This window comes from Sphingomonas sp. Leaf257, assembly GCF_001422185.1.
Lineage (GTDB): Bacteria > Pseudomonadota > Alphaproteobacteria > Sphingomonadales > Sphingomonadaceae > Sphingomonas > Sphingomonas yabuuchiae.
Window position 1 is genome coordinate 56,462 of the sequence record NZ_LMMH01000034.1, and the last position, 224,647, is coordinate 281,108.

Sequence of the window (224,647 nt, forward strand, 5' to 3'; positions counted from 1 at the left end):
CCTTGACCGACTGCGCGCCGCGAGGCCCGAAGACTTCATCCTGTCGGAGGAGTCGGTGGACGACCGCGCCCGCTGTGCCGCCAGCCGGGTGTGGATCGTCGACCCGCTCGACGGCACGCGCGAATATGCCAGCGGGTCGAGCGAATGGGCGGTGCATATCGGCCTGGCCATTGACGGCCGTCCGGCCCTCGGCGCGGTATCGGTGCCCGACCGCGATCAGGTCTTCGCGACCGACGACCTGCCTCCCAAGCATCCCCCCTGCCCGGCGGGTCTGCGCGTCGTCGTCAGCCGCAGCCGCGCGCCCGATATCGCGCGTTGTGTCGGCGACCGGCTGGGCGCGATCATGATCCCCATGGGTTCGGCGGGCGCCAAGGCAATGGCCGTGGTCGAGGGCCGCGCCGATGTCTATCTGCATGACGGCGGGCAATATGAATGGGACAATTGCGCCCCCGCCGCCGTCGCGCTGGCGGCTGGATTTCATGCGTCGCGCATCGACGGCAGCCCGCTGGTCTATAATTGCCAGAACCCCCTGTTGCCCGATCTGCTGATCTGTCGGCAGGAAGTGGCGGCCACCGTGCTGGAGGCCATCGCGCGGGGTTGAGGCGGATCGATGCAGGTTGCATAAATGTGACCTTGTAACGTCTCATGGCTTGGTTCATGGGTCGACGATGCCGCACCCATTTTCCGTCGCTCTTGTCGTGCGGACGCTTCCATGACCCTTGTCCCCCTCGCCTTCGGCTTTGCCGCGATGCTCGCCACGCTGGCGGGCGGGCTGCTCGCTTTGCGGCTGCGCAATCGTATCGGGCTGGTGTTGGGCGTGACCGCCGGGATCGTGGTCGGCGTGGCCTTGTTCGATCTGGTGCCCGAGGCGCTGGAGCTGGCGGGGGACCGTTGGACGATCCGCGCGATGATGGCGTTCAGCGCGATGGGGCTGGGCGGCTATATGCTGCTCGACCGGGTGCTTGCCCGGATACCACGCGCCGCGGCCGCGTCATGGCGGGGCGATCTGGGCCCGGCCATGCTCTGCCTGCACAGCCTGATGGACGGGCTGGGCATCGGCATCGCGTTTCAGATCGATACGGCGGCGGGGTGGATGATCGCGCTGGCCGTGCTGACCCATGACGTGGCTGACGGCGTCAACACCGTCAGCCTCAGCCTGGCGGCGCGATCGGAAGCGGCGGCGCGGCGCTGGCTGGTGCTGAACGGAGTCGCGCCGATGCTGGGCGTCTTGATCGGCCTGGGGCTGTCGATCCCGGCGGGCATGCTGGCGCCGCTGATGGCGCTGTTCGCCGGGATTTTCCTCTATATCGGTGCATGCGAGCTGGTGCCGCGTAGCCAGTCGCTCGATTCGCGGCTTTGGACCAGTTTCGCGACCTTGGCCGGCATCGCGCTGATGCTGGGCGTGACGCACTTCGCCCACTGAAGCCGGATTTGGGGCACCGCCGCCGGGAAGGGCGCCGACGACGATGCCCCACTCACGGCAAGACCTTCAGGCGGGCTGGGCAGCCTCCGCCGCCGCATTAGTACCGCCTTCGGCCATGCCGGTGAGCTTTTCGTCGGTCGCCTTTTCCTCGGCCAACGTCTCGTCCAGGATCGCCGCGCAGTCGCTGCGGCCCAGCTGCCGTGCCCAGGACACCAGCGTGCCGTAGCGCGCGATCTCATAATGCTCGACCGCCTGCGCCGCCGCGATCAGCGCGGCGTCGAGCACCCGCTTGTCGGCGACTTCGCCCGCGACCTCATTGGCCTCCTTGATGATGCCGTCGATCGCCGGGCATGTGACCGCCTTGGGCGTTTCGCCGTGCATCTCGAACACCTGTTCCAGCCGCCGGATCTGCCCTTCGGTTTCGCGCAGATGCTGCTCGAAACCGGCCTTGAGCTGCGGGTCCGTCGCCTTCTCGATCATCTTGGGCAGCGCCTTGGTGATCTGATGCTCGGCGTAGTAGATGTCCTGAAGCTGATGGACGAACAGGTCGTTCAGCGTCGTGATGTCCTTGGAAAACAGGCCCATGATCCGTCTCCTGATGGGATGGCTTTAGCGGTCGGCCGAGCCGGGCTCGGCGATCTTGCGGTGCGCCTCGGCCAGCACCGACTGGGGCACGACGCCCGAGCCTGCGACCTGCAACTTATTCTTCAGCCCGGTGGTGATGTGTCCCTCACCTGCCTTCATCGCGTCCCAGCCCTTTTGGGCGACCTCGGCGGGATCGTCCTTCTTGCTCTGGCCGATATTGGTGTCGAGCATGTCGGCGCGGGCGAAGAATTCGGTGTCGGTGGCCCCCGGCATCAGGGTCGTCAGGGTCACGCCCTTCTCGTCCTTCAGCTCGTTGCGCAGCGCCTCGGTAAAATTGTCGATGAACGCCTTGGTCGCGTTGTAGATGGCGTTGAACGGACCGGGGATGAAGCCGACGATCGATCCCGTCACCAGCACCTTGCCCTCGCCGCGCCGGACCATCGCCGACAATATGCGTTGCAGCAGATAGACGGTGCCGGTGACGTTGGTGTCGACCGAGCGTCGCCAGTCCCGGACCGACTGATCGAGAAACGCCCCGCCCTTGCTGTTGCCCGCATTGGCGCACAGCACGTCGACGGTCCGGCCATCGGCGGCAGCGAGCAACGTATCGACTCCCTCCAGGGTCGACAGGTCCGCCTCGACCGCCTGGACCTGCGCGCCCAAAGCGGACAGCTTGCTGGCGGCCGTGTGGATCGCGGCCTCATCCGCGACGATCAGCAGGTCATAGCCGTCACGCGCCGCACACGCCGCCAGATGATAGCCGATGCCCGTCGAGGCACCGGTCACGATTGCGAATTTCTCTGCCATGGCGTGGTTCCTTATTGACCGGGCTTCAGCACGATCTTCGTCACTTCGTTCTGCTGGTCGTGGAACATGCGATATCCCTCGGGCGCCTGTTCCAGCGGCAGGCGGTGCGAGATCAGGAACGTCGTATCGATCTTCCCCTCCATGATCGCGTCGAGCAGGCCGGGCAGATAATGCTGGACATGGGTCTGCCCGGTCTTGAGCGTCAGCCCCTTCTGCATGACCGCGCCCAGCGGAAACTTGTCGACGAAGCCGCCATAGACGGCGGGCATCGACACGCGGCCGCCCTTGCGACAGGCGATGATCGCCTGGCGAATGGCATGGATGCGATCGGTGCCGAGGAAGGTCGACGCCTTGATCTGGTCGATCGCGTTGTCGACGAACAGGCCGTGCGCCTCGAGACCGACCGAGTCGATCACCGCATCGGGGCCGATCCCGCCGGTCATCTGCATCAGCGCGTCATAGGTCGCGGTCTGCTCGTAGTTGATCGTCTCCGCACCGAACTTGCGCGCCAGTTCCAGCCGATGCGGGAAATGGTCGATCGCGATCACCCGCTCGGCGCCCATCAGGAAGGCCGACTGGACCGCGAACAGCCCGACCGGACCACAGCCCCAGACCGCGACCGTGTCACCCGGTTCGATATCCGCATTCTCCGCCGCCATCCAGCCGGTGGGCAGGATGTCGGACAGGAACAGAACCTTCTCGTCCTCCACCCCGTCCGGGATGACGATCGGGCCCGTATCGCTGAACGGTACGCGGACATATTCCGCCTGACCGCCCGCATAGCCGCCGGTCATGTGGCTATAGCCGAACAGCGCGGACATCGGGTGGCCGTACAGCTCACGCGCAATATCCTGATTGTCGGCAGGATTGCCGTTCTCGCAGCCCGAATATTGATGCTTGCCGCAATGATAGCAGGAGCCGCAGGCGATGGTGAACGGCACCACGACCTTCTGCCCCTTTTTCAGCGTCGAGCCCGATCCCGTCTCGACCACCTCGCCCATGAATTCATGGCCCAGGATGTCGCCCGACTGCATCGTCGGGATATAGCCGTCATAGAGGTGAAGGTCGGAGCCGCAGATCGCGGTTGCCGTCACCTTGATGATCGCGTCGCGGGGATTGACGATTTCCGGGTCGTCGACATTGTCGATGCGGACGTCATGCTTGCCATGCCAGGTCAGCGCCTTCATGCGGCCTGCTCCTCACGCTGTTTGGGGTTCATCGCATTGGTGGCGACCTCGCCGGTTTCCATCAGCTGCTTGAAGCGGGCGAGGTCGCGGCGGACCTGGATATTGGGTTCGCGCTGGAACAGCTTGGCGACCAGCTTGCCGATGACGCCCGCAGGCGGATCATAGAGGATGGTCGCGGTGACGACGGTGCCCCGCTTGCCCGCATCGCGGAAAGTCACGCGACCCGAATTGGCGATGTCGGCCCCTTCCGCCGAGGCCCAGGCGATCATTTCGCCCTCACGCTCCTCGGTGACGATCGCGTCCCATTCGACATGGGTGCCGCCCGGCGCCTTGACGATCCAATGCGAGCGCTTGTCGTCGAGCACTTCGACGCGCTCGATATTCTCCATCACGCTGGCAAGATTGGAAAAGTCACGCCACCAGGCATAGAGTTCGGCGGATGGGCGGTTGATCGTCACCGCCCATCCGGCAAAGCTGTTCCCGCGATCCTCGACCCCCTCGGCCGTGGCGATCCTGACGGCGGCGTCCTGGTCCTTGGACGTTGACACGGGGGCGTCATCATAGGGTCTGTCGGCGATGTCCGGCATAAGCCTCTCTCCTCATTCCATGCCCGGACAGCGTTGGGTGAGGCGTGATGTTCCTTATTTTATCATGTTTTTCCAATATCTTGATATATATCAAGCGATCGAGTGGATCAGCCTGCCGTCACCCGGATCTGGGCACGACCGACCTTGCGCGCCAGCGCCTTGGGATCGGGAATGGTCATCGATCGCGACGACCAGATCAGGTCGCCCGCCCGCCGCGCTGCCTGCAACATGCGGTTCACATGCACCGCCGTCAGGCCGAGTGCATCGGCGAGAGTCTCCTGCGTGATCGGCAGGTCGAAGCTGCGGCCATGAGTCATTTCGCTGAGTTCCAGACGCTCATGCAGTTCGAGCATCAGGTCGCCGATCCGCTCCATCGCATTCATCCGCCCCAGTCGCGCGATCTGGGCCAGCAGATAGGCCTCGTCCATCGCATGGGCGACCGCATAGGCTTCGTCGAGCGCGGGCAGCGTGCCGAGTTCGGGCGGGGCGCAGGTCGTGACCTCGGTCAGGGTGATGATGCTCGTCGGTGCCACCGGGCGCCGGTGATGATAGAGACCGACGACATCGCCCGGCAGCAGGAAGTTGAGGAACTGCCGCCGCCCATCAAGCAGGATGCGCACGCGTGCCGCCCATCCCGACAGGATCAGATGCGGGCTGGCGATATCGCGGCCCTCGACCATCAGATCTCGGCGGGGCCGGAATTGCTGGGGCCGGGCGATCGCCTCGCCAAGCGCCGTGATCGATGCATGGTCCAGGGGCGCGAGGCGGGACAAGCGATGGAGTGCCGGCGCGATCGGCCGGATGCTGCGCGTAAGCGGAATATTCATGGTTTGCCCTTCGCCGTCATCAGGGAAAACGGCCCGCCGGCGGGGCGGCCCAGGGAAAGCACAGCAAGCAGCGGGGATCGGAATAAATTCATCGCAACTCTCCTCATCCTGCCACCGACCTGGATTGGTCGTGCGGCGAGAGCGATGACGCGACGGACGCCACCGGTAATGCATAAAGGGGTTGGACGGCGACCAACCGGCGATATGCCACCGGATCGATCCGCCATCACGGTCATGACGAACCAAGCGGGGCTATCGTAACGCTTCCGTGTGCAAGGTGTACGAACAACCGTCCGCTGCGCTCCATAATGCACATCAATATCCGGCGTTTTTCGTGCGTTACGGTGAAAAACGAGGCAGAACGTGGGAAATAGGCGGCACGATACCGGTGTTTTTCACGTCCATTCAGACTCTTTTTAAGACAGAATGGAATCGCAGCGGGAGGCGGCCCCGGCACGGGTCTTCCGTCATTCCCTTTTGAGCCCGAAACCCTATGGTGCGCGCCTTTCTGTCCAAGAGGCTCTATCATGCGTTTCGCCACCCTCACCCGCCAGCCCGACGATCCCTTGCTGCGGATCATCGGCCAGCACGCCGCCGACCCGCGTACGAACAAGATCGATCTGGGCGTCGGCGTGTTTCGCGACGAGGAAGGCCGCACGCCCGTCATGACGGCAGTGAAGGCGGCCGAAGCCCGCCTGCTGACCGAACAGTCGAGTAAATCCTATCTGGGGCCGGAGGGCGATATCGGCTTCGTCCGTGCGCTGGCGACGTTGGTGCTGGGCGAGGCGGTTGTGGCCGAACGGGTCGTCGGGCTCCAAACGCCCGGCGGGACCGGGGCGCTGCGCCTTGCCGCCGAACTGCTGGCGCGGTCGGGCGTCGAACGGATCTGGATCGGCAGTCCGAGCTGGGCCAATCACGCGCCACTCTTCCGCCAGGCGGGTGTCGAACCGGCGATGATCCCCTGTTTCGACCTGAACACCCAAAGCTTCGACCTGGATGGCTTCCTGACCGGGTTGAACGAAGCGGGTGCGGGCGATGCCGTGTTGCTGCATGGCTGCTGTCACAATCCGATCGGGATCGATCCCGATGCAGCGGGCTGGCATGCCATCGCGTCACGCGTCGCCGAACGCGGCCTGCTGCCGGTCGTCGATCTTGCCTATCAGGGCTTGGGCGATGGCTTCGATGTCGACGCCCAAGGCGCGCGCACCATATTGGCGGCGGTGCCCGAGGCGCTGCTCGCCTATTCCTGCGACAAGAATTTCGGGCTGTACCGCGAGCGGACCGGCGCGCTGTTCGCCGTCACCCCCGATCGGGACAACGGCGCGACGGTGTTCTCCAACCTATTGGCACTGGCGCGGGCCAATTGGTCGATGCCGCCCGATCACGGCGCGGCCATCGTCCGTATCATCCTGGAAGACGAAGGCCTGACCGCCGAGTGGCGTGACGAGCTGGAAACGATGCGCCAGCGCCTCGAAAGCCTGCGTGCGGCCCTGGCCGCCGGGGGGCGGATCGGGACGATCGATCTGGCGGCCGTGGCGCATGGCAAGGGCATGTTCGCCACCCTGCCCCTGTCGCCCACCCAGGTGGAATGGCTGCGCGATCGTCATGCCATCTATATGGCTGGGTCGGGCCGGATCAACATCGCCGGGTTCAATATGGCGGCAGTCCAGACCTTCCATGAAGCGCTGCGGGATATGGTGGCGAACGGGGTCGCGTGATCCGGGCTATCCCGCCGTTCCTTTGGGGCGGCGGGATCTCCTTGGCCACTCGGGCAATAAAAAGGGGCGCATCCGAATGGCCGGATGCGCCCCTTTCCGAGAGGGTAAGGGCTGGAACCCCGGCCCGCCCCGCCTTACTTGCCCGAGTGGACGATGCGGTTGACGATGTTCTCGATCCGCTCCTGACGGCCCGAACGGGGCTTCGGATCGATCGCCTTCTCGACCGCGAGGTCGGCGATCCCGGCCAGGTCGAGACCACCGACCTTCTGCCCGAAATCATTATCCCAACCGGCATAACGCTCGGACTTGATCGCATCCAGACGACCGTCCTCGATCAGCGCGGCGGCGTTGAGCAGGCCCTTGGCCACCACGTCGATACCACCGACATGGCCGTGGAACAGATCGACCGCGTCCATCGACTGGCGACGCACCTTGGCGTCGAAGTTGAAGCCGCCGGTGGTGAAGCCGCCCGCCCGGATGATCTCGAGCATGGCCAGCGTCAGTTCCTCGACCGAGTTGGGGAACTGGTCGGTATCCCAGCCATTCTGGTGGTCGCCGCGATTGGCGTCGATCGAACCGAAGATGCCCAGCGCGCCCGCCGTGGCGATCTCATGCTCGAAAGTGTGGCCGGCCAGCGTGGCGTGGTTCGCCTCGATATTGACCTTCACTTCGTTCTCCAGGCCGTAAGCCTTGAGGAAGCCGTACACGGTGGCCGTGTCGAAGTCATACTGATGCTTGGTCGGCTCGTGCGGCTTCGGCTCGATCAGGATCGTGCCGGTGAAGCCGATCTTGTGCTTGTGCTCGACGACGAGGCTCAGGAAGCGGCCCAGATTGTCCAGCTCGCGCTTCATATTGGTGTTGAGCAGCGTCTCGTAACCCTCGCGACCGCCCCACAAAACGTAGTTCGCGCCGCCCAGACGGTGCGTCGCCTCCAGCGCATCGCGGACCTGCATCGCACCGAAGGCATAGACTTCGGGGTCCGGGTTGGTCGCGCCACCGGCGGCGAAGCGCGGATGGCTGAACAGGTTGGCGGTGCCCCAGAGCAGCTTGCGGCCCGACGAGGCCTGAAGCTTTTCGAGATGATCGACCGCTTCGGCAAAATAGCGGCGATGCTCGGCGACGCCCTGCGCATCGGCCATCACGTCGACGTCGTGGAAGCAGTAATAGGGTACGTCGAGCTTCGAAAAGAAGTCGAATGCCACTTCCCGCTTCTGCGCGGCGGCCGCGCTGTCGTTGGCGCCCGCATGCCAGGGGCGGTTGAACGTGCCGCCGCCGAACACGTCCGAACCCGGCCAGCAGAAGGTGTGCCAGAAGCAGGCGGCGAAGCGGAGATGCTCCTCCATCGTCTTACCCAGCACGACGCGGTTCTTATCGTAGAAGCGGTAGGCGAGCTCGTTGTCGCTGTCCGGACCTTCATAGCGGATCGTCGGGATGTCGGCGAAAAAGTCGGTAGCCATGTTACGAATTCCTCGGAGTGATGCGGGAATAGCTGTCGCGGAAGCGCGCGATCTTGGGGGCAAAACGCTCGGCGAGCGCGGCATCCGGGGCGATGGTGTGGGACACGGGCGGCGGCGCACAGACCTCTTCGGGCGAGCCGCCATCGACCGCCAGCTGGGCAAGGCGCGCCGCACCCAGCGCCGGGCCGACCTCGCCACCCTTGAGATAGACCAGCTCGACGTTCAGCGCGGCAGCCAGCGTCTGGCCCCAATAGGACGAGCGTGCGCCGCCGCCGATGACCGACAGCTGTGAAAGCTCGGTCCCGGCATCGCGGAGCACGGACAGGCCGTCAGCCAAAGCAAAGGCCACGCCCTCCAGCACCGCCTGCGCCAGCCGCTCCGGCGTGGTGTCGTGGTCGAGGCCCAGGAACGCGCCGCGCACCTCGGCATCGTTATGCGGCGTCCTCTCGCCCGACAGATAGGGCAGGAAGATTTCCGGGCCGCTCGCCGGGCCGACGCTTTCGGCGCGGGCGAACAGCTCGGCCGCGCCGGGCGTACCGGTCAGCCGTGCGACCCAGTCGATGCAGGCCGCCGCCGACAGATGCACCGACATCTGGTGCCAGACATCGGGCAGACAATGGCAGAAAGCATGGACCGCACCCGCCGGATTGGGCCGGAATTCCCTGGTCGCGGCGAAGATCACGCCCGACGTGCCCAGCGACAGCAATGCATCGCCGTCCTTGACCACGCCAACGCCCGCGGCCCCGGCGGCATTGTCGCCACCACCGCCCGCGACCGGCACCTGGTCGATGCCCCAGGCTTCGGCGACATCGGCGCGGAGCTTGCCGGTCTGTGCCGTACCCTCGACCGCCTGCGGCATCTGCTCGCGGGTCAGGCCGGTCGCGGCGAGGATATCGTCGCTCCATTCGCGGCGTTCGACGTCGAGCCAGAGCGTACCCGCCGCATCCGACACGTCCGACGCCTTCTCGCCGGTCATGCGCAGCCGGACATAATCCTTGGGCAGCAGCACGGTGCGGATCTTCGCGAAGGTTTCCGGCTCATGATGCTGGACCCATAGCAGCTTGGGGGCGGTAAAGCCCGGCATGGCGAGGTTGCCCGCGATTCGGTGGAGATCGGGGGCCTTGGCCTCCAGCTCCGCACATTCGGCATGGCTGCGCCCGTCATTCCACAGGATGCCGGGGCGCAGAACCTGATCGTCCGCGCCCAGCAAGGTGGCGCCGTGCATCTGCCCGGCCAGGCCGATGCCGCGCACCGCCCGGCGGACCGCCGGATCGATCGCCCGGACGGCCGAAATCGTCGCCTGCCACCAGGCCTCCGGGTCCTGTTCGGACCAGAGCGGGTGCGGACGCTGCACGGTCAGCGCCGCCGTCCCCTGCCCCACCACAGCGCCATGTTCGTCCAGCACGACGGCCTTCACGCCCGACGTGCCGATATCGATGCCAAGGAACATCCCGCGTCCTTACTTCACGAACGGGTCGATGGTCGGGATCGTCCCGTCCGGGTTGAACTTCAACTCGGTCATCTTGACGTTACGCAGGTGGTTCTTATCCGACAATTGCGTATCGGCGTAGAAAAGCCACCACTTGCCCTTCCACTCGACGATCGAGTGATGGGTGGTCCAGCCCTGCACCGGCTTCAGGATGTGGCCCTTGTAGGTGAACGGGCCATAGGGGCTGGTGCCGATCGCATAGTTCAGGAAATGCGTGTCGCCGGTCGAATAGGTATAATAATATTTGCCGTCGCGCTTGAAGACCCAGGACGCCTCGAAGAAGCGCTTGTCATGGTCGCCGCCCAGCACCGGCTTGCCCTTTTCGTCGAGGATCACGACGTCGCGCGGGGTTTCCGCGAAGGTCTTCATGTCCGGGTTCATCTTGGCGATCTTGCCCGAGATGGCGGGCTGGTCGTCCTGCTTCAGGTCGGTATCGCTGCCGTTCGGATCGTACTTGCCGTCCTTCCAGCGCTGAAGCTGACCGCCCCAGATGCCGCCGAAATACATATATGCCGTGCCGTCCGCATCCTGGAACACGGCGGGGTCCATCGAGAAGCTGCCGGGGATCGCCTCCGGCTCGGCCTTGAACGGTCCCATCGGGTTCTTCGAGGTCGCGACGCCGATGCGGAACGCGCCCAGGCCGTTCCGGTCCTTGGTCTTATCGCGCGCCGGGAAATAGAGATAATAGGTGCCGTCCTTATAGGCGGCGTCGGGTGCCCACATCTGCTGCGAGGCCCAGGGCACGTCCTTCACATCCAACGCGACGGGGCCGACCGTGACCTTGCCGCCCGGCTCGTCCATGCGCAGCACGCGATAGTCGCGCATCGCATATTGATTGCCCAGATCGTCGTTCGGCGTGTCGGTCGGCACGTCGTGGCTGGGGTAGACATAGAGCTTGCCGTCGCTCCAGACATGCGCGGACGGATCGGCGGTGAAGATCTCGCGCACCAGCGGCTGCGACAGGTAATGACGACCATCGGGCGAGGTCGGATTGGCATCGTTCGACGCCGTTGCCGTCGTGTTTTCGCCCACGGCATTGTCGGCCTTTTGCGCCGTCCCGCAGGCCGCCGTGCCGAGCCCCAGCACGAGGCTGGCCATCATCAAGCGCTTCATCGCTTTTCCTCTCCAAGCGCTCCATCTTTGGAGCTTTGAAAGTACGATAGCGCTATCAGGATGCGGGATGCAAGGCCGGTTCGGCGTTTTGCGATGGGACGGGGCTTTGCTTGACAACAGCCATGTCGGCATTGTTGGTAACGATATTCGGCCCCGCTCCTTCCATCGTGGGCCGCCCATTCCAAAGACCGACGCCACAGGTCGGCACGCTTTCAGGATAGAGGATGACCCGCATGGCCCTTCGCTTCTTGCCTTCACGCTGGCTGCTTGCCGCAAGCGCCGCATTGGTCCCGATCACAGCCGCACCTGCCCAGATGACGACCCAGCAACCGGCCGTCGTGCCGGGCGCCAAACCGGTCACGGTCGAGCGGATCAAGGTTCATTCCGCTGCGATCGAGGGCAATCTGGAAGGCAACAGCGCCGATCGCGACGTCATCGTCGTCCTGCCCCCCGACTATGCCAAGAACCGCACGCGCCGCTATCCGGTGGTCTATGCATTGCACGGCTATTCGATCGGCGCGGACCAGTGGACGAAGGAAATCCATGTCCCCGCCTCGGTCGAAGGGGCCTTTGCCCGCGGCGTCCCGCCGATGATCCTGGTCTTTCCCGACAGCAAGACGATGCACAACGGGTCGATGTATTCCTCGTCGCAGACGGTGGGCGATTTCGAACGGTTCATCAGCCACGATCTGATCGCCGCGATCGACGCACGTTACCGCACCATTCCGCGTCGCGAAGCGCGTGGCCTCGCCGGTCATTCGATGGGCGGATATGGCACCACGCGGATCGGGATGAAGCATGCCGACATGTACGGCGCGATCTATATGATGAGCCCCTGCTGCCTGTCGGCCCGCGCGATGGCACGGCCGGAGGGGACGGATGAAAAACTGCTGACCAGCCTCACCTCACCCAGCGAGTCCGCCAAGCTCAACTGGGGTCAGCGCGCGATGCTCGCCGCCTCGGCCGCCTGGTCGCCCAATCCGAAGAATGCGCCGCTCTATCTCGACCTGCCGATCAAGGACGGCAAGGTGCGGGACGATATCGTCGCCAAGTGGCTGGCCAACACGCCGCTGGCGTTCGTCGACCAATATGTCACGCCCTTGCGCAGCTACCGCGCGATCGCGCTCGATGTCGGATCGCAGGACGGGCTGAAGGCCGATGCGCAGGCCCTGCACGAAGCGCTCGACCGTTATGGCATTGCCCATAAGTTCGAGATTTACGATGGCGACCATGTGAACCGGATCGGGGTGCGGTTCCAGGAGCAGGTGCTGCCGTTCTTTGGACGGGCGCTGGTGACGAAGTAATCTCATTCCTCCCCTGCCATGGTGGAGGGGTGTCCCGCTATCGACAGGGCGACACCCCTCCGTCAGGCCATCGGCCTGCCACCTCCCCTTGCAGGGGAGGAATATGACGCAGCTTAATCCGCGATGGGCGTCATCGTATCGATCCGGAACGGTGCACTGCGCACCGGCACACCGGTATCCGGCTGGCCCGAGCCGACCGAGGCGCGATAGTCGCCTTTCATCACCAGCCGCTGGCCATCTCGATCCACCGCGCTCAGGTCGCGCGGGCTGAGCGTAAAGGTAAGCCCGCGCCGCTCGCCGGGGGCCAGATGCACTCGCTGGAACCCGCGCAGCGCGACACGCGGCGCGCCCTCCACCTTCGGGAAGTTGAGGTACAGCTGCGCAATTTCGTCACCCTCGCGGCGGCCGGTATTCCGCACTTCGGTCGTGACGGTCATGCTGCCGTCCGCCCCGGGCTTCACCGTCAGCGGTGCATAGGCGAAGCTGGTATAGCTGAGCCCATAGCCGAACGGGTAGACCGGCGTGCCGGTGAAGTAGCGATAGGTCCGCCCCTTCATCGCATAATCGCCGAACGGCGGCAGGTCCTCCACCGAACGATAGAAGGTCAGCGGCAGTCGCCCCGCCGGGTTGGTCTTGCCCGACAGGACATGACCGACCGCCAGTCCGCCCGCCTGGCCCGGATACCAGGCCTCGATGATGGCATCGGCATTCGCCTTGGCCCAGGCGAGGTTCACCGGGCTGCCGTTCATCAGCACGACGATCAGCGGACGTCCGGTCGCCTTGGCCTGTTCGAGCAGCGCCTGCTGGTCGGCAGGCAGGTCGAGCGTCGTCTTGTCGCCCCCCTTGAAGCCGGGGACCGAGATCGGCGCCTCCTCCGCCTCCAGATCGGAGGTCAGCCCGACGACCGCGACCAGCGCGTCGCTCGCCTTGGCGACCCTGCGCAGCTCCGCCACGGGGTCGTCGGATACCCGCTTCCAGACCAGATTGATGCCGGTCAGGATACGCGCCTCGGTCGTGACGGTGATCGGGTAGCGCCGCCCCTTTTCCAGCGTGACGGTACGCATCGTCGGAAGGCTGTTCCACGATGCCTTGGTCAGGTCGACGAACGGCTGTCCGTCCAACGTCATCGCGCCGTTGAAGCCCGCTATGCCCAGCCGGTAACGCCCGGTCTCCGGCGGCACGAGATAGCCCGTCCACACCGCCCGGTGCACGTCACGAACGGCCGACAGGTCCAGGCTGCGCGATGCGGCGTTGGCCTCGACACGGGTGACGACGGGGCGATCCTCGAACCGGGCGGTCTTGAGCCATTCGTTCAGCGCGCCGGGGGCGAAGCGATCGGGAATGCGACCGACGACATTATAATAGCGCGCGGTCAGGCCCTGCTCGCCGCTCTCGGTCTGGAGCGCGGTCGTCGGAATCGGATCGCCATCGGTATAGGTTTCCGCAAAGGGCACATAGCGTACCTGCGCGCCCGGCATGGCCTGACGCAGCCCCTCGACCACCGATACTTGCGGCCCCGACAGCGAGGAGGAATAGTTTCCACGCAGCACCCGCGTCGCATCGCCTAAAGGCCCTATCACGGCAATCCGGGCATGGGGCTTCAGCGGCAAGATGCCCTTGTTCTTGAGCAGGACGAGGCTCTTTTCCGCAACCTCCAGCGCCAGTGCGCGGTGGGCGGGCGTGTCGATGTCGCGGGGCGAACTGGTCTGGGTGGACAGCGGACGCAGGCCCGGCAGGTCGCCGGTGCGATAGCGTGCGGCAAAGAGCCGCGTCAGCGAACGGTCGATATCCGCGACCGAGATCAGCCCGCGCGACAGCGCCTCGCGATACGGATTGGTCAGCCCGTCCGTATCGGTCAGCGTCGCGTTGTTGCACTCGTTGTCGACGCCCGCCCGCATCGCCGCCGCCACCGCGCTCGCCGCATCGGGGGCATAGTGATGGTTGGCGGCAATATCCTTCACCGCATCGCAATCCGACACGACATAGCCGCGAAAGCCCCAGCGTCCGCGCAGATGATCGTTCAGCAACAGGTCGCTGGCGCAGGCGGGCTGGCCGTCGATCCGGTTATAGGCGCACATGATCGATCCGGCCCCGCCCTCGACGATCGCAGCACGAAAGGCGGGCAGATAGGTATCGACCAGATCATGCTGCGAAACATAGACATTGGCTTCGTGCCGGGTCGATTCCGGGCCACTGTGCACGGCATAGTGTTTGGGTGTGGCGACGACATCGATGCGGGTGGGATCGTCGCCCTGCATCCCGCGGACGAAGGCGACACCCATCCTGGCCGTCAGGAACGGGTCCTCGCCATAGGTCTCCTGCCCCCGCCCCCAACGCGGATCGCGGAAGATGTTGATGTTGGGCGACCAGGTATCGAGTCCGGTGCCGATCCGGCCCATCCGCCCGGTCGTCCGCGCCAGCGCGTGGAGACCGCGCACCTCGGCGCTGATCGCCTGTGCCGCACGTCCGACCAGCGCGTCATCGAAGGTCGCCGCCAGCCCCACCGGCTCGGGGAAATTGGTCGTCGGCACCGGACCCAGCGCGCCATGCAGCGATTCCGTCCACCAATTATAGGCTGGCACCTCCAGCCGTGGGATGGCGGGCGCGGTGTTGAGCAGCTGGCCGAGCTTTTCATCGGTCGTCATCCGACCAACCAGCCGCGCCGCCAGCGCCTCGGCCTGTTCGGGACCGGCCGCCTGCTGCTGATGCTGCTGATGCTGCTGATGCTGCTGATGCTGCTGCGCCAGCACCATGCCGGAGGTCGATAGCGCCAGAGCCGAAAGGAACGCCGCACGCCATGAATTCATGCCAAATCACTCCCCTGAAACCATATTTTTTGATAACGGTATCACGAAAGCGGTCGCCGTCCAGCATTCGATTTTCATACGGCTTTTCAATGGTCCGACGGTGGACAGCCCGGGTTTAGTCGGACAAGATCACCCCAAGACCATCACGGGGAGGATCATCATGCGGCCCATCATCGCCAGGGTTTTCGCGAGCGCTATCGCCATGGCCTGGGTGGCCTCCGGACCCGCCCTGGCGGCGGACAAGACCGATCCCCTGGCCCCGACGGGACGGTGGAGCGCCAATCAGGATGGGCAGGCCGCGCTGCCGCCGATGGGCTGGAACAGCTGGAACGCATTCAACAGCGATGTCGACGAGGAAAAAGTCATGGCCTCGGCCCGGCTGATCGTCGACAAGGGCCTTCGCGAGGCGGGCTATCGCTATATCAACATCGATGACGGCTGGTGGCTGCGCCGTCGCCAGCCCGATGGCCGCTTGGTCATCCGCGCCGACAAGTTCCCCTCCGCCGCCGGTCCCAACCAGCAGACCAGCTTCCGCCCGCTGACCGACCGGCTTCATGCCATGGGGTTCAAGGCGGGAATCTATTCCGACATCGGCCGCAACAGCTGCGGCCAGGTCTATACCCCGAACTTCGCCAACCAGCCCGAGGGCACCGTCGCCGAGCGCGAGGTCGGGTTGTACGGTCATATCGATCAGGATATCGCGCTGTATTTCCGCGAATGGGGCTTCGACTATATCAAGGTCGATGGCTGCGGCATTCGCGGGCTGGGCAAGGACAGCGACCATGTCCGCAAGGGCGACTATCGCGAACTGACGCCGCTGATCGACATGAACTCGCTCGCGCGTACCAACATCCCGGCGGTGCGCTCGCTTTACGATCAGGTGGCGGCCGCCCTGAAGCGCGAGAACCCCGATGGCGACTATCTCTTCTCGCTCTGCCTTTGGGGTTCGTCGGACGTGCGCAGCTGGGGCAAGCAGATCGGCAATGTCTCGCGAACCAGCGACGACATCACCGCCCATTGGTCGCGGATGCTGACCAATCTCGATACCAGTGCCAGCCGTGCGCTCTATGCCCATCCGCATACGTGGAACGACCCCGACATGCTGTTTGTCGGCTCGGGCGAGTTCGACGCCAACCACATGACCGAGGCGCGGTCGCACTTCGCGATGTGGGCGATGATGAACGCGCCGCTGCTGATCGGCTTCGACCTGCGCAAGGCCAATGCCGAGCAACTGGCCTTGCTCGGCAACCGGGCGATCATCGCACTCAATCAGGATGCGGGGGCGAATCAGGCGGTGCCCGCCTATCTGTCCAACGATGTGCAGATTTTCGTGAAGAGCCTGGCCAATGGCGACAAGGCGGTGGCGATCCTTAACCGCACCGCCGCGCCCGTGCAGCCGGTGCTGACCGCCGATCATCTGAAGCTGCGCGGCGATGTCTCTATGACCGACCTGTGGACGGGCGCGACGAGCCGCTTCTCTGGCGAAACCAAGCTGACCCTCGCGCCGCACCAGACGCTGATCTACCGCGTAACCGGCGCCCACCGTCTGGCGGATGGTCATTATCTGTCCGAGGCCCCCAGCGACGTGAACCCGGCCGAGGACGGCATCGTCACGCCGGAGGGCGATCCGACGATCCATCACGAACTCAGCCCCTGGGGCGGCAGCAAGGGGCCCGGCGATTTCCCGCAATATGCCGGTTGGGGCGGCGCGCAGGCCGATCGCACGCCCTTCGGCCGACCACTGAGGCTAAGCGGCAAGGTGTACGACACCGGCATCGGCGTGCTCGCCAATTCGCGACTGGAGGTACGCAATCGCGGCCAGGCGCGGTTCAGCGCCATGGTCGGCATCGACGACTCCGCCACCGCACGCGAACGGCGGGTGGTGTTCGAGGTTTATGGCGACGGCAAGCTCCTCACCCGCTCGCGGGCCGTCGCGCTCAACGAAGCGCCGGTCGCCGTCGAGGCGGATGTGCGCGGCCGCAAGCTGGTCGAACTGATTGCCCGTGCCGATAGCGCTCCCGAGGCGCCGCTGCCCGTCGTCTGGGCGGATGCGCGCCTGACGGGGTGACGAACATTCGCCCCGACTTTCATGGCCTTGCCGTTTGACGCAGGCCATGCAAAAGTTCGGGCAAAGGACAAGGGAGAGGGTGATGAAACCCAATTGGCAGGGGCCATCGCTGACGCGTCGTCAGCAACTGGCCGGAATCGCAGGCAGCCTCGCTATGGGAGCGCTACCTGGCTCACTATGGGCGCAAGCTGCCCCGTCGTTGCGCGATCTGGCGTCGCAGAAAGGCATCCTGTTCGGCACCGCGATCAATTCGGGCCGGGGTTCGCCGATCAACGATCCGGGTTATGGTGCCATTGTCGCGCGCGAATGCGGCGTGCTGGTCCCCGAAAATGAGATGAAGGTCTATGTGCTGGGCAACGATCCCGCGCATCTGAACTTCGCCCCCGCCGACCGGATCGCCGGATTCGCCCGTGACAACCGCATGAAGCTGCGCGGGCATACGCTGCTCTGGAATTACGAGAAGTACATCTCGCCCGCGCTGGCAGACACGGTGACGAAGACTGGCGCGGAGAAATGGCTGCGCAACTATATCACCGCCGTTGCCGGGCATTTCGGCGACCAGATTTACAGCTGGGACGTGGTGAACGAGACGATCGATCCCAAGACCGGCGAAGTCCGGGGCACGGTGTTCGACAAGGCGCTGGGCTTCGACGTGTTCAAGATCGCCTATGAGGCCGCGCGGGAACACGCCCCCAATGCCCAGCGCGTCTATAACGACTATATGTCCTGGGAAGTCGGCAACGAAACACACCGCGCGGGCGTGCTCCGCTTGCTGGAACGGTTCCGCAAGGAGAATGTCCCCGTCGACGCGCTCGGCATCCAGAGCCATCTCGGCAATGACGGCAGCCATTCGAAGGTCCAGCGTGCCGAGTGGAAGCGCTTCCTCGATGCCGTCACGGCGATGGGTTATCGCCTGCTCATCACCGAATTCGACATCAACGACCGCGAGATGCCCAAGGACATCGCCCAGCGCGATACGCAGGTCGCCTCGGTCGCCAAAAGCTATCTCGACATGATGCTGTCCTATCCGCAGCTCGACCAGCTGCTGTGCTGGGGCCTGTGGGACAAACATAGCTGGCTCAACGGCTTCGCCCCGCGCGCCGATGGCCTGCCACAACGTCCCCTGCCCTATGACGATGCGCTGAAACCCAAGCCGCTTCGCGCCGCCATCGCCGACGCGCTGCGTGCCGCCCCCGTCCGAAAGTCCATCGCATGATCCGCCGTCCCCTCGCCGCCCTCGCCCTGTCGCTCGTCATGACGGGCGCGGCGTCCGCTCAGACCGCGACGTTCGACCGCTTCACCTATCAGGGCCGCTCGATCGAGCAGGTGAAGCCAAAGGCGGGGGAGTATCTGAACCCCATCGTCTCCGGCTATTATCCCGACCCGTCGGTGACGCGGGTCGGCAAGGACTATTATCTCGTCAACTCGTCCTTCGCGCACTTTCCCGGCCTGCCGATCTTCCACTCGACCGATCTCGTGCACTGGACCCAGATCGGCAATGCGATCGACCGGCCGGGCCAGCTGGACTTCACCGGGCGTTCGGTGTCGGAGGCGGTGTTCGCGCCCGACATCAGCTATCACGACGGCACCTTCTATATCGTCAACACCTGCGTCCAGTGCCGGGGCAATTTCGTCATCACCGCCAAGAACCCGGCGGGGCCATGGTCCGACCCGATCTGGCTGCCTTTCGAGGGGATTGATCCGTCCATCACTTGGGATGGCGACCGCGCCTATATCGTCAACAACCGTGCCCCCGATGAGACGCCACGCTATGACGGCCATCGCGCCATCTGGATCCAGGAATATGACTGGCGCGCGGGTAAGATGGTCGGCGAGAGCACGCAGCTGGTCAATGGCGGCGTCGACCTGTCGAAGAAGCCGGTTTGGATCGAAGGGCCGCATATCTTCAAGAAGGACGGCTGGTATTATCTGACCGCCGCCGAAGGGGGCACCAGCGTCAACCATTCGCAGGTCGTATTGCGCTCGAAGGAGCTTCGCGGCCCCTATGTGCCGTTCGCGAACAACCCGATCCTGACCCAGCGCGATCTCGATCCAAAGCGTCCGCACCCGATCAGCGCGGCTGGCCATGCCGAGCTGGTCCAGACGCAGAATGGCGACTGGTGGGCAACCTTCCTGGCGACGCGGCCCTATGCCGATGATTTCTACAATATCGGCCGCGAGACGTTCCTGCTGCCCGTAACCTGGAAGGACGGCTGGCCGATCATCCTGGACAAGGGCAAGACGGTACCGTGGACCCACAAGGTTCCGAACCTGCCCGCATCGCCCGCCCCCAAGCTGCCGACCAGCGGCGATTTCGGCTATATCGACGAGTTCGACGGCAACCGCCTGGCGATGCAGTGGATCGGCGTGCGGACGCCGAGGACGCCATTCTATTCGGTCGCCAATGGTGCGCTCACGATGAAGGGCGGCGATGCACTGGGCGATCGACAGGGCGTACCGGGCTTTGTCGGGCGGCGGCAGCAACATGCGATCGCGGATGTCTCGACCACGCTGCGCTTCACCCCGACCAGGGACGGCGCCCGCGCCGGGCTGGTCGCGATGCAGAACGACTATGCCTATCTGTTCTTCGGCCTGACCCGCATCGACGGCCAGTCCCGCATCGCGCTCTACAAGCGGGAGGGCAAGAATACGCGTGACGAGACGGCGCCCGAGACGCTAATCGCCTCGGCCCCCTTCGCGCCCAAGGGGCCGGTGACGTTGACCCTTCATGCCAAGGGCGGGACGATGGGTTTCGACTATGAGAGCGGCGGCAAGCGCGCGACGCTGACAAGCGACCTCGATACCCGCTTCCTCAGCACCGAGCGCGCGGGCGGCTTTGTCGGGACCGTGATCGGCCCTTATGTGTACAACCCGCGATGAGGTGGCTTCCGCTCGCGCTGCTCGCAACCCTGCCTGGCTTGGCGGGCGCGCAGGCCTGGCAGTCGGATCGTGGCGACGGCAGCTACGCCAATCCGCCGCTCTATGCCGATTATCCCGATCCCGACATCATCCGGGTCGGGCCGGACTTCTACTTCATCACCACGACCTTCGCGAACGTGCCCGGCCTGACCATCATGACCTCGCGCGATCTGGTGAACTGGCGCTTCGTCGGCCATGTCATCGACCGGCTGGAGGGGCTGCCGCAATATGATCTGAAGGACGGCGGCGCATATCGAAAGGGCATTTTCGCGCCCAGCCTGCGCTACCGCGACGGCGTCTTCTATATCGCAGTGACGCCGGTGGGCGAGAAGACGCGCATCTATCGCTCCAAGAACATTCGCGGTCCGTGGGAAATGAACCGGATCAGCGAGGCCGCCTTCGACCCGGGCCTGTTCTTCGACACCGATGGCAGCGCCTATATCATGACCTCGGTCGGGTCGGACGGCACCAACACGCTGCTCAGCCTGGACCGCGACTTGCGCACCGTCACCGACAAGCGCGTCGTCTATTACAACAAAGGCGCGGAGGGCTCGAAGCTCGTCAAGCGCGGTGACTATTATTACATGTTCAACGCCATCCCCCGGCGGCTGGGCATGACCGTGTCGCGCGCGAAAAGCCTGTTCGGGCCGTGGGAGACGCACGACCAGATCGACGACAAGACCGGCGGCCACCAGGGCGCGATCGTCGATCTGCCCGACGGTAGCGACTATGGCTTCGTCATGGTCGATGCGGGCGCGGTCGGGCGGATGACCAATATCAGCCCCATGTTCTGGAAGGACGGCTGGCCGGTCTGGGGCACGCCGCAAGCCCCCGGCCGTGTTCCCGCTACCGCGACCAAGCCGATCCAGGGTCAGCCAGTCAGCATCCTTCCCGCCTCGGACGATTTTTCGGGGCGCAGGCTGGGGCCGCAATGGCAATGGAACCACAATCCCGTCGCCAGCGGCTGGTCGTTGACCGAGCGGCCGGGCTGGATGCGGCTGCGCGCGGGGCAAGCTCCCGCCTTATGGAGCGCCCGCAACACGCTGCTGCAAAAGGGGCAAGGGCCGTTCAGCCGGGGCACGGTGGCGATCGATACGACGCATATCCGCAGCGGCGATCAGTGCGGCTTCGGCACCTTCGGCAAATATAGCGGCCATATCGCAGTCGGCCGGGGCAGCGACGGACGGCTGACCCTGACCATGCGGGTGATCGAGGACGTCGCGGCCGACAAGGGTACGACGCAGAAGACCGATATGCGGGTCGATGCCAGGCGCGTGTCGGCGAAGCGGCTGTACCTGCGCACGGACATGGACTTCAAGACCGACCGGGCGAGTGTGGCCTATAGTGTGGATGGACGGGACTGGCAGGCGCTGGGCGGGGAATTTCCGCTCGCCTTCGATTGGCGGACGGGCACGTTTCAGGGGCAGCAATATGCGCTGTTCTGCTACAATCCGGGCGTGAAGGGCGGATGGATGGACGTGGACAGCTTTACGCTGTCGGGAAGGTAGTCCCGTGGCCTTCGACTTCGCTCAGGCTGAACGGAGCGCGGGGAAGGCCACACGTCCCATCACCCGTTCAGCCTGAGCGAAGTCGAAGGCCACGCCCCAACCCTCAGATCGTCGGCAGCCCCCGCTCCACGATCTTGCGGATCAGGTCGCGGTGCTTCGGCAGCCCCGCCAGCAACCGCCCGGTCTGCACGTCATTCTCCCGTCGCGCCCGCTGGGCGACAATCGTCTCGGCGATCAGGCTGCCCGGTGCGATGTCGGTGCGCTGGCCCATGCCGTACAGGACATATTGGTAGCTGGCCGAAGGGAAGACTTCCTCCACCCGGTCGAACTCGTCATGCATCCACGGCGCCTGATAGCGCCAGAGTTCCATCAGCTCCTGCAACCGATCCGGCATCGTCTCAGGCCGGCAATTGTCGCGCCAGAAGTCGCTGTCGGTCCGCTGGGTCAGCGAATAATGCAGCTTCAGGAAATCGACGATCCGGCCCCAGCGGTAGAGCGTGGTGTCGTTGAACCGCTTGGCGACCGTATCCATCACTTCGCGACAGGCGGGCATCTGCTCAGCGATCAGCTTGGCCGACAGCTCGATCAGCACGATGGCCGACGCCTCCAGCGGTTCCAGGAACCCCGCCGCCAGCCCGACACCGACGCAGTTGCGCTCCCAGAAGCGGGTGCGATGGCCCGCCCGGATCTTCAGCTCGCGAACAGGCAGGTCACGCCCCGCCTCGCCCAGATAGGCTCGCAGCTCGCGCTCGGCACCGTCACGATCGATATGGCTGCTGGAAAAGACATGCCCCACCCCGCGCCGCGTCGGCAGGCCGATGTCCCAGATCCAGCCCGAGGACTGCGCCGTCGAGATGGTGTGCGAAGCGATCGGCGCCTCGGGATCGTCATAGGGCACCTGGATGGCCAGCGCGGTGTCGCAGAACAGCACGTCGTTCAGCGGCTTGAACGGCACCCCCATCGCCTCGCCGAGCAACAGCGAGCGAAAGCCGGTGCAGTCGACGAACAGGTCGCCCGTCACCTCACCCGCTTGCGCCGTCCGCACCGCGCGAATGTCGCCGCTCTCGGTCAGCAATACCTCTTCGACATCGGCCAGCACATGCCGAACGCCCAGTTGCTCGCAGCAATGGCGGCGCAGGAAGTCGGCGAATTTCCCGGCGTCGAGGTGATAGGCGTAATTGGCGATCGCCTCATATTCCGGCGTCGCGATCGTCTTGGGCGCCAGACCCGCGTCACAGATGCGCCCCTGCGGCGTCACCGCATCGCAGAAGCTGACCGGCTCGCCTTCCGCCGTCAGCCAGTGCGGCGCCAGGTTCACCTGCGCAAAGCTCTGCGGCAGCATCAGCGGATGGTAATAGCCATCATCGGCCGCGCCCGTGGTCCAGCGATTGAACCGCGCTCCCTGTTTGAACGAAGCGTCGCATTCGCGAAAGAACGCCGTCTCCGACACACCCATCTTGCGCAGCGTGGTGCGCAGCGTCGGCCAGGTCCCCTCGCCCACTCCGATGATCGGCACATTGGGGGACTCGACCAAGGTGACGGTAAAGCCATGCGGCCGCCGCCCCTGATGCCGGGCGGCGATGACGCCGGCTGTCAGCCAACCGGCCGTACCGCCGCCGACGATCACGATATTCTGAACGGGCTGAACCATAGGTCAGTAGGTCCGAGAAGCGGCGGGGATGTCAAGCCGAAGCCCGCCATCCCCGCCACCGGCCATCATCAGAAGCGATAGCGCGCGCCGAGCGTGAAGCGGCGACCATAATCGAACACGTCGAGCAGCTGGTTCTTGAACCGGCCATGCGTGCTCTGCTTGTTCTTGTTGATGTTTAGCGCTTCACCGAAGATCGAAAAGTTCTTCGTGACGTCGTAGCTGCTGGTCAGGTCCACCTGGAAGCTCTGGTTCACGAAGGTCGGCTCTGCCCCGTACGACCCGGTATTCTGGTTCTGGCCAAAGCCCGCCAGATATTCGTCACGCCAGTTCAGCGCGGTCCGGAACTGGAAGCCGTTCTTGTCATAGAAGCCGACGAAATTCGCGGAATTCGCCAGGCCGGTCACCGCGAAGCCGCTCTGCCCGACGATCTTCGGGTCATAGGGCTTGTTGGTGTTGACGAAGGTGCCGTTGGCCTGGAAGCCGAAGCCGCTGTCACCGAACACCTGCTGCCATGCGATTTCGACACCACGGACCGTCGCGTCGGGACCATTGACCTGCGCCGTGATGGCGAAGACCGCAGGGTTGCCCGTCGTCGGATCGATCACGCCGCCCACCGTCTGGTTGGTTACGCCGCCGACGATGAAGTTGCTGACGTTCTTCAAGAAGAGGTCAACCGCGATGTACGAGTTGCGCTGGTAATACCATTCCGCCGCCACGTCGAAATTGCTGGCGAGGTAAGGCTTCAGGTTCGGGTTGCCACCGCTGCCCGACAGGGCACCGACACGCTGGCCGTTGCCGATGCCGACGACGGGGTTCAGCAGGCTGAGGCCCGGACGGGTCAGCGTGCGCGACGCGTCGAAGCGAAGCTGCAGGGTGTCGGTCACTTCCAGTCGCAGATCGACCGAAGGCAGAACATAGGTGTAGCTGCTGCGGTTCGAAATCGGCTGGACGTCGGTAAAGGCGATCGACAGCAGGGTCGGATCGGCGGCACTGCGCGTGATGACCGTGGGCGCACGACCCTGGCCGATCGACCGGAGGCGGGTGTTCTCGGTCCGCACGCCAAAGGCGGCGTGCAGCGGCATGCTGCCGATCTGACCTTCCATCTTGCCGCTGAAGAACAGCGACAGGGTCTTTTCGTTGACCGACAGGATGCTGCCCGGATCGACCGCTTCCGTAAACTGGCCGGTGAAGCCGTTCACGCCACCATTATAGTTGAAGCCAGGGACGTTCTGCGCCTGCGGGTTGCCCAAGCTGGTCAGATAGTTCTGATAGGCCTGCGGGCTGTAAACCAGGACCGATGGCGGTAGCGTGCCGCCAAAGCCCGGGATGAAGTTGTTGAGGCTGATCGATCCCTGATACAGGCTCGACGGCAATGGCGAGATGCCCGAGCCCTGGCCCGACGGTGCACCATAACCGGCATAAGCCTGCCAGAAATTGTTGGTGAAGGTACTGCGGTTCAGCAGGTTGAAGGTGTCGTCGGTGTACTGACCACCCGCCTTGAGGGTGATGTTGTCCTCTTTCCAGGTCACGACGCCGCGGAATTGCTTCAGTTCGTCGGTGTTCTTCTGGGTTTGCAGAACGGTGACGTGCGACCCGATCACCGCCGGATCGGCCCAACGGCCACCATTACCGGCGGGACCGAAGTTGCTGATCGACGGGAACGCCTTGTTGCTGTCGGCGGTGATGTTGAAGCCCAGATTGGTGCCCAGCGCGCCGCCATAGCCGATGTCGCCGTTGCTGCTGCCGATGGTGTTGCCGGGGTTCAGCCAGCTCTTGGCATAGGCGCCGTCCGCCTCGACGGTCAGCTTCTCGGTGACGTCCCACTTGACGTTCAGACCGGTCTGGTTGGTCTGAAGGATCTGCTTGTTCATCGCCGCGGTGAAGTCGGTCGGAGAACCGGCTTGGGTAAAGCTGACCGCCGTACCGTTGGCGTCCTGCTTGACGTTGCGCAGCGCATCCTGACTGAACCACACGCCGAAGCCGTAAACGTCCGTCGAGATGGTCTGGCGGGAAAAGTTGTTGTCCAGCGTGACCATCAGGTCGTTGCTGGGGTGCCATTGCAGGGCGACGCGACCGTCGACGCGCTCGTCCTGGGTCCGCTGCTGTTCGGCGCCATATTGCTGCGGGAACCAGCCGGTCAGGGTGCGACGATCGCTGGCGGCGGCGGTGGCGCTGGTGGTCGGGTTGCAGGTCGCGGCCGTGCTGCCGGTCAGCTGGCAAGGCGCGAAGTTGCCGCCCGGCCAGCCCGACACGAAGACGCGGTTGGTATCGGTATCACGGCGGGTATAAATGAAGCTCGACAGGATGCCGAGCGTATCGTCGGCAAAGGTGTCGCTGACCAGTGCGCCGAGCGTCGGCACGACATGGCCCGCGCGGTCCTGAAGCGACCCGGAGGCGCTGACGGCGGCGCGGAAGCCGGGGTGGTCGAACGGCTTGGGGAACTGGATGTCGACGGTCGCGCCGATCGAGCTGGACGCCAGCGACACGTCCGGCGTCTTCAGAACGCTGATGCCGCCGATAAAGTCCGAGCCGACGGTGCTGAAGTCGATCTGGCGACCGCCGGTCGCGGTCGAGATGCGGCGGCCGTCATACAGCGTCGTGTTGAAGTCGCCGCCAAAGCCGCGAACGGTGATGCCGGTCGGCTCGCCACGGGCACCGGACCGCTGGATCGAGACGCCCGGAAGCCGCTGGAGCGAGGCAGCGACGTTCGAATCGGGGAATTTACCGATATCTTCGGCCGAGATGGCGTCGACGACGCCGGTCGCGGTACGCTTGATGTCGAGATTGCGCTGCAAGGAGCTGCGCAGGCCGGTCACGATGATGTCGGCGGTGGTCGCCTCGCCGGCGGGAGACGGACTGTTATCGGCTTCGCTGGGGGCCGTTGCCTGGTCCTGCGGGGTTCCGGCCTGCTGGGCGGTGGTGGCGTTGGCCTGGACCGGCACGTCCGGGCGGACCGCGCCGCTGGTCTGGGCAAAGGCCGTTCCCGGCGACACCATGGCGAGGGCCATGAGCGGCGAGACGCCCGCCATCAAGGTCCGGCGCGAAACGAATGCAGCCACAAAAGCAGTGCGAGCCACCATCTTCCCCTCTCCTACGTTTATCATATTCATGCGCGATCGGCGTTCTAGCACCGTACCACCCATTCGATGACTCGATGTTAGCGTTATAATAGATGCATCACAAGCCATTTGTCAGAGCGGATGGGACCGGCTATCCCGTGGCTTGACGGCAGGCGCATGGGATGGACACAGTCTCGGCCTGACCGCCCCGCTTCGCACGTAACGCGACGGGGCCGAGGGGATGAAGGGACCGACCGGCATGGCCGAAATGGAATTGCTCGACAGCGCGCGTCATGCGGCCCTGCGCGTCTCCGCCGCCCCCGATGCGGGGCGACATTTCGTCCAGCTTGTGGCCGACGAATTTTTGCCCGCCGCGCTCCATTATCCGATCCTGATGGCCCGCCATCCCGAAACCGGCGATCTCTATCCCGGTGCGCTGATGGGACTGGTGCCGGACGAAAATCTCTGCCTCGCACCGAATGGCACGCTGGCGGATTATCGCCCCGCCGATCTGGAGCGACAGGGCTTCTACGTCTCGGGCGAGAATATCGCGATCGACGTGCATCATCCCGCACTGACCCAGATGGACGGCGCCGCCGTGTTCGACACGGACGGCGGCCCGGCCCCCGCGCTTCGCCGGGTGCAGGCGGCGCTGCGGCGGCTGCATGTCGGCCTGCCGGAGACCGAGCAGTTCCTGCGGCGGCTGGAAGACAACAGGCTGGTCGAGCCGATCGACCTGAACTTCGAATTCGACAATGGTGAAAGCCTGCGTCTCGACTCGCTCTACACCATCAGCCTGGATGCAGTGCACGCGCTTCCCGACGACGTCGCACTGGCGCTGTTCCGCTCGGGCGACCTGCAACTCATCTATGCGATCACCGGATCGGTCCGGCATATCCCGACGCTGGCGCGGCGGCGCAATGAGCGGCTGAGCGGCCTCACCCGATGACCCAGACGGCGGCCGAGATCGACCGCGCGGCGCTGGACGGGCATGACGCCTTTCGGCGGCTGGTGGTCGAGCCTTGCCGCCCGGTCGTCATTCGCGGTGCGGCGTCGGACTGGCCGCTCGCAGAGGCCGCGAAGGTCGATGGGGATGCCCTCACCGCCTATCTCGCGCGCTTCGATGCGGGTCGACAGGTCGAGGCGTTCGTCGGCGACGCGGCGATCAGTGGCCGCTACGATTACAACCACGATATGTCCGGCTTTAACTTCCGGCGACAGGCAATGCCGCTGGACGAGGCGGTGCGGCGTATCGCGGCTGGGAGCGACAGCGAGACGCTTTATATCGGGTCGTTGCCGATCGCCAACGCCCTGCCCGGTCTGGCCGAGGACAATCGCCTGCCTTTCGCGCCGCCGGGCGTGTCGCCGCTGATCTGGATCGGCCATGCGTCGACCGTCGCATGTCATTACGACATGATGGACAATATCGCGTGCGTGGTGGCCGGTCGGCGTACCTTCACCCTGTATCCCCCCGACGCGATCGGCGACCTGTATGTCGGGCCGATCGATCACACGATGGCAGGCCAGCCGGTCGCCCTCGCCGCCGGAGCCGAACCCGGCGACCCGCGCTATCCCCGGTTCGAACAGGCGCGCGACCAGGCAATCACCGTCGAGTTGGGGCCGGGCGACGCGCTCTACATGCCCAAGCTCTGGTGGCACCGGGTCGAGGCGACGGGCGCCCTCAACATCCTGGTCAATTACTGGTGGGACGCCTTTCCGGTCGGCCCCGATCAGCCGTTCCCGACCATGCTCCTGGCGATGAGCGCAATCGCGGGCCGCCCGCCCGCCGAACGGGCCGCGTGGCGGGCCTGGTTCGACCATTATGTCTTCCGCCCCGACGGCCATCCGCTCGCCCATCTGCCCGAGGAGCGCCACGGGGTGCTGAGCGACGGTCCGGACCATGCCAAGATGGTCCGGGCGCACGCGATGCGAATGCTGCGCGGGGGTTAGCGCGGGCTGAGCGTCACCCCCTGAACCACCACTTCGGGATCGACCAGCCATAGGGTGACGCGATGCTTGCCCGCCGACAAGGCAGGCAGCACGGTCGAGGCGACACGCCGGTTCTCGATCACGGAACGGCCCCACGCCTCTTCCGTCTCGCCCGCTATCAGGTTGAGCATGACGGGCGCGCCGTCATCGACCGACACCGCGATCCGGTGCCTGCCCCCGCCCCGCACGTCGAGGCCCGGTGCCGCGACAACGCCCAGCGCCACCGGCCCGGCTTTGGTCCAGTTCACGTCATAGACCAGATGCGGGCTGTCGCCGCCCGGCCGTTCGATCACGGGCGCGGTGGTCGGCGTCGCGACCATCGCCGCGCCCTCGGCGGTGAAGCCCGCAACGCGCTGCCACCGGATACCCCGCCCGTCGACCGCGCGACCGGCGTCGGCGGCGATCCGGACCTGCGGTTTCGGCGTGACCGGTGGCAGCGGCAACGGCTTTTCGACTGTCGCCAGCGCGGGCATCACATCGGCATCGGGCTGCTGCCAGCCGGTATAGCCGATATGGGTCTGGGCCATCATGCTGGTCCATTTGCCGCCCGCGGTATCCACCTCGTAGCGGCGGCGGATCACAGCATCCTGCGCGAAATAGCCCCGCGCGGCGTCCGCGAAGTGCTTGGCGTTGGCCGCATCCCCCGCCTGCGCCGCCGCGCGATTGGCGGCGACCGCCTCGTACAGCCGGTGTAGGTTGGTCATCGCCTCGACCCGGTGGAGAACCAGCTCATAATAGGCGTCGCGCAAATTGGCGGGCAGCGTCGTCCAAACCCGGCGCGCTTGCGCATCCAAGGCGTTCCACTCGCCCAGCACACGCTTCCATTCGCCGTCGGCGAAACCATAGGTCGTCGCATCGATCAGCTCGGGCTTGCGACGGCTGGCCAGCTGGCCATAGCGGGTCAGGAGCGCACCGATTTCCGTCCCGTGCGCGGCGCCGAACTGCACCGTCGCCCATTTCGCCGGATAAGCCTGCATTGTGGCCAGATCCATGCGCCTGGGGTTCCACGCCATGTCGAGGAAAAAGCCGATCGGATATTCCATCGGCTTCAGATCGCCGACATTGACGATCCACAGGCGATCCGCACCATAATCGTCCGCCATCCGCATCTGTTGCCAGACGCGCGGGATGGCGTTGGTGTCGAGCCACTTGTAGTTGCGCGGCCCGCCGACATAATCAAAGTGGTAATAGACTCCTGCCCCGCCCGCGCGGCGCTCGCCGATCGGGGGCAGGCGCCGGATATTGCCCCAATTGTCGTCGGCGAAGAGCAGGGTCACGTCGTCGGGGACGCGCATTCCCTTGTCGTAATAATCCTGCACCTCCTTGTAGAGCGCCCAGACCTGCGGCGTCTCGGCCGCCGGGCGCTTCGTCACGTCGGCGATGATCTGGCGCTGGTCGCGGACGATCCGCTCTAACAGATCGGTGGCCGTGCCCTCGGTCATCGGCTCGTCCCCGTCGCCGCGCATGCCGATGGTCACGGGGTCCTCCGCCTTGCCGCGCCGCTCGATGCCTTTCCGCCAGAAAGACCGAAGCACGGGAGCGTTCTTTGTGTAATCCCACGGCCCGGTGCCCTCACGCTTCCAGTCGGCCTGTGCCCGCTGCATCGGTTCGTGATGCGACGTGCCGAGCAGCACCCCCATCTCCTGCGCCAGCGGAGCGGAGGCGGGATCATCCTCCCACAGCGACTTGCCCCACATGGCGGGCCAGATGAAATTGGCCTTGGACCGCAGCAGCAGGTTGAACACCTTCTCATAGGCCAGGTGATTGACCCCGCCGAACTTGGTCCGCGCCCAGTTGCCGAAGCCTGGTTCCTCGTCATTGATGAAGATGCCGCGATATTTGACGGCCGGACGATCCGCGACGCGCCCCGCCGTCAGATAGAGGGTCGGGTGGCGTTGCGCGGGCACATCGGCCCACCAGGTCCAGGGGCTGACGCCCGCCTTCGCGCTGATGTCGTACAGGCCGAAGATCGTGCCGCGCCGATCCGACCCGGCGATGACGAGCGCACGCGCGACACCGGGCGCAGGATCGTCGACCACCTGCTCGACATAGCCCTCCCACTGCCCCGCCAGACCCGAAACATCCAGCTTGCCCGCCTTTACCAGCGCATCGATCACCGCACTATGGCCCAGCGTCCCCGCGATCACCGTCGCCCCGCCCGAGACGTCGTGGGCGAGCCTGACCTCGCCGCCGCCGACCGTCTTCAGATCGGCGACCAGATCGCTGGCGGTGCGCGCCACGCCGGGCTCGTCACCCGCATCGATGACGACCGTCGCCACGCGCCCCGGCACCAGCAGCGACAGCGCCCCCGGCGTCGCTCGCTCGCACGCCGCGACCGCGCCAGCGCAATCGGGCACGGCCCAGGCGGCACCGGGGATCAGCGCCGTCAGCGCGGCGTACAGGAACAAATGGCGCATCGTCTCTCTCCTCGCCCCGTCCTTGATAAGCGGGGCGTTCTTCATTGGATTTCCAGCCCGTTATCGCTACCATCCAGCAAAGCCGCAAGCGCGGATCGTTGAGAGAGAGGATGGGCATGACGCCGTTCAGCCAGTTTTACCGGGCCGCAGGGCTGTTCGCGATCGCCACGGCGATGACCGCCGCCGCGCCGATGCCGGGCGCGCGCTGGACCCCGGCCTGGGGTTCGTCGCAGATGCGGATCGACGGTGCGAACGCCGACAAACTCGCCAAGACCGGCCCCGCCACCATCCGCCAGATCGTCCATCTGACCGCGAGCGGCAAGACGCTCCGCCTGCGCCTGTCCAACATCGCAGGCACACCCCCCCTGAAGATCGGGGCGGCGACCATCGGGCTGGCGACGCCGGGCCGCTCGGACGTGTCCGCGATCCTGCCGGTGCGGTTCAACGGTGCCACGGATGTGATCGTACCGCCGGGGGCCGAACTCTACTCCGACCCCGTCACGCTGCCGGTCGAGGCGGGGCGGGACGTGGCGGTCAGCCTCTATTTCCCCGAAGCCGTGACCACCCCGACCGGCCATTCGGGTGCGCGCTCCAAGACCTTCCTGACGGCGGGCGACGCCACGGCGCGGAACGCCCTACCCGATGCGCAGGTCATCGGCGGATGGTGGGCCTTGTCGGATATCGAGGTGCGCGACGCCGTCCAGAAGCAGACGGTCGTGACGATCGGCGACTCGATCACCGATGGTTATGGCATCACCGACGACAGCAACACCCGCTGGCCCGACGATCTGGCGCGACGGCTGGCCGCCTCGCCTGCCACGCGGAGCTTTTCCGTCGTCAATGCCGGGATCGGCGGCAACCGGGTGCTGCTCGACGGGCTTGGTCCCAATCTCATGGCCCGCTTCGACCGCGACGTGATTGCGCGGCCGGGCGTGACCCATGCGATCCTGCTGGAGGGCGTCAACGACCTGGGCGTGCTGACCCGCGAACAGCCGGTCGACGCCGCCACGCATCAGGCGATGGTGAAGCGGATTACCCAAGCCTATCGCCAGCTGGCCGATCGCGCACACGCCCACGGCATCAAGCTGATCGTCGGCACGATCACGCCGTTCCAGGGCAATGACTATTACCATCCCGGCCCGGAGACCGAGGCCGATCGGCAGGCGATCAACCGCTTCATCCGCACGGCGGGCATTTTCGACGGCGTGGTCGATTTCGACCGGGTGGTACGCGATCCGGCCAAGCCCGACCGGTTGCTCCCCGCCTATGACACGGGCGATCACCTGCACCCCAGCATGGCGGGCTATCGCGCCATGGCGGACGCCATTCCGCTGTCGCTGTTCACGCGCCGCTGATCAGAACGCGGCGTCCAGCCCGATCCGAAGCGTGCGCGGCCGCAGCGGCGTCACCTGATCCCGCCCCGTCGTAAAGGGCGTGCCCAGGGCGAAGCGATTGCCGCGCACATCGGCCAGATTGGTGATACCGGCGGTCACCCCGTAGCGGCCCAGCCCCAGTCGGGCGGTCACGCCGCTGTCCAGATAGCTGCCCTGCCGCTCGCCCAGGATCGGCCCGACGCCCAGCCGCGACGATCCGACATAGCGCAACCAGCCGTCGACCCGCAGGTCCCGCCCGCCCGACAAGGTCCGGCGATAGACCGCCCCCGCCCGGCCGGTGAAGCGCGCGATATTGGGGATCTGGCTCAACCGCGCCAGGATCATCGCCCGGTCGGCGGTCTGCCCGTCCATCAATGCAAAGGCCTGCGCGCTCGACGGCTCGTCGATGCGGCTGTCATTATAGGAGATCGCGCCCTCCACCCTCAGCCCCGGGGCGATACGAAAGCCCGCCAGCGCCTCCAGGGTCCAGAGCTGGCCGTCGCCGATATTGGCGGTGCTGGGCAGGCCGGTGGCGTCGATGAAGTCGGCCTGAATGTCGCGCCAAGCCGTGTGCGCCAGGGTCAGCGATCCGTCGAAGCGGTCCCGCCCCGGCTGCCCGCTGCGCAAGCCCGCCTCGATGGTCGCGACCCGGTCGTTGCGGAAACGGCGGACCAGCGGCCCCTCGATCGTCAACCCACCGGGACGAAACCCCTGCTGATAGCGCAGGAACAGCTGTGCGCCGGGCGTCAGGTCAATCAGCGCCGAGGCGGAGGGTAGCAGGATCGTCTGCGCCCGCCGCGCGGTCACTTCCCGCAGCCTGGCCAGCGCCTGGAACGACAAGGCGAGCGGCAAATCCTCGCCCGCTCCGTCCAGCACGGACCGGGTGACGCGCAGGCCGCCGGTGGTGAGCAGGCCCGGCAACAGCCTCAGGCTCGCCTCGCCATAGAGCGTCGCCTCTTCCACCGTGTTGACGACGCCGGTGCGCGGCAGCAACTCGCCCGGCTCACCGAACAGCCGCGTCAGCCGGGTGCGGTTGTGAACATAGCTGAACCCCGCCAGCCAGCCCGATCCGTCCGGCGCGGAATGCCAGGCGCGGGTCTCGTTGGCCTGCATCCGGGTGGCATTGGCCTGGGCGAACAGCTGGACGGGACCACCCGGCGGGGTCGCGTCATACCGCTCCATCAGGTCGTGCGCCGTGACGCCGCTGCTGGAGCGGAAGCGCACCTGCCCGATCCGGCCGGACAGGATCAGCTGCGCCTGCCCGAAATCGGCGGAGAAACCCTCGGTGACGGGTGCCGAGCGGGTCAGCGGCGGGCCTTCACGATCGGCATATTGGCTGTCGGCGCCACGAATGCGCTGGCCGATGCCGACCGCCTCGATGCTCCAGCCGCCGCCCAGATCGGCCTTCACCGCCGCGCGACCGCCCGCGATGCGGGTGCGGTTGACGTCGGTACGGCCGAGCAGCGGCTTGTCGATATAGCCGCCCTCGCTCGCACTGTCCGCGACCAGTCGGATCGCCAGCCGGTCGGCGATGACGGGCACGTTCAGCACTGCCTGCGCATCCACCCCCGGCGCGCCGTTGGTGGTGGCCGAACCGCCCAGCATCGCCGAACCCCCGAACTGCGTCAGGTCAGGCGCATGGGGCACCAGCCGGATCAAACCGCCCAGCGACCCCGCGCCATACAGGGTGCCTTGCGGCCCCTCCAGCACCTCGACTGCCGCGAGATCGGCCAGCCGCAGATCAGGATCGGGCGCGTTGTAACTGAGGCGCAGGTCGCCGAAATACTGGCCCACGGTCGCCTGGGTCGGGCCGGTGAAGCTCGAATCCGCTATGCCCCGGATGAACAGCTTGTTGCGCCCGGCACCCAGATAGGTGGAGGCGATAGCGGTCATCCGGTCGGCCAGCTTCGACGTGCCGCCCGCCCCGCCCAGCTCCAGATCAGCCCCCGCCACTTGCACCACCTGCCCCGCAAAATGGTCGCGGGTCGTGTCGCGCTTGCTGGCGGTGACGACGACATCCTCGCCCTGTACGTCCACTGGCGGCAGGGGACGCGGCTTCGGCCTCGGCGCGGGCGAGCGAAGGCGCGGGGTCAATCGCCAGCTTCCGGGTCCCAACGCCTCGACCCGCGCGCCGCTGCCGCGCGCGATGGCGGCCAGCGCCTGTTCGATCGACAAGGCCCCGCGCAAGGGGGGCACCGGGCGACGCCACAGCCCGGCATCGGGAACTACGATATTGGCGCGCGCCACGCGACCCAGCGCCATCACCTGCGCCCCCACGGTTCCGGCGGGCAGGTCGAGCGAAACGCGATCGGCGGCGGTCGCGGGCATCGCCGCCGCCACCGCCACCAGACATCCGATACCGCCCCCGATGGATCTCACTCGCGCGGTTCCAGCATCCAGCCGGTCGCGGCCCGCCGCACCCTCACATCCATCAGCGGCCCCAGCACCGCCGGATCGCGCCGGACCGCTTCCAGGTCGATCGTTCCCCGGAAGGGCCGCGCGGCGATGGCGGGCGCGACCGTCACCGGCCGGGCCAGGAAGCGCGACACATCCTCCGCGACCATGCCCAGCGGCGCACCGTCAAAGGCCAGCCTGCCCTCGCGCCAGCCGCCGACCTCTTCGGGCTCCACGGCCGATCGGGTCAGTCGGTCGCCATCGACCGTCACCGCCTGCCCGGCGTCGAGGCGGAGCGCCGCCCCCTTCGGGTCGACCATCACCGCCCCCTCGGCCACGGCGACACGGGTTTGCCCGCCCATTCGTACGTCGAACACCGTGCCCAGATCGACCAGGGCCAGCCTCCCGGCCTGAACCGCAAAGGGGTGCTGCGCATCATGCCGCACCTGGAACAGCGCCTCACCGCGAGCCAGCACCGCCCGGCGCGGTTCGGCGCGATCCAACTCGACCCGGCTCAGCCCCGCCAAGGTGACGCTACTGCCATCCGACAGCGGGACGCGGCGGGTCTCCCCGGCGGCCGTCTCGACCGCATAGGGTTGGGGCCGATCCTGCCAGGCGGTCACGCCGATCGCGCCGATCAGCGCCGCCGCCATGGCCCCACCGATCCAGCGCAGCGAATGCCGCCGCACCGGCTCCGGCGCGATCGCGACGGGCGCCGGGACCTCGGGTTGCACAGACAGCGCCTCCTCGGCCTCCATCAGGATCGCGGCCGCCCGGTCGTACCGTTCGGCATGGCCGGGATCGGCCTCCAGCCACTCGGTAAAGGCGTCCCAGTCGGCGCTGACCGGATCGGCCATGCGCAGCGCCCAGTCGAGCGCGACCGTATCGACGCCGTGCGCGGGGGAAAGACGGTCTTGGCTCATTCGATCCGTTCCTTCAGCGCGGCCAGCGCATGGGCCGCCATACGGAGATCGCTCTCGACGGTGCTGATACTGACACCCAGCTCGGCCGCGACCTGACGCTGGGGGATACCGTCGACCCGAACGCGGCGAAAGACGGCGGCGGGGCGCTCCCCCAGGCCCGCCAACGTGGCGGCGACCTGTTCGGCGGTCTGGCGCGCCGCCACCGCGCGTTCGGCACCGGGGGGCGGCTCCGGGCCTTCGCCTTCCACCCAATCCTGCTCGCGCAATTCCTCCTGCCGCCGCGCCCGATAACGATCGATCATCAGCATGTCGGCGGCGCGGTAGAGATAGGCCAGCGGATTGGCGATCGGTCCGTCCATCCGGACCGCCACCTTCAGCCACAGGTCCTGCACCAGATCCTCGGCCGCATCGCCCGCCCCGCGCGCCGCCAGGAAACGGACGAGCATGTCGCGATTGGCAAGGAAAACGGCCTCAAGCCCGGTGGGCGGCATGGTGGAAATCAGCAAAATCCATTGGGAGTGCCGTCGTTTAGACGAAGCGGGCTTCCGTGAAAAGGAGCCCCACCGGGACGCAAGGCGGGGCTCCCGTCGTCCGCGCGCGCTACAGGGGGGATGCACGCGGACGAACCCTGTCAAAAGGCGAATTGCAAGGCGGCTCGCGCCGACAACGCGACATTGCCCAGCCGCTGTTCGGCATTGACCTCGCCGCTCAGGCGGATTTCGCTGGTGCCGGTGATCGCGCGCACCCGCCCGACCCAGCCGCCGTTGCGGGCCTCGGGATCGAGGATGAAGGGCGTGCCGTCGCCGAAGCTGGCGACCGTACGGCCCAAGGTCCCGGCGATCCGCTCGCGCCGACCGCCTTCGACCTCCAGCCGGCTCCATTGCGAGTAGCGATCATTACCGCCGAAGTTGATGCCCGCCGCGACGCTGGCGGTCAGCGCCAGTTCGTCGCTGGTCCGCTTGCGCACCGTCAGGTCATAGCCGGTACCACCGCCCGTCTCGCGATAAGCATCCTCGTTCAACCGATAATAGTCGACCGCCAGGATGGGGCGCACGTTGAACTGGCCGACCCAATGTTCCCACGAGACCGAGCCCGAGCCGGAATAGAGCATGCCCTTCCAGTCGCCGGTTGCACGGCGTTGCACCGCCTCGGTGCCGATCACGCCGTTAAACTGGCGTTGGGAGTCGAAGGACAGGAAGGCCGCCGAGCCGCGTGCCTGCGCCGCCAGCGCCCCCCAGCGCGCACGCCAGAAACCGGCCAGCTCATATTGGCTGTGGTTGACGCGGTTGACCGCCGTTCCCTCATTGTCGCGACCGCTCATGTAGGAGAGCGAGGCGCCGAAATTGCCCGCATCGGTCTTGTGCTCGATACCGCCGCTGATGCCCCAGCCGCGCACGTCATAGCTGCGGGTCGAGCGGGTGCCCTTGGACGCGTCCCAGCCGAGCGGGGTCAGCCAATAGCCCCATTTGCCTTCCTCGCTGAACTCGCCCGCCGGTTCGCGAAGCTGTGCCGCCGCCGCGCGCGAGGCCAGCGTCACGCCCTCGAACACGCTGCCGGTATAGTTGGGCAGCATCTGTTCGACCGCGCCCCGGAAGGCCGCGCCGTCATAGATGCCCCGGATCGAGTCGGACAGCTTGGCATCACGGCCGATCGCGGCGTCGATCGCGTCGAAGGCGCTGACTCCAGCGTTGCTCAGGCCCAGTTCGGTCTTGGCCTTGCGGCTGACCTCGACCGCGATCTCGTTGGGCTGGGCTGCGACGATCGCGCCCTTGTAGAGGAAGGGCATGGCCGAGGGGGCGAGCGTCAGATTGTTCGCGCCGGTCAACGTGCCGGAGCGCAACACGACATAGCGGCCGGTCACGTCGGTCCCGCCCGACACGCGCAAGGCAAGCTGGCTGTTCGCACCGATCGTCGTCGCGCCGCCGACCTGGATCAGGTTGGCGGTCGGGTTCGCCTTGTCGAGCGCGACGCTCAGGATCGACTGGTCGCCCAGGCTGAGCGAGGCGATGTTGGTCACGCCGTTCGCCGCAAAGGTCCCGCCGCCATTCGCGACCGTCACCGCGACGTGTGACGCGTTGGCAAGCCGGCCGGCAAACACGCCCTTGCCGGTGATCGCCAGCAGGTCCTGCCCCTGCCCCGCAAAATCCGCCACACCGTTGAAGCGCGCGGTATCGCCGATGGTCAGCGTGTCCGCCCCGGTGCCGAAGGTCGCGGTGCCTGCATAGGTGCCGGTGCCGCTCATCTCCAGCCGGTTAGTGCCGGTGCCGAAGCTGACATCCCCACTGACCGATCCCGCGCCGATCTGAAGCCGGTCATCACCGCTGCCGAAGCGGATCGCACCGGTGATGCTGGGCGCGGCGGCTCCGGTGGCGGGCGCGATCTGGCGCACGACCGCGCCGCTGGTGTTCGCCGACAGATCGATCGCCACGCTGCGCGAACTGTCCGCGCCTGCGCCCGCGATGGTACCCGCATTCTCGACCAGAGTCAGGCCGCCGGTACGGTCGAGGATCGCGGTCGCATTGGCCGACGTGGACGCCGCCCGGATCGACCCGGTATTGCGGATCGTCGGCAGCGAAGCCCCCGCCTCGATCAGGACGGCGGTGGTCAGCACGCCCGGCGCACCGCCGCCGGTTGCCGAGATGGTACCGCCATTGCGCAACTCGGGCGTCGAGGCTCCCGCGCCGAAGCGGATCGCGGTCGCTTCCGCGCCATTGGCGGTCGCCTGGACCGTGCCGCCGATAGCGACGCCTTGCGCGATCTGGACGTTGCCGCCCAGCCCGCCGATCGCCAGTGCCGTCGAGCGCACGCCGCTATAGACCCCGGCCGAGGTGATGCGGCCATTGACGACCAACCCTGGCGCGGGCGTTGCGCCGCCGGTCGCGCCGATCACGACCGCGCGGGTCGCCGATCCGATCTGCATCGTCGGCGCGGCACCGTTGGTGACGAGGTCCGCCGCCTTGCCTGTCGCATTGCCCAGCGTGATGCCGCCCGCGACATTGCCGCCCACGACCAGCGCCGACCCGCCCTGGAGCAGATCGTCGGGGTCGAGCTTCGACACATCGGCCGGCGGCGTGGTGTAGCGATAGCCGGTCGAGCCGATCCCGCCCTCAATATTCAACGCGCCGCCGATATCGCCGTCGATCCGCGCACCGACCGCACCTTCGCCGATCGCGACGATCGTGCCGCCGATCGTGACATTGCCTGACACGGCCCCCGCGCGTACGCCGACCGAGCGGTCGCCCAGCACATTGACCTTGCCCGACTGGACCAGATTGCCGGTGAGCGGCCCGTTCAGGTAAATCCCCGCCGAGTCGTTGCCCTCCACGGTGATCTCACCGCCATTGGTGATATTGCCGGTGAAGGCTCCCGCCGTACGGATGCCGGTCCGACGCCCCCCTTGCGCAAAGGGGCCATCCAGGTCCCCGTCCTTGTCGATATCGACCGGCGTATAGGTCTCGTCGATGACGATCTTGCCGGTGTTCGTGATATCGCCCTTCACACCCGCCGCTGCGCCGATGCCGACCGCGTCATTGGCGTCGGTCGTCTGGATCGTCCCCGCGTTGCTCAGCTTGTTGTTGCTGTCGAGCGTGACGGCCGTGCCGCTGCCGGTCGTCACCACACTGCCCGCCGCGACGATGCTGATATCGGCGGCGGCCCCGTTATTGACGGTGGCGGTGCGGACCGGTGTCGTCCGCTTGGTATCGATCACGGTCTGGGCCGAGGCGGCCGTCCCCGCCGCCAGCGCAAGCGTGGCGGTCGAGGCGAAGAGCAGGCGATGCACGAATAAGGTCCCCTTTATGTGCCTTTGCCCCACCAGACGGAGCCGCCCGGCTGAATCCTTGGCGCCCGGATTAAAATTTCGTCAGGTTCGCCGCAGGTGTTGACGATCGCGACCTTGAGGATCAGAGGGCGGCTCAGGCGTGGGAGCCCCCGCGTCGTTCCAGAAAGCGAGAACATGTCCAGCGACAGTTCCAGTAGCGCCGCACGCCTCGGGCTCGTCCGCTAGTTTCGCAACTGGCTTTCGTCCGCCCCGGGTCGTGCGGACGAAAGGTTTGAAATGGTCAACGATCTGATTGCCGGTGTCGCCGCCGGTTTCCGTTCCTCCCGGCGCGGCCTGTCCATCGCCGATCTCGTCGATACGCTGCAATCGCTTTCCGTCGAGGAAGCGGCCGACGCCCTGACGCAAATGCCCGACGCACGTGCCGTCGCCGTGCTCGACAGCCCCGAACTGCGCTCGGCCGCCGATATCCTCGCGCACCTGACCGCGGCGCGCGCCGCCGCCCTGCTGTCGCAGATGGCCGAGGACCGCGCCGCCGACGTGCTGACCGACATGGACGAGGGCGACGCCCTCGCGATCCGTGCCGAGCTGCCCGCCCCCGTCGTCGCGTCGATCGATACGCTGCTCCGCTGGCCGCCCGACAGCGCGGGTGGCATGATGACGACCGAATATGTCGCCTCTTCCGCCGACGCGACCGTTGCCGAGGTGCTGGCGCATATCCGCACCGTCGAGCGGAGCCGCGAAACCGTTTATTCCGTCTTCCTGTTGGAGCCGCAGGGGCGCCTCGTCGCCACCGTCTCGCTGCGCCAGTTGATCGCTGCCGAGCCGACATCGCGCGCGATCGACCTGGCGCGCGGGCATGACCCGATCACCGTCGCGCCGAGCACCGACCGCGAGGAGGTTGCGCATCTGATCCGCCGCCACGACCTGCTCGCGCTGCCCGTGGTCGACGAACAGGGCCGCCCGATGGGGATCGTCACGGTCGACGACGTGCTCGACGCGCTGGTCGCCGCGCATACCGAGGATACGCAAAAGTTCGGCGGCGTCGAGGCGCTGGACGGCCCCTATCTGGAAACCGGCTTCCTCGCGATGATCCGCAAGCGCGCCGGGTGGCTGAGCATCCTGTTCTTCTCGGAAATGCTGACCGCCAGCGCGATGCAGCATTTCGAGAGCGAGCTGGAGCGTGCGGTCGTGCTGACCCTGTTCATCCCGCTGATCATGAGCTCGGGCGGCAATAGCGGCAGCCAGGCGACCTCGCTGATCATCCGAGCGCTGGCGCTGGGCCAGGTCCGCCTGCGCGACTGGTGGCGGGTGGCGCTGCGCGAGCTTCCGGCGGGTATGACGCTGGGGGCGATCCTGGGGCTGCTGGGCATGGCGCGGATCGCGCTTTGGCAGACGCTCGGTTTCTACGATTACGGCCCGCACTGGATGCTGGTGGCGACCACGGTCGGCACCGGGCTGGTCGGCATCGTGACCTTCGGCTCGCTGGCGGGGTCGATGCTGCCCTTCCTGCTGCAACGCATGGGCTTCGATCCGGCCAGCGCCTCGGCACCGTTCGTCGCGACTTTGGTCGATGTCACCGGGCTGGTGATCTATTTCAGCATCGCGCTCGCCATCCTGTCGGGAACGCTGCTCTGATTCCTCCCCTTACAGGGGAGGAATGGGCTTACCGTTTCCAATAGCGCACATAATCCACCTTCATCGCCTGGGGCAGCGCGGCGTCGTCCACCCCCTTCTGTCCGCCCCAGTCACCCCCGACCGCCAGGTTGAGGATCAGCGAATAGGGCCGTGTGAACGGCCAGGCCGCCGCGCCGCCCGGCCGGTCGTTCCTCACGCGCATATAGGCCCGCCCGTCGACGCCGATCGTGATCGTCTCGGGCGTCCATTCCAGCTGATAGCGGTGATAATCCGTGCACGCCCCCGCCACGCGCACCTCGGCACCGCGCTGAGTCTTCAGGCGGTGGTTGAAGGCGGCGGAATGGACGGTCGCGTGGATCACGTCGGGGTCGAAGCCGACCATCTCCATGATGTCGATCTCGCCGCCATCGGGCCAGCGCGAGCCGTCCATCGGCAACAGCCAGATGGCGGGCCACATGCCCCGCCCGCAGGGTAGCTGTGCGCGCACTTCGTAGAAGCCGTAGCCCAGCGTCTGCTTCGCCACCAACTTCGCCGAGCTATAGCGCTGGCCACCCCAATCCGGCTCGTTGCGCAGCGCCTCCGCCCGCGCCTCGATGACCAATGCGCCGTTCTCGATGCGGGCGTTGGTCCGGTCGGGACCGGCATAATATTGCAGTTCGTGATTGGGCCAGCCGGTCTTGTTCTGGCCCGTGTCCCAGCGCCAGCGCCGCTGGTCGATTGCCCCGTTGAACTCGTCGCCGAAACTCGGCCGCGTGGCGGGGGCCGCCATGGCGCCGTCATAGGCATAGTTGGTCGCACCGAGCGACGGAGCCTCGGCCTGCTGGGCGGACGCCCCGGTGGCCAGCAACATGACGCCTGCCAGCCACCAAGTCGTTCTTTTCATTGCCATCCCCTCTCAGCTTTTGAGAGGGTATAAGCCGATCGGCGAGCCGACGCCAAGACGCCAAGTCGCGCCGGATCAGCCCGCGATGGTGAAGACCGAACCGGAGTCGACGCGGATGCCAGCCCCGTTGATGAAGCTCGCCCGTTCCGACACCAGGAAGGTGACGGCGGCGGCGACCTCTTCGGGGCGTCCGCGCCGCTTCAGCGCCATGCCGGGGCGTTCCTCGTCCAGGAACGTCTCGATCGCCTCGCCGAAGCTGACACCCTTTTCATCGGCGCGCTTCTCCATCATCTTGTCGGTCATCGGTGTCGCGATGAAGGCGGGCGAGACGGTGTTCACCAGCACATTGTCGGGGCCGTAAGCCTTGGACAGCCCCTTGGCCAGGCTGAGGATACCCGCCTTCGCCGCGCAATAGGGCAGTTCGTCGATATAGGGCTGCACCGCATCCTCGGAGGCGAACAGCACGATCCGGCCCCAGCCTTTGCTGCGCATCGCCGGGATCGCCTCTCGACACATGCGCACCGCGCCCATCAGGTCGATATCGATCGTCTCCTGCCAGCCCTTGTCGTCGATCTCCAGGAAATCGCCCGTCGCGCCGGTCACGCCCGCAGCGTTCACATAGATATCGGGGTCGCCCAGCCGCTCGCGGACCTCGGCCCAGATGGCCCGCACCGCCTCGACCTGGGTGACGTCGCCCGTGACCGCGATCACCTCGCCCAGCGGCGACAATTCTGCCACCGCTTCGTCCAGCGTCCCGTCCGGCTTGTCGGTCAGCGCAACGCGCACGCCCGCCTCCAGCAACAGGCGCGCGGTTTCCTTGCCCATGCCGGAGTCCGCGCCGCTGATGAGCGCGATGCGTCCCTTGATACCCAGATCCATCGTCATTCTCCTTGGACAGTGCGGCCGGCGGCGCGTGCTGATGTCGATCATCGATATGGATCAACCGTCCCGGCCATGAAGTGCCGAGGCCCGATAGGGTTCCGCCAGTTGGCGGCGATAAGTCTATGAACTTCAGCGGAACGCCCAACGTCGCCGCCCGTTCGAAAAGCCCCGCCATCTTTGCTGGAGTGCCGGTCGTTGCGCATGTTGTCTAAAGCCGAGATCGCCACCATGCCTCCCACCGGGGACGGCCCCGTACCGCTGCCGGGCAGCGCCGAATTGGCGGCGGGTGCGGCAGAAATCCTCGAGCGATCGGACATCATCCTGGCCGTCACCGACGAGACGCGCGCGCTGGGCGTGACGCGGATGCTGGAGGCGATGGCCCCCGACGCGACCATCTTGTTCTGCCCCGGTTCCGACGCCCTGCCGGGCGACGACGCCCCCGCCTCGCCTGCCAATGTAGGGCAGCGCGTGTCTGCGCTGCATCGTGCGCAGATGGCATTGGCGGCGAAGGATCGGGGTCGCATCGCCCTGATCACTTCCGGCGAGGCGCTGGCCCGCGCGCTGCCGCCGCCCGAAACCTTTGCCGCCGAGCCGCCCTGTGTCGCGATCGAGGACGCGTGCGATCTGGCGGACCTCCACGCGATGCTGCTCGACCTGGGCTATATCGCCGACGAGCGAGTGGACGAGCCCGGCGAAGTCGCGCTGCGCGGCCATGTGCTGGACGTGTTTCCCGCCGACGCCGAACAGCCCTTGCGCATCGAGGTCGCGGACGGCCAGATCATCGCGATCCGATCCTACGACCCCGCCGACCAGCGGAGCACCGGCGAGATCGAACGCCGCGAACTGGGCCGTGTGGCCGAACCACCGCTCGGGCAGACGCAGACCAGCCTGCTCGATCACCTCCCCGACGCCTGTGTCATTATCGAGCCCGCCGCCGACGAGCGTCGCCGCCGTCTGTTGCTGCTCAGCGCCGATGTCGCCAAGCGCGGATCGAAGCGCGCTGCCCGCGACATGATCGACGAGCGTCACTGGAAGAAGGCGCTCGATCAGCGCCAAACCGCCGAGATCGCCCGCATCGCCGAGCCCCCGCCGCGCTTCGTCGAGAGCCGTTCCCCCCTGCGCGACTTCGCCGCGACCGCCCGCGCAGCGATAAAGGAGGGCACGCGCGTCGTCCTGATCGGCAGCGAACGCGACCTGCGCTTCCTGGGCAAGCGGGTCGACAATGTGCTGCGCAAGACCGCCAAGCGGGCGGAAAGCTGGCAGGCCATATCGAAGGCCAAGGCCGGATCGCTCCTGACGCTTGTGGCACCCGCCGAACGCGGCTTTGCGCGCGACGGTATCATCGCGGTCAGCGCCGCCGATCTGCTGGGCAGCCGTGCCGAGCGGGAGGACGGCGCCACCCCGCATGTCGACCTGTCGCTGATGCAGACCGCCGAAATCCGGGTCGGCGACACCGTCATCCATGAGGATCACGGCATCGCCACCGTCGTCGGGCTGGAGACGATCGACGGGCAGGACGGGGTGTCGGGCGACGCGATCAAGCTGGAATATGCACGCGATGCGACCCGTCTCGTCCCCGTTGCCGAGGCCGACCGGCTGTGGCGCTATGGCGGCGAGGACGACGCGGTTCGCCTAGACACGCTGGACGGCAAAAGCTGGCACGAACGGCGGCGCGGCATCGACGAGGCGATCGCGACGACCGCGCGTCAGCTGACCGATATGGCCGCAGAACGCGCCGAGCGTCATGCGCCCGTGCTCGATCCCCCGGTCGCCGATTATGAGCGGTTCGCGGCGGGATTTCCGTATAGCGAGACCCCGGACCAGTTGACCGCCATCGAGGCGGTGCGCGCCGATCTCGCCTCCGGTCGCCCGATGGACCGGCTGGTCGTCGGCGATGTCGGCTTCGGCAAGACCGAGGTCGCCCTGCGCGCCGCCGCCATCGCCGCACTCGCAGGGCGGCAGGTGGTGGTGGCCGCGCCGACCACCGTGCTGGCCCGGCAGCATCTCGACAGCTTCACGACGCGGTTCGAGGAAGCGGGCATCGCGGTCGCCGGTCTCTCCCGCCTGTCCACCGCCGCCGAAAAGCGCAAGGTCAAGGCGGGGCTGGCCGATGGCAGCATCCGCATCGTCATCGGCACCGGTGCGGTCGCGGCCAAGGGGGTGACCTACAAGGACCTGGCACTGGTCATCGTCGACGAGGAACAGCGTTTCGGTGCCGCCGACAAGGCCCGACTTCAGGCGCTGTCTTCGGGTCATGTGCTGACCCTGTCCGCCACGCCGATCCCGCGCACGCTCCAGGCCGCGCTGGTGGGGCTGCGTCAGCTGTCGATGATCGCCACCCCGCCCGCCCGGCGACAACCGATCCGCACCGCCGTCTCCACCTTCTCCCCCGAGACGCTGCGGGCGGCGCTGCTGCGCGAGCGGTCGCGCGGCGGGCAGAGCTTTGTCGTGGTGCCGCGTATCGCCGACATGGCGCCCCTCGCCGAGAAGCTCGCCCGGATCGTACCCGAGCTGGAGGCCATGCAGGCGCATGGCAAGCTGCCCGCTGCTGAGATCGACGACGTCATGGTCCGCTTCGGCCGGGGCGAGGGCGATGTCCTGCTGGCGACCAACATCATCGAGGCGGGGCTGGACGTGCCGCGCGCCAACACCATGGCGATCGTCCATGCCGACCGTTTTGGCCTGGCGCAGCTCCACCAGTTGCGCGGACGCGTCGGGCGCGGGCATCGACGCGGGCAGGTCCTGCTGTTCGCCAAGGGCGAGGACGCCATCGCGCCGCGCACCCTGAAACGGCTGCGCACGCTGGAGGCATTCGACAGGCTGGGCGCAGGGTTCGCGATCAGCGCCCGCGACCTCGATATGCGCGGCGCGGGCGATCTGCTGGGCGATACCCAGGCCGGGCACATGCGCCTGATCGGAGTCGAGCTGTACCAGCAACTGCTGGAGGATGCGCTGCGCACCGCGCGCGGCGAGACGGTCGAACGCTGGACGCCGGAGCTTCGCATCGGGGTGGAGGGTCGCCTGCCCGAGGCCTGGATTCCCGATGAGGACCTGCGCATCTCGCTCTATGCCCGGTTGGGGCGGCTGCGCGACGATGCCGCGCTCGATGCGTTCGAGGCCGAACTGGAGGATCGGTTCGGCGAACTGCCGGACGATGCCGCCACGCTGTTGTCGCTCGCCCGGTTGCGCGAACGGATGCGGGCACGGTCGATCGCGCGGATCGATGCGGGACCCGCCGCCATCGCACTGACCCCGCATGGCCAGCAACCCGACCTGGACGGTATCGAGGGGCTGGAGGAGAAGGACGGTCGTCATCTCCTGAAGGAACGGCACGACAGTCCCGCCAATCGGCTGGCGCGGCTGGGCGAGTTGCTGGCTTGACCCATGCCATTGGCGGCGACGCCCGCGCGGCGTAGAGCCGCCGCCGAACAGAGAGGATTTTCGCCATGGCTTTTCCCGAACCCTATATGGCCGACCCCGCGCGTTATGACGGCCGGATGCCCTATCGCCGGACCGGACGCAGCGGGCTGAAGCTGCCCGCGATCAGCCTGGGGCTGTGGCAGAATTTTGGCGGGACCGATGTCTTCGAGACGGGCCGTGCGATCCTGCGCCGCGCCTTCGACCGGGGCGTGACCCATTTCGACCTCGCGAACAATTACGGGCCGCCTTACGGCTCGGCCGAGGAGAATTTCGGGCGGGTGATGGCGAGCGACTTTGCCGGCCACCGCGACGAGCTGATCCTGTCGACCAAGGCGGGCTGGGACATGTGGCCGGGGCCCTATGGCGATATCGGTTCGTCGAAGAAGTACCTGATCGCCAGTTGCGACCAGAGCCTGAAGCGGATGGGCGTCGATTATGTCGACATATTCTATTCGCACCGTGTCGACCCCACGACGCCGCTGGAAGAGACGATGGGCGCGCTGGTCCAGCTTCATCGCCAAGGCAAGGCGCTCTATGTCGGGATTTCCTCCTATGATGCGGGGCTGACCCGGCGCGCGGCGGCGATCCTGGCGGAGGAGAAGGTGCCGCTGTTCATCCACCAGCCGAGCTATTCGATCCTGAACCGCTGGATCGAGCCGGAGCTACTGGCCACGCTGGAGGAGCTGGGCACGGGCTGCATCGCCTTTTCGCCGCTGGCGCAGGGCATGTTGACGGGCAAGTATCTGGACGGCGTGCCGCAGGATGCGCGTGCCAGCCGGGGCGGCTCTCTGTCGCAGTCGCTGCTGACCGAGCAAAATCTGGCCGCGATCCGGCGATTGAACGACATCGCCCGGGCACGCGGGCAGACGCTGGCGCAGATGGCGATCGCCTGGGTGCTGCGCGACCCGCGTGTCACTTCCGCACTGATCGGCGCGCGGACGGTGGTGCAGCTGGACGACTCGCTCGATGCGGTGGCGCGGCTCGATTTTACCGCCGACGAATTGGCCATGATCGACCAGGCCGCACAGGATGGGGGCATCAACCTCTGGGCCGAATCCTCCGACATTGCTAAGCTGCCCGCAGCGCAGGGAATTCCAGCCTGACGACGTCTTGGGGACGGGCGATGGCCTCTTCATCGCCCGTTCCGACATGTTTTGTCATAGGCGAATGCTGGCATTTGTCGGACAGTTGAATTAATCTCCCTTAAAAAGGGGAGACGTTCATGAAGACATTGATCCGTAGTTGCGCCGCCATCGGCGCCCTTTTCGCGGCCACGGCGATCCATGCCGGTGGACAGGCACCGGCCTCCGCCCCCCGCCGACTGGAGATCGTGGCGAAGGACAGTCTGCCCAAGCCGCCCGCCCCGCGCGACGCGCGAACCGCCTATCTGATGACCTACTTCACCGACGAGGATCACTCGCTCCACTTCGCGACATCGCGCGACGGCTACAGCTTCACCAACGTCAATGGTGGCAAGCCGGTGATGGACGGAAGGGAAGCGGCCGAGCAGAAGGGCATTCGCGATCCGCACATCATGCGCGGCCCCGATGGCGGCTTCTATATGTCGATGACCGACCTTCACATCTTCGCCAAGCGCGAAGGGTTGCGCGATACGCAGTGGGAGCGGCCCGAGGAGCAATATAGCTGGGGCAACAACCGCAACATGATCTTCATGAAGTCCTACGACCTCATCCACTGGTCACGGTCGCGGGTCACGCCATCGGCCATGTTCCCGCGCTATCGCGACGCGGGCAATATGTGGGCGCCGGAGACGATCTACGATCCGCAGCGCAAACGCCTGATGGTCTATTTCACCACCCGCGACGGCAACGGACCGAATTATCTGGTCTATTCCTATGCCGACAAGGACTTCAGCACGCTGACCGAAGAGCCCAAAAAGCTGTTCGACTATCCCGATCCCAAGGTGAATGTGATCGATGCCGACATCACCAAGGTTGGCGGCAAATACCATATGTTCTATGTCGCGCATCAGGCGCCCGGCAATATTCGCCATTCGGAATCGTCGCAGATCAACAGCGGCTGGACGAAGGACCTGCGCAAGGTCGATCCCGAAACCGTCGGGACGGAGGCGCCGACATTGTGGCGGCGCAACGGCACAAACACCTATGTCCTGATGTACGATGTGTTCGGTATCAACCCGAACAATATGGGCTTTTCTGAAACCACGGACTTCGTGACCTATCGGAATATCGGTCGTTTCAATGAGCCTGGATCGCCGATGAAGGCCACGAACTTCACCCGACCCAAGCATGGCGCGGTCGTCGCGATCAGTCCGGCCGAGGCTACCCGGCTGGAGCGGTATTTCGCCGCGCGTTGAACGTGAAGATGCGCCCGACCATGTCAGGCCGGGCGCATCCCTCAGTCCGGTTACTTCGCGGCGCTGCTCACATCGCCCTGGCCCATGGCCGAGACCAGCACATTGCCCGAGCCGGAGAAGTTGGCGGCGGGCAGGTTGGCGACCTTGTCACCCACCTTCACCAGCACCCGCTCCACCGCGCCGCGTGCGTTGGTACGGACCGACTGGACCGCGCCGATCGCCCGACCCTGCGCATCGTTGACGACCATGCCGGTATTGACCGGAAAGGCCCCGCCCTGCGCCGCGCCGCTACCGGCCAGCGCCAGATTGCCCGCCAGCGAACCGTTGCCGCCCGTCGCCGATGCGTTGCCCGACGCCGAGCCTGCCACGCTGCCGCCCGCATTGGCGGCACGATTGGTCAGGTTGGAGACGGTGCCCCGCGCCCGGTTGCCGACCGCTCCGGCGGTGTCGCGCACCCGTCCGGCGACGTTACCGACCGTATTCACGCCGCGCCCTGCGGCATCGCGCACCGCGTCGGTGCCGACCAGCTGCGCATTCACGCCGCCGCCGACCGTGCCCGAGGCCGAGCCGTTGGTGACGCCTGACTGGTTGCCGACCCGCGTCGCGCTGTCCAGCGTCGAGCCGCCGCCGGCTTCACCCGATGCCGTCACCCGGCCACGGCGCAGATCGACATTGCGATCGCCACGCACCGAGCCACGCGTCCGGGTCGCCGTGTCGGTCGCGGCGCGACCGGTCTGGCCAACCCCGCTCAGCGTACCGTTCGCCCCGCCGGTCAGGCCGCCGGTGACACCACCCAGCTGACCGCCCAGGCCACCACCACCGACCAGGCCGCCGCCGCCACCAAGCAACTGCGCCGAAACGGGCATCGCGACAAGCGCCGCAGCAAGGATCGCGGTGCCGGAAAGAAGGGTCTTCATCATCGTTCTCCTTAACTTCTGAAGAGACAACGAGAGGGCCTTCCGATTTAATCCCAAAAAAATTCGCTTTTTACTGTGCTTGCGTCCGGCAATCGGCGCAAACCATTCCACGGCCGAGGAATTTTTCCTCATTTCTCCGGCCATTTTTTTTGGCTTCGGCGTCGACATCGGCCAGTGCAGCACGGATACGGCCGGGGTCGAGCGACGGATAGGCGGCGGCCACGCGACCCGCGACCAGCGGGGCGGCAAAGGATGTGCCCCGCACCTTGAAGCGACGACCACCGACTCCGGCCGCCAGCATGTCCGCGCCCGGTGCGGCGTAATCGAGATGGCTCGCCCGCCCCGCCTCGATCAGCGGCCGTCCCCGCCCGTCGACGCCGGTCACGGCAATGACGCCGGGATAGGAGGCCGGATAGGCGGGCGGCGCGGCCGGGCCATTATTGCCGACCGCCGCCACGATGATGAGGCCCCGCTTCTGTGCCGCCGCGACGACACGGGCAAGCAGCGGGTTGGCGGGGCCGACCAGGCTGATCGTCGCCACCGACACGCGCTGTTCGACCAGCCAGCCCAACGCCTTGGCGATGGCGGTGGCATTGCCGCCCGCCGGATCGCTGCCATAGACATCGGCCGAGGCGATCCGCGCACCGGGCAGCGCCCCCCGGATGCCATTGCTCCCGGCGATCAGCGAGGCGACCGCCGTGCCATGGTCGTTGGCGCGCGGAGCGCCCGTGGCGAAACCCCTGGCCATCGCCGCGCCCTCGGCACCGCCATCGATCACGCCGACCATGGTGCCGCGCCCGGTGCCGCCTTGCACCGCCGTCAGTGCGGCCGGTGCACCGGCTCCGCTCGGCAGGTGAAGCTGATCGGCGCTCACCTCTCCGCCCAGTTTCTGAAGAATGCCCAGTGCGGCCTTCAACGACTGGCCCGGCGGCACACGCAGCCGGACGAAGCCGACGCCCAGCACATCGTCGCGCTCGATCACCGTAAAGCCCAGTCGCCCGACCGTCGCCAACAACGCATCGCTGGGGGCATCGACCACCACCTCGCCCGCGCGCGCCGGAAATCCCATCGGGTCCAGCGCGATGGCGTCCGGGTGATCGCGGACCAGTTGCGCGAAGGTCGCCCGGCGGACCTGCTCCAGCTGCCGCACGGTCGCGCGCGACGCGGCGTCCACCCGGTCGATGACAGGGTCGGCGAGCGATGAAATTCCTCGCCCGACCGAGGGCAAACCGCCGGGAAGCGACGGCATTCCGGGTAGCGAGGGCACCAGTTGTGCCCGCCCCGCCGTCACGCCCAACGCCAGGCCCGCCGCCGCCATCGATACTGCCAGATAGCGGGTCGTCCGCTTCATCGCCGTTCATCCATTGTCAAAATTCATGCTGACATGGATTAAACGATGAACCTCATCCGTTTCATCCCTGCAACAAGGAAATAGGTTTGGCCGCTTTCGAGACCGAGTTGTTGGCGCTGCTCCCGCGACTGCGGCGGTTCGCGCGATCGCTCACCCATGACGGGGCGGATGCGGACGATCTGTGCCAGGTCACGATCGAAAAGGCGCTGATGGCGCGGAACGCGTGGCAGGCGGGGACACGATTGGATAGTTGGATGTACCGGATCATGCGCAATGCCTGGATCGACACCGCCCGCGCCCGGTCGCGCGCGGCGGAGACCTTCGTCGCCGAAGAGGCGGGGCTGGGCGTCGGCGGCGCTGGCAATGCCGAGGCGCGGGTCGCGCTGAACGAGGTGGATGCCGCGATGCGCACCCTGCCCGACGAACAGCGTGAGGCGGTGGCGCTCGTCCTGGTCGAGGGGCTCGCCTATAAGGAAGCCGCCGAGATACTGGACATTCCGATGGGCACCCTGACCTCGCGCCTGGTGCGTGGGCGACAGGCGCTGATGGCGCGGCTGGGAGAAGCGGCATGACGGTCGAACCCGAATTGCTGATGGCCTATGCCGACGACGCGCTCGATCCGCTGACGGCCAAGCGCGTGGAGCGTGCCATCGCCGCCGATCCCGCTTTGGCCGAGGAAGTCGCACGCCATCGCCGCCTGAAGGCGAAACTGGGCGCGGCCTATGCCCCGATCGTGGATGATCCCGTACCCGACCGGCTGGCAGCGATGCTGACCAGCAACGTCGTGCAGATGCCCCAGCGCCAGCCCCGCCCCTCACGCGTCTCGGCTGCCTGGCGATCGGCGGCGGCGATGGCCGCTTGCCTCGTGGTCGGGGTGCTGGTGGGACGCGGCGTACAACAGGAAGGGCCGGTCATGGCGACCGACCATGGCCTCTATGCCGCCGGTTCGCTCGCCAAGGCACTCGACGATCAGGCGAGCGGCGTTAAGGGGCCGGTGCGCATCGCGGTCAGTTTCCGTGCCGAGGACAACGGCTTTTGCCGCGTCTTCCAGTCGGCCGAGGCGGACGGAATCGCCTGTCGCGATCCGAAGGGCTGGTCGTTGCGCCGGACCATGCCGGGCAGCACGCCCGGTACAGGCAGCGGCTATGCCCAGGCGGGATCGTCGGATGCCGAACTGATGGCGGCGGCTCAGGACATGATGGCCGACATGCCGCTGGACGCGGCGGGCGAGAAAAAGGCGATTGCGGGCCACTGGCGCACACGCTGACCGGTGATTTCGGAAAGCGATCGTTTCCACCACGTCGGTGGACCGATCGCGCATTCGCCCTATCTTGGGCGCATGAAAAAGATCGGTTTCCTCTCGTTCGGCCATTGGTCGCCCTCGCCCCAGTCCGCCACGCGCTCGGCGCAGGACGTGCTGCTTCAGTCGATCGACCTTGCCGTCGCCGCCGAGGAGCTGGGCGCGGACGGGGCCTATTACCGGGTCCATCACTTCGCGCAGCAGCTTGCCTCGCCCTTTCCGCTGCTCGCCGCCGTCGGGGCGCGGACCAGCCGGATCGAGATCGGGACCGGCGTGATCGACATGCGCTACGAAAACCCGTTCTACATGGTCGAGGATGCCGGATCGGCCGACCTGATCAGCGGCGGACGCCTGCAACTCGGCATCAGCCGGGGCTCGCCCGAACAGGTGATCGATGGCTGGCGGCATTTCGGTTATGGCCCTGCGCAGGGCGAGACGGATGCCGATATGGGCCGCCGCCATGCCGAAGTGTTCCTGCACCTGCTGAAGGGCCAGGGTTTCGCCAAGCCCAATCCCCGCCCGATGTTCCCCAACCCGCCGGGCCTGCTCCGGCTGGAGCCGCATTCGGCGGGGCTGCGCGACCGCATCTGGTGGGGCTCCGCCTCCGACGCCACGGCGGTCTGGGCCGCCAAGCAGGGCATGAATCTGCAAAGCTCGACCCTGAAGGCCGATGAAAGCGGTGAGCCCTTCCATGTCCAGCAGGCCAGGCAAATCCGCGCCTATCGCGAAGCCTGGGCGGCGGCGGGGCATGATCGTGCACCGCGCGTCTCCGTCTCTCGCTCGATCTTCGCGCTGACCACCGATCAGGACCGCGCCTATTTCGGTCGCGACGACAGTCAGGATCAGGTCGGCATCATCGACAATATGCGCGCGGTCTTCGGCCGCTCCTATGCCGCCGAGCCCGAGCGGCTGATCGAACAGCTGCGCGCCGATGAAGCGATTGCGGAGGCCGACACGCTGCTGCTGACCGTGCCCAACCAGCTGGGCGTCGATTACAACGCGCATGTGATCGACAACATCCTGCGCCACATCGCACCTGCGCTCGGCTGGCGCTGACGACGGGACAGGCCCCGGCCATGGTCGGGGCCGAAGCCCGTGGTGCCGATGATATGGAAGAAATGGCGCGCCCGGAACGATTCGAACGTCCGACCCTCAGATTCGTAGTCTGATGCTCTATCCAGCTGAGCTACGGGCGCGCATAGGGTCTCTGTCGAGACCTGATTTTGATCCACTGGCGCGCCCGGAACGATTCGAACGTCCGACCCTCAGATTCGTAGTCTGATGCTCTATCCAGCTGAGCTACGGGCGCGCTGTGGAGGTGGGCTGATAGAAGCGCTTCGGAACCTTGGCAACCCCTTTGCAAAGGTTATCCACATTTTTTCTGAGGGCGGACCTTCACGGTGCTTTGCGGCATTTGGTCAGGTCCCCTGTTGCGGTTAGGAAGATCGCGATGACGCCCTATCGCCCCGCCCCGTCCGCCCGGCCCGCCCCTCGCTTGGCCCCCTGTATCCTTATCATAGGCCTGACCTTGGCCGGGTGTGCGCGGGACCATGACACGACGCCTTACCCGTCACTGGCGGTTCGGCCGGTCGAGAAACAGGGCTTTGCCGAACCCGCCGCCAAGCCGGTCGTGCTTCGGCCCGATCCGGCGCTTGATGCGCAGGTCGCGGAAATGACCCGCCGCCTGACCGCCGTCGAACAGGAATTCACCAAGGCGCATGATCAGGCCCGCACCGATGCCGCCAAGGCGCGCGGGGCGGCGGTGGGCAGCGAGGCATGGCTGACCGCGCAGACCGAGCTGGCGACCCTGGACGAAATCCGCGCGCGCACCTCCTCGCTGCTGACCGAGATCGATGACCGCGCGATCCAGCGGGCCGCCGCGCTGGAGCCGGATTATCCCACGCTGACGAGCCTGCGCGATCGAGCATCGGCGGCGGTCACGCGGCAGGCGGCGCAGATCAAGGCGATCAGCGACAGCCTCCCCGCCGCCTGACGCCTGGATCGAGATTACATAGGGTCGACTTAGGTCGAGCCCCTCCCCTTCAGGGGAGGGGTTGGGGTGGGGCATCACCGCAGGCGCGGCGTTTGTGGAAGCGCCCCACCCCCGGCCCCTCCCCTGAAGGGGAGGGGTGAATCAATCTGACGTCATCCTGCTTTAGAACTCGCGGATAAAGGGCAGGATGCTGGAATAATCGTCGGTCCAGGCGGCGAGGCCCGGCGGGGCCACCGCCGGGGTCCAGTCTCCCCCTCGCGCCTCCAGCGTCTTCAGCATGCGCGCATCCCGCGACAGCGCCAGCCAGACCGAGGCGGTGGCCTGCGCCTCGCGATCCAGATCGGTCGGCACATAGCTCATCCGAGAAATCGCCCAGCCCCCTTCCCGCGCGGCGGCGGCGACCAGCGGCTCCAGATCGACGAAGCGGTTCGAGATATGGACGAGCAGCAGCCCGCGCGGGGACAGGACGCGGGCATAGGTCCCGAACGCCTCACGCGTCAGCAGATGCGCCGGAACCGCGTCCGACGAAAAGGCATCGAGCGCCAGCAGATCCAGGCTGTCCGGTGCCTCGGCGGCCAGGCGGATGCGCGCGTCGCCGATGCGGATGACGGGATCGGGCTGGCACCGGCGCAGATAGCTGAACTGGCCGGTATCGCGCGCGATGCGGACGATGACCGGATCGATCTCGTAGAAGCGCCAGCGCTGGCCCGGCTGCGCATAACAGGCGAGCGTCCCCGTCCCCAGCCCGACCACGCCGATCCGCGCCGCCGGTCCGTACAGCATCGGCGCGGCGCGCATCGCCCGGCCGACGCCCGAATAGGGGGCGTAATAGGTGGTCGGCGTCCGCTCGCGCGCCGCCGAACCGCGAAGCTGGATGCCGTGGACCGTCGAGCCATGGTCCAGCTCGCGATAGCCTGCTCCGTCGCGGACGGTATAGACGCCGAAATAGCTGCGCATCCGTGCATCACGCTCCATCGACAGCGACAATGCGCGATAGCCGCCGAACAGCACGAGCGCTCCTCCGAGCAGCAGCACGAAGCCGGTGCGTGCGCCGATGGTCAGGAACCCCAGCGTTGCGATGACCAGGAACACCGTCCCTTGACGCTCCTCGCCGAACCACGCCGCAGGGCCGACCAGCCGCAATTCGAGAACGAGACCGATCACCACCGCCAGCGCGGCTAGCATCGCGCGGGGATGTCGCCACCACAGGTCGCGGATCACCGGCAGGATGAACTGTTGCGGGATCAACATTCCCGCCGCCAAGATGAGCAGCGGATACTCGTACGTCCAGTCGAACAGCACCGGCGCCAGGATGCCCGCGAACACCCCGCCCAATGCCCCGCCGACTGCCATCCATAGATAGAAGCCGGTCAGCCGGTCGACCGCAGGCCGCGCGCGGTATAGGGCGGTGTGCAACGCGACCGACACCATGAACAGCAGCAGCAGCGCGACGACCACGTTGGAATAGGGCCGCTCCGGATAGCCGCCCATGATCACCCCGCCGAACAGCAGCAGCGTTACCGGCGCGATCCGGGTCAGCGTGTCCGCCGCGCCCCGCCGGGTAGCGAAGGCGATGATGAAGCTCGCCAGATACAGCCCCAGCGGCAACACCCAGAGCAGCGGCATCGCCACGATATCGGTGGTGATATAGGTCGAGGTCGCCAGCACCAGCCCCGAGGGCACCGCCGCCAAGGCGACCCAGTACCCGATCCGCCGCCATCCCGGCGCGGCCGAGGTCGGCGCGGGGTCGGCCGCCGGGTCGCGCGACGCCGGGAGTCGCGTGGCGCATGCCGCGACCAGCAAAGCGAGCAGGCCGTAGCCCAGGCTCCACAACAGGCTCTGTCCATGAAGCGTCATCGCCGGCTCGACCAGCAGCGGATAGGCGATCAGCCCGGCAAAGCTGCCCAGGTTTGACGCCGCATAGAGCGCGTACGGATTACGCCCCGGTTGGGCGAGCGCGAACCAGCGCTGGATCAGCGGGGCCTGCGCCGACACCGCGAAGAAGAGCGGCCCGATGGACAGGCCGAGCAGCCATGGCACCCACAGCGCCGGTTCGGCATCGGGCGGTAGGTCCACCGTCATCAACCCAATCGGCAACCACAAGGCCGCCGCCGCCAGTACCAGGATATGCACCCCCGCCTGCACCTTCGGCCGCCACCGCCCCAGCGCATGGGCATAGGCATAGCCGCCAAGCAGCAGCGCCTGATAGACGAACATCGCCGAGTTCCAGACGGCGGGCGCGCCACCCAGCCGGGGCAGCGCCATGCGCGCGACCAGCGGCTGGACCAGGAACAGCAGGAACGATCCGGTCAGGATCGTCGCCACGAACAGCGCGCGCGCCGCCAGGTCCGGGATACGGCGTGTCACGGGGAAAGGGTTCAGGCGTTCAGCAGTCGGGCGGCATGGGCGGCATGATAGGTCAACACGCCCGAGCATCCGGCACGCTTGAACGCCATCAGCGTCTCCAGCACCATTGCGTCGCGGTCTGCCGCGCCCGCTGCGACCGCCGTCTCGATCATCGCATATTCGCCCGACACCTGATAGGCGAAGGTCGGCACGCGGAACTCGTCCTTCACCCGGCGGATGATGTCGAGATAGGGCAGGCCCGGCTTCACCATCACGCTGTCCGCGCCCTCGGCGAGGTCGAGCGCGACCTCGCGAAGTGCCTCCTCGGCATTGGCATGGTCCATCTGATAGGTGCGCTTGTCGCCCTTCAGCAGACCGCGCGTATTCACCGCATCGCGGAACGGACCGTAAAAGGCGCTGGCATATTTGGCGGCATAGGCCATGATCTGGACGTTGACGAAGCCCTCGCGCTCCAAGGCGGCGCGGATCATGCCGATGCGGCCGTCCATCATGTCCGACGGCGCGATCACGTCCGACCCGGCGCGCGCCTGGGTCAGCGCCTGCTCGACCAGCGCATCGGCGGTGTCGTCGTTGACGACATAACCCGCCGCATCTACCAGCCCGTCATGGCCATGCGTCGTATAGGGGTCGAGCGCCACATCGGTCAGCACGCCGATATCGGGCACGGCATCCTTGATTGCGCGGATCGCCCGGCACATCAGATTATCGGGGTTCATCGCCTCGCGCCCGTCATCGGTGCGCAGGTGCGCGGGCGTATTAGGGAATAACGCCAGACAGGGAATGCCCAGATTGGCGGCTTCCCTGGCCCGCGCGACGATGCCGTCCAGCGACCAGCGCGACACGCCGGGCAGGCTGGCGATGGGTTCCTCCACGCCCTGCCCCTCGGTCACGAACAACGGCCAGATCAGATCGGCCGGGGTCAACACCGTTTCCGCGTGAAGTCGACGGCTCCACTGCGAGGCACGAGTACGACGAAGGCGAAGCGCGGGATAAGATGCGGTCATCAAAAGGGCTTTTGCGGGATCGGACCGCGCTTGCCAAGCGTTGCGTGCAAAGCGTTCCGGGGGCGAAAGGAATATAGGCGTGCGAGAGATTCGATCGGCAGCGATGGTGGTGAATGCCAAGTCGCGGCGCGGCCAGGCCTTGTTTCAGCAGGCCTGTGCGGCGATGTCGGACCTTCCCTACAAGGTCGACGCCCGCGCGGTGGAGGATCCGAAGGATCTGGAGCCGACCGTCCGCGAGTTGCTGGCGGCCAAGCCCGACCTGCTGATCCTGGGCGGTGGTGACGGGACGATCAGCGGGCTCGTCGACCTGATGGTCGGGCATGACGTGATGCTGGGCGTCCTGCCGCTCGGCACCGCGAATAGCTTTGCCCGCTCGCTCGGCATTCCCCTGACCATCGAGGGCGCGGTCGAGGTGATCCGCACCGGCCGCCCGCGCCGCATCGATCTGGGCATGATCGACAATGATTATTACGCCAATTGCGCGGCGATGGGGATCAGCCCCAAGATCGCCGAGACGGTACCGCACGGCCTGAAGCGCGTCGCCGGGCGGCTCGGTTATCTGGGCTGGGCGGCCTATCAGTTCCTGCGGTTCCGCCCCTTCACCCTGATCGTCGAGCAGAATGGCAAGCGCGAGCGACTGCGCGTCGTCGAGGTGCGCATCTCCAACGGCCCCTATCATGGCGGCACCGAGTTGGTGGATGCCGCCGCCGTCGACTCGGGCGAGATCGTCGTCCAGGCCGTATGCGGTCATGTGAAACGCCGCCTGATCGTCAACTGGGCGGCCAGCATCCTGCGCAGCGACTATCGCAAGGAAAAGGTCCGCGATTTCCGGGGGCGCGAGATCAAGCTCACCACCATCCCGCCGCTGCCCATCTCGATCGACGGCGAGGTGCTGGCCCGTACGCCGGTGACCGCCCGGATCGCACCGGGTATCATCGAGGTCATCGCGCCGGTCTGAGGGACCCTCACCCTTCCCACCCGCTTTCAGCGGGCGGGCCCCTTCCCGCTCCCACCGGGAGAGGGAGGGAGGCGCAAAGCGCCGGAAGGGTGAGGGTATTTGCCTACATACAGGGGCACCCTACCCCACCGGCATCGCCTTGTTCGTCGGCTGCCCTTCGGCCAGCGCCTGTTCCTCGCATTCCTCCTTGCCCGCCGCCGGGGCCATACGCCCCCTGCGCCAGCCGCCATGCCGGTAATAACCGATGGTCATCAGCATCGAGGCAAGCGAGCCCGCCGGAAAGCTCCACCAGATCGCGTCTGCGCCCAAGCTCGGCTCCAGCAGGTTGGCGAGGCCGAAGCGTACCGGGAACATCGCGATCGCCAGGATGACGAGCGGCCCGACCACCGCGCCATTGGCGCGCACCGTTGCGGCCAGCACCATCGACACACCGAACAGCATGAAGCTCCACCCGCCGATCAGGTTGATCTTAGCCGCAATGCCGATCGCGCCCTCCTCGTTCCCCAGGAACAACCACAGCACATGCCGGTCGAGCAGCGTGACCGCCAAGACCAGCACGCCGGTCAGCAACAGGTTCATCCGCAGGCCCGCACGGGTGATCCGGTCGACCCGGTCCCACTGCCCCGCGCCGATATTCTGCGCCGCCATCGCGCTGACCGCCGCGCCCACCGCCATGGCGGGCATCTGGATATAGGTCCAAAGCTGGTTCGCCGCGCCGTAAGCCGCCGTCGTCGAGGTGCCGTGCCGGTTGACCAGCCCCATCATCGCCAAGGCGGAAGTGGAGACGACCAGCATCTGGAGCCCCATCGGGAACCCCTTGACCACGATCGTCTTCAGCAGCACCGCGGTTGGGAGCAGATAGCGCCACTCGGCGCCGCGCAGCCGGATGACCAGATCCTTGGCATAGAGATAGGTGACAAGCGCCAGCAGCGATCCGGTATTGGCTATCAGCGTCGCGATCGCCGACCCCTCAATGCCCAGCGCCGGGATCGGCCCCAGCCCCAGGATGAAGACCGGGTTGAGTGCCACGTCGAGGACCGAGCCGAGCGCCATGAACTTCAGCGGCGTGATCGAATCGCCGACACCGCGCAGCGCCATGGTCAGCAGCACCGAGATGAAGCCCGGCGGCATCGCGACGAAGATCACCCGCAGATAGGCGAGCGCGAGCGGAAACACTTCGGCCGGGGTCGCCAGCGCGCGCAGGATGGCGGGCGCGGCCAGCCAACCTACTCCCACGGTCGCGGTCGAGATCACCGCGAACAGCCCCAGCGCCGATCCCAGCACGCGGCGCATCGCCTCCACGTCGCGCCGTCCCATCGCCTGGCCGATCAGGATGGTCGCGGCCATGCCGAAGCCGAAGGTTGCCGCGACCAGCAGGAACATGATGATATTGGCGTTGGTCGTCGCCGCCAGCGCCCGCTCTCCCAGAAACTGGCCGATCCAGATCGCGTTGATCGACCCGTTCAGCGATTGCAGCACGCTCGACCCCAGGGTCGGCAGCGCGAACAGCAACAAAGTCTTGCCGATCGGCCCGGCGGTCAGGTCGCGGCGTCCGCTTGGGGGTTTCACGGTTTCTTGTCTCCGGCGATCCATTCGTCTTCGATAAAACGCGCCATCTCGGCATATTGGAACATCGGCGAAGGATTTCCCTGCCCCGCATAAAGGCCTCGCAGATGGCCCCAGTCGCACGCTGGCAGGAGGCCCACAGCCTTGACGGCACTGGGCGACACGGCCCGGCCCCGCCGGATCATTTGCGTACGGTTTCCTCGCGGATGGCGCGCGTCATCTCTGACACCTGTTGCCCCCGTTGCGCATGGGGGCGACTGTCATAGAGTCCGTTCAGCAACCCCCGGTCGAATGCCGTCAGTTCCGCGGGAGCGGCTGCATCGGTGTCGAACAAGGTCAGGATCGTCGCCGACGTCATCCCCTCGACCGGCTTGGTCGCAGCCATGGTCCGCATCACGGCATAGTCGGCAATCTGGCCCAGCGTCTTGTTCAGCAGGGCCTGACGCTTGATGACCACGACCGAGGCGGCGATGTCCTGACGGATCGGACTCAACAGGCGCGACGCCGCCCCGACCTTCATCTCGGGCCAGTTTGCCGTGGGGCTGTCCTGTTGCAAGACGAGATCGCCATCGCGCGACACCCGCATGGCGGCGTTCCAGGCATAGACGGGGCCCGCCCCCTTCACAATGCGGCTGACCGCCGGACGGGACAGGTCCCCGAATATCTGGGGGGACCGCTGGCGCAGCGCCATGAGCTGCTCCTGGGGATCGTCGGCGAACAGGACCAAGATATTCGGCGTGCAGCCATCGGGGGCCATCTTCATGCCCAGCGACTGGACCGTCGCCATCATGCGGCGAAGAATCTCCTCGCTGGCCGAGACCGGCAGCCCGGCGGTCCCGATGCAGACGGGCGCGCGAAACCGCATGAGCGGCATCGCCGATGTCGGTCGCCCGGTAACGCCGATGATCTGATCGCGCACTTCACGCTCGCTGGCCTGGGGCCGGGCGGTCACGACGACCGCCTCGCCGGTCGTGCCGGGCGGCGTGGAGGTCTGCGGCGATGCGGATTGCGCCATGAGCGGTGATGGCAAGAGAAGAAGCATGGCCCCCGTCAAGAAGGCCGTCGTCATTCCCCTGCGCATCGCCACTCTCCCCTGGCTGGTGAAATTACCCCGCGATCGCGTCCCGGACCGCCTGGAGCGCCTCGGCGCCCTTGGTGCCGTCGGGACCACCGCCCTGGGCCATGTCGGGACGGCCTCCGCCGCCCTGCCCGCCCAGCGCCGCCACCGCCTTACGCAGCAGCTCGACGGCATTGTGCTTGCCCGTCAGATCGTCGGTCACGCCGACCGCGACCGAGGCGCGGCCGTCATTGACCGCGACCATCACCGCGACACCCGATCCGCCCAGACGCTGCTTGGCATCGTCCACCGCGCCCCGCAGACCCTTCGCCTCGAAGCCGTCGAGCACCTGGCCGATGAACGCCACATCGCCGATCTGCTCCGGGCCGGCGGCCGCGCCACCGGCCCCGCCGCCCATGGCGAGCGCCTTCTTCGCCTCGGCCAGTTCGCGCTCCAGACGGCGACGATCCTCGACCAGGGCGGCGATGCGGGCGGGCACTTCGTCCGGCGTGGTCTTCAGTGTCGCGGCGGCGGCCTTCAGCATGTCGTCGCGGTGCGAGAGATAGGCGCGCGCGCCCTCGCCGGTCAGCGCCTCAACACGGCGCACACCGCTCGACACCGCGCCTTCCGACACGATCTTGAACACGCCGATCTCGCCCAGCGCATTCACATGGGTACCGCCGCAAAGTTCGAGGGAGTAGGTGCCGTCGGCATCTTCGCCCATCGACACGACCCGAACCTCGTCGCCATATTTCTCACCGAACAGCGCCATCGCGCCCATTTCGATCGCTTCGTCCGGCGTCATCAGACGAGTGACGACCGGGCCGTTGCCGCGCACCTGCTCGTTCACCTTCGTCTCGACCTCGGCAATGTCGTCGGCGGTCATGCCGACCGGCTGCGAGAAGTCGAAGCGCAGGCGTTCGGGGGCGACCATCGAACCCTTCTGCGCGACATGGGTGCCCAGCCGCTGACGCAGCGCCTCATGCAACAGGTGCGTCGCCGAATGGTTGGCGCGGATCGCGGCGCGGCGCGCGGTGTCGATCGCCAGCTTCACGCTGTCGCCGACCTTGATGCCGCCTTCCTGGATCTCGGCATTGTGCACGAACACGCGGCCAAGCTGCTTGGAGGTGTCGGTGACGACAGCCTTCAGACCCGTATCGCTGGAGATGGTGCCGCTGTCGCCGACCTGGCCGCCGCTCTCGCCATAAAATGGCGTCTGGTTGACGATGATCGACACCGTATCGCCCGCCGCCGCGCTGTCGACCCGCGCGCCGTCCTTGACCAGCGCCAGCACTTCGCCCTCGCCTGTGTCGGAGGCATAGCCCAGAAATTCGGTCGAGCCGGTTTCCTCGGCGATGTCGAACCACACATCGTCCGACGCCTTCGCGCCCGAGCCCTTCCAGGCGGCGCGCGCGGCGCGCTTCTGCTCAGCCATGGCGGCGTCGAAGCCTGCGCGGTCGACCGACAGGTTCTGCGCGCGCAACGCGTCCTCGGTCAGATCATAGGGGAAGCCGAACGTGTCATAGAGCTTGAACGCCGTCTCGCCCGCCAGCGTCGCACCGGGCGCCATGCCCGCCGTCGCTTCGTCGAGCAGCTTGAGGCCCTTGTCGAGCGTCTGGCGGAAGCGGGTTTCCTCCTGCTTCAAAGTAGCTTCGATCAGCGGCTGCGCACGGACCAGCTCGGGATAGGCCGCACCCATCTCGGCGACCAGCGCCGGGACCAGCCGGTGCATCAACGGCTCCTTGGCGCCCAGCAGATGCGCGTGGCGCATCGCGCGGCGCATGATGCGGCGAAGCACATAGCCACGCCCCTCATTGGCGGGCAGCACGCCGTCCGCGACCAGGAAACCGGCCGAGCGCAGATGGTCGGCGATCACGCGGTGCGACGCCTTCTGCCCGTCTTCCGCCTTGGTGTGGGTCAGCTCGCACGAGGCTGCGATCAGCGCCTTGAACGTGTCGGTGTCGTAATTGTCGTGCACGCCCTGCAGGACGGCGGCGATCCGCTCCAGACCCATGCCGGTGTCGATCGACTTCTTGGGCAATTCGCCGACGATCTCATTGGCTTCCTGCTCGAACTGCATGAAGACCAGGTTCCAAATCTCGACGAATCGGTCGCCATCCTCCTCCGGGCTGCCGGGAGGGCCGCCATAGATATGGTCGCCGTGATCGTAGAAGATTTCGGAGCATGGACCGCACGGCCCGTTCTCGCCCATCGCCCAGAAATTGTCCTTGGTCGGAATGCGGATGATCTTGTGATCGGGCAGCCCCGCGACCTTCTTCCACAGGTCGAACGCCTCGTCATCGGTGTGATAGACAGTGGCGGTCAGCTTTTCCGGATTGATGCCCCAGACCTTGGTCAGCAGGGTCCAGGCATGGGTGATCGCCTGTTCCTTGAAATAGTCGCCGAACGAGAAATTCCCCAGCATTTCAAAGAAGGTATGGTGGCGCGCGGTATAGCCGACATTGTCGAGATCGTTATGCTTGCCGCCCGCGCGCACGCATTTCTGCGAGCTGGTCGCGGTCGAATAGGGCCGCGACTCCAAGCCGGTGAACACGTTCTTGAACGGCACCATGCCCGCATTCACGAACATCAGCGTCGGGTCGTTCTGCGGCACGAGCGGCGCGGAGGGCACGATCTGGTGCCCTTGCGAACCGAAATAGTCGAGAAAGCCGCGGCGGATGTCGTTGGTCGAGGTCATAAGCGCGGGCTTAGGCGAGGTTTCGCGCGCGCTCAAGCGCCCGCGCGTTCGGCTCGTTCCGTCGCATCGTCGCGAGCAGCGGGGCGACGCCACCAGAGATACCGGATCAGGACGAACCCCAGGCCATCGCCAACCAACCGGCCAATGGGATGCCCGGCCATATCGGCCGCATGCTCGAACCGCCCCAGCGTCAAGCCCAGGGCGAACAAGATGGCGGGCAAGCGCGGCTCGGTCACACCGAAAACGCGGCCGAGGAGCCAATAGGCTAGCGCACAGATGATGACGGCGTTCAGCAGGCCGTTGGCAAAGCCCACCAGCAGTTCAATCACGAGATCGATGGTCATAACAATCTCCCCTGCCCCTCCGTGCCCCAGCGCAAACCACCCGGCAAACCATCCGCCGAAAGATCGATCTGCAAGACCCGCCGGCGCCGCCCCGGTCCGGCGCGGGCCGAGGCGTGAAGGATCAGCGTGCGGTACAGCCAAACCTCGCCCGCCCCGGCCAGACAAACCGCCTCGCCCAGCTGACCGACGACGCCCTCAATCGCATCCTCGGCGATCAGGCCCAGCCGGTGCGAACCCGGTGCGACCAACAGCGGCGCATTGTCCGCATCGACGGGATCGAGATGGAGGCGGACCGTGACCATGCGCTCCAGCAGCGACACCGGCGGCGCGACATGGACGCGGCCCTGCTTGACGGTCCATGGCCCGAACCCCGCAACCTCGCGTCGCTCCACCACCTCAATGGTCCGGTCCTGGTGCCAGCCCAATGCCCAGTTCGCGCCGTCCTGCTTGTCGAACAGGATCGCGCGGACCGGCCGCACGCCTTCGCCGACGACCGGCCCCATCGCGGCGCAGAGCCGGTCTACGGCGGACAATCCGGCGGCGCGGGCCGGATCGATCCGCCGTCCCGGACGACCGTCGGACCAATCGCCGAACAGCGCCGCCAGCTCGGCCAACTCTCCGTCATCCAGCCGCGAAGGCCAAAGGGCATAGCCACGCGAGTCCAGCTCGGCGATCATCCGATCGGCGCCTCGATCGCCTTGGGCGGCGTCGAGAACCAGGCCGGACCGCTATCGGTCATGTGGAAGCAATCCTCGATCCGGATGCCGAACTTGCCCGGCAGATACAGCCCGGGCTCGTTGGAGAAGCACATGCCCGCAGCCAGCGGCGTCGCTTCGCCATGTACGAGATTGACCGGCTCATGCCCATCCATGCCGATGCCGTGCCCGGTCCGATGCGACAGGCCGGGCAAGCGATAGCCGGGACCATAGCCCTGGCCTTCGTAGAAACGCCGCACGGCATCGTCGATGCTGCCTGCGGGTGCGCCGATCCGCGCCGCCGCGCGCGCGACCTGCTGGCCCTTCGCCACCGTGTCCCAGACCTTGCGCTGTTCCGCGCTGGCGCGGCCATGGACCCAACTGCGCGAGACGTCGGACTGATAGCCCTGAACCGTGCATCCGCAGTCCATCAGCACGACCTGGCCTTCCGCCACACGGTGGACCTGCTTGCTGCCATGCGGATAGGCCGAGGCTTCGCCGATCAGCGCCATGCTGAACTCCGGTGCGCCGCCCAGCTTGCGGGTGGCGGCACTCATCAGCGCGCCGACCTCCGCGCCCGTCATGCCCGCCTCGACGCGGGGATATACCCAGCGATAGGCCGCCATCGTCACGTCGGTCGCCAATTGCATCAGCGCGATCTCGGCGGGCGTCTTCACCATCCGGCATCCGCGCACCACCGGATTGGCCGAGACCAGCCGCATGTCGGGCAGCAGCTTTCGCATCCCGTCGAATGCGAAGAAGCGCGCCGTCTCCTCGATCCCGACCGGGCGGTTCGCCAGTTTGCGGTCGCGCAGGAACCCCGCGACGACGGCCAGCGGGTTCTCGTCCTCCTGCCACACCCGCACCTCGGCGGGCACGGCCAGCGTCTCACGGACCGAGGGCTCCTCGAAGAACGGCGTGACGATGCACGGCTGGCCCTCGACCGGGATGACCACGGCGGTCAGCCGCTCGCTGCGCCACCATTGGACGCCGGTGAAATAGACCATGGTCGAGCCGGGCTCGATCAGGATCGCGCCGATCCCGTTCGCCTTCATCAAAGCCTGCGCCCGTGCCAGCCGCCGCGCCCGTTCCTCCGGGCCGATCGGCACCGCCCCGCCGGTGATGTCGGACAGCGCCGACAGGTCCGGCTCCGCCGCACGCAGCAGTCCCGGCCGGACGAGGAACGGCAGGGCGGCGGCCGCGATCATCGCGCGGCGGGACAACGGGGTCTGCATGACGGTGACGATAGAATTCTTGACCTGAGCGCCACAATGCCCTTGGCTCGCCCGCGGATTTTAATTTGGGGTATGCATGGCCAAGCGGCTGACCTTGTACATCTTCATCGGCCTCGTCCTGGGGCTGATCGTGGGGCTCTCGCTCAATCTGTCATTGAATGACGGCAGCGCGGCGACGACCGCGCAACTCAAGACGATTGCGGGCTATTTTGCAATCGTCACCGGCCTGTTCCTGCGCCTGATCAAGATGATCATCGCGCCTTTGGTCTTCGCCACCCTGGTGTCGGGAATCGCACAGATGGGCGATACCAAGGCGCTGGGGCGGATCGGGGTGCGCTCGCTCGCCTGGTTCATTTCGGCCAGCCTCGTCTCGCTCAGCCTGGGCATGTTGCTGGTCAACCTTCTCCAGCCCGGCGTCGGCTTGAACCTGCCGCTGCCCGCCGTCACCGCCGATAGCGGGGTGGTGAAGGCCGGGTTCGACCTGCAGAAATTCGTGACGCACCTCGTCCCCGCCTCTCTGATCGAGGCGATGGCGACCAACGAGGTTCTGCAGATCGTCATCGGCTCGCTGTTCCTGGGCGTCGCGATCACGGCGGTCGGCGAGCGCGCCGCGCCGCTGGTCCGGGCGGTCGACGCGCTGGTCGCGGTGATGTTGCAGGTGACGGATTACGTCATGCGGGTCGCGCCGATCGCGGTCTTCGCCGCCGTCGCAGGTACGCTGACCGAGCAGGGCCCGTCGGTGATCGGCAAGCTCGCCATCTTCATGGGCAGCTTTTACCTGGGCCTCATCCTGCTGTGGTGCGTGCTGCTCGGCATCGCGGCGCTGTTCATCGGACCGCGCGTGCGCGACCTGATCGCGCATATCCGCGCGCCTTTGATCCTCGCCTTCTCGACAGCCTCCTCGGAGGCCGCCTATCCGCGCATCCTGGAGGGGCTGGACCGGTTCGGCGTACCGCCGCGCATCGCCAGCTTCGTCCTGCCGCTGGGCTATTCGTTCAATCTCGACGGCTCGATGATGTACATGACCTTCGCGTCGCTGTTCATCGCGCAGGCGTACGGCATCGATCTTTCGATCGGGCAGCAGATCACGATGCTGCTCGTGCTGATGGTCACGTCGAAGGGGATTGCGGGCGTGCCGCGTGCCTCGCTGGTGGTGATCGCGGCGACCATGCCGATGTTCAACATTCCCGAGGCGGGCCTGCTGCTGATCCTGGCGGTCGACCATTTCCTCGACATGGGACGCTCGGCGACCAACGTCATCGGCAATGCGGTGGCGAGTGCGGTCATCGCCAAGTGGGAAGGTCCGCTCGATCCGCCCGAGCCGGTCGATGTGGCGTCGCTCCACGCCCCCTCGGGCACGCCCCCGAAGGATGCCCCCGACAGCTTCCGCCAGATCGGGGGGCATTGATCGCCGGACCCTATGCCTCACGCATAGGCATAGGGTCCGCCCTTGGCGAGCGCCGCCTGATAGGCCGGGCGGGCGTGGATACGCTCCAGCCAGGCGATGGTGGCGGGGCGGCGCTCGTCCAGCCCGGCGCGGGATCGGGCGGCTTCCAGCGGGAAGCTCATGATGATGTCGGCCGCCGTCATCTGCTCGCCCGCAAACCAGGGTGAGCGCGCCAGTTCGCTCTCGACATAATCGAGATGGCGGTCGACCATCGGCTGGAACCGCTTCATCGCCACCTTGCCCATGACCGGGATGCGGCTGAGCACCAACGTGACGAACAGCGGCGGCATCAACGATCCTTCGGCATAGTGCAGCCAGAAGCGCCAACGCTGCATCGCCTCACGGTGCGCGGGCGGCCCCAGGCGGCCATCGCCCTTGCCGACCAGATATTCGATGATCGCGCCCGTCTCTGCGATCACCAGTCCGTCATCCTCGATCACCGGCGACTTGCCGAGCGGATGCACGGCGCGGAGGTCGCGCGGGGCCAGCATCGTCTTGGGATCGCGCTTATAATGCTTGACCTCATAGGGAAGGCCCAGTTCCTCCAACATCCACAGGATGCGCTGCGACCGGCTGTTTTCCAGATGATGGACGATGATCGTCATGGCTTTTCCCCTCGATTGCGCGGCTCAACGCGCCAAGGGGGATAGCGGACGCATTGGGGGAATTGGTCCTGTGTTGCAGGCTCGAAAACTCAGCGAAAAGATCGCTGCCCAGATCGGCAATCGACCTCTGCGTCCCTCTTCCCTGGAGCCGGGGAGGGTTAGCTGAGCGTGGGAAGGGTTGGGCGTTCCCAAAGCTAGCGCGCTCGGCCAGCGAGCGCAGCTATCCTCGCCCAGCTTCGACTGGGCCTTTGCTTTCGCAAAGACCAATTCTGCGCCACCCTCTCCCCTCCATGAGGGGCGAGGGAAGAAGGGCACGGCTGAATGCCGATCCACTCTGGATTGATCCACCCCTCCCCTTCAGGGGAGGGGACGGGGGTGGGGCGCTTCCGCAAACGCCGCGCCTGTGGTGATGCCCCCCAGAAAGGGGAGGAGCGCGACTCGGGTCGCCCCTATGTCATCCCGATCTAGAGCCGCCATCCCCATGCGCAACGGCCCGCCATATCCACGCCGAGGCGGGCAACGCGATCCGGTCGCCGGTGCGATACCGCAACAGCGCTTCCCGCAAGGCCGTCTCCATCCGCCGCCGTTCATCGGGGGCTGCTTGCGCCAAGGCCCGTGCAGCGGGGCCGATTTGCGACAGGAAGGACAGCGCGTCCTCGACCGGATCGTCGCCTTCGCCCACCACATAGTCGAACGGCACACGCGCGGCATTGTCAGCTTGCCATCCGCTTTCCATCAGCCACGCCCCGACCTGGTTCATATCGGCAAAGGCAAAGGGGCCGGGCGCATAACCCTCGTCCTGCGGAGGAGCGATACCGATCACCGCATCCGCCAGCGTCGCGAAACCATTGGCGGCGCGTTCCGCAAAGCAGGAAAAGACCAGCCGCGCGCCCTCGCATGCGGCGTGCCGCAAGGTGGTGAGCGCCTCGACAGGATCGGGAAAGAACATCACGCCATGACGCGAGCATAGCAGATCGAAAGGCCCTTCGGTGGCCGCCATGGTCAGCGCATCGCCGCACCGGAAATACAGGCCATGGCCAGCCGCGTCGCCCGCCCGCGCCTGTGCCACCGCCACCAATTCCGCTGACAGATCGACGCCCGTTACGCGCAATCCCGGCCGGGCCGTCCGGAGCGCCAGGCTGGTCGCCCCCGCCCCGCAACCGATATCGAGCGCATGCCCCCGTTCGGGCGCGACCGATGCGATCGCCGCATCGAGTTGACGCGACAGGTCCGCCAGGCTGCGGTCGGTGCGGCGCCATTCCGCGGCCCAGACATCGCCGACCCTCCCCCGCCAATCCATTCCGCCCGTCACGATCCAGCCCCCGATGCTCTCAAACAAAAAGGCCCGCCATTGCTGGCGGGCCCTATATTCTTAGATGTCGTCCTCGGCGTCGGGGCCGGTCATCATCTCCTCGGCGACCTTTTCGGTCCGCTGGCGGATCGCGCGTTCCAGACGATCGGCCATGTCGGGATTGTCGCGCAGGTAATTTTTGGCGTTCTCACGCCCCTGCCCGATGCGGACCGAGTCGTAGGAGAACCAGCTGCCCGACTTCTCGACCAGACCCGCCTTGACGCCCAGGTCGAGGATCTCGCCGATCTTCGAAATGCCTTCGCCGTACATGATGTCGAATTCGACCTGCTTGAACGGCGGTGCGACCTTGTTCTTCACGACCTTCACGCGGGTCGCGTTGCCGGTCACTTCCTCACGATCCTTGATCGCGCCGGTGCGACGGATGTCGAGCCGGACCGAGGCATAGAATTTCAGCGCGTTGCCACCCGTCGTCGTCTCCGGGTTGCCGTACATCACACCGATCTTCATGCGCAGTTGGTTGATGAAGATCACCATGCAGCGCGAACGGCTGATGGAGCCGGTCAGCTTACGAAGCGACTGCGACATCAGGCGGGCCTGAAGGCCGACATGGCTGTCGCCCATCTCGCCCTCGATTTCCGCACGCGGCACGAGCGCGGCGACCGAGTCGACCACCAGCACGTCGATCGCGTTCGAGCGGACGAGCGTGTCGGTGATCTCCAGCGCCTGCTCGCCGGTATCCGGCTGCGACACGATCAGTTCGTCGATATTGACGCCCAGCTTCTTGGCATAGACGGGGTCGAGCGCGTGTTCGGCGTCGACAAAGGCAGCGGTGCCGCCCATCTTCTGCGCCTCGGCGATGACGTGCAGCGCCAGCGTGGTCTTGCCCGAGGATTCAGGGCCATAGACCTCGATCACGCGGCCGCGCGGCAAGCCGCCGACACCAAGCGCGATGTCGAGGCCGAGCGAGCCGGTCGAGATCGCCTCGACCTGCATCGCTTCCTTCTGGCCCAGCTTCATCGCCGAGCCCTTGCCGAATGCCCGGTCGATCTGGGCGAGTGCGGCGTCCAGCGCCTTTTGCCGGTCTGCGTTTGCGGTTGCCATGCCTGTTTCGATCACTTTCAGATTGGCGGCCATCAGATGCTTCCCTCGCTAGACCAACCTTGTGGTCCATTCAACGCATCTGCAATGTATGTGTTTTGTTCCATGAGAACAAGATGCGAACAAAGCCTATCGCAAAAAAGTCGGCAGCGCCCACCAACCTTGTGTCCGCGCCGCGTCCGCTGCCGCATCGCGCGCGTCGGTATCGGCGAAAATCGCAAAGCAGGTCGCACCCGATCCCGACATGCGCGCCAGATCGACGCCCGGTGCACTCGCCAGCAAGGCCAGCACCGTGTCGATCTGCGGCGCGATGGCACGGGCGGGCGGCTCCAGGTCGTTGCGCCCCGCCGCCGCGACGCTCATCACATCACCCTGCCCCAAAGCCCCCCGGTCCACACCGTCCCAGCGCTTGAATACCGCCGCCGTGGACACGGCGACGCCCGGATTGACCAACAGGACCGGCCGCTCGCCCAGCGACTCCAACGGTTGCAGCGCATCGCCCTTCCCCTCGCCGCGCGACGTCCGGCCGAGCAGACAGGCGGGAACATCCGCGCCCAGCTCGGCCGCCAAGGCGAACAATATCGGATCATCCATTGCCACGCCGTGCAGCCGCGCCAGCGCGCGCAAGGTCGCCGCCGCATCCGCCGAGCCGCCGCCAATGCCCGACGCGACGGGAAGATGCTTGTCGAGCGTAATGGCATGCCCCTCGCTCACCCCGAACCGCGCGCAAAAGCCACGCGAAGCACGAATGACAAGATTGTCGTCCTGCGACTCGCCTGCCAGCACGCCGGCGAACGGACCCGTCAGCGTCAGGCTGGGTTTGTCCGCCTGCTCGACCCTGACCACATCGCCATCACGGCAAAAGGCGAACAGCGTCTCCAGTTCGTGATAGCCATCCTCACGACGACGGCGCACATGGAGCGCCAGGTTGATCTTGGCCGGGGCGGTTTCGACGATAACGGTCATGCCCATCCCATGCGTCGCACGAGCGCCCTCGGCAAGGCCGGTCAGCCCGCGATCTTCGCCGCCAGCTTAACCTGCTCCGTGTCGTCCGCCGTCAGTGCCGCCGCGCGCCAGGCATAGCGTGCCTCGTAGCGTCGCCCCAGCGCCCAGTAGATATCGCCCAGATGGTCGTTGATCTCGCTATTGGCGGGCTCGGCCATGGCGGCGCGCTCGACCAGCGGCAGGCCGCGCCTGGTCTGCCCGGCCTTGTGATAGGCCCAGCCGAGCGAATCGGTGATAGAGGCATCGTCGGGGGCCAGCTTGCTCGCCTTTTCGAGCAGCGCGAGCGAGCCCGACACGTCCCTGCCCCGCTCGATCCGTGCATACCCCAGATAGTTGAGCGCCAACGGCTGGTCCGGGCCAAGCTCGACCGCCTTGGCGAGCGCCACATCCGCCTCATCCTTGCGCCCGGCCTGATCCAGCGCCCCGCCATATTGCAGCCATGCCGCCCAAGGCAGGGCCGGGTCGGCGCGGGTGACGCGCTCATACCAGGGCACCGCATCGGCCGGGCGCTTGGCGGCGATCAGCTGGTCGGCATAGATCTGCCAATCGTCGAGGCTGGAATCCCTGGCGGTCGCCAGCCCTTGCGCGAGCATCAGCGCCTCGCCCTGTCGTCCCGCCCCGGCGAGCAGGCCGATGCGGACGATCGCGGCGCGGTGCGCGAAGGCGCCGCGCGGCCGCACGTCCCTGATCGCGGCGATGGCGGCATCCCACGCCTCGTCCTTCGACAGGGCCTCGGCCATGATCAGCCGGGCGCGGTCATTGTCGGGGTCGGCGATCAGGGCGGTGCGGGTCAGGGCGATGACCAGCGGTCGCGGCCCCTCGCTCGCCAGCTCGCCGCCGATCCGCACGAGCAGTTGCGACACGCCGAAACCGAGATCGGGCTTGGCGCCCAGTGCCTTGCGATCGGCCAGGACGAGCCGATCGCTGAGCAGCGCGCGGGCATTGGCCTCGTCGCCACGACCCGCCACGATCTCGGCGGCGGCGATCCGGGTGTCGGGGGCCGCGCGCATCGTCTCCAACAGGACACGGACCGAGGCCGGGTCGATCCGCTTGCTTGCCAGCGCCAGCAATAGGCGATGCTCGTCGGCCAGCCGCTTGGCCACCGGTTCCTTGCCCGCGCTGTCGAGGCCGGGCTCGACCGGCTGCTTGCGATCCCACGCGGCCCAGGCGCGCAACACCGGCGACAGGATGCGCAGCGCGCCGCCATCGATCCGGGTCAGCGCGGCGTCATATCCCGCCCGGTCGCCTTTGCGCGCCGCGATCGCCAGGTCGAGCAGCGCCACGTCGAGCGGCGCGACATTTTCCGCCTCCATCACCCGCGCGGACTTCAACGCCAGCGGCACATCGCCGCTGGTCATCGCCTCGCGATAGGCGCGCACCGCGACGGCGGGGTCGTCGGGCCAACCGGCCAGCGCAACGGCATAATCGTCGCTGGCCGCCGCAGAGCGCCCTTCCGACGCCGCGACCCGCGCCGCCAGATAGGCCGATAACGGCGAGCGGGGCACCTCCACCGCCGCCAGCGCCGACACGGACCAGCACGCCCCGACCAGCCACAATCCGGTCAGGGCGCGGGAAAACGGACGCTTACATATTGGGATAATTGGGTCCTCCGCCGCCTTCCGGCACCACCCAGTTGATGTTCTGGGTCGGGTCCTTGATGTCGCACGTCTTGCAGTGGACGCAATTCTGGGCGTTGATCACGAATTTCGGATCGCCCTCTTCCACACCCACCACCTCGTAAACACCGGCGGGACAGTAGCGTTGCGCGGGCTCGTCGAACAAGGGCAGGTTGTGCGCGATCGGCACATCCGCGTCCTTCAGCGTCAGGTGGACCGGCTGGTCCTCCTCGTGATTGGTGTTCGACAGGAACACCGAGGACAGCCGGTCGAAGGTCAGCACGCCGTCGGGCTTGGGGTAATCGGGCTTCTTCACCTGATCCTTGCGCCACAGGCTTTCGTGATCGGGCTTGTGCTTCATGGTGAAGGGCATCTTCAGGCCGAAATGCTCGGCCCACATGGTCGCGCCCGCCAGACCCGAGCCCAGCGTGTCGCCATATTTCTTGACCAGCGGCACGACGTTGCGGACGGTCGACAGTTCCTTGTAGAGCCAGGACGCGTGGAACGCCTCCGGATAATCGGTCAGTTCGTCGCCCTCGCGCCCGGCCTGGACGGCGGCGAAGGCCGCCTCGGCCGCCAGCATCGCCGACTTCATCGCGCCGTGCGTGCCCTTGATGCGCGGCACGTTCAGGAAGCCCGCCGAACAGCCGACCAGCACGCCGCCCGGGAAGGTCAGCTTCGGGATCGCCTGAAGCCCGCCGTCATTGATCGCGCGCGCGCCATAGGAGACGCGCTTGCCGCCCTTCAGCAGTTCGGCGATGACCGGGTGGGTCTTCCACTTCTGCATCTCCTGAAACGGGGAGATATAGGGGTTGGTGTAGTTCAGCCACGTCACGAAGCCGAGCGCGACCTGCCCCCCCGCCTGGTGATAAATGAAGCCGCCGCCATTGGCGTCATGCCCCAGCGGCCAGCCTTGCGTATGGATCACCCGCCCCGGTACATGCTTGGCGGGGTCGATGTCCCACAATTCCTTGATGCCCAGGCCATAGACCTGCGGATCGCTGTCGCGGGCCAGATCGAACTGGCGGATGACCGCCTTGGACAGGTGACCGCGAACGCCCTCGGCGAAGAAGGTGTATTTGGCGTGCAGTTCCAGGCCCGGCTGGTAATCGGGCTTGCGGGTGCCGTCGCGCGCAATGCCCATGTCGCCGGTCGCGACACCCTTTACCCGACCATCCTCGTGGAACAGGATTTCGGCGGCGGCGAAACCGGGGAAGATCTCGACGCCCAGCTCCTCGGCCTTGCCCGCCAGCCAGCGGCAAAGGTTGCCGAGACTCCCGGTGTAGGTGCCCTTGTTGTGCATGAAGGGCGGGGTCAGCGCGTGCGGCAGGTTGCGCTGCTTCGTCGCGCTCAGGATCCAGTGGAGGTTCTCCGTCACCGGCACCTCGGCCAGCGGACAGCCATCCTCGCGCCAGTCGGGCAGCAGCTCGTCGAGCGCGATCGGATCGATCACCGCGCCCGACAGGATATGCGCGCCGACCTCCGATCCCTTTTCGAGGACGCAGACGGCCAGCTCGCCGCCCTGTTCGGCCGCAAGCTGTTTCAGGCGGATCGCCGCCGACAGGCCCGCCGGACCCGCGCCGACGATCACCACGTCATAAGGCATCGATTCGCGTTCGCTCATGGCATCCTCGCTTTTTGACCGCGCCGCTGCCGTAGCGTCCCGTTTGGCGGGCTCGTCCGGGCGCGGACGGAAAACATCTTGTCCTGACAGCCGATCCGACAGATTGACGCGCACGTCAACCTTGCAGCATGGGCTTACCCCATATGGGGGCTCTTCCAACGTTCGATACCGCACCGTTTGATGGTGCCCTGGCCGCCAGCGTCCTAGACTGGTGGCATGATGCGGGCGTCGACCTGCTGGTCGAGGATGACCCCCGCGACTGGACGGCGCCGGAGCCGGTGCGCGCGCCGCTCGTCATGCCCGGCCAGGCACCCGCCGCCGCCCTGCCCGTCGCGGCTCCGGCAACATCGCTGCCCGACACGCTGGAGGCGTTCCTGGCCTGGCGTCTTTCCGATGCCGCGCCGGAGGCGACATGGGACGGCATTTCGCTCACCGCGACCGGGCCCGCCAATGCCGCGCTGATGGTGCTGGTCGACTGTCCCGATCGCGATGACGGCGATGCCGGTCAGATCCTGTCGGGTGCGCCGGGGCGGCTGTTCGACCGGATGCTGGCCGCCATGGGCCTGTCGCGCGAGACCGTCCATGTCACCTCTGTCTGCGCGCGGCGGCCGATCGCGGGAAGGACGCCCGCCGGGGTGGAGACGCGACTGGCCGAGATCGCGCTGCACCATGTCGGGCTCGTCGCCCCGCGCGGGCTGCTGCTGCTCGGCAATGCGGCGAGCCGTGCCGTACTCGGGACCGAGTTGACCGACGCGCGCGGACATTCACATGTCATTGACCATAAAAGCGGAAAAACGAACGTCGTCGCCACGTTCCACCCGCGCTTCCTGATCGAGAAGCCGATGGCGAAGGCGGAAAGCTGGAAAGACTTGCAAAGGGTCATGGGGGATTTGCGCGCATGAAGCTGGGCCGGACGATCGCGAAGGGCGCGACCATCGGGGCTTTGTTGACGGTCGTCGGCGGTGCAGCCCTTGCCGCCGAACCCGTCCCCAACGCCGACGTCCGCAGCCCCGCCGCGCTCAAGGCCCCGCCCGCCATCCCCGCATTGCTCGATGCCGATCAGAAGTCGGGCTATATGCGCGTCTTCGCCGCGATCCGGGACAGCCGCTGGAGCGACGCGCAGCTGGAACTCGACGCGCTCAAGCCCGGTCCGCTCCACGCCATCGCGCGCGCCGAACTCTACACCGCCAAGGGTTCGCCCAAGGTCGAGGTCGAGCGGCTGGTCGCCCTGCTGAACGAAGCGCCCGAACTGCCCCAGGCCGAGCAGTTGGCCCGCCTCGCCCGCTCGCGCGGCGCGCATGACCTGCCGCCATTGCCCGAGGCGCACACGCTGATCTGGCAGGACGGCGCGCCCCGCCGCACCCGTGCAAAGAGCGTGCGCAGCGACCAGATCGCCGCCGATCTGGCCGTCAGGATGCAGCCCTTCGTCAAGGCGGACGACGGCCCCTCCGCGCGCGCGTTGCTCGAATCGACGCAAGGCCTGTCGCCCGAGGCGCTGACCGAGTGGCAGCAGAAGGTCGCCTGGATCTATTTCCTCAGCGGCGACGACGCCAATGCCCGCATGCTGGCGGCGCAGGCCGCCGAAGGATCGGGCGACTGGGCCGTACAGGGCCGCTGGACCGTCGCCCTGTCGGCATGGCGACAGAATGACTGCCAGGCCGCCGCGACCGCGTTCGAGGGTACGGCGGCGCGCGCCACCGATGTCGATCTGCGCGCCGCCGCGCTTTATTGGGCGGCGCGCGCCGACATGGTCTGCGGCCGTCCCGATAAGATCGAGGGCCGCCTGCGCTCCGCCTCGCAATTCCGCGAGAGCTTTTATGGCCAGCTCGCTCGGCAGGCGCTGGGGATGCGCGGCGATCGCGAGCCCAAGGGGCAACTGGTCGCCACCGACTGGGCCGCGCTGGATCGCCGCCCCAATATCCTGGTCGCCGCCGCGCTAGTCGAAGTCGGCGAAACCGACCTTGCCGATCAGGTCATCCGCCAGCAGGCGCGGATCGGCCAGCCGACCGAGTTCCGTAGCCTCGTCCGCCTCGCCGAGTCGCTGGACCTGCCCGCCACCACGGTCTGGCTGGCGCACAACTGTCCGGCAGGCGTGACCGCCACCGCCGAGGCGCGCTATCCGACGCCGAACTGGGCCCCCGACAGCGGTTGGCGTGTCGAAAAGGCGCTGGTCTATGCCCATACGCTTCAGGAAAGCGGCTTCCGCAACAAGGTGGTCAGCCCGACGGGCGCCTATGGCCTGATGCAGATCATGCCCGCCGCCGCGACCGATTTCGCGCGCGAGCGCGGTGTATCGATCGATCGCAGTGCGCTCACCAAGCCGTCGACCAATATGGATATCGGCCAGCGCCATTTGGAGCGCCTGCGTGACATGACCGGCGTGACCGGCGGCCTGCTGCCCAAGGTGATCGCGGCCTATAATGCCGGGCCGAAGCCGGTGGGCGAATGGAACAGCCTGGTCCACGACAATGGCGATCCGCTGCTCTATATCGAGAGCATCCCCTATTGGGAGACGCGCGGATACGTCACCATGGTCCTGCGCAACTACTGGATGTACGAGGGCCAGACCGGCAAATCGAAGTCGCCCAGCCGCGCCGCGTTGGCGCAAGGGCTGTGGCCGCGCTTCCCGGGCCTGCCGGGTGCCTCGGCGATCCGCCTGCAACGACCGAACGTCGCACAGGCGAGCGTGACGCCCAAGACGACCCTCGCACTGAATGCGACCGTCAGCCCGCAGTCGAATACGGCGATGCCTCAGGCGAACTGATCCCGGCCAGGGAACTCCCCTGGCCTTCGACTTCGCTCAGGCTGAACGGCGGATGAGGATTTTGGCTTTACCACAACCTCCGTTCACGCTGAGCGAAGTCGAAGCGCACGCAGATACAATCCTCTCGCATTATGACTGCCCCCCCAACCCCATTCAGCCTACGCAAAGTCGAAGGCTACGCCCCACCACCAAAGCCGCCCCCAAAACTCGCGCCGAGACGTTCACTCCGCCATGCCCATCGACACGACCCGCAGCTTCACTCCTGTCCGCATCGCAGTGCTGACCGTATCCGACACCCGCTCGCTGGCCGAGGACCGGTCCGGCGATACGCTGGCCGGTCTGCTCGCCGATGCGGGTCATGAACTGGCCGATCGCACCATCCTGCGCGACGATGCGGACCAGATCGTCGCCCAACTCAACCACTGGATCGACGATGCCAGCATCGACTGCGTGCTGACCACCGGCGGCACCGGAGTCACCGGCCGCGACGTCACGCCCGAAGCCGTCGAACGCGTTGCGACCAAGATGATACCCGGTTTCGGCGAACTCTTCCGCTGGCTGAGCTATCAGACCATCGGCACCTCGACCATCCAGTCCCGCGCCTGCGCCTGTGTGGCGCGCGGCACCTATATCTTCGCACTCCCCGGCTCGACGGGTGCGGTCAAGGATGCGTGGAACGGCATCTTGCGCGACCAGCTCGACAGCCGCCATCGTCCCTGCAACTTCGTCGAGCTGATGCCCCGCCTGCTGGAGCGCTGATCAGTCCGCCTGCATCGCCGCCAGTTCATGCCCGTCGACATCGCGAAAGTGAAAGCGCCGACCGCCGGGAAAAGCGAAGATCGGCACCACGATCGACCCGCCCGCCGCCTCCACGGCGGAAAGCGTCGCCTCAAGATCGTCGACCCGTATGACCGGCAGCGGGGCCTTCACCTTGTCCGATGCGGCATCGAGTCCGACATCGGTATCACCGCTCATCGTCGCGGCATAATCCGGCCCGAAGTCGGTGAAGGTCCAGCCAAACGCCTCTGCATAAAAATGCTTCGCCGCCGCCCGATCACCGACCGGCAATTCGAGATATTCCAGACGCGCCATTCGACCCTCCGTTCTTAATACGTTCCGATAATGATCGAATGGCTGCGGCGTAGCAAGCGTCCTATGCTTGCCCATTTGTTCCATTCATGTTCTATTCCCGCCATGTCGAAGATCGCGTCCCGAGGGGCCACCAACAACGCGACGAGCCGACGCTTCGCCCTGCCGGAGCGGGAGGTGGACGGCGACTGGCTCGACGCCCAGTCGCTGGTCGACGGCGCGCCGCCGCCGCTGCGAACCAGCGTCACGGTCCTGACGCCACGAACGATCCTGACACGCAACACCTCGCCCGACGTGCCGTTCAGCCAGTCGATCAACGCTTTCGCTGGCTGTGAGCATGGTTGCATCTACTGCTTTGCCCGGCCGACCCACGCCTATCACGACCTGTCGCCGGGGCTGGATTTTGAGAGCCGGTTGTTTGCCAAGCCCGATGCCGCCACTTTGCTTCGCGCCGAGTTGGCCAAGCCCGGCTACCGCGTCGCGCCGATCGCGCTAGGCACCAACACCGATCCTTATCAACCGATCGAGAGCGAATGGCGGATCACCCGATCGATCCTGGAGGTACTCGCGGAGACGGATCATCCGGTGGCGATCACGACCAAATCCGACCGCGTGGTGCGCGACGTCGATATCCTGGCCCCGATGGCGGCGAAGGGGCTGGCAACCGTCTGCCTCTCGGTCACCTCGCTCGACGCCAAGGTCGCGCGGACGGTGGAGCCGCGGGCGCCCACGCCCGAGCGACGGTTGGCGGCCGTGGCGAAGCTGGCGGCGGCGGGTATCCCCACCTATGTTTCGATCGCGCCCGTCATTCCCGCGATCACCGATCATGAGATCGAACATCTCGTCGCCCGCGCGGCGCAGGCGGGGGCGCGGCACGCCTTCTTCATCCCCATACGCCTGCCGCACGAGGTCGCCCCGCTGTTCCGCGCCTGGCTCGACACCCACTATCCCGAACGGGCGGGCAAGGTGATGGCGATCATCCGGTCCTTGCGGGGCGGGCGGGACAATGATCCCGATTTCTTCACCCGGATGAAGGGGCAAGGGCCATGGGCGGAGTTGCTCCGGGTCCGCTTTCACCGTGCCTGTAAGCTGCATGAGCTGAACCAGGATCGGCCCCGCCTCGATACCAGCCTGTTCCGTCCGCCCAGAGGCCCGCAGGGTGAGCTATTCTGAGGATCGTCCGGCCTCTCCAAGGCGTTATGCGATGGAAGGAGAGATGCCATGATGACCGATCCCGAACAGACCAGCCCGGAAAACCTGCCCAATGAGGATGAGGCCGATACCTCCGGCGGTGGCTATGGCAATCACGGTGAGGCCGGCGAAGAGGAACAGGATCGCCGCGAAGTCGGCGGCTGATATCGTCTGGGCTTAGGTCGAGAGCTGCCGCGAAGACCCGATTCCCATTGTCCACTCAGGCCACCGAAAGCCGGGGTCCAGTTACGACGCGATTGGCACAAGCTGCCCACGTTTGCACAACTGGATCTCGGCCTTCGCCTGGATGGTGGAAGACCTTCGCGATGACATAGGACCATCACCCGTTCTCGCACGAGACACGGGGTTCGCCGCTCATCGGCCGATGCGCGCGCCCTTACCCCACCAGGGCCAACCGCGCTTCGGACGACTTCATCGCCACCGCCTTCACCCCCGGCAGATCCTCGATATGGCTGGCTAGTTCGGCGTCGAGTAGGAAATTACGCCCGAGCGTCAGCAAGGTATCGCCGTCCTGCCCCTCGATCCGCGCCCGTACTTCGCCCCGGCCGTTGCGCAGCGGGTCCAACATGGCATGCAGCGCCTTGAACGCCACCTTGTCGGTCACCGTCACTTCCACCACGAACTTGGCGGTGCTGGCCAGGCCATCGAACAGCTGGACACGCTTGATGCTGACGCGCGGCGCTTCCTCGCCCGGTCGGCGATCCAGCTCGACGGTGATGAGCGCGCAATGCCCCTCCTTCGCCGCCTTTTCCAGATCGGCCGCCACCGAATCATCGAAACAGGTCGCCAGGAACTGCCCGGTCGCATCCGATAGCTGCGCCATCATGTAGCGCTTGCCGCGTGCCGAGGTACGCCAGCGCGCATCCTCGACCAGCGCCGCCATGGTCGCGCCGATCCGCGCCCCGTCGTCAGGGATTATCAGCTCGGTCAGCGAGGTATAGGTCCGCGCGCCGTGCATCTTGGCGATATGCGCATGGCGATCGACGGGATGCGCCGAGAAATAGAAGCCGAACGCCTCCTTTTCCTGCTCCATCCGCTGCGACAGGGTCCAGCGGGTGCCGGTCGGCAGCTTGATCGCGTCGCCCGCCACCTCGGTTTCTCCGAACAGGCCGCCCTGCCCGCTCGTCCGCCCCTCATGGGTGCGCGCGGCGATGGCGAGCACCGTTTCGGCCACCGCATGCACGCCCGCCCGGTTCGGCTCGATCCCGTCGAAGGCGCCCGCAGAGGCCAGGGTCTCCAGCTGGCGCTTGTTCATCAATCGCGGGTCGACCCGCTTGGCCAGCGCATCGAGCGAGGCGAAGGCACCGCCCGCCTGTCGCTCGACGACCAGCTTCTCCATCGCGCCTTCGCCCACCGACTTCAGCGCGCCCAGCGCATAGCGGACGGCCAGGCCATCCTCATGCGGCTCGACATCGAATTCGGCCTGGCTGGCGTTGATGCAGGGCGGCAGCATCGTCACGCCCAGACGCCGCGCGTCATCGACGAAGATGGCCAGCTTGTCGGTCAGCGCCATGTCGTAGCACATCGACGCGGCATAGAATTCGTGCGGGTGATGCGCCTTCAGCCATGCGGTCTGATAGGCGAGCAGCGCATAGGCGGCCGCGTGGCTTTTGTTGAAGCCATAGCCTGCGAACTTGTCGATCAAGTCGAACAGCTCATTGGCCTTCTGCGCGGGGATGCCGTTCACCTCCTGGCATCCCTTCACGAAGATGGCGCGCTGCGCGTCCATCTCCGCCTTCACCTTCTTGCCCATCGCCCGGCGGAGAAGATCGGCACCGCCCAGCGAATAACCCGCCAGGATCTGGGCGGCCTGCATCACCTGTTCCTGATAGACGAAGATGCCATAGGTCTCGGACAGTATCTGTTCGAGCAGGGGATGCGGGTAGATGATCTCCTCGGTCCCCTGCTTGCGGCGACCGAAGCTGGGGATATTGTCCATCGGGCCTGGCCGATAGAGCGACACGAGCGCGATGATGTCGCCGAAATTGGTCGGGCGCACCGCGGACAGGGTGCGCCGCATCCCTTCCGATTCCAGCTGGAACACGCCGACCGTGTCGCCCTTCTGGAGCAGGCCATAGGTCGCCTCGTCATCCCAGGCGAGCGCACCCAGATCGACCTCGACCCCACGCTTGGCGAGCAGCTGCACCGCCTTTTGCAGGACGGACAGGGTCTTCAGGCCGAGGAAGTCGAACTTCACCAGCCCCGCGCCCTCGACGAACTTCATGTCGAACTGCGTGACCGGCATGTCCGAGCGCGGATCGCGATAGAGCGGCACCAGCTGCGCCAGCGGACGGTCGCCGATCACCACACCGGCGGCGTGGGTGGACGAGTGGCGCGGCAGGCCCTCCAGCTTGGTGGCGAGATCCAGCAGGCGGCGGACCTGGTTGTCGTTGGCGTACTCCTTCGCCAACTCCGGCACGCCGTTCAGCGCACGCTTCAGGTCCCAGGGGTCGGTCGGATGGTTGGGCACCAGCTTGGCGAGGCGGTCGACCTGGCCATAGCTCATCTGGAGCACGCGGCCGGTGTCCTTGAGCACGGCGCGCGCCTTCAGCTTACCGAAGGTGATGATCTGCGCGACCTGATCGCGGCCGTATTTCTCCTGCACGTAGCGGATGACCTCGCCACGCCGGGTTTCGCAAAAGTCGATGTCGAAGTCGGGCATCGACACGCGTTCCGGGTTTAGGAAGCGCTCGAACAGAAGGCCCAGCTTCAGGGGATCGAGATCGGTGATGGTCAGCGCCCAGGCGACGACCGAGCCCGCACCCGAACCACGGCCCGGACCGACGGGAATGTCGTGATCCTTGGCCCATTTGATGAAGTCGGCGACGATCAGGAAGTATCCGGGGAAACCCATCTGGATGATAATGTCGACCTCGAACGTCAGGCGTTCGTGATAGGCCTCGCGCCAGCCGGGTTCACCCTCCCCTTCCAGCTCGGCGATGCGGTCGAGCCGGGCGTTCAGGCCGGCGGTCGCGTCGCGGCGGAGCATCGCCGCCTCGCCCTCGCGGTCGCCCGCAAGACTGGGGAGGATGGGCTTGCGCCACGGCGCCATCACCGCGCAACGCTGGGCGACGACCAACGTGTTCTCGATCGCTTCGGGTAGATCGGCGAACAGCTGCTTCATCATCTCGGCGGGCTTGAGCCACGCCTCGGGACAGCTTTTGGGGCGGTCGTCCATTTCGACATAGGTCGAATTGGCAATGCACAGCATGGCGTCATGCGCATCGCGGAAACCGCTATCGGTGAAACAGCAGGGGTTGGTCGCGACCAGGGGAAGGTCGCGGTCATAGGCCAGGTCGATCAGGTCCTGCTCGGCCGCCATCTCGATGGGATCGTCGCGGCGGGCGAGTTCGACATAGAGCCGGTCGCCGAAAATCGCCTGGAGCCGGTCGGCATAGGCTTTCGCCCGATCCGGCTGGCCCTCGGCGAACAGGCGGGCGATGCCGCCCTCGCCGCCAGCGGTCAACGCGATCAGGCCCTTGCTGAACGTCTGCAACGTGTCGAAGCCGACATGCGCGGCGAGTTCGATCGGGCGGTCCAGATGCGCCGCCGACACCAGCGCGCACAGATTGTCATAACCGGTCATGTCCTGCGCATAGAGCGCGATCCAATCGACCACCGCGCCGACATTGTCCGGCATGTCGGGACGCGCGATGCCTAGCATCGTGCCGATGACCGGCTGCACGCCCGCCTTCTTCGCGGCGTCCGAAAAGGCCATCGCGGCATAAAGGCCGTTGCGATCGGTCAACCCGGCGGCGGGAAAGGCATTCGCCTTGGCCTGCGCCGCAATCGCCTTGGGATCGATCGCGCCGTCGAGCATCGTGAAGGAGGAAAAGATGCGAAGCGGCACATATCCGGAATGCATCATCCATCCCTACCCGACCGTGCGTGATTCGACCAGTGCGCAACCCGGCCGCCGGAACACTGCTCAAGCCGATCCGTTACGCCAACAGAAGGGTTTATCCAGATCAGGGCGAATGACGATGACCGATACCGACCGATCCTTTGCCACCTCCTTGCGGCCCGGCGCGGGTTGGGGCTGGATTTTGGCCTATGGCATCGTGTCGGCGCTGCTCGGACTGGCTGCGTTCCTGTTTCCCGTTCCGGCGACCTTGGCCGCGACGCTGGTGATCGGGGCGTTCCTGATCGCATCGGGTCTGGTGTCGATCGGCGCAGGCATTTTCGGCAAGGGGCATGAGGGACGTGGTTATGCGATCGGGTTCGGCCTCGTGTCGCTGATCATCGGACTGATCATGGCGTTCGAGCCCGCGACGGGTGCGATCTCGATCACGCTGCTGGTGGCGGTGTGGCTGGGCTTGCGCGGGGCGCTGGAGATCGGGCTGGGCGCGCGGATGCGGCGGCGGCGCGGGTGGATGATCGCGCTGGGGGTGCTGAACATTCTGCTCGCGTTGTTCGTGCTGGCGACGCTGCCATGGAGCGCGATGACGCTGCCGGGTTACATCCTGGGGCTGAGCTTCCTGTTCGGCGGGATCACCGCCATCGCTTCGGCGCTGGACCACAAAAAGGGTGCGAGCGCTTTTTCGATTTGAGGGGGAAAGCGCCGTTCAGGCTGAGCGTCGTCAAAGCCCACGCCCCGACATCCGCCAATAGGGCACGGCCGCCCTTGGCCTTCGACTTCGCTCAGGCTGAACGGAGGTAGGGTATATCACCTCGCTCCGTTCATGCCGAGTGGGGCCGAAGCGCATGTTCCGCCCTATCGAAGCAACCCCTCGATATCCTTGACCATATCCTCGGGCTTGGTCGTCGGCGCATACCGACCGACCACCTGCCCATCCCGGCCGACCAGGAACTTGGTGAAGTTCCACTTGATCGCCTTCGTCCCGAGCACGCCCGGCGCTTCCGTCTTCAACCATTGGAACAGCGGATCGGCGTCATCGCCATTGACGTCGATCTTCGCCATGACGGGAAAGCTGACATCATAGGTCAGCGAACAGAAGTTCGCGATCTCCGCCGCATCGCCCGGCTCCTGCGCACCGAACTGGTTGCACGGAAACCCCAATATGGTCAGCCCCTGCCCCTCGAAACGGCGATGCAGCGCCTCCAGCCCCTCATATTGCGGGGTGAAGCCGCATTTGGACGCCGTGTTGACGATCAGCAGCACGCGCCCCGCATAGCGCGCCATGTCGACGGCCGAGCCGTCCGCCGCCTTGACGGTGAAATCCGCTATACCGCTCATGCGTGCTTCCCCAGCAGATAGTCGAGATTGGCACGGACGCCTGGCCATTCGCGGTCGATGATCGAATAGACGACGCTGTCGCGGATGCGCCCATCGGCCATCACCTGATGCCCGCGCAACACGCCATCCTTCTTCGCGCCCAGCCGCTCGATCGCCCGCTGGCTGCGCGCGTTGAGTGCGTCGGTGCGGATCTGGATCGCCTGGCACTTCATCACCTCGAAGGCATGGGCCAGCAGCATCCGCTTCGCCTCGGTATTGACGCCGGTCCGCTGGACCCGGGTGGCGTAGAAGGTGCCGCCTATCTCCAGCCGTCGATGCTGCGGCGCGATCCGCATATAGCGGGTGGTGCCGACCACCTCGCCGCCCGGCGTCTCGACCGTGAAGATCAGGGCGCGGCCGACGTCACGCTCCTTCAACGCCGCCGCCAGCCAGCGCTCGGGTTTCTTCATCATCGACACATTGGCGTAGAAGATGTTCCAGAGATCGCCTTCTCGCGCCGCCTCGACCAAAGCGGGCAGGTCGGCCTCGACAAAGGGGCGAAGCGTGACGTGGCGGCCGGTCAGCGTGGGCGTCTCGGTCCAGACGCTCATTGCAGGCGGCCTTCGTGCAAGCGCACCACCCGGTCCATCTTGAGCGCCAGCCGCTCGTTATGCGTCGCGACCAGCGCCGCCGAACCCTCGCCGCGCACCAGCCGCAGGAACTCGGCCAGCACGATTTCGGAGGTGTGCTCGTCCAGATTGCCGGTCGGCTCGTCGGCCAGCACCAGAGGCGGCTGGTTGGCGAGTGCGCGGGCGACGGCGACGCGCTGCTGCTCGCCGCCCGACAGCTGGCTCGGCCGGTGGGTCAGCCGGTGGCCCAGCCCCAGCGCGGTCAGCAGCCCCTTGGCGCGCGCCTCGGCATCGGCGGGCAGCTTGCCCTGGACGAGTTGCGGCAGGACGACATTCTCGATCGCGTTGAAGTCGGGCAGCAGGTGATGGAACTGATAGACGAAGCCCAGATGATCGCGCCGCGCGATGGTGCGGCCATGCGAGTCGAGCTTCGACACCTCCTCGCCCGCAATGCGGATCGAGCCGGAGAAACCGCCCTCCAGCAGGCCGACCGCCTGGAGCAGGGTCGATTTGCCCGAACCCGACGGCCCGAGCAGCGCCACGATCTCGCCCGGCGCGATGGCGAGGTCGACGCCGCGCAGCACCTCGATCGTCTGGCCGCCCTGCGTGAAGCTGCGCGACAATTCGCGGGTCGCCAGCACCGGCTCGGCGGCGTGGGGCTGGGCGACCGTTCCCATGCGGATGATCGGATCATTCATAGCGCAGCACCTGAACCGGGTCCGTGCTCGCCGCCTTCCAGGCGGGGTAGAGCGTGGCGAGGAAAGAGAAGACGAGCGCCATCGACGCGATCACGACGATCTCGACCGGATCGGTCTTGGACGGCAGCTCGGTGAGGTAGCGGATCGACGGGTCCCAGAGATTCTGCCCCGTCACGAACTGGACGAAGTTCACCACGCCCTGGCGATAGAACAGGAACACCGCGCCAAGTCCCAGCCCGGCGACGGTCCCCAGCGCGCCGATGGTCGTGCCCACCGTCATGAAGATGCGCATCAGGCCACCCCGCGTCGCGCCCATCGTCCGCAGGATCGCGATGTCGCGCGTCTTTGCGCGCACCAGCATGATCAGCGAGGACAGGATGTTGAAGACCGCGACCAGGATGATGATCGACAGCACGGTGAACATCGCCACCCGCTCGACCGCCAGCGCCTCGAACAATTGGGCGTTCATCGTCCGCCAATCGGCGATGACGGCCCGGCCGCCCAATTTGTCCGCCAGCGGCGCCAGGATCTGGCCCACCCGGTCGGCATCGACCGTCTGCACCTCGACCATGCCGACCGTGTCGCCCATCAGCAGCAGGGTCTGCGCATCCTCGATGGGCATGATGACATAGGCCTTGTCATAGTCGTACACGCCGATCTCGAAGATGGCGCCGACCGTATAGCTGACGATGCGCGGCACCGTGCCGAACGGGGTCGTCTGCCCCTGCGGACTGATCAGCGAGATTTCCGAGCCGACCTGCGCGCCCAGCGCCTCGGCCAGGCGGCTGCCGATCGCGATGCGCCCGCTGCCCGGTGTGACGCTGTTCAGATTGCCCATGATGATCTTGGAGCGGATGGCCGAGTTGCCACGGATGTCGGCGACGCGCATGCCCCGGACCAGCACCGCCTCGACCCGGCCGTTATAGCTGGACATCAATGGCTGTTCGATCATCGGCACCGCGCTGGTGACGCCGGGCGTGGCGCGCGCGTCACGCACGATGTCGCGCCAGTCGGGCAGGCGTCCGCCCACCCCCTGCACCACCGCATGGCCGTTGAGACCGACGATCTTGTCGAACAGTTCGGCGCGAAAGCCGTTCATGACGCTCATGACGATGACGAGCGCGGCGACGCCCAGCATGACCGCGACCAGGCTGATCGAGGCGACCAGGAAGATGAACGCCTCTCCCTTGCCCGGCAGCAGATAGCGCCGGGCGATCATCCGTTCATAGCGTGACAGGATCATTGATATCCGATCGATCCATGGAGAAACTGAAAAGCCCAAGGGCTGTACGGGCGGTACCCGGTGCTGGCAATGCCGCGCCCGGTCCGCGCAGGCAAACGGCCGACCCGCCCCATTGTTGCGCGCGCGCCACACAAGCGGCGCAATCGTAGCAAGGATGCCGCAAGAGGGATGACAAGCGGCCCTGCCGTAACGTACCACAATCTTACTGAGACACAGGCAGCAACGGCCGTGGTTCGGGGATTGCTCCAACGCTCACCCAACGAGGTTGATGCGGGAGCGGGAAAAGGGGGCTGACGAGCGATCGTCACGCAGGCGCCCGGATCGGAAACGGTCCGGGCGTTTGGCATTTCCGGCACGATCACATGCCATCCCTCGAAAAGCCGCCGGAACCGGCTGAGGAACGGGGAGCTTCCAGACTCCGTCCCCAGATGCCGGCCCGGCGCCCGTTCACGGGACTGTCGCTATACCAGATCAAGATGAACCGAATGTGGACGGGCCGGGTGATTCGTCAGAGGGCGACTTGCCCCTCCACCACTCGCTTACGCGAGCGGTCCCCCTCCCCAAGCAAGCTTGGGGGGATCAAGAAGGCCCATTCCTCTCCAATCTTGCTTGGGGAGGGGGACCGCCGGGCGCCAGCCCGGTGGTGGAGGAGCAAGGCCCCAACGTCAAAACGACTTGGAAATCGTGAACCCGTAGGTCCGCGGATCGCCCGGCTGCCCCACGATCAACCCCGTCGATCCCGACTGGGTCGCCAGCAATTCATAGTAATTGTGATCGAACAGGTTGCGCACCCAGACAAAGGCGTTCCAGCTGCCCGGCGCCTTGAACCCTGCACGAACGTTGGACAGGCTATAGCCATTGATATCGGTATAGGCCGAGCGAGACGGGTTGGACGAGAATTTGGAACGGTAGCTGCCGTCATAACCCAGATAGAATTGCCCCTCGGTCCCCGCCACAGTCGCGGGCAGGTCGTACTCCGCACCATAGGAAAAGGCCCAGCGCGAGACGCCCGGCAACCACTGGCCCGAGATGTCGCAATAAGGCAGCGAATTGCCCGGCGTGCCCGCCGCCGCAGGGGTGCCGACGATCTGGCCGTTCACTACCGGCAGCGCGGTGCCCCCCGACAGCTCGGGCGGGCATGGCGCATTGGTGAAGCGGGTATAGCGCGCATCGGTGAAGGCCGCATTGGCATAGACGTTGAACCGGCTGGTCGGGCGGAAGGCCGAGTCGATCTCCACCCCGCGCGTCCGCACGCGGCCCGCATTGGCCAGATAGCCGCGCAGGACGTTGACCTGAAGGTTGTTCACCGTCGCCTGATAATCGCCGATCTCGGTCCAGAAACCCGCGATGTTCACGGTCGCGCGGCGGTCGGCGAATTGGGTCTTCAGTCCCAGCTCGAAATGGTTGACCTTTTCAGGCCGCACCGTCTGCGTCGCCAGGATCGGGTTGTTCTGCGCATCGAGCGGCAGGCCGGACAAGTTGATGCCGCCCGACTTATAGCTGCGCGCATAGGTCGCATAATAATGGACGTTCGGGTTGAACTCATAGGCGACGGTCAGATCACCCGACAGGTTCCAGTTGGTGAAGGACGGCGTGTAATTCTGCGGCGCGAGCACCCCGCGCTGGTCGCTGGTCAGCGCGGTCGAACCCGCCCCATTGGTCACCACCGAGAGATACGACCCATCCTTGCGATCGTAATTGAGCCGCAAGCCGGGTGACACCGACAGGCGATCGTCGACATGCCAGGTCAACTTGCCGAACAGGGCGGCCGAGGTGTTCGTAAAGCCGATCGTGTTGCGCGAGGTCAGGCCGTTCAGCGTCGCCGGATTGCGACCGCCCGTACTGGTCGGGTTGAGCAGGAAGGCGCTCGCCGCCGGTCCCTGAACTTGAAGCCCCTGCGTGTCGATCGACTGCCAGAAATAAAAGGCACCCAGCACATAATCGAGCGTCCGCTTGCCGTTCGATGCAATGCGCAGTTCCTGCGTCACCTGGCTCTGCTGCGACGGATTAGCCGAGACGGTGGTGATGGGCAGGCCGATGAAGTCGCGGTCGTTCGACGGGTCCCAATGCCAGAAACGCCAGGCCGACACGCTGGTCAGCGTCGCCTCCCCCACATCCCAGTTCGCGACCAGCGACAGTCCGCCCAATTCCTGCCTGGCGCGCAGATCGGTATCGACATCGGTCAGCCGATCGAAGGCATTGGTCGAGGGCACAGTATAGCCCTGCGCCGCCGCCAGTGCGGCATATTGCCGGTTGAGCGGGCGCTGCGTCGCCCCCACCCGCGCATAATATTGGACGCAGCAATTGGGGTTCTGCCGCGCATAATCACCCGACAGGGTCAGGTCGAGCGTCGGTGTCGCGTGCCACAGAAACTGACTGCGCAGCGACAGATTGTCCTGGCTGTTCTGCCATTCCTGCTGACGCGTATTATAGATGGTGCCGCGCCGCGTGGTAATCGAGGTCGACAGGCGGAGCGCCACCTTGTCGTCGACCAGCGGGCCGGACACCGACGCCTTGCCCTGGAAGAAGTCGTAATTGCCCGCGCTCAGCTCGACCCGCGCCTCGGGCGTGAAGCTCGGCGGACGGGTGATGATGTTGATCGCGCCCGCCGTGGTGTTCTTGCCATAGAGCGTGCCCTGCGGCCCGCGCAGCACCTCGATCCGCTCGGTATCGGTGAAGTCGAACGTCGCCGAGGCGATGCGGCTGTAATAGACCTGATCGACATAGATGCCGACGCCCTGTTCGATCCCGTCATTGGTCAGCCCGAACGGCGCGCCCAGTCCGCGAATATTGGCGGCCGAGTTGCGCGGGTTGGTCGAGTAGAATTGCAGCGTCGGCTGGATCTGGGTCAGGCGATTGACATTGTACGTCCCCGTCTCGGCCAGCGCGGTGCCGCCGATCACTGACATGGCGATGGGCACCGACTGGATCGTCTCGGCCCGGCGGCGCGCGGTGACGACGACATCGCCCCCGCCCTGCTGCGCCGTGCCTAGCCGCCCTTCGTCGCGAGGTGCTTGGGGGGTCTGGGGGGTCTGCTGTTCGGCATTCGGATCGGCTTGCGGATTGGCAGCGTCGGCCGTTTGCGCCGCCAGGATCAAGGCCAGGGTCAAGGACATGGAAGCTCCCCTTTTGATTTCATCTCCCATTCACACATCGTTTTAGTAGGCATTCAAGCCCGCCATGGCTTGGGATGAGCGAAGATTTGCTTTTCGATCCTCAAACGCCCTTGAAGCGCATTCCTTACGAACCATATCGGTTCGCGTGCGGTGCCGGTATCGGGCCGCACGGATGGGTCGACCCGCCCCGCGCCGGGGTGGATCGGCCGATCCCGTTTCAATTCGCTTCTTATGGAGGTTTTGACATGCGTATCGACCTAACTCCGTATCGCCGCTCGACCATCGGCTTCGACCGGCTGTTCGATCTGCTGGAGGCCAATTCGCGGGCCGCTTCGGCGGAGAATTATCCCCCCTTCAACCTCGAGCGTCTGGCCGACGACCGTTACCGCATCACCCTGGCGGTGGCCGGTTTCGCGCGTGACGAGATCGAGATCACCGCGCAGCAGAACATGCTGCTCGTCACCGGCAAGAAGGATGACAAGGCGGGCTCGCCCAACTTCCTGCATGTCGGCATCGCCAATCGCTCGTTCGAGCGGCGCTTCGAACTGGCGGACTTCGTGTTCGTCGAGGATGCGCGCCTGAACGACGGCCTGCTCGTCATCGACCTCGTCCGCGAGGTGCCCGAGGCGATGAAGCCCAAGACGATCGCGATCAAGACGGGCCAGCCGCTCGCTGCGGTGGAGCATCACGCCGGTGAGGCCGACGAGGCCAAGGCGGCGTAAGCAAGCTCGACGTCTTTCCCTCCCTAAAGACGTCGCGGGGCGTCCGGACCGACGGGTCCGGGCGCCTTTTGTTTGGAGCTGAGCGCATGGAGCTAGCCCTGCTCCTCCCCAAGCTGGCTTGGGGAGGGGGACCATCGCGCCAGCGATGGTGGAGGGGCGATGACGGACCGGCCATGCCCCTCCACCACGCCCTTCGGGCGCGGTCCCCCTCCCCGAGCGAAGCTCAGGGAGGAATGGATTTGCTCCCGTTCACGCCCCACCAAAAAGAAAAACCCCGCCTCCATCATCTGGAGGCGGGGTTCTCAAATCACACCAACCGGCTCTGCTTGACCGCCGCTTCGATGAAGCTGGCGAAGAGCGGGTGCGGGTCGAAGGGTTTGGACTTCAGTTCGGGGTGGAACTGCACGCCGACGAACCACGGATGGTCCGGCCGCTCGACGATTTCGGGCAGCGTGCCGTCGGGTGACATGCCGCTGAACACCAGGCCGCCCTTTTCCAGCGCGTCCTTATAGGTGGTGTTCACCTCGTAGCGGTGACGATGCCGTTCCGAGATGTCTTCGCCGCCATAGATCGACGCGACGACGCTGTTGCCCGCAAGCTTGGCGTCATAGGCACCCAGGCGCATCGTGCCGCCCATGTCGCCGCTGGACTCGCGCTTCTCCAAACCGTCGCGGCCCATCCACTCGGTGATGAGGCCGACGATCGGCTCGGAGGTCGGGCCGAACTCGGTCGAGGAGGCATCGGCGATACCTGCCAGGTTCCGCGCGCCTTCGACGCAGGCCATCTGCATGCCGAAGCAGATGCCGAAATAGGGCACGCGACGTTCGCGCGCGAAGCGGACCGCCTCGATCTTGCCCTGCGCGCCGCGCTCGCCGAACGCGCCGGGGACCAGGATGGCATGGCAGGGTTCGAGCTGCTGCGCGATCTCGCTCTCATCGCCCTCGAACAGCTCGGCGTCGATCCAGCGGATATGGACCTTCACCTTGTTGGCGATACCGCCATGCACCAGCGCTTCGTTCAGCGACTTGTACGCGTCCTGCAGGCCGACATATTTGCCGACCACGCCGATCGTCACTTCGCCTTCCGGGTTGACCAGACGGTCGACGATCTCGGTCCAGCGCGACAGGTCGGGCGCACCCTCGGGCTCGATGCCGAAGGCGCGGAGCACTTCCGAATCGAGACCCTCGGCATGGTACTGGAGCGGCACCGCATAGATGCTCTTGGCGTCCAGCGCCGGGATCACTGCCGAAGGCGGCACGTTGCAGAACAGGCCGATCTTGGCACGGTCCGAGGCGGGCAGCGGATGCTCGCAGCGGCAGACCAGCACGTCGGGGGCGACGCCCAGCGCCGCGATCTCGCGCACCGAATGCTGGGTCGGCTTGGTCTTCAGCTCGCCCGCCGCCGCGATGTAGGGCACCAGCGTGACGTGGATGCTGATCGACTTGCCACGGCCCAGCTCGTTCTTGAGCTGGCGGATCGCCTCGATGAAGGGCAGCGACTCGATATCGCCGACCGTCCCGCCGATCTCGCAGAGGATGAAGTCGATCTCCTTGCCGTTCTCGTCGAGCGTATCGGCCTTGGCGAACGCCTTGATCGCGTCGGTGACGTGCGGGATCACCTGGACGGTGGCACCCAGATAGTCGCCGCGCCGCTCGCGCTCGATGATCGTCTTGTAGATCCGGCCCGAGGTCACATTGTCCGACTGGCGCGAGGACACGCCGGTGAACCGCTCATAGTGACCCAGGTCGAGATCGGTCTCGGCCCCGTCGTCGGTCACGTAGACTTCGCCGTGCTGATACGGGCTCATCGTGCCCGGATCGACGTTGAGATAGGGATCGAACTTGCGGATGCGAACGCTGTAGCCGCGTGCCTGCAAGAGAGCCGCAAGAGAGGCCGCCATGAGGCCTTTGCCGAGCGACGAAACCACGCCGCCGGTGATGAAGATATACCGCGCCATGGGAAGAATCGCCTAGCTTGGATGGGGTGGATACGACAACAGCAAAGATGCGCGCCGCCGGAAAATATCGGCGGCGCGTTGGCCTATGCTGCGATGGAAACGGGGCTTAGCGGGCGAGCGGAACCGCCGAATTGTCCGCCGGTGCCTGGGCAGGCGACGCGCCGGTTGGGACCGGGGCGGGCGCGGGCTGGGTGATCGGCGCCTGAGTCGCGGGCGTGCGGGCCAGCGAGGTATCGATGGCAGGCGCGCCGCGCGTCGCGGCCAGTACGGCCAGCAGGATCGAGAAGCCGACGAACGCGGTCGCCAGCACCGCCGTCGCACGGCTGAGGAAGTCCGCCGCGCCGCGCGCCGACATCAGCCCCGACGGGCTGCCCCCCATGCCCAGACCGCCGCCTTCCGACCGCTGCATGAGGATCACCGTGACCAGGGTCGCGGCGATGATGGCGTGGATGACGAGCAGAAATGCGAACATGAGGCGCGTATGATCCCGAACAAGGGGTGTGCGAAAGCGCGCACATAGGCGACGTACGTGGCGGGATCAACCATGCGGCTGGTCGGCACCCCGTTCCCTGCCATCCGATGGGCTGAAAAGGTTCCGGAAAATCCCTGACCCAAGTTGTTCATCTCATCGGAACAGGAGTGAAACCACCGTGGATAAGCGGCGTTATGACAACGAAACAACGCCCGGCAAAGCCCGGCACAGCCATTGGAATCGCCATCGTGTCCAACCCGCACGACCCGCAGTCGCTGTTCGCCTGGATGAGCGCCCTTGTCGATTATGTCCGGTCGGGCGAACCCGATCTGACCAATCGGCAAATGGCTTTGCTGCTCGTCGTTTATTTGCGCCCGGGCCCTCATACGGTACGCGGTTTGGCGCGCGCCTTGAACGTCTCGAAACCTGTCGTTACCCGCGCCTTGAATAGACTGGGAACGCTGGGCTATCTGCGCCGCCAACGCGATGATAGCGACAAGCGTAACATCTTTGTCGCCAGGACACCTGAAGGGGCGGACTTTCTTGAAGAATTCGGACATTTCATCGGCGCTGGCGACGCCCCAGCCCTCCAACGGGCCAACGCGTAAGAGCTTTGCCCTGCAGGGACGCACCGTCGGGCTCGACCCGCGCACCCATGCGGTTCGCCCCGATCTGGCCGATGTCCGGCTCGCTGAATACGTATTCGCGCCCCATTATGCCGCGCCCCTGCCCTATAGAACCCACGCGCCGGTGACACTGCGCGAGGGACGTGCCACGAACAGCGCGGTCCTGGCCGAGTTGCGGTCGGGCGAGACGTTCGAGGTGCTGGAACTGGCGGGCGGCCATGCCTGGGGCATCGCGCCGCATCTCGGGCTGGTCGGCTATTGCGATGCGGGGCTGTTGGAGCGGGTGCAGTGACGAAGACGGTATTCATCGATGGCGGCGCGGGCACGACCGGGCTGGAGATCGCCGACCGGCTGGCGGGGCGTCCCGACCTGTCGATCCTGACCCTGCCCGATAACCGCCGCAAGGATGCCGAGGCGCGACGCGAAGCGATCAACGACGCCGATTTCGTCATCCTCTGCCTGCCCGACGATGCCGCGCGCGAGGCCGTGTCGCTGATCGCCAATGACCGGACCCGCGTGGTCGACGCCTCGACCGCGCACCGGACCGCTGCGGGATGGGTCTATGGTTTTGCCGAGCTGGAGCCGGAGCAGCAGGACAGGATCGCCGCGGCGCGGTTCGTGTCCAATCCCGGTTGTTATCCGACCGGCTTCCTCGCACTTGTCCGTCCGCTGGTGCGCGCCGGGATCATCCCGGCGGACTTCCCGGTGACGGTCAATGCCGCCTCGGGTTATTCGGGCGGCGGCAAGGCGATGATCGCCGAATATGAAACCGCCACCGAGCGCGCCTTCCGCCCCTATGGCCTCACCCTCGCGCACAAGCACGCGCCGGAGATGCAGCGTCATTCGGGCCTGACCCATGCGCCGATCTTCGCGCCTGCCGTGGTCGACACCTATCGCGGCATGGTCGTCGAGGTGCCCCTGCCCCTTTACGCCCTGCCGGGCGCGCCCTCGCTCGACCGCGTGACGCAGGTGCTGGCCGAGGCCTATGCCGACAGCCGCATCGTGCGTTTTTCGGCGGATGCCGTAGCGGCGGTGAATATCGAGGAAAATGCCGGAACTGACCGGATGACCTTGCGTGTCTGCGGCAATGCGGCCACGGGACAGGCGCGACTGATCGCCACGCTCGACAATCTGGGCAAGGGTGCCGGGGGTGCGGCGGTCCAGAACCTGAATATCATGGCCGGGCTCGATCCGACCGCCGGCCTCGTGCTCTAAGGAGACGTCATGACGCGCAATCCCGTTGGCAAGCTACTGCTGTTCGGCGCGACCGGCGACCTGTCGCAGCGGATGCTGCTGCCCTCGCTGTTCAACCTCCATTCGGACGGGCTGCTGCCCGAGGGGCTGACGATCACCGGCACCGCCCGGTCGGACCATGACGATGCCAGCTTCCGCGAGTTCGCGGCCAAGGCGCTCGACACCTTCCTGCCGGACGACCGCAAGGACGCCGACAAGATCGCCAGCTTCCTGGAACGGGTCCAGTATCAGTCGCTCGACGCCTCCTCGACGGACGGCTTCCCGGCGCTGGCGGAGAAGGTCGGCGACGTGTCGAACGGCCTAGCCATCTATCTGTCGACCGCGCCCAGCCTGTTCGAGTCGACCATCAAGGGCCTCGAATCGGTCGGGCTGGCGGGCGAGACGGTGCGGATCGGTCTGGAAAAGCCGCTCGGCTACGATCTCGCCTCGTCCAAGGAGATCAACGACGCGGTCGCCTTCGGCTTCCCCGAGGAGCGGACCTTCCGCATCGACCATTATCTGGGCAAGGAAACGGTCCAGAACATCCTGGCGCTGCGCTTCGGCAATTTCTTCTTCGAGCCGATCTGGAACGCGCACGGTATCGACAATGTGCAGATCACCATCGCCGAGACGGTCGGGCTGGAGGATCGCGCGGGCTATTATGAGGGTGCGGGTGCGCTGCGCGACATGGTGCAGAACCACATCCTGCAGCTGCTCGCGCTCGTCGCGATGGAGCCGCCCGCGCGCTATGACGGCACCGCGATCCGCGACGAAAAGGCCAAGGTCTTCCGCTCGCTGCGCCTGATGACGCCGGAGGAAGTGCCCAACCACACCGTCACCGGCCAATATGCCGATGGCGCGGTCGGGGGTAAGATCGTCGGTTCCTATGCCGACGAGCTGGGCAAGCCGTCCAAGACCGAGACCTTCGTAGCGATCAAGGCGCATGTCGACAATTGGCGTTGGCAGGGTGTGCCCTTCTACCTGCGCACCGGCAAGCGCATGGCCGCGCGCCGTTCCGAGATCGCGATCCAGTTCAAGCCCGTACCGCACTCGATGTTCGCCGGGCGTGGCGGCCTGCTCCAGCCCAACACGCTGGTCATCCGCCTGCAGCCCGAGGAATATATCCAGCTGCTGGTGATGGCGAAGGAGCCGGGCCTCGACCGCGACGGCATCCGCCTGCGCGAAGTGCCGTTGAACCTGTCGCTCGACGCCGAGTTTGCGGGCACCCGCCGCCGCATCGCCTATGAGCGGCTGCTGCTCGACCTGATCGAGGGCGATCAGACGCTGTTCGTCCGTCGCGACGAGGTGGAGGCGCAATGGACCTGGATCGACGCGATCCGAGCCGGTTGGGACGCCAACGACGTCAAGCCCAAGACCTATCCGAGCGGCAGCTGGGGCCCCTCCTCCGCCATCGCGCTGACCGAGCGCGACGGGGTGCACTGGCAGGACGACTGATCGCCGCCGCCCCGATCGTGAGGGCGAAGACTTTGGCGCAATATGGCCCGTCCGTGCGGCGGGTCCTATCTTGCGCCCCGAATATCTAGGACAGGATGACATGACCGACGAAATCGAATGGTGGGATTACGAAGACACCACCGAAATGGCGAACGCGCTGGCGGGCGACATCCAGTTCATCATCGAAAGCGCGATCGAGGCGCGCGGCGCGGCGGTGATCGCACTGTCGGGCGGCAAGACGCCGATCCCGGTCTATGAAAAGCTGGCCCAGGCCAAGCTCGACTGGAAGCGCGTGACCATCGTCCCCGCCGACGAGCGCGTCGTGCCGCTGGGCGATCCGCTTTCCAACGTCACCATGATCGGCAAGATCTTCCTGCCCAAGGGCGCGCGCGTCATGCCGATCGTGCCGCAGGCCACGTCGGACTATAAGGCCGCCGGTCGCTCGGCCGATGCGCTGATGCAGGAACTGCACTGGCCGCTCGACCTGGTGCTGCTGGGCATGGGCGCGGACGGGCACACCGCCTCGATCTTCCCTGGCCCCGACTATGACGAAGCGCTCAACGGCCCCAAGGAGCGCCGCGCGTTGGGCCTGATGCCCGACCCGCTGCCGCCCGAAGCGCCGGTCGCGCGCGTGACGCTCAGCCGGGCGGGCATCGTCTCGGCCCGCTCGATCATGTTCGCCATCTCGGGCCCCGCCAAGAAGAAGGTGCTGGAAGACGCGATCAAGGAAGGCGCATCGTCGCCCTATCCGGTCGGCCGTGTCCTGGCCGAAGTCGAACTGCCGATCGACATCCACTGGAGCGAGCAATGAGCCTCAACGCCGCCGTCTCTGCCGTCACCGACCGGGTCATCGAACGCTCGCGTCCGGGCCGCCAGGCCTATCTCGACCTGATCGCGCACGAGGCCGAGACGGCGGTCCGCCGCCCCAATCTGGGCTGCGCCAACCTCGCCCATGCCTATGCCGGGACCGAGGAAGACCGCGACGCCATGAAGGCGGATCGGGGCATGAACATCGGCATCGTGTCGGCCTATAACGACATGCTGTCCGCCCACGCCGTCTATTATCGCTATCCCGAACTGATGAAGGTCTGGGCACGCGAAGTCGGCGCGACGGCACAGGTCGCGGGCGGCGTGCCCGCCATGTGCGACGGCGTGACGCAGGGCTATGCGGGCATGGAACTGTCGCTGTTCAGCCGCGACACCATCGCGCTATCGACGGCGGTCGCGCTGAGCCATGGCACCTTCGAGGGGGCCGCGCTGCTCGGCATCTGCGACAAGATCGTGCCCGGCCTGCTGATGGGCGCGCTGCGCTTCGGCCATCTGCCGATGATCCTGGTCCCCGGCGGCCCGATGCCGACCGGCCTGCCCAACAAGCAGAAGGCCGCCGTCCGCGAAGCCTTTGCCGAGGGCAAGGCAGGGCGCGACGAGCTGCTCGACGCCGAGATCGCGGCCTATCATTCCAAGGGCACCTGCACCTTCTACGGCACCGCCAACACCAACCAGATGATGATGGAGGTGATGGGCCTGCACATGCCGGGCGCCGCCTTCGTCAATCCGGGTACCAAGCTGCGCCAGGAACTCAGCCGCGCCGCCGTCCATCGCCTCGCCGCGATCGGCCAGCGTGGCGACGACTATCGCCCGCTGGGGCGCTGCGTCGATGAGAAGGCGATCGTCAACGCGGCGGTTGGCCTGCTCGCGACGGGTGGTTCAACCAACCATCTGATCCACCTGCCCGCCATCGCACGTGCGGCGGGGATCATCATCGACTGGGAGGATATGGACCGCCTTTCGGCCGCCGTGCCGCTGATCGCGCGTGTCTATCCCAACGGCTCGGCCGATGTGAACGGGTTCGAGGCGGCGGGCGGCATGCCCTATGTCATCCGCGAACTCCTGTCCGCCGGGCTGCTCCACCGCGACATCATGACCGTCGCGGGCAAGGACCTGTCCGATTACGGCCAGACGGCGGTCATCGCCGAGGATAAGCTAAGTTGGACCCCGGTCGGCGACAGCGGCGACAAGACGATCCTGCGCCCCGCCGCCGCGCCCTTCTCGGCCGATGGCGGCATGCGCATCCTGTCGGGCAATCTGGGTCGCGCCTGTATCAAGGTGTCGGCGGTCGAGCGCGAACGCTGGATCATCGAGGCCCCCGCTCGCGTCTTCTCCGACCAGTCGGAAGTCCAGGCCGCGTTCAAGGCGGGCGAGCTGGAGCGCGACGTGGTGGTCGTGGTCCGTTTCCAGGGCCCCAAGGCGAACGGGATGCCCGAGTTGCACAAGCTGACCCCGCCGCTGGGCGTGCTCCAGAACCGGGGCTTCAAGGTCGCGCTCGTCACCGATGGCCGCATGTCGGGCGCCAGCGGCAAGGTGCCCTGCGCTATCCATCTCAGCCCCGAGGCGATCGGCGGCGGCGCGATCGGCCTGATCCGCAACGGCGACATCGTCCGTCTGGACGCGGTCGAGGGCACACTGAACGCGCTGGTCGATCCGGCCGAATGGGCCGCGCGCGAGCAGGCGGCGACGCCCGCCCCGGCACAGGGCATGGGCCGCGAGCTGTTCGCGCTGTTCCGCCAGGCCGCCGACGAAGCCGAGAAGGGCGCATCGCCCATTCTCGCGGGCGCGGGCCTGTAAAGAGATAAGGGGGAGGACATCATGGAAATCGTAGCCGTCGACATCGGGGGCACGCATGCGCGCTTCGCGATCGCCGAGGTCGAGAATGGCCGGGTGGTCAAGCTGGGCGAGCCGTGTACGCAGAAGACGGCCGAGCACGCCTCGCTCCAGACCGCGTGGCAGGCGTTCGAGGCGCATCTGGGCCGCCCGCTGCCCAAGGCGGCCTCGCTCGCCATCGCCTCACCGATCACCGGCGACGTCATTCGCATGACCAACAACCCCTGGGTCATCCGTCCGTCGCTGATTCCCGAGCGGCTGGGTGCGGACGTCTATACGGTCATCAACGATTTCGGCGCGGTCGGCCATGCCGTGGCGCAGGTGCCGGAGGAGGATTTCCTCCATATCTGCGGCCCTGAAGAACCGATGCCCGCCAACGGCGTCGTCACGGTCTGCGGCCCCGGCACCGGCCTGGGCGTCGCGCAGGTTCTGCTGACGCCGGAACGCTACCATGTCATCGAGACCGAGGGCGGTCATATGGACTATGCCCCGCTCGACGGCATCGAGGATGCGATCCTGAAGCGCCTGCGCCGCACCTATACCCGCGTATCGTGCGAGCGGATCTGCTCGGGACCCGGCATCGTCGCCATCTACGAAACGCTCGCCACGCTGGAGGGCCGTGCGGTGCCCAGCCGCGACGACCGCGAAATCTGGACCGAGGCGCTGGAGGGCACCGATTCGATCGCGCTGGCCGCGCTCGACCGATTCTGTCTCGCGCTCGGCGCGGTGGCGGGCGACTTCGCGCTGGCGCAAGGTGCCAAGACCGTCGTGATCGCCGGCGGCCTCGGCTTCCGGATCAAGGACAAGTTGCTGCGTTCGGGCTTCGACCAGCGCTTCGTCGCCAAGGGCCGGTTCCAGTCGCTGATGGCGCGCATCCCCGTCAAGCTCATCACCCATCCCCAGCCCGGCCTGTTCGGTGCAGCCGCGGCCTTTGCCCAGGAGCATTCATGACCGACATCGCCACCATCATGCGCACCAGCGCGGTCATCCCCGTGCTGGTCATCGACGACGCCGCCACCGCCAAGCCGCTGGCCGAGGCGCTGGTCGCGGGCGGGCTCAAGGTGCTGGAGGTGACGCTGCGCACCCCCGCCGCGCTGGAGGCGATGGCCGAGATGAAGAAGGTGCCCGGCGCGATCGTCGGTGCCGGCACCGTCGTCAACGAGCAGCAGCTGCGCGACGTGGCGGATGCGGGGGCCGAGTTCATCGTCTCGCCCGGCCTGACCGATCGTCTCGGCGCGGCGGTGATCGAGAGCGGCATCCCCTATCTGCCCGGTATCGCCAATGCGGGCGACATCATGCGCGGGCTGGACCTGGGCCTGACCCATTTCAAGTTTTTCCCCGCCGAAACGAGCGGCGGCCTGAAGGCGCTGAAGGCGCTGGCCGCGCCCTTCTACCAGGCGCGCTTCTGCCCGACCGGTGGCATCACCGAAGCGAGCGCCCCCGACTGGCTGGCCTTCGACCGCGTGCTGTGCGTGGGCGGCAGCTGGGTAACCGGCGGATCGATGGCCGATGTGGAGGCCAAGGCCCGCGCGGCGGCAGCGCTGCGGGGTTGATCAAGGACGAACACCCTCACCCTTCCCTCTCCCGTTGGGAGAGGGAGGGAGGCGCAAGGCGCCGGAAGGGTGAGGGTGATAGATCACTGGCGAGCTCAAGCGCCCACCGCCCCGACCAACCACAGACGAAACGCCTTCATCGCCAGCCCTTCCTTCCGCGACAACAACCGCGTTAGCCAGTACCGCCCGGCGTCGATCTCCACACCGAATGGTCGAACCAACCGCTCATTCGTCAGCTCGCGCCCGAACATCGCCTTCGGCGCGAGCGCGACACCCAACCCGGCCATCGCCGCCGTCACCATCAAGGCCGAACTGTCGAACATGGGTCCACGCAGTGCCGGTGCCGGAACGCCTGCCGCGGCGAACCAGCTTTCCCATTCGCTGACCCGATAGGATCGCAACAACCGCTCCCGCGCCAGATCGCCCGGCTCCCTCAATCGCGCGGCCACCAGGGGGGTACAAAGCGGCGTCAGCGGTGCGGCCATCAGCGGCTCGGCATGGGTGCCATGCCAGGCCCCGTCGCCGAAGCGGATCGCGTAATCCAGCCCCTCCCCCGCCAGATCGACGCGGTTGTTGTTGATCGACACGCGAACATCGATGTGCGGATGGGTCGCCGCAAAATCGTCCAGCCGCTCGAGCAGCCATCCGGTCGCGAAAGTCCCCACCACCCCGATGTTCAGCACATATTGGAAACGGCCGTCGGCAAACCGGTCGAGCGTCGCCCCGATCCGGTCGAACGTCTCGGCCAGGACCGGCACCAGCGCCTGTCCGTCATCGGTCAGCGCCAGTCCTCGCGGCAGACGATGGAACAGCCGCGAGCCAAGTCTCTTTTCCAGTGCCGCGACCTGATGGCTGACCGCCCCCTGGCTGACACACAGTTCGATCGCGGCGCGCGTGAAGTTCAGATGCCGCGCCGCCGCCTCAAAGGCTCGCAAGGCATTGAGGGGAAGCTGTGCGCGGTCCATGCCCCATCATGAAATCCGCTCATGGCTGTGTCGAGGGAAGATGCTTTGTCGCACGGGACAAAGCGATCCATTCTGCCGGGCAAGGAGACACGCCATGCTCGCCAGACCGACCCTGCTTTCGCTGATCGCCATCGTCACCGCGCCCGCCATGCCACAAACGCCCGATCCGCTGACCAAACCGATCGTGACCGATCACACGGCGGAATGGCTCGCACCGCGCCCGCCGGTGAAGGTCTTCGGCACCACCTATCTGGTCGGCTTTGGCGGTTTGAACGTCGCGCTGATCGATACGGGCCAGGGTCTGATCCTGATCGACGGCGCGCTGCCCCAGGCCGCACCTGCGATCCTGGCCAATGTCGCAAAGCTCGGCTTCCGCCCGCGCGACATCAGATATATTCTCAGCACGGAGCCGCATTTCGACCATGCGGGCGGTTTAGCTGCACTCGCGCGCGACACTGGTGCAATGGTCGTCGCCAGCCCCCGGGGCGCGCAAGGGTTGCGCACCGGGCGGCTGGCCATGGACGATCCGCAACGTGGGTATGACAGCAGATTTCCGCCCGTCCGCACGGTGAAGGTCCTGCGCGACGGCGAGCGACTGACCCTGGGCAACACCATCGTCACCGCGCGGGCGACGCCGGGCCATACCATGGGCAGCACGAGTTGGAGTTGGCGTGCCTGCGAAGCCCAGCGGTGCAAGGCGATCGTCTTCGCCGCCAGCCTGAACCTGGTATCGGCCGACGATTATCGCTTCTCCGCCCCGACGAACAAGGCGGTGGTCGCGGCCTTCGCGCGCGGTCAGGCGGCGATGCGCGCCCTGCCCTGCGACATCCTGATCACCGCCCATGCCGATCAGGACGGCGCGACCAGCCGGTTCCTGACGACGCCGGGCGCGTGCCGCGCCTATGCGTCCTCGTCACAACGCAAACTCTCCCAGCGCCTCAGGCAAGAAGCGCGCTGATCGTCACATCTCGCCGCGCTGGCGGCGGATCGCGTACCATTTCTGCACATTGGCATTATGCTGCGCCAGCGTATCGGCAAACACATGGCCGCCCGATCCGTCCGCCACGAAATACAGCGCCTTGCTGTCCGCCGGGTTCAGCACCGCGTCGATCGAGGCACGCCCCGGATTGGCGATCGGCCCGACCGGCAGGCCGGGGCTGGCATAGGTGTTGTAGCCGTTCTTGGCGTGAAGCTCGGACCGCAGGATACGGCGGCCGAGCGGACGCCCCTTGGTGATCGGATAGATCACGGTCGGATCGGCCTGAAGCGGCATGCCGATGCGCAGACGGTTACCATAGACCGCCGCGACCGTTCGCCGTTCGGACGGCTTGCCGGTTTCCTTCTCGACGATCGAGGCGAGGATGATTGCTTCCTGCGGCGACTTGACCGCGATGCCGGGCTTCCGGTCGGCCCAGGCCTGGGCGAGATAGGTCTTCATCGCCTTCTGCATCCGCGCGACGATCGCGGCACGGGTATCGCCCTTCTGATAGGCATAGCTGTCGGGCAGGACCGATCCCTCGGCGGGAACGGGCACATCGCCAGTCAGGCCATCGGCCCGCATCAGGGCGTCATGGACGAGGACCGAGGGATAACCCTCGGGCACCGGCACCAGCCGCTGGCGGACCTTGCCCTCCTGGAGCAGGGTCAGGACATCATGCGCGCTGGCATGTTCGGGGATGGCATATTCACCCGCCTTGATCGCCCCGCCATCACCGAAGACCCGTGCGTACAGGCGAAAACGACTGGCCGAACGGATCGCGCCGGCCTTTTGCAGTTCGTTGGCAGCACGCGCCAGGCTCGCCCCCTCGGGCACGACGACCGCCAGCGGCTTGTCCGCCGGACCGCTACCCGCCCAGTCATGCGCGACCCAGGCGAAAACGGCGATGCCGATCAGCCCCAGCAGCAATCCGATACAGCCGACCTTGCGCATATCTCACCCGGTTTTTGACGAGGGCGCAGTGGCCCGGACATGGAACAACCCCGGCACCGATCCGGGTCCGCTTTGCTGGCCGCCCGATGGCGCGGGCTTGAGCGTTTTGCAAGCGGACCCGGCGGTGGCCGGGGTTTTCTTTGGATAAGCCCGCCCTTCGTTCGCACTGAGCGAAGTCGAAGTGCACGCGAACTCGCCCCGCATCCCGTGGCCTTCGACTTCGGCGCTATGCACCGAAGTCTATCCTGAGCGGCTGGCGTGCCAGCCAGCCGAAGGGCTCAGGCTGAACGGAAGTTGGGGTTCGGGCGAATTAAATCGCCTTCATCACCAGCGAAGCATTGGTGCCGCCGAAGCCGAACGAATTGTTCAACACCGCCTTCACTTCGCGCTTCTTGGCCGTGTGCGGCACAAGATCGACGCCCTCGGTGCCCTCATCGGGATTGTCGAGGTTCAGCGTCGGCGGCACGATCTGGTCGCGCAGCGCGAGGATGCAGAAGATGCTCTCGACCGCACCGGCCCCGCCCAGCAGATGGCCGATCGCCGACTTGGTGCTCGACATGGACGCCCCCGACAGGTCGTCGCCGAACACGCGCTTGGCAGCGGCCAGTTCGATCGTGTCGGCCATGGTCGAGGTGCCATGCGCGTTGATATAGTCGATGTCCGACGGCTCCATGCCCGCCTTGCGCAGCGCCATGCGCATCGCATTCTCGGCGCCCTTGCCTTCGGGATGCGGCGCGGTGACATGATAGGCGTCGCCCGACAGACCGTAACCGACGACCTCGGCATAGATTTTCGCGCCACGCGCCTTGGCGTGCTCATATTCCTCGAGCACGACGACGCCCGCGCCCTCGCCCATCACGAAGCCATCGCGGCCCTTGTCATAGGGGCGGCTGGCTTCGGTCGGACGGTCGTTCATGCTCATGTTGAGCGCACGTGCCTGGGCGAAGCCAGCGACGCCGAGCGGGTTGATCGTGCTTTCCGCACCGCCCGCCAGCATGATGTCGGCATCGTCGTCGCGGATCATGCGCGCCGCATCGCCGATCGAATGCGCGCCGGTCGAGCAGGCGGTGACGACCGCATGGTTCGGGCCCATTAGGCCGTATTTGATGCTGACCTGGCCGGAAATCAGATTGATCAGGCGGCCATGGACGAAGTGCGGGCTGACCCGGCCGGGGCCGCGCTCGTGCAGGTTGACCGATTCGATCTCGATGCCCGGCAGACCGCCGATGCCCGAGCCGATCGACACGCCCGCGCGCAGCCGCATCTCTTCGTCCATCTCGGTCAGACCGGCATCTTCCAGCGCCTGACCGGCGGCGTCGATGCCATAGACGATGAAGGGATCGACCTGGCGCTGGACCTTGTGGTCGACGCGCTTGTCGGGGTCGAAGCCATACTCATGGTCCTTGGGCTTCACCTCGCACGCGATGGTGCATTTCTGGCCCGTGGTATCGAACCGCGTGATCGGACCGGCGCCGGACTTGCCAGCGATCAGATTGGCCCAGGCGGTTTCCACGTCCGCGCCCAGAGGCGTGACAAGACCCAGTCCGGTTACGACGACGCGCCGCATATTCCACTCCATTCCCAAACGAAAACGGCTCCCCGCCCGCTAGTCGGGGTCGGGGAGCCGCTTGAAACCTGGTCTTGCGACCCGTTCGGCCCGCAGATCATGCGGGCCGAGGCCCCGGTATTAGGCCTTGTTCTCGTCGATATAGGTGATCGCGTCCTTGACGGTCGTGATCTTCTCGGCGGCATCGTCCGGGATTTCGACACCGAACTCTTCCTCGAACGCCATGACGAGCTCGACGATGTCGAGGCTGTCGGCACCGAGGTCGTCGATGAAGCTCGCGTCCTCGGTCACCTTGTCGGCTTCGACGCCGAGATGCTCGACGACGATCTTCTTCACGCGGTCGGCGGTCTCGCTCATGGTAATCCCTTCTCGTAATTCATCGGGGGTTGATACTTCCTGAACGCACGTAGAACGCGCGCCCTAGTCTGGCAAGCCCGTCCAGCGACGGACTTGGGCCAGGATAAGGTCATTCGTGGCAAATATGCCTCTTACAGCATCGCCATGCCGCCGTTCACGTGCAGCGTCTGGCCGGTGACATAGCCCGCTTCCTTCGACGCCAGATAGACGACGGCGGCACCGATATCCTCGCCCTTGCCCAGATCGCCCGCCGGGATCTTGCCGAGCAGCGCGGCCTTCTGCGCCTCGGGCAGCACGTCGGTCATCGCCGAGCGCATGAAGCCGGGGGCGACGCAGTTGACGGTGACGTTGCGGCTGGCCAGTTCCTGCGCCACCGCCTTCGACATGCCGACGATGCCCGCCTTGGACGCGGCATAGTTGGCCTGGCCGGGATTGCCGGTCGCGCCGACGATCGAGGTGATCGAAATGATGCGGCCGAAGCGCGCCTTCATCATCGGCTTGGCGGCGGCGCGGATCAGACGGAAGGTCGCCTCCAGGTTGACGCTGATGACCTGGTCCCACTCCTCGTCCTTCATCCGCATGGTCAGGTTGTCGCGGGTGACACCCGCATTGTTGACCAGGATGTCGAGCTTGCCGCCCAGCGCCTCGACCGCCTGCGGGATCAGCGCATCGACCGCGGCAGGATCGGACAGGTTGCACGGCACCGCGACATGATCGCCGCCCAGCTCGACGCGAAACGCCTCCAGCTTGTCGATATTGGAGCCGGACAGCGCCAGCTTCGCCCCCTGCGCCGCCAACGCCCTGGCCACCGCCGAGCCGAGGCCACCCGATGCGCCCGTCACGAGGGCGGTCATTCCTGTCAGGTCGAACATTTGAGAAACTCCCTAGAATTTTTGTTCGCGCAAAGGCGCGGAGGACGCAGAGGGGTTATGGTTGTTGACGAGGCGACGTATGCCCTCTCGCAGCGTCTCCCCTCCGAAGTTGATCAGCAGCCCCACAGGTTGCCCGGTGAGACGAAGATACGTCAGAAGTTGTTTGGCGTGAACGGGGGCCAATCGCTCAACCGATTTGATTTCGACCACAAGACGCTCATCGACCAGAAGGTCGATCTTGAAGGCCCCTTCAATACGCACACCTTCAAATTCGATGTCTATGCTACGCTGACGCGCGACAGAGCAGCCCATGGCTGCCAATCTGGCGGCCAGCACAATCTCATAGACACTTTCGAGGAGGCCGGGACCAAGCTCACGATGCAGCCGCAAAGCCACATCGACCACATCCCCGCTGACGAGATCGATGTCCCGCATGGCCCCGACTCCCCTCTGCGTCCTCTGCGCCTCTGCGCGCAAAATCAGAGCTTGGCGAGCAGCCCCTCGATATCGTCCATGGTCACGACGCTGACCGCATCGACGTCGGGGGCGATACGCTTGACCATGGGGCCGAGCACCTTGCCGCCGAACTCGACGCACTGCGTCACGCCCGCGTCCTGCATCGCCAGCACCGATTCGCGCCAGCGGACCATGCCCGTCACCTGCGCGACCAGCAGCGCGCGGATCGCGCCGGGATCGGCGACGGGGGCCGCCTCGACATTGGCATAGACCGGCACCAGCGGCGCGCGGATCGTCGCCTCGGCCAGCGCGGCGTCCATCGCATCGGCGGCGGGCTGCATCAGCGGGCAGTGGAACGGCGCCGACACCGGCAGCAGGACCGCGCGCTTGGCGCCCAGGTCCTTGGCCAACGCCACCGCCTTCTCGATCGCCGCGCGGTGGCCGGAGATGACGACCTGGCTCGGATCATTGTCATTGGCGACCGTACAGACCAGTTCCTCGCCGCCCTCGGCTAGAAGCGCATCGACCGCCGCACCCGCGATCGTCTTGGCCTTTTCCAGGTCCGCACCGAGCAGCGCGGCCATGGCCCCCTCGCCCACCGGCACCGCCGCCTGCATCGCCCGGCCGCGCAGCTTCAACAGGCGCGCCGTCGTCGGCAGGTCGATCGCATCGGCCGCGCACAGCGCAGTATATTCGCCCAGCGAGTGGCCCGCGACGAAGTCGGCCTTCTCGGACAGCCGCACGCCGCCTTCCTTCTCTAGCACGCGCAGGGTCGCGATGGCGTTCGCCATGATCGCGGGTTGCGCATTCTCGGTCAGGGTCAGCTCGTCGGCGGGCCCCTCGACCATCAGGCGATAGAGATGCTGGCCCAGTGCCTCGTCGACCTCCTGGAACACCTCGCGGGCGACGGGGCTCGCCTCGGCCAGCGCCTTGCCCATGCCGACGGCCTGGCTGCCCTGGCCCGGAAAGATGAATGCACGCATGTTGGTTCTGCCATGAAACAGTAATAGGATGGCCCGCGCGGTAGAAAGGTCGCCCGCCGCTGGCAAGTGTGCGCCCCTTCCCCGCTTGCCTTTTGCCGCCAAATCGCTATGAGCCGGCGCACCATTGGGCGGGAAGCACCTGCTTCACCCGCCCTCATGCCATTTTGGCGTGACGGTATTGAAGTATGGAAGACAGCCGGAGGGGTGTCCCACATGGGGTGGGCATCAGCGATCGGCCAACATAAGGTAAGCTGCATGGCTCTTTACGAGCACGTGTTCCTTGCGCGCCAGGATCTGGCACAGGCGCAGGTGGACGCGCTGGCGGAAGCCGCCACGAAGATCGTCGAGGACAATCAGGGCAAGGTCGTGAAGACCGAGACCTGGGGCTTGCGTTCGCTGGCGTACAAGATCGCCAAGAACCGCAAGGCGCATTACGTCATGCTCGAAATCGACGCCCCCGCCGGTGTCGTCGCCGAGCTGGAGCGCCAGACCCAGATCAACGAAGACGTGATCCGCTACATGACCGTCAAGGTTGACGGCCATGAAGAAGGTCCGTCGGTGATGATGCGCAAGCAGGAGCGCGACCGCGAGCGTCGTGCCGATCGTGGCGAACGCCCCGACCGCGCTGACCGCCCCCGTCGTGATCGTGAAGAGGAAGCCGCATAATGGCCCGCCCGTTTTTCCGTCGCCGCAAGAGCTGCCCCTTCTCCGCGAAGGACGCGCCCCGGATCGACTATAAGGACGTCCGTCTGCTCCAGGGCTTCGTGTCCGAGCGCGGTAAGATCGTGCCGTCGCGCATCACCAGCGTGTCGGCCAAGAAGCAGCGCGAACTCGCCCAGGCGATCAAGCGCGCGCGTCATCTGGGCCTCCTGCCCTACGTCGTGAAGTAAGGGGTCTTACAGATGAACGTTATTCTGCTTGAGCGCGTCGAGAAGCTCGGCGCCATCGGCGACGTGGTTTCGGTGAAGGACGGCTATGCCCGTAACTTCCTGCTGCCGCGCAAGAAGGCGCTGCGCGCCAACGAAGCCAACAAGAAGGTGTTCGAGGCCAACCGCGCCCGCATCGAAGCCGAGAACGCGAACCGTCGCGCCGAGGCCGAGGTCGAATCGAAGACCTTCGAGAACGCCACCGTCACCCTGATCCGTCAGGCGTCGAACGTCGGCCAGCTGTACGGCTCGGTCGCGGTGCGCGACCTGGTCGAGGCGCTGGTCGCCGACGGCCACAAGGTGAACAAGAGCCAGATCGTGCTCGACCGTCCGATCAAGGCGATCGGCCTGTACGACGTGCGCGTCGCGCTTCACCCGGAAGTGGCCGTGACCGTCAAGGTCAACGTCGCCCGCTCGCCGGAAGAAGCCGAGATGCAGGCGCAGGGCGTCGACGTCATGGCCTCGATGTTCGAGCGTGACGAAGCCGGCTTCACCGAGGATTACGATCCCAACGCAGAGCCCGGCGCCACCGCCGAGGTTCAGCCGGAACAGGAAGAAGCGCAGGGCTAATCCCCAACGCTTCGGCCTTCCGCCGAAAAAGAAAGGGCCGTCCGGCATGTCCGGGCGGCCCTTTTTTGCGTCTTGGGGACGACACCATGGCGCACGGCACGCTGGCCGCGCAGGACGACGTTACGGACAGGCCACGCAGGCGCTGACCACGGCGGCCAGCGGGATCAAAGCGAAAATGAGCGGCATGATATGTTTCATGGTAAAACTGCCTGTCTGTCCAATGGACCAGTAAATACACCGCGAAGTGCAAAAGTTTCGTTACGGTGAACGCTGAAACGTAAAAAATCTCAACTCATCGCCCTATGGGCTCGGTTCATCGCCAGAACAAGAGGTGTGCAAACTGGATCAGGACGATTTTGATTCGCAGCGCGATGGCCGGATCGCGTCGTGATCGGGAAAGCCGATCGCTGGGCACTCCCCTTCCTCCGTATATGGCGAAGAAGGGCGGGATTCCGCCTGCGTGCCGATTGGCCCCTGCTATGGCGGTTCGCGGCCGTGGAGGATTGGCCACCATGCGCCCTGCTGGGCGATGATTTCAACTGGGCGGGCAAGACCGGGACAGGCTTTGTCGCGGATCATGGCGACGAGACCTTGTATCTGATCGACCGGGACTGGTTCGGATGGCCCGATCCGCCGCAGTGGAGCCTGGCTTCCTATGATCGGCGACAGGATCGATATTATTTCTGGGGCGATTTCAACGAACGCCCTTCGGCTTGGCGGCTTCCCTGACGGTTCGCCCCCCCATCGGGATAGGCGTGACGTCCGGCAGCGTCGCACAGAAGCAGTTCGCCGGTCTTACTTCCGCCCGAACAGCTTCTCGATATCGCCATGCTGCAATTTCACCAAGGTTGGGTCATAAAATGCAATGCGTGATCGGTTGACGTTTGGCTCACCTTTGTTGTCATAAGGTGGGTGCCTGATCACGGAGACACCAATGTTCCTCATCGCAATCCGCCGTTATGTGAAGCCTGATTGCGAAGGCGCGTTTCTCGCGCATTACGAGTTGGAAAAAGCAAATCATCCCGATTTTCGAGGTGAGACGCTGACCAAAATTGTTGACGACTCTTCGATCCCGGAGCCGATGCGGGGCCTGTTCACGGTTCGCCCGGACTGCATCAATTTTCTCAATCTGGCGAAGTGGGAACGCTGGGAGTCGTTCGACAGCCAATGCGAGATGTCGAGCGGCAATTTCGACTCCAGATTTGAGGTCGCTCCCCGCGAACGGCACGTCCTCGAAATCGTAAAAACGGTTGAGGGTAACGACTGACCGCTATCCGAACGTCCACCGGCTCATCATCGCGGCGTGATCCGCCTCCCCCTGACGCCGCAGGCGCGCGAGGTGCCGGTCAATCTCCCGGCGATCCTCTTCATCACCCTCTGTCCAGATGTCAGCGACCAATCGTGGGATTGACCATTCGGACAGCGGCGCGGCTTCCGCCATGACGGCATAATCAGGCTGATCAACGTGCAAAATCATCATCCACCTCCAGCTTCGCGGTGATTTCAGTCGCGGCGTCGATCGCACCAAGGAGATAGGCGAACTGCACGTCTGACGGGTCAGCAGCGGGGAATATGTCGCGCAGACAGTCGCGCATATTTTCGAATTGTTCTCGTGTCATAACGATATTTAATCGGCGGGCCGCGTATCCCGCCGATAAGGGTCAGAAATCAAAGTTCTTGGTTGTTGATCGCCCAAAGGGCGGCACTTGGGATGATACCTCGGCGATCACGCTCAAGAAATTCAGTAGCGGAGCGTCCATAGATCGCATCATCATGGCCGTTCTCGAAGCGGTAGACCGAACCGCGCTGCGTCAAGACGGCGGGACCGTCACGCCAAATTTCAATTTCTGTCATGGTCGGGACTTTCTCGAAAGGTAATCTTCAACATCCGCTAACCGGAAACGCGGCTGCGGTCGGGCACCCGGCGGGGCGATGTTGATCGTGGGGATGTCGAGCGTACCAGACGCGCGACGGCGAGAGATGGTGCGGATGTCGAGACACAACATCCGCGCCAATTCGGCCGAAGTGATGAGGTCGCTCACGCGGCTTTCACCCGGATGCGCGGCTTGATCGCCCGATACATCTTCACACGCTTCGTCCGGCCACGTTTGCCCGCGACATCCCTCAAGAATGACTCTACGTAACCGCCCGCCTGAAGATCAACCAAAGCCCACGCGTGATAGTTCACAAGGCGGGGGGACGCTGGATCAAGGCCTTCTTGGCGCAAGACCGCATCACGCAGTTCCTCGCCAGTCATCGGGCCTTCGTCACGTAGCTTCTTCCAGATCGGTTCACGCAGTGAGCGGCGAGGCGTATCGTCGTTATGGACGGGAGGAGCGTCTTCCAAAGCGTGTTCGCTCGCGAGGTGATTGCGAAACTCTAGAATCGATGACCAACCGCGACGCTCGTTGTCGTTTGACGTTCCCGCTTCAACGGACTTTGAGGCGCGAGGCGTAGGCATCTCATCCCACGTCCGACCGTCAAGTTCGCGCCCTGCGTTATCCTTTTTTCGATGCCAGAGGCCGCGTTCGTCGTAATTACCCCATTGCTTGAAGAAAAAAGCGACCTTCGCTTCAATGCAGCGGTCACGAAGATCGCGCACCCAATCGATCGACATCGGCCTGATCTTGTCACGCGAACGACCAGACTCGCCGCCCGCGATCAGCCAATCAATATCGGTAAGATCGAGCGAGTGGAGCGGGCCAAGAAGCGGTTCCGCACTGATGAAGCGGACAGCAGCGGGGATCTTGCGCAGATAATCGGCGCGGCCAGCGTATTTGTCGCTCTCGATGCTAGTGCCCATCCAGATATTTTCTGACCATCGCAGTTCGCTTGCGATACGGACAGCGCGGTTCGGCCGCTTGGTCAGAATCTGATACGTGTGGTGGGGCGTCGCATTCATGATTGCGAACACACGCTTGATCGTAGCGTCATCCACGCCTTCGCCAAACAGGTCGCTCATCGAGTTCACAAACCACGTCGTGGGCGATGTTGTGCGGACAGGTTTCTCAAAAATGTGATCAGGCGCGACATTATAGCGCCCTGTCCAGTCTACGCGCTGAGCATCGTTGATCGTCACACCAGCGTAGTGCGGAAACATCCCATTTTTTCGGTGACTTTCGAGGATTGCATAGCAGTTATCACATCCGGGCGAGACCCGCCGACATCCCACGACGGGATTCCAAGTTTTTCCGGTCCATTCTATCTTACTCACTTATTGCTCCTATGACTCGAACCCGCAGGTTCATCGTTTACAAGCCAGCGCGCCTACCGATCGTCCTGACAAGACAAGACATCGCGCCAGTTTTCGTCTTCCGCAAGGCCTCGAAATATCTACCACTTTTTATATAAACCGGACTTCTCATGGTCGATTTAGATGTTACACTTGTGAATACACACAACTTTGACCACGACAACTCACCGCTGCGTGTCGACGTTTTTATTTTTGATTTTGGCTTGAATCGTTGCGCGCTGCGTCGCGAAGCAACAAAAACTTTTACTTGCGCGGATTACTCAGCCGCGATGGGCTCGCACTCATCATTCGCGACGACCGTGACCGGATGGAGAAGCTCGCATTCAAACGGTCCCGGATTCTTCTTTTCATCCATGATCCGGTCATAAGCGAAGTCGAAGTATTCTTCTTCGCGCTCGATACCGACGAAGCTTCGACCGAGCCGGATAGCCGCGACCCCAGCGGTACCCGAGCCCATCGTGCAGTCGAGGACGACATCTCCCGCATTCGAATATGCGGCGACCAGAAACTCAAGAAGGCCCACAGGCTTTTGGGTAGGGTGAAAAGGGCGAACGGGGTTGTTGAACTTCAAGATAGAGCGCGGAAATTTCTTCCACGCCATATACTCTTCACCCACTCGCGCCGCCGTGGTCTTTCCATACGCTTCCGTCTTGACCCGGCGCTTCTTCCTGACCTGATCCGGCACAGCACCGATGGGGTTATAGGTCATCCGGCGTGTCGAGCGCGATGCGTCAACGATCGCCCCTTTGGAGAAAACCAAAACTTCTTCGTGCGCAGAGACGGGCTGGTTCTTCGATTTCAGGTGCGAAGACGGCCGCGATTTCTCCCAAATGAGGGTGTACTTATAGAGGTCAGGTGCAGCCGTAATCAGATCAGCCGTGAAGCGCCCGGCCGAATTCAGGATGATAGTGCCGTTCGCCGTCGTGATGCGGCGAAACTCATCCCACAGCCGCGCCATATCAAGCCGCTTATCCCACGCGCAGACCGTGGTGGCGTAGGGCAGGTCGGCGCAGATCAGGTCAACATGACAGTCGGGAAGCTGCGACATCACGTCAAGCGCGTCGCCAAGGATCAGTTCAAGGAAGGTGTCGGCCAACGTGCGCTCCATCACGATCCACGATCGCTTTGATCATGCTCGTGATGCCAAGGCGGCACCCGTTTCCTGCCCGCGATTATACAGATTTTACAAGAAAGTTCAATATGGTTGTTTTCGCTTGACGGTAGACCTTGCGAACGGTGGAGAACGGCGAATACGCTGTGAGCATGACGGATACCCCATGGGCCAATGACAAACTCAATCGCCAAGCGGACGGCGAGCACCTAATCAGAGTGATGATGGAGCGCTATGAGGCTCGGAAAGCCTCCGGCAACGGCTCATACATTCTGAACATTGACGCGGCATGGGGGACGGGGAAGACCTTCTTCCTTGAAAATCTTGCAGCATCGCTTCGCGCCGACCACGTCGTGGGGATGGTTAACGCGTGGCAAGATGACCATTCGAATGATCCGCTCATAACCGTGATGGCAGCGATCGAAGGCGCACTAAAGCCTTTCCTCGATGAAGAACCGAAAGCAAAAGCCGCGTTTCGCAAGGGCAAACAGGCGCTTGGCACTGTGGCGGCTGAAACTGGCAAACAGATGGCCTTTCATGCCCTGAAGACCGTAGCAGGCATAAGCGTTGACAAGATTGCCGACCGCGTACGGGAGGCGACCTCCACCCCCGCCCCGTCAAAAACTGATCCCAAAGACAATGAAAAAGACAAGGACGAAAGCTTCGATAAGAGCTTTGAAAAGGTATGGGACGCCTCTCTAAAGACGCTTGTCAGTGAACGCGTCGCGCAGCATCAAAAAGCGACTGATGCCATTCGCATTTTCAAGGAGCAGACCGCTCTTGCCATTGAGTATGCCGTTGGCAAAGGCATGCGGGCACCGATGTTCGTCTTCATCGATGAACTCGATCGCTGCCGACCGACATATGCAATTAAGTTTCTTGAAGATGTCAAACATCTTTTCAGCATCGAAGGCATTGTCTTCGTCGTGGCCACCGACAGCGAGCAGTTAGCGCATTCGGTTAAGGCGATTTATGGAGCGGAATTTGAGGCACGAAAATATCTCCGCCGATTTTTTGATAGGGTATTCGTTTTCCCTGAGGCAAAACGCCACGCCTTCGTCGCCCATCTCCTTGAACAAGCCGGAATCGACGCCAGCAAGGTCTTTTTCCCATTAGCAGGGAATGAGCCGTGGTCACTCATCACTGAGTGGGCAGATCAGACACGGCTTTCAAACAGAGATTTGGTGCAATGTTTTGAGATAATTTCGACGTTTGTAACTTCATGGGAACATGAATTAGCGGTCGAACCATTGTACCTTCTTGCGCTTGTATACGCTTTCTACACAGACGAAATTATTACATTCAAGATTCTAGAAAACGGCGGCCAGATAAAATCTAATTCAATGGCTGAGTGGCATATCACTTATCAGGTGCAGGATATAAATACCGGAGGCATGAGGGCTACATCCGCAAAGGTCACCGACTGGCTGCAATCGTCCGCAGGTAGAATGATTGAACCGAAAACGTCCATTACTGTTGGTCCTGTACCATACGAAATTTACATAGATCACGAACGCCAAAATCGGTTTCCTAATGGCATGTTTGTGGGAAGTCGTGAGAAATCGCTTCTTGGCGAATATCCCAGCAGAGTGCGCAACGCCGGGCGCGTCATAGATCGCTGAACTATTATTTATTTTCACAAATGCCCGCGCAGCCAAATTACAGCTACAAAGTTCTGCGCGGACTAGAATACTCATGTATGCGGCAGGTTTATGTCACAGCACACGCCTTTCCGCCCACGTGAACGCGTTGGTCGCATCATTGCGATGCTCGAAGGCGCTCACCTTCCGGCCGACCCTCAAGCTGAACGCCTTCGAGATTTCCACGAGATGTTCAACGCTTATGTCGTAGCCCCGCCGCCGGGCAGTAACAGCGGCGCTGCACAAAAGTTTGAATGTCCGACCGCCCTTCACGCGTGTGAGGCTTTCCGTCAGAGCCGTAGCGGATATGATGGGCGAGCTATCCAAGTCACAAAGCGTGTCGAAATCTACACTACCGTTTCGGCGTTGGCGGAGGTCTGCCCTCGCCTTCGCCAGAGGGTCGAAGAAGGCCGGACGCGCTGGCGCGGGGATCGGTTCAGGATCGCGCGGAGAATCCCGCAGGATCGCATCCACGACGACGGGCTGACCATCTCGACATGATCGCAGTTCACATGGTGTACCCGACCATACGCGAGGGAGGATCGACAGACGGGAGATGTCACGCGTCTTCTGATCCATCGCGACGCCCCACTTCTTCGCCAGCGCAAACCAGAGGGCTTCGTAGTCGTCGCTGTTCACCGGACGGTCGAGGAAAAGGACGATCCTAAAACGGTGATGGTCCGCGCTGTGCTTCGTCGTTGTGTAAATGACAAAGGGGGTGCCCATCTGTCTAACCGCCGCTTCCGCCGCGTCGAGCGTCCAACCCTCATCAACATCGAGCGCGATGGCGCTGGCGTCCAATGCGTGGGCCTTCGCGCGCGTTACACCATCGGGATACCTTGCGGTCGAGAATGCGCCTGTAGCGGCTTTGTGGGCAGGATCGGCGGCAATAGCCGCCTCACCTTCCAGCAGCGAAATCAGGTCGTCACGTGATATGTCGAACGCCACCCCATGGGCGTCCTTTACGCCCGCGTAGAACCCCACCCGGATCACTTGGACACCATAGCGAGCGCGGGCGTGGGTTGGCGCGTCAACACGTAGCCATTGGCCGACGAAGTGCGGTGACGCTTCAGCCATTGGTCGTCAGATCGAACGAGGCGACCAAGCTCCTGCGAAAACGAGTTTAAGTTTCGCCGATCAGCGATCGTTTCCGATCCTCCGTTCACCATGGCGCGATGAGTAAGGTAATTTGCGAACAGTGTCTTGGTCGCAAGAAAGCCGTCTTCGCTCGCCTCCCATAGATTTTGCAGGTCTTCTTCTTCGATAGTGAGGAGCCAATTCTCCACAGGACTACGGTTACGCATCTCGGCCTGACGAACCGCCAGCTCATCCATGTAAGCGGCCATTGGGTCTTCATCGGAGGCCTGCACGCTGCCCCACGCGGCGGCGAAGTCGAATTGGTCGAGAAAGCCACGCGGCGGCTGAACCCAACGAAGTTCACAAAACCGGCGGATGCCGGTTGGATCAAGAATGATTTCGCTGACGCTGAGATTGGTCGTGGCGATGAATGTCGCGCACTGGCGGATTGTCACGGTCGAATTCGTCCTCATTGGACGACGCTCAAGATAGTCAGCGGTGATGACGTGTTTGATCGTCTCGACATCCGCCTTTGCGGCCTTTGCCATTTCATCCAGAATGATGACGTAAGACCGCCACAGGTCGATATTGCGATCATCGGCCAGCGCTGCGAAATCGCTCGACACCACGACATCCGCCAGCGGACGGGTCAGCGCGTTGACGAACCACGATTTACCCGCGCCTTGCTCCCCTGTGATGACGGACATCAGCGGGTACGAGACGGGCAGATTGTGAAGCTTCCGCTGAACCTGCCAAACGAATTTCTTGAGAACAGCGGCCACAAATTCAGGTGATCCACTATCGGGCGAGAAGCAGCCCTTCGCCAGCGCAATCCAGTCAAATGAGCGGCGATCCCCTACCCTCTTCCGGACACCTTCAAGCGCGGCATCGCGTGACATCTGATAATGGTCTTCCACCGCATCGTTGATCGCGTCACGCGGATAAGTGATGTCGAGTTCACCAGCCGTGAGGCGCGCGCCCCGCGCAAGGTCGAGGATGGTGAAAGAGTCGTGGCCCGCGACGGTGATCGCGCCCTTGTAGCTGATCTTCGCTCCAAGATGCTCTGCGTACAGCGCTGCATATTCTCTTGGTGAATTCGGAGCCTGACCCAACGCCCTCATAAGGCGGTCGCGCTGGCGCGCCTTGGCCGTCGCCGCCTCGACCTGTTTCTTCGTCACAATCTTGTGTTCGATGAGCTTTCGAAAATAGGGGCGATTATCCTGCGACCAGTCGAGTTCAAGGAATGGTTCGGCGGGGTCGATGATATCGTAGGTGTCTTGACGGTCGCGCAGTTCCTTTAAGCGAGAGTTCAATTCATCATTGTAGTCCATAAATCTCCTTGCAGTTTCAAAACAAAAAGAGCCGGATGGCGGTCAGTCCATCCGGCTCTCATTTTTGTTTCACTACAAGGTATGTGTATTTATACACTTACACCCATCTCGTGTCACTAAATTCGTTTCCAGATGCCGCCTGACCTCGGCTCCTGAAACTATTTATACACGCACTTCGATTTGGTGTCGATTTAAACCAAAATCGCGAAGTTCAGTCGCCAGCGGATGCGGATCGATGATGGGGTGATGGCGAAAATGGAGGGGTTTATGGAGGGGCTTGGTTTTCTTCGATTTATAGAAACGGCGGAAATCCGCCGTTTTTTTTAAGAAAAATGGAGGGGTGTAAGGGATGTAAGGGTTTTTCTTCATTAATAGACCAGAAGAAAACAACTTATTCCTTATTCCCGCTATACCCCATTTGTTGCCTCCATCCCTTACACCCTATCATTAAGCCCGCTTGCGCTGGGGCCTGAATTTGCGGCGACTTTTGGCAAACCCCGATAGATCAAACTGACATCAGAGCGAGTTCACCACTTCGGCATTTTGCATTTCCGCCGTACGATCGGCCTGTTCCTGCTTCTCTCTCCAAAGCGCAGCCCGCTTTTCGATTGCCCTCTCGGCCCGCGCATTGATCATCTCAATCTCGATGATTTTAACAAGCTCAGGCGTTCCCGAAAGTTTTACGCGCACCATCAACCCACAGTCGACGGATGGCCCGGCACTAAAAGAAAATCCGCTTGCGTCTGCGCACCGGGACAGAATTTTACCATCTGCCGTTACGCCCTCACCTGCGAAGTAAAGCCCGTTTGAAACCTCCGTCCGCTTGCCATCGCCTACGGCATTTACCGTTTGCAGGTTTGGCTCAACCAAATTTCCAAATTTTGACCGAAGAAGTTTCATGACGGCATCACGGCTTGTGCCGTTCGGAAATTCGCGACGCCGTTCAATTTTTATCACATCACGCGTCGGCAAATCGGACTGCGTAGTAAGCGTTATCGTATCGAACGGGGCTTTCGCATAGGTATATATGTCACTGAACAACTCTATTTCGTGACCGGGAAGCGACTTCTTAAATTTCTGGATGGCTTGCACCCGAGTTTCCCCCGGCCTTGCCCCTTCAATATCAAATTTGGCATTCTCGGCAGGACTCAAATGCCTGCCAGTAAGCGCAGGCGTCTCGTCCTTGTTTTTTGATTCACACCCTGATGCCAATATGGCAAGCGCGAGAACGCCAAACGCCTTGTTCATATACCCCCGTCAAATTTTACATTCGTTCAGGAAAGTGAGCAGGCTCAGCCCTGCCCTTTGGCCGCCTTACGCGCCGCGATCGTCGCCGCATAAGCTGCCCGACGTTCTTCCGACCAGCCCTTGCCACCACCTTCACGAGGTACACGTGCGGTACGAGCACGAGGCATAGGCGCACTGCCCTCTTTGCCCTCAAGCTGGTCGTCCACCTCGCCCGCCTGCACTTCGGCAATCAGCTTGTCCAAGACATCTGTAAAGCGCTCTGACGGGACGTAGTTCACTTCCTTACCGCCCAGCACCAGCGGATGTCCGCCGGGGAGCACGGGGCGGAATTCCACGACACCATTCGCAATCTTAAAATCCTTCGCGCCGCGCGCGGGCTCGGTCGCGAGAAACTTGGCCTTCTGCGTTTCGAGGCGTTTCACAAGCTTGGCGCGATCCTTCGCGGGATCGTAGGCCTTCTTCGCGAACACGTCGGCGAGCTTGTCGTCAAAGAGGTTGAAGATGTCTTTCAGGGCCATGGGAGGGCATCCTTGATGATTGAACGCCGCAAATTATCGGCAAAAAGTTAAAGTTCAATCATGCAAAGCCTACGAAAGACGGACACGGTCCCATCAATCTTTCGCAGGGCGAATAGCGTGACATCCAACACATATAGAAAAGGCCTGTCCAACACCTCACGATGCTGGACAGGCCCGTTTAAACAGCCTAAACGGCTGCTACGCTATATCGGCGGTACCATAGGCCCGCCTCCTTTCTGCCCGATCCGAGCGAAAGAGTAGCAAATGAGGTTCTTCGGAGCCGCAATCTCCTAGAACCTCGGCGACCGGGGCGGCTCTAAGCCGCCCCGGAAGTCGTCTATTGACGCCCTCGGACGAGAAGCGCAAGCCCTTTTTAAGCAAATCTATACACTTCGTATAGACGCTAACGGTGAGCCGTTAGAATCCCCACTGGCACGGCGTTTAAACGCGGCAGTATATGTTTCCGTCAGACGTAAAATACGTGCCCCACTCATACGCGGTAATTTTCCGGGTATTCGGCAAATACCTTGCGTGTTGCTCGCTGCGATGCTGGCTTTGTATATTGCGATGAACACGACGCTGAAAATTGCGAAATACACGCGCGAATATGTGGCGGTAAATTTGGCGTTGTATGCGACGGCATCGCGGCATTCGTGCAACCCGTTGCAGAGTGCGGCTTTCGGAAACCATTTCCAAATGCGCTGACGTTGCGGCAGCAATCACAGGGATAACGTTGTCCCCGGCACGATCGAACGCGTTTCCGGCAACGTTACCGGAGTGATGCGTAGCCATTGCTGCCCAACAAAAAAGGGGCTGGCATAACCAGCCCCCTTCGAGGTCGTCAGGAATGCGGGCCTGTGGAACGGCTTACATCAGCTTTCGCCACCCAAATGGGCCTGAGCCGCCGCCTTTGCGTCAGCGACCGACTTGCCCTTCCGAGCGGGCTTAGCCGCAGCCTTTTCGACCTTCTGGCCCGGCTTACGGCCAAGGCCGATCTTCTTCGCCATGGCACGGCGGCTTTCGCTGTAGGTCTGGGCGACCATCGGATAGTCGGGCTTCAGACCATAGCGTTCGCGATATTCCTCGGGCGTCAGGCCATGCGTGGCGAGGTGACGACGCAGCGTCTTGTAGGACTTGCCGTCAATCATCGAGACGATGTGATCGGGCGAGGCGAGGGATTTCCGAACCGACACAGCCGGGGTGTATTCGACGGGAGCTTGAACCTCGGTCGTCGCGGCATCGCCGCCCATGAGAGCCGAAACCGTCTCATGCATCTTGTGCAGGAACGCGGGAACATCATCGGCCGACGTGCGGGTGTTGGGGTTAGCGAGCCACGCTACCGTCAGTTCGGTGGCGAGTTCGACAGCGTCGATTTCAAAGTTTTCGTCGGCCATGATTAATCCTTCGGGATGGGAGACGTTCGCAAGTAGTCCTTATGACGAAAGTTGCAACCCGCTAGGCTTTCAAATCTCCATCGTAGCGAAGTTCTCCATAGTTTGTCATATGCAGATGATCGGGAAATAAAATACCCAATTTCTTTCGTCTATCGTCCCAGCCGGGCTGGGCTTCTGCCATTAGCAAAATAAAAGTTTGCCTTGACGACGGCATCATGTGGTCAAGAATCTCGATAATGAATTCGTGCGTCGTCAAATAATCTCTTAAGACCCGCTCAGGGTCATATTGACGGATTAGGCCCCGCCAATGATAGACAATTCGATCAGCCCCAGACGTATATAGAGGCTTTTTTCCATCAAAATATATAACTTCGGTGGCATCACGAACAGGATCGATGTTGCCATGCATTATGTCATTTCTGCGGTTCACCACCGACCAGTAGCGGCTCATAACGGGATTGGCAGGATCGACAGGCTTCATGAACCCGTCACATCTCGTATGGAGATCAAATATTTTGACGTCTAACGCCGATTTTTTGAACGTTTGAAACAATCGTTCATTTCCTCTCACGCCTGCCTTGGTCAGAAACGCCACGATCATACCGATAAACGTTTCAAACATAATGGGCATAAGTATCGGCAACTCGATACAGCACTCCGTGATGTCGGAAATCAGCTTACTGCGACGCTTTGACTTTAAAACAAAATCTGGATCGCTTGACCGCACAATTTTGGCATTCATGTCGCGCTCAGCTCGCGGTAGTGCCATGGAGAGCCTCTGATGCAGATCGGCGCATCGATTAGCGATAGCTAGAAAGCGGTTTGGAAAAACATACCACTTTTCTAACGATTTTATGATTTCGCTTTTCTCGCGCCCCATACGACCAAAGTCATTTTTCAATGATTTGATAATCTGAGCCAATCAGCATCCGCCATAGGCCGCTTTATCAGTGCATGCACTTCCTGTGTTGCGCCGGTGAATATTATAATGCTGTCCGCGCATTTCACGTAATAGTCCCAGTGGAAGATATTGTTTGAGTCTTCCTCGACTATTATTGACTGAATACCATTAGGCCTACCAAAACGAGCCTTCAAATAGGCGTATATGTCAATTGGCGCTATCAGAGTTTGGATTACAAGGGCCGCTGGCCGCTGCCCCGCAGAATTGGTCTGTGAATCATCCTGACAATGGCCGCTTTGCGATTTTTCCAGATGGGCTATCACCTCTTTCGGCGAACAAGCCTGCCATGTCATGGGATCGAAAATAGACATTCGTAGATGCTGGCACAGGGCGGTAGGGCGCGCCAGCAGATACGAAGCTTATGTCATGCCGATGCCGCCAGCGTCGCACTTTGCGGGTACCTTGCACCCTTCGGCCCTGAGAATATGCGGACAAACCGCTAAATACCGGATGCCCTGCCACCCGAAGCAATTTGGAAAATCTGTGCGGACGAATAGACGCGGGGGAAGCACTCATCTCCGCGACCAGTCCGCGTCGTATCGCCGCCAGCGCCTCGCCATCTTCAGTGCTGAACCATTGTGCCGCTATTGTCTCGCGCGTGGCCGCGTCACGCCCGCAACGATCCTTGATCACATCGTCGCACTCGCACTTGGCGGGACCAACGACATCGCGAACCTCGCGCCTGCCTGCCGCGCCTGCAATGATGCGAAGGCAGTAATTGAGGCGCGATATGCCATGCGAGGCCATGACATCACTTCCATCAGCCTCGATCCACAGTTAGGCGAATGGCTCAGGCGCGCCCGATCAGACGGAAACAAGCCAGTCTGACCACCAAGCGAGGTACACCGATTGGTTATCCGCCGCAGTCACAGATGGGTGGTAGTGCATTTTGATGACGCCATATCCGGGATGGTTGATTAGGCCGTCAAACAGATGCTTTTCCACCTTGAGTGTTTTGGCCTGCGACATTCCCCAATCCAGAACGACGAAGCCGTTGAGCGTTCCACCCTTCTTCCGCGCCCACGTGGCATAAGCTGATCGGCGGCGGGTTGGGTTCGTCGTAATGCCTACGACGAATTGCTTCACTTGCTTCGAAGCAATGATAGCGCGGCACGTTTCGAGCAGCCATTCTGGATCAGCCAACTTCCATCTCCCCGCTATAACGAATCCAGCTTTTCAAGACCGACGCCGATTTTCTGTCCGATGATAAATACATTTGGAGGTCCGACCTCCCAATCAAGCGCGTCATGAAGGGGGCGGGGTGAAATCATCCCGTCCCCTCAAAGGCGTACACCGCACCCCAGCCTTTTTTTCTTCATGTCAGAATGAAATTTCAGGATGTCGCGGGGCAAATTTGGTCAGCGCCGATCTTTTCGTCAGCCAAAGCTTTGCACATGCAGTTTTTCGAAAGACGATCCAGTTGCTCATAAGCCTCGCGTTCTGCTTCCCGCCGGACCCGATCTTTCTCAAATTTTTCGTTCAAAGCCGTCATGTATTTGCTTTGCGCTTCACGGGTCAGGCGGTCGATCGTCTGCTTAGATGCATTCGACATATACGTTATCGTAGGTTTGGGCACCTCCGGTAGCGTGTCAGGAATCGTGGCCTTCCAATCGTTAAGCATGGGGCAAACGGAAGGGACCTTGACTTTAATGCGGTCGAGATAGGGTTGAAGCAAACGTTGCCCAGCAGGAGCGGTCAGAGCATTGATAGCCGTTATAGCGGACTTTCCTGACGGGATTGCGTCCTCATCAAATCTTGTTCTCATAACTAAACTTAGTGACGCGTAATCGAGTGCATTCGCACGTATAAAAAGATCAAAGGAGTTCGCTTGGGATGCCAGTCTGGCTGCCGTCTCGGCACCTCCCCGTTTTGCATCTGCCAGATTGGCTGCCGCCAATGCAGCGTCGCTGCGAACCTTGGACAAATCTGCTTGGGCGAGAATTAGACGTTGCTGAGCCTCGGAAAAGCGGGACATAACACTATCGGCTGAAGATTGGATTTCGGATAACCGCTCGGAACGGGCCGTAGCCACGCTTTCTAGCATGTCGGATCGTGCCGCTATCTGCTTCAATTCCGCATTTCGCCTTACGATCTCGGATTGAAAGTAATCCTCTAGACCAGACACTTTTATAGTAGTCCACAGCGAGACAATTGAAACTATAAGCGCACAGAATGCGACAATGACGTTAAGCCAATCTCGCAACTCTTTTTTCTGGCCCGCCACTGGCGTTGGCGCTGTGTCTGGCCCTTCGTTCATAGCCCCCCCCCACTCTGACTCTAAAAAGCCTGCTATGTATAAATATATGCGTGAAAATAGGACGCCGCATAGCAAATCCAGCCGCAAAAGCACTCGCGGGCACTTTCCGCGCTGACCGCCACGCCGACATCACCGAAATTGCGACGCCTGCCAAGAGCGCTCCTATCGCCCCCCGCTATTTGACGAAGGAAGCACGCTCGGTTTGGCGTGAGGAACTGGACCGGGTCACGGCCTGCGGGATCACAGAGGCAGATAGCAGCCTGTTTGCCCGCTACTGCACGATGGAAGCTCTGTATCGCGAGCAGATCAGCGCGGGTGAGCTTCCCAAGGCCGCGATCCTGACGGAGCTTCGCCGCATGGCTGAATTGCTCGGCATTGCAGGCCTTCGCTCTCGCCTCGCGCGCACAGGATCGGCGGACAAACCCGCGTCATCGCCCTTCACCGTCCGCCCCAAGGAGCACTGATCCTAAATATCGGGTGAGAAGGTTCACCCGAAACAGTTTTTCAGCCGTCGCCGCCAACTACGCCAAGGATATATTGAGCGGAAAGACGCCCGCGTGCGTCCAGATCAAGCAGGCGGCACAGCGTTTCCAAGCCGATTTCGACCGTCGTGACCTCGTCTTCAGTGAAGATGCCGTCGATCATGTCTGCACCTTTCTACAGGGCCTTGTCCACGTCAAAGGCAAATGGGCTGGTCAGCCCATCCGCCTTGAACCGTTTCAGGTCTTCGCGCTCGCAAACATCTTTGGCTGGCTTGAAAAAGCGACCGGCCTCAGGCGCTACCGCCAAGCCCTGATCTTACTGCCGCGCAAGAACGGCAAATCACTCCTCGCCGCCGGGATCGCGCTCTACATGGTGTTCGCCGATGGCGAGCCGGGCGCTGAAGGCTACAGCGGCGCAACCAGTCTGGAGCAGGCGAACGAGGTATTCGAGCCCGCCCGCCGTATGGTGGAGATGTCTCCGGGTCTGGCCGAAGCCCTCGACATCAGCGTGGCGAAATCCGCCGTTTACAGTGTCTCAAGCGGATCAAAATTCAGCCGCGTCATCGCCAACACCAAGGATGGTTCATCACCCCATTTCGCGTGCTGCGATGAGCTTCATCAGGCCCGTGACGATACCCAGATCAACGCCTTCCGCACGGGCATGGGGGCGCGCTCTCAGCCCCTTCTCCTCATCATCACAACGGCGGGTAACAACCTCGCTGGCGTCTGCCATGCTGAACAGATGGAGGCCGAAGCCGTATTGGCCGGGCTAAAGGCCAACGACCGATTGTTCGCCCTCATCTACACCATCGACCCCGGCGACGACTGGCGCGACGAAGCGTCATGGCGAAAGGCCAATCCCAATTGGGGCGTCAGCGTCGGTGCCGCCTATCTACAGGATCAGCTTAGCGAGGCGCGGCAGTCCCCCGCCAAACAGGCCGCGATCCGCACCAAGCATCTCAATCAGTGGGTGGCGAGTGCGGCCGGATGGCTGACGACGCAGTTGTGGGCGTCCGCAATAGATGAAACGCTCGACATCGCCCGCTATCGTGGCCGGGAAGCCTATCTCGCCGCTGACATCTCGACGCGGCAGGACCTCACTGCCATCTCGTTGATCATCCCGGACGCTGGCCGCAAGCTCATCTTCCCGTTCGCCCACCTCCCCGAAGGCGCGCTGGACGCGTCACCGAATGCTCCCGCGTACCGAGATTGGATCGACAGCGGCCACTTGAGCGCGACGGAAGGCACAGCATCTGACTTTAGAGAAGTTAGGCGTCACGTCCTCCAACTATGCCGCGACTTCAAGATTGTGAAAGCGATCTTCGACCCATGGCAGGGCGAGTTTCTTCGGCAGGAAGTCGAAGCACTTGGAATCGAGACAGAGATTTGGCCAGCATCTGCCCCTGCCCTCTGGACCACCACCCTTGACGACTTTGAGGCCGACTTAAAGAACGGCAACATCCGCCACCCCAGTAACCCTGTGTTGAATTGGTGCGCGGCCAATGTCGCAATCAATGAAAAGGGAGTGACGCGCACTCCTGTGAAGCCGTCAAAATCGCAGAAACATCAGAAGATTGACGTGATGATCGCGACACTCATGGCTTACGCCGCGTCTTGTGAGACGCCCCCTACCCCGCCCGTCAAACTGACGTTCGCCGTCTTGGACTAATCCCACCAACCTAAATACCAGATGGGTTGGATGGATTGGCTCTTAGGAGCAACAGAACAGAAGTCAGAATACAAAACAGTAACACCTACGATCTCCTCACCGGAAGCGGTAGAGGAGGCCCTTCGCGAAGCCATGGGCGTCGGTGTTGGTGGCACGACGGTCAGCGCAGTTCATGCTTGCGCTCGCGTGATAGCAGAAGGCCTCGCCCTGCCGCCGTGCTATCTTCATCGCGAAACATCTGGCGGGCGCATCGCTGCAACCGATCATCCGCTCTACAATCTTCTCAATCTTTCACCAAATTCGCGGCAGACCAGCTATGAATTTCGCGAACAGATTGGCTGGCATCTCGCGTTAAACAGCAACGCCCACGTCTTCATCAATCGTTCTCAGCGCACTGGCGAGATACTCGAACTTCTCCCCATCGATCCCGGCAATGTGTCGATCGAGGTTGATGAAACCAAGCTGGGCGGCGAAGTCCGATATTATCTATACGGGATGCGCGTCCCCGCGTCGCAAATCTGGCACCTGAAGGGACCGGCTTGGCTATCCTACGAAGGGATGCCCACGATCAAGGCGGCTCGCAATGCCCTAGGTCTTGCCACTGCGACCGAGACGTACGGCGCAAACCTCTTCAAAAATGGCGCAAAGCCGGGAGGCATCCTGTCTCCGTCAAACGGCACAGTCCTCAACCCCGATCAGGTCCGGGAACTCACCGAGTTTTGGTACTCACAAGCGAAGGGCGTAGGCAACGCCCATAAGACGATCCTCCTCCCCGCTGGCGTCGAGTTCAACCCGCTCGCCTCCACGGCTAATGATGCACAATGGATAGAAGCTCGCCGCTATCAGATCGAAGAAGTCTGCCGCTTCTTTCGTGTTAGCCCGACGAAAGTCTTTCAATCACTCGGTTCACAGTCTTACGCGAGCGTCGAGCAAGCTCATATCGCGCACGATCAAGACACCGATGCCCACTGGCAGGCGCGATACATGCAGTCAGCAGAAAAAGCGCTCCTGACCGATGCCGAACGCGCCGCAGGGCTTCGCATCACGATAGATAACCGTGACTTTCTTCGGGGCACCGCCAAAGAGCGGATGGAATATTATAAAAACGGGATCGCGAGCGGCATCTTCACCCGCAATGAAGCTCGCGAAATGGAGGGTTTCGATCGATCAGATGATCCCACAGCCGATCTCCTGACGCCCGCTGTCAATCTCTTCGGCCCCGACAAGCAGCCACAAGCCCCCACCGAATAAATACCCTCATGGAAAAGAAGGCATTCGCGGGGAAGATAGAGGTCAAATTTGCCGAAACGGAGGGTGCGACGGCACGTACCTTCGAGGGTTATGGCGCAGTTTTCAACAATGTGGATCAGGCGCGCGACATCATCGCGCCCGGAGCATTCAGCGCCACCCTCGAAGAACACAAGTCGGCGGGAACGATGCCCGCGATGTTCTTCAATCACGATGCTTTCGCGCTACCGATTGGCGTGTGGACCGATCTCAAAGAGGACTCAACCGGCCTCAAAGCAAGCGGCCAGTTCCTCGACACCACAGCGGGTCGCGATGCCTATGCAGCGGTGAAGGCAGGAGCCGTAACAGGGCTGTCTATCGGATATATAGCGACCGGATATGAAATAGACGGGAAGACGCGGACCATCACCGAAGCGAAGTTGATAGAAATCTCAGTCGTTACCTTCCCGTGCAATGAATTGGCGCGGGTCGCGAGCGTTAAGAATCAGGAGAATGACATGGATGAAGATTTGAAAAAGAAACTCACGGATGCGGGCTTTGGTGAAGACGCGATCACAAAGCTTTTTGACAGCCGCGATGATGACGCCACCGATGACGAGGTGACGGATGACGAAGAGGAAAAGTCGGGTGATGTCGAGGAAGACGCTGACGATGAACAGGAAGCTAAATACCACGAGGCTGCGTTAGCGGCCATTCGATCGAGTGTTGCAACAATCAAGGAGATGTATGTCCGCTAATCTGAATACCGAACTCAAGAATCTCGAAACCGAGTTCAAGTCTGCCGTAGACCGTGCAGAAACCAAGCAGGCCGACGCGCTGAACACGGCGCTGACCGAGCTTCGCGCCGAAATCAAGGCGCTCGAAACTGCCGCAAATCGCCCCGCCATCGTGTCGAACATCACGACCGACAATGAAACGAAGGCGTTCAACATGTACCTCCGTGGCGGCGACTCCATGGAAATCAAAGCGATGTCGGCACTGGTGCCGGCTGAGGGCGGCTACACCGTGCCGAAGCTGATCGACAGCCAGATTCAGAAGGCCGTGATCGACATCTCGCCGATGCGGTCGGTCGCACGGGTCATCTCCGTCACAACGCCCGACTTCCACATTCCGTTCTCCGTAGGTGGCACCGCGTCGGCATGGGTTGGCGAGAAGGATGCTCGGCCCGAAACCGCCGCGTCGTCGCTGGTCGAAATCGTGCCGTCCTTTGGCGAGCTATATGCCAGCCCGTTCGTCACTCAGACGATCCTTGAGGATTCCGCATTCGACATCGCGAGTTTCGTAACCAGTGAGGTCGCGACCGAGTTTGCTCGCGCGGAAGGTGCGGCATTCCTCCTCGGCGATGGCGTGAAGAAGCCCAAGGGCCTGTTGAACGTCACGTCCGCCCTGACTGGCGACGCGACCCGCCCATTTGGCACCGTTCAGGCCGTGAAGACTGGCGATGCCGCAAAGATCACCGCTGACTCCATCATTGCGTTGGTCCACTCGCTGAAGGCCGCGTACCGCCCGAACGCCCGCTTCATCATGAACAAGGACACGCTAGGTCAGGTTCGGATGCTGAAGGACACCACAGGTCGCTACCTGTGGCAGGATAGCCTTCAGTCGGGCGTCCCCGGCTTGCTCGCTGGTTATGAGGTGGTGGAAGCCGAAGACATGCCGAACATCGCGGCGAACTCTACGCCCATTGTGTTCGGTGACTTCCAGCGCGCCTACACCATCGCCGACCGTGTCGGGATGTCCATGCTCTACAACCCGTATATCGCGCAGCCCTACGTCACCTATCAGACGCGTAAGCGCGTGGGTGGCTGTGTTGTAGATACGGCAGCTTACAAGCTTCTGAAGATCGCGGCATAAGCCAGAATAGCATGATGAACAACGGAGAGCGGGGAGCAATCCCCGCTCTTTTCGTATCAGCATAAATATCTTCATGCTGATCACACAGAGCGAACTTCAAGAATGGCTTAGAATTGATTCTGGAACCGACCCAAACACGATACAGATGTTGGTCGAGTCTGGCGCGGATATTGTCGAACACCTGACCAGCAGACGGATACGCCCTTACACGGACGGCGACGGGAAGCTCGTGACGCCGATCGTCCCGACTGCACTAAAACACGCCATCGCCGTTCACGTCGCGGCGCATTTCGATGATCGCGCGGGCGACACCACTGCCGCCATGACGACGATCACTCGCCTTTGCGCCCCTTTCCGGGTGTTTTCGCTGTGAAGATCAATGCGGGGCAGCTCGACCGGCGATTGACGCTCCTGAGCGCGCGCAGCGGTTCGCCCAACATCTCCCTGACGCGTGTCGCAGCGGGGGCACCTGCTATCGAACCCGATGATACGAGCGGCTCCTCGCTCATGTTCTTCGCGGCAGGCGCTGGCGCGAGTGATGGCGCGGGCAGCTACGACGATGCAGGCAACGAACAGGACGAATTCGGTCAGGTCATCACCAGCTTTCGCCAGATCGCATCGCTACATGCTCAGCGGCTCGAATTGCGCACGCAGGACGCCGCGCGGGCGGGTGGTCGCGACACCTACTCAACGGCTCGCTACCTCATCCGCTATCGCCCCGACATCACCACTGCGATGCGCGTCCAGATCGATGACACCGAATTCGACATCGTGGCGATCGACCAGCCAGACCGCCGCCAAACGATGGTCCTCACATTGGAGGAGCGCTTGTGATCACCGCGAACATGCGGGGTCTGGCGGCGCTCCAAGACCGCTTGGAGAGCCTGTCGAAGCAGGAAGCCACAAAAGCTGGTCAAATTGCGAACCGCGCAGGCGCGGCCACACTGCGCAAAGAGGCGATCAACGAGGCTCCCAACTCCCCAAAGACAACCGAAGGCGAAATGCGCACCCGTCACAATAAGGGTGGCACGACGCGGCAGGAGACGCACGGGAAGATCGTCAACAACATCAAGGTAAAGAAACTCAAAAGTGCTGACCCCACGCAAGTTAAGAATGCGGTGACGATCGGCTCAAGCGCGTACCATTCTTCATTCGTTGAGTTCGGCAGCATTCACAATGCCGCCGACCCCTTCATGATTCGCGCGCTGACAAACTCTCAGCAATCTATCATCGATACAATCGGCAAGGTCCTGAACAAGCAGTTGATCAAGCGCGGTGTCTAAATACCAGATGATCGACCAGCTTCTCAACGCACGCCTCAAAACTTGTATCGCAAATGTCTACCCCAGCGTCGCGCCAACCGCTTACGCCCTTCCATGCGCGGTCTATCAGCTTCTCGAAACACAGGTCACGACCGATCTTGATGGATCGGTGGGCGACGAAGGGTTCGTGACGTTCCAAATTAGCATATCGAGTGAGTCTTACGGACAAGCCAAACTCCTCGCACGCGCCATCCGAAACAGCCTCATCATCTGGCGGGAAAACGGCGTCGAGACTGTCGAGTGGCTTGACGAACATATGATGGCCGAAACCACGACACAGGCCACGCTTCACCGTGCCCTCTTGTTCTTCAAATTCTACACAACCGTCTGAATCACGCCCCTGAGATAAATATCCTGAACTATAGTTTTCAGGAGAAATATGGCCAAGAACGTTTTGCCGTCGCAGGGAACGACAATCTCAATCAAGACCGGCAGCACCTACACGAAAATCTCGGGCGTCACCGACTTCAGCGGCATCGGCTCGGGCGCTGCATCCATCATTGACGTGACGGACTTGGATTCCGTCGCAAAAGAAAAACAGATGGGAATCCCCGATGAGGGTTCGATCAAGATCAGCGTCAACTACATCGTCGCGGACGCTGGTCAGGTAGCGTGTGACACGGCGCGCACCGCCGGTACGCTGGCATCGTTCAAGGTAGTGGCGAGCGGCACGCAGTGGACGTTCGACGCTTTCGTCCCGTCGTTCGAGAAGTCGGGCGGCGTCGATAAGCAGTGGACCGGCGCGATCACGCTTGAGGTCAGTGGCCCAGTCACAAAGGGCACTGCCGCCTGATGCTCCTCTCACGAGACGCGATCCTTGCCGCTCCCATTCCAACCTCTGATGTTGAGGTTCCTGAGTGGGGCGGCACCGTGCGCATCCGCACCTTGTCGGCGCGGGCGCGCGTGGACCTCCTCGATGCCATCTACGCTAACGACGCCGCGCATACTGCTTGGAAGGAAGATCAGGCATTACCGGAGGTCGAGCGTGAAGGCCTGCCCCGTGTCGATCTCTACGAGCAAGCGATCCTGACCGTGATTTTCGGGATCGTGGACGAAAACGGCGACCAGATGTTCAGCGTCGCGGACTATGACGCCTTTGCTGAACTCGATTACCAGACCATCGTCTCGCTGTGGCAGGCCATGCAGGAACACGCCCGCCGTGATCCCGAAAGTCTAAAAAAAAATTCCGCGCCAGCCCGGAAAGGCGCTTCTTGTTCAGGCTCGCGCTCGCGCTCGGCAAAACCGTAAGTGAACTTAATCGGCAGCTATCGCCGGATGAGTTAGCGGAATGGGAAGCCTATCACTTTTTCGAACCCTTTGGCTCTCCCGCTGAGGACGATCGCACCCGCCTTCTCCTCGAAATGGAGTGGTATAAGCGAACGGAAAAAGAGGCTCCCCATTTCCTCGACCGCGACCCCGAAGAAACCGCCCGATTAGAGGCGAAGCGCGCCGCAGCCATCACGCTTGAGGATCGTATTGCGGCGGCGTTCGCGGGGTTCAACGTCATTGAGGATGACACCAGCCGCTAAATACCAGCATGGCAAATGTTGGTAGTCTCGTAGTTGATCTCGCGCTCGAAAGCGCTCAGTTTATCGCCGGTCTTCGGAATGCGTCGCGCGCGACGCAGCAGACCGCATCGCAAATCACGAATGCGATGAACATCGCGAAGAATGCCGCTATTGGCTTCGCGGGCGGCTTCATCGGCGCATTCTCTTTCGACATTTTACAAGAACGCATCCAAGAAGCGTTCGACTATGGTGACGCCATCGTTGATCTCGCTGACCGTACCGGCGCGACGACTAAGACGATTCAAGAATTCCGCTATGCCGCCCAGCTTTCCGGTTCATCGGTTGAGAATGCCGATGCGGCGGTTGGAAAATTCGCAAAGAACCTTGGCGCGGCGCAGAACGGCAACAAGGCGCTAACGAAAACCTTCCACGATCTTGGCGTCAGGAGCGCGGATACCGACACCGCCTTGAAGCAGGCGATGGACGGTATAGCGAAGCTCGGCACCGTGACGGCCCGCAATCAGAAAACAATCGAGCTATTTGGCAAATCAGCGGGCGACCTCACCCTTCTGATGTCGGATGGTTCGAAGGGCTTCAACACCCTCGCCGATGCCGCAGAATCCTACGGGATCGTGCTGGACGACCACCTGTTGCGCAACGGCGGGCAGGTGAATGACCAACTCGACACGATGAAGATGATCGTCAACGCCCAGATGGCGGGCGCGATTATCCAGAACGCCGACGCCCTGATGGCACTGGCGAATGCCTTCACGCAGGCCGCGACCGCTGCCGCCAACTTTTTCGCACAGATGGACGTGCAGAAGCTGATGTCTACTCAGCAGAGCAACCCGCTGAAATGGGATGTGCCGCACGTCATCGGCGCGCGGATGTCAGGCAAGTCCATTGAGCAGATGCAGGCCGATGACCGCGCGGAATTGAAAAAGACGAAGGCCGGTCGCCAAGCGCTGCATGATGACCTCACGCGCCGATACAACGACAACATCCGGGCTGGTCGCAATAAGAATGATCCCGACATGCAAGCAATGCGGGGCGAGCGGGAAGACATTGCCCGGCTAGAGGCACGGTCTCGGCATGGCCTGAGGGTCACGCCAACAAAATCGACCAATGCCCTTCTCCCCAAACCTGACGCAGCTTCAAAGAAAAAGACCGGCCAGACGCTGAAAAGTGATGGTGAATTATCAGCGGCATGGGACCGCACGTTTCTTGGCGCACGCGCTGACCTCTATCGTTCGCAAGAGCGAATGACCAACGATCCGACCGAGCGTCAAGACCTCGCCGCAAAGCAAATTCGCAATCGCTATTACATGAATGCCGATGACATCGACATGCAGACCGGCAGCGATAAGGAAGTGCGGGAGGGTAAGAAACGTTACACCGCTGCCCAAGCCAAACTGTTGAAGGAAATCGAGCGCGAAATATTCAACACAGAATATGACGCAACCATTCGGGATCGTGATGCAGAGATTGCGCGGGATCAGCTTGACCTCGCATTGGCGGGAAAGCAACTCGACGCCGACATGCTCTCGGCAGAAATGGCGCTCACCCGCTCGACACGGGATCGTCGCGACAAGTCGTTGGCGCTGGTTCGCAACCAGTTTGATCAAGAACGTCTCCAGCTTGAACACACGATTGAATTGGAAAAGCTCGGCAAGGCAACGCGCGCAGAACGCGAGGCGGCTGAAGCTCGATTGAAGGCCCTGCCCGCCCTCCAGAGCCTCGCCGAAGACGGCGTTCGGCATCAGAACCAATCGCCGTTAGAAGCTTATCTTGACGCAATCCCGAAGACCACAGACGAACTCAACGATGCGTTCGAGAATGTCGAAGTCGAAGGCCTGAAGTCGCTTCAAGATGGACTGATGGGCATCATTGATGGGACGAAGAGTGTCGGCGAGGCGTTCACCAGCATGTCGAAGACGATCATCAATGGTTTGATCAATATTGGGCTTCAACAAGCAATAATCAAACCGCTCGGCAATCTGTTGTTTGGCGGTGGTGAGGGCGGCGGCTCAGGCCTGTTGGGGTCGATTTTCGGAAACTTGCTGAAGGGATTGAAGGGTGCGCGCGCAAACGGCGGCATGACATCACCCGGCAATTACCTTGTAGGTGAACGTGGCCCGGAAGTCGTGGGCATCGGTGCCAACGCACGGGTGACGAACAACAGGGAACTCCGGTCGCTTGCCGCCAATGATAACGCGGGTGGACTTCATATCAACATCAACGGGCCGATCACGAGCAATGACCCCGCCATGGTCCGCGCTATGGTGGCAGAGGGCGTGATGTCAGCAGTGCCGCTCATCACGAGGCAAGCGACCGATTCCACGCTCAAGAAGCTGCAACGTCGGACGATCTAAGCCCACGAGCTAAATATCTCGTGGCCAGTTTCCCTATAGATTTCCCCATATATTCGCCCGCGACCGAACGCCTTGTTCTGGATCGCGTCCAATCCGCGACTGAATCGCCGTATTCGAAAAAGGTTCAGGTCGTTCACCAAGCCAGTCAGTGGAAGTTGTCTTGGTCGTGGCCACGGATGCGCATTCCTCGCGCTGAGGTAATAGCGGCTTGGGGCCTGAGCCTCCAAGGTATGGTCGGTTCATTCCGCTTCTATCCCAATCGCACAATCGTGAGCGGCCTGACGGGGCGCACCGTCGCGACCAAGGCCTATGCCACGAACAATGCCGTCAGCGTCGCGGGATGGGCCGCAGGGGCTCTCTCGACGCTTCGAGTGGGCCAATGGCTTACGATCGGGGCGCAGCTTCTCAGGATTACGGAAGCCGCCGCTGTGGCGGACGCAAATGGCCGTGTCACGGTGCGCTTTGAACCGGCACTTCGGGCAGATTTCGCCGCCGGGACAGCGGTGGAGTTCGCTCGCCCCTTCGGTGTCTTCCGTCTCGCGACGACCGATAGCCCTGCATACACGCTCGACCCCGATCGCATCGCGGACTTTGGCACGATCGAGGCGCGTGAGGTCGTCTGATGCGCGACAACATGACGCCGCAGGTGATGAGCGCGATCACCGCCCCCGCCATCACGTCCTATCTCGCCGCAAGGCTGGAATTCGCCAACGAAACGCTTTTCGTCTGGACTGGCGCACATCCGATCCAGCCTACAGGATCAGGAGACAGCCTCCTTGATGGCAACACGTTCGAACCCGTCGCGAATGGCGTTGCGGTCCAAATCGGCGACAACACGTTCAGCTATAGCGGCTCGGACGAATTCACGATCAGTTTAGCGGTCCCCGCCAGCCCCAACGTCACGCTTGCGGCAGCGGAAGCCCTCCCGGCCGAATACCTCACCCGCCCTGCTACTATATGGCGCGCCATCCTGATCCCGCAGGCCGATCCGCTCGCACAGCCCATTTGGATGTTTCGCCGAGTCCGAAGCGGCGCGATGGATAAGGTCGAAATTCAAAACGATGGCCGATCACACAACTTCACGCTGACGATTGAGAGCCACCAGTCGCTTGTCTCAAACGCGACTAATCAAACCTATCTCGACCAGAAGAAATACGACTCCACGGATACATCTCAAGATTATGCCGCGAGCATCGCGAACGGTGATCCCGCGCCCGCAAAGGCTGTCACGAACAGCAGCGGCACGGGTTACGGCGGTAGATCACCTGACGGAAGCGTGTACCAAAATCAGGTAGACTACTGATCGACCTAAATAGACGATGGAATCCATCGTCCGTTACCCCGATTGGGAAGACCGTCTTAGAACATATCTTGACCGCGTAGAATACGACCCGTTCGTTTGGGGGCAGCATGATTGCGCACTCTTCGCGGCATCATGCGTCAGAGCGCAAACTGGGGTTGATCCCGCCGCCGCATATCGCGGGACCTATGACACCGCCAATGGTGCGCGCACCGCACTACGCGAGCGTGGCGCGGGTACACTCCTCAGAACCGTAAAATCTTGGTTCGGCGAACCCAAATCTGTTCACTTCGCACAGCGCGGCGACATCGTGATGCGCGATGCCACCACAGTTGGCGTCTGCGTCGGCCAATTCAGTTTCTTTGTCGGTGAGGAGCAAGGCCAAGACCGTCTCGCGATAATCCCGACCCGCGATTGCCGGTACGCCTTCACGGTGCCCTTCGAACTCTCGGTCGTATCCAGTGAGTAAGGTCATCAAATCGGTCGTGATGATCGCCGTGGCGGTCGCGGTCATCGTCTATGCCGCTCCACTTCTTGGCGCAGTTGCATCGCTCTACGGCGCGTCCGCAGCCGTCGTCACGGCCATCACTTCCACGGTCGTCGGGCTTGGTGTTTCGCTCGCTCTCGCGGGTGTCGGGACACTCTTCCGCAAAGCCCCCCAGAGCGTCAGCCAGTCGATGGCCGACCGGCTTCAAAATTCCGTTGTTCCCTCTGCACCCCGCAAGATCGTCTTCGGTCGCACTGCCGCAGGCGCAGATGTTCGCTTCTTCGAAACATGGGGCAACAAGAAGGACCGTTATGCGCAGGTGATCGCGCTCGCGTCGCACAAAGTTACGATCCGCGACATCTACCTTGAAGATGACCTGACATGGTCGAATGGGATGCTTGTAGCTCACCAAGATGGAATCAACTTCATTCGCGCGATCGGTGAGGGTTCGGCCGTAAACGCTCAGGCGCTCGGCACCGGGGCCTTATGGACATCATCGTCGCGCTTCACCGGTTGCGCCTACCTCGCAATCGACTGGAAACTTGACCAAAAGGCTTGGCCGCAGGGTTTGCCGCAAAAAGTCATCACAGTTGTTGACGGTTGCCCTGTCTATGATCCCCGTCTTGATTCAACGGCAGGTGGTTCGGGACCACACCGCGCCAGCGATCAAACAACGTGGGAATTCGTCCACTCTGGTATCGAGATTGGCCGCAACCCCGCCCTCGCCCTCCTCACCTACCTGATTGGCTATCGCCTCAACGGCAAACTGTTATGGGGCATGGGCATTCCGCTCAACCGCATCAATCTCGACAACTTTCGCGTCTATGCGAACGTCTGCGAAGAGCGTGTCGTCACCGCTGATGGCTCGACCGTGCAGCGCTACACCGCCGATGGGATCGTATCGACCGCCGATACCCATGAGACGGTGTTGTCCGCCCTCACCGCCGCCATAGGGTCGTGCAAACTCACCGACGTGGGCGGCACATATGGGCTTGTGGGCGGCTATGACGACACGCTTGGTCCGAAACAGGCCTTTGACGAAAGCGATTTGGTCGGCGGCATCAACTCCCCTGCCTCCTATAGTTGGGTGCCCAGCGGTCCTGCCCGCGAGACCTACAACATCGTGCGTGGCCGGTTCGCCGATCCCGCCCAGCTTTTCCAATTGGTCGATTGGGGCGTCATCGAGACGGACAACCTCCCTGATGGTGTCCCGCGCACACTCAGCCTCGACCTTGGCTTCGTCTCTCGTGCGGAAACTTGCCAACGGATCGCCAAGCAGTTCTTGATGCGGGAAGCCAAGACGCCCGGCTTCTTCACCGCGACATTCGGTCCAAAGGCGTTTGCGGTTCAGGTCGGGAGCCTCGTGACGCTAAGCCTCCCTAGTCAGGGCTGGAACAACAAACTCTTCCGCGTGCAGTCTCAGACCGAAACTGACTTGATGATCTTTCAGATGACGCTCCGGGAAGAATCTTCGGAAGTCTATGCGTGGGATCGTGAAGAGAAGCCGCTTCCCGCCGTCATTCGTCCGGGCGGCTATGATGCGAGTGCATGGCTTCCTGTTGAGGGGCTTCGCCTGAGCACCGCCGCCTATCAAGGGGTCGGCTGATAAATAACGTGTGAGCGAAGTTTCAGAAATCAAAGTCGAATGGACCCCGCAGAATTCAGGTCGGGTGTCGAGCATCCAAATTCAGTCTCGTATCCGTGGCCAATATACGGGTGCGGAAGAAGGCTGGACTGAGCAAGCCGCTGCCCATGATCCCACAGCGGGCAGCTTCACCTTCTCCAGTAATGCGCCCGGCACTGAAGTTGAGGTTCGCGCCCGCTATCGCATGACCAGTGGCGTTTATGGGGCGTGGTTCCAAGATGGGATCAGGACTGCCCGCGTCACCATTCCCTATGTCGATTTGACGGGTACGCCATCAAGGCTCTCAGACATCAATCCCGGTGAGGGCGGCAAGCTCGGCGGGATTGCACCCGGCGCAGATGTCACGCGCGACAATACGGCCAAGGATACGTCGAATGTCAGCGGACGACCTTCCTCCACCATCGTCGCGGGCATCGATAAACTCCCCACAATTCGCGTTGACATCGACAAAGCGTTGGCGGCGGGTCAGGCGGTCGCAGATCGCGAGATAGCTGCGGCCACACCGCCCGGATCGCTGTCGAACATCCAATGGTTCAGCACACTGACGGACGCGGGCGCTGACGTGACGCTCACGTGGACCGCCGCGAAGGATGCGACCAGCTATGAGGTCGAGCTTTCCGAAAATGGCGGGGGCGCGATTGTCTTTGCAGCGCCCGCCACGAGCTATCGGTTCGCGGGTAAACGAAACACCTCGTATTCTTCCCGTATAAGGGCGCTCAAGATCAACGTCGCGAGCGGTTGGGTCAGCGCACCTTCGTTTGCGACCGGCCGCGATACGGTGGCTCCGGCGGCTCCCACAGGCCTGTCGGCGGTCGGGGGTATCACTTGGATTGACGTGGCGACGGTCGCGCCCAGTGACAGCGATCAGGCGAAAATTCGCTTCACGCTCTATCGCAGCGACAACGCGAAGATTGCAGAAGCGACCGTTTCTGCCACGGCCAATACGCGCGCGGAAACCCGCTTTTCCAATCTTGCGCGTGCCGCCGCCTATTACGTGGCGGCGGTTGCCCTCGACAGTAGCGACAACGTATCAGCCACGACCGCGAATGTCCCGGTCGCCACGACCGGCGGTGTTTCGCTGGATGACCTTACACCGGGGTTGGTGCCACCGCAGACCGTCACGTCTTTGCCCAGCCCATCGGGTTGGACCGGCTCGCCTGTCGTTTTCTATGCGGGTGAACTGTATCGCTTATCGGGTGGCGGGTGGACGAAGTCGGTAAGTGGTCAGGACATCGCTCCATCGACCATCTCGACTGAAAAGCTGGTCAACAGCGCGATCACCGCTGACAAACTGGCGATGGGCTCTGTCACCGAAACGCGCTTGGCGGACTTCTCCGTCGCGAATGTCAAACTCGCTCCAAACTCCGTAGACGCATACAAGATCATCGACGGCGCAGTTGGAAACACCAAGATTGCGACCGCCGCGATCACCGAAGTCAAAATCGCCGACGATGCGATCAGTGCGCCCAAGATTCAGGCAAATGCGATCACAGCGGACAAGATTGCTGCGAACACAATTGTGGCCCGAAACCTTGCCATTGGAAATTTTGACAACATAATTCCAGATGGCGGATTTTTCGATCCCGGATTCTGGAATGGAAAAAATTTTTCGGGTGGCTATGGCAATAACACTGTCACTGTCCGCCCGCAGAATAGCCAATGGCGATTTGATAGAACGATATACATCGATCCGACCGATGCCGCTTGGTATACGCCATTCTTTACAGTCGAAATTGGCGCGACCTACAAGCTCGACTATCAAATCTACATGAGCCCAGATTTCAACGGTTGGCTCAACATCTCCCTTCATATGCCCGGACTATATTGGCTCGGGATAAGGAAGGGCTTCGCCGGGATCGACCCTACGGCAAACTATAGCGGCGACAGCCACACATTCCATCGTGGTGACACCAACTTCAATCCCGCTCCGGTTATATTCTCGATACCGTCTGAGGCCAGCAATCTGACGCGCAATACCCAATTCCGGTTCGATGGACATTGGACGACCGGCTACGTCGAATTCATGGTTCGGATCGTTCGCGTGAGCGACGCCACTCTGATCAAAGATGGCGCGATCACGACGGACAAGATCACCGCCGGAGCGATCAACGCCGACAAGGTGTCGGCCGGTGCAATTCAAACCCGCCATCTCTCAGCGGCAACAAAGCCAATCTCTTTGGTTGGCTGCAACATCCGTTATCAGGACGGCGCGGTAAGATGGGACAGCGGCTATATCTTGTTCACAAACGCAAACGGTGATTTCGTTAGCAGGCCAATTTCAGCGAACTCGATTAACGGAGGCGCATCCGCCAGCTCGCCGATGTTTATCCAATACTACATGCCGGATGAACGGACGTGGCTCGACTACAATAACGATGCGACATATTTTGCCTCACCGAATTGGCGGCAAATCGCGATTTGGTATGGTGGCTCCAACTTAGCGGTCCATGCCGGAGTTGGCACCATTCTGAATGGCGATCAGATCGTCACCGGATCGATAAACGCCAACAAGCTAACAGCCCGCACCATTGAAGCCGGACATATCAGAGCCGGGACGATCAGCGGCTACGAACTTGCCGCTAACACCATCTCGACCAACAATCTCGTGGTCGCTTCGCGTCCGGTGTCGATGTCTGGCATTAACATGCGCATCACCACCGATGGCGTTTTACGGTGGGACGCGGGCAATGTTCGCATCGTCAACACCGTGGGCTCCACCGATACATACAACATCAGCGGTGGCGAGACGGGATCGCACGATTGCATGGTCGTCTATGTGCCGGGGCGATCATATTTCGATGTCGTGGGGGATCGGAATTTCTTCCTCCCAAATAGTGAGCACATCAAAATCGCAGATAGATTTAATGGGTCTTTGAACGTCTATGCTGGCGTATCAACCATTATCAACGGCGAGCGTATCGTAACGGGCTCGATTAATGCCAATAAGATCGTTGCTCGGACTATTAGCGCAGACCGGCTCGCTGCCAACTCCATCACCGCAAATGAAATTTTGACTGGCACTATCACCGCTGCCCAGATTGCTACCAGCGCGTTGACCGCCCGTGTTTTGGCCGTGGGTAATCCAGACAACGTCATCGGCGATGGCGGCTACAACGATCCTGCTTGGTGGAATGGCGGGAATGCCGACAATCGCCTCAGCGTTGGCGAGTCCGGTATGAACGAAACGGGACGCGAACTCAAAATTACGTCATCGGGGCGAACGGATTATTACTCCATGTTCTTCCCCGTAGAGCTTGGGGCTACCTACCGTGTGAGCGTCGGGGTCTACACATACGGCGACTTCAGCGGCAACTTCCGCCCCGTGATCCACATGCCTGCGTGGGCGTGGTTGAGCCTCAAGACAGGCTACGGGATCAATCCCGAAGACGCAAATCCGGCGGTCAATTGGAACGCAGCGAGCAGCTATTTTCGGAATGAGTTCACTATCACCAATCCCGCAAATACGCTTGCGTGTAAGCAGTGGCAATTCCGACTTATCGGTGATTGGAGCGGAACACTCGCGTTCACATGCAAGATTGTGCGCGTCTCGGATACGACGCTGATCAAAGATGGCGCAATCACCACGGACAAGATCACCGTCAATAGCTTGAACGGCGACCGCATTACAGCGGGCACTCTGAGCGCTGAGAAGATCGCCGCGAATAGCGTGATTTCCAATACGGTCACAGTCGCTAATACAAGCGGAAATCTTGGTGACGCAGTAGAGCGAGCGCGTGACCCTGCCTATCGTATCAATAATGGCGTCGGGACCCAGATCAATCCGGGATTAATCAATATCTCGGGTGGTACGACGTTGGCGAATTGGCGTCAGGGTGGCGATGATACGCGGATCGCTGGCGGCTCAATCAGCGCCAACACGATCAGCGCGAACAAGCTGACGATCGGCAATCGCGCCATCTCGTTTATCGGCCTAAACTTTGAGTGGAACCCGGCAAATAACTGGGTGTCGTGGTCAAACGGCTACATCTATTATCAAGACGACAATGGCAGCCCGCGCGCCCAGTTCGTAAATCCGGGCAACACGGGCGGCGCGAACCCCCATCGTTTCTTCTATTGGGTAAAGGATGGTGGGTACATCTATCACACCCAATCCGAACAAGAAGCTTTTGGCGGGTCTGATCGCGTGATGCTGGGATCATGGTGGGGTGGTTCAGACCTAAACATGACTTATGGTGGGACGATAATTAACGGCGACAGGATCACCACAGGGTCGATCGACGCAAATCGCATCAAGGCCAACACCATCTTGGCCAATACCGTCATCGTAGGTGGCCGTGGAACGGTGGACTCTGCTTTTGATAGCGCAAAATGGTCTGGTGTTTCTGGCGCTGGAAAGCCGCAGACCTTTACGGTCGGGGCAAGAGGCAACCGAACTTCCTCTCTTCCATCCGGCTACAATCATGGTCTTCGCGGACCTGACGGACAAGTCTATTGGGATGGCTCGTATCCTAACTTGCGAACTGACGCGTATAACCGCAGTTACACTGTTTGTTGGACGAACGGCGGCGAAGTTTGGGGCATCCGACATTTTGACGTTTATGGTAACGGCACGGTCGCTTACGAAGGCGGCTATGGTTCATCGGCCGGGAGTATGGCGCAGCTTCTTCGCGACATCTCCTTTGGTTCAACCATTGTGATCTATACATCTGATGAGCCATCGGGCAATCGCCTGAATGAGGGGCTTGCGGCTGAGATGTATAATTGCGGCGCAAGCCGCTCGGTCTTCGGAAGTTCAAATTTCCCCGCTTGGTCGTCTTACATTCTGATCGGCCAAAAAGGCGTCGGCGAGGGTAATGGCACCGAATATTTTAGCGCTGGCGGACCCAGTAGCTATGTCCGTGCGACGTTCTCTATCGTGAATGGCGTACCTTCAATTGGTGGTGCGTCGATTAAGGATGCGCGCGACTTAGCGTTCAGTGATGGACGTGGCGTGGACGTTCTTCGTGGCGTGGCGGAAGGAGCTACGGTTGGTGCGCCGTCCGGCACCATGGTTGGCAATACTGAGGCCCAGACCGTCACGAATTGGGCCTACACGGGTCAGCAGGACCCCGCCGGGCGCATCAATCGTGGGGAAACGACTACGATCAATGGCGGGCGCATCACGACTGGTTCAGTCACGGCGAACCAGATTGCTGCCAACACGATCACCGCTGATCGTCTTAATGTCACGAGCTTATCGGCACTCAGTGCAAACATCGGGGACGTGACGGCGGGCGTCGTACGCAACGCGTCAGGTTCGGCGAAATTCGACCTAAACGCGGGCCGCATCATCTTTGACAACGGCTCGGTTATGAAGGTGTCTGGCAACGGCTTTGGGTCGAGCGGGCAATTCATCGAGTGGTTCGGGCCGCGAAAAGCGAACCTCGCCGACTGCACCGAGGCCAATGCGAGCTACTATCTGAAGACTGACGGCAGCAGCTATTTCGGTGGTAGTTTGTCCGCTGGCACGACGAAGAACGCGATTGGCACAACCAGCACGGCTACAAATGCGAACGTCACCACGGGGTCGGTGGGATCACGCGGCGGGACGCGCGTCGTCGTGCTGAGCTATAGTTGGTCGTGGTCGCAAAGCGTTGACAAATTTCAGAACGAAGGGTCAGGCAGCGACCTGTCCGCACAAATCGTCCTGTCGAGAAATGGTGCGGATGTCGCCACGCTGACCGCGACCGGGTCATGGTATCGTGATCCCGCTTTCAGTGCCGATGAACCCGGTAGCTATCGGGAGGGTATCGGCGGATCACTCACGTTCACTGATAACTCGGGTGGCTCCACCGTGACTTACTCTGCACGCCTTACCAGTCGCAACACCGGGCCGGGACCACAAAACGGATCGACCAGAGGCGGCATTGCGACACAGAACATCTCCATAGTCCAGACCGAGCAGTGATGGATGGCGTTCAGCTAAATACAGAATGTCCACCACCACACTTTCAGATGCCTACGAGGTAGTCACCGATTTTCATAAAGCGATTTTAGAAGAATTAGTCGAAGAGCAGGCGCGGAGCGCAGCCGCCTACGGCGTAATCCTTGCGAAATTTCCAGAAGCCGCGAAGTCAGGTGTAGTTTATCAATGCGCTCAGCAGTGCGCGAACCAATCTGGATACAACTATCAGTTAGCGATGCTGCGGCAGCAATACGGCCTCGATCAATCGACGCAGATGGCCCCGGTGGCGAATGCGTAAGCGCTCATGGCAGCGGTTGGGCGCGACCGCGATCCATTATGCTAAGATCGTCTGGGAAGTCCCTGCCGTTAAGAGCGTCGCCCTGACGTGGCTCATTCGCGCTGGCCTGTCAGCATCAGGCGCTGCCGCCCTGACCGCGATCGTGGACGCGGTGGCGCGATGATGTTCGAGACATCCTCGTTGATCGAGTGGGCAGCGGGGCTCGCCACTGTTTCGACCGCCGCAGGGCTTATCGTCCGTGCGATTACCAAGGAGGCGATGAACAAGATCGCTCTTCTCGCTGACAAGCATGACGACCTGAAACATCAGATCAAGAACCAGACCGCTCGCATCGACGCGGTCGAACATCTGCGGACGGCGGATGTCGAGCGGATCGTCAAATTAGAAAGTGCGGTGCAGGCGATCGACAAAGCGATGGAGCGGGTCGAGCGCGGGCAAGACAAGCTCACCGACATCGTCAACGATCGCTTCGACACGCTGGCCGACGCTATCCGCAAAGCCTGAGTTCACTTCCACACTATCTTCAATAACGTAGCGCACGCGAAAAGGGCGAATGGTGCGCATACCACGACGATCGCCGCCATAGCGTAACCGGGCTTACCGCCGTCAATGAACGCCTTAACGATGTCCACAAGGGCCTGCCACTTATTCATCGGCAGTACTCCGGGGCAAACGCTTGAACCCGCTACGCACCCATCGATACACCATGGCGACCGACCCAATCGCGACACTGGACGATCCCAGTTCGTACACGACCAACACGATCGCAGTCAGCGCCGTTACCAGCACCAAAAGCATAAACGAGAACAGGACGGCAGGGCGCTCGCTTTTATCGAGCAGGCCGACCAACCTCACGATCATATCGGGAACCGTCATACCGCAGCTTCCACGAAGCTAACGGAATTGGTATGCCCTCTGATAAGGGAGATAACGTTATCCCCGAAAAGCTTATCAAAAAGGTTGATAGGAAAGATAGCGAATGAATATCCACGATCAACAAACTGTTGACAGGTCGAATAAGAAACTCTAACCAAAATCTCATAGTAGGTCATCGCATATCACCGCATTGAAAGCGCAACGCCGCCCGGCTAGCGCAAGAACTTCGCGGTATAGCACACCCTTTACTTCGCGACAACTTGCCGCTTGCCGCCGCCGTTTATAGGTTTGCGATCAGGGGTTTCAGTGGCTTGATGATCTCAGCCCAGATGTCGTGAACGACGCTTTCGGGATGTGTCCCGTCCGTCGTGGGTGAGGTGGCGAAAACCGAGCCAACTGCATGGGCGTAGGTGGGCGCGATACTCGCAGCCAACGTCGCCGTGAAGCTCCCCCCGCCATTGTCAGTCACAGCAGCAACGTTACCCTTGATCTCACTAGAAGAGGTGCCGGGCTCGAAATAGCACGCCGACCCAACAACGGGCGCAATGGTCGCGTTAATCGTCACGCTTGTCACAGCCACGCCCGCCGTCAGCGCCGTCGCCAACGTTCCCGCGCCAGCCTTCACAAATGCGAGACGCGCCCACACTGGAGCCTGACCAGTGAACTGGACATCCGGGCGCAACTCACGCTGCCCGCCGCGAAGATCGACAACCATGGCGAGTGGTGCCGGACTCGTGTTGACCAGCCATTCGTTAAATTGCTCCAAGGCGACGCCCGCCGTGAAGGGGCGCGGGTCCTGTCCCTCCAAAGTCGTGTAATTGGTCGTGGCCGACGACGTGACGCGCGTGCTGACCGTGGATTGAATGATTGGGATACCGGGGAACGTCGCTGCAAGGAAATTCCACCACGCCTGTGCCCGGACCTTCATCAAGGCTAAGGCGTCGTCCGGCGTCGTGGCGCTAACCATACTGGAGAAATCGTTGCGCAGGCCTTGCGACCAGATATGGCTAAATGGCCAGCGTCCGCCGTTCATGTCCCGCGCGGCGGCTAGCATGGCGTATCGCAGGCTGAAGCGGTTGCTGCCCGGCGTCACGTCCATAAGGTCTTCCATCGCTGCGCCGTGATGACCGAAGTTCGCCACCCCAAATGAACCCTGCCCGGACGGATCGCCCAGTGCCTTTACGATCCCGCCGACAAGCTGGCGCGCGTCGAACCGCAAGTCGTTCTGTTGCGTGATGGAATCACCGATCAATAGAACGGAGGGTGTCGAGCCGTTGTACGGGATAAGGACGCCGTGCGGCTTATAGCCGCGTAGATTGTCAGGCGCGCTGCCAGTGATCGTGCCGCCGTTCAGGTTCGCAGCGACAGGCGCGCTATTGCGGCGGCGATACTCGCCAAAGACGGGATCAGCGTTCCAGCCTGTTGGACGCTTGCCACCGCTTGGCGTGGTCAGAGAGACACGGTGGAACCCTCCTGCAAAGGCCGGGCGCGCATCCTCGATCGCAAAGCCGCCATCCGCCATCGTGATCGACGACATACCGCCAAATGTGCCAGCGACGCGCGTCCCACTGCCATTCGCAGCCGTGAAGGTCACGCTCCCATCGATGGTATTGGTATTGCCGGGGGGCGTTTCGAGCGCCGTGGGTCCCGCGCTGTCAACGGAGTTGAAGCCAAAATTCAAATACACGAACCGGTGCCCTGCCGGTTGAGGGGGCATGAAGTTGTCAGCGACTTCGTTCAGAAAGCCACTTGCGGGAGCATAGGCGAGCGTCGTCGTCCCGTTCCCGACCGTGCGATATGGCGATAAGCCGAAGACCAGATCACCAGCTTTTGGGCGCGTAGGAATGCTGCGGAAAAGCGTGGAAGAAAGGCTACCAACGCCTATACCCAGATCAATCTTCATCAGGCGAGGGCCACGATGTTGGTGGCGGTGCTGGCAGTGGTCACGCGCAATACGCGGATTGGCAAGATCAGGCCGCTGGGAACGCTCTTGAAGGTGACTGGCGCGCCGTCCGCCATGAGAACAGTCAGGTCGCCGCCACTGCCGATATACAGGGCCTTGGATGTCAGTGCGAGATCGGTCCCCGCGATGACCGTTACAGCGGATCGCGCAGGAGAGGTAGGTGAGTCAGCATAAGCAGAGAAGTTGTCCATCTGCTATTTAGCATGATTGCGCGCGGGCCGATTAGAGCCACCCCAACATTCGGCCTGCTACCCCCAAAGCACTGATACCGCTCGCCCCTACCACCAAGTAGCCACGGGTGGAGCCCGCACGCATTCTCAGGATGACAAGCGCCAAGATGGTCCATCCGGGGCCACGCTCCGTCAGCTTATTGAGAACTGATGCTTCATGGATGTTCACCGGGCGCTCCACCGTCAAAAATCGAAATTAGATTTGTGACGCTGGGTGCAAAGCCGCACTGCGATGATTAATAGGGATCAGATTTTTGAATTGGCGTCAACCGGTTGACCGGCGCACTTCTCGCAAAAATATGCGGCTAAAGGGCTTGACAGCGAATTTTCAAATGCGCAACCACCTGTATTTACAAGGTTATTTACTCGATAGGTCCGGACAAACTCGACGCAAATAACGCGCTTCTCTGACATCGTCGGTCGCATTGTCGCGCATCGAATGCATCAGGTCGAAATCCCAAACTCGTGGAGCGGCGCGCCCCCTGCCCGCCTTCACGCTGATTACCCGTCGTCCACCAACGAACTTCACTATCGACACGCCATCATCGCGGCAGTCGATCCGGTCGATAACAGACCGAAACCCCTGAGCGACTTTCAAGCGAGCGGTCGTCCGCTCTTCATCATCTTCGGCTTCCAAGTTTTCACGAATCGCGTTCAGGCGACTGATGTGTTCCGCCGCCGACACCTTCCCTGCCGCCATCGCGCGCGACGCCCGCAATTCGACAATCTCAGCCGCAATTGCTTCGGCTTCCGCCTCACGTTGCCCCGCTAGCTTCTGCGCAATGGCGCTCGCGCCCGCGTTCATCCAAAGCTCTTCAGCCGCCTTGTAGGCGATGTCGTGATCCCGCTGACGGTCTGCAATTTGGATATCAAGGCGCGCCACGTCTTCGCGGCGGGAGAATGACGCATCGTCCAGCGACAGGTGGAGCGCCGAATCGATCAACGCTCTCTCCAGCGAGACGTACGCGATGGTTCGCTTGTTCGAGCAGCCACCATCGTTCGCGATTGGGCAAACGAGCGATGCCGCCTTCGTCTTGGTTGGCGCTTGCTCGACGCCATTTCGAACTCGAACGTAACCGGCGCGACGACCATTCCGGTAGTTCATTTTCGCGCCGCATGTCGCGCAATGCGCCAGCCCCGCAAACAAATTGGGGATGTCAGCCTTGTTTCCCGCAACCGCCTTACGATCAGCGGCAGCGGTTGAAACACGGGCAAAAAGATCGGGGTCGATGATACGAGGATAATAATCGCGGATCGGATCACCCACGGGGACACGCTTGTCGCCTACCATCCGCATTGGCTGATGATCGCCAGTCACGGCGGGGTCGGTTAGCATTCGAACCAACGTTCCTCGCGACCATGCGCGCGGCGTTCGATTTGCGAATCTCGCCCATGGCTTGATACCGCGTTCGTTCAGCGAACGGGCTATGCGCTGCGAACCCATCCCGTTATCGGCAAGCTCGTAAATCAGGCGGACGGTGTCGTCGCGATTTTCGAAAACCTCATAGCGCGATCGGTCTTCACTGATTCGAAGCCATGCAGGACATAGAGCGCTCACCGGCTTCTTCGCCTCTGTCATCGCGGTGCGTCGTGCATCCCATTTTGCTCGACCATGGCTCGACTTCTTGGCCGATTCTTCGTGGTTCATGCGCAAGCGAACGATCAGTTCGATCATCGCGGCGAATTCGATGGGCTGGTAGGCTTCATAGAGCCGGTCGCCTTCGACAGTGGCAATCGACAGCCCACTCTTTGTCAGCGCGCGAATCAGGTCATAAGTCTCGTTATGATCCTCACGGCTGAGGCGGTCGAGGCGTTCAATCACCAACACCTTGCCGACGTGTAGACCGTCTCGGGCTTCGCGTTCGAGCGTCCCAAGCGCGGCATTCGCGAGACGATGATGGCCTTTAAATCCCGACCGGCCCTCATCCTTGAGGATCGTTTCAAGCGTCCACCCCTTAGACTCTATATATGGAGTGCACGTCCGAAGCTGACGCGGAATCGAATCGCCCGTGGCCTGAGCGTCAGACGAAAACCGCGCATATATAATAGCCTGCATCATTCGACCTCACTTTAACGCCCGAACAGCTTCGCGAGCGATTGTGAGTCGAGCTTTACCCAGGTCGGGCGGCCATGGTTGCACTGGCCGGAATGGGGCGTGACTTCCATTTCGCGCAGCAGCGCATTCATCTCGGCAACCGACAGGATGCGGCCTGCGCGCACCGAGCCGTGGCAAGCCATGGTGGCGGCGACATGATCCAGCCGTTCGCGCAGGGATAGCGCCTGGTCGAAGGCGGCGAGTTCGTCGGCGAGGTCGGCGACCAGCCCCTTGGGGTCGCTCTGCCCCAAGAGTGCTGGCGTGGAGCGGACCAGCATCGCGGTCGGACCGAAGCGTTCGAGGTCGAGGCCGAATTCCGCCAGTTCCTCGGCGCGCGCTTCCAGCCGGTCGCAGGCGGGTTCGTCCAGTTCGACCACTTCGGGGATGAGCATGGCCTGCGAGGCCACCCGGCCGCCGGTCAGCGCGGCGCGCATCCGCTCCAGCACCAGCCGTTCATGCGCGGCATGCTGATCGACCAGGACCAGGCCGTCCTCCGCCTCGGCGACGATATAGGTCTTGGCGACCTGCCCCCGCGCGACGCCCATCGGATATTGGCGAACCTCCGGCGGGGAAGCGAAAGCCGCTTCGGCACGGGCGAGCGGCGGGGGCACTGCAAAGCCGGGACGCGGCGCGAAAAGCGACTGGCGCTCCATGACCCGCGTCTCGGGCGCAGACGATGCCCAGTCATCGGCGACCGGGGCGGCGGCCACGGGCGCAGCGACACTCTCTGCCTGCCACATGGCCAGTGCCGAGTCCGGCGGACGCTGCACGCTGCGATGACCCGCTTCGTCCAGCGCGCGACGCAGGCCGGATACGATCATGCCCCGGATCAGCGCAGGATCCCGAAAGCGCACCTCGGTCTTGGCCGGATGGACGTTCACATCGACTTCCGACGGCGGCATGTCGAGGAAGAGCGCCACGACCGCGTGACGATCCCGTGGCAGCATCTCCGCATAAGCCCCTCGGATCGCGCCCATTAACAGGCGATCGCGGACCGGTCGGCCATTGACGAACAGATATTGATGGTCGGCGATACCCCGGTTGAACGTCGGCAGCCCAGCGACCCCGCCCAGCGACACGGTGTCGCGCACCCAGTCGATCGCGACCGAATTCTCCGCCAGCGCTCGGTCGGTCAGGCCAGCCACGCGGCCGGGCCGCTCCTCGCCGCCCGGCACCGTCAGCACCCGCCGACCGTCGTGCTCCAGCGTGAAGGCAATATCGGGCCGCGCCATCGCCAGGCGGCGCACCATGTCGAGGCAGGCGGCATATTCCGAACGCGGCGAGCGCAGGAACTTGCGCCGCGCCGGGACCCGCGCGAACAGGTCCTCCACCACGATCCGGGTCCCCGGCGGCACGGCGGCGGGGCCGTCGCGCAGCACCTCGCCATTGTCGACGACACGGCTCCACCCGTCGCGGCCCGCCGGTCTGCTTTCGATCGTGACCCGTGCGACGCTGGCGATCGAGGGCAGCGCTTCGCCGCGAAAACCCAGGGTCAGAACCGATTCGATCGCTTCGTCCAGCAGCTTGGACGTACAGTGCCTCTCCAGCGCCAGCGCCATATCCTCGGCCGACATGCCGCACCCGTCATCGGCCACCTCGATCCGGCCAATGCCCCCTTGCCCGATCGTCACCGCGATCCGGCTGGACCCCGCATCGATTGAATTTTCGACCAATTCCTTCAACGCACTGGCGGGCCTTTCCACCACTTCACCGGCCGCGATACGATTGACGAGATGGGGAGGCAGACGCCGTATTGACATGCGGCAAACCCTAGCCCAAGCGACGGCATCCCGCGACCCCGCAAATGACGGTGCAGGTGCCTTTTAGAGGCTCTTGGGACGGCTCTTGGCGGCGGTTCGGGATATGAAATGCGCCCACCCGGTCCACCAGACGGAACGAAAGCCTCGATGCCTCTCCCCCGCTTCCTGAAATTCATGTCGCAAGACATGGCGATCGACCTCGGCACCGCGAACACCGTGGTCTATGTCCGCGGACGCGGCATCGTGCTGAACGAGCCGTCAGTCGTCGCGGTCGAGACGATCAACGGTATCAAGCGCGTGAAGGCGGTCGGTGACGACGCCAAGCTGATGATGGGCAAAACGCCGGGCAATATCGAGGCGATCCGCCCGCTTCGCGACGGCGTGATCGCGGACATCGACGTCGCCGAACAGATGATCAAGCACTTCATCCTGAAGGTGCACGGCCCCCGCAAGTTCGCGCGCTGGCCCGAGATCGTGATCTGCGTGCCGTCGGGTTCGACCAAGGTCGAGCGCCGCGCGATCCGCGACGCCGCCTCGAATGCGGGCGCGAGCCAGGTCTTCCTGATCGAGGAGCCGATGGCCGCCGCGATCGGCGCCGACATGCCCGTGACCGAGCCGATCGGCTCGATGGTCGTCGATATTGGCGGCGGCACGACCGAAGTCGCCGTCCTGTCGCTGCGCGGCCTGGCCTATACCACGAGCGTGCGCGTCGGCGGCGACAAGATGGACGAGTCCATCGTATCCTATGTCCGCCGCAACCATAACCTGCTGATCGGCGAAGCCACCGCCGAGCGGATCAAGCAGGAAGTCGGCATCGCGCGTCCTCCGGCCGACGGCATCGGTGTGACGATCCAGATCAAGGGCCGCGACCTCGTCAACGGGGTGCCCAAGGAAATCCAGATCAACCAGGGCCAGATCGCCGAGGCGCTGTCCGAGCCGGTCGCGACCATCGTCGAGGGCGTTCGTGTCGCGCTGGAAAACACCGCGCCCGAACTGGCCGCCGACATCGTCGACCAGGGCATCGTCCTGACCGGCGGCGGCGCGCTGCTCGAAGGGCTGGACGAGGTGCTGCGTGACGAGACCGGTCTGCCGGTGACGGTGGCGGAAGACCCGCTGACCTGCGTCGCCCTGGGCACCGGCCGTGCGCTGGAAGACCCGATGTATCGCGGCGTCCTGCTGAACGGCTAACCTCCAGCATAAGGGGACCGGCGCATGGCGCCCGCCCGCGACCGTCGCACCGGTTTCTCGCGACGGCGGCAATATGGAGCTTTCCTGGCCTATGTGCTCGCGGTGGCGGGTGCGGTGGTGGGTGCGGTGCTGCTTGTCGCATCGACCTTCAACCCGCCCGCCTTTGCCGCCCTGCGCATGACGCTGGGCAGCGTGACCGCGCCCATCTCGGGCACGTTCGTCGCGATCGGGGACGCGGTGAGCAGCGTTCCCGATGCGATCGGCCATTATTTCTTCGTCCATTCCGAAAACGACCGGCTGCGCGCCGAACTGGAGCAGTCGCGCAAGGTCCTGCTGACGGCGCGGACCATCGCCCATGACAATCGCCGCCTGCGGCGTTTGCTGGCGGTGCGCGACCGTACGCCCGACACCGTCGTGACGGCACGGCTGGTCAGTTCGACGGGGGCCAGCGGCCGCCGCTTCGCGCTGCTCAACGCAGGCCGCTGGCAGGGCGTGGAGCCCGGCATGGCGGTCCGCGGGCCGGAAGGACTGATCGGGCGCGTGACCGAGTCGGGGCCTGCCGCCGCGCGCGTCCTGCTGCTGACCGATCCCGAGAGCATCGTGCCCGTGCGACGTACCCGGGACGGCATGCCCGCCATCGCCGTCGGGCGGGGGGACGGCACGCTCGACGTCCGGTCGGTGGCGACCAATGTCCGGCTGGGCAAGGGCGACCTGTTCGTGACCTCCGGCACCGGCGGGCTCTATGCCCCGAACATCCCGGTGGCACGCGTCCGCACCGATGGTGGCGACGTCGCGGTGGCGCGTCCCTTCATCCATCCCGACACGCTGGATTTCGCGATCGTTCAGCGCGCCTTCATGCCGATGCCGCCATCAGCGCCGGCACCCCGGCCGTGACCCTCGACGCCTATAACCCCTTCGACCCCGGACTGCCCCCCGCCCGCGCCCGTGCGCTGCCGTGGCTGACCGTGATGGCCGGTTCGCTGACCGCCATCGTGCCGGTGGTGGCGATCGTGCCGTTGCAGCCGCCAATGGGCTTGCTGATGCTGCTCGCCTGGCGGCTGGTCGCGCGTTTTGCGCTGCGCCTGTGGGCGGCCGCGCCGCTCGGGCTGTTCGACGATCTGGTATCGGGGCAGCCGCTCGGCTCCGCCGTTCTGCTCTGGTCGCTGACCTCACTGGCGATCGATCTGTTCGAGCATCGGCTGGTATTTCGCGACTTTTGGCAGGACTGGCTGATCGCCAGCGGCGCCATCGCCTTCTGCCTGATCGCCGGGCGCTTCCTGGCCGTGCCGGTCGGCGCGCAGGTCGATGCGCCGCTGGTCATCCAGATCGCCATCACTATCCTGCTTTTCCCGATGGCGACGCGCCTGGTCGCGTGGATCGATCGCAAACGCGGCCGGAATGAGGTAGGGGCCTGAGCATGGATCGCCCCGGCCGGATCATGACCGAGGCCGCGCAGGCCTATAGCTTTTCGCGTCGCGCCTTTGTGCTGGGCACGGCGCAGGCGGGCGTCGGCCTGATGCTCGCCGGGCGGATGGCGTGGCTGTCGATCGCGCAGAACGAAAAGTACAACCTCCTCTCCGAGAGCAACCGCGTCAACACGACGATGATCCCGCCGCGTCGCGGCTGGCTGATCGACCGGCATGGCATGCCCATCGCCAACAACCGGACCGACTTCCGCGTCGACATCATCCCCGACAGGCTGGAGGACAAGGACCGGGTGCTGGAACTGCTCCGCCGAATCCTGAAGCTGGACGACGAGGCGATGAACCGCATCCGCCTCGACCTGGAACATGCCGCGGGTTTCCAGCCGGTACAGGTCGCCGAGCGGCTGGACTGGGAACGCTTCGCGGCGGTCAGCGTCCGCCTGCCCGAACTGCCCGGCGTGCAGCCGACGCGCGGCTTTGCCCGCTTCTATCCGGCCGGCCCCGCCGTCGCGCATCTGACCGGCTATGTCGGCACGCCGACGGCCGAACAGTTCAAGGCGACGCATGACCAGTTGCTCGTCACCCCCGGCTTCAAGCTGGGCAAGGACGGGCTGGAAAAGATGCTGGAGCCGTATCTGCGCGGCAAGCCCGGCGCCAAGCGGGTCGAGGTCACCGCACGCGGCAAGGTTGTGGCCGAACTCGCCACCCGCCCCGACACGCCCGGCCGCAATATCCGTCTGACCATCGATGCGGGGTTGCAGGAATATGCCGCCCGTCGCTTGGGCACCAATTCGGGGTCGGCGGTAGTGCTCGACTGCCGCACCGGCGAGACGCTGGCGATGGTGTCGATGCCCGCCTACGACCCCAACAGCTTTTCGGACGGGATCAGCCATCTCGAATGGTCGATGCTGTCGGAAAACGATCACGTGCCCTTGATGAACAAGGTCACGCAGGGGCTGTATCCACCCGGCTCGACCGTCAAGCCGATGAACGGCCTGGCGCTGCTGGAGGCGGGCGTCGGGGCGAATGACCGGGTGCTCTGCACCGGCGCGATGCGGGTCGGCACCGGCGTGTTCCACTGCCACAAGCGGGGCGGGCACGGCGCGCTGAACCTGAAGGGTGCGATCGAGCAAAGCTGCGACATCTATTTCTACGAGATGATCCGGCGCATGGGTTATGACCGGATCGCACCGATCGCGCGGATGGTCGGGCTGGGCCAGAAATTCGACCTGCCGCTCAGCACGCAACGTTACGGCACCGTGCCCGATGCGGCGTGGAAGCTGAAGAAATATAAGACGAAATGGACCGTTGCCGATGGCCTGAACGCCTCGATCGGTCAGGGCTATGTGCTGGCCAATCCGCTGCAACTGGCGGTGATGGCGGCGCGGCTCGCGTCCGGGCGACATCTCCAGCCCAGCATGCTCGCGCATCAGGTTCATCTCGACGCACCTGCCCTGCCCGTCGCTTCCGAGCATCTGGCGGTGGTGCGCGACGCCATGTTCGGCGTGGTCAACCAGGGCGGCACCGGCGGTGCGGCGCGGATGCTGGTGCCCGGGGTCAGCCTGGCGGCCAAGACCGGCACCGCGCAGGTCCGCCGCATCACCATGGCCGAGCGGCGCATGGGCGTGCTGAAGAACGGACAGCTGCCCTTCAAGCTGCGTGATCACGCGCTGCTCGTCTGTTTCGCTCCCGCCGACAATCCACGCTACGCCGCCGCCGTCGTGCTGGAGCATAACGGCCATACCGTGCGAAATCTGGACGCGCCGCTGATCGGCCGCGACATCATGACCTATCTGTTCGACCGCGACCGGGCATTGGCCTCGCTGGCGGAAGGTGAACCGACCTGGGGCGGTGACATCACCACCCGGATGCGCGCCGAGGAAGCCGCCTACCGCGCGGCGCATGCGCCCCAGCCCGCCGCCGCCGCGACCAAGACCGATGCGGGTGCCGCGACCGATGCCCCCGCCGTCGAGGCCGCAACCAATGTCTCCGACGCGCAGGCCGAGGCGATGGCGACGCGCGAAACCGATCCCGAAGACGCAGGCGACCCCAATCCATGAGCGGCCCCCGCATCATCCCAGAACCGATCGCGCAGCTGCCCTGGCGGGTCATCCTGCTGGTTACCGCCATCGGCTGTTTCGGGCTGGTTGTCCTCTATTCGGCAGCGGGCGGCTCGCTGACCCCCTGGGCCAAGCCGCAGGGCGTGCGCTTCTTCGTCCTGCTGGCCGGATCGCTGGTGCTGTCGCGCCTGCCGCTCGACCTGTGGCGGCGGATCGCCATGCCGGGCTATCTGGTGCTGGTGGTCGCCCTGGTGTTGGTCGAACTGCTCGGTGCGGTACGCGGGGGCAGCCAGCGATGGCTGGACGTCGGCTTCATCCGCCTCCAGCCGTCCGAACTGATGAAGCTGTTCATCGTGCTGGGCGCCGCACGCTTCTACGAACTGATGCCGCCGGCCGAGACACGGCGTTTCTCCGGCATATGGCCCGTGGCGGCGATGATCGCGGTGCCCGCCGCGCTCGTCATGAAGCAGCCCGACCTCGGCACTGCACTGATGATCTGTGCGGGCGGCGCGACGGTCATGTTCCTGGCAGGCGTGCCGCTTCGCCTGTTCATCGGCGGCGCAATGGCGCTGGCGGTCGCGGCACCGCTGGCGGTGAATTTCGTGCTGCACGATTATCAGCGCAACCGCGTGCTGATCTTCATGAACCCGGAAAGCGATCCGCTGGGCACCGGCTATCATATCAGCCAGTCCAAGATCGCGATCGGGTCTGGCGGCATCTGGGGCAAGGGGTTCCTGAACGGCACCCAGAGCCATCTCGACTATCTGCCCGAAGGTCATACCGACTTCGTCTTCGCGACCATGGCCGAGGAATGGGGGCTGGTCGGCGGCTGTTTGCTGATCCTGGCCTTCATCCTCGTCATCCGCTGGGGCCTGAACGTCGCACAGGCGGCGCAGACGCGTTTTGCCCGACTGACGGCGGCGGGGCTGTCCACCACCATCTTCATCTATGTCATGGTCAATCTGATGATGGTCATGGGCTTGGCACCCGTGGTCGGCATCCCCCTGCCCCTGGTCAGCTATGGCGGATCGTCGCAGATGACGGTGCTGTTGTGCCTGGGCATCCTGATGGCGATCGACCGCGAAAATCGTCGCCCCGCACGTTGGTAAGGCAAAAAATCGGCAAAAAGCATTTGCAAAGCGGCGGAGGCCTGCTAAAGGCGCGCCTCCCGATCACGAGGCGGGCCGCCGGACGGCCTGACGAGCGTGACGAACGGACGCATAGCTCAGTTGGTAGAGCAGCTGACTCTTAATCAGCGGGTCCTTGGTTCGAGCCCAAGTGCGTCCACCAGTTTCTCCAACGGCCCTGCAGCGATGCGGGGCCGTTGTGCATTGGGCTCCCATGGCCCACCAGCAGGATGAAGGATTGATGGCAGGATATAAGGTTCCCGGTTTCGCCGATCGCGCATCGGCTTCGCGCGATGCAAAGGCCGCCGCGCTGGAAAAGCTGCGCAACAAGGCGGCGCCCGACCCCGAGGTCGTCGCAGCCCGCGCCGCCGCCCGCGCGGCCAAGGAAGCCGCCGAGGCCGAGCGCCGCGCCGCCCACAAGGCCGCGATCGAGCAGGAAAAGGCCGCCCGTGAGGAAGCCCGCGCCAAGGCGAAGGCCGAGGCCGAGGCCGCCGCAGAGGCTGCTGCCGCCGCCGCGCGGCCGCCGGTGGTCCCGACCGCCGCCGAGCTGAAGGCCGCACGCGACGCACGCTACGCCGCACGCAAGGCGCGCCAGGGCAAATGACCCCGCGCGAGCTGCTGGGCATCGCCGAGGTGCCGGGTGGCGAGCCCCTGCGGCTGTTCCGCCGGGGCAAGGACTTCATGATCGTGCTCGATCGCAACGAGCTGATGAGCACGCGCATGAGCGGCTCGGAAGTGGCGCTGGGTACGATGACCTGCGATCGGCTGGGCGGGCGCAGCGCGCCGCATCTGCTGATAGGCGGCTATGGCATGGGCTTTACCTTGCGCGCCGTACTGGCCCGGCTGGGCCGCGATGCGCGGGTGACGGTGGCCGAGCTGGTCCCCGGCATCATCGAATGGGCCCGCGGACCGATGGTCGAACTGACCGCCGGGTGCCTGGACGATCCGCGCGTAACGCTGGCGATGGGCGATGTCGGCAATGCGATCTATGCGGGGCGCGGCACCTATGACGCGATCCTGCTCGACGTCGACAATGGCCCCGACGGGCTGACCCGCCCGGCCAATGACGGGCTCTATTCGAACCGGGGACTGGACGAGGCGCGTATGGCGCTGCGTCCCGGCGGCGTGCTGGCCATCTGGTCGGCCGCGCCCGACCCGGTCTTTACCCGACGGCTGTCGCGTGCGGGCTTCCTGGTCGACGAGGTCAAGGTCCGCGCCCGCGAGAATGGCAAGGGCGCGACCCACACCATCTGGTTCGCGACGCCGCGCTGAGAACGCAACGCCGCCCTCACCCTTCCCACCCGCTTAGGCGGGCGGGCCCCTTCCCTCTCCCGATGGGAGAGGGAGGGAGGCGCGAAGCGCCGGAAGGGTGAGGGTGTTCGGCAGATCAATCCTCCCGCTTGGCACCGTCCAGCTCTTTGCGAACCCGATCCTGCTCCACCGCATCCCGCCGCTTCTCGGCCTTGGTCCGTCCGAACCGCACGCGGTTCTCCGCCGCCTGCTGTTCGGCGGCCTTGCGGACCAAGCCCTTGCGCGCCTGACGGAAGTTGACGACCTCCCCCATCAGTGCCGCCGGAGCCGCCGGAACAGTCCCTTGCGCTGGCTGAACGCCTCGAACATCTCGTCCGGCCCCTCGGGGTCGAGCACTTCATTGTCCGCCAGCCATTCCTCGACGCTCGACAGGTCCGGCACCTCATAAGGGCGCAGGCTCCGCCCTGCCTTCCCACGCAGCGCCTCGACCGCGGCGATCAACGAACCGGTGCGGGCAACGGCATCGCCGACCAGCCTGGGCGCGATGCCCAGATGCTCGCCCAGCAGGTCGTCCCGGATCGCCGCGATCCGCCGCCCGGCGGGGCTGTCCGCCTCGACCGCGATCGCCAGGTCGCACTCGGTATCCAGCCGCATGGATCGATTGTTCAAGTTCGACGAGCCCAGCCGGAAGACCTGGTCGTCGGAGATCAGGATTTTGGCATGGCAATAGATCGCCTCGCCGCCGGCGGTGAAGGGATGATACAGCCGCAGCCGCCCATGCCGGTCGCGCCGCCGCAACGCCTCGACGAGCCGGGCGCGGGCGGTGTCCATCGCGATGGGCTCCAGCCAGCCTTGCGCGGTCAGCGGGTTGATGATGACGAATTCCGGGCCATTCTCTTCGTCAAGCCGCCGGGCAATCGCCTCGGCCACCCGGCGGGAGGCGAAATACTGGCTCTCGATATACACATAGCGCTCGGCCCGCGCGATCTGGGCGAGGAACAACGCCTCATTCTCGTGAACCGGGGTTTGATCGTCCATCTCCGGCATGGTGCGGGCGATGGCCACCGGCTGGTTGGTGAAGTCGGGCTCCAATCCTTCCGGCCAGCAGCTTGCGCCCGGCACGGCAGGCCCCATCGGCTTGCCGCCCGCCGCATGCCAGCGTTCCCGGAACAGCTCGCCCAGCGCGTGCGTCACCGGGCCTTCCACCGCGCTGATCGCGTCGTGCCAGGGCTTGTAGGGCTGGCCGCCGGGCCGCTTGCGACCGGGATCGTCATCGCGATGCTCGCGCGTGTCCCAGCGCTCGCTGGTCATGTCGATGCCGCCGCAAAAGGCGAGTTGGTCGTCGATGATGACGATCTTCTGGTGATGCGAGGCGGCGATCGGATGATGGCCGTCCAGCTTGGTATGGATGCGCTTGTGCGCCATCCACTTCAGGACGGTGAAGAAGGTCCGCCCCCGAAACAGCGACTTGATCGCGCCGGTGTCCCAGCGGAGCAGGAAAATCTCCAGCTCGGGCTGGCGCTGGACGAGCGAGTAGATGAAGTCGCCGACCGTCTCACCGGGTGCCTCGTCATGATCCAGGACGATGCGCGCGTCGAAGTCCCAGCCGATCAGCAGAATCTGCCGTCGCGCATTCAGCATCGCGCGGCGGGCCATCCGGAAATATTCCTCCGCATCGACGATGACTGCCATGCGATCGGCCTGCTCGATCCGCCAGCATTCCTGTCCGACCTTCAACGACGATCTCCCCTGTTGACGTCCGCGTCATGCCCCGACGACCCGGCACTGGCAAATGCCGAAACGGCCAATTCCCGCAAAAGGTCAGGAGATCGAACGCGAAAAGGGATCAGAAAATGCGATAGCGGACCGGGCGGATCGACAGCGATTGTCCCGCAGTTGCTTCCTCCGCGACGGGCAAGTCGAAGGTCAAGGGCTCGGCGATACCGGCAAGCTCGGCCGTGATCCGGCGGGACCGACCAATGGGGCGGCTCGCCAATATGGTGACGGGGAGCGCGTCGGCGGCGCCCGGCCCGGCCAGCTCGACATCGTGCGGGCGGATATGGATTTCGCCCCCGCCCTGCCCGCGCGCTTCGTCGGGCACGGTCGCCAGCCCGTCGCCGATAACGGCCGCGCCATCCCGCCGCGTGACGGGCAACCGGTTGGTCTCGCCGATGAACGACGACACGAAGGCGGTGGCAGGTGCACTCTGCACCTCGGCGGGCGTGCCGATCTGCTCGATCACGCCGCCACGCATCACGACGATGCGGTCGGCGATTTCCAGCGCCTCTTCCTGGTCGTGCGTCACGAAGATCGAGGTTAGCCCCGTCTCGTCATGGATGCGCCGGAGCCAGCCACGCAAGTCCTTGCGCACCTGCGCATCGAGTGCGCCGAACGGCTCGTCGAGCAGCAACAGGCGCGGCTCGATGGCGAGCGCGCGGGCCAGTGCCACGCGCTGACGCTGGCCGCCCGACAGCTGCGCGGGGTAACGATCGCCCAGTTGCGGCAATTGGATCAATTCCAGCAGCTCTGCGACCTTCTTGGCGATCGCGGCCTTGGCGGGCCTGTCGCGCCGTTTGCGCACCGTCAGGCCGAAGGCGATGTTGTCGGCGACGGTCATGTGGCGGAACAGCGCGTAATTCTGGAACACGAAGCCGATGCGGCGCTCGGCGGCGGGCGTGCCGGTCATGTCCTGTCCGTCGAACAGGACATGACCCTCATCCGCAAAGTCCAGCCCGGCGATGGTCCGCAACAGCGTGGTCTTGCCCGACCCCGAGGGGCCGAGCAGCGCCAGGAACTCGCCGGGCCTGGTTTCCAGCGTCACGCGGTCCAGCGCGGTGAACCCGCCGAAGCGGCGGGAGATATTGTCGACGACGATGCTCAATGCGCGGCTCCCGCCCGGTCGATGCCGAAACGCCATTCCAGCACGGTCTTCACTCCCAAGGTCACCAGCGCGAGCGAGGCGAGCAGAGACGCCACCGCGAACGCGCCGACAAAGTCATATTCATTGTACAGGATTTCGACGTGCAGTGGCATGGTGTTGGTCAGCCCCCGGATATGCCCCGACACCACCGACACCGCGCCGAACTCGCCCATCGCGCGGGCGTTGCAGAGCAGCACCCCGTAAAGCAGCCCCCAGCGGATATTGGGGAGCGTGACATGCCAGAAAATCTGCCAGCCATTCGCGCCCAGCGAGCGCGCCGCTTCCTCGTCATCGCGGCCCTGCTCGGCCATCAGCGGGATCAGTTCGCGCGCCACGAAGGGGAAGGTCACGAACACCGTCGCCAGCACGATGCCGGGCACCGCGAAGATGATCCGCACCCCATGCTCGGTCAGCCACGGCCCCAGCCATCCTTGCGCCCCGAACAGCAGGACGAAGATGAGGCCGGAAACCACCGGCGACACCGAAAAAGGCAAATCGATCAGGGAGATGAGCAGGCTTTTTCCACGGAAATCGAACTTGGCGATGGCCCAGGACGCCGCCACCCCAAACACCGCGTTGATCGGCACCGAGATGGCCGCCACCAGCAATGTCAGGCGGATCGCCGCGAGCGCATCCGGGTCGACCAGCGCGTCGAAGAAGACGCTCCATCCCTTCGCAAGAGCGCCCGCGAAGACCATGACCAAAGGCAGGAACAGGAACAACGCCAGAAAGAGAAAACCGACACCGATCAGCGCCCGCCGCGCCCAGGGGCTTTCGATGGTCGTAGGGTTGGAGTTGCTCATCGCGTCCCCCGCTTGGCGCGCCACGCCTGGAGCAGATTGACGAACAGCAGCATCGCGAAGGACAGGACCAGCATCACACAGGCGATGGCGGTCGCTCCGTTATAATCGAACTGCTCCAACTGGGTGATGATCAACAGCGGCGCGATCTCTGACTTGAAGGGCATGTTGCCCGCGATGAAGATGATCGATCCATATTCCCCCACCCCCCGTGCAAAGGCGAGTGCGAAGCCGGTCAGCAAAGCTGGGGCAATGGCGGGCAGGATCACCCGGCCAAAGGTCTGCATGCGAGAGGCCCCGAGCGTCGCGGCGGCCTCCTCCACGTCGCGACCCAGGTCAGCAAGTACTGGTTGGACCGAGCGAACAATGAACGGCAAACCAATGAAAACAAGGGCAATGGTTACCCCCATGGGCGTATAGGCGACCTTGATCCCGAGCGGCGCGAGCAGCGACCCGACCCAGCCATTTTCCGAATAGAGCGACACCAGCGCGATGCCCGCCACCGCCGTCGGCAACGCGAACGGCAGGTCCACCGCCGCATCGATCAGCTTCTTGCCCGGAAACTCATAGCGGACAAGGATCCAGGCGATGAGCAGCCCGAACACCGCATTGATCGCCGCCGCCGCCAGCGCCGCGCCGAAACTCAACCGATAGGCGGCCAGCGCGCGCGGTGACAGCCCGACTTCGGCAAAGCCCTCCCAGCCCATGCCCGCCGCCCGGATGACGAGCGCCGACAACGGGACCAGCACCACCAGCCCCAGCCAGAAGATGGTCATGCCCATGGTCAGGCCGAAGCCCGGCAGCGCCGAGCGGCGCTTCCTCCGCAACACCGTGATCAGCGCCGCTTGGCCTGGCCGCCATAAATGGCGTCGAACACCCCGCCATCCGCGAAGAACCGCTTCTGCGCTGCCGCCCAGCCGCCGAAGTCCTGGATCGTCACCATGTCCAGCTTCGGGAAGGTGGCGGCGTGCTTGGCCAGCACCGCCTGATCGCGCGGGCGATAGAAGTTACGCGCGGCGATCTCCTGGCCTTGCGGCGTGTAGAGGAACTTCAGATATTCGGTCGCGACCTGTTCGGTACCATGCGCCTTGGCATTGGCGTCGACGACCGCGACCGGCGGTTCGGCCAGGATCGAGATGGAGGGCACCACGATGTCGAACTTGCCCGCGCCCAGTTCCTTTTCGGACAGCAAAGCCTCATTTTCCCAGGCGATCAGCACATCGCCCAGCCCCCGCTCGACAAAGGTCGTCGTCGCCCCGCGCGCGCCTGAGTCCAGCACGGGCACATGGGCATAGAGGTCGGCGACATATTTCTGCGCCGCCGCGTCCGAACCGCCTGCCTTCTTGCCATAGGCCCAGGCCGCCAGGAAGTTCCACCGCGCGCCGCCGCTCGTCTTCGGGCTCGGCGTGATGACCTGCACGCCCGGCTTTACCAGATCGGCCCAGTCGCGAATGCCCTTCGGGTTACCTTTGCGGACCAGGAACACGATGGTCGAGGTATAGGGCGCGCTATTGTCGGGCAGACGGCTCTGCCAGTTGGCGGGCATCAGCTTGGCCCGCTCGGCGATCGCGTCGATGTCATAGGCCAGCGCCAGCGTCACCACATCGGCAGACAGCCCGTCGATCACCGAGCGCGACTGCTTGCCCGACCCGCCATGGCTCATGCGGAACGACACGGTCTTGCCGGTCTTGGCCTGATAATCCTTGGCGAAGGCGGCGTTGACGTCCTTGTACAGCTCACGCGTCGGATCGTAGCTGACGTTCAGCAGCTCGACCGAGCCCTTGCCGTTGCCCCCGCCCGAACAGCCGGACAGACCGACCGTACCGATCATCAATGCGGCCATCATGGCCGGAAATGGTGCTCGCATCTGGATCCGTCCCTTTCGTTTCGGCGCGTAACCTATCTCGATCCCCCCGATAGGAAATGCCGTAAAGCTTGGGACGCACAAAGCCCTGCTTTTGCTCCCTCGATCCTGACAGAAGCTCGGTTTGACCCTGCCCGGCCTTGTATCGGCGGGGCACAAGGCCGATCTCCGGCCCGCATTCGACCCCCTTACCCTTTCCGAAAGGACCCATATGACCGCCCAGCAAGTTGATGTAAAAACCGGCCTTTATATCGGCGGCGAGTGGCTGGGGCCGGAGGGGCGCGATACCCAGGCGGTGTTGAACCCGGCGACCGGCCAGTCGCTGGGCGAGCTGCCGCTGGCGACCGCCGCCGACATGGACCGCGCGCTGGAGGCCGCCGCGCGCGGCTTCGAGCAGTGGCGTAAAGTCGCGCCGCAGGAGCGCGCCGCCGTTCTCCATCGCACCGCCGCCCTGGTCCGCGAGCGCGCCGAGGAGCTGGCGCGACTCGCGACGCTGGAGGAAGGCAAGCCGATCGTCGAGGCGCGCGGCGAAGTCGCCGCGACCGCCGCGCTGCTCGATTTCCATGCAGGGGAAGCGGTACGCATCTATGGGCGCGTCCTGCCGCGTCCCACCGGCACCCGCTCGCTGGTGCTGCACCAGCCGGTCGGCCCGGTCGCGGCCTTCTGTGCCTGGAACTTCCCCGTGATGAACCCGGTGCGCAAGATTTCGCCCGCCATTGCGGCGGGTTGCTCGGTCATCCTCAAGCCCAGCGAGGAAACCCCCGCCAGCGCCATCGCGATCATGCGCTGCTTCCAGGATGCGGGCCTGCCCGGCGATGTCGCGCAGCTGGTCTTCGGCGTACCCGATGCGGTGTCGCGCCACCTGCTCGCCTCCCCGGTCACCCGCAAGCTCAGCTTCACCGGGTCGGTCCCGGTCGGCAAGCACCTGCTGAAGCTCGCCGCCGATACGGTGATGAAGTCGACCATGGAGTTGGGCGGTCATGGCCCGGTGCTCGTCTTCGACGATTGCGATCTCGACAAGACGCTCGACCTGCTTGTCACACACAAATTCCGCAATGCGGGCCAGGTCTGCGTCGCCCCCACCCGCTTCCATGTGCAGGAGGGAATTTACGAGCGCTTCGCCAAGGGCTTTGCCGAACGCGCCGCCGCCCTGAAGATCGGGGACGGCCTATCGAATGATACGCAGATGGGGCCGATGGCCAATCCCCGCCGCCCGCAAGCGATCGGCGCGATGATCGAGGACGCCGTGCGGAACGGCGCGCGCAAGCTGACCGGCGGCGAAGCCAAAGGCGGGGACGGCTTCTTCTTCTCGCCCACCGTGCTCGCCGATGTCTCGCTCGACGCGCAGGCGATGAACGAAGAGCCGTTTGGCCCGATCGCGCTGATCCGCCCCTTCGCCTCCACCGAGGACGCGATCACCGAGGCCAACCGCCTGCCCTTCGGCCTGGGCGCATATTGCTTCACCGAGAATGGCCGCCGCCAGAACCAACTGGCCGACGAGATCGAGGCGGGCATGGTCGCGATCAATACCGTCCGTCTCAGCTGGGGCGATGCGCCCTTTGGCGGGGTCAAGGAAAGCGGCTATGGCTCGGAAGACGGGCCCGAGGGCATCGCCAACCACATGATCACCAAGGCGGTTCACATCGCCTGATAAAAGAACGGGGTCAGGCCCGCGCGCGATAGGCCGCGCGGGCTGCCTCCACTTGCGGCTGATGCGTGTCCGCCCAGCCGATCAGCGCCCGCATCGGCACCAGGAACGACCGGCCCAGATCGGTCAGGCTATACTCCACCCGTGGTGGCACCTCCGCATAGACCGTCCGCTCGACGAACCCGTCCTCCTCGAGCCGCCGCAGCGTGCGCGACAGCATCTGTTTCGATACATCGCCGATCCGCCGCAACAAGACGTTGAACCGCAACGCCTCCGGCTCCAGCGCGGCGAGGACCAGCAGGCTCCACTGATCGCCGATCCTGTCCAGCACGTCGCGGATCGGGCATCCCCCCTCCCCGCTCAACGCCATGGTCACATCCATGTGACCTGGTCCCTTTGAAATGACGTCTTGTTGTGCGGCGGCGCTCTGCATAGCTCTACGGTCTATAAAGTGGACCGTGGAAAGGAAAGACTATGAAGATCGCCCTGATTGGAGCCTCGGGTAATGCAGGCTCGCGCATCCTGTGGGAATTGTCAGATCGCGGCCATGCCGTGACCGCCATCGCGCGCAATACCAACCGGATTGCCGCCCTGCCCGGCGTCGCCCCGGCCTCGGGAGATGTGAGTGCGCCGGATTCGCTGACCGAGACGCTGCGCGGGCATGACGCGGTTGTCAGTTCGGTCCACTTCGCAAATACTGACGCGGTTGGTCTGATCGGCACCGTCCGCGCGTCGGGCGTGAAGCGTTACCTCGTCGTCGGCGGTGCGGGCAGCCTGGAGGTTGCGCCCGGCCAGCGCCTGATCGACCAGCCGGATTTCCCGGACGCGTACAAGGCAGAGGCGAGCGCCGGCGCCGAATTCCTCGACCTGCTGCGCGGCGTCCAGGACCTGGAATGGACCTTCCTCTCCCCCTCCGCGATGTTCGTCCCCGGTGAGCGGACCGGCCAATTCCGGCTCGGCACCGACACGCTTCTGTCGAACGAGCAGGGCAGCAGCATCTCGTTCGAGGACTATGCCATCGCGCTGGCCGACGAAATCGAGCAGCCCCGCCACATCCGCCAGCGCTTTACGGTCGGTTATTGAGGGACTTGCGCCGTCGTGGCTGGACACGTGACCCCGACTGCCAAAAAAATGTCAAAAACCCCCTTGGCAGGTCGGACATGCCCGGCTAATAGCCGCCCCACCAGACGGGGACACGCTCCCCGCCATGCCGCAGACCGGCATCGGACGCATAGCTCAGTTGGTAGAGCAGCTGACTCTTAATCAGCGGGTCCTTGGTTCGAGCCCAAGTGCGTCCACCATTCAATCAAAAAATTGCGAAAGAGCGATTTCGCGAAGTCAGTAAATTCCACGATTTAAACGCTCGGTTAAGCGAGCCATACCTTCGGCAGATCGTTGATGTTGATCGTCTTCTAACGTCATTGGCTCGTCTACAGGCTCGATCGCGTAGATTGCGACGCCATCAAAACGCTCGTTACAAACGGGGCATCTAACCTTACGCGGCGAGTTGTCTTTGACGGTAAATGTCAGGCGTCCATCTCTTAATTCGCATGTAGGGCAGACCGGCAGGCCCGTAGGCTGGCCGCTATCATCAGCCTTATACTTGAAGCCGCCGCGCCCCATGACAAGCAACGCTTGACCTGCAAGCGTTGCCTTCAACCGTTCAAACTCAGCATCTTTTTCTAATGCCGCCTCTCGCGCTGCCACCAACTCGAGGCGAGCATCGCTTAGCGCAGTCATGAGCTCGGCAATCTGGACCTTATAGGCCGCAGCGTCCCAGCCCTTCTCTACGGCTCGAAGCCCTTTTGGCTACATCAAGAGCCTGCCCGACGGCAGCAATCGCTTCCATGATCGGCATAACATCTCCCGCACATGACCATTAAAAGCTACAGGTCGATCACTGGCCCGAATTATTAGGCCTAGAGGCCCCCTGCCCCGAAGGCGGCACTGGTGGCGTCGGCGACTTCGCATCGCTCACCGCTTCGTCATACCAGCGCGACAGATCGGCCTTCATACTCCGTAGCGCATCGGGGTTGAGGTAGGTCATGTGCCCGGCCGGGTAATAGGTGAAGCGCAGATTGGCCTGCTGCGCGGGCTCCAGCATCATATGGCCCAGATCATTCTCGGTGCCGAAGAACGGGGTCGCCATGTCGTAATAACCGTTCATCGACAGCACCTTCAGATACGGGTTCGCCCGCATCGCGGCGCCGAGGTCGATCGCGGTGTTGGGGTTGTTCTGCGACCCGTCGGGCGACTTGTGCTTCCAATTCCAGGTCCAGCCCGCCGCGTCGCGCGCCGACAGGCGATAGGGCAGATCGGTCTTGTAGCCGAGCGTCGACTGCAGATAGTCCTGGAAGGATGCGATATAAGCCCCTGAGATCGCGTCCGAAGAGGCGTCCGTCTCCGGCCGCTCGCCCGCCGCGTCGGTGTCGATGCCGAGGTAACGCGAGTCGAACCGACCGACCGTGCGCGCCGACCCGCGCAGCAATTCCTTCTGGAAACGCGGCAGGTCGATGCGCAGGTTCGCGCGCTTGATATAGTCGGGCGAGATGCCGATCAGGCGGCTCATCTGTTCGGCGATCTGGTCGCGCTCCTGCGGCGAAATACTCTGACCCTTGGCCAGCGCCGACATATACGGGCCGACCGCAAAGGCACGCGCCTGCGCCACCACGGTCGCGACATCGGCAGGGCGATCGGCCAGGCGATTGTGATACCAGGCGGTCGCGGCATAGCTGGGCAGGTAATTGAGATAGACCTGATCCAGCCCCGGCTGGCGATAGCCGTAGTTCATGATCGAGCTGAGCAGCACGACGCCGTTCAGCGCCATGCCCTTTTCCTGCAACTGATAGGCCAGCGCGCCCGAGCGCAGCGTGCCATAGCTTTCGCCGAGCAGGAATTTCGGGCTCATCCAGCGGCCATATTTGGTGACGTAACGCTGGATCGCGCCCGCAAAGACGTCGACATCCTCGTCGACGCCGTAGAATTGCGCGGGCTTCATATCGCCCAGCGGCCGCGAATAACCGGTGCCGATCGCGTCGAGGAACACCAGGTCGGTCTTGTCGAGCAGCGAGTCCGGGTTCGGTCCGACATCATAGGGCGCGGGCCGCACGAACTCCGGGCTGGTGGTGCGGATGCGGATCGGCGCGAACGAGCCCATGCGCAGCCAGAAGGACGGCGATCCCGGCCCGCCATTATAGAGGAACGTCACAGGCCGCTTGGTGCCGGGCTTAGTACCGTCGAGCGTATAGGCGGTGTAGAACATCGAGGCGGTCGGCTTGCCCTCGATATCCCGCACGGTCAGCGTGCCCGCCGAGGCGACATAGGGATAAGCGCGGCCATTGATCGTCACGCTGTCGCGGTGGCGGACCTCGGTTTCCTCCAGCGGCGCGCGCGCCCAGGCGGCCTCCGCCTCGGCCTTGGCGGCTTCGTGATGCGGAGCCTTCTTCTCCCCCTCTTCCTGTGCGGCGAGCGGCGCGGTCATGGCGGTGGCGGCGAGGAGGAGGGTTAGGCTGTTGCGGATCACGAAGGGCTCACGAGATAGGTGACGGGGCCGTCATCGTTTCGTGTTTCGCCATGGGAAGCAAGAGGTTGAAGGTGCGTGGGGTGATTATCATACGCGCCGTCCAGCCCAAATGTGCTCGAAGGCCATAGTTATGGCCCTGATCCAGACTGTTCCCCGGCGAAGGCCGGGGTCCAGTTTCCACTTCGGTGCGATGGCGCGGTGAACTGCGTGGGAGGCAAATGGGCACGGATCGCCTGAGCCTCCCACTCGTCGCCTTCATTCCCTATCGGCGTCACCGGAACTGGACCCCGGCCTTTGCCGGGGAACAGAGGGGTTTGGGTTCTTCGTTGGTCTTCGCTTTCGATCAGGCTGGGCTGGCGGGGACACTGCCCCCGCCAGCCTCTTACATCAGCGCGCCAGCCAGGTCTGGACGGCGGGCTTCAGGCGATCCGCCACCGCCTTGCGCACCGCGATTTGCGAGATCGACCGCTTGGCCCCGCCGCGCGAGCCCTCGGGCAGGTTGGCGTTGGCCCAGGCCTCGATCTTGCCGGGCATGGCGGGATCGTTCGAACCCGCGCCGAGCCCGACGATGAAGGTCGCGCGGTTGCTCTCCTCCAGGAAGCTGTCGACCAGCGGCTTGTTCTGCACCGCCCAGTCGAACGCCATGTCGGGATGCGCCCCCGCGATCGAGCGGAGCAGCGCGGCACGCTGCGGCGGGGTGAAAGTGTTGTCCTTCAATACGCTCAGCGCACGGCGTGCCGCGGCATCGTCCTCGGCATAACCGAGCAGCGAGACATAGCGGTTCTTGACCACCGGATTGCGCTCGGCTTTGGCCAGTTCGTACAGCCGGTCCCATTCGTCCGCCGTCGCGCGGGTGGCATAGGTCGCCAGGATCGGCTGGCGGATGGCGCCCGGAATGGCATTGGGGTTCCTGGCAAGCGCGGTGACATAGCCCCGTGCGCGCGCCGCGACCATCGCATCGCCGCTGGTGCCCAACTGCCCGATCAACGTCTCGCGCAGGTTGGAGACGAGCGCACCATCCTCCGGCTTGGGCTCGAACCCGATCCGCGCCAGCACCGGCGACAGGATCGCCGCCGTCCGCGCACGCAGCGGCGTTTCGAGCGGCGTGCCTTCATAAAGGCCGTTCAGCCGCGCCAGCTCACCAGCGACCGCCTGCCATTCCAGCGGATCGGCCTCGGGCTTTACCTGCGCCATCAGGTCGAACCAGCGGCTCAGATCCTGATAACCGCCCGCCGCCAGCGCATAATCGTCGCCCAGCGTCCCGAGACGATCGTTCAGGGCCAGCTTGGCATAATCGCGCACGATCGCGGCATGGCCCGCATCGTCATACATGACGCGCGTATAGGAGCCCTTGCCCTGGTTCAGCACCAGCGTGCCGCAACCGCCGACCGTCACCGGGGCGGGTGCCGCGCCGGTGACGATGGCCGTCCTCTCGGCCCCGCCGATGGTCGCCACGCGGATCGGCACATGCCAGGTCTGGGCCGCCTTCGACGTCTCATCCAGACCGAACCGACCCTGGGTCAGCGTCGCGACGGTCTTGCCACCCTCGCAGCGTGTGCCCTGCAGCGTGATCAGCGGAACGCCGCCCTGCAACGTGAAGTCATGCGCGATGGTCGCGACATTGGTGCCCGATGCCTTGGACAGCTCCTCCCAGAGCTGGTCGGTCACCGTGTTCTGGTACTTGTACTTGGCCATATAGGCGCGGATGCCCTTGCGGAACGTATCGGCGCCCAGCGTCGATTCGAGCATCCCGATCACCGCCTGTCCCTTTAGATAGGTGATGCTGTCAAAGGACTCGCCGATCTGGTCGACCGTCTCGACCTTGCGGATGATCGGGTGGGTGGCGCTGGTCGCGTCGATGCTCATCGCCGATTCGCGCTCGCCCGACACGGCGGCCGCCGCCGCTTCCCAAGCCGGGTTCAGGTCGTTGCTGGCCTTGCCCTCCATCCACGAGGCGAACCCTTCGTTCAGCCACAGATCGTCCCACCAGCGCATGGTGACGAGGTCGCCGAACCACTGGTGCGCCATTTCATGCGCGACGACGGTGTGGATACGCTGGCGGTTGCTCTCGCTCATGACCTGCGGATTAAAGAGCAGCTCGTTCTCGAAATAGAAGATCGCACCCCAATTCTCCATCGCGCCGAAGAACTGGCTGGAGCCCGGCCCCGCGATCATGTCCATCTTGGGCAGCGGATAGGGCGTGCCGAAATAATCATTATAATAGCTCAGCAGCTTGGTCGCGGCGCCCAACGAATAGTCGCCCTGGTCGACCACGCCCTTGCGGCTGACCACACCGATCTGGACGCCGTTCGCGTCCACCGTCTTGCGGTCCAGATTGCCCGAGCCGAAGAACAGCAGATAGCTGGACATCACCGGCGTCTCGCCAAAGCGATAGAGCTGGCTGCCGTCGGCTTGCGTCGTCACGGTTTCGGCGGGCATGTTGCTGATCGCGCGCTGCCCCTTGGGCGCGGTGGCGGTCAGGCGGAACTTCGCCTTGAAGGCGGGTTCGTCCCACATCGGCGCGAAACGGCGCGCGTCGGGCGCCTCGAACTGGGTCGCCAGCATCCGGTCGGTGGAGCCATCGGCATTGGTATAGTCGATCGCGAACAGGCCATTGGCCGAACGGTTGATCGTCCCCGTCCACGCAAAGCCGACCTTGTGCCGCCCGACGCTCGCCGCCTGCGGCAGGGTGAGGGTCAGAGTCTGGGCGGCCTTGTCAGCCACGAAGGGCACCGGCTTCCCGTCGAAGGTCGCGCGCGTCACGGTCAGCTCGGCGGCGTTCAGCACGATGGTGGCGGTGGCCTGTTTCACATCGACATCGACGGTCTCCTCGCCGTTGAAGGTCAGCGCCTTCGCATCGGGACGGACGGTGATGTCGTACAGGACCGGTGCGACGGTCTGGGGCAGCTGGCCCGCCGCCAGCGCCGGGGTGGAAACGGTCAGGGCCAACAGGACCGATAGGGCGGACTTCATCGCAAGCAGGGCCTTTCAATGGGAATACGCAAATCTCTAAGCCCTGTCCGCCCCAAAGCAAATGACGGTCATGTAATAATATTGCACAGACCTTGTCTGTCTGGACAGGCCTTACGCTTACGTTATCGTAAAGCCATGAGCCTGCCCCCTGCCCTGAGTCGTCCGCCCCTGAACCGTCTGGCGCTGCCTGTGATCGGGTCGCCGCTGTTCATCATCTCCAACCCGGATCTGGTCATCGCCCAGTGTAAGGCGGGGATCGTCGGCTCGTTTCCGGCGCTGAATGCGCGACCCGCCAGCCTGCTCGACGAATGGCTGCACCGGATCACCGAGGAACTGGCGGCGCATGACCGGGCGAATCCCGATCGGCCCGCCGCACCCTTTGCGGTCAACCAGATCGTACACCGCTCCAACGATCGGCTGGAGGCCGACCTGACGGTCTGCGCCAAGTGGAAGGTGCCGATCGTCATCACCTCGCTGGGCGCGCGGGAGGATGTGAATGCGGGCGTCCACAATTGGGGCGGGATCACGCTGCATGACGTGATCGACGACCGCTTCGCGCGCAAGGCGGTGGAAAAAGGCGCGGACGGGCTGATCGCGGTGGCGGCGGGAGCGGGCGGCCATGCGGGGCGGCTGTCGCCCTTTGCGCTGGTGCAGGAAATCCGCAGCTGGTTCGAAGGCCCGCTGGCGCTGGCAGGATCGATCGCGACCGGCGACGCGATCCTGGCGGCGCAGGCCATGGGAGCGGACTTCGCCTATATCGGCTCGCCCTTCATCGCCACGGCCGAGGCCAATGCGGCGGAGGCCTATAAGCAGGCGGTGGTCGAAGGGCGCGCGAGCGACATCGTCTATTCCAGCCTGTTTACCGGTGTGCACGGCAATTACCTGCGCGCCTCGATCGTCGCGGCGGGCCTCGACCCGGACAATCTGCCCGAAGGCGATGTGTCGACGATGAACTTCGGCGGCGGCCAGGCGGCCAAGGCCTGGCGCGACATCTGGGGCGCGGGACAAGGCATCGGCGCGGTCGACCGTATCGTACCGGCGGCCGAGCGGGTCGCGGAGCTTCGCCGTCAATATGAGGCGGCGCGGCAGAGATTGTCGCTTGCCTCTTATTCTTCCCCCGCAAGGTGAGGAGTCGGGGCATAGCCCAGACGGAGGGGGGCACTCCTGGCGAAGGCGGGGGTGTCCTCGCCAGCGGTGACACCCCTCTACCATGCTGCGCAAGGTCCCCTCCCACCTGTGGGGAAGGAATGGCGCCCGACTAGAACGCCCTACCCAACCTCGCATGCAAAGCCTGCACGGGGCTGGCGGCCCGGGCGTCTTCACCGGCCATGGCATCGAGCCGCTCGACCCGGCGGTGCAGGTCCAGGCTCGCCTGGGTCAGCCGCCGCGCCGGTTCGGGCAAGGCGGCAAGCTGCGCTTCGTCGGTATCCGGCGAAGCCCCCAGGCGCCGAACCGGCTGCCGCGCCTCCGCCCAGTCCATTTCACCGGCTTCGACCGCGCGCTGGGTCAGCACCCATGCGATGACGTGCATCAGCCGCGTCGTCACCTTTAGCGACTCGCAGGAAGAGGCGACCCGCACCACCGGATCCAGCCCATCGCGCTGGTCACGGCCGATCCCGTCGAAATAGCCACGCGCCGCCTCGGCCAGGGCCATGGCCTCGACATACAGGCCGTCGATCAGCTTGGCATGGAAGGGGGATTGGGACGTGGTGGAAGCCATGGCCTCTGGCTCGCACGACATTCGCGCCCGGAACAAGACGAGGTTCGGCGCGGGCTGTCCCGATACGAAGCGGTCCGGCCGCCTGGATCGTCAGGCGATGATGTCGGGGATCAGCCGGTCTTCCAACTCGGCCAGTTCATCGCGCAGCCGCAATTTGCGCTTTTTCAACCGCGCGATCTGCAACTGGTCGGGGGTCGTGGATTGCAGCAGCGCCGCGATCGCGTCGTCCAGGTCGCGATGCTCGGTTCGCAACATGTCGATCCGCGCGCGTGCCAGCGTGACGTCCATCCTGCTCCCCCTTTGCGACCGGCGCGGAAGGAAGCCCGACACCGGTCCCGCTCCTCTAGCAAGCCCGAAGGCGCGCGGCGAGAGGCCGCAACACGTCATCGCGCCAAATACCTCATCCGGTCGATTCTGACGAAAATGGATGAGGACAGACGATGATTTTGGTGTTTTACTCAGTCCCCCAAGCAATGACAGGAGGTTGAAGCCCATGCATACGGCGCATCAAACGGCCCTGGAGACCAAGCACGCCACGCTCGACCGGCGAATCAGCGCCGAATCACAGCGTCCCGTGCCAGACGCGCTGATCCTGGCGGATCTCAAGAAGCAGAAGCTAAGACTGAAAGAAGAGATCCAAGGCCTATAGCCTGGACGCGGCCGCGCGGGTCAACCGACCCGCCGCGGCCCATGTCGGGGGCACGCACCGCCCGACACCCAACCCTAATATTCTTGCCCCATTAGTAATGAAACGGCTTGGTCTTCAAGCCCGTCGCAGGCTTTGCATATTCCGGCGTCGATGCGCCCCCGCCAACCGGCTTGCGGACGAGCGTCGGATCAATCTGGTGGTCGAAGGCGACACCCACCCGCCCCTGGGTGCACCAGGCGATCCGCCCCGACACCAGACCGACACCCCGCAGGTCGAGCGATACGGCCGTGCCGATTTCGACCGAAATGGGCAGTTCTGCCATCAGGCCACCCTCAGAAATATTGCGGACGCGCACGTCACGGGGCGCGGCTTCGTCGCCCAGCGTCATCTGCGCCATCAGCAACAGGCTGTCGCGCCGTCCGGCCCGGTCGCTGCGTTCCAGTTCGTCTTCAGCCATTTCCGACCCATTTGCGGGAACGCGATTCGTCATGTCCATGATGTTCGCCCCCGCTTAACCGTTACCAATCGCGCGACCATGCGATACGCATCGTCACGTTGCCAACCCCTTAATGAAAGCGGTTCCAGACATCTGTCGACGAACGGGACACGTCTTTTGCGTTCGCACCCGCATTGCGCATGCCGAAGCCCGTACCGGCGCCCGGCCTACATCGACCGGAGCACCAAGCCGATTCGTCAATCGTCGCGCGAGACCTTCTCGTTCCGCTCGTGACGCTCCTGCGCCTCGACCGTCATCGTCGCGATCGGCCGCGCCTCCAGCCGACCCAGGCTGATCGGTTCGCCGGTGACTTCGCAATAGCCATATTCACCCTCCTCGATCCGACGCAGCGCGGCGTCGATCTTGGAGATCAGCTTGCGCTGGCGGTCACGGGTGCGAAGTTCGATCGACCAGTCGGTTTCGCTCGACGCGCGGTCGGTCAGATCGGGTTCGCGCAGCGAGTCGATCTGAAGCTGGGACAGCGTACCCTGCGCCTCGCACTGGATCGCTTCCTTCCAGGCGATCAGCTTGCGGCGGAAATAGGCCTGCTGCTTCAGGTTCATGAAAGGCTCGTCCGCCGAGGGACGATAATTCTCGTCGATATCGTTGGCCGCATCCGGGCCGGTGGATTCCGTCACGCGATTAAACACCGTCGCCATACCACTCTCCCAAAGGGCCCGTCGGTGCGACGTTCGGCACCGTGTCCTCGGGGCCGCCCCCTGATGGTCGAGAGCGCCTATAATCGGTGCCACCGTCTGCCGCAAGCGACCGGCGTTTCATCGTGTTGCCAATTTCTATAATAAAGTTGCGACGTTAACCTGGCATGGACGAATTGGTGCCATTATGGTCAGTTTACAGACCCGATCATCGAATCCTGGCTGTCGCCGAGCCGTCCATGCCCCTAGAATATGCGCCGTTCAGCTGGCGAATCCCAAAGCTAGACGCGGACTGCCAATAATGGGTTTGACCTTAAGCCTTTGTTGGTCACTGTGATGACAGAAGCGCTGAAAAGGTTGCGGATGGGCGGTCGGGTGGCGATGCCGGAACCATCACCCGGTTTGAAGCCTTGGTCCGGTCCCGTGTCGTTGCGGGCCTGAACCGTTTGAGGATAAGACGATGTCTGTGCGAATGGCCTTGGCAAAACTGACGGCCTGTGCCGCTGGCGGCGCCGTGATCGGCGGCGGGGCCGTCCACATGGTCGATCGTCCCGAGCGCCCGGCGCTGGTCAAGCAGACCAAGGTCAAGAAGCGCATCGTGCACCATCGCCCGCTGCCCGCGCGGCGGCATGCCGTCACGCGGACGACCACGACCACCACGACGCCCCCTCCGACGATCGTGACCGTCACGACGCAGGAACCGCCGGTTCCCGTCCCCCTGCCCGCCATCGCACCATCGGTCGCGCCGGGCGGCGGCTATGTCCCCGCCGTCATCGGCGGCTGGGGTGGCGGTTTCGGCGGGGGCTGGGGCGGTGGCCTTGGCGGCGGGTTCGGGTTCGGCGGCGGCTTCGGCGGCGGTGGCGGATCGAGCGGCAGCATCGTGATCTCCTCGACCAGCAGCGGCGGATCGACCTCGTCGGCATCGGGCGGGTCCGGCGGATCGGGTGGTTCGTCCACCTCGTCGGCCTCCGGGGGCTCGGGCGGATCGTCCACCTCGACCGGCGGCGTCAGCAGCACCTCGTCCAGCGGCAATGTGTCCAGCACATCGTCTTCGGGCAACGTGTCGAGCACCTCCTCGACCGGCGGCTCTTCCACCTCTTCGGGGAACGTATCGTCGACGTCGTCGACCGGCGGCTCGTCGACCTCCTCGGGCAACGTGTCGTCCACCTCGTCGACCGGTGGTTCCTCCACCTCGTCGGGCAATGTTTCGTCGACCAGTTCGTCCTCGGGCGACGTCAGTTCGTCGAGTGCGTCCAGCACCTCTTCGGCGTCGTCGGCATCGTCCGCCTCCTCGGCTTCGTCGAGCGGCTATGCGTCGAGCAGCAGCGGCTGGTCGTCCAACGGCTCGTCGGCCAGCTCGGCCTCCAGCGCGTCGTCGGCGTCGAGCGCCTCCTCGGCCAGCAGCGCCTCGTCCTCGGGCGGTGACACGCCGCCCCCGACGCCGGTGCCCGCCCCGCCGATGGTGCTGCTGTTCGGCAGCGCAGCGGCAGCGCTGGTCATCCGGCGACGACTGGCCAAGCCCAAAACGGCCTGATCCGTCGCCGCCGGGCGGCATTCACGCCTTTTGCAGCGCGGCCTCGATCTCGGGCACCGGATGCCCGGTCAAATCCTTGGCCAGTTCGCCGACCAGACGATCCTCGACCGACTTGTGATAATGTTTGCGCAACTCGCCCAGCGTCTTGGGCGGGGCGACGACGATCAGCGACTCGAACTCGTTGGCGAGTGCGCGGCGCTTGAGCATCTCGGCGGTCTCGGCGGCGAAGCGATCCTCTTCCTGCTGATGGAAGTCGGTCTCGCCCATCGTGCCGCGCGACGCGGCGAACTGCGCACCCTGGCCGCCGCCACCCGCCTGGTTCGATCCGCCCTGCGCGATCGGCGGCGCACCCGCGCCGCTTTGGGTAGAGGATGCCGCCCCGGCACTGTCCGTCTTCTGGTCGCGATCCGCCGGATTGGGATGTTCGACCGCGTGTTCTACGATCAGATTGGGATAGTCGGCATCCCCCTCGTTTCGAAAGAACAGGCTCTTGCGGCCATCGACGACCAGCACGAAGCTGTTATGCGGCACCTGCATCGCGTTTCTCCTTCTATGAGCCCGGGGATAACGCGGACGCTTCGCCACGGGTTGCGTGACGGCGGAGCGAACGCCATAGCCTCGGCCCCATGCACGACATTCGCCTGATCCGGGACGACCCCGCCGCCTTCGACGCCGCCCTCGCCAAGCGGGGTGCGGAACCCCAGGCCGATACGCTGATCGCGATCGACGAGCGCCGCCGCGCCGTCATCGCCGAGGCGCAAGATGCGCAGACCCGCCGCAACGACCTGTCCAAGCAGATCGGCCAGGCCAAGGCGTCCAAGGACGAGGCGCGCGCCCAAGCCCTGATGGACGAGGTCGCCGCGCTGAAGGCCAAGCTCCCGGAGCTGGAGGAGCAGGAGCGTGGCGTCGAGGCCGAGCTGAACACCGCACTCGCCGCCATTCCCAACCTGCCCGCCGCCGATGTGCCGGAAGGAGCGGACGAGAATGACAATGCGCTGGTCCACCAGAAGGGGAGCCCCGCGACCTTCGCCTTCGAGGCGCGCGAGCATGACGCGATCGCGCCTGCGCTGGGCATGGATTTCGAAACCGGCGTGGCGCTGTCGGGTGCGCGCTTCACGCTGCTGCGCGGCCCCATGGCGCGGCTGTCGCGCGCACTCGGCCAGTTCATGCTCGACCGGATGACCGAGGAAAACGGCTTCGAACTGGTCCAGCCGCCCTTGCTGGTCCGCGACGAAGCCGCCTTCGGCACCGGCCAGTTGCCCAAATTCGCCGAGGACCTGTTCCGCACCACTGATGGCCGCTGGCTGATCCCGACGGCGGAAGTTTCGCTGACCAACATCGTGCGCGAGGCGATCCTGAGCGAGGCGGAACTGCCGCTGCGCTTCACCGCGCTGACCCCCTGTTTCCGTTCGGAAGCGGGTGCGGCCGGGCGCGACACGCGCGGCCTGATCCGCCAGCACCAGTTCGACAAGGTCGAGATGGTGTCGATCACCACTCCTGACCAGTCGGATGCCGAGCATGAGCGGATGACCGCCTGTGCCGAGGGCGTGTTGGAGGCCCTTAGCCTTCCCTATCGCCGGATGCTGTTGTGCACCGGCGACATGGGTTTCTCGGCGGCGCGCACCTATGACCTGGAGGTCTGGCTTCCCGGACAGGCGCGCTATCGCGAGATTTCGTCCTGTTCGACCTGCACCGATTTCCAGGCGCGGCGGATGATGGCGCGCTATCGCCCCACCGAAGGCAAGGGCACCCGCTTCGTCCATACGCTCAACGGCTCGGGGCTGGCGGTCGGCCGTACGCTGGTCGCCGTCATCGAGAATTACCAGCAGGCCGACGGCTCGGTCGTCGTGCCCGAGGTGCTGCGCCCCTATCTGGGCGGGCAAGCGGTGCTGGAGCCGCGCTGATGCGCATCCTGCTCACCAATGACGATGGCTATCACGCGCCGGGGCTCGCCGCCCTGGAGCGGATCGCGGCGACGCTGTCGGACGATGTCTGGATCGTGGCGCCCGCCGAGGACCAGTCGGGGACCAGCCGTTCGCTGACCCTGACCCGGCCGATGCGGCTGCGGCAATTTGGTGAGCGGCGCTTTGCGGTGACGGGCACGCCGACCGACTCGGTGCTGATGGCGCTGGGCGAGGTGATGAAGGACGCCAAGCCCGACCTGATCCTGTCAGGCGTCAATCGCGGTGCCAATCTGGGCGAGGATGTCTTCTATTCGGGTACGGTATCGGCCGCGATGGAAGGGGCGATGGCCGGCATCCGCTCGATCGCGCTCAGCCAGCGTTATCCGACGCAGGGGGTCGGCGACCAGGTCTCCTTCGCCACGGCCGAAGCCTGGGGGGAGCGGGTGCTGCGCCCGCTGCTCGACCTGGACTTTGCGGCGCGAACGCTGATCAACGTCAACTTTCCGCCGGTCGCGCCGGACGCGGTCAAGGGCATCCGTATCGCGCGCCAGGGCCTGCGCGACTATGGCCGGGCACGGTTCGAGAAGCGGGCCGATCCGCGCGGCTATGACTATTACTGGCTGGCGCTGGGCCGCCTGCCGCATCGGCCGGGCGCGGACAGCGATCTCGACGCCATCGCCGCCGATCACATCGCGGTAACGCCTTTGCAACTCGACCTGACGCATGAACCCTCATTCGTTATGCTTAACGAAGCCTATCGCTAAGCGGATCACGAAACGGCTTTCTGGGGGACGTGGGGTTGGATCGGACATCGGTTGCCATCGGGCGGATCTTGGGGCTGGGGCTGCTCGTATCGGGCTGCATTCCAAATATGGAGCCTCCCATGCGCGCCGCCGAGCCGGTCGCACCTCCTGCTCCAGTCGTCACCGCGCCGCCACAGGCCAGCCCGGTGACGCGGCCTGCCCCCGTCACCCCTGTCTCCCGACCCGGTTCCACGCGCCCGGCCATCCGCCGCTCGGTGCCCGTCACCACTGCCCGCCCTGCCCGGCGCCCGCCGGTTGCAGCACCTGTCGTCCAGCGGTCGGTTCCCGTTACGACACCGACCGCGCCCGTATCCTCGCTGCCCGCCCCGCGCCCCCCCTGGGAAGTGCGCCCCGTCGCGCCCGACGCGCGCGAAATCGCGGAGAGCGTCTATGTCGTGAAGCCCGGCGACACGCTGCGCGCCGTGGCGGATCGCGCAGGGGCCGGTTCGGAAGTCATCGCGCGTGCCAACGGGCTGGCCCCGCCCTTCATGATCCGCGCGGGCCAGCGCCTGACCATTCCCGGCGGCCGCTATCACCTGGTCCGCTCGGGCGAGAGCGGCATCGCCATCGCGCGGGCTTATGGCGTTTCATGGTCGCGGATCGTCGATGCCAATGCGCTCAGCGAACCCTATGTCCTGCGCGCCGGACAGCGGATCCTGATCCCCGGCACGGCTCCTGGCGCCACCCCGCTCAGCAGCGCTGCCGAGCGCGCCGCCGCCTTCAAGCTCGACGTGGACGACATCCTGACCGGCGGCGAGCCCGCGCTCGCCAGCAACCAGGAACCGGCCAAGCCCAGCGCGACGCCGCGCCGCGTCCTGCCGCCGACCGCTGTGGTCGCGGCCCCCGCGCGGCTGCGCTCGGGCTTTGCCTGGCCGGTCGACGGCCGCGTCGTGAAGCGGTTCGGCGCGGGCTCCAGCGGCGAGCGCAACGACGGGATCAAGATCGCGGCGCCGGTCGGCACGCCGATCAAGGCGACGGCGGACGGCGTGGTCGCCTATGTCGGTGACGGGATCGCGGCGCTGGGCGGGCTGGTCATCGTCAAGCATGGCGACGGCTGGACCAGCGTCTATGGCCATGCATCGAAGCTGATAGTCCAGCGCGGCCAGAGCGTGAAGCGTGGCCAGACGCTGGCGCTGTCCGGACAAACGGGCTTTGCCGACCGTCCCGAACTGCATTTCGAGCTGCGCCGGGGCCGCACCCCCGTCGATCCGCTCAGCCAGCTGCCCAGGCCATGACCCATGCCTGCTTTATGAACGCTGCCTAACGGGTGGTTCAGGATTCGGAACGCCACGACCTGCCATAGGTTGAAAACGAACACGGGGCCGTTGCCCCTGGGAGTTGGCGTATGAAGAAGATGTTCCATGTTCTGGCGGCGATCGGCCTGTCCGTAACGGGCGTCGCTGCGACGACGGTCCTGCCGGTGGCGAGTGCCGAAGCGCAGTCCTGGCGCGGTGACGATGGGCCCCGCAATGACCGGGACCGGCGCGATCGTCGCGACTGGCGCGAGGATCGCCGCGACTGGCGGGGCGAACGGCGCGGCTGGCGTGACGACCGGGGCTGGCGCAGCAACGACTGGCGCGCTCGCCGCGAAGCCCGCGTGGCACGTGAATATGACCGGGCGCGCCGCACCCCCGGCTATGTCGATCCGCGCTCGCAGGGCGACTATACCAACTATACCGGCCGCGGCTCGGGCTATCGCCCCTGCAACTATGTCGAGCGTAACGGACGGACCGTCTGTCGCTGATCTCCCAATGCCTTTGGGGTGACGAACGCGGATCGGCGGTGTAACGGCCAGTCATCATGGCATACACTTCCGATCTGCTTCGCACCCTGGATGAACGGGGTTACGTCCACCAGATGACCGACGGCGCCGCACTGGACCGTCTGGCCGCAGGCGGCGTGGTGCCGGGTTATATCGGTTTCGACCCGACCGCGCCGTCATTGCATGTCGGCAGCCTGGTGCAGATCATGCTCCTTCGCCGGATGCAGCAGACCGGCCACAAGCCGATCGTCCTGATGGGCGGCGGCACCGGCAAGATCGGCGACCCCAGCTTCAAGGACGAGGCGCGCAAGCTGCTCGGCGAGGACGGGATCAAGGCCAATGTCGCCTCGATCAAGCGTATCTTCGAACGCTTCCTGACCTTCGGTGACGGCCCGACCGATGCGGTCATGGTCGACAATGCCGACTGGCTCGACAAGCTGGAATATATCCCCTTCCTGCGCGAAGTGGGTCAGCATTTCTCGGTCAATCGGATGCTGTCGTTCGATTCGGTGAAGCTGCGCCTCGATCGTGAACAGTCGCTCAGCTTCCTAGAATTCAATTACATGATCCTCCAGGCCTATGACTTCCGCGAACTGGCGCAGCGTCATGGCTGCCGGTTGCAGATGGGCGGGTCGGACCAGTGGGGCAATATCGTCAACGGCATCGAGCTGGCCCGGCGCATGGACGGGACGGAAGTGTTCGGCGTCACCACCCCGCTGATCACCACGGCGGACGGCGGCAAGATGGGCAAGACGATGGCGGGTGCGGTCTGGCTGCACGAGGACCAGCTGCCGCATTTCGATTACTGGCAATTCTGGCGCAACACCGACGATCGTGACGTCGGACGTTTGCTGCGCCTGTTCACCGACCTGCCGCTGGACGAGATCGCGCGGCTGGAGGCACTGGAAGGCGCGGAGATCAACGAGGCCAAGAAGATCCTCGCCAACGAAGCCACCGCCATGTGCCGTGGCCGCGCGGCGGCGGACGAAGCGGCCGAGACAGCGCGTCGGACCTTCGAGGAAGGTGCGGCGGGTGCGGCGTTGCCAAGCTTTGCGGTCGAGGGCGGGTCGGTTTCCATCGTCGACGCGCTGATCGGGCTGGGCTTTGCCAAGTCCAAGGGCGAGGCACGGCGGCTGATTGCGGGCGGCGGCGCGCGGGTGGATGGCGAGAAGGTGGCGGATGAGAATGCCGTCATCGCCGTTCAGGGCGAGCCGGTGAAGATTTCGTCGGGCAAGAAGAACCACGGATTGCTGACGGCGGGGTAATTCCCGTGGCCTTCGACTTCGGCGCTATGCGCCGAAGTTTATCCTGAGCGGCTGGCTTGCCAGCCAGCCGAAGGGCTCAGGCTGAACGGGGTTGAGGGCTACTCCCTCTTTATAGGGGCTGTTCCCCGGCGAAGGCCGGGGCCCAGTTTCTGCCAAGTCGACGAAGCGGGATAGCGGTGCGTGGGAGGCATCTTCGCCGACCAATCAGCCGCAAGGCAACTGGACCCCGACCTCCGCCGGGGTACGAGCCGCGCCTCACCCCCGCTTCACCGCCACCGCGCCCGCAATCACCAGCGCCACCCCCACGACCTTCCCGATCGTCACCGGCTCGACCCGCACCCCGAACAGCCCGAAATGGTCGACGATCAGCGCCGCCACCAGCTGGCTGGCGATCGCCGCCGTCAGCGCCACGGAAATCCCCAGTCGCGGTGCCGCATAGGCCAGCACAGCCACGAACCCGGCGCCGTAAAAGCCGCCCAACCACGCCCAGCCCGGCGCGCCATTGAGCGCCGTCGGGCTCGTCCGGTCCATCGCCGCCCAGGCGATCGCCAGGACGATCGTCCCGATCAGGAACGAGGTCAGCGCCGCCAGCACCACCGACCCCGACGCCTTGGCGAGTGCCGCATTGGTCGGCGGCTGGATCGCCAAACCGAGACCGGCGATCAGGACGAGGATGAGCGGAAAGACAGCAGCCATCCGCGCCCAACGCCACGAACGCCGCTTCGTTCAGCCCGAACGCAAGAGCGCGACGCCTGCATCCCGCTCGAAGAGATAAAGCGCCGTCCGCGCCGCCTGCCCGCGCGGTGCCTCCAGCCCACCGTCACGGTCTATCAGCAACCGTGCGTCGTCCTGCGCGCACTGCATCAGGTCGGCCATGTTTTCGGGCGTGGCGAGCCGGAACGCCATCTCCCCCGATTGCCGCGTGCCGAGCAGTTCGCCAGCCCCCCGCAACCGCAGATCCTCTTCGGCGATGCGGAAGCCGTCATTGGTCTCGCGCATCAGGGCAAGCCGCGCCCGCGACGTTTCCGACAAATGCGAGCCCCGCAGGAGCAGACACCGCGACAGCCCCCCGCCCCGCCCGACGCGCCCGCGCAACTGATGCAACTGCGCCAGGCCGAAGCGGTCGGCATGCTCGATCACGATCAGCGTGGCGTTAGGCACGTCGACCCCCACCTCGATCACCGTCGTCGCGACCAGCACGCCCAGCCGTCCGCCCGCAAAAGCCTCCATCACCGCGTCTTTCTCGGCAGGCTTCATCTTGCCGTGAACCAGGCCGACCCTTTCGCCGAACCGCGCGCGCAGGGTCTCGGCGCGCATTTCGGCGGCGGCGAGGTCGGACTTTTCGCTCTCCTCGACCAGCGGACAGACCCAGTAAGCCTGCCCCCCGTCCGACAGATGCCGACCGAGCGCGTTGACCACTTCGTCCAGCCGGTCCTCCGACACCACGCGCGTCTCGATCGGCTGGCGCCCCGGCGGCATCTCGTCCAACCGGCTGACATCCATCTCGCCGTAATTGGCCAGCGTCAGGGTGCGCGGGATCGGCGTCGCGGTCATCGCCAGCAGGTGCGGCGGGGCCTTGCCCTTGGCGGACAGCATCATCCGCTGCGCCACGCCGAAGCGATGCTGTTCGTCGACCACCACCAACGCCAGGTCGCGATAGGTCACGGTCTGCTGGAAAATCGCATGGGTGCCGACCAGAATGTCGATTTCGCCCGCCGCCAGCGCCATCAGCGTAGCCTCCCGCGCCTTGCCCTTGTCGCGGCCGGTCAGCACCGCGATCTCGAGCGGCAGCCCGGCGAGCGTCTTGCGCAGCGTCTCATAATGCTGGCGCGCCAGGATTTCGGTCGGCGCCAGCATCGCTGCCTGGGCCCCCGCCTCGACCGCGATCAGCATCGCCATCGCCGCCACCAGCGTCTTGCCCGCCCCCACGTCGCCCTGGAGGAGCCGCAGCATCGGTGCGTCCTGCGCCAGATCACCCTCGATCTCGCGCACCGTCCGGCTCTGCGCGCCGGTCAGCGTGTAGGGCAGCTTAAGCATGTCCCTCAAGCGCCCGTCGCCATGCAAGGCCCGCCCCCGCCGCTTGCGGGTATCGGCGCGGACCAGCGTCATCGCCAGCTGGTTGGCGAACACTTCGTCATAGCCCAGCCGCTCGCGAGCCTTCGCGTCCGCCGGATCGGCATGGATACGGGCCAGCGCGTCCTTCCAGTCGGGCCAGCCGCGCTGCGCCTTCAGCCCCGACTCGATCCATTCGGGCAGTTCGGGCGACCGTTCCACCGCCTGCGCCGCCAGCGCCCCCAGCCGCCGCGAGGTGATCCCTTCCGACAGGGGATAAATGGCCTCGCGCTCGCGGAAGCCTTCCGCGCTGTCGCCCAGATCGGGATGGACGATCTGCAAATCCTGGCCATAGAGGTCGAGGCGACCCGACACGACCTTCGTCTCGCCGATCGGCAGCAGCTTCTTCACCCAGCCCGAATTACCGCCGAAATAGACCAGCGCGACGCTGTTGCCCGCCGCATCCTCGGCACGCACGCGCGTCGGCCCGCGCGGGGAGGACGAAGCGCGATGCTCCTTCACGGTCAGCGGGATGGCGATGACCCTCCCCGCATCCGACACCATCAACTCGTCACGCGGAAAGCGGTCGATATGGCCGGTCGGCAGATGAAAGGCGACATCGACCACGCGCGCGATGCGCAGGCGCTCCAAAGGCTTGGCAAGACCGGGACCGACGCCTTTCAGCGACGTGACCTCGGCGAACAGCGGATTGAGGATATCGGGACGCATGACTAGATGGGTGCGTATAGCCTCAAGCCCCCGCGCGCCGCCAGAGCATGTGGGCGTTAATCTCGTTGGATCGGAACCCCATGGACCACGAAACCCGTATCAAGCGCCTCCGCTTCCGCGCATGGCATCGCGGCACCAAGGAAGCCGACCTGATGATCGGCGGCTTTTTCGACGCGCATCACGAGACGTTGAGCCTTGAGGAACTCGACTGGTTCGAGGCGCTGCTGGAGGAGCAGGATGTCGATATCATGGCCTGGGCGATCGGCACGCAGCCCTGCCCGCCGCAATGGGACGGCCCGGTGATGCAGCGGATGCGCGCGCTGAATTTCGTGCCGATCGCCCGGTAACTTATAGGCCTGCGGACGTTCAGATGCTTGCACCTCGGTCTCGTGGCGCTTGCGCTCGTCCTCGCCGAAGATGCGCAGATAGCGTTCGATTTCGGCCGGATCGCCGGTCGCCTTGGCGGGATTGTCGGACAGCTTGACCGCCGGATGCCCATNAGGCCACAGGCGATGGTCTCTGTGGACGGCGCAGCTGGCGGATGCTGGTCGCCGCGCTCCTGATGGGCGGGGCGATGGCGCTGCTCAATGCGCTGAAGGGGAGGGGTGAATGAAGCCGATGACATCAAGCCCCAACACCCCCAGCTTCGGAACCCCATGCCCGATATCAAGACGATCCTGACCGCCAAGAGCCCGCTGACCCTGTCGGGCGTTCCGGCGGGGTTCCTGCCGGTGCTGCTCGCCGATCTGACACGAGCCGCGACCACGCGCGCGGTGTTCATCTGTGCCGACGAAGCGCAGATGCGCGAACTGGCCTCGACCGCGACCTATTTCGCGCCCGAGCTGGAAATCCTGCAGATCCCCGCTTGGGACTGCCTGCCTTATGATCGCGCCTCGCCCACCTTGCGCGTCATGGCGGAGCGGATCGCGGGGCTCCACCGGCTCCAAGCCAAACCCAAGACGCCGCAGCTGGTCCTGACCACGGCCAACGCCGCGACCCAGCGCGTGCTGACCCCGTTCCGCATCCGCCAGCTGGTCGCGCGCCTCGCGCCGGGCGAGCGGATCGGGCTGGAGAAGCTGTCCGCGCTGCTCCAGGCGAATGGCTATGTCCGTACCGAGACAGTGCATGACCAGGGCGAGTTCGCGGTGCGCGGCGGCCTGGTCGATCTGTTCCCCAGCGGCGAGGAACAGGCGTTGCGTCTCGATTTCTTCGGCGATGAGATCGAGAGCGTTCGGACCTTCGACCCCGCCGACCAGCGGACGACGGGCCGGGTCGAGGGCTTCACCCTGCTCCCCGCCTCTGAGGCGCTGCTCGACGAGGAATCGATCAAGCGCTTCCGCACCCGCTATCGCGAAACCTTCGGCGCGACCGCGACCGGCGACCCGCTGTATCAGGCGGTGTCCGAAGGGCGGCGCATGGCGGGCATGGAGCATTGGCTGCCGCTGTTCGAGGAAAAGCTCTCGACGCTGTTCGACCATCTCGGCGAGGCTGCGGTGGTGGTGCGCGACAGCGGCGTGACCGCAGCGGCGACCGCGCGGTTCGAGGCGGTGGCGGACTATTACGAGAACCGCAAACGCGCCGAGGCCGCGCAGCCGGGCAGCTTTCGCCCGCTACCCGCCAAGGCGCTGTACCTGACGGACATGGAATGGGGCGAAGGGCTGGAGACCGCGACCGGGCATCTCGTCTCGCCCTTTCATGAGCCGCAAAGCGCCACCGTCCTGGATTTCGAGGTCGACGGCGCGCGCGATTTCGCGCCCGAACGCGCGGCGCACGCCAATATCTATGAGGCGGTGGTCGATCATGTCGAGGCGCTCCGCAAGGAAGGCCGCAAGCCCGTCCTGGCCAGCTATTCGGTCGGCGCGCGAGAGCGGCTCGGCAGCCTGCTGAAGGATCACGGGCTGAAGGGCGCCAAGGCGGCCGAAACCTGGCAAGAAGCGCTGGGCATCGCCGATATCTCCAAGAGTTTCGGCGTCGCTCTGGTCGTCCTGCCGCTCGACCATGGCTTCACCGCGCCCGGAATCGCGGTGCTCACCGAGCAGGACATGCTGGGCGACCGGCTGATCCGCCGCCAGAAGCGGCGCAAGTCGGCCGACGCCTTCCTGGCCGAACTGGCGACGCTCTCGCCCGGCGATCTGGTCGTGCACTCGGATCACGGTATCGGCCGTTATGAGGGGCTGACCTCGATCCCCGTCGGCAAGAGCCCGCATGACTGCGTCGCGCTCTCCTATGCGGGCGGCGACAAGCTGTATGTGCCGGTCGAGAATCTCGAAGTCCTGACCCGCTACGGCTCGGGCGAGGACGGGGCGACGCTCGACCGGCTGGGCGGCGAGGCGTGGCAACGGCGCAAGGCCAGAATGAAGGAGCGCATCCGCGAGATCGCGGGTGAGCTGATCGCCGTGGCCGCCGAACGCGCGCTGCGCCCCGGCGAGGTGGCCGAGCCCGACAGCGCGGGCTATCCGGCCTTTGTCGACCGCTTCCCTTACGAGGAGACCGACGATCAGGACCGGGCGATCGACGATGTGCTGGGCGACCTGACGGCGGGCAAGCCGATGGACCGGCTGATCGTCGGCGATGTGGGCTTCGGCAAGACCGAGGTGGCCCTGCGCGCCGCCTTTGTCGCGGCGATGGCGGGAATGCAGGTGGCCGTGGTTTGCCCCACCACGCTGCTCGCGCGCCAGCATTACAACAATTTCGTCGCCCGTTTCGAGGGCTTCCCGATCAAGATCGGCCGCCTCTCCCGCCTCGTTACCGCGACCGAGGCCAAGCGGACCAAGGACGGCGCGGCGAGCGGCGATATCGACATCGTCGTCGGCACCCATGCGCTGCTCGCCAAGAATGTCGAGTTCAAACGGCTGGGCCTCGTCATCGTCGATGAGGAACAGCGGTTCGGCGTCACCCACAAGGAACGGCTGAAGGCGCTCAAGGCCGACGTCCACATGCTGACGCTGACGGCGACGCCTATCCCGCGCACGCTGCAAATGGCGATGTCGGGCCTGCGTGAGCTGTCGGTTATCCAGACGCCGCCGGTCGACCGCCTGGCGGTGCGGACCTATGTCATGCCCTGGGACCCGGTGGTGCTGCGCGAGGCCTTGCTGCGCGAACATTATCGCGGCGGACAGAGCTTCCTCGTCACCCCGCGCGTCGCCGACCTGCCGGATATCGAAGAATATCTACGCAAGGAGGTGCCGGAGGTCCGCTATGTCGTCGCCCACGGTCAGATGTCGGCGACCGAGGTCGAGGAGCGCATGTCCGCCTTCTATGACCGCAAGTTCGAGGTGCTGGTCTCGACCACCATCATCGAGAGCGGCATCGACATTCCGTCCGCCAACACGATGATCGTCAACCGCGCCGACCGCTTCGGCCTGGCCCAGCTCTATCAGTTGCGCGGCCGCGTCGGCCGGTCGAAGACGCGCGCCTATGCCTATATGGTCACGCCGCCAGAGCGGATGATGACCGAGGCGGCGGAGAAGCGGCTGAAGGTGCTGTCCGACCTCGATTCACTGGGCGCGGGCTTCCAGCTGGCCAGCCATGACCTGGATATTCGCGGCGCGGGCAATCTGCTCGGCGACGAACAGTCGGGGCATATCAAGGAGGTCGGCTACGAACTCTACCAGTCGATGCTGGAAGAGGCGATCCTGGAGGCCAAGGCGGGCGGCGCGTTCGAGAAGAAGCGCGACTTCTCGCCCCAGATTACCGTCGACGCGCCGATCCTGATCCCGGACGATTACGTCCCCGATCTCGACCTGCGGATGGGGCTTTATCGTCGCCTGAACGACTTGGAAAAGCATCAGGAGGTGGAGGAATTCGCCGCCGAGATGATCGACCGCTTCGGCCCGCTGCCCGAGGCGACCGACAATCTGATCCAGGTCATCAAGATCAAGCTGAACGCCAAGAAGGCCTGCATCGCCAAGATGGATGTCGGCCCGCGCGGCGTGCTGGTCGCGTTCCACGACAACCGCCCGCCCAATGTCGACGGGCTGTTCGCCTATGTCGAGCGGCTGGGCGAACTGGCCAAGCTGCGCCCGGACGGCAAGCTGGTCCTCAACCGCGCCTGGCCTGACGCCAAGGCGCGGCTGCATGGCGCGCTGCAATTGTCGAAGGGATTGGCGAAGGCGGCGGGGTGAGCCCTCCCCCTCCCCACGCATAGCTTGGGGAGGAATGAGGATCAGCTGCTATGATCGGAGATGATCTTCCAGCCATCGGCGCGGCGTTCGAAGACCAGGGTGGTCATCCCGCTCTCGGCCTTCGCGCCGCCCGACAGGTTCCATCGGGCGAAAAGGATACGGTGGTCGCCGATCCGCTTCAGATGGAGAAAGTCGAAGCGAAGCTGCCCGCGGCTATTCGCACCACCAGCGAAGCTCTTGCGATAACTGTCGGCAATGGCAGGCTTTCCCTGAATCAGCCCCTTGCTGCCGACAAACACCGCATCGGGCGCATAGATGGCCATGAAGCGGTCGAGATCGCCGCCATTCCATCCTTGCGCACTCTCCAGCATCGCCGACCGGATTGCGGCTTCGGCCGGATCGGCGACTGGAGCGGCGGCATGAACCGCCATGGGCGACAGCGCAAAGGCCGCCGCGATCGTCAGGCCGCGCATTCCATCTCTCCCTCGACCATCGCCTGCAAAGCCTTTTCGTCCAGCGGCGCGGCGCACAGGAAACCCTGATAGGTGTCGCAGCCCAGTCGCCCGAGCAACTGGGCCTGCCCTTCGGTCTCCACCCCCTCGGCAATGATCCCCATGCCGAGTTGCGCCGCGATGCGGATGATCCCGCGCACGACCACCCGGTCGCGCCGCGTTCCATCGACCTCGGTCACCAGTGCACGGTCGATCTTCAGATAGTCGATGGGCAGGCTGGTGAGATAGGCCAGGCTGGAATAGCCGGTACCGAAATCGTCGATCGCCACCCGCACACCCTCCGCCCGCAGCGTGTCGAGCACCTGCGCGGCACGGTCCAGTTCGCGGATCAGCCCGGTCTCGGTGATCTCGACGGTCAGCCGCTCGATCGGAAAGCCGCTGGCCGCCACGCGGTCGAGGAAGATGCGGGCGAAACCGGCCCGCCCGATATCGGCGGCGGTCACGTTGATCGACAGGCGCAGATGCGACAGCCGTGCGGGCCAGCGCGCCGCGCGTTGCAGGGCGACCTGCTGGATATGGTCGGACAGCGCCAGGCCCAGATCGGCGCGCTCGGCAGCGGCAAACAGCGGATCGGCGCCCAGCGGCCCCAGGGTCGGATGCCGCCAGCGCGCCAGCGCCTCGACCCCCGTGATCCGCCCGGTGCGGATGGCGACCTGCGGCTGGAAGACGATGTCGATCTCGCCGCGCTCGATGGCGTGGTGGAGATCGGCCGCCAGCACGTCCAGTGGCGCCACATCGCCGGGATGGGCGAAGCGCAACATCGCGCCGTCGCTTGCCTGCGCTTCGGCCAGCGCCTCCCCCGCACGGGCGAGCAGGCTGGCGGGATCTTCATGGGGGCGCGCCTCGGACAGACCGAGCCGGACGCCCAGACGGATCGGCACCGCGCCCGCCTGTACGGGCTGAGCGAGCAGCGTCTCCAGCGTTTCGGCAATGGTCCGCGCCTGTCGGCCATCGGCAACGCCCGCCATGACGAACTCCGCACCGCCCGACCGCGCGACGATCGCCCGGTCGCCGAACGCCTCGGCCGCGACCGCCTGCATTCGCGCCTCGACCCCGCGCAACAGCATATTGCCCGCCGGTCGGCCGTGTGCAGCGTTGATCAGGTCCAGCCGCGACAGCGACACGACGATCGCGACGCAGGGCTCGCCCCGATCCAGCGTATCGGCGACCCAGCGATGGATTTCGCCCACCTCGCCGTCCGCATGGGTGCGGCGTCGACGCACGTCGAGAGTCCGGCGGGCATGACGCTCGGCGAGCCGCAAGGCGGCATGGACCATGGGTTCGCCCGCATCGGGCGCCAGGATATGCGTGGCCCCCGCCGCAAGGAACGCTTCGAGCGTATCGGGATCCGAATCGGGCACCGAAACCAGCATGGCCGCCCCCGTCGCCGCGATCACCGCACCCAGTGCCTGCGCGGCACGAAGCCCGGCATCGCCCTCGCCCCGCGCATCGATCAGCGCGACGCGCGCCTCGCTCGCCAGGAAGGCGCTGACCAGCATGTCGCCGGGCGGATGCTCGCCGTCGCGCGGCGCCATCGACCAGATCGCCCAGCCGCCACGGATGATCGCTTCGTCCAGCAACGCAGGATGGCGGAACGAAAGCGCGAAGATCGCCGTTCCCCTGCGGTGGGCGTTAAAACCGAATTCATCCTGCGTCATGGGCGCACCCTATCCACCGCCACTGGGATCACCAACGGCAATCGATCTTGTTCGCGTCCCGCCTTGGGGCTACCGTCATGACGATGGGACGTGCCAATAATTCGTCCGATAATGCGGATGCCGTCGCTGTGACGGATCGGCGCCCGGCCGACGGGTCGCTGGTCGATCGCCATGGCCGAACGATCCGCTATCTGCGTATCTCGGTCACCGACCGCTGCGATCTGCGCTGCCGCTATTGCATGGCCGAGCAGATGACCTTCCTGCCGCGTGCCAAGCTGCTCAGCCTGGACGAGATCGCGATTATCGCCGAGCGGTTCATCGCGCGCGGCGTGACCCGTATCCGCCTGTCGGGGGGCGAGCCGCTGGTCCGCCGCGATGTCGTCGATCTGGTCAAGCGGCTGGGCGGCCATGTCGGCCATGGCCTGGACGAGCTGACCATGACCACCAACGGCACCCGGTTGGCCGACCATGCGGGTGCGCTGGTCGATGCGGGCGTGAAGCGCATCAATGTCAGCCTGGACAGCCGCGATCCCGAACGCTTTCGCTATATCACCCGGCACGGCGATGTCGGTCAGGTGATCCATGGCATCCTCTCCGCGCGCGACGCCGGCCTGGCGGTCAAGATCAACATGGTCGCGCTCAAGGGGATGAACGAGGACGAGATTGCTTCGATGCTATCGTGGTGCGTTTCGGAGCGATTGGACCTGTCCCTTATCGAGACGATGCCGCTGGGCGCGATCGACGAGGACCGGGTCGACCGTTTCCTGCCGCTGACGGCCGTGTTCGACCGGCTGGCGGCGGAGTTCCCACTGGTCCGCGCCGGGCATCGCACCGGCGGCCCCGCCCGTTACTGGCAGGTGGAAGGCAGCGAGACGCGGTTGGGCCTGATCTCTCCCCTCACCGCGAATTTTTGCGACGGCTGCAACCGCGTGAGGCTGACGACCGAAGGCAAGCTGTATATGTGCCTGGGTCATGAGGATCAGGTGGATTTGAAGGCCGCGCTGCGGAACGGGGGGATCGAAGCGCTGGATACGGCGATCGATCTGGGACTGGCGGCCAAGCCCGCCCGGCATGATTTCCGTATCGAGGCGGGATCGGCCCCGGCCGTGTCGCGTCATATGAGCGTGACCGGCGGATGACCCTTCCCGTCCGGCGGGCGCTCGTCGCCTCGCCCACCGCGCCCGCCCAGACCGCGGCCGCCGACCTGCTGCAAAGCGCCGACTGGGTCGATTTCGACGAGGCGGATTATGTCATCGCGCTGGGCGGTGACGGCTTCATGCTCCAGACGCTGCATCGGATGCTGGAGCGGCGGCGCGGGGCCGTGCCGGTGTTCGGCATGAACCTGGGCACGGTCGGCTTCCTGATGAACGAATGGCGCGGCTATGGGCTGGAGGATCGGCTGGCCCGCGCCAAGCCGTTCCGCGTCACCCCGCTGAAGATGACCGCCACCGGCATCGACGGCCGCGTCCATACCATGCCCGCGATCAACGAAGTTTCTCTCCTTCGCGAAACCCGCCAGACCGCCAAGCTGGAGGTGATGGTCAACGAACGCATCGTCCTGCCCGAACTGGCCTGCGACGGCATCCTGGCCGCCACACCGGCCGGATCGACCGCCTATAATTTTTCGGCGCAGGGCCCCATCCTGCCGCTCGGCTCGGCGCTGATCGCGCTGACCCCGATCAGCCCGTTCCGCCCCCGGCGCTGGCGTGGCGCGATCCTGCCCGACAAGGCCCGCATCTCGATCAAGGTCCTCGACCCGGGCAAGCGCCCGGTCTCGGCCGTGGCAGACCAGCGCGAGGTCCGCGACGTGGCGCAGGTGGATATCTGCATGGACCGCTCGCGCGAGCTGACGCTGATGTTCGATCCCGAACATGCGCTCGATGACCGCATCACGATGGAACAGTTCGTCTCCTAACGGAGGCCACCGCATAACCTCTTATTCCTCCCCTGCAAGGGGAGGGGGACCATCCGGAGGATGGTGGAGGGGTGTCACCCCTATCGAGAGCGGGACACCCCTCCGTCAGGCCTTCGGCCTGCCACCTCCCCTTGCAGGGGAGGAATGGAAGCCAACAAAGGCCCGACCCGCATTTATCCACAGCTTTGGCGGCAAGACTTACGCAAAAGCGTCAAAAAAGGGGTTGCGGGTTTTTCCCGGCCCTTTATAGGACCCCTCCACAGCGCCGGAACATTCCCTGATAGCTCAGCGGTAGAGCTCTCGACTGTTAATCGAGCGGCCGTAGGTTCGAATCCTACTCAGGGAGCCACCGGCGCTGTAGGTTTTCCGCCATTTCCTGCTTGAGCGACCAGCTCGCAACCGGCGGCATTATTACACACATTATGACAAGCGTTATGACATTCGCGGTCTGTTCTCACGACATTTAGGGTGTTGCGAATCAGCCGTGTCGAGTTGCTGCCCCCGATTCGGGGCGCACCGCTTCGACCGCTTCGACCAAACGTCGGGCCTGATGCGCCAAGGTGTCGAGCGAGCCGTAAGTTGCGGTGACGCCCGCACGGTGCACCAGCCCGATTGCGCGGCCGAATCCCTCACCATCAAAATATCGATCAGGCTCGATCCCGGCTGCCTCGCGGATTGCGGCCAGCTGCTTCACGGCCTCATCGTGTCGACTGGACCGCATCGACAGCTCGCGCGAAACTCGCTTCGCTACTTCCGCCTCGATGGCGGCTCGCTCGCTAGCCATTGCGGCATCCACCCCGTCGCGGATCGCTTTCTCTCTGGCGTCATGTGCACGCCGGAGAAGAGCGGCGAGGAACTCCGGTTCCCAAGCCGCCCGGTCAAGGGCCGGGGCCTTCGTCGCGCAATGGAGGCCGTTGCCCTTTAGGATGAGGTGGCCCCAGGTCGGCGGCAATTCGCCATCCTTTATGATGTCGGCTGGCGTCACCACCCACCAATGATCGCAGTAGCGCTGTATGGCCACGGACTTATCGGGTTGCTTCAGTTCGTGCAGCCAATCGGATCGACTGACCTTGATCTCGAACCCGTGCAGGCGAAGCCCGCGCGACGGGTAAAGGCTCATCGCGATAGCATCAGCCGATCGCGTCGCACGTGCGCCGGTTCCATCGGCGACCTCGAAGAAGCACGCCCATTCCGGCGCCCGATGGCGATTGAGAAGCGCCGCGCGGACGTCTGCGGCGGTGTAGCGCTTGGCCGTCATTCTGCTTCCTTCCCTTCGGGTGTGCTGCCAGCGGTCACGACGGCGATATGCTCCCGGCGGCGCGCGGCGATTTGTTTGGCCTTTTCCTGGTTCGCCTTGTTGTAGATGCGGGTGACCTCCAGCGTCGTATGGCCGGAGACCGCGCGCACGTCGTCGGTGCCGCTGTCGCCGATCTCCGTGATGCCGCCATGGCGGAAGCTGGTGAACTTCAGGTCGCCGGGCAGCCCCGCTTTATCGCGGATGCGCCGGTGGAGCTTGTTCATGTAATCCTTGGTGTACGCCTGGCCGGTCCGCTCATCGAGGATGATCAGGTCGGCGGCGTCACGGCGATCGATCCGGCGGATCTCGGCTTCAAGCTCGGGGTATAGGTCGAGCCGCTCGCCGTCGATTGTGTCGACCAGCGGAATGTCGACCACGTTGCCGGTCTTCGACTGGATGAGGCCGATCCGCTCGCCGGGGAGATATCCGCCCCAGCGCACGCCGCGGCTGACCCGGCCGTCCGGATCCTCGAACCCGAAGGCATCATAGACGCGCTGGCACGCTTCGAAACAGATCGCAGCGGCGGTCGCCATGCTCTGCTTACCCATCTCGCGCGCGGCGGCGCGATAGGCGTCATACTCGGCGCGCGTCGCTGCTCTGTTACCCCGGCCCGCTCCGCTGCTCGACTTGATGCCCATACCTGCGAATGGGTTTTCCTTAACGCCCGTGGCCTTCCCGTGGCGCGACGCCTGGTTCCAGACGAGACGGCAGACCTGCATCGCGTATGAACCCTGGCGCTCGCCGTGCTTCTCGCGCAGCTTCTTGTAGAGGGTGTCGGCGGCGGTCGCGTCGATTGCGCTGGCCTTGCGCTGGCCGAAGGTCCCCGCCTTCATCGCCACGTCCTCGATTTGATTCATGCAGACCTGATACCCGGCGCGCGTGTTGTGACGCAGGGCGGTGAACTTTTCGAGCTTCCGATACCAGCCGAACAGCCAGGCTACCGAGCCAGGGACAGCCTTCGACAGCGCGCCCTCGCGCCATTCCTTGAACGCCTTATTCAGCGCCTCGGCGTGCGCGATCGCCTTTGCCAGATCGGTGCCCAGCGGGGACGATGACACGGGGCAGGTCTTCCCATGGCGCTCTGTCGGCGGCGATGCCCACTTCGGACGGACCCAGTAATAAGCCTTCCCGCCATCGGCGCGGCGGTGGATTTGGACATAGGAAGGCAGGCGCACGTTAGGCAAAGCCAAGGTCCTCAGCGAGATCGGAATTGAAAAGGTCGGCAAGAGCCGTGTCGAGATCAGACCGGAGCGCGAGCATGGCACCCTTCGGACCGCGCGGCCGGAAGTTGACCTTCCCGGTCTTCTCCCACTCGCGCAGCTGCGCCTCGCCGATGCCGGTATAGGCCAAGGCGGTTTCGCGGTTCATGCCCGCAGGCCAGTCGGGCAGGTCGGCCAGAGCCAGTCCCATTATCCCCTCCCCTCCATCGGAATATGTGCGCGCAGGAATGCCGCCAAGCGCGCAAGAGCTTCGGTGTCAGCGAGGGCGTGGCAGTCCCTCGCATGGGGGCCATCGGTGACCGCGTCGCAAAAGAACCGGCGCGGCGTCGGCGCTATCGCCGAATGGCCACTCCGATAGATGCAGCCAGGCGGCGCGATGAGCGTGGCGGCATCGACCTTCGCGCCCGATTCCCACAGGCGGAAGAATTCGTTTCGCGCCTCATCGCACGCCTGACCGCTGGCAAACGCCGCGCGCGGCCAGGCTGCCCGGAATATGCCGAAGAGCTCGGCACGATCGAAATCCTGGCCCGAGCTCATGTGCTCGCATTCGTCGGCGAGCAGGATCAGGGAATCGGCGTCACGCATTGGTGCGGCCCTCCTCAGGAACATATCGCCGCCAGAGCGCCCTAAGAGCGTCGAGCCATGCGGTTGCATCTGCGCGCTTCGCCTGGGTCGCGCCCTTGCGCGCGAAGTGCTGGTGTGTGTCGGCTTGGGCGCGGATCCAGCATTGCGCGAACGGCGGCGGCGGTTCGCCGTGGGCATCCAGTCGCGGCTCGAGACGGCTATGCACCGCGTCGGACCGCTCGGGCGTCCAGTCGTCGCTGGACCGGTGCCGCTCGATCGACAGGCGGCACAGCAGGATCATGCACCACGCGCCGAACGACGGCCCCCGGCCCTCGGCCCGCAGCTGCTGCACCTCCGGCTGCATCTGCCAGCTGTAGGCGCTCTCGCTCATCGCGAAACCGGAGGCGGTCATGCGGCGGACCTCCCATAGATGGCAGACAGCGCCGCTTCCGTGCGCAGGATCGCCTTGCCTATGGCTTCGGGGATTTGGGGGATGACCGCATCGCCGAACGCTTCGACGATGAGGCTGGCCGCAGACTGTCCTTTGCCATTGCCGACAGCAACGCGCGTCCCAGCCAGCCGGGCGGATAGCCCATCATCCAGCCGTAGGTGATCGGCAAGGTGGCCGAGGGACCAGTCAGGCCCGCTTCGGTCAGCATTGCCGCGATCTGGCGAGCATAGGCCCACTTGTCCGGTGCCCGGTCCATCATCGCGCCGTCGAGCACAGCGTCCATCGTTGGCGATTTCCGCTTGTCGTATGCCGGGGACCATGCATCCATCCGCTTGTCCCGCTTGGTCGGGGTCGGGAGTGTCTCGGGCATCAGGAAATGCACGACCTCCCCCATGTTCGGGGTCCGATCGAAGTCGTCCTGATCCGTGGTCATACGACCCTTCTGCCGTCTCAGCACTGATCCCCGTGGGGCAGGATTCGCTGTTGGCGTACCCAGCATCCCCGCATGGCGCGATGGATAGCCGTTCAGCTGGCTCAGCACGTCCCCACGGAAGCCCCTGTCGGCGTCCGTCTTGCGCGGCGTCGCGAGCATCGCTTCCTGTAACTGGTGGCGCGCCGATCCCATCCGGCCCGTGTCCCCGTGGCCACCCGCCTTCATGTCCGACGCACGCGGCGTCGCTAGGATCTGCCGAAACGGATACGTCGAACCCGAGCCCCCGCCCGCGCCATCCTTCATCCCATCCGAGGCCATCGGCGTCGGCAACTTGTGCAAGGTCGCACCCGATGAGCCAGCAGCGGGGTCGCTCGTGGTTGGCTCCGACGTCGCCAGCACGAACCACGACCGGCCAGCAGGCGTAGCCGATTGCCTCCAGCGCAGCGATGACGGCGTCAGCGCCCCGAGTTCGGAGATTAGCGCTGTTCTCAAGAGCGAACCAACGAGGGCGGCACTCTCCGATAATGCGGATGGCTTCGAAGTAGAGGCCCGAGCGCTCCCCTTCGACGCCTTTGCCCTTGGTGTTGGCGCTGCTGATATCTTGGCAGGGAGGGGAGCCGACGACGATGGACGGAAGTCGTCCAAGATCAGCGAGAAGTCGGTCTGCCGTAAGTGTGCGGACATCGTCGTAAACCTTCACGCCTGGATTGTTTTCGGAATAGAGCGCGCGCCGCCAGGCTTCGACCTCGCACGCGGCGATCGTCGTGAACCCGGCGCGGTGCATGCCTAGGGACCATCCCCCGGCGGCCGCACTGAACAGGTCGAGCACCTGCATCACTTCCGCCCCTCCCCGTGCGAGAGGGCGGCATGGAAGGGGTTCGCTATCTCGCTCTCGTATAGCCCCGAAGGGTGCATCCTTTCGCCCCGAGCTTCGCAGGCATCCCTGAAATGAACCAGAGGCTGCGCATCGAAGCCGCAAGCGTTGCACTCGTACCCCGTATCTAACGACCCGACCTTGCAGGCCGGGCAGTTATCCCAATCAGGATCATCCGGATTACGGCGGACTTCTGCTACCCGATCCGCGACAGTCTTGGGGGTGCGTTGGCGATCTTTAATTGCACGGTCACTGCGCGCTTGAAACCGTAGGTACTGCTCGCGGGATAGCGTCGGCAGAGTCTCGTCGCCAGCGAGCCAACGAGTATAGGTATCAACCTCCCCCGCCGGGACCGCATCGACAGCGGGCGACTTCAGCCGACGATACACACGATGCGACGTGTAGGCTGGGTCAGGTGCGGGCTGGCCAACGCAAACCCCCGTAATCCACGTGCCGTCATCACGTCGGCATTCGTCGGTTTCAGCGATGATTTCGCCATGTGCGAGCGGACGATAGCGATGATCCCATTCGCCTGGGCGAGCGGGGTTGTCCTCATGAGCATCGACAGCGGGCGGATTATGCAAATCCCACCGTGCTTTATCCCGCTGGCTACGGACGCCCGCATACATGTTGTCCATCTGGGAGATCATGCCGGGCAGATCGTCTAGCGGCTTCCAGTTGGGGGCGTCCTTGCTGAACTCGGCGCGCCAGATGCTTTCGATGAGGCTGCGGATCTCATCCTTGCCACGTCGCAATTCCTCGCTCGCATCGACAGCGGGCGCGGGGGTGGCGGCTGCCGGGAACCATGGATGCGTTTGGCAGTGGCAAACCATCTTGTTCGCAGACGGCCATATGGCGAATATCGCGTGGCAGACCGGGCATTCTTCGCCCGTATTAATCGGCCCCTCCCCCGCATCGCCCGCGCGGCTGTCGATCAGCCGGTGCAGGTCATTGGCGATCCGCGCGCCTTCTTCGCCTGTGAAGGAAACGCTGGTTTGACTGCTCGGGCCGGCGTCGGGGTCTGTGCAACAGTTCGCCGCCGCTTCCATCACCTGGTCGGCGAAGTCGCGAAGGTCGCTTGCGGCATTCATTACCGCGCGGCTGTCGAGGGCGGCGAGGGCGTTGCGGGCTTCATCCAAACCGCACGAGCATTTAGGCTCGCCGTGGACCCACGTTCCATAGACCGCGCACCCGACATGGTGCTGCGTGTATTTGATGATCGCCTCGCGCACAGCATCCGGCGTCTGTCGGGTGGTCATGCTGCGTTCCTTTGGGTCTGGACGCGGATCACGTCGCTATGGTCAGCCGGGTGGACGCCGGTGGTGTGGCATTTCGGGCAGGCACGATGCCGGGGCGTCCGCGACACACGGAACGACCATCCTGCGCCGCTGCATTTCGTGCAGATCATGCCTTCCCCCCATCGCTGGCGTGAGAGGCGGGGGTGGCGGTAAGTGCCGCTATTGCCTCACGGTTATATCCAATGATGGCGTGCGCCAATTTGACCCATTCAGACCAGTTGCCCTCAGCGTTGCTATTGTCGTTTCGCGGCGACCAAGAGGTAAACCACCCCGTAAGCCATTCGGACCGCTCAACGCCCAGCCGACGCCCTGCTTCAATGGTGTCAGGGAGGAATGGCAAAAGGGCATCATCTGACGGACGCACCCCCTCCCCCTGGCGGATCGCGTCGGCGGAGAGGGTGGAGAGGCGTTCGGTGAGGCGCAGCGCGATCAGACTAGTCCAATGGCTCGGGCGATAATGCAGGACCGTGCCGCGACCGTGGGCCACGTCGCTGGGGTGGGCACCGGCATCGTCACAGATTTCGCCCCATGCCTCCTGCATGATCTTGCCAAGCCGATCGGCCGTAACCTCCACCGCCTCCCGATCCATCGCGGGCGGGGCGGCGCGGGTGGCATCGACACGCTCGAACGAGATCTGCTTCGTCGGGTCACAGTGCTTGGTCTGCTGATACGCATCTGCGATCGTCCAGCGGCCAGCATATGCGGCACCGGTCGTGTAGCCGTTGCCGCCCGCGACCCAATAGGCGCGATGCTCGCCCGACCAGATCAGGCAGGGGTCATCGGCAAAGGCAGCAGCAATCACCGGCGTCACGTCTTCCAACGCGATCCTGACGCTCTTCGTGCTATCGGGTATTTGGTCAGCCACGGGCGGACTCCCCCAGGGCATAGGAGAAAAGCTCGATCGCGAGGTAAAAACCCATCGCGATCGCGGTGATGAAGGCGAGCGCCGATAGGGCGCGGCTAGGCTTACGCATTGGCGTTCTCCTGAGATTTCTCGCGGCGGGCCTGCTGGCGGCGCAGGTCGGCGCGGGCGAGGCCGATGGCGTCGGCCAGATACTTCGCGGCGGCGGTCGCGCTGTGCGGCGCTTCCTGGCCAGCGGTGCGGGTCCGCATGATCGAACCGCCATTCTCGGCGGTGCGGGCGACCACGGTTGCCGACACGCAGCCCTCTGGCATGTCCGTCGACGGGCCGTGCGCAGCGACAGCGACGACCACAGCCGCCTCCCCTTCGTCCCGCAGACTCGCCAGCATGACGCCGATCGCGTTGATCTCGGCGGGGGTCATGCCGCTTCCCAGTGCCGAAGGTCTTCGTCGACCAGCGCCTGCGCATCGTCTTCGTCCCAGTCGATGCCGGGGCATCCGAAAGGCTCGTCCAAATCGATCGCATCGAAAGTGGCCCGCGCGCTGTCCAAGGCAGCGGCTCGGCTCAGGGTGTTCCAGCTGAAGCAGAGGATGCGGCGCGACGTGCGACGCTGATACCAATCGGCCATCCATCCGATGAATCGCTGAGCCGCGTCGACCTTGGCGCTGGTCAGCGCCAGTGATCTCTCGATCTGCCCTAGGTGCTGTGCCTGCGTCCGCGCGTCATCAAGCGCATTGTGATGCGTGCCGACCCGGGCCAGCTTCACCTGTGGAGTGCGGCCCTTCATGGTCCGATAGCATCGGTTTTGCCAGAACGGCCACGCCAGCTTGCAACCGGCAGCGCGGGCGGCGGCGGCAAGGATCGCGTTGTCGAAATCGGAGCCGTTGCCGTAAACCGTGCAACCGGGGTGGCGCGAGACAAACCGGTTCAGTTCATCCAGCGCCGCGGATAGCGAAAGCGTACCGTCAGGATCCTCGGCCAGCAGGAGGATTTGGCGCGCTTCGTCCGATTGCTTTGCCCACCAGTCCAGCGTGTCCCGCTCTTCGAACAGGCCATGCTCTCGGCAGCTGATACGAGACACGACGACATACAACTCGTCGACCACCCAGCCGTCGACATGGAACGCCACAGCGCCGATCGACAAGATGCCGCAGCCCGGCGTGCTTCCGACCGTTTCCAGGTCGATCATTATACGATTGGCCATTATCGAGCCTCAACGGTCTGCTGGACACCGGCCTCGGCGGTATCGAGCGTAGAGCCAGCCGGATGGGCCGAAGCGGCATTGGTGACGGGGAAAAGCGTGGCGATCGCGTGCCAGCGGTCGGCGGCCCGCTCGACCATAGCGCACCACACCTCGGCGATGCGCTCATGGGACTCGATCAGGTCACGGCCAATCGACCGGGTGGAATAGACGCCGATCGCGGCGATGGAGCAGATGCTGCCCACCCCCATGCCATGGGCGATGTGATCATGAAGGGTCATCGTGGACCTCGGCTGGTGTCGTAGATGGGGCGGGATGCGGAGCCGCCAACGCCGAGAATTCGGCCTTGGACATAGCTCTCGTTCTCATCACGGGGGCGACGGAACGGGCGGTGGCCCCATCCATCAGGCAAGACGAGTTTGAAGCACCCGTTCGGCGCGATGACCTTGATGCGGCCACCCTTCATCGCCTTGATGACAGGGCATTCAAATTCGAAGACAGCAGGCAGATTGCCCAGGCCAATATAGACCTCCTGGCCGACCGACTGGCGGCGGACCATCATCGATTTGCAGGTCAACGGGTCCATGCCCAGCTTGATCAGCGTCGCGGTCTGCTCGCGGGTCCAGCGGTCGCCCCCGACCTGGTGGCCGTTGACGATCTCGTACCCGGTGACGTCGCCATACCAAGGATAGCCATCGGCCAGCTTGGACGCGATCACGGCCCGAATATGCGGCTGCCGCCCGACCGGCGGGAGATTGGGATCAGCCATGGGCCACCTCCGCGCGCGAAGCGTCGAGATACTGGACGCCGTCGCGGGCCTCGTTCACCGCTTCGGCGGCGGCCTTCATGGCGACCTCAGCGATGGCGAAATCGGCCTGGGCCTGAAGGCTCCGGCGCTTCATCGCCTCCAGCACGGTCGACGTCTGACGGCGCAGATGGTCGAGCGGAATTCGGCGGCGCGTCTTCGTGCGATAGTCGTTGGACAGCTCGACCATCAGCCGGAGCGTGCCCGGGCGCATGTGCAGCTGCTTCGCCCGGCCGGAGATGGCATCCAGCAGCCCGGCCCGCACCGACATGACATGCTCGAATTGCTTCGAATGCTGCCGGATCGTCGGAAGGATCATCTGCTCTTCGAACTGCGGAAGGCGCTCGACCACCATGCGCAGCTCGTCCAGCGCGCGGACCAGATCGGGGTCGACGATGGGCCCGCTCACAGCGCACCCCGCATCGCGCAAGCCTGCTCCGCCAAGTCGCGCTCCCAGGCCGCCCGGCCCGGCCACTGCTGCCAGAATGCGGTGGCCACCACCGTGGCATCCTGCATCGGCAGCTTCTTCTCGAACGTCCGCCAGCCGTCCCGGTGCTGCTCCTGGTGGCAGTGGTCGCACAGCGGGATGCAGTGGCGATCAGCGACCTTCGTCCCCGCGCCCTTCCCGCCCGCATGGTCGACATGGGCCGCGACGATGGGATTGGTGCGGTCGCCGAGCGTATGGCATGCCACGCACGGCAGCCTGCGCAGCCAGCGCTTATATTCCTCGGCGCACTTCCATGCCGGGCGGCCGGCGCGGGGCGGCTTGCGGGTCTGAAACGCCGAGGGCGGCAGGCGAAGGGCGCGCATCAGAACGCCACCCGGAAATGCGTGATCGCGGTCGCCTCGACCTTCTCCAACCAGTCCCAGCTGCGCGCCCGGCGTGGCATCTGAGCCTCGTCGAAGTCCTGTTCGAACAGGCAGCGGACCTGGACCAGCGTCTTTCCGTCGACCGGGCACGCGTCACCAAGGACGCGCCTCACCCACCCTCGGGCCGCTGCTTCAATCTCTGACGCTGTGAGAGGCGCGGACGCCATAGCGATCTCCATGCCGCTGAATGCGGCGCCGGAGATAGCATTAGCATCATTGCAAACTCATGCAAATATTAAAATTAGCATTTGTGCAAATTGCTAAATACGTTCCTACGAGACCATTTCTCTTCTCGTCAAAATCCGATCGATCCGCAGGACCTCAGACATGGCGACTCGGAAGTCGATCCTCGGATCGTATTGCCGCAATTCGACATAGCTAGCCGACCGGCGAACAAGCTCCTTGACTAGTACGGCCCGCGCTCGCTCACCGTCATCTTGATCACCGTCTCGCAGATAGACGACCACGTTGTCGCCCATCGAAAGGGGCATGTCCCGACAGGCCACAACCAGCTCGCCCTCTGGGAGAGCGGGATGCATTGAAGACCCTTGGACGTGTAATGCGTACGCCCCCTTCTTGCCCTTCAAAATTGCCGGACGCCTTACGTAGTCCAACTGCGCCCCCGTATTGAGATCAGTCTGCTCGACAGCCTCGCCCTCGAACATCCTCTCAGCCCCTAGACCAGAACCCCAAACCGGGAGGTTCTCCTCCGGTTGATCTAGGTTATCACCTTCAAATGCAAGGACCTTTGCATTGCTTCGCGGTTTGGCCGCCACATAGGAAGACCATCCAGGGTAGTCAGGAACGGCGCTTTGTAATTTCTCCAGCGTGGGCGTCGAAAGGCGATGCTTGACAGGGTTGTTCTGCGGGCGTGTCAGGGTCGACGGCGTTAGGCCAGCGCGTCGTGCGATGGCCGTGGCCTTTTCGCCCGTGTGGGCAACCAGACCGTCGATCAGATCTTTATCGGCTTCAGACATAGGCGATGAATTAGCAGGATCGCTAAGAATTGCATCTTTGCAAGATTGCGCTTGAATGTTTGCAATCATGCTAATATGCTGCCCGTCATGGACCAGCAGCAGATCATAGCCGGGATAGAGGATCGGGCGAGCGCCCTCGGCCTTCCAATGACTGAGGTCTGCCGCCGGGCTGGCGTGCATCCGACGACATTCAGCCGCTGGAAGCAATCCGCAAAAAATCCCGATCCGATCGGCGCGACTCTAGCGTCGTTGTCCAAAATTGAAGCTGCCGTTCGCACGGCGGAGAAGCAGATGCGTAAACCCCGCCGTTCTCCGGCCGCAAAGGTGGCAGCATGACGTCGGTCGGACCCTATAAGCGGGTAACCGCCGACGACGTCTTTCTCACGGAAGCGGAATGCTATCCTGTGCGCGCGGTACGATCCGCTCTGCCCACGTCCGCACCTGATCAAGCGCCTCTTCATTGCCCGGCCGACGAAGGGAATGTTCCATGAGCTCGAATATTCTCGAGACGTCACCTTTGTCGACGATGCCGCGTTGGGCGAGCACGCTGACGAGGCTGACAAACCCTGTCGTGACGGCCGCGATGGAAGCGCGATATTGTTCGTCCATTCTGTTTCTCCGTGGTGGTGTTGCAGTCCCACGGTGGACCGGACGGGGGCGGGTCGCAAGCCCGCTCCCCAAGGGTTCGCCCGCATGTCAGCGGCCCTCACGAAAGGTAGCAGCATAATGGCCTGCCACCCCGAACAGCCGTTCACGGCGGCGCAGGAAGAGCGCATCCGTCAGATGATCGTCGACGGCATCAACGAGGCGACGCGCCAGCGCAACCGGGAAGCCGGTGAGCGGATGCGTCGCGAGGTTGAAGAGATGCGGAGGGCTAAATCCCTTGGTTAAGATGCATGGCAACCCACCCACGGAGGTGCTCGCCATCGTGGATGGCGGGGGCAACGACGTCGACGTATTGCAGCATGATCTGACCCACTCTTTTGGTCGCAGCCGTATCGAGGGCGCCCGCAGCCTCCAGTTCGCGAGCGAGCGCAGCAACGCCAAGAATGGCGGTTCGGGCTGCAGCCTCCTCAAGGTTGATGGTATAATCGCCCAAGGCCTCATCCTTTCATCGGTGTGTGGTAGCCCGATGATAGCCGAAGCCGGGGGCGGGTACACCGCCTCCGGTGGAGGGCTCGGCCGATGACCTGCGCCGCCTGCCAGTCCGCAACCTGCTCCCATTCCGATCCGGTCTATGCCGGTATCCATCCTCTCCCTGCGACTGCCGCCTCTGTACTCCCATGCTCTGGCGGCAGCACCTCCACCGGCGGCGGCGCACTCCCGGCCGCCGCCGGTGACATTGTCGACCAGCGCGCGAGCTATCGCGATGCGGACGGTGCGCGGTGCGGTGGAGAGGCAATCACTGTTCATACCGATCGAGGTGCCCGATGACCGTCCCAACTGTCGTTGCGAAAGCGGAACCGATCTCGAAACCCCGGTTGCATGCGAAGATCATGCGCGGCTGGGCTCGTGCGATTGACCGCATGGGTAAGGGAGCCTTTCTCGACGCGATCGAGTGCAGCACCCAGGCGCTGGACAAGCAGCTGGCGGGATCGATGCCATCGCTCGAAACGCTGGACCGCGCGCTTGCGGCGGAGCCGACCGTGCTCGACGACTGGCTGGCGGCGCGCGGCAAGCGCCTCGTCGACCAGGACGCGACCTGCGACGTCGATGACATGGGTCTGCTGATGGCCCGCGTGCTGGTGATGATCCAGGAGGCCGAGCACCCAGAGGGGCCGGGCGGCCGGACGATCGTCCCGCAGGAGTATCTCAACGGCGAGAAGATCATGCGTGAATTGCACGCTGTGACCGGACGCTGGATCGAGAAGTGTTCGGATCTTCGACGGCCCCGTGAGGTGGCCTGACACAGGGAATTGAACGCCGCTGAGCGCGGCATGGAGTGACGACAATGACGATTGCCAATGACGACGCGGGAGCGGCTTGCGCTACTTTCGCGACCGAAGAATTGCGTCTTGCGATGGTGCAGCCTGCGGCGGCGGTGATCGTCTCCGGCGGGCAGACCTATCGCTTCCTGCCGATCAGCGATCCGGGCCGGGCTGTGCTCCCGCTGTTCGAGGTGGCCGCATAATGGCCGATCCTATCGACATGGCGAATGACCTCGCCGCTGCCGAGACGGCGCGCCACATCGCAGCTGCCCGCCAGCCGATCCCGGTCGGCGTTGCTGGCGAATGCGAGCAGTGCGGCGACCATTTCGACCGGCTGGTCCGTGATCATGGCGGCCTGCGCTGCGGCTATTGCCGCGACGGTCGGCGGAAGCCGCGCTGATGGGACGCGGATGCAGCGATAGCTCGTGGGCGCTGATGCAGGCGCTCGTGCAGGAGCACACGCCGGGGACTGTGCTGGCGCTGATGCAGCGGAGCGTATCGGGCGACGTGCCCAGCTTCAATGCAATCAAGCAGGCGCGGACCGACTATCTCCAGTCACAGCCCCAACGCGTCCGTCGCCGTGAGCCGCAGGGCACGATGCCGGTGCCCGTGCGCAAGCCACCGCGCCCGCCTCTGTCCTTCGAGGAAAAGCTGGCCCGGGTGGCCGCAGGGGCCGCCCTCATCACCGTGCGCCCGCTGCGCAAGCCCGCACCTGATTTCACCCTGGGCGGCGTCGCCAGCGCCAGCCTCTGACAGGAGAACGACCATGGCAGATCACGATGAGACCACCGGCAACGTCACCGCCGACGAGCTGCGCCTTCTGATCGAGCGTGCCGAGCGCCTGGAGGAAGAGAAGAAGGGCATCAGCGAGGACATCGTCGATGTGTTCTCCGAAGCGAAGGCGCGCGGGTACGACCCCAAGGCCATTAAGAAGATCATGGCCATCCGCAAAAAGAAGCGGGAGGAATACCAGGAAGAGGAAGCGATCCTCGAGACCTACATGCAAGCGCTGGGCATGATCTGATGCTCGGGTCGCTGCTCTCCATCTTCCGCCCCGCTGCCGTTGACCGCCTCGCCCCGCTGCGCGCCGACCTCGACGCAGCGCTTACGGAACGTCGGCTGCAGCGGCCCACCTCCCCCCGCTTGGAGACGCGTCGGTTCGCACTGGCGCGTCCCAAGGTCGAAGAACTTCGGCGCTCGCTCGCCGATCAGGCGGCTGCGCAGTGAACCTCAGCGCAGCCGTCATTGATGCGCTTGTCGCCTCCGGTGCCACTGTGGAGCAGCTGGCGGCGGCGATGAAGGCTGCGCTTGCCGAGACTGAGCAGGCGAAGACCACGCGTCGCGCCAAGGATGCCGAACGCCAGCAGCGGTCGCGCGCCAACCGCAAGGCCGCAGTGTCACGCGATGTCACTGTGACACCGCGTGACACCTGTGACGCTCCCCCCAATGATATATATTCTAACCCCCCTGAACTCTCTCCGGATGCTTCGCATCCTCCGAGAGCGGCGCGGCGCGCCAGCGCATTCCCCCGGCCCGATTGGGCTGACGAGCAGGTCTGGTCGGATTTCCTGGCCAACCGGAAGCGCAAGGGCCTGTCGAACACCGTCACCGCCCACCGGAAGCTTCTCGCCGACATCGCTCGCATCGCCGACGCCGCTTGGCCGCCGGGCCGTCTGCTCGAAGCCGCGACTGCCCGAGGCTGGGGCGCAATCTACCCATCGATCAAGGACGACCGAGATGCACAAGTTCAGCGCGATCATCGAACAGCTCCGCGAACCGGCGACGGTTTCTCGAATGCCCTCCGTCAGATGTCCGGCGATCACCCGGCCCACCTCTGACGAGGAATGCCGGGCCTTGCGGGAATGGGCCCAGGCGGCGCCGACCGTCCCGCCGCAGCCCGCCAGCATTGACCAGCTGACGAAGCACCTACAGTTCCTCGCCGCCGCGCTGCCGTCGAAGAACGTCGACGACCTAAATGGCAAGATGAAGGCTTCGGTCTATGCCAGCCTGCTTGGCGGCTACAGCAACGATGCGCTGGCGTTTATGGCCCGCACGGCCTGCGCCACGCTCGACTGGTTCCCGACGCCCCGCCAGTGCCTCGACCTGATCTCGGCATACCGCCCACCGGTGTCGGACCAGGAAACTGCCCTGCGCCTCTGCCAGGATTACCAGACCGAGCAGTTCGACCGCTGGTTCGCCAACGTCAGCGCAGGCCAGCCAATCGGCGACGTGCCCGAGCAGTGGCAGCGGATCGCGATCGAGCGCGGCGTCCTGCGGCGGCTGCCCGGAGGCCCCATCGTGATCCGCGCGCGGTACCATGGACCGTTCAAGATCTACCAGGCGGCGGAGGCCAAGGCAGCATGACCTATGAGGTGCTTCACGGCGACTGCCGCGCGTTGATGGCCGACATGGAAGGCTGCTCGGTCGACTCCATCGTGACCGACCCGCCCTATGAGTTGACCTCTTCCCGCCCAGGCGGTCGCTCGCCCGCCACGCAGGGCAAGGTGATGAAGGGCTTCATGGGAATGGAGTGGGACGGCAGCGGCGTCGCGTTCGATCCCGAGACCTGGACGGCGGCATTGCGCGTCCTCAAGCCCGGCGGCTGGCTGGTCGCGTTCAGCGGAGCGCGCACCTATCACCGCATGGCCTGCGCGATTGAGGACGCCGGTTTCGAGATCCGCGACCAGATCATGTGGATTTACGGTTCGGGCTTTCCGAAGGGCGGCAATCGCGGCGGCAAAGGAACGTGCCTGAAACCGGCGCACGAGCCGATCGTCCTCGCCCGCAAGCCGCTGATCGGCAGCGTGGCGGCGAATGAGGCCGCGTTCGGCACTGGCGCGCTGAATATCGATGCCTGTCGTGTCCACGGAGAGGATGCAAAGGGCGGGAGTTACACCGTCAAGCGGCTCAAGCCCGGCGCCACCCTGGAGAAAACCGGCGGTAATTGGCGCCCCGAAGAGGGCGGCGTTCTATACCATGGCGAAATGAAGCCCGGCCGGTGGCCCGCCAACGTGATGCACGATGGTTCAGGCGAAGTGCTCGAGGCATTCCCGGAGGCACCAGGGCAACAGGCTCGCTCGTTGTCGGATGGGTCGCCTCACGGCAACAAGGTCTATGGCCGCATGCTCAATGCAGGCCCGATCTATGAGCCGCGAGATGCGGGTGGTTCAGCCGCACGCTTCTTCTATTGCGCCAAGGCCAGCAAGGCAGATCGCGACGAGGGACTCGGTGCATTCGCGCCTCAGGCTTTCGTCCAGTTTCAGACCGGGAACGGCGAGAGCGGCAATGCCAGCAGCCTGAGCGCAGGCCGCGACACGCAGTATCGCAACACCCATCCTACGGTGAAGCCCGAGGCGCTGATGCGTTGGCTGGTGCGGCTGATCACCCCGCCTGGCGGCCTCGTGCTCGACCCGTTCACCGGCAGCGGATCGACCGGCAAGGCGGCGGTGCTGGAGGGATTCGATTTTGTCGGGTGCGAGCTGACGCCCGAATATCTGCCGATTGCCAATGCGCGCATCGCCGCTGCGGTGGCGCGGGCTGAGCAGGCCCAGGCGGTCGCGCCGCAATACGATATGTTCGACGGGGCGGCGGCGTGAGGTGCCCAAGAACAGCGGCACCCCGCCACCGTTTGAAACGGTCGACATATGCTTCCGTAACAAGGTCGTCGTGCGGGGGATCAGCCCCAAGCGGTGGCGGTGGTCGGTCAACGACCCCGCGTACCCAACGAATTACGACTTCGACATCATCGACTGGCAGCTGACCGCAAAGGGGTGAGCGATCCACGGTGTTTATGGTATGTTCTCAACAGATTGGCAGGGCGGATTTTATGGGGCGGCAGATGAATAGCGCGGCGTTTCGGGCATCGGTGGCGGCGGCTGTGCTGACGGGCAAGCCCGTGCCGGTGCGGAAGCTGCCGAAGCCGGTGAGCAAACCCGCGCGACAGCCGGTGCAGGAGCATGTCGACGCCACGCCGGAACGGATCGCACGGGCCAGCGATGGCGATGGCGTTCGGCATGACCGCGTCGTTGATGCGATGATCGACAAGGCGGGTGAGCGGGCCAAGCTGACGCGCCAGTTCGCCGACAGCTGGATCGACCGCATGCTTGTGCGCAAGCAGCTGACCTATCCGCAATGGTTCGCGTGCGACTGGTATGCGACCCTGCACGCCGCCGCCCACAACGCGGCGCGAGTGGTCGCTGACTATGGCGAGGGGTGCGGCGGGGCTGGCCGGGAGAACTATGGCCAGCCGCTTTCGGCCCGGCAATGGGATGCACGCCGCCGCCTGCGCGATGCCCGCGCCGCGATTCCGACCAACATGCTCGCGCTGTTCGACCGGGTCGTGATTGAGGACGCCATGCCATCGTTCACCAACGGCAGGCAGCGTGCGCGGTTCGCCGAGCACATCGCAGCCGCTGCCCAGAAACTAGCCACCGCCATCAACGCGCCAGGCGCTTGACGACACAGCCCGTTTCGTCCATACCAATCCATAGATGTTAGAGCCGCGCCCGAGAGGGTTAGCGGCTCTTGCTGTATGTGGCTGAGCAGGCGCATTGCCCAGCCACTCAGTCGGCTCAGGACTCCGGGGTTTCCCCCAGCAGTTCCGCGAGCTTTTGTTCTGCGCTCTTGTCCTCGGTCGTCGTGCTGGCGGTACGTGAACGCGATGGGTCGGTCTTGCCAATCGGACCGCCTACCGGTGCTGTGCAGCCCTGATCCGGCTCGGTGCCGTCTTCGAGCTCACGCTGGCAGTAGCGCTGCGCGGAGACTGGGGCAGTGGTCGCGCCAAGCAGGACGGCGCCGGTGAGGGCTGCGAGAACGACACGCTTATTGATAGCCATTGTACTCTCCCGATTCGCTGGGGATGCCAGCGCGCCGAGTGTGACAGGCTGTCGAGTACCCGCAAGCCACTGGAAGCCTGGCAATCCTTTGACACGAGGCGCGGCAATTGGCCCCACCCTTAGGTTCTTCCTGGGCCACCAGCGATACGGGGGGCAAAGGCGCAACTTCCGTCTAGCCACGAAAAATTTGCATAGTTCTTCCTCCCTGTTGGCGCTGAAACCCGCAGGAAACCGCCATTTCTTCGCATTTTGGCAGGGAAGTAGGACCCCTTGGGGAGGGAAGTCGTGGAAATCGACCTCGAAGAGCCCACCCGCGCCATGATCGGCGCCGTCCTTGGCGTTTCGAGCCGGTGGATCGGCGAGTTGCGGTCGAAGGGTGACATGCCCGCCGACGGCGCGACGCTGTTGGAAAACGTTGAGGCCTGGGCGGCCAACAAATACGGGATTGAAGGGGCGCAAGGCGACCTCGACCTCGAAACCGAGCGGGCGCGCCTGGCCAAGGAACAGGCCGACAGCAAGGCCATGGATAATGCGGAGCGTCGCCGGGAACTGGCCTCGCTGCCCGACATGTCCGGCGCCGTCGTCTCGGTCATCGCGCTGGCCGTCACCCGATTGCAGCAGGTCGGGCTGGAGGTGGCGAACGGCGACCACAAGCTGCGCGCCAAGATCGACACCGCCATCAACGATGCCCTGGAAGAATTGACCGTGGCGCGCGTCGAGGAGGCAAGAGGCGGGGGCCTGAATGAGGAAGAGCCCTCGGACGAAGAAGAGGGCTGAACCCTCGGCCATTCAGGTTGTCGGCGCGGAGATCGCGGCGGCGGCCCGCGAATGGCTCAGCATCTTCAAGCCTCGGATCAAGCCCAAGCTGTCCGAATTCATGCGCGATCATGGCCGGACGGACGATGGGCGTCGGATTCGCCCGTTCCCGTTCCAGTCGGATATGGCGGATGCCTTCACCGACCCGGAGACGGAACAGGTATCGGTTCGGAAGAGCAGCCGCATCGGCTATTCGACCATTCTGCAATGCTTCGTCGCATACCGCATCCGGTACGACCCGGCGCGCTCGCTGATCTACCAGCCGACCATCGACGACGCCGAGAAGTTCAGCCGCGACGACCTCGACCCGGTCCTGCAATGGAAGATCGTCCGCGAGGTCGCGACGTTCAAACCACGGCACGCCGATAACCAGATCCGGGCCAAGCGCTACAAAGGCGGCTGGGTCCAGATCAAAGGGGCCAACAGCCCCAAGGAATTCCGGCGTGTCACCGCCGATGACGTGTTTCTGGAGGAATGCGACGGGTACCCGTGGGCCGCCAAGGAGGAAGGCGACCCGGCCCGACTGGCGTTCAAGCGCAACCTCACCTCGCCGCGCCGTTTCCGCGCTGCCGGTTCAACCCCTAAGGTCAAAGGCTTCAGCCGGATCGATGGGCTGTTCGAACAGGGCAGTCAGGAATATCGGTACGTTCCCTGCCCCGAGTGCGGGCACATGCAGAAGCTGGTGTTCGGCGACGGTACCGGCGCTGGCATCCGGTGGGAGCCGCGTCACGCACCGACCCGCGCCTGGTACCAGTGCGAAAACGGCTGCGAGATTGACGAAGAGCACAAGCCGTGGATGGACGAGCAGGGCGAATGGCGGGCCGACAATTCTGCCGCCTTCCCCCGGCACCGATCCTTTCATATCTGGGCCGCTTATAGTCAGCATCCCGGCGCCGCCTGGCTGGAGATCGCCCGCGAGTTTCTCGAGGTCCGGCACGATCCGAACCTCCTGCGGACTTTCGTCAATCAGGTGCTCGGCGAGGCATGGGCCGAAAAGGGCGAGGCCCCGGAGTGGCAGCGCCTTTACGATCGCCGGGAGAAGGCGATGATGGTCGGAACGCCTTCTGCCAAAGCCGCTCTGCTGATCGGCGCGGCCGACGTCCAGCGCGGCGGCGGTGGACGTATCGATCTCGATATCTGGGCCTTCCGCCCGGATGGGGGGCGCGAGTTTGTCGAGCGCATCGAAGTGTTTGGCCCGATCGCCGACCCCAAGACCTGGGCCGGGCTGGACGAGGCGGTAGCGAGGACGTGGGTGACAGCCGACGGTCGTCGGCTTCGGCTCGCCCGGGTCGCGATCGACTCCGGCGATGGCGAGAATACCATGGAGGTCTATCGCTGGGCGCGCCGCCATCCTGGCTTCGCCATGGCGGTGAAGGGGCGCGAGAGCATCGCCGCGCAACAGGCCATCGGTTCGCCGACGTGGCAGGACGTCACGGTCAACGGTCGCAAGATCAAGAAGGGCGTCCGGCTCTGGAACATCGGCACATCAATGCTCAAGATGGAGCTTTACGGCCAGCTGGCGCTGGAAAAGCCGGTCGACGGTGAAGACTATCCGAAGGGGTACGTCTTCCTGCCCGATGGCACGCCGGATGAGTGGATCAAGCAGCTGGTCGCCGAGGAATTGCGCATCATCCGCCTGCGCAACGGCGGTTTCCGGCGGGAATGGCACAAGGTTCGAGATCGTAACGAAGCACTCGACAACGCCGTCTATGCGCGTGCGGTCGCGGTAAGCCTCGGCGTTGATCGCTGGGGGCCGCGCCAGTGGGGCAAGCTGATGGGCGCCATTAAGGCGCAGCCAAAGACCGCCGCTTCGGCTCAGGCATCCGAAACGGTCACCGACCAAGCATCTACGCCAACAGCGCCGCCCCGCGCGAAACGCCACGCTCCGGCCCGCCGGTCCAACCCATTCACCAGTCGAGGGAGATAGAGATGGCATACCAGCAATCCGATCTCGACCAGCTGCACCAGACGTTGCTGACCGTCGCCACCGGCGCGCAGAAGGTCAGATTCGCCGATGGTCGCGAGACGACGTTTCAGACGGTCGACGCCGTCACGGCCGCGATCAAAGTCGTCGATGCGCAGTTGAAGATGCAGCGGTATGCGCAAGGCGGCATCTCGCGTCGCCGCACGCCCTATTATCGAAGCGGCCTCTGACCTTGGCGGGCCGCTCTTTCCTTGACCGGCTGCTGCGTCGCCCGGCGCCCGCCGCATCGGCGTCGCCGTCGACAAACCAGCGCATTCGAATGGGCCGGGGCGCCCGCGCCGCGTATGATGGCGCCACCCAGGGCAAGCGGGCGGCGGGCTGGCGGCGCAATCGGCTGGATGCGAACAGCGAACTGACGCCCGCCGTGCAGGCGCTGCTGCGCGGCATCGCGGCCGACCTCGTCCGCAACAATCCGTTCGCCGCGCGTGGATCGGCGAAGATCGCCGAGGCGATCGTCGGCACCGGTATCACGTTCCAAGTCTACCGGAACGGCAAGGTCGATGATCGACTGAACGATATCGCGCGCCGTCACCTCGACAAGGCGACCTGCGACGCGGGCGGGCGGCACGACCTGTACGGTCTACAGTTGCAGGCCGCGCGGACGATCGTCGAGCGCGGCGGCGCGGTCGTGCGGCGGCGCTGGCGCCGGGCGTCGGACCGGCTGCCACTGCCGTTCCAGCTTCAGGTGCTCGAGCCCGACTATATTGATCCGTCGCACAACGGGCCGCTGTCGAGCGATCCCGGCAAGCCGGGCGGGTTCTGTGTCTATGGCGTCCAGTTCGACCCAATCGGGCGGCGTGAGGGATACTGGCTCTACAACGGGCACCCTGGCGGCAACCGGGTCGACCGGCTCGGCTCGGCCTATGTGCAGGCCAGCGACGTCGCCCATATTTTCCGCGCCGATCGTCCCGAGCAGGAGCATGGCGCGACCTGGTTTGCACCGATCATCCTGCGGATGCGCGATTTCGCGGATTATGAGGATGGCCAGCTGACCCGCCAGAAGATCGCCTCGGCGTTCGTCGGCGTGGTCCGTGGTGATGATGATGGCGGCACGGTGCCCGGTATCGTCAGTGAAGGGGAAGACGGCGGCGATATCGTCGGTGACGGCATCGGCGAGGATCGCGAGCCGCTCGATTATGTCGAGCCCGGCACCTTCCAGTATTTGCGCAGCGGCGAGGAAGTCACGTTCTCCAGCCCGCCTTCAGTGGAAGGGTACGGGGAATATACGAAGGTCTCGCTGCGCGCGATCGCGGCCGGTCTCGGCGTTCCCTATGAGGTCCTGACCGGCGACCTGTCCGAGGTCAGCTTCATTTCCGGTCGCCTCGGGCGCTTGGAGTACCGGGATACCGTTTCTGCCTGGCAGTGGCTGATGTTCATTCCCCAGTTCTGCGGCTCGGTCGAGCGCTGGGTGATCGAGGCCCTCGATATGATCGGCGAGGACACGACCGGCGTGGAACTGCGCTGGACACCCCCGCCGACCAAGATGCTTGACCCGGCCACCGAGATCGCGGCCAATAAGGAAGCGGTCCGGTCCGGCCAGGCGACCATATCGTCGCTGGCGCGCGAGCGCGGCGAGGATCCGGACAAATTCTTGGCCGAGTGGAAGGCGGACGCTGAAAAGCTCGATGCGCTCGGCCTCATCTTCGACAGCGATCCGCGCCACGTCACCTCTGTCGGCAATGCCGCCAATCTCGCTGACGCCGTCAAGGCGCGGACAGCGCGGGAGCAACCCTGAATGACTGAAATCCTCATTTATGGGATCGTCGGCGACAGCTGGGACGGTCTCGATGCCAACACGCTCGTCCCGCTGATCAGCGACGGCGACGACGACCTCGATGTCCGCATCAATAGCCCTGGCGGATACGTCATGGAGGGGCTGGCCATCTTCAACGCGATCATCCGCGAGAAGAAAAAGGGCCGCAAGGTCACCACCCATATCGATGGTCTGGCCGCCTCCATGGGCTCCGTTCTGGCGATGGCGGGCGAGTCGATCATGATGGCCGACAACGCCCTCGTCATGATCCACAATCCCTGGGATTGCGCATGCGGTGACGCGAACGAGCTTCGTCGCGCAGCTGACAAGCTCGACCGGCTCCGCGATCAGATCGTTGGCATCTACTCGGGTCAGACCGGCCTCTCCGCCGACGATCTCATTCCCATGCTCGACGAAGAGACCTGGTTCACCGCCGCTCAGGCCCTGGAGCAAAAGTTCATCACCGAGATCGTCGGGGCGTCCACCGCCTCGGCGAGCAACGTGCAACCATTCGGGTTCAAGCACGCACCCGACAGCCCGCTCATCACTGCAATGGCGATGGCGCGCGCCCCGCGGACGGCAGCCGCCGATCCCAAACGTCCACAGGAGAATTCGATGGACCTCTACAAGACCCGCGCGGCGCTGGTAGCCGCGATCGCCAAGTTCCAGCAGGATGGCGGCGGCCAGGACGAGATCAAGAAGATCACGGCCTCGGCAATCGCCCTCGATGCCAAGGATGCCCTGCCCGGCACCGGCCCGCTGGCGCTCTCGGGCAACCAGCCGAACGTCGAGAATGGCCCGGCGGCCCTCACCTCCGCCGATGTCACCAATGCCGTTGCAGCAGAGCGCAGCCGCGTCGGCACCATCCGCGCGCTCGGTGCCAAGCATAATATGGCGGCCGATTTCGTCGATGGCCTCATCACCGATGGGACGCCGCTGGCGAGCGCGCGTGAGAAGATCCTCGACAAGCTCGCCGAGCAGGGCGACGCCGCTAATATCGGCCACAACAGCCCGGCCCGCGTGACGCTCGACCAGCGCGACAAGTTTCGCGAAGGCGCGACCAACTGGCTGCTCGTCAAGTCGGGCGTTGCGCACCTTGTCGAAAAGGCAGCGGCGCTGAAGGGCGAAACGGTCAAGATCGATCCGGGCGAATTCCGCGGCGTCCGTAACGTCGACCTGGCGCGCGAGTCGCTCGCCAATCTCGGCGTGAACGTCACCACCCGCGACCCCGACCTGATCGTCCGCCAGGCGATGACGTCGCAGGGCGCGGTGATCACCCAGACCACCAGCGATTTCCCGGTCCTGTTCGAAAACGCCATCCACCGGGTGTTGCAGGCGGCCTATGCCACCACGCCGGACACCTGGACCCGGTTCTGCGGCACCGGCACCGTCGTCGATTTCCGCGATCACAGCCGGTATCTGCGCGGCTCGTTCGGCGCCCTCGACAATGTGGGCGAGGCGGGCGAGTTCAAGAACAAGCCCATTCCCGATCTGGCGAAGGAGAAGATCCGCGCCACGACCAAGGGCAACATCATCAACCTGTCGCGCCAAGCCATCGTCAACGACGACATGGAGGTCTTCTCCGGCCTCGCCGTCGACCTCGGCCGCGCCGCCAAGCTGACGATCGAGATCGACGTCTATGCCCTGCTGAACAGCAACCCGGTGATGAACGACGGCAAGCCGTTGTTCGACGTCGCTCACGGCAACCTCGCGGGCTCGGGCGCCGCACCGACGGTCGCCGCCTTCGACGCCATCCGCGTCGCCATGGCGTCGCAGAAGGACATCAGCAATGTCGAGTTCCTCGACATCCGCCCGTCGATCGGTCTGTTCCCGATCGGTCTGGGCGGCGCCGCGCGCATCGTCAACGGCAGCCAGTATGATCCCGACTCGGTCAACAAGCTGCAGCGTCCGAACGTCGTCAACGGGATGCTCGAGGACATCGTCGACACGCCCCGCCTGACCGGCTCGGCCTATTACATGTTCGCCGATCCCAATGTCGCGCCCGCGATCGAGGTGGTGTTCCTCAACGGCGTCACCGAGCCGTTCACCGACAGCCAGGACGGCTGGCGCGTGGATGGTGTCGAATGGAAGGTCCGTCACGACTATGGCGTTGGCGCGGTCAACTTCCGCTCGGCCTACAAGCAGCCCGGCGCGTAACGCCGATCCGAACCTGAGGGAGCGGGCGGCTTGCCGTCCCTCCTGTTTGGGAGAACCCCCATGAAATTCGTGAAACTGCTCTCGTCGGCGCATGTCGCCGGTCGTTTGCGCCACCCGCATGAGGGCGTCCTGCCTGTCAGCGATGAAGACGCCGGCCGCCTCGTGGATGAGGAAAAGCTGGCAGAAGACGTGACGGCAGATTTTGCCGATGCGGATACGACCGGCATCGTCCCCGAGCCGGTTTCCTACGCCGACCCCGGCGCCCCTGACGTCGAGCCCGCCCCCAGCCAGTCCGACGTCGAGCCTCAGGCCACGACCGACACGAAGCCGAAAGCCAGCAAGGCTTCGGCGGACAAGGAGTAACTGATCATGGCACGCAACTATGTGCAGCCCGGCGAGACGCTGCCGCTGATCGCCCCCCGAGCCCTCGCCAGCGGTGACGGCTTCCTGGTCGGTGGCATTTTCGCCATCGCCCTGACGGCCGCAGCGGCCGGTGCACCCGTCGAGGGGCGCCGTGTCGGTGTGTTCGACGGCCCGAAGGCGACCGGCGCCTGGACGCCCGGTCAGAAGCTGTATTGGGATAATACGGCGTTCAACCTCACCACCACCGCGACCAATAACGTTCTGGTCGGCGCGGCGGTGCAGGCGCAGGCATCGGCCGACACGGTCGGCCGCGCGCTGCTCACCGGCCAGATCGCTCCGTAACATGGACCCGTTCGTCGCAGCGCTGGATGCGCAATTCCACGCACCCGGCTCTGCGGCGGCGGTCTATGTTCCGGCGTCTGGCGCACCCTATGCCGTCCGGGCCATCCTCGGTGGCAAAGATGAAGAGCAACCGCTTGGTGCTGGAGTAATCATCGTCAGGGTGACGGTCATCCAGTTGCTCCGAACCCAGGTCCCCGAGCCCGAACAGGGTGCCTTCGCTGTCCTCGGCGGCGTGATCGTCGACGGGGAAGTCGTCGGTGGCGATGTCTACGAACTGACCGGCGAGCCGATGATCGATGTCGAGCGGCTCAGCTGGACGATCGGTGCGGAACCAAGCGATGCTTCGGCCCTCCCTTAAGCGCGCCGATGTCGAGCGCGATTTCAGCGGCCTGGAGGAGGAAGTCGCCGGGTTCATCACCGAGGCGATGCGCGACACCGCCGACGAGGTGAAGAATGCGTTTCGCGATCAGGTGCGCGCAGCCGGTCTCGGTGACCGGCTGGCCAATGCCGTTCGCGGCGTCACCTATCCGAACCGGTCCGGCCGGGTCAGCCTTGATCCGACGGGATGGGTCTACGCCCAGCCATCGAAGGACGGGCGCGGCGCCGCCGCGATCATCGACAGCTATGCCAATGGCCGGATGATCGTCGCGCGCAACGGTCGCAAGTTTCTCGCGGTGCCGACCGATGACTGCCCCCGAAAGCGCAGCGGCAATGCGCTGACGCCAGAGGAGGTCGAGGCGAAGTTCGGTCGCAGGCTGCAATTCATCAGCCCCAACGACAAGGGCTTCAAGACGCCGTCGGTTCGCCACAAAGCGATAGGGTATCTGGTCCTGAAGGGGCTCGTCATCCGCAAGGCTTCGGGCACCTGGCGCAACGCCTCGGAGCGCGAGCGGGAGGGGCGGACGCGCAATCCCCGACCGGTGCAGGCGGTCATCATGTTCAGCCTCGTCCGATCGGTGAGGAAACCGAAGTCGGTCGACATGTCCGCTCCCGCCGCGCTGGCCGAACAGCGCTTCGACGCGAACCTCAACGCTCGCTGGAGATAGCCATGCGTAAGCGCGTCGCGGTGCTGGCCGCCGTCAAGGCCATGATCGCCCAGGCGCTGCCCGGTGCCGATGTGCGGGGCATGTCGGTAGAGGAAGCGCGGCCAAGCCGCGTGTCGCCGACCGGCATGGTTATCGTGCGATCCGGTGACCCCGGCACGCCCGAGGTTGACCTGTCCCCGCCGACCTATTGGTGGGAGCACCGCATCCCGATCGAGATGGCGGCCTATGAGACGCCCAATGTCACAGCGCAGATCGCGCTCGACACCATGATCGGCGCGATCGACGCCGTGATGAGGGTTGATCGCACGCTCGGCGGTCTCGCCATCTATCTCGACGCCGAACCTCCTGCCGATGGCGAGATCGGGAAGACCGGCGCTGAATCCATCGGCTGGGCCGATTTCGCGATCATCGTTTCCTATTCGACCGACAGCCCGCTGGGCTGAACCTTCCCACCACCGCCACCACCTGGAGAAAGCCCATGGGCCGTCCGCTCGGCATCAACATGGTCATGAACGCCGTCGCCGAGACGTCGTATGGCCAGACCCCCGCCACCAACTTTTTCAAGCTGCCGCTCGTCAGTCATTCGATGGGCGAGGAACAGGCGCTGATCGAAGACGATCAGCTCGGGACCGGCCGCGAAGGTCTCGACCCGGTCTATGACGTCGTCACCAACGATGGCGATATCGTCGTGCCGGTCGACCTGCGCGCGTTCGGCTTCTGGCTTCGCCAGACCTTCGGCCCCCCGACAACCACGGGTCCGGTCAACGGCAAGTACACCCATGTTTTCAACTCGGGCGCGTCGTCGCTGCCGTCGACGTCGATCGAGATGGGCAATCCGGATGAACCGGCCTGGTCGACGAACTATGGCGCGGTCGTCAACACGCTGAAAATCTCGCTGTCCCGATCGGGTATGTTGAATGCCACGATCTCGCTCATTGCGCAGGGCGAAACGGACCCGGTCACCGTGTCGATCGCCGGCGTCGCGACGCTGCTGCGCGGTCCGCGCTTCGCCCAGGCGGTCGGCAACATTACGGTTGAGGGTGTCGTCGCCGCAGATATCGTGTCGGCCGACCTGTCGTTCAGCAACAACTTGGACAAGGTCGAGGTGATCCGATCCGATGGCCGGATCGCCGGCGTCGACCCGGGCAAGGCGATGACCAGCGGGTCGCTCACGGGGCGCGGGCCGCGCGGCATCCTGTTCACCAAGGCGCGCACCAAGGTGCCCGCCGGTGTCAGCTTCGGATGGACCCAGGACGGCGGCAGCCTCGTCTTTTCGCTGCCCCGCGTCTTCCTGCCGAAGCCCAAGCGGCAGGTGACCGGTCCGAAGGGCATCCAGGCGACCTTCAACTATCAGGCCTCGGGTGCCAACGGCGCCCAGCTGACCACGACGCTCGTCAACGACGTCGCGTCCTACGCCTGAGGAGACAGAGCATGGCAAAGCAATTCCCCACGGCGTTGGTCGCCGCTGTCACCGCGATCGCGGCGGGTGAAACGTCCGACGAGGTCCTGCGCAATATCCGCGTGGTCGACGCTGCGACCGGCGAGGAGATCATCCGCGTCATCAGTGCTGACGCCGTGGCGGGCACCGTGACGCGCTTCGTCGTCGAGGATGGCAACCTCGTGCGCGAAGGCAATGCGTTCGCCACCGTGACGGAGGAGCGGGCTATCCGTATCGAGTGGATCGTGCCCCCCGAGGCCTCCGTTGAGGCCGAGCCGCCGGTCGCCAGCGATCCGGCCGCCCAGGGCGAGGATCACGCCTGATGTGGGCGCTCGCCAAGCCCGAGCCGGTGACCAAGGAACTGATCGCCGCGCGCGGGGATCATCCGGCGGTCACCGCCACATTCAACCCCCAGCCGTCGGCCCTGTCGCTGCGCGCCGCGCGCCGTGCCGTCGCCGAGGTGCTGCGCGCTGATCCGACCGCGATCGAGCGGGCAGGCGACGCTTTCACCGGGGCGATCATCCGCTACAACCTGCTCAGTTGGACCGGTATCGTCGGCCAGCAGGGCGAGGTGATCGAGCCCACGCATGACGTCGTGGTGCCAAGCGACGAGAATGACGAGATCGGCATCGTCCAGCCGGGCACCATCTCGGCCTTCATCGCCGAGCCGCGCCTTTTCGAGGCGGCGGACCGCGAATATGTCCTGCCCTGGACGCAGCTGGACGCGGAAAAAAACGGCTTTGCGCCCTCGCCGAATGGCACTTCGGAGGGGGCGATGCCGGAAGCCGATACTGTCACCTCTCCTGCGACGCCGGAAAGCTCGGGCGATGTGACGAGTGCCCCTACCGAGAGCACGAAGCCCAGACGGAAGCGGGCGAAGCCGTCTGGCAAGTGATTGCGGGCAGCGGGTCGCAGATCAGGCCCGCTGTCATCCCGACGTCTGAGGGCTTCACCACCCGCCCGCTCGGGCTGGATTTTGGCGCGATCATGATGATGGGCGCGGCGCGCGGCGTCGATACCGCCATGCTGGCTGAGATCCTGCCCAGGATCGAGGGGGCCGTGCTCAATCCGCCTGACCCCGATGCCTATGAAGAGGAGACCGACGATGGCGATGCGTAGCGTTGGTTTCCAGCTTCGGACGGATGGTAAAGCGGAGGTCAAAAATGACTTCGCGGAAGTCCGCAAGGCAGGCCAGGACGCCATGTCTGGCGTCGCCGAGGCAGCCGAACAGGCAGCGGACCGCGCTGCCAAGGCGGCTGACGCTCTCACCGAGCGGCAGATCGCCAGTTACCGCAAGCAGGCCAATGCGGCGAAGCTCGCGGCGGCGGGTGCCGACAGCCGCTCGGCAATCGACGCCGCCAATGCGCAGCGGGGCAACGGCTCGCAGTTCGCCACCGTCAATCTCGACCGGTCGACCGGTGCAGCGCGGGAATCGGCGGCGGTTTTCGAGCGCGAATTGAAGTTGCAGGATGAGCGCGCCGCCGCCCTGCAGAAAATTCGCGCGCTGCTCGATCCGCTCGCCGTCGCACAGCGCCGTTATGACGACGAGTTGGAAACCTACAACGACCTGCTCGCCCGAGGTGACCTGAAGGAGGAAGAGCACGCCGCCGCTCTCGCCATATCGCGCGATCGCCTGAATGCCGCGGCCAAGTCACTCGACGCGCATAGCAATTCGCTCGGGCTGAACCGGATGCAGTTCATCGTCGGCGCCGCCGCCGCTCGGAACTTTATGGATTCGGTGCTGGCCGGGGCCAGCCCCATGCGGGCATTCATGCAGCAGGCGGGCGACGTCGTCACCGTCATGCAGTCCGACGATGGTGGCGTCGCGGGCGCGCTGACCAAGGTGCGCAACCTTCTCACCCCGACGCGCCTGGCGCTCGGCGCGACCACCGCCGCTGCCGCGCTCGGGGCCAGTGCTTGGTACGACTATTCGTCGGCCGTCGACAAAATGAACGCCGTGTCGATGGGGTCGGGCCGGATGCTCGGCCTTTCCGGCGCGGCGCTGGAGGCGAACGCCGAAGCCGCAGCCAAGGCCGGCGATATGTCGGTGGCCGCAGCGCGTGAGATCGAACTGTCGTTCGTCGAAACCGGCAAGATCACGGGCGGCGTGCTGATCGGGCTGACCGCGCTGACCAAGGATTTCGCGGCAGCGACCGGCCAGGATGCGAAGGGCGCCGCGTCGCAGCTTGCTGCCGCCTTTGCTGACCCGATCAAGGGGGCCGAGGACCTGGCCGAGCGGTATGGCGTCATCAACCAGTCGACGGCCGACTATATTCAGAAGCTTGTCGAGCAGAACGACATGACCGGCGCGCAGCGTGCGCTGCTCGACGCGCTCGGCCCCGCGTTCAAGGGCGCGGCCGACAACGCCAACTTCTTGGCACGCGCATGGGATGGCATCAGTGATGCCGCCTCCAATGCCTGGACCTGGATGGGCAAGGCCATCGACCGCGCTGTCACCGGCGGATCGGTGCAGGATCGCATCGCCAGTCTGCAACAGCAGCGAGCGCTGGGCCCCTCTGTCGGCCAGATGCTGCTCGGCACGACCACCGCATCCTATCAGGCCGATATCGACCGGCAGATTGCAGGCCTGCGCACGCAGCTGACGGCCGAGGCGCGGCGTGGGGAGCAGGCGCGCGCCAATGCCGCGCAGGCTCGCGGCCAACAGCTGGTCGACCAGTTCACCGGCGCCGACCAGTTGGGCGGATATCGTGCGAATGCCGGCCGTCTGAGAGCCGCGCTCAATACCGGCGTGTCAGGTGAGCAGCGTCAGCAATTGACCACGACGCTGGACGCCTACAATCATG

Annotated in this window: 223 protein-coding genes, 5 tRNA genes and 1 pseudogene (2 of these 229 cut by a window edge); 117 read left to right on the plus strand and 112 right to left on the minus strand. The window is 64.5% G+C overall.

Annotated elements, in window-relative coordinates; genetic code table 11:
• Together ASF14_RS16100 and ASF14_RS16105 are read left to right on the plus strand one after the other, a co-directional pair.
• Positions 1-601, plus strand: the 3' portion of a protein-coding gene (locus ASF14_RS16100; protein ID WP_201780611.1) for a 3'(2'),5'-bisphosphate nucleotidase CysQ. Its footprint begins 131 nt before the window's first position; only the last 601 of its 732 coding nucleotides appear in the window; its start codon lies beyond the left edge, outside the window; the stop codon is at positions 599-601.
• Between the two features lie 111 nt (positions 602-712).
• Positions 713-1,423 carry a ZIP family metal transporter gene (locus ASF14_RS16105; RefSeq protein ID WP_056437368.1) on the plus strand — a complete coding sequence of 237 codons (711 nt, stop codon included), beginning with the start codon at positions 713-715 and terminating at the stop codon, positions 1,421-1,423.
• A 66-nt stretch (positions 1,424-1,489) separates the two neighbouring features.
• Here ASF14_RS16105 and ASF14_RS16110 read toward each other — a convergent pair whose 3' ends face one another.
• From ASF14_RS16110 to ASF14_RS16130, 5 genes are all read right to left on the minus strand, one after another.
• On the minus strand, positions 1,490-2,008 hold the full coding sequence (locus ASF14_RS16110; RefSeq protein WP_056437371.1) for a YciE/YciF ferroxidase family protein: 519 nt from the start codon (positions 2,006-2,008) through the stop codon (positions 1,490-1,492).
• Between the two features lie 24 nt (positions 2,009-2,032).
• Positions 2,033-2,815, minus strand: coding sequence for an SDR family NAD(P)-dependent oxidoreductase (locus tag ASF14_RS16115; protein ID WP_056437374.1), 783 nt, complete (start codon positions 2,813-2,815; stop codon positions 2,033-2,035).
• Positions 2,816-2,826: 11 nt separating this feature from the next.
• Positions 2,827-4,002: a zinc-dependent alcohol dehydrogenase gene (locus tag ASF14_RS16120; protein WP_056437376.1), complete on the minus strand. Its 1,176-nt coding sequence runs from the start codon at positions 4,000-4,002 to the stop codon at positions 2,827-2,829.
• Positions 3,999-4,589 (minus strand): SRPBCC family protein, encoded by a 591-nt coding sequence (locus ASF14_RS16125; RefSeq protein WP_056437378.1) that lies wholly within the window; start codon positions 4,587-4,589, stop codon positions 3,999-4,001. The genes ASF14_RS16120 and ASF14_RS16125 overlap by 4 nt, the downstream gene beginning before the upstream one ends.
• A 107-nt stretch (positions 4,590-4,696) precedes the next feature.
• Entirely contained in the window at positions 4,697-5,416 is a 720-nt protein-coding gene (locus ASF14_RS16130) for a Crp/Fnr family transcriptional regulator (protein WP_056437381.1), read from the minus strand.
• A gap of 527 nt (positions 5,417-5,943) precedes the next feature.
• Between ASF14_RS16130 and ASF14_RS16135 the strand changes: the two genes are divergently transcribed.
• Positions 5,944-7,134 (plus strand): amino acid aminotransferase, encoded by a 1,191-nt coding sequence (locus tag ASF14_RS16135; RefSeq protein WP_056437385.1) that lies wholly within the window; start codon positions 5,944-5,946, stop codon positions 7,132-7,134.
• Positions 7,135-7,268: 134 nt separating this feature from the next.
• Here ASF14_RS16135 and xylA read toward each other — a convergent pair whose 3' ends face one another.
• The 4 genes from xylA to ASF14_RS21940 are packed head-to-tail and all read right to left on the minus strand — an operon-like array spanning position 7,269 to position 11,428.
• Positions 7,269-8,591: a xylose isomerase gene (gene xylA, locus ASF14_RS16140; protein ID WP_056437387.1), complete on the minus strand. Its 1,323-nt coding sequence runs from the start codon at positions 8,589-8,591 to the stop codon at positions 7,269-7,271.
• A 1-nt stretch (position 8,592) separates the two neighbouring features.
• Entirely contained in the window at positions 8,593-10,041 is a 1,449-nt protein-coding gene (gene xylB / locus ASF14_RS16145) for a xylulokinase (RefSeq protein WP_056437390.1), read from the minus strand.
• 9 nt (positions 10,042-10,050) lie between these two features.
• Positions 10,051-11,193 (minus strand): glycoside hydrolase family 43 protein, encoded by a 1,143-nt coding sequence (locus ASF14_RS16150; RefSeq protein WP_056437393.1) that lies wholly within the window; start codon positions 11,191-11,193, stop codon positions 10,051-10,053.
• A gap of 55 nt (positions 11,194-11,248) precedes the next feature.
• The gene (locus ASF14_RS21940; protein ID WP_168371549.1) at positions 11,249-11,428 is read right to left on the minus strand and encodes a hypothetical protein; all 180 of its coding nucleotides are present in this window, start codon (positions 11,426-11,428) and stop codon (positions 11,249-11,251) included.
• On the opposite strand from ASF14_RS21940, the gene ASF14_RS16155 reads away from it, so the two are divergent.
• Entirely contained in the window at positions 11,427-12,497 is a 1,071-nt protein-coding gene (locus tag ASF14_RS16155) for an alpha/beta hydrolase (protein ID WP_168371550.1), read from the plus strand. The two genes, ASF14_RS21940 and ASF14_RS16155, sit on opposite strands and share 2 nt — an antisense overlap.
• A gap of 113 nt (positions 12,498-12,610) precedes the next feature.
• Here ASF14_RS16155 and ASF14_RS16160 read toward each other — a convergent pair whose 3' ends face one another.
• Positions 12,611-15,304 (minus strand): glycoside hydrolase family 3 C-terminal domain-containing protein, encoded by a 2,694-nt coding sequence (locus tag ASF14_RS16160; RefSeq protein WP_082442295.1) that lies wholly within the window; start codon positions 15,302-15,304, stop codon positions 12,611-12,613.
• 160 nt (positions 15,305-15,464) lie between these two features.
• Between ASF14_RS16160 and ASF14_RS16165 the strand changes: the two genes are divergently transcribed.
• From ASF14_RS16165 to ASF14_RS16180, 4 genes are all read left to right on the plus strand, one after another.
• The gene (locus ASF14_RS16165) at positions 15,465-17,372 is read left to right on the plus strand and encodes an NPCBM/NEW2 domain-containing protein (protein WP_056437399.1); all 1,908 of its coding nucleotides are present in this window, start codon (positions 15,465-15,467) and stop codon (positions 17,370-17,372) included.
• Between the two features lie 82 nt (positions 17,373-17,454).
• On the plus strand, positions 17,455-18,588 hold the full coding sequence (locus ASF14_RS16170; RefSeq protein ID WP_056437402.1) for an endo-1,4-beta-xylanase: 1,134 nt from the start codon (positions 17,455-17,457) through the stop codon (positions 18,586-18,588).
• The gene (locus tag ASF14_RS16175) at positions 18,585-20,252 is read left to right on the plus strand and encodes a glycoside hydrolase family 43 protein (protein WP_056437405.1); all 1,668 of its coding nucleotides are present in this window, start codon (positions 18,585-18,587) and stop codon (positions 20,250-20,252) included. Before ASF14_RS16170 ends, ASF14_RS16175 begins: the two co-directional genes overlap by 4 nt.
• Positions 20,249-21,799 carry a glycoside hydrolase family 43 protein gene (locus ASF14_RS16180; RefSeq protein ID WP_056437408.1) on the plus strand — a complete coding sequence of 517 codons (1,551 nt, stop codon included), beginning with the start codon at positions 20,249-20,251 and terminating at the stop codon, positions 21,797-21,799. Before ASF14_RS16175 ends, ASF14_RS16180 begins: the two co-directional genes overlap by 4 nt.
• A gap of 103 nt (positions 21,800-21,902) precedes the next feature.
• On the opposite strand, the gene ASF14_RS16185 is transcribed toward ASF14_RS16180, so the two are convergent.
• Positions 21,903-23,450 carry a tryptophan halogenase family protein gene (locus ASF14_RS16185; protein ID WP_056437411.1) on the minus strand — a complete coding sequence of 516 codons (1,548 nt, stop codon included), beginning with the start codon at positions 23,448-23,450 and terminating at the stop codon, positions 21,903-21,905.
• A gap of 68 nt (positions 23,451-23,518) precedes the next feature.
• A complete protein-coding gene (locus tag ASF14_RS16190) occupies positions 23,519-26,530 on the minus strand; it encodes a TonB-dependent receptor (RefSeq protein ID WP_056437414.1) in 3,012 nt (1,003 codons plus the stop codon).
• 220 nt (positions 26,531-26,750) lie between these two features.
• Between ASF14_RS16190 and ASF14_RS16195 the strand changes: the two genes are divergently transcribed.
• Positions 26,751-27,458: a SapC family protein gene (locus ASF14_RS16195; protein ID WP_236697104.1), complete on the plus strand. Its 708-nt coding sequence runs from the start codon at positions 26,751-26,753 to the stop codon at positions 27,456-27,458.
• Positions 27,455-28,459, plus strand: coding sequence for a cupin-like domain-containing protein (locus ASF14_RS16200; RefSeq protein WP_056437417.1), 1,005 nt, complete (start codon positions 27,455-27,457; stop codon positions 28,457-28,459). The genes ASF14_RS16195 and ASF14_RS16200 overlap by 4 nt, the downstream gene beginning before the upstream one ends.
• Here ASF14_RS16200 and ASF14_RS16205 read toward each other — a convergent pair.
• Entirely contained in the window at positions 28,456-30,915 is a 2,460-nt protein-coding gene (locus tag ASF14_RS16205) for a glycosyl hydrolase 115 family protein (RefSeq protein ID WP_056437421.1), read from the minus strand. The genes ASF14_RS16200 and ASF14_RS16205 overlap by 4 nt on opposite strands.
• A gap of 116 nt (positions 30,916-31,031) precedes the next feature.
• Here ASF14_RS16205 and ASF14_RS16210 point away from each other — a divergent pair, with 116 nt between their 5' ends.
• A complete protein-coding gene (locus ASF14_RS16210) occupies positions 31,032-32,270 on the plus strand; it encodes an SGNH/GDSL hydrolase family protein (protein ID WP_236697105.1) in 1,239 nt (412 codons plus the stop codon).
• Here ASF14_RS16210 and ASF14_RS16215 read toward each other — a convergent pair whose 3' ends face one another.
• From ASF14_RS16215 to ASF14_RS16230, 4 genes are all read right to left on the minus strand, one after another.
• Positions 32,271-34,667 (minus strand): TonB-dependent receptor, encoded by a 2,397-nt coding sequence (locus tag ASF14_RS16215; RefSeq protein ID WP_330218798.1) that lies wholly within the window; start codon positions 34,665-34,667, stop codon positions 32,271-32,273. It abuts the gene before it with no gap.
• Entirely contained in the window at positions 34,664-35,605 is a 942-nt protein-coding gene (locus ASF14_RS16220; RefSeq protein WP_056437424.1) for a FecR family protein, read from the minus strand. The genes ASF14_RS16215 and ASF14_RS16220 overlap by 4 nt, the downstream gene beginning before the upstream one ends.
• Positions 35,602-36,096 (minus strand): RNA polymerase sigma factor, encoded by a 495-nt coding sequence (locus tag ASF14_RS16225; protein WP_056437427.1) that lies wholly within the window; start codon positions 36,094-36,096, stop codon positions 35,602-35,604. The genes ASF14_RS16220 and ASF14_RS16225 overlap by 4 nt, the downstream gene beginning before the upstream one ends.
• A gap of 140 nt (positions 36,097-36,236) precedes the next feature.
• Positions 36,237-39,386 (minus strand): autotransporter outer membrane beta-barrel domain-containing protein, encoded by a 3,150-nt coding sequence (locus ASF14_RS16230; RefSeq protein ID WP_056437430.1) that lies wholly within the window; start codon positions 39,384-39,386, stop codon positions 36,237-36,239.
• Positions 39,387-39,662: 276 nt separating this feature from the next.
• Between ASF14_RS16230 and mgtE the strand changes: the two genes are divergently transcribed.
• Positions 39,663-41,021 carry a magnesium transporter gene (gene mgtE / locus ASF14_RS16235; RefSeq protein WP_056437434.1) on the plus strand — a complete coding sequence of 453 codons (1,359 nt, stop codon included), beginning with the start codon at positions 39,663-39,665 and terminating at the stop codon, positions 41,019-41,021.
• Between the two features lie 28 nt (positions 41,022-41,049).
• On the opposite strand, the gene ASF14_RS16240 is transcribed toward mgtE, so the two are convergent.
• Complete coding sequence (locus ASF14_RS16240) at positions 41,050-41,904, minus strand: glycoside hydrolase family 16 protein (RefSeq protein WP_082442296.1); 855 nt, start codon at positions 41,902-41,904, stop codon at positions 41,050-41,052.
• Between the two features lie 75 nt (positions 41,905-41,979).
• Positions 41,980-42,783, minus strand: a complete 804-nt coding sequence (locus ASF14_RS16245; RefSeq protein ID WP_056438365.1) for an SDR family NAD(P)-dependent oxidoreductase — start codon at positions 42,781-42,783, stop codon at positions 41,980-41,982.
• 231 nt (positions 42,784-43,014) lie between these two features.
• Here ASF14_RS16245 and ASF14_RS16250 point away from each other — a divergent pair, with 231 nt between their 5' ends.
• From ASF14_RS16250 to ASF14_RS16260, 3 genes are all read left to right on the plus strand, one after another.
• The gene (locus ASF14_RS16250) at positions 43,015-46,167 is read left to right on the plus strand and encodes a helicase-related protein (RefSeq protein WP_236697106.1); all 3,153 of its coding nucleotides are present in this window, start codon (positions 43,015-43,017) and stop codon (positions 46,165-46,167) included.
• A 65-nt stretch (positions 46,168-46,232) separates the two neighbouring features.
• Positions 46,233-47,309 carry an L-glyceraldehyde 3-phosphate reductase gene (gene mgrA, locus ASF14_RS16255; RefSeq protein WP_056437442.1) on the plus strand — a complete coding sequence of 359 codons (1,077 nt, stop codon included), beginning with the start codon at positions 46,233-46,235 and terminating at the stop codon, positions 47,307-47,309.
• A gap of 119 nt (positions 47,310-47,428) precedes the next feature.
• Positions 47,429-48,544 (plus strand): glycoside hydrolase family 43 protein, encoded by a 1,116-nt coding sequence (locus tag ASF14_RS16260; protein WP_056437445.1) that lies wholly within the window; start codon positions 47,429-47,431, stop codon positions 48,542-48,544.
• Positions 48,545-48,594: 50 nt separating this feature from the next.
• Here ASF14_RS16260 and ASF14_RS16265 read toward each other — a convergent pair whose 3' ends face one another.
• Together ASF14_RS16265 and ASF14_RS16270 are read right to left on the minus strand one after the other, a co-directional pair.
• Positions 48,595-49,464 carry a hypothetical protein gene (locus tag ASF14_RS16265; protein ID WP_056437448.1) on the minus strand — a complete coding sequence of 290 codons (870 nt, stop codon included), beginning with the start codon at positions 49,462-49,464 and terminating at the stop codon, positions 48,595-48,597.
• 67 nt (positions 49,465-49,531) lie between these two features.
• Complete coding sequence (locus ASF14_RS16270) at positions 49,532-50,812, minus strand: S8 family serine peptidase (protein ID WP_056437451.1); 1,281 nt, start codon at positions 50,810-50,812, stop codon at positions 49,532-49,534.
• Between the two features lie 80 nt (positions 50,813-50,892).
• On the opposite strand from ASF14_RS16270, the gene ASF14_RS16275 reads away from it, so the two are divergent.
• From ASF14_RS16275 to ASF14_RS16285, 3 genes are all read left to right on the plus strand, one after another.
• Positions 50,893-51,384 (plus strand): RNA polymerase sigma factor, encoded by a 492-nt coding sequence (locus tag ASF14_RS16275; protein WP_380773310.1) that lies wholly within the window; start codon positions 50,893-50,895, stop codon positions 51,382-51,384.
• Positions 51,381-52,079 carry an anti-sigma factor family protein gene (locus tag ASF14_RS16280; protein ID WP_056437459.1) on the plus strand — a complete coding sequence of 233 codons (699 nt, stop codon included), beginning with the start codon at positions 51,381-51,383 and terminating at the stop codon, positions 52,077-52,079. Before ASF14_RS16275 ends, ASF14_RS16280 begins: the two co-directional genes overlap by 4 nt.
• A 72-nt stretch (positions 52,080-52,151) precedes the next feature.
• On the plus strand, positions 52,152-53,168 hold the full coding sequence (locus ASF14_RS16285; RefSeq protein WP_056438368.1) for an LLM class flavin-dependent oxidoreductase: 1,017 nt from the start codon (positions 52,152-52,154) through the stop codon (positions 53,166-53,168).
• Between the two features lie 63 nt (positions 53,169-53,231).
• On the opposite strand, the gene ASF14_RS16290 is transcribed toward ASF14_RS16285, so the two are convergent.
• Positions 53,232-53,308 (minus strand) — tRNA-Arg (locus tag ASF14_RS16290).
• Between the two features lie 36 nt (positions 53,309-53,344).
• Positions 53,345-53,421, minus strand: a tRNA-Arg gene (locus ASF14_RS16295).
• 141 nt (positions 53,422-53,562) lie between these two features.
• Between ASF14_RS16295 and ASF14_RS16300 the strand changes: the two genes are divergently transcribed.
• Complete coding sequence (locus ASF14_RS16300; protein ID WP_056437462.1) at positions 53,563-54,105, plus strand: hypothetical protein; 543 nt, start codon at positions 53,563-53,565, stop codon at positions 54,103-54,105.
• Between the two features lie 162 nt (positions 54,106-54,267).
• On the opposite strand, the gene ASF14_RS16305 is transcribed toward ASF14_RS16300, so the two are convergent.
• Both ASF14_RS16305 and hemB read right to left on the minus strand, forming a co-directional pair.
• Positions 54,268-56,472 (minus strand): spermidine synthase, encoded by a 2,205-nt coding sequence (locus tag ASF14_RS16305; protein WP_082442297.1) that lies wholly within the window; start codon positions 56,470-56,472, stop codon positions 54,268-54,270.
• 11 nt (positions 56,473-56,483) lie between these two features.
• Positions 56,484-57,476, minus strand: a complete 993-nt coding sequence (gene hemB, locus ASF14_RS16310) for a porphobilinogen synthase (RefSeq protein WP_056437465.1) — start codon at positions 57,474-57,476, stop codon at positions 56,484-56,486.
• Positions 57,477-57,579: 103 nt separating this feature from the next.
• On the opposite strand from hemB, the gene ASF14_RS16315 reads away from it, so the two are divergent.
• The gene (locus tag ASF14_RS16315; protein ID WP_056437468.1) at positions 57,580-58,434 is read left to right on the plus strand and encodes a diacylglycerol/lipid kinase family protein; all 855 of its coding nucleotides are present in this window, start codon (positions 57,580-57,582) and stop codon (positions 58,432-58,434) included.
• Positions 58,435-58,554: 120 nt separating this feature from the next.
• On the opposite strand, the gene ASF14_RS16320 is transcribed toward ASF14_RS16315, so the two are convergent.
• From ASF14_RS16320 to ASF14_RS16350, 7 genes are all read right to left on the minus strand, one after another.
• Entirely contained in the window at positions 58,555-60,003 is a 1,449-nt protein-coding gene (locus ASF14_RS16320; RefSeq protein ID WP_236697107.1) for an MATE family efflux transporter, read from the minus strand.
• Complete coding sequence (locus ASF14_RS22360) at positions 60,000-60,185, minus strand: hypothetical protein (RefSeq protein WP_056437473.1); 186 nt, start codon at positions 60,183-60,185, stop codon at positions 60,000-60,002. The genes ASF14_RS16320 and ASF14_RS22360 overlap by 4 nt, the downstream gene beginning before the upstream one ends.
• Positions 60,182-61,042, minus strand: a complete 861-nt coding sequence (locus tag ASF14_RS16330; protein WP_168371552.1) for a hypothetical protein — start codon at positions 61,040-61,042, stop codon at positions 60,182-60,184. Before ASF14_RS16330 ends, ASF14_RS22360 begins: the two co-directional genes overlap by 4 nt.
• Positions 61,043-61,106: 64 nt before the next feature.
• Positions 61,107-63,755, minus strand: a complete 2,649-nt coding sequence (gene alaS / locus ASF14_RS16335; protein ID WP_056437477.1) for an alanine--tRNA ligase — start codon at positions 63,753-63,755, stop codon at positions 61,107-61,109.
• A 32-nt stretch (positions 63,756-63,787) separates the two neighbouring features.
• Complete coding sequence (locus ASF14_RS16340) at positions 63,788-64,099, minus strand: hypothetical protein (RefSeq protein WP_056437480.1); 312 nt, start codon at positions 64,097-64,099, stop codon at positions 63,788-63,790.
• Positions 64,096-64,776 (minus strand): phytanoyl-CoA dioxygenase family protein, encoded by a 681-nt coding sequence (locus ASF14_RS16345; RefSeq protein ID WP_056437484.1) that lies wholly within the window; start codon positions 64,774-64,776, stop codon positions 64,096-64,098. Before ASF14_RS16345 ends, ASF14_RS16340 begins: the two co-directional genes overlap by 4 nt.
• On the minus strand, positions 64,773-66,029 hold the full coding sequence (locus ASF14_RS16350; RefSeq protein WP_056437487.1) for a M24 family metallopeptidase: 1,257 nt from the start codon (positions 66,027-66,029) through the stop codon (positions 64,773-64,775). Before ASF14_RS16350 ends, ASF14_RS16345 begins: the two co-directional genes overlap by 4 nt.
• A gap of 76 nt (positions 66,030-66,105) precedes the next feature.
• On the opposite strand from ASF14_RS16350, the gene ASF14_RS16355 reads away from it, so the two are divergent.
• Positions 66,106-67,437 carry a dicarboxylate/amino acid:cation symporter gene (locus tag ASF14_RS16355; protein WP_056437490.1) on the plus strand — a complete coding sequence of 444 codons (1,332 nt, stop codon included), beginning with the start codon at positions 66,106-66,108 and terminating at the stop codon, positions 67,435-67,437.
• A gap of 17 nt (positions 67,438-67,454) precedes the next feature.
• On the opposite strand, the gene ASF14_RS16360 is transcribed toward ASF14_RS16355, so the two are convergent.
• The 6 genes from ASF14_RS16360 to ASF14_RS16385 form a co-directional block, all read right to left on the minus strand.
• Entirely contained in the window at positions 67,455-68,081 is a 627-nt protein-coding gene (locus ASF14_RS16360; protein ID WP_056437494.1) for a glutathione S-transferase family protein, read from the minus strand.
• A 454-nt stretch (positions 68,082-68,535) separates the two neighbouring features.
• The gene (locus tag ASF14_RS16365; RefSeq protein WP_236697108.1) at positions 68,536-69,420 is read right to left on the minus strand and encodes a class I SAM-dependent methyltransferase; all 885 of its coding nucleotides are present in this window, start codon (positions 69,418-69,420) and stop codon (positions 68,536-68,538) included.
• 33 nt (positions 69,421-69,453) lie between these two features.
• Positions 69,454-70,527 carry a recombinase RecA gene (gene recA / locus ASF14_RS16370; protein WP_042482753.1) on the minus strand — a complete coding sequence of 358 codons (1,074 nt, stop codon included), beginning with the start codon at positions 70,525-70,527 and terminating at the stop codon, positions 69,454-69,456.
• Between the two features lie 93 nt (positions 70,528-70,620).
• The gene (locus ASF14_RS16375; RefSeq protein WP_056438380.1) at positions 70,621-71,457 is read right to left on the minus strand and encodes a 4-(cytidine 5'-diphospho)-2-C-methyl-D-erythritol kinase; all 837 of its coding nucleotides are present in this window, start codon (positions 71,455-71,457) and stop codon (positions 70,621-70,623) included.
• Positions 71,458-71,498: 41 nt separating this feature from the next.
• Positions 71,499-73,025 carry a hypothetical protein gene (locus ASF14_RS16380; RefSeq protein ID WP_236697110.1) on the minus strand — a complete coding sequence of 509 codons (1,527 nt, stop codon included), beginning with the start codon at positions 73,023-73,025 and terminating at the stop codon, positions 71,499-71,501.
• Positions 73,026-73,080: 55 nt separating this feature from the next.
• Complete coding sequence (locus tag ASF14_RS16385) at positions 73,081-74,736, minus strand: electron transfer flavoprotein-ubiquinone oxidoreductase (RefSeq protein WP_056437497.1); 1,656 nt, start codon at positions 74,734-74,736, stop codon at positions 73,081-73,083.
• 143 nt (positions 74,737-74,879) lie between these two features.
• Between ASF14_RS16385 and ASF14_RS16390 the strand changes: the two genes are divergently transcribed.
• The 3 genes from ASF14_RS16390 to moaB all read left to right on the plus strand — a co-directional run bounded on the left by ASF14_RS16390 (position 74,880) and on the right by moaB (position 78,259).
• Positions 74,880-75,638 (plus strand): uracil-DNA glycosylase, encoded by a 759-nt coding sequence (locus ASF14_RS16390; RefSeq protein ID WP_056437499.1) that lies wholly within the window; start codon positions 74,880-74,882, stop codon positions 75,636-75,638.
• Positions 75,635-77,500, plus strand: coding sequence for a lytic transglycosylase domain-containing protein (locus ASF14_RS16395; RefSeq protein WP_056437502.1), 1,866 nt, complete (start codon positions 75,635-75,637; stop codon positions 77,498-77,500). The genes ASF14_RS16390 and ASF14_RS16395 overlap by 4 nt, the downstream gene beginning before the upstream one ends.
• A 231-nt stretch (positions 77,501-77,731) precedes the next feature.
• The gene (gene moaB, locus ASF14_RS16400) at positions 77,732-78,259 is read left to right on the plus strand and encodes a molybdenum cofactor biosynthesis protein B (protein ID WP_056437505.1); all 528 of its coding nucleotides are present in this window, start codon (positions 77,732-77,734) and stop codon (positions 78,257-78,259) included.
• Here moaB and ASF14_RS16405 read toward each other — a convergent pair whose 3' ends face one another.
• Positions 78,260-78,592: a VOC family protein gene (locus tag ASF14_RS16405; RefSeq protein ID WP_056437508.1), complete on the minus strand. Its 333-nt coding sequence runs from the start codon at positions 78,590-78,592 to the stop codon at positions 78,260-78,262.
• A gap of 102 nt (positions 78,593-78,694) precedes the next feature.
• Here ASF14_RS16405 and ASF14_RS16410 point away from each other — a divergent pair, with 102 nt between their 5' ends.
• Positions 78,695-79,762 (plus strand): PA0069 family radical SAM protein, encoded by a 1,068-nt coding sequence (locus ASF14_RS16410; protein WP_056437510.1) that lies wholly within the window; start codon positions 78,695-78,697, stop codon positions 79,760-79,762.
• Positions 79,763-79,810: 48 nt separating this feature from the next.
• Positions 79,811-79,945, plus strand: coding sequence for a hypothetical protein (locus tag ASF14_RS22435; protein ID WP_257787190.1), 135 nt, complete (start codon positions 79,811-79,813; stop codon positions 79,943-79,945).
• Positions 79,946-80,177: 232 nt separating this feature from the next.
• On the opposite strand, the gene dnaE is transcribed toward ASF14_RS22435, so the two are convergent.
• Positions 80,178-83,669 carry a DNA polymerase III subunit alpha gene (dnaE, locus tag ASF14_RS16415; protein WP_056437513.1) on the minus strand — a complete coding sequence of 1,164 codons (3,492 nt, stop codon included), beginning with the start codon at positions 83,667-83,669 and terminating at the stop codon, positions 80,178-80,180.
• A gap of 115 nt (positions 83,670-83,784) precedes the next feature.
• Here dnaE and ASF14_RS16420 point away from each other — a divergent pair, with 115 nt between their 5' ends.
• Entirely contained in the window at positions 83,785-84,351 is a 567-nt protein-coding gene (locus ASF14_RS16420) for an HdeD family acid-resistance protein (RefSeq protein WP_056438386.1), read from the plus strand.
• A gap of 164 nt (positions 84,352-84,515) precedes the next feature.
• Here ASF14_RS16420 and ASF14_RS16425 read toward each other — a convergent pair whose 3' ends face one another.
• The 5 genes from ASF14_RS16425 to ASF14_RS16445 all read right to left on the minus strand — a co-directional run bounded on the left by ASF14_RS16425 (position 84,516) and on the right by ASF14_RS16445 (position 90,663).
• A complete protein-coding gene (locus tag ASF14_RS16425) occupies positions 84,516-84,998 on the minus strand; it encodes a glutathione peroxidase (RefSeq protein ID WP_056437516.1) in 483 nt (160 codons plus the stop codon).
• Positions 84,995-85,588, minus strand: coding sequence for a GNAT family N-acetyltransferase (locus tag ASF14_RS16430; RefSeq protein WP_056437519.1), 594 nt, complete (start codon positions 85,586-85,588; stop codon positions 84,995-84,997). Before ASF14_RS16430 ends, ASF14_RS16425 begins: the two co-directional genes overlap by 4 nt.
• Complete coding sequence (locus ASF14_RS16435; protein ID WP_380773210.1) at positions 85,585-86,304, minus strand: ABC transporter ATP-binding protein; 720 nt, start codon at positions 86,302-86,304, stop codon at positions 85,585-85,587. Before ASF14_RS16435 ends, ASF14_RS16430 begins: the two co-directional genes overlap by 4 nt.
• Positions 86,297-87,547, minus strand: coding sequence for a lipoprotein-releasing ABC transporter permease subunit (locus ASF14_RS16440; protein ID WP_056437522.1), 1,251 nt, complete (start codon positions 87,545-87,547; stop codon positions 86,297-86,299). The genes ASF14_RS16435 and ASF14_RS16440 overlap by 8 nt, the downstream gene beginning before the upstream one ends.
• A gap of 665 nt (positions 87,548-88,212) precedes the next feature.
• Positions 88,213-90,663, minus strand: a complete 2,451-nt coding sequence (locus ASF14_RS16445; protein WP_056437526.1) for a TonB-dependent receptor — start codon at positions 90,661-90,663, stop codon at positions 88,213-88,215.
• 245 nt (positions 90,664-90,908) lie between these two features.
• On the opposite strand from ASF14_RS16445, the gene ASF14_RS16450 reads away from it, so the two are divergent.
• Positions 90,909-91,385, plus strand: a complete 477-nt coding sequence (locus ASF14_RS16450) for an Hsp20 family protein (protein WP_056438392.1) — start codon at positions 90,909-90,911, stop codon at positions 91,383-91,385.
• A gap of 307 nt (positions 91,386-91,692) precedes the next feature.
• Here the strand turns inward: ASF14_RS16450 and ASF14_RS16455 are convergent, their stop codons facing one another.
• Positions 91,693-93,342 (minus strand): CTP synthase, encoded by a 1,650-nt coding sequence (locus tag ASF14_RS16455; RefSeq protein WP_056437529.1) that lies wholly within the window; start codon positions 93,340-93,342, stop codon positions 91,693-91,695.
• Positions 93,343-93,448: 106 nt separating this feature from the next.
• On the minus strand, positions 93,449-93,814 hold the full coding sequence (gene secG, locus ASF14_RS16460) for a preprotein translocase subunit SecG (RefSeq protein ID WP_056437533.1): 366 nt from the start codon (positions 93,812-93,814) through the stop codon (positions 93,449-93,451).
• A gap of 287 nt (positions 93,815-94,101) precedes the next feature.
• Between secG and ASF14_RS20965 the strand changes: the two genes are divergently transcribed.
• From ASF14_RS20965 to eda, 8 genes are all read left to right on the plus strand, one after another.
• A complete protein-coding gene (locus ASF14_RS20965; RefSeq protein ID WP_042482995.1) occupies positions 94,102-94,422 on the plus strand; it encodes a MarR family transcriptional regulator in 321 nt (106 codons plus the stop codon).
• Positions 94,358-94,732: an SH3 domain-containing protein gene (locus tag ASF14_RS16465; protein WP_330218799.1), complete on the plus strand. Its 375-nt coding sequence runs from the start codon at positions 94,358-94,360 to the stop codon at positions 94,730-94,732. The genes ASF14_RS20965 and ASF14_RS16465 overlap by 65 nt, the downstream gene beginning before the upstream one ends.
• Entirely contained in the window at positions 94,729-95,655 is a 927-nt protein-coding gene (argC, locus tag ASF14_RS16470) for an N-acetyl-gamma-glutamyl-phosphate reductase (RefSeq protein WP_056437536.1), read from the plus strand. Before ASF14_RS16465 ends, argC begins: the two co-directional genes overlap by 4 nt.
• A gap of 9 nt (positions 95,656-95,664) precedes the next feature.
• Positions 95,665-97,128 carry a glucose-6-phosphate dehydrogenase gene (gene zwf, locus ASF14_RS16475; protein WP_056437541.1) on the plus strand — a complete coding sequence of 488 codons (1,464 nt, stop codon included), beginning with the start codon at positions 95,665-95,667 and terminating at the stop codon, positions 97,126-97,128.
• A gap of 100 nt (positions 97,129-97,228) precedes the next feature.
• Positions 97,229-97,939 (plus strand): 6-phosphogluconolactonase, encoded by a 711-nt coding sequence (gene pgl / locus ASF14_RS16480; RefSeq protein WP_056437543.1) that lies wholly within the window; start codon positions 97,229-97,231, stop codon positions 97,937-97,939.
• The gene (edd, locus tag ASF14_RS16485; RefSeq protein ID WP_056437545.1) at positions 97,936-99,753 is read left to right on the plus strand and encodes a phosphogluconate dehydratase; all 1,818 of its coding nucleotides are present in this window, start codon (positions 97,936-97,938) and stop codon (positions 99,751-99,753) included. Before pgl ends, edd begins: the two co-directional genes overlap by 4 nt.
• 21 nt (positions 99,754-99,774) lie before the next feature.
• Complete coding sequence (gene glk, locus ASF14_RS16490) at positions 99,775-100,740, plus strand: glucokinase (protein WP_056437549.1); 966 nt, start codon at positions 99,775-99,777, stop codon at positions 100,738-100,740.
• Positions 100,737-101,342: a bifunctional 4-hydroxy-2-oxoglutarate aldolase/2-dehydro-3-deoxy-phosphogluconate aldolase gene (gene eda, locus ASF14_RS16495; RefSeq protein ID WP_042482810.1), complete on the plus strand. Its 606-nt coding sequence runs from the start codon at positions 100,737-100,739 to the stop codon at positions 101,340-101,342. The genes glk and eda overlap by 4 nt, the downstream gene beginning before the upstream one ends.
• A gap of 95 nt (positions 101,343-101,437) precedes the next feature.
• Here the strand turns inward: eda and ASF14_RS16500 are convergent, their stop codons facing one another.
• The gene (locus ASF14_RS16500) at positions 101,438-102,307 is read right to left on the minus strand and encodes a LysR family transcriptional regulator (RefSeq protein ID WP_056437552.1); all 870 of its coding nucleotides are present in this window, start codon (positions 102,305-102,307) and stop codon (positions 101,438-101,440) included.
• Between the two features lie 94 nt (positions 102,308-102,401).
• Here ASF14_RS16500 and bla point away from each other — a divergent pair, with 94 nt between their 5' ends.
• Positions 102,402-103,265, plus strand: coding sequence for a subclass B3 metallo-beta-lactamase (bla, locus tag ASF14_RS16505; RefSeq protein WP_056437555.1), 864 nt, complete (start codon positions 102,402-102,404; stop codon positions 103,263-103,265).
• A gap of 3 nt (positions 103,266-103,268) precedes the next feature.
• On the opposite strand, the gene mltG is transcribed toward bla, so the two are convergent.
• The 6 genes from mltG to fabD all read right to left on the minus strand — a co-directional run bounded on the left by mltG (position 103,269) and on the right by fabD (position 108,472).
• The gene (gene mltG, locus ASF14_RS16510) at positions 103,269-104,237 is read right to left on the minus strand and encodes an endolytic transglycosylase MltG (protein ID WP_056437558.1); all 969 of its coding nucleotides are present in this window, start codon (positions 104,235-104,237) and stop codon (positions 103,269-103,271) included.
• Between the two features lie 310 nt (positions 104,238-104,547).
• Positions 104,548-105,804, minus strand: a complete 1,257-nt coding sequence (gene fabF / locus ASF14_RS16515; RefSeq protein ID WP_056438398.1) for a beta-ketoacyl-ACP synthase II — start codon at positions 105,802-105,804, stop codon at positions 104,548-104,550.
• Between the two features lie 120 nt (positions 105,805-105,924).
• Complete coding sequence (locus ASF14_RS16520) at positions 105,925-106,161, minus strand: acyl carrier protein (protein WP_007403554.1); 237 nt, start codon at positions 106,159-106,161, stop codon at positions 105,925-105,927.
• 131 nt (positions 106,162-106,292) lie between these two features.
• Entirely contained in the window at positions 106,293-107,033 is a 741-nt protein-coding gene (gene fabG, locus ASF14_RS16525) for a 3-oxoacyl-[acyl-carrier-protein] reductase (RefSeq protein ID WP_056437560.1), read from the minus strand.
• Positions 107,034-107,045: 12 nt separating this feature from the next.
• Entirely contained in the window at positions 107,046-107,468 is a 423-nt protein-coding gene (locus ASF14_RS16530) for a GxxExxY protein (RefSeq protein WP_056438402.1), read from the minus strand.
• Between the two features lie 44 nt (positions 107,469-107,512).
• A complete protein-coding gene (fabD, locus tag ASF14_RS16535) occupies positions 107,513-108,472 on the minus strand; it encodes an ACP S-malonyltransferase (RefSeq protein WP_056437562.1) in 960 nt (319 codons plus the stop codon).
• Positions 108,473-108,727: 255 nt separating this feature from the next.
• On the opposite strand from fabD, the gene rpsF reads away from it, so the two are divergent.
• From rpsF to ASF14_RS16560, 5 genes are all read left to right on the plus strand, one after another.
• Positions 108,728-109,138, plus strand: a complete 411-nt coding sequence (rpsF, locus tag ASF14_RS16540) for a 30S ribosomal protein S6 (protein ID WP_037567458.1) — start codon at positions 108,728-108,730, stop codon at positions 109,136-109,138.
• Complete coding sequence (gene rpsR, locus ASF14_RS16545; RefSeq protein WP_007403456.1) at positions 109,138-109,362, plus strand: 30S ribosomal protein S18; 225 nt, start codon at positions 109,138-109,140, stop codon at positions 109,360-109,362. Before rpsF ends, rpsR begins: the two co-directional genes overlap by 1 nt.
• Positions 109,363-109,374: 12 nt before the next feature.
• On the plus strand, positions 109,375-109,968 hold the full coding sequence (gene rplI / locus ASF14_RS16550) for a 50S ribosomal protein L9 (protein ID WP_056437565.1): 594 nt from the start codon (positions 109,375-109,377) through the stop codon (positions 109,966-109,968).
• Between the two features lie 495 nt (positions 109,969-110,463).
• The gene (locus tag ASF14_RS16555) at positions 110,464-110,697 is read left to right on the plus strand and encodes a hypothetical protein (protein ID WP_056437568.1); all 234 of its coding nucleotides are present in this window, start codon (positions 110,464-110,466) and stop codon (positions 110,695-110,697) included.
• A 205-nt stretch (positions 110,698-110,902) separates the two neighbouring features.
• Positions 110,903-111,235, plus strand: coding sequence for a hypothetical protein (locus tag ASF14_RS16560; RefSeq protein ID WP_056437570.1), 333 nt, complete (start codon positions 110,903-110,905; stop codon positions 111,233-111,235).
• 3 nt (positions 111,236-111,238) lie between these two features.
• On the opposite strand, the gene ASF14_RS22365 is transcribed toward ASF14_RS16560, so the two are convergent.
• The 5 genes from ASF14_RS22365 to ASF14_RS16570 form a co-directional block, all read right to left on the minus strand.
• Positions 111,239-111,448, minus strand: coding sequence for a hypothetical protein (locus tag ASF14_RS22365; RefSeq protein ID WP_236697111.1), 210 nt, complete (start codon positions 111,446-111,448; stop codon positions 111,239-111,241).
• Positions 111,429-111,563, minus strand: coding sequence for a hypothetical protein (locus tag ASF14_RS22440; protein ID WP_269083253.1), 135 nt, complete (start codon positions 111,561-111,563; stop codon positions 111,429-111,431). Before ASF14_RS22440 ends, ASF14_RS22365 begins: the two co-directional genes overlap by 20 nt.
• Before the next feature lie 73 nt (positions 111,564-111,636).
• Entirely contained in the window at positions 111,637-111,822 is a 186-nt protein-coding gene (locus tag ASF14_RS21635) for a hypothetical protein (protein ID WP_156361248.1), read from the minus strand.
• A gap of 184 nt (positions 111,823-112,006) precedes the next feature.
• Positions 112,007-113,182, minus strand: coding sequence for a DUF5131 family protein (locus tag ASF14_RS16565; RefSeq protein ID WP_082442299.1), 1,176 nt, complete (start codon positions 113,180-113,182; stop codon positions 112,007-112,009).
• A gap of 295 nt (positions 113,183-113,477) precedes the next feature.
• Complete coding sequence (locus ASF14_RS16570; protein ID WP_168371553.1) at positions 113,478-114,317, minus strand: DNA-methyltransferase; 840 nt, start codon at positions 114,315-114,317, stop codon at positions 113,478-113,480.
• Between the two features lie 167 nt (positions 114,318-114,484).
• Here ASF14_RS16570 and ASF14_RS16575 point away from each other — a divergent pair, with 167 nt between their 5' ends.
• Positions 114,485-115,954, plus strand: coding sequence for a KAP family P-loop NTPase fold protein (locus tag ASF14_RS16575; protein WP_082442325.1), 1,470 nt, complete (start codon positions 114,485-114,487; stop codon positions 115,952-115,954).
• Between the two features lie 93 nt (positions 115,955-116,047).
• On the opposite strand, the gene ASF14_RS16580 is transcribed toward ASF14_RS16575, so the two are convergent.
• The 7 genes from ASF14_RS16580 to ASF14_RS21650 form a co-directional block, all read right to left on the minus strand.
• Entirely contained in the window at positions 116,048-116,920 is an 873-nt protein-coding gene (locus ASF14_RS16580) for a hypothetical protein (protein ID WP_156361251.1), read from the minus strand.
• 41 nt (positions 116,921-116,961) lie between these two features.
• A complete protein-coding gene (locus ASF14_RS16585; protein WP_056437582.1) occupies positions 116,962-118,380 on the minus strand; it encodes a VapE domain-containing protein in 1,419 nt (472 codons plus the stop codon).
• 162 nt (positions 118,381-118,542) lie between these two features.
• Positions 118,543-118,770, minus strand: a complete 228-nt coding sequence (locus ASF14_RS21945; RefSeq protein WP_168371555.1) for a hypothetical protein — start codon at positions 118,768-118,770, stop codon at positions 118,543-118,545.
• 126 nt (positions 118,771-118,896) lie between these two features.
• Entirely contained in the window at positions 118,897-119,628 is a 732-nt protein-coding gene (locus ASF14_RS21645) for a hypothetical protein (protein ID WP_156361252.1), read from the minus strand.
• Positions 119,629-119,672: 44 nt separating this feature from the next.
• Entirely contained in the window at positions 119,673-120,146 is a 474-nt protein-coding gene (locus tag ASF14_RS16590) for a hypothetical protein (RefSeq protein WP_056437585.1), read from the minus strand.
• Between the two features lie 872 nt (positions 120,147-121,018).
• Positions 121,019-121,540, minus strand: coding sequence for a MucR family transcriptional regulator (locus ASF14_RS16595; RefSeq protein ID WP_056437588.1), 522 nt, complete (start codon positions 121,538-121,540; stop codon positions 121,019-121,021).
• 61 nt (positions 121,541-121,601) lie between these two features.
• Complete coding sequence (locus tag ASF14_RS21650) at positions 121,602-122,462, minus strand: hypothetical protein (RefSeq protein ID WP_156361253.1); 861 nt, start codon at positions 122,460-122,462, stop codon at positions 121,602-121,604.
• A gap of 489 nt (positions 122,463-122,951) precedes the next feature.
• On the opposite strand from ASF14_RS21650, the gene ASF14_RS20970 reads away from it, so the two are divergent.
• Positions 122,952-123,329 (plus strand): HNH endonuclease, encoded by a 378-nt coding sequence (locus tag ASF14_RS20970; protein WP_201780617.1) that lies wholly within the window; start codon positions 122,952-122,954, stop codon positions 123,327-123,329.
• Here the strand turns inward: ASF14_RS20970 and ASF14_RS21655 are convergent.
• Together ASF14_RS21655 and ASF14_RS21660 are read right to left on the minus strand one after the other, a co-directional pair.
• Positions 123,306-123,644, minus strand: a complete 339-nt coding sequence (locus ASF14_RS21655; RefSeq protein ID WP_156361255.1) for a hypothetical protein — start codon at positions 123,642-123,644, stop codon at positions 123,306-123,308. The two genes, ASF14_RS20970 and ASF14_RS21655, sit on opposite strands and share 24 nt — an antisense overlap.
• A gap of 190 nt (positions 123,645-123,834) precedes the next feature.
• Positions 123,835-124,758, minus strand: a complete 924-nt coding sequence (locus tag ASF14_RS21660) for a hypothetical protein (RefSeq protein ID WP_156361256.1) — start codon at positions 124,756-124,758, stop codon at positions 123,835-123,837.
• Between the two features lie 50 nt (positions 124,759-124,808).
• Here ASF14_RS21660 and ASF14_RS16605 point away from each other — a divergent pair, with 50 nt between their 5' ends.
• The 21 genes from ASF14_RS16605 to ASF14_RS16695 all read left to right on the plus strand — a co-directional run bounded on the left by ASF14_RS16605 (position 124,809) and on the right by ASF14_RS16695 (position 145,352).
• Positions 124,809-125,222: a hypothetical protein gene (locus tag ASF14_RS16605; protein WP_168371556.1), complete on the plus strand. Its 414-nt coding sequence runs from the start codon at positions 124,809-124,811 to the stop codon at positions 125,220-125,222.
• Between the two features lie 73 nt (positions 125,223-125,295).
• Positions 125,296-126,909, plus strand: a complete 1,614-nt coding sequence (locus ASF14_RS16610; RefSeq protein WP_236697112.1) for a terminase large subunit — start codon at positions 125,296-125,298, stop codon at positions 126,907-126,909.
• Positions 126,910-126,939: 30 nt separating this feature from the next.
• Complete coding sequence (locus ASF14_RS16615; protein ID WP_236697113.1) at positions 126,940-128,160, plus strand: phage portal protein; 1,221 nt, start codon at positions 126,940-126,942, stop codon at positions 128,158-128,160.
• 8 nt (positions 128,161-128,168) lie between these two features.
• Complete coding sequence (locus tag ASF14_RS16620) at positions 128,169-128,894, plus strand: HK97 family phage prohead protease (protein WP_056437599.1); 726 nt, start codon at positions 128,169-128,171, stop codon at positions 128,892-128,894.
• A complete protein-coding gene (locus ASF14_RS16625; RefSeq protein ID WP_056437603.1) occupies positions 128,884-130,011 on the plus strand; it encodes a phage major capsid protein in 1,128 nt (375 codons plus the stop codon). Before ASF14_RS16620 ends, ASF14_RS16625 begins: the two co-directional genes overlap by 11 nt.
• A gap of 73 nt (positions 130,012-130,084) precedes the next feature.
• The gene (locus tag ASF14_RS16630; RefSeq protein ID WP_056437606.1) at positions 130,085-130,384 is read left to right on the plus strand and encodes a head-tail connector protein; all 300 of its coding nucleotides are present in this window, start codon (positions 130,085-130,087) and stop codon (positions 130,382-130,384) included.
• A complete protein-coding gene (locus ASF14_RS16635) occupies positions 130,381-130,845 on the plus strand; it encodes a phage head closure protein (RefSeq protein WP_201780613.1) in 465 nt (154 codons plus the stop codon). Before ASF14_RS16630 ends, ASF14_RS16635 begins: the two co-directional genes overlap by 4 nt.
• Positions 130,842-131,294, plus strand: a complete 453-nt coding sequence (locus ASF14_RS16640; RefSeq protein WP_056437609.1) for an HK97-gp10 family putative phage morphogenesis protein — start codon at positions 130,842-130,844, stop codon at positions 131,292-131,294. The genes ASF14_RS16635 and ASF14_RS16640 overlap by 4 nt, the downstream gene beginning before the upstream one ends.
• 7 nt (positions 131,295-131,301) lie before the next feature.
• A complete protein-coding gene (gene gp17, locus ASF14_RS16645; protein ID WP_056437612.1) occupies positions 131,302-131,664 on the plus strand; it encodes a tail completion protein gp17 in 363 nt (120 codons plus the stop codon).
• Between the two features lie 48 nt (positions 131,665-131,712).
• Complete coding sequence (locus ASF14_RS16650) at positions 131,713-132,126, plus strand: phage tail tube protein (RefSeq protein ID WP_056437615.1); 414 nt, start codon at positions 131,713-131,715, stop codon at positions 132,124-132,126.
• Positions 132,126-132,581: a hypothetical protein gene (locus ASF14_RS16655; RefSeq protein ID WP_056437619.1), complete on the plus strand. Its 456-nt coding sequence runs from the start codon at positions 132,126-132,128 to the stop codon at positions 132,579-132,581. The genes ASF14_RS16650 and ASF14_RS16655 overlap by 1 nt, the downstream gene beginning before the upstream one ends.
• A complete protein-coding gene (locus ASF14_RS21665) occupies positions 132,545-132,862 on the plus strand; it encodes a hypothetical protein (protein WP_156361259.1) in 318 nt (105 codons plus the stop codon). The genes ASF14_RS16655 and ASF14_RS21665 overlap by 37 nt, the downstream gene beginning before the upstream one ends.
• 8 nt (positions 132,863-132,870) lie before the next feature.
• On the plus strand, positions 132,871-135,213 hold the full coding sequence (locus tag ASF14_RS16660; RefSeq protein WP_156361260.1) for a hypothetical protein: 2,343 nt from the start codon (positions 132,871-132,873) through the stop codon (positions 135,211-135,213).
• Positions 135,214-135,482: 269 nt separating this feature from the next.
• The gene (locus ASF14_RS16665; RefSeq protein WP_156361261.1) at positions 135,483-135,836 is read left to right on the plus strand and encodes a hypothetical protein; all 354 of its coding nucleotides are present in this window, start codon (positions 135,483-135,485) and stop codon (positions 135,834-135,836) included.
• Positions 135,836-136,516, plus strand: coding sequence for a hypothetical protein (locus tag ASF14_RS16670; RefSeq protein ID WP_056437629.1), 681 nt, complete (start codon positions 135,836-135,838; stop codon positions 136,514-136,516). The genes ASF14_RS16665 and ASF14_RS16670 overlap by 1 nt, the downstream gene beginning before the upstream one ends.
• A 16-nt stretch (positions 136,517-136,532) precedes the next feature.
• Entirely contained in the window at positions 136,533-136,982 is a 450-nt protein-coding gene (locus ASF14_RS22610; RefSeq protein ID WP_082442301.1) for a DUF6950 family protein, read from the plus strand.
• Complete coding sequence (locus tag ASF14_RS16680) at positions 136,975-138,606, plus strand: hypothetical protein (protein ID WP_082442302.1); 1,632 nt, start codon at positions 136,975-136,977, stop codon at positions 138,604-138,606. Before ASF14_RS22610 ends, ASF14_RS16680 begins: the two co-directional genes overlap by 8 nt.
• 10 nt (positions 138,607-138,616) lie before the next feature.
• On the plus strand, positions 138,617-144,553 hold the full coding sequence (locus tag ASF14_RS16685; RefSeq protein ID WP_168371558.1) for a hypothetical protein: 5,937 nt from the start codon (positions 138,617-138,619) through the stop codon (positions 144,551-144,553).
• A gap of 25 nt (positions 144,554-144,578) precedes the next feature.
• Positions 144,579-144,848 carry a hypothetical protein gene (locus ASF14_RS16690; protein WP_056437641.1) on the plus strand — a complete coding sequence of 90 codons (270 nt, stop codon included), beginning with the start codon at positions 144,579-144,581 and terminating at the stop codon, positions 144,846-144,848.
• The gene (locus ASF14_RS21670) at positions 144,841-145,011 is read left to right on the plus strand and encodes a hypothetical protein (protein ID WP_156361263.1); all 171 of its coding nucleotides are present in this window, start codon (positions 144,841-144,843) and stop codon (positions 145,009-145,011) included. Before ASF14_RS16690 ends, ASF14_RS21670 begins: the two co-directional genes overlap by 8 nt.
• On the plus strand, positions 145,008-145,352 hold the full coding sequence (locus tag ASF14_RS16695; protein ID WP_056437644.1) for a hypothetical protein: 345 nt from the start codon (positions 145,008-145,010) through the stop codon (positions 145,350-145,352). Before ASF14_RS21670 ends, ASF14_RS16695 begins: the two co-directional genes overlap by 4 nt.
• 141 nt (positions 145,353-145,493) lie before the next feature.
• On the opposite strand, the gene ASF14_RS16700 is transcribed toward ASF14_RS16695, so the two are convergent.
• The 5 genes from ASF14_RS16700 to mutL all read right to left on the minus strand — a co-directional run bounded on the left by ASF14_RS16700 (position 145,494) and on the right by mutL (position 151,772).
• The gene (locus ASF14_RS16700; protein ID WP_056437646.1) at positions 145,494-145,724 is read right to left on the minus strand and encodes a hypothetical protein; all 231 of its coding nucleotides are present in this window, start codon (positions 145,722-145,724) and stop codon (positions 145,494-145,496) included.
• Positions 145,725-146,004: 280 nt separating this feature from the next.
• Positions 146,005-147,627, minus strand: a complete 1,623-nt coding sequence (locus ASF14_RS16705) for a hypothetical protein (RefSeq protein ID WP_056437649.1) — start codon at positions 147,625-147,627, stop codon at positions 146,005-146,007.
• Entirely contained in the window at positions 147,627-147,878 is a 252-nt protein-coding gene (locus ASF14_RS16710) for a spike base protein, RCAP_Rcc01079 family (RefSeq protein ID WP_056437653.1), read from the minus strand. Before ASF14_RS16710 ends, ASF14_RS16705 begins: the two co-directional genes overlap by 1 nt.
• Before the next feature lie 397 nt (positions 147,879-148,275).
• Positions 148,276-149,976, minus strand: coding sequence for a recombinase family protein (locus tag ASF14_RS16715; protein WP_056437655.1), 1,701 nt, complete (start codon positions 149,974-149,976; stop codon positions 148,276-148,278).
• An 11-nt stretch (positions 149,977-149,987) separates the two neighbouring features.
• Positions 149,988-151,772, minus strand: a complete 1,785-nt coding sequence (gene mutL / locus ASF14_RS16720; RefSeq protein WP_056437658.1) for a DNA mismatch repair endonuclease MutL — start codon at positions 151,770-151,772, stop codon at positions 149,988-149,990.
• Positions 151,773-151,919: 147 nt separating this feature from the next.
• On the opposite strand from mutL, the gene ASF14_RS16725 reads away from it, so the two are divergent.
• The 8 genes from ASF14_RS16725 to ASF14_RS16760 all read left to right on the plus strand — a co-directional run bounded on the left by ASF14_RS16725 (position 151,920) and on the right by ASF14_RS16760 (position 158,843).
• Entirely contained in the window at positions 151,920-152,960 is a 1,041-nt protein-coding gene (locus ASF14_RS16725; RefSeq protein WP_042482832.1) for a rod shape-determining protein, read from the plus strand.
• A gap of 24 nt (positions 152,961-152,984) precedes the next feature.
• On the plus strand, positions 152,985-153,854 hold the full coding sequence (mreC, locus tag ASF14_RS16730) for a rod shape-determining protein MreC (RefSeq protein WP_056437661.1): 870 nt from the start codon (positions 152,985-152,987) through the stop codon (positions 153,852-153,854).
• Positions 153,851-154,375, plus strand: coding sequence for a rod shape-determining protein MreD (locus ASF14_RS16735; protein WP_056437662.1), 525 nt, complete (start codon positions 153,851-153,853; stop codon positions 154,373-154,375). The genes mreC and ASF14_RS16735 overlap by 4 nt, the downstream gene beginning before the upstream one ends.
• A 2-nt stretch (positions 154,376-154,377) precedes the next feature.
• Positions 154,378-156,444, plus strand: coding sequence for a penicillin-binding protein 2 (gene mrdA, locus ASF14_RS16740; protein ID WP_056437665.1), 2,067 nt, complete (start codon positions 154,378-154,380; stop codon positions 156,442-156,444).
• On the plus strand, positions 156,441-157,553 hold the full coding sequence (gene rodA, locus ASF14_RS16745) for a rod shape-determining protein RodA (RefSeq protein WP_056437668.1): 1,113 nt from the start codon (positions 156,441-156,443) through the stop codon (positions 157,551-157,553). The genes mrdA and rodA overlap by 4 nt, the downstream gene beginning before the upstream one ends.
• 105 nt (positions 157,554-157,658) lie before the next feature.
• Positions 157,659-157,734: transfer RNA gene (locus ASF14_RS16750), tRNA-Lys, on the plus strand.
• Between the two features lie 78 nt (positions 157,735-157,812).
• Entirely contained in the window at positions 157,813-158,175 is a 363-nt protein-coding gene (locus ASF14_RS16755; protein WP_056438408.1) for a DUF6481 family protein, read from the plus strand.
• The gene (locus ASF14_RS16760; RefSeq protein ID WP_056437671.1) at positions 158,172-158,843 is read left to right on the plus strand and encodes a spermidine synthase; all 672 of its coding nucleotides are present in this window, start codon (positions 158,172-158,174) and stop codon (positions 158,841-158,843) included. Before ASF14_RS16755 ends, ASF14_RS16760 begins: the two co-directional genes overlap by 4 nt.
• A gap of 115 nt (positions 158,844-158,958) precedes the next feature.
• On the opposite strand, the gene ASF14_RS20980 is transcribed toward ASF14_RS16760, so the two are convergent.
• The 6 genes from ASF14_RS20980 to ASF14_RS16785 form a co-directional block, all read right to left on the minus strand.
• On the minus strand, positions 158,959-159,135 hold the full coding sequence (locus ASF14_RS20980) for a DUF4169 family protein (RefSeq protein WP_082442303.1): 177 nt from the start codon (positions 159,133-159,135) through the stop codon (positions 158,959-158,961).
• Positions 159,135-160,514 (minus strand): phospholipase D-like domain-containing protein, encoded by a 1,380-nt coding sequence (locus tag ASF14_RS16765; protein WP_056438411.1) that lies wholly within the window; start codon positions 160,512-160,514, stop codon positions 159,135-159,137. The genes ASF14_RS20980 and ASF14_RS16765 overlap by 1 nt, the downstream gene beginning before the upstream one ends.
• A gap of 154 nt (positions 160,515-160,668) precedes the next feature.
• On the minus strand, positions 160,669-161,703 hold the full coding sequence (locus tag ASF14_RS16770) for a sulfate/molybdate ABC transporter ATP-binding protein (protein ID WP_056437674.1): 1,035 nt from the start codon (positions 161,701-161,703) through the stop codon (positions 160,669-160,671).
• Entirely contained in the window at positions 161,700-162,545 is an 846-nt protein-coding gene (gene cysW, locus ASF14_RS16775) for a sulfate ABC transporter permease subunit CysW (RefSeq protein WP_056438414.1), read from the minus strand. Before cysW ends, ASF14_RS16770 begins: the two co-directional genes overlap by 4 nt.
• Positions 162,542-163,372, minus strand: a complete 831-nt coding sequence (gene cysT, locus ASF14_RS16780; RefSeq protein ID WP_269083254.1) for a sulfate ABC transporter permease subunit CysT — start codon at positions 163,370-163,372, stop codon at positions 162,542-162,544. Before cysT ends, cysW begins: the two co-directional genes overlap by 4 nt.
• Positions 163,373-163,377: 5 nt before the next feature.
• Positions 163,378-164,409, minus strand: coding sequence for a sulfate ABC transporter substrate-binding protein (locus ASF14_RS16785; protein ID WP_082442304.1), 1,032 nt, complete (start codon positions 164,407-164,409; stop codon positions 163,378-163,380).
• 208 nt (positions 164,410-164,617) lie between these two features.
• On the opposite strand from ASF14_RS16785, the gene ASF14_RS16790 reads away from it, so the two are divergent.
• Positions 164,618-166,057 (plus strand): NAD-dependent succinate-semialdehyde dehydrogenase, encoded by a 1,440-nt coding sequence (locus ASF14_RS16790; RefSeq protein ID WP_056437681.1) that lies wholly within the window; start codon positions 164,618-164,620, stop codon positions 166,055-166,057.
• A 13-nt stretch (positions 166,058-166,070) separates the two neighbouring features.
• Here the strand turns inward: ASF14_RS16790 and ASF14_RS16795 are convergent, their stop codons facing one another.
• A complete protein-coding gene (locus tag ASF14_RS16795; RefSeq protein ID WP_056437683.1) occupies positions 166,071-166,436 on the minus strand; it encodes a winged helix-turn-helix transcriptional regulator in 366 nt (121 codons plus the stop codon).
• 92 nt (positions 166,437-166,528) lie between these two features.
• Here ASF14_RS16795 and ASF14_RS16800 point away from each other — a divergent pair, with 92 nt between their 5' ends.
• Both ASF14_RS16800 and ASF14_RS16805 read left to right on the plus strand, forming a co-directional pair.
• The gene (locus ASF14_RS16800; protein ID WP_056437686.1) at positions 166,529-167,137 is read left to right on the plus strand and encodes an NAD(P)-dependent oxidoreductase; all 609 of its coding nucleotides are present in this window, start codon (positions 166,529-166,531) and stop codon (positions 167,135-167,137) included.
• Positions 167,138-167,279: 142 nt separating this feature from the next.
• A tRNA-Lys gene (locus ASF14_RS16805) sits at positions 167,280-167,355 on the plus strand.
• 37 nt (positions 167,356-167,392) lie between these two features.
• Here ASF14_RS16805 and ASF14_RS21675 read toward each other — a convergent pair.
• The 3 genes from ASF14_RS21675 to ASF14_RS16815 form a co-directional block, all read right to left on the minus strand.
• Positions 167,393-167,794 (minus strand): hypothetical protein, encoded by a 402-nt coding sequence (locus tag ASF14_RS21675; RefSeq protein WP_156361266.1) that lies wholly within the window; start codon positions 167,792-167,794, stop codon positions 167,393-167,395.
• Positions 167,795-167,951: 157 nt separating this feature from the next.
• The gene (locus tag ASF14_RS16810) at positions 167,952-169,535 is read right to left on the minus strand and encodes a S10 family peptidase (protein ID WP_082442327.1); all 1,584 of its coding nucleotides are present in this window, start codon (positions 169,533-169,535) and stop codon (positions 167,952-167,954) included.
• 429 nt (positions 169,536-169,964) lie between these two features.
• Complete coding sequence (locus ASF14_RS16815) at positions 169,965-172,550, minus strand: M1 family metallopeptidase (RefSeq protein WP_056437692.1); 2,586 nt, start codon at positions 172,548-172,550, stop codon at positions 169,965-169,967.
• A gap of 135 nt (positions 172,551-172,685) precedes the next feature.
• On the opposite strand from ASF14_RS16815, the gene ASF14_RS16820 reads away from it, so the two are divergent.
• Positions 172,686-173,678 carry an NAD(P)H-dependent flavin oxidoreductase gene (locus tag ASF14_RS16820; RefSeq protein WP_201780614.1) on the plus strand — a complete coding sequence of 331 codons (993 nt, stop codon included), beginning with the start codon at positions 172,686-172,688 and terminating at the stop codon, positions 173,676-173,678.
• A 130-nt stretch (positions 173,679-173,808) separates the two neighbouring features.
• Here the strand turns inward: ASF14_RS16820 and ASF14_RS16825 are convergent, their stop codons facing one another.
• Positions 173,809-174,270, minus strand: a complete 462-nt coding sequence (locus tag ASF14_RS16825) for a DUF1465 family protein (protein ID WP_056437695.1) — start codon at positions 174,268-174,270, stop codon at positions 173,809-173,811.
• 90 nt (positions 174,271-174,360) lie between these two features.
• Complete coding sequence (locus ASF14_RS16830) at positions 174,361-174,558, minus strand: YdcH family protein (RefSeq protein ID WP_056437698.1); 198 nt, start codon at positions 174,556-174,558, stop codon at positions 174,361-174,363.
• Positions 174,559-174,763: 205 nt separating this feature from the next.
• Here ASF14_RS16830 and ASF14_RS20985 point away from each other — a divergent pair, with 205 nt between their 5' ends.
• The gene (locus ASF14_RS20985; protein WP_076716590.1) at positions 174,764-174,919 is read left to right on the plus strand and encodes a YdcH family protein; all 156 of its coding nucleotides are present in this window, start codon (positions 174,764-174,766) and stop codon (positions 174,917-174,919) included.
• 91 nt (positions 174,920-175,010) lie between these two features.
• Here the strand turns inward: ASF14_RS20985 and ASF14_RS16835 are convergent, their stop codons facing one another.
• Together ASF14_RS16835 and dksA are read right to left on the minus strand one after the other, a co-directional pair.
• Positions 175,011-175,376, minus strand: a complete 366-nt coding sequence (locus ASF14_RS16835; RefSeq protein WP_236697114.1) for a PilZ domain-containing protein — start codon at positions 175,374-175,376, stop codon at positions 175,011-175,013.
• A 236-nt stretch (positions 175,377-175,612) separates the two neighbouring features.
• The gene (gene dksA / locus ASF14_RS16840) at positions 175,613-176,074 is read right to left on the minus strand and encodes an RNA polymerase-binding protein DksA (protein ID WP_056437704.1); all 462 of its coding nucleotides are present in this window, start codon (positions 176,072-176,074) and stop codon (positions 175,613-175,615) included.
• Positions 176,075-176,543: 469 nt separating this feature from the next.
• On the opposite strand from dksA, the gene ASF14_RS21680 reads away from it, so the two are divergent.
• Complete coding sequence (locus ASF14_RS21680) at positions 176,544-177,605, plus strand: hypothetical protein (RefSeq protein WP_236697133.1); 1,062 nt, start codon at positions 176,544-176,546, stop codon at positions 177,603-177,605.
• A 21-nt stretch (positions 177,606-177,626) separates the two neighbouring features.
• Here ASF14_RS21680 and ASF14_RS16855 read toward each other — a convergent pair whose 3' ends face one another.
• Positions 177,627-178,142, minus strand: coding sequence for a host attachment family protein (locus tag ASF14_RS16855; protein ID WP_056437714.1), 516 nt, complete (start codon positions 178,140-178,142; stop codon positions 177,627-177,629).
• 89 nt (positions 178,143-178,231) lie between these two features.
• Here ASF14_RS16855 and serS point away from each other — a divergent pair, with 89 nt between their 5' ends.
• The 5 genes from serS (at position 178,232) to tyrS (ending at position 183,339) form a co-directional block, all read left to right on the plus strand.
• Complete coding sequence (serS, locus tag ASF14_RS16860) at positions 178,232-179,509, plus strand: serine--tRNA ligase (protein ID WP_056437717.1); 1,278 nt, start codon at positions 178,232-178,234, stop codon at positions 179,507-179,509.
• Positions 179,509-180,273, plus strand: coding sequence for a 5'/3'-nucleotidase SurE (surE, locus tag ASF14_RS16865; RefSeq protein WP_056437720.1), 765 nt, complete (start codon positions 179,509-179,511; stop codon positions 180,271-180,273). Before serS ends, surE begins: the two co-directional genes overlap by 1 nt.
• A gap of 119 nt (positions 180,274-180,392) precedes the next feature.
• Positions 180,393-181,547, plus strand: coding sequence for a peptidoglycan DD-metalloendopeptidase family protein (locus ASF14_RS16870; RefSeq protein ID WP_236697115.1), 1,155 nt, complete (start codon positions 180,393-180,395; stop codon positions 181,545-181,547).
• A gap of 110 nt (positions 181,548-181,657) precedes the next feature.
• The gene (locus ASF14_RS22080) at positions 181,658-182,056 is read left to right on the plus strand and encodes a hypothetical protein (RefSeq protein ID WP_056437727.1); all 399 of its coding nucleotides are present in this window, start codon (positions 181,658-181,660) and stop codon (positions 182,054-182,056) included.
• A gap of 56 nt (positions 182,057-182,112) precedes the next feature.
• Positions 182,113-183,339, plus strand: coding sequence for a tyrosine--tRNA ligase (gene tyrS / locus ASF14_RS16880; RefSeq protein WP_056437730.1), 1,227 nt, complete (start codon positions 182,113-182,115; stop codon positions 183,337-183,339).
• 255 nt (positions 183,340-183,594) lie between these two features.
• On the opposite strand, the gene ASF14_RS16885 is transcribed toward tyrS, so the two are convergent.
• Positions 183,595-184,035, minus strand: a complete 441-nt coding sequence (locus ASF14_RS16885) for a DMT family transporter (protein WP_056437733.1) — start codon at positions 184,033-184,035, stop codon at positions 183,595-183,597.
• Between the two features lie 30 nt (positions 184,036-184,065).
• A complete protein-coding gene (recG, locus tag ASF14_RS16890; protein WP_056437735.1) occupies positions 184,066-186,120 on the minus strand; it encodes an ATP-dependent DNA helicase RecG in 2,055 nt (684 codons plus the stop codon).
• A gap of 80 nt (positions 186,121-186,200) precedes the next feature.
• On the opposite strand from recG, the gene ASF14_RS16895 reads away from it, so the two are divergent.
• Together ASF14_RS16895 and mfd are read left to right on the plus strand one after the other, a co-directional pair.
• Complete coding sequence (locus tag ASF14_RS16895; RefSeq protein WP_007404480.1) at positions 186,201-186,467, plus strand: FAD assembly factor SdhE; 267 nt, start codon at positions 186,201-186,203, stop codon at positions 186,465-186,467.
• Between the two features lie 309 nt (positions 186,468-186,776).
• The gene (mfd, locus tag ASF14_RS16905; RefSeq protein ID WP_056437742.1) at positions 186,777-190,244 is read left to right on the plus strand and encodes a transcription-repair coupling factor; all 3,468 of its coding nucleotides are present in this window, start codon (positions 186,777-186,779) and stop codon (positions 190,242-190,244) included.
• A 41-nt stretch (positions 190,245-190,285) separates the two neighbouring features.
• On the opposite strand, the gene ASF14_RS16910 is transcribed toward mfd, so the two are convergent.
• Positions 190,286-190,717, minus strand: coding sequence for a YybH family protein (locus ASF14_RS16910; RefSeq protein WP_056437744.1), 432 nt, complete (start codon positions 190,715-190,717; stop codon positions 190,286-190,288).
• Positions 190,705-192,414, minus strand: a complete 1,710-nt coding sequence (locus ASF14_RS16915; protein ID WP_082442305.1) for a putative bifunctional diguanylate cyclase/phosphodiesterase — start codon at positions 192,412-192,414, stop codon at positions 190,705-190,707. The genes ASF14_RS16910 and ASF14_RS16915 overlap by 13 nt, the downstream gene beginning before the upstream one ends.
• Before the next feature lie 83 nt (positions 192,415-192,497).
• Here ASF14_RS16915 and moaA point away from each other — a divergent pair, with 83 nt between their 5' ends.
• The 3 genes from moaA (at position 192,498) to ASF14_RS16930 (ending at position 194,678) form a co-directional block, all read left to right on the plus strand.
• A complete protein-coding gene (moaA, locus tag ASF14_RS16920) occupies positions 192,498-193,553 on the plus strand; it encodes a GTP 3',8-cyclase MoaA (protein WP_443025828.1) in 1,056 nt (351 codons plus the stop codon).
• Positions 193,550-194,329, plus strand: a complete 780-nt coding sequence (locus ASF14_RS16925; RefSeq protein WP_056437748.1) for an NAD kinase — start codon at positions 193,550-193,552, stop codon at positions 194,327-194,329. Before moaA ends, ASF14_RS16925 begins: the two co-directional genes overlap by 4 nt.
• A 274-nt stretch (positions 194,330-194,603) precedes the next feature.
• Positions 194,604-194,678 (plus strand) — tRNA-Asn (locus ASF14_RS16930).
• A 129-nt stretch (positions 194,679-194,807) separates the two neighbouring features.
• On the opposite strand, the gene ASF14_RS16935 is transcribed toward ASF14_RS16930, so the two are convergent.
• The 17 genes and pseudogenes from ASF14_RS16935 to ASF14_RS21000 form a co-directional block, all read right to left on the minus strand.
• Complete coding sequence (locus ASF14_RS16935; protein WP_156361268.1) at positions 194,808-195,587, minus strand: hypothetical protein; 780 nt, start codon at positions 195,585-195,587, stop codon at positions 194,808-194,810.
• The gene (locus ASF14_RS16940; RefSeq protein WP_168371559.1) at positions 195,584-196,684 is read right to left on the minus strand and encodes a hypothetical protein; all 1,101 of its coding nucleotides are present in this window, start codon (positions 196,682-196,684) and stop codon (positions 195,584-195,586) included. The genes ASF14_RS16935 and ASF14_RS16940 overlap by 4 nt, the downstream gene beginning before the upstream one ends.
• A gap of 118 nt (positions 196,685-196,802) precedes the next feature.
• Positions 196,803-197,036 carry a hypothetical protein gene (locus tag ASF14_RS16945; protein ID WP_056437757.1) on the minus strand — a complete coding sequence of 78 codons (234 nt, stop codon included), beginning with the start codon at positions 197,034-197,036 and terminating at the stop codon, positions 196,803-196,805.
• The gene (locus tag ASF14_RS16950) at positions 197,036-197,431 is read right to left on the minus strand and encodes a hypothetical protein (RefSeq protein WP_056437762.1); all 396 of its coding nucleotides are present in this window, start codon (positions 197,429-197,431) and stop codon (positions 197,036-197,038) included. The genes ASF14_RS16945 and ASF14_RS16950 overlap by 1 nt, the downstream gene beginning before the upstream one ends.
• Positions 197,424-197,822, minus strand: a complete 399-nt coding sequence (locus ASF14_RS16955; RefSeq protein ID WP_056437766.1) for a hypothetical protein — start codon at positions 197,820-197,822, stop codon at positions 197,424-197,426. Before ASF14_RS16955 ends, ASF14_RS16950 begins: the two co-directional genes overlap by 8 nt.
• Positions 197,823-197,880: 58 nt before the next feature.
• A complete protein-coding gene (locus tag ASF14_RS22370; RefSeq protein WP_236697117.1) occupies positions 197,881-198,486 on the minus strand; it encodes a hypothetical protein in 606 nt (201 codons plus the stop codon).
• Between the two features lie 211 nt (positions 198,487-198,697).
• Positions 198,698-199,129: pseudogene (locus tag ASF14_RS22615) on the minus strand (DNA cytosine methyltransferase); the annotation flags it as partial.
• Positions 199,129-200,427 carry a hypothetical protein gene (locus tag ASF14_RS16970; RefSeq protein ID WP_056437772.1) on the minus strand — a complete coding sequence of 433 codons (1,299 nt, stop codon included), beginning with the start codon at positions 200,425-200,427 and terminating at the stop codon, positions 199,129-199,131. The pseudogene ASF14_RS22615 and the gene ASF14_RS16970, both read right to left, overlap by 1 nt.
• 145 nt (positions 200,428-200,572) lie before the next feature.
• Positions 200,573-201,331 (minus strand): hypothetical protein, encoded by a 759-nt coding sequence (locus tag ASF14_RS16975; RefSeq protein WP_056437775.1) that lies wholly within the window; start codon positions 201,329-201,331, stop codon positions 200,573-200,575.
• A 101-nt stretch (positions 201,332-201,432) separates the two neighbouring features.
• On the minus strand, positions 201,433-201,750 hold the full coding sequence (locus ASF14_RS16980) for a hypothetical protein (protein WP_056437777.1): 318 nt from the start codon (positions 201,748-201,750) through the stop codon (positions 201,433-201,435).
• Positions 201,747-202,517, minus strand: coding sequence for a 3'-5' exonuclease (locus ASF14_RS16985; protein WP_056437781.1), 771 nt, complete (start codon positions 202,515-202,517; stop codon positions 201,747-201,749). Before ASF14_RS16985 ends, ASF14_RS16980 begins: the two co-directional genes overlap by 4 nt.
• A gap of 14 nt (positions 202,518-202,531) precedes the next feature.
• Positions 202,532-202,810, minus strand: a complete 279-nt coding sequence (locus ASF14_RS16990; RefSeq protein WP_056437784.1) for a hypothetical protein — start codon at positions 202,808-202,810, stop codon at positions 202,532-202,534.
• On the minus strand, positions 202,807-203,298 hold the full coding sequence (locus ASF14_RS16995) for a hypothetical protein (protein WP_056437787.1): 492 nt from the start codon (positions 203,296-203,298) through the stop codon (positions 202,807-202,809). Before ASF14_RS16995 ends, ASF14_RS16990 begins: the two co-directional genes overlap by 4 nt.
• Positions 203,291-203,743, minus strand: a complete 453-nt coding sequence (locus tag ASF14_RS17000; RefSeq protein ID WP_056437790.1) for a hypothetical protein — start codon at positions 203,741-203,743, stop codon at positions 203,291-203,293. The genes ASF14_RS16995 and ASF14_RS17000 overlap by 8 nt, the downstream gene beginning before the upstream one ends.
• On the minus strand, positions 203,740-204,144 hold the full coding sequence (locus ASF14_RS17005; RefSeq protein ID WP_056437792.1) for a DUF968 domain-containing protein: 405 nt from the start codon (positions 204,142-204,144) through the stop codon (positions 203,740-203,742). The genes ASF14_RS17000 and ASF14_RS17005 overlap by 4 nt, the downstream gene beginning before the upstream one ends.
• Positions 204,144-204,317, minus strand: coding sequence for a hypothetical protein (locus ASF14_RS17010; RefSeq protein ID WP_156361271.1), 174 nt, complete (start codon positions 204,315-204,317; stop codon positions 204,144-204,146). Before ASF14_RS17010 ends, ASF14_RS17005 begins: the two co-directional genes overlap by 1 nt.
• Before the next feature lie 159 nt (positions 204,318-204,476).
• Positions 204,477-205,361, minus strand: coding sequence for a S24 family peptidase (locus ASF14_RS21000; protein WP_082442308.1), 885 nt, complete (start codon positions 205,359-205,361; stop codon positions 204,477-204,479).
• On the opposite strand from ASF14_RS21000, the gene ASF14_RS22620 reads away from it, so the two are divergent.
• Positions 205,329-205,517 (plus strand): transposase, encoded by a 189-nt coding sequence (locus ASF14_RS22620; protein WP_443025822.1) that lies wholly within the window; start codon positions 205,329-205,331, stop codon positions 205,515-205,517. The genes ASF14_RS21000 and ASF14_RS22620 overlap by 33 nt on opposite strands.
• A gap of 45 nt (positions 205,518-205,562) precedes the next feature.
• Here the strand turns inward: ASF14_RS22620 and ASF14_RS21685 are convergent, their stop codons facing one another.
• The gene (locus ASF14_RS21685; protein ID WP_156361272.1) at positions 205,563-205,790 is read right to left on the minus strand and encodes a hypothetical protein; all 228 of its coding nucleotides are present in this window, start codon (positions 205,788-205,790) and stop codon (positions 205,563-205,565) included.
• Between the two features lie 117 nt (positions 205,791-205,907).
• Here ASF14_RS21685 and ASF14_RS21690 point away from each other — a divergent pair, with 117 nt between their 5' ends.
• The gene (locus tag ASF14_RS21690; RefSeq protein ID WP_156361273.1) at positions 205,908-206,072 is read left to right on the plus strand and encodes a hypothetical protein; all 165 of its coding nucleotides are present in this window, start codon (positions 205,908-205,910) and stop codon (positions 206,070-206,072) included.
• On the opposite strand, the gene ASF14_RS21955 is transcribed toward ASF14_RS21690, so the two are convergent.
• A complete protein-coding gene (locus ASF14_RS21955; RefSeq protein WP_168371563.1) occupies positions 206,056-206,280 on the minus strand; it encodes a hypothetical protein in 225 nt (74 codons plus the stop codon). The genes ASF14_RS21690 and ASF14_RS21955 overlap by 17 nt on opposite strands.
• A gap of 331 nt (positions 206,281-206,611) precedes the next feature.
• Between ASF14_RS21955 and ASF14_RS17035 the strand changes: the two genes are divergently transcribed.
• The 11 genes from ASF14_RS17035 to ASF14_RS17080 all read left to right on the plus strand — a co-directional run bounded on the left by ASF14_RS17035 (position 206,612) and on the right by ASF14_RS17080 (position 211,565).
• Positions 206,612-207,088, plus strand: coding sequence for a hypothetical protein (locus ASF14_RS17035; protein ID WP_156361274.1), 477 nt, complete (start codon positions 206,612-206,614; stop codon positions 207,086-207,088).
• Positions 207,089-207,132: 44 nt separating this feature from the next.
• The gene (locus ASF14_RS17040; RefSeq protein ID WP_056437810.1) at positions 207,133-207,312 is read left to right on the plus strand and encodes a hypothetical protein; all 180 of its coding nucleotides are present in this window, start codon (positions 207,133-207,135) and stop codon (positions 207,310-207,312) included.
• Positions 207,312-207,509, plus strand: coding sequence for a hypothetical protein (locus tag ASF14_RS17045; RefSeq protein WP_056437812.1), 198 nt, complete (start codon positions 207,312-207,314; stop codon positions 207,507-207,509). Before ASF14_RS17040 ends, ASF14_RS17045 begins: the two co-directional genes overlap by 1 nt.
• Positions 207,509-207,862, plus strand: a complete 354-nt coding sequence (locus tag ASF14_RS17050) for a hypothetical protein (protein WP_056437815.1) — start codon at positions 207,509-207,511, stop codon at positions 207,860-207,862. The genes ASF14_RS17045 and ASF14_RS17050 overlap by 1 nt, the downstream gene beginning before the upstream one ends.
• Before the next feature lie 13 nt (positions 207,863-207,875).
• Complete coding sequence (locus ASF14_RS17055; protein WP_056437818.1) at positions 207,876-208,133, plus strand: DUF2312 domain-containing protein; 258 nt, start codon at positions 207,876-207,878, stop codon at positions 208,131-208,133.
• Entirely contained in the window at positions 208,133-208,336 is a 204-nt protein-coding gene (locus ASF14_RS17060; RefSeq protein WP_056437821.1) for a hypothetical protein, read from the plus strand. Before ASF14_RS17055 ends, ASF14_RS17060 begins: the two co-directional genes overlap by 1 nt.
• Positions 208,333-208,947, plus strand: coding sequence for a hypothetical protein (locus tag ASF14_RS17065; RefSeq protein WP_056437824.1), 615 nt, complete (start codon positions 208,333-208,335; stop codon positions 208,945-208,947). Before ASF14_RS17060 ends, ASF14_RS17065 begins: the two co-directional genes overlap by 4 nt.
• Entirely contained in the window at positions 208,847-209,473 is a 627-nt protein-coding gene (locus ASF14_RS17070) for a hypothetical protein (RefSeq protein ID WP_156361275.1), read from the plus strand. Before ASF14_RS17065 ends, ASF14_RS17070 begins: the two co-directional genes overlap by 101 nt.
• A complete protein-coding gene (locus ASF14_RS17075) occupies positions 209,470-210,705 on the plus strand; it encodes a DNA-methyltransferase (protein WP_082442309.1) in 1,236 nt (411 codons plus the stop codon). The genes ASF14_RS17070 and ASF14_RS17075 overlap by 4 nt, the downstream gene beginning before the upstream one ends.
• Before the next feature lies 1 nt (position 210,706).
• A complete protein-coding gene (locus ASF14_RS21695) occupies positions 210,707-210,883 on the plus strand; it encodes a hypothetical protein (protein WP_156361276.1) in 177 nt (58 codons plus the stop codon).
• Positions 210,884-210,947: 64 nt separating this feature from the next.
• Positions 210,948-211,565 (plus strand): hypothetical protein, encoded by a 618-nt coding sequence (locus ASF14_RS17080; RefSeq protein WP_156361277.1) that lies wholly within the window; start codon positions 210,948-210,950, stop codon positions 211,563-211,565.
• Between the two features lie 115 nt (positions 211,566-211,680).
• On the opposite strand, the gene ASF14_RS17085 is transcribed toward ASF14_RS17080, so the two are convergent.
• Entirely contained in the window at positions 211,681-211,944 is a 264-nt protein-coding gene (locus tag ASF14_RS17085; RefSeq protein WP_056437833.1) for a hypothetical protein, read from the minus strand.
• Positions 211,945-212,229: 285 nt separating this feature from the next.
• On the opposite strand from ASF14_RS17085, the gene ASF14_RS17090 reads away from it, so the two are divergent.
• From ASF14_RS17090 to ASF14_RS17160, 15 genes are all read left to right on the plus strand, one after another.
• Entirely contained in the window at positions 212,230-212,721 is a 492-nt protein-coding gene (locus ASF14_RS17090; protein ID WP_056437835.1) for a hypothetical protein, read from the plus strand.
• A gap of 100 nt (positions 212,722-212,821) precedes the next feature.
• Entirely contained in the window at positions 212,822-214,687 is a 1,866-nt protein-coding gene (locus tag ASF14_RS17095; RefSeq protein ID WP_236697119.1) for a phage terminase large subunit family protein, read from the plus strand.
• A gap of 2 nt (positions 214,688-214,689) precedes the next feature.
• Positions 214,690-214,914: a hypothetical protein gene (locus ASF14_RS17100; RefSeq protein WP_056437842.1), complete on the plus strand. Its 225-nt coding sequence runs from the start codon at positions 214,690-214,692 to the stop codon at positions 214,912-214,914.
• A gap of 89 nt (positions 214,915-215,003) precedes the next feature.
• Positions 215,004-216,479: a phage portal protein gene (locus ASF14_RS17105; RefSeq protein WP_082442310.1), complete on the plus strand. Its 1,476-nt coding sequence runs from the start codon at positions 215,004-215,006 to the stop codon at positions 216,477-216,479.
• Positions 216,480-218,654, plus strand: a complete 2,175-nt coding sequence (locus ASF14_RS17110) for a ClpP-like prohead protease/major capsid protein fusion protein (protein ID WP_056437844.1) — start codon at positions 216,480-216,482, stop codon at positions 218,652-218,654.
• A 60-nt stretch (positions 218,655-218,714) separates the two neighbouring features.
• On the plus strand, positions 218,715-219,017 hold the full coding sequence (locus ASF14_RS17115) for a hypothetical protein (protein WP_056437847.1): 303 nt from the start codon (positions 218,715-218,717) through the stop codon (positions 219,015-219,017).
• Positions 219,018-219,023: 6 nt separating this feature from the next.
• Entirely contained in the window at positions 219,024-219,359 is a 336-nt protein-coding gene (locus ASF14_RS17120; protein WP_056437850.1) for a DUF2190 family protein, read from the plus strand.
• A 1-nt stretch (position 219,360) separates the two neighbouring features.
• Complete coding sequence (locus tag ASF14_RS17125; RefSeq protein WP_056437852.1) at positions 219,361-219,717, plus strand: head-tail joining protein; 357 nt, start codon at positions 219,361-219,363, stop codon at positions 219,715-219,717.
• On the plus strand, positions 219,698-220,405 hold the full coding sequence (locus tag ASF14_RS17130) for a DUF6441 family protein (RefSeq protein ID WP_056437854.1): 708 nt from the start codon (positions 219,698-219,700) through the stop codon (positions 220,403-220,405). Before ASF14_RS17125 ends, ASF14_RS17130 begins: the two co-directional genes overlap by 20 nt.
• A 2-nt stretch (positions 220,406-220,407) precedes the next feature.
• Positions 220,408-220,848, plus strand: coding sequence for a hypothetical protein (locus ASF14_RS17135; RefSeq protein ID WP_056437857.1), 441 nt, complete (start codon positions 220,408-220,410; stop codon positions 220,846-220,848).
• 35 nt (positions 220,849-220,883) lie between these two features.
• On the plus strand, positions 220,884-221,825 hold the full coding sequence (locus ASF14_RS17140) for a phage tail tube protein (RefSeq protein ID WP_056437859.1): 942 nt from the start codon (positions 220,884-220,886) through the stop codon (positions 221,823-221,825).
• Positions 221,826-221,836: 11 nt separating this feature from the next.
• Positions 221,837-222,166, plus strand: a complete 330-nt coding sequence (locus ASF14_RS17145; RefSeq protein WP_156361278.1) for a hypothetical protein — start codon at positions 221,837-221,839, stop codon at positions 222,164-222,166.
• Positions 222,166-222,738, plus strand: a complete 573-nt coding sequence (locus ASF14_RS17150) for a hypothetical protein (RefSeq protein WP_056437864.1) — start codon at positions 222,166-222,168, stop codon at positions 222,736-222,738. The genes ASF14_RS17145 and ASF14_RS17150 overlap by 1 nt, the downstream gene beginning before the upstream one ends.
• Positions 222,735-222,962 (plus strand): DUF7697 family protein, encoded by a 228-nt coding sequence (locus tag ASF14_RS17155; RefSeq protein ID WP_056437867.1) that lies wholly within the window; start codon positions 222,735-222,737, stop codon positions 222,960-222,962. Before ASF14_RS17150 ends, ASF14_RS17155 begins: the two co-directional genes overlap by 4 nt.
• Positions 222,963-223,044: 82 nt before the next feature.
• Positions 223,045-224,647, plus strand: partial view of a phage tail length tape measure family protein gene (locus tag ASF14_RS17160; protein ID WP_236697120.1) — the start only. 1,754 nt of this gene lie beyond the right edge of the window; only the first 1,603 of its 3,357 coding nucleotides appear in the window; it begins with the start codon at positions 223,045-223,047; its stop codon lies off the right edge, out of view.

Excerpts from the sequence above, each read along its gene's own strand:
- ASF14_RS22360 (WP_056437473.1), bottom strand. The coding sequence starts at position 60,185 with ATGATCCGGCGGGGCCGGGCCGTGTCGCCCAGTGCCGTCAAGGCTGTG.
- ASF14_RS16395 (WP_056437502.1), top strand. The coding sequence starts at position 75,635 with ATGAAGCTGGGCCGGACGATCGCGAAGGGCGCGACCATCGGGGCTTTG.
- ASF14_RS16530 (WP_056438402.1), bottom strand. The coding sequence starts at position 107,468 with ATGCGGGACATCGATCTCGTCAGCGGGGATGTGGTCGATGTGGCTTTG.
- ASF14_RS16195 (WP_236697104.1), top strand. The coding sequence starts at position 26,751 with ATGAAGGGACCGACCGGCATGGCCGAAATGGAATTGCTCGACAGCGCG.
- moaB (WP_056437505.1), top strand. The coding sequence starts at position 77,732 with ATGCCCATCGACACGACCCGCAGCTTCACTCCTGTCCGCATCGCAGTG.
- ASF14_RS17035 (WP_156361274.1), top strand. The coding sequence starts at position 206,612 with ATGACCGTCCCAACTGTCGTTGCGAAAGCGGAACCGATCTCGAAACCC.
- mgrA (WP_056437442.1), top strand. The coding sequence starts at position 46,233 with ATGGCTTTTCCCGAACCCTATATGGCCGACCCCGCGCGTTATGACGGC.
- rodA (WP_056437668.1), top strand. The coding sequence starts at position 156,441 with ATGAGCGGCCCCCGCATCATCCCAGAACCGATCGCGCAGCTGCCCTGG.
- ASF14_RS16925 (WP_056437748.1), top strand. The coding sequence starts at position 193,550 with ATGACCCTTCCCGTCCGGCGGGCGCTCGTCGCCTCGCCCACCGCGCCC.
- ASF14_RS21660 (WP_156361256.1), bottom strand. The coding sequence starts at position 124,758 with ATGAACGAAGGGCCAGACACAGCGCCAACGCCAGTGGCGGGCCAGAAA.
- edd (WP_056437545.1), top strand. The coding sequence starts at position 97,936 with ATGAGCCTCAACGCCGCCGTCTCTGCCGTCACCGACCGGGTCATCGAA.
- ASF14_RS16105 (WP_056437368.1), top strand. The coding sequence starts at position 713 with ATGACCCTTGTCCCCCTCGCCTTCGGCTTTGCCGCGATGCTCGCCACG.
- fabD (WP_056437562.1), bottom strand. The coding sequence starts at position 108,472 with ATGCGTGCATTCATCTTTCCGGGCCAGGGCAGCCAGGCCGTCGGCATG.
- ASF14_RS16725 (WP_042482832.1), top strand. The coding sequence starts at position 151,920 with ATGCCTCTCCCCCGCTTCCTGAAATTCATGTCGCAAGACATGGCGATC.
- ASF14_RS17055 (WP_056437818.1), top strand. The coding sequence starts at position 207,876 with ATGGCAGATCACGATGAGACCACCGGCAACGTCACCGCCGACGAGCTG.
- ASF14_RS16125 (WP_056437378.1), bottom strand. The coding sequence starts at position 4,589 with ATGCCGGACATCGCCGACAGACCCTATGATGACGCCCCCGTGTCAACG.
- ASF14_RS16210 (WP_236697105.1), top strand. The coding sequence starts at position 31,032 with ATGACGCCGTTCAGCCAGTTTTACCGGGCCGCAGGGCTGTTCGCGATC.
- recG (WP_056437735.1), bottom strand. The coding sequence starts at position 186,120 with ATGCGTCCCGATATCCTCAATCCGCTGTTCGCCGAGGTCACGTCGCTG.
- ASF14_RS22610 (WP_082442301.1), top strand. The coding sequence starts at position 136,533 with ATGGAATCCATCGTCCGTTACCCCGATTGGGAAGACCGTCTTAGAACA.
- ASF14_RS16445 (WP_056437526.1), bottom strand. The coding sequence starts at position 90,663 with ATGTCCTTGACCCTGGCCTTGATCCTGGCGGCGCAAACGGCCGACGCT.
- ASF14_RS16800 (WP_056437686.1), top strand. The coding sequence starts at position 166,529 with ATGAAGATCGCCCTGATTGGAGCCTCGGGTAATGCAGGCTCGCGCATC.
- moaA (WP_443025828.1), top strand. The coding sequence starts at position 192,498 with ATGGGACGTGCCAATAATTCGTCCGATAATGCGGATGCCGTCGCTGTG.
- tyrS (WP_056437730.1), top strand. The coding sequence starts at position 182,113 with ATGGCATACACTTCCGATCTGCTTCGCACCCTGGATGAACGGGGTTAC.
- ASF14_RS21680 (WP_236697133.1), top strand. The coding sequence starts at position 176,544 with ATGGCCTTGGCAAAACTGACGGCCTGTGCCGCTGGCGGCGCCGTGATC.
- fabF (WP_056438398.1), bottom strand. The coding sequence starts at position 105,804 with ATGCGGCGCGTCGTCGTAACCGGACTGGGTCTTGTCACGCCTCTGGGC.
- ASF14_RS17050 (WP_056437815.1), top strand. The coding sequence starts at position 207,509 with ATGGGACGCGGATGCAGCGATAGCTCGTGGGCGCTGATGCAGGCGCTC.
- ASF14_RS16330 (WP_168371552.1), bottom strand. The coding sequence starts at position 61,042 with ATGCTTCTTCTCTTGCCATCACCGCTCATGGCGCAATCCGCATCGCCG.
- ASF14_RS16390 (WP_056437499.1), top strand. The coding sequence starts at position 74,880 with ATGGGGGCTCTTCCAACGTTCGATACCGCACCGTTTGATGGTGCCCTG.
- pgl (WP_056437543.1), top strand. The coding sequence starts at position 97,229 with ATGACCGACGAAATCGAATGGTGGGATTACGAAGACACCACCGAAATG.
- ASF14_RS17085 (WP_056437833.1), bottom strand. The coding sequence starts at position 211,944 with ATGGCTATCAATAAGCGTGTCGTTCTCGCAGCCCTCACCGGCGCCGTC.
- ASF14_RS21645 (WP_156361252.1), bottom strand. The coding sequence starts at position 119,628 with ATGAACAAGGCGTTTGGCGTTCTCGCGCTTGCCATATTGGCATCAGGG.
- ASF14_RS16220 (WP_056437424.1), bottom strand. The coding sequence starts at position 35,605 with ATGAGCCAAGACCGTCTTTCCCCCGCGCACGGCGTCGATACGGTCGCG.
- ASF14_RS22370 (WP_236697117.1), bottom strand. The coding sequence starts at position 198,486 with ATGGGATCGGCGCGCCACCAGTTACAGGAAGCGATGCTCGCGACGCCG.
- serS (WP_056437717.1), top strand. The coding sequence starts at position 178,232 with ATGCACGACATTCGCCTGATCCGGGACGACCCCGCCGCCTTCGACGCC.
- ASF14_RS16705 (WP_056437649.1), bottom strand. The coding sequence starts at position 147,627 with ATGAAGATTGATCTGGGTATAGGCGTTGGTAGCCTTTCTTCCACGCTT.
- ASF14_RS16300 (WP_056437462.1), top strand. The coding sequence starts at position 53,563 with ATGACGCCCTATCGCCCCGCCCCGTCCGCCCGGCCCGCCCCTCGCTTG.
- ASF14_RS16410 (WP_056437510.1), top strand. The coding sequence starts at position 78,695 with ATGTCGAAGATCGCGTCCCGAGGGGCCACCAACAACGCGACGAGCCGA.
- ASF14_RS21685 (WP_156361272.1), bottom strand. The coding sequence starts at position 205,790 with ATGGACGAACAATATCGCGCTTCCATCGCGGCCGTCACGACAGGGTTT.
- ASF14_RS16340 (WP_056437480.1), bottom strand. The coding sequence starts at position 64,099 with ATGACCATCGATCTCGTGATTGAACTGCTGGTGGGCTTTGCCAACGGC.
- ASF14_RS17095 (WP_236697119.1), top strand. The coding sequence starts at position 212,822 with ATGCGCGATCATGGCCGGACGGACGATGGGCGTCGGATTCGCCCGTTC.
- mltG (WP_056437558.1), bottom strand. The coding sequence starts at position 104,237 with ATGCGCAAGGTCGGCTGTATCGGATTGCTGCTGGGGCTGATCGGCATC.
- ASF14_RS16715 (WP_056437655.1), bottom strand. The coding sequence starts at position 149,976 with ATGATGCAGGCTATTATATATGCGCGGTTTTCGTCTGACGCTCAGGCC.
- ASF14_RS16830 (WP_056437698.1), bottom strand. The coding sequence starts at position 174,558 with ATGGACGTCACGCTGGCACGCGCGCGGATCGACATGTTGCGAACCGAG.
- ASF14_RS17045 (WP_056437812.1), top strand. The coding sequence starts at position 207,312 with ATGGCCGATCCTATCGACATGGCGAATGACCTCGCCGCTGCCGAGACG.
- ASF14_RS16870 (WP_236697115.1), top strand. The coding sequence starts at position 180,393 with ATGCGCGCCGCCGAGCCGGTCGCACCTCCTGCTCCAGTCGTCACCGCG.
- mreC (WP_056437661.1), top strand. The coding sequence starts at position 152,985 with ATGGCGCCCGCCCGCGACCGTCGCACCGGTTTCTCGCGACGGCGGCAA.
- ASF14_RS16790 (WP_056437681.1), top strand. The coding sequence starts at position 164,618 with ATGACCGCCCAGCAAGTTGATGTAAAAACCGGCCTTTATATCGGCGGC.
- ASF14_RS16405 (WP_056437508.1), bottom strand. The coding sequence starts at position 78,592 with ATGGCGCGTCTGGAATATCTCGAATTGCCGGTCGGTGATCGGGCGGCG.
- ASF14_RS16115 (WP_056437374.1), bottom strand. The coding sequence starts at position 2,815 with ATGGCAGAGAAATTCGCAATCGTGACCGGTGCCTCGACGGGCATCGGC.
- mutL (WP_056437658.1), bottom strand. The coding sequence starts at position 151,772 with ATGTCAATACGGCGTCTGCCTCCCCATCTCGTCAATCGTATCGCGGCC.
- ASF14_RS16895 (WP_007404480.1), top strand. The coding sequence starts at position 186,201 with ATGGACCACGAAACCCGTATCAAGCGCCTCCGCTTCCGCGCATGGCAT.
- ASF14_RS16355 (WP_056437490.1), top strand. The coding sequence starts at position 66,106 with ATGGCCAAGCGGCTGACCTTGTACATCTTCATCGGCCTCGTCCTGGGG.
- ASF14_RS16970 (WP_056437772.1), bottom strand. The coding sequence starts at position 200,427 with ATGACCACCCGACAGACGCCGGATGCTGTGCGCGAGGCGATCATCAAA.
- ASF14_RS17060 (WP_056437821.1), top strand. The coding sequence starts at position 208,133 with ATGCTCGGGTCGCTGCTCTCCATCTTCCGCCCCGCTGCCGTTGACCGC.
- ASF14_RS16200 (WP_056437417.1), top strand. The coding sequence starts at position 27,455 with ATGACCCAGACGGCGGCCGAGATCGACCGCGCGGCGCTGGACGGGCAT.
- ASF14_RS16995 (WP_056437787.1), bottom strand. The coding sequence starts at position 203,298 with ATGGCTGATCCCAATCTCCCGCCGGTCGGGCGGCAGCCGCATATTCGG.
- xylA (WP_056437387.1), bottom strand. The coding sequence starts at position 8,591 with ATGGCTACCGACTTTTTCGCCGACATCCCGACGATCCGCTATGAAGGT.
- xylB (WP_056437390.1), bottom strand. The coding sequence starts at position 10,041 with ATGTTCCTTGGCATCGATATCGGCACGTCGGGCGTGAAGGCCGTCGTG.
- ASF14_RS16170 (WP_056437402.1), top strand. The coding sequence starts at position 17,455 with ATGAAACCCAATTGGCAGGGGCCATCGCTGACGCGTCGTCAGCAACTG.
- dnaE (WP_056437513.1), bottom strand. The coding sequence starts at position 83,669 with ATGATGCATTCCGGATATGTGCCGCTTCGCATCTTTTCCTCCTTCACG.
- ASF14_RS22440 (WP_269083253.1), bottom strand. The coding sequence starts at position 111,563 with ATGCGCGACTGTCTGCGCGACATATTCCCCGCTGCTGACCCGTCAGAC.
- ASF14_RS16225 (WP_056437427.1), bottom strand. The coding sequence starts at position 36,096 with ATGCCGCCCACCGGGCTTGAGGCCGTTTTCCTTGCCAATCGCGACATG.
- ASF14_RS16795 (WP_056437683.1), bottom strand. The coding sequence starts at position 166,436 with ATGGATGTGACCATGGCGTTGAGCGGGGAGGGGGGATGCCCGATCCGC.
- ASF14_RS17130 (WP_056437854.1), top strand. The coding sequence starts at position 219,698 with ATGCTTCGGCCCTCCCTTAAGCGCGCCGATGTCGAGCGCGATTTCAGC.
- ASF14_RS21670 (WP_156361263.1), top strand. The coding sequence starts at position 144,841 with ATGCGTAAGCGCTCATGGCAGCGGTTGGGCGCGACCGCGATCCATTAT.
- ASF14_RS21690 (WP_156361273.1), top strand. The coding sequence starts at position 205,908 with ATGGCCTGCCACCCCGAACAGCCGTTCACGGCGGCGCAGGAAGAGCGC.
- rpsR (WP_007403456.1), top strand. The coding sequence starts at position 109,138 with ATGGCCCGCCCGTTTTTCCGTCGCCGCAAGAGCTGCCCCTTCTCCGCG.
- ASF14_RS16695 (WP_056437644.1), top strand. The coding sequence starts at position 145,008 with ATGATGTTCGAGACATCCTCGTTGATCGAGTGGGCAGCGGGGCTCGCC.
- ASF14_RS16280 (WP_056437459.1), top strand. The coding sequence starts at position 51,381 with ATGACGGTCGAACCCGAATTGCTGATGGCCTATGCCGACGACGCGCTC.
- ASF14_RS16315 (WP_056437468.1), top strand. The coding sequence starts at position 57,580 with ATGGTGGTGAATGCCAAGTCGCGGCGCGGCCAGGCCTTGTTTCAGCAG.
- surE (WP_056437720.1), top strand. The coding sequence starts at position 179,509 with ATGCGCATCCTGCTCACCAATGACGATGGCTATCACGCGCCGGGGCTC.
- ASF14_RS17140 (WP_056437859.1), top strand. The coding sequence starts at position 220,884 with ATGGGCCGTCCGCTCGGCATCAACATGGTCATGAACGCCGTCGCCGAG.
- ASF14_RS16240 (WP_082442296.1), bottom strand. The coding sequence starts at position 41,904 with ATGAAAAGAACGACTTGGTGGCTGGCAGGCGTCATGTTGCTGGCCACC.
- dksA (WP_056437704.1), bottom strand. The coding sequence starts at position 176,074 with ATGGCGACGGTGTTTAATCGCGTGACGGAATCCACCGGCCCGGATGCG.
- ASF14_RS16990 (WP_056437784.1), bottom strand. The coding sequence starts at position 202,810 with ATGACCCTTCATGATCACATCGCCCATGGCATGGGGGTGGGCAGCATC.
- ASF14_RS21675 (WP_156361266.1), bottom strand. The coding sequence starts at position 167,794 with ATGACTGCGCTAAGCGATGCTCGCCTCGAGTTGGTGGCAGCGCGAGAG.
- ASF14_RS20965 (WP_042482995.1), top strand. The coding sequence starts at position 94,102 with ATGAGCGCCCTTGTCGATTATGTCCGGTCGGGCGAACCCGATCTGACC.
- ASF14_RS16160 (WP_082442295.1), bottom strand. The coding sequence starts at position 15,304 with ATGAATTCATGGCGTGCGGCGTTCCTTTCGGCTCTGGCGCTATCGACC.
- ASF14_RS17040 (WP_056437810.1), top strand. The coding sequence starts at position 207,133 with ATGACGATTGCCAATGACGACGCGGGAGCGGCTTGCGCTACTTTCGCG.
- ASF14_RS16885 (WP_056437733.1), bottom strand. The coding sequence starts at position 184,035 with ATGGCTGCTGTCTTTCCGCTCATCCTCGTCCTGATCGCCGGTCTCGGT.
- ASF14_RS16180 (WP_056437408.1), top strand. The coding sequence starts at position 20,249 with ATGAGGTGGCTTCCGCTCGCGCTGCTCGCAACCCTGCCTGGCTTGGCG.
- rpsF (WP_037567458.1), top strand. The coding sequence starts at position 108,728 with ATGGCTCTTTACGAGCACGTGTTCCTTGCGCGCCAGGATCTGGCACAG.
- eda (WP_042482810.1), top strand. The coding sequence starts at position 100,737 with ATGACCGACATCGCCACCATCATGCGCACCAGCGCGGTCATCCCCGTG.
- ASF14_RS16985 (WP_056437781.1), bottom strand. The coding sequence starts at position 202,517 with ATGATCGACCTGGAAACGGTCGGAAGCACGCCGGGCTGCGGCATCTTG.
- ASF14_RS22435 (WP_257787190.1), top strand. The coding sequence starts at position 79,811 with ATGATGACCGATCCCGAACAGACCAGCCCGGAAAACCTGCCCAATGAG.
- ASF14_RS17075 (WP_082442309.1), top strand. The coding sequence starts at position 209,470 with ATGACCTATGAGGTGCTTCACGGCGACTGCCGCGCGTTGATGGCCGAC.
- ASF14_RS17110 (WP_056437844.1), top strand. The coding sequence starts at position 216,480 with ATGACTGAAATCCTCATTTATGGGATCGTCGGCGACAGCTGGGACGGT.
- ASF14_RS16765 (WP_056438411.1), bottom strand. The coding sequence starts at position 160,514 with ATGGCAGTCATCGTCGATGCGGAGGAATATTTCCGGATGGCCCGCCGC.
- ASF14_RS16260 (WP_056437445.1), top strand. The coding sequence starts at position 47,429 with ATGAAGACATTGATCCGTAGTTGCGCCGCCATCGGCGCCCTTTTCGCG.
- ASF14_RS22620 (WP_443025822.1), top strand. The coding sequence starts at position 205,329 with ATGACTGAGGTCTGCCGCCGGGCTGGCGTGCATCCGACGACATTCAGC.
- ASF14_RS16175 (WP_056437405.1), top strand. The coding sequence starts at position 18,585 with ATGATCCGCCGTCCCCTCGCCGCCCTCGCCCTGTCGCTCGTCATGACG.
- ASF14_RS16150 (WP_056437393.1), bottom strand. The coding sequence starts at position 11,193 with ATGAAGCGCTTGATGATGGCCAGCCTCGTGCTGGGGCTCGGCACGGCG.
- glk (WP_056437549.1), top strand. The coding sequence starts at position 99,775 with ATGGAAATCGTAGCCGTCGACATCGGGGGCACGCATGCGCGCTTCGCG.
- ASF14_RS16655 (WP_056437619.1), top strand. The coding sequence starts at position 132,126 with ATGCTCCTCTCACGAGACGCGATCCTTGCCGCTCCCATTCCAACCTCT.
- ASF14_RS16945 (WP_056437757.1), bottom strand. The coding sequence starts at position 197,036 with ATGGGACTGGCTCTGGCCGACCTGCCCGACTGGCCTGCGGGCATGAAC.
- ASF14_RS16955 (WP_056437766.1), bottom strand. The coding sequence starts at position 197,822 with ATGACCGCCTCCGGTTTCGCGATGAGCGAGAGCGCCTACAGCTGGCAG.
- ASF14_RS17005 (WP_056437792.1), bottom strand. The coding sequence starts at position 204,144 with ATGCGCGCCCTTCGCCTGCCGCCCTCGGCGTTTCAGACCCGCAAGCCG.
- zwf (WP_056437541.1), top strand. The coding sequence starts at position 95,665 with ATGACGCGCAATCCCGTTGGCAAGCTACTGCTGTTCGGCGCGACCGGC.
- ASF14_RS16420 (WP_056438386.1), top strand. The coding sequence starts at position 83,785 with ATGACCGATACCGACCGATCCTTTGCCACCTCCTTGCGGCCCGGCGCG.
- ASF14_RS16690 (WP_056437641.1), top strand. The coding sequence starts at position 144,579 with ATGTCCACCACCACACTTTCAGATGCCTACGAGGTAGTCACCGATTTT.
- ASF14_RS16615 (WP_236697113.1), top strand. The coding sequence starts at position 126,940 with ATGGATTGGCTCTTAGGAGCAACAGAACAGAAGTCAGAATACAAAACA.
- ASF14_RS21635 (WP_156361248.1), bottom strand. The coding sequence starts at position 111,822 with ATGACAGAAATTGAAATTTGGCGTGACGGTCCCGCCGTCTTGACGCAG.
- ASF14_RS16950 (WP_056437762.1), bottom strand. The coding sequence starts at position 197,431 with ATGCGTGACGCCGATTCCCTGATCCTGCTCGCCGACGAATGCGAGCAC.
- ASF14_RS17150 (WP_056437864.1), top strand. The coding sequence starts at position 222,166 with ATGTGGGCGCTCGCCAAGCCCGAGCCGGTGACCAAGGAACTGATCGCC.
- recA (WP_042482753.1), bottom strand. The coding sequence starts at position 70,527 with ATGGCCGCCAATCTGAAAGTGATCGAAACAGGCATGGCAACCGCAAAC.
- ASF14_RS16620 (WP_056437599.1), top strand. The coding sequence starts at position 128,169 with ATGGAAAAGAAGGCATTCGCGGGGAAGATAGAGGTCAAATTTGCCGAA.
- ASF14_RS16500 (WP_056437552.1), bottom strand. The coding sequence starts at position 102,307 with ATGGACCGCGCACAGCTTCCCCTCAATGCCTTGCGAGCCTTTGAGGCG.
- ASF14_RS17105 (WP_082442310.1), top strand. The coding sequence starts at position 215,004 with ATGGGCCGGGGCGCCCGCGCCGCGTATGATGGCGCCACCCAGGGCAAG.
- ASF14_RS16450 (WP_056438392.1), top strand. The coding sequence starts at position 90,909 with ATGCGTATCGACCTAACTCCGTATCGCCGCTCGACCATCGGCTTCGAC.
- ASF14_RS16285 (WP_056438368.1), top strand. The coding sequence starts at position 52,152 with ATGAAAAAGATCGGTTTCCTCTCGTTCGGCCATTGGTCGCCCTCGCCC.
- ASF14_RS16130 (WP_056437381.1), bottom strand. The coding sequence starts at position 5,416 with ATGAATATTCCGCTTACGCGCAGCATCCGGCCGATCGCGCCGGCACTC.
- ASF14_RS16375 (WP_056438380.1), bottom strand. The coding sequence starts at position 71,457 with ATGACCGTTATCGTCGAAACCGCCCCGGCCAAGATCAACCTGGCGCTC.
- ASF14_RS22080 (WP_056437727.1), top strand. The coding sequence starts at position 181,658 with ATGAAGAAGATGTTCCATGTTCTGGCGGCGATCGGCCTGTCCGTAACG.
- ASF14_RS16915 (WP_082442305.1), bottom strand. The coding sequence starts at position 192,414 with ATGACGCAGGATGAATTCGGTTTTAACGCCCACCGCAGGGGAACGGCG.
- ASF14_RS16345 (WP_056437484.1), bottom strand. The coding sequence starts at position 64,776 with ATGATCGCCGAGCTGGACTCGCGTGGCTATGCCCTTTGGCCTTCGCGG.
- mgtE (WP_056437434.1), top strand. The coding sequence starts at position 39,663 with ATGGTCAACGATCTGATTGCCGGTGTCGCCGCCGGTTTCCGTTCCTCC.
- alaS (WP_056437477.1), bottom strand. The coding sequence starts at position 63,755 with ATGACCTCGACCAACGACATCCGCCGCGGCTTTCTCGACTATTTCGGT.
- ASF14_RS16910 (WP_056437744.1), bottom strand. The coding sequence starts at position 190,717 with ATGCGCGGCCTGACGATCGCGGCGGCCTTTGCGCTGTCGCCCATGGCG.
- ASF14_RS16825 (WP_056437695.1), bottom strand. The coding sequence starts at position 174,270 with ATGGCTTCCACCACGTCCCAATCCCCCTTCCATGCCAAGCTGATCGAC.
- ASF14_RS16630 (WP_056437606.1), top strand. The coding sequence starts at position 130,085 with ATGCTGATCACACAGAGCGAACTTCAAGAATGGCTTAGAATTGATTCT.
- ASF14_RS20985 (WP_076716590.1), top strand. The coding sequence starts at position 174,764 with ATGCATACGGCGCATCAAACGGCCCTGGAGACCAAGCACGCCACGCTC.
- ASF14_RS16120 (WP_056437376.1), bottom strand. The coding sequence starts at position 4,002 with ATGAAGGCGCTGACCTGGCATGGCAAGCATGACGTCCGCATCGACAAT.
- ASF14_RS21940 (WP_168371549.1), bottom strand. The coding sequence starts at position 11,428 with ATGCGGGTCATCCTCTATCCTGAAAGCGTGCCGACCTGTGGCGTCGGT.
- ASF14_RS16155 (WP_168371550.1), top strand. The coding sequence starts at position 11,427 with ATGGCCCTTCGCTTCTTGCCTTCACGCTGGCTGCTTGCCGCAAGCGCC.
- ASF14_RS16710 (WP_056437653.1), bottom strand. The coding sequence starts at position 147,878 with ATGGACAACTTCTCTGCTTATGCTGACTCACCTACCTCTCCTGCGCGA.
- hemB (WP_056437465.1), bottom strand. The coding sequence starts at position 57,476 with ATGACCGCATCTTATCCCGCGCTTCGCCTTCGTCGTACTCGTGCCTCG.
- ASF14_RS16455 (WP_056437529.1), bottom strand. The coding sequence starts at position 93,342 with ATGGCGCGGTATATCTTCATCACCGGCGGCGTGGTTTCGTCGCTCGGC.
- ASF14_RS16265 (WP_056437448.1), bottom strand. The coding sequence starts at position 49,464 with ATGATGAAGACCCTTCTTTCCGGCACCGCGATCCTTGCTGCGGCGCTT.
- ASF14_RS16585 (WP_056437582.1), bottom strand. The coding sequence starts at position 118,380 with ATGGACTACAATGATGAATTGAACTCTCGCTTAAAGGAACTGCGCGAC.
- ASF14_RS16650 (WP_056437615.1), top strand. The coding sequence starts at position 131,713 with ATGGCCAAGAACGTTTTGCCGTCGCAGGGAACGACAATCTCAATCAAG.
- ASF14_RS16245 (WP_056438365.1), bottom strand. The coding sequence starts at position 42,783 with ATGGATCTGGGTATCAAGGGACGCATCGCGCTCATCAGCGGCGCGGAC.
- ASF14_RS16835 (WP_236697114.1), bottom strand. The coding sequence starts at position 175,376 with ATGGCTGAAGACGAACTGGAACGCAGCGACCGGGCCGGACGGCGCGAC.
- mrdA (WP_056437665.1), top strand. The coding sequence starts at position 154,378 with ATGGATCGCCCCGGCCGGATCATGACCGAGGCCGCGCAGGCCTATAGC.
- ASF14_RS16190 (WP_056437414.1), bottom strand. The coding sequence starts at position 26,530 with ATGGTGGCTCGCACTGCTTTTGTGGCTGCATTCGTTTCGCGCCGGACC.
- cysW (WP_056438414.1), bottom strand. The coding sequence starts at position 162,545 with ATGAGCAACTCCAACCCTACGACCATCGAAAGCCCCTGGGCGCGGCGG.
- ASF14_RS16520 (WP_007403554.1), bottom strand. The coding sequence starts at position 106,161 with ATGAGCGAGACCGCCGACCGCGTGAAGAAGATCGTCGTCGAGCATCTC.
- ASF14_RS20980 (WP_082442303.1), bottom strand. The coding sequence starts at position 159,135 with ATGGGGGAGGTCGTCAACTTCCGTCAGGCGCGCAAGGGCTTGGTCCGC.
- ASF14_RS16670 (WP_056437629.1), top strand. The coding sequence starts at position 135,836 with ATGCGCGACAACATGACGCCGCAGGTGATGAGCGCGATCACCGCCCCC.
- ASF14_RS16810 (WP_082442327.1), bottom strand. The coding sequence starts at position 169,535 with ATGACCGCGCCGCTCGCCGCACAGGAAGAGGGGGAGAAGAAGGCTCCG.
- secG (WP_056437533.1), bottom strand. The coding sequence starts at position 93,814 with ATGTTCGCATTTCTGCTCGTCATCCACGCCATCATCGCCGCGACCCTG.
- ASF14_RS16590 (WP_056437585.1), bottom strand. The coding sequence starts at position 120,146 with ATGGCCCTGAAAGACATCTTCAACCTCTTTGACGACAAGCTCGCCGAC.
- bla (WP_056437555.1), top strand. The coding sequence starts at position 102,402 with ATGCTCGCCAGACCGACCCTGCTTTCGCTGATCGCCATCGTCACCGCG.
- gp17 (WP_056437612.1), top strand. The coding sequence starts at position 131,302 with ATGATCGACCAGCTTCTCAACGCACGCCTCAAAACTTGTATCGCAAAT.
- mfd (WP_056437742.1), top strand. The coding sequence starts at position 186,777 with ATGCCCGATATCAAGACGATCCTGACCGCCAAGAGCCCGCTGACCCTG.
- ASF14_RS16360 (WP_056437494.1), bottom strand. The coding sequence starts at position 68,081 with ATGACGATCATCGTCCATCATCTGGAAAACAGCCGGTCGCAGCGCATC.
- ASF14_RS17070 (WP_156361275.1), top strand. The coding sequence starts at position 208,847 with ATGCACAAGTTCAGCGCGATCATCGAACAGCTCCGCGAACCGGCGACG.
- ASF14_RS16165 (WP_056437399.1), top strand. The coding sequence starts at position 15,465 with ATGCGGCCCATCATCGCCAGGGTTTTCGCGAGCGCTATCGCCATGGCC.
- ASF14_RS17145 (WP_156361278.1), top strand. The coding sequence starts at position 221,837 with ATGGCAAAGCAATTCCCCACGGCGTTGGTCGCCGCTGTCACCGCGATC.
- ASF14_RS16980 (WP_056437777.1), bottom strand. The coding sequence starts at position 201,750 with ATGACCCCCGCCGAGATCAACGCGATCGGCGTCATGCTGGCGAGTCTG.
- ASF14_RS16425 (WP_056437516.1), bottom strand. The coding sequence starts at position 84,998 with ATGAGCGGTATAGCGGATTTCACCGTCAAGGCGGCGGACGGCTCGGCC.
- ASF14_RS16135 (WP_056437385.1), top strand. The coding sequence starts at position 5,944 with ATGCGTTTCGCCACCCTCACCCGCCAGCCCGACGATCCCTTGCTGCGG.
- ASF14_RS16430 (WP_056437519.1), bottom strand. The coding sequence starts at position 85,588 with ATGAGCGTCTGGACCGAGACGCCCACGCTGACCGGCCGCCACGTCACG.
- ASF14_RS17120 (WP_056437850.1), top strand. The coding sequence starts at position 219,024 with ATGGCACGCAACTATGTGCAGCCCGGCGAGACGCTGCCGCTGATCGCC.
- ASF14_RS21000 (WP_082442308.1), bottom strand. The coding sequence starts at position 205,361 with ATGCACGCCAGCCCGGCGGCAGACCTCAGTCATTGGAAGGCCGAGGGC.
- ASF14_RS16760 (WP_056437671.1), top strand. The coding sequence starts at position 158,172 with ATGACCCCGCGCGAGCTGCTGGGCATCGCCGAGGTGCCGGGTGGCGAG.
- ASF14_RS22365 (WP_236697111.1), bottom strand. The coding sequence starts at position 111,448 with ATGATGATTTTGCACGTTGATCAGCCTGATTATGCCGTCATGGCGGAA.
- ASF14_RS16440 (WP_056437522.1), bottom strand. The coding sequence starts at position 87,547 with ATGATCCTGTCACGCTATGAACGGATGATCGCCCGGCGCTATCTGCTG.
- ASF14_RS17080 (WP_156361277.1), top strand. The coding sequence starts at position 210,948 with ATGAATAGCGCGGCGTTTCGGGCATCGGTGGCGGCGGCTGTGCTGACG.
- ASF14_RS16660 (WP_156361260.1), top strand. The coding sequence starts at position 132,871 with ATGGCAAATGTTGGTAGTCTCGTAGTTGATCTCGCGCTCGAAAGCGCT.
- ASF14_RS16185 (WP_056437411.1), bottom strand. The coding sequence starts at position 23,450 with ATGGTTCAGCCCGTTCAGAATATCGTGATCGTCGGCGGCGGTACGGCC.
- ASF14_RS16560 (WP_056437570.1), top strand. The coding sequence starts at position 110,903 with ATGTTCCTCATCGCAATCCGCCGTTATGTGAAGCCTGATTGCGAAGGC.
- ASF14_RS16625 (WP_056437603.1), top strand. The coding sequence starts at position 128,884 with ATGTCCGCTAATCTGAATACCGAACTCAAGAATCTCGAAACCGAGTTC.
- ASF14_RS16755 (WP_056438408.1), top strand. The coding sequence starts at position 157,813 with ATGGCAGGATATAAGGTTCCCGGTTTCGCCGATCGCGCATCGGCTTCG.
- ASF14_RS16350 (WP_056437487.1), bottom strand. The coding sequence starts at position 66,029 with ATGCAGACCCCGTTGTCCCGCCGCGCGATGATCGCGGCCGCCGCCCTG.
- ASF14_RS16815 (WP_056437692.1), bottom strand. The coding sequence starts at position 172,550 with ATGAAGTCCGCCCTATCGGTCCTGTTGGCCCTGACCGTTTCCACCCCG.
- ASF14_RS17115 (WP_056437847.1), top strand. The coding sequence starts at position 218,715 with ATGAAATTCGTGAAACTGCTCTCGTCGGCGCATGTCGCCGGTCGTTTG.
- ASF14_RS16700 (WP_056437646.1), bottom strand. The coding sequence starts at position 145,724 with ATGACGGTTCCCGATATGATCGTGAGGTTGGTCGGCCTGCTCGATAAA.
- rplI (WP_056437565.1), top strand. The coding sequence starts at position 109,375 with ATGAACGTTATTCTGCTTGAGCGCGTCGAGAAGCTCGGCGCCATCGGC.
- ASF14_RS16110 (WP_056437371.1), bottom strand. The coding sequence starts at position 2,008 with ATGGGCCTGTTTTCCAAGGACATCACGACGCTGAACGACCTGTTCGTC.
- ASF14_RS16385 (WP_056437497.1), bottom strand. The coding sequence starts at position 74,736 with ATGAGCGAACGCGAATCGATGCCTTATGACGTGGTGATCGTCGGCGCG.
- ASF14_RS16785 (WP_082442304.1), bottom strand. The coding sequence starts at position 164,409 with ATGCGAGCACCATTTCCGGCCATGATGGCCGCATTGATGATCGGTACG.
- ASF14_RS16820 (WP_201780614.1), top strand. The coding sequence starts at position 172,686 with ATGAGCCTGCCCCCTGCCCTGAGTCGTCCGCCCCTGAACCGTCTGGCG.
- ASF14_RS16435 (WP_380773210.1), bottom strand. The coding sequence starts at position 86,304 with ATGAATGATCCGATCATCCGCATGGGAACGGTCGCCCAGCCCCACGCC.
- ASF14_RS20970 (WP_201780617.1), top strand. The coding sequence starts at position 122,952 with ATGCCCTGCCACCCGAAGCAATTTGGAAAATCTGTGCGGACGAATAGA.
- ASF14_RS16205 (WP_056437421.1), bottom strand. The coding sequence starts at position 30,915 with ATGCGCCATTTGTTCCTGTACGCCGCGCTGACGGCGCTGATCCCCGGT.
- ASF14_RS16250 (WP_236697106.1), top strand. The coding sequence starts at position 43,015 with ATGCCTCCCACCGGGGACGGCCCCGTACCGCTGCCGGGCAGCGCCGAA.
- ASF14_RS17125 (WP_056437852.1), top strand. The coding sequence starts at position 219,361 with ATGGACCCGTTCGTCGCAGCGCTGGATGCGCAATTCCACGCACCCGGC.
- fabG (WP_056437560.1), bottom strand. The coding sequence starts at position 107,033 with ATGTTCGACCTGACAGGAATGACCGCCCTCGTGACGGGCGCATCGGGT.
- ASF14_RS16270 (WP_056437451.1), bottom strand. The coding sequence starts at position 50,812 with ATGAAGCGGACGACCCGCTATCTGGCAGTATCGATGGCGGCGGCGGGC.
- ASF14_RS16575 (WP_082442325.1), top strand. The coding sequence starts at position 114,485 with ATGACGGATACCCCATGGGCCAATGACAAACTCAATCGCCAAGCGGAC.
- ASF14_RS16855 (WP_056437714.1), bottom strand. The coding sequence starts at position 178,142 with ATGCAGGTGCCGCATAACAGCTTCGTGCTGGTCGTCGATGGCCGCAAG.
- ASF14_RS16595 (WP_056437588.1), bottom strand. The coding sequence starts at position 121,540 with ATGGCCGACGAAAACTTTGAAATCGACGCTGTCGAACTCGCCACCGAA.
- ASF14_RS16935 (WP_156361268.1), bottom strand. The coding sequence starts at position 195,587 with ATGACGGCCAAGCGCTACACCGCCGCAGACGTCCGCGCGGCGCTTCTC.
- ASF14_RS17100 (WP_056437842.1), top strand. The coding sequence starts at position 214,690 with ATGGCATACCAGCAATCCGATCTCGACCAGCTGCACCAGACGTTGCTG.
- ASF14_RS17135 (WP_056437857.1), top strand. The coding sequence starts at position 220,408 with ATGCGTAAGCGCGTCGCGGTGCTGGCCGCCGTCAAGGCCATGATCGCC.